General features: G+C 54.5%; 190 protein-coding genes, 4 pseudogenes and 1 riboswitch. Of the genes and pseudogenes, 44 read left to right on the top strand and 150 right to left on the bottom strand.

From position 1 onward, the window contains the following. Positions 1-278: 278 nt before the first annotated feature. Positions 279-614, bottom strand: coding sequence for a PadR family transcriptional regulator (locus tag C230_RS0118760; protein WP_018133595.1), 336 nt, complete (start codon positions 612-614; stop codon positions 279-281). Between the two features lie 489 nt (positions 615-1103). Between C230_RS0118760 and C230_RS0118750 the strand changes: the two genes are divergently transcribed. Next, entirely contained in the window at positions 1104-2384 is a 1281-nt protein-coding gene (locus C230_RS0118750; protein WP_051074290.1) for a S8 family peptidase, read from the top strand. Positions 2385-2428: 44 nt separating this feature from the next. Here the strand turns inward: C230_RS0118750 and C230_RS0118745 are convergent, their stop codons facing one another. Both C230_RS0118745 and C230_RS0118740 read right to left on the bottom strand, forming a co-directional pair. Continuing rightward, positions 2429-3595 (bottom strand): pyridoxal phosphate-dependent aminotransferase, encoded by a 1167-nt coding sequence (locus C230_RS0118745; protein ID WP_018133592.1) that lies wholly within the window; start codon positions 3593-3595, stop codon positions 2429-2431. Positions 3596-3665: 70 nt separating this feature from the next. After that, positions 3666-4841 (bottom strand): FtsW/RodA/SpoVE family cell cycle protein, encoded by a 1176-nt coding sequence (locus tag C230_RS0118740; protein WP_169332865.1) that lies wholly within the window; start codon positions 4839-4841, stop codon positions 3666-3668. A gap of 168 nt (positions 4842-5009) precedes the next feature. Between C230_RS0118740 and ftsW the strand changes: the two genes are divergently transcribed. After that, complete coding sequence (ftsW, locus tag C230_RS0118735) at positions 5010-6122, top strand: putative lipid II flippase FtsW (protein WP_018133590.1); 1113 nt, start codon at positions 5010-5012, stop codon at positions 6120-6122. Between the two features lie 12 nt (positions 6123-6134). Next, on the top strand, positions 6135-7091 hold the full coding sequence (locus C230_RS0118730; RefSeq protein ID WP_018133589.1) for an MBL fold metallo-hydrolase: 957 nt from the start codon (positions 6135-6137) through the stop codon (positions 7089-7091). Positions 7092-7203: 112 nt separating this feature from the next. Here C230_RS0118730 and thpR read toward each other — a convergent pair whose 3' ends face one another. After that, on the bottom strand, positions 7204-7779 hold the full coding sequence (gene thpR, locus C230_RS21595) for an RNA 2',3'-cyclic phosphodiesterase (RefSeq protein WP_018133588.1): 576 nt from the start codon (positions 7777-7779) through the stop codon (positions 7204-7206). Between the two features lie 319 nt (positions 7780-8098). Between thpR and C230_RS0118715 the strand changes: the two genes are divergently transcribed. Next, positions 8099-8854 (top strand): tRNA threonylcarbamoyladenosine dehydratase, encoded by a 756-nt coding sequence (locus C230_RS0118715; protein WP_018133587.1) that lies wholly within the window; start codon positions 8099-8101, stop codon positions 8852-8854. Positions 8855-8973: 119 nt separating this feature from the next. Further along, positions 8974-10155 (top strand): Gfo/Idh/MocA family protein, encoded by a 1182-nt coding sequence (locus tag C230_RS0118710; RefSeq protein WP_018133586.1) that lies wholly within the window; start codon positions 8974-8976, stop codon positions 10153-10155. Between the two features lie 219 nt (positions 10156-10374). Here C230_RS0118710 and C230_RS0118705 read toward each other — a convergent pair whose 3' ends face one another. The 9 genes from C230_RS0118705 to C230_RS0118665 form a co-directional block, all read right to left on the bottom strand. Continuing rightward, the gene (locus tag C230_RS0118705) at positions 10375-11139 is read right to left on the bottom strand and encodes a class I SAM-dependent DNA methyltransferase (RefSeq protein ID WP_245534015.1); all 765 of its coding nucleotides are present in this window, start codon (positions 11137-11139) and stop codon (positions 10375-10377) included. 91 nt (positions 11140-11230) lie between these two features. Beyond that, a complete protein-coding gene (gene rsfS / locus C230_RS0118700; protein WP_018133584.1) occupies positions 11231-11578 on the bottom strand; it encodes a ribosome silencing factor in 348 nt (115 codons plus the stop codon). A gap of 61 nt (positions 11579-11639) precedes the next feature. After that, positions 11640-12215, bottom strand: a complete 576-nt coding sequence (yqeK, locus tag C230_RS0118695) for a bis(5'-nucleosyl)-tetraphosphatase (symmetrical) YqeK (RefSeq protein ID WP_018133583.1) — start codon at positions 12213-12215, stop codon at positions 11640-11642. Continuing rightward, positions 12193-12807 (bottom strand): nicotinate-nucleotide adenylyltransferase, encoded by a 615-nt coding sequence (nadD, locus tag C230_RS21045; RefSeq protein ID WP_018133582.1) that lies wholly within the window; start codon positions 12805-12807, stop codon positions 12193-12195. The genes yqeK and nadD overlap by 23 nt, the downstream gene beginning before the upstream one ends. 12 nt (positions 12808-12819) lie before the next feature. Continuing rightward, complete coding sequence (yhbY, locus tag C230_RS0118685) at positions 12820-13113, bottom strand: ribosome assembly RNA-binding protein YhbY (RefSeq protein WP_026174434.1); 294 nt, start codon at positions 13111-13113, stop codon at positions 12820-12822. A 44-nt stretch (positions 13114-13157) separates the two neighbouring features. After that, positions 13158-14012, bottom strand: a complete 855-nt coding sequence (locus C230_RS0118680; protein ID WP_018133580.1) for a shikimate dehydrogenase — start codon at positions 14010-14012, stop codon at positions 13158-13160. 139 nt (positions 14013-14151) lie between these two features. Then, positions 14152-14373, bottom strand: a complete 222-nt coding sequence (locus C230_RS0118675; protein WP_018133579.1) for a hypothetical protein — start codon at positions 14371-14373, stop codon at positions 14152-14154. 76 nt (positions 14374-14449) lie between these two features. Next, positions 14450-15565, bottom strand: a complete 1116-nt coding sequence (gene yqeH, locus C230_RS0118670; protein ID WP_018133578.1) for a ribosome biogenesis GTPase YqeH — start codon at positions 15563-15565, stop codon at positions 14450-14452. A gap of 2 nt (positions 15566-15567) precedes the next feature. Continuing rightward, a complete protein-coding gene (locus C230_RS0118665) occupies positions 15568-16083 on the bottom strand; it encodes a YqeG family HAD IIIA-type phosphatase (protein WP_018133577.1) in 516 nt (171 codons plus the stop codon). A gap of 240 nt (positions 16084-16323) precedes the next feature. On the opposite strand from C230_RS0118665, the gene C230_RS0118660 reads away from it, so the two are divergent. Further along, positions 16324-16914, top strand: a complete 591-nt coding sequence (locus C230_RS0118660; RefSeq protein WP_018133576.1) for a Uma2 family endonuclease — start codon at positions 16324-16326, stop codon at positions 16912-16914. A 110-nt stretch (positions 16915-17024) separates the two neighbouring features. Here the strand turns inward: C230_RS0118660 and C230_RS0118655 are convergent, their stop codons facing one another. After that, positions 17025-18815 (bottom strand): M3 family oligoendopeptidase, encoded by a 1791-nt coding sequence (locus C230_RS0118655; protein ID WP_018133575.1) that lies wholly within the window; start codon positions 18813-18815, stop codon positions 17025-17027. A gap of 149 nt (positions 18816-18964) precedes the next feature. Here C230_RS0118655 and C230_RS0118650 point away from each other — a divergent pair, with 149 nt between their 5' ends. The 3 genes from C230_RS0118650 to C230_RS22765 all read left to right on the top strand — a co-directional run bounded on the left by C230_RS0118650 (position 18965) and on the right by C230_RS22765 (position 20331). Then, entirely contained in the window at positions 18965-19417 is a 453-nt protein-coding gene (locus C230_RS0118650) for an Hsp20/alpha crystallin family protein (RefSeq protein ID WP_018133574.1), read from the top strand. A 162-nt stretch (positions 19418-19579) separates the two neighbouring features. Continuing rightward, complete coding sequence (locus C230_RS21040) at positions 19580-19921, top strand: NUDIX domain-containing protein (RefSeq protein WP_018133573.1); 342 nt, start codon at positions 19580-19582, stop codon at positions 19919-19921. Then, a complete protein-coding gene (locus C230_RS22765; RefSeq protein WP_156807518.1) occupies positions 19876-20331 on the top strand; it encodes a hypothetical protein in 456 nt (151 codons plus the stop codon). The genes C230_RS21040 and C230_RS22765 overlap by 46 nt, the downstream gene beginning before the upstream one ends. On the opposite strand, the gene hutI is transcribed toward C230_RS22765, so the two are convergent. The 11 genes from hutI to C230_RS0118590 all read right to left on the bottom strand — a co-directional run bounded on the left by hutI (position 20294) and on the right by C230_RS0118590 (position 33006). Continuing rightward, positions 20294-21607, bottom strand: coding sequence for an imidazolonepropionase (hutI, locus tag C230_RS0118640; protein ID WP_018133572.1), 1314 nt, complete (start codon positions 21605-21607; stop codon positions 20294-20296). The genes C230_RS22765 and hutI overlap by 38 nt on opposite strands. 50 nt (positions 21608-21657) lie before the next feature. Continuing rightward, on the bottom strand, positions 21658-23319 hold the full coding sequence (hutU, locus tag C230_RS0118635) for a urocanate hydratase (protein WP_018133571.1): 1662 nt from the start codon (positions 23317-23319) through the stop codon (positions 21658-21660). A gap of 91 nt (positions 23320-23410) precedes the next feature. After that, entirely contained in the window at positions 23411-24382 is a 972-nt protein-coding gene (locus C230_RS0118630; protein ID WP_018133570.1) for an agmatinase family protein, read from the bottom strand. An 88-nt stretch (positions 24383-24470) separates the two neighbouring features. Then, positions 24471-25175 carry an ABC transporter ATP-binding protein gene (locus C230_RS0118625; protein ID WP_018133569.1) on the bottom strand — a complete coding sequence of 235 codons (705 nt, stop codon included), beginning with the start codon at positions 25173-25175 and terminating at the stop codon, positions 24471-24473. Next, positions 25175-25945, bottom strand: a complete 771-nt coding sequence (locus C230_RS0118620; protein ID WP_018133568.1) for an ABC transporter ATP-binding protein — start codon at positions 25943-25945, stop codon at positions 25175-25177. Before C230_RS0118620 ends, C230_RS0118625 begins: the two co-directional genes overlap by 1 nt. Then, positions 25938-26882, bottom strand: a complete 945-nt coding sequence (locus tag C230_RS0118615; protein WP_051074289.1) for a branched-chain amino acid ABC transporter permease — start codon at positions 26880-26882, stop codon at positions 25938-25940. The genes C230_RS0118620 and C230_RS0118615 overlap by 8 nt, the downstream gene beginning before the upstream one ends. 10 nt (positions 26883-26892) lie before the next feature. Continuing rightward, complete coding sequence (locus C230_RS0118610; RefSeq protein WP_018133566.1) at positions 26893-27774, bottom strand: branched-chain amino acid ABC transporter permease; 882 nt, start codon at positions 27772-27774, stop codon at positions 26893-26895. An 82-nt stretch (positions 27775-27856) separates the two neighbouring features. Beyond that, entirely contained in the window at positions 27857-29023 is a 1167-nt protein-coding gene (locus C230_RS0118605) for an ABC transporter substrate-binding protein (RefSeq protein WP_018133565.1), read from the bottom strand. A gap of 107 nt (positions 29024-29130) precedes the next feature. After that, on the bottom strand, positions 29131-30324 hold the full coding sequence (locus C230_RS0118600) for a helix-turn-helix domain-containing protein (RefSeq protein WP_018133564.1): 1194 nt from the start codon (positions 30322-30324) through the stop codon (positions 29131-29133). Between the two features lie 125 nt (positions 30325-30449). Then, entirely contained in the window at positions 30450-31970 is a 1521-nt protein-coding gene (hutH, locus tag C230_RS0118595; protein ID WP_018133563.1) for a histidine ammonia-lyase, read from the bottom strand. Positions 31971-32232: 262 nt separating this feature from the next. Continuing rightward, positions 32233-33006 (bottom strand): Cof-type HAD-IIB family hydrolase, encoded by a 774-nt coding sequence (locus C230_RS0118590; RefSeq protein ID WP_018133562.1) that lies wholly within the window; start codon positions 33004-33006, stop codon positions 32233-32235. A gap of 167 nt (positions 33007-33173) precedes the next feature. Here C230_RS0118590 and C230_RS0118585 point away from each other — a divergent pair, with 167 nt between their 5' ends. Together C230_RS0118585 and C230_RS0118580 are read left to right on the top strand one after the other, a co-directional pair. Next, positions 33174-33452 carry a hypothetical protein gene (locus C230_RS0118585; protein ID WP_018133561.1) on the top strand — a complete coding sequence of 93 codons (279 nt, stop codon included), beginning with the start codon at positions 33174-33176 and terminating at the stop codon, positions 33450-33452. 119 nt (positions 33453-33571) lie between these two features. Beyond that, the gene (locus C230_RS0118580; protein WP_018133560.1) at positions 33572-34897 is read left to right on the top strand and encodes an MFS transporter; all 1326 of its coding nucleotides are present in this window, start codon (positions 33572-33574) and stop codon (positions 34895-34897) included. Between the two features lie 9 nt (positions 34898-34906). Here the strand turns inward: C230_RS0118580 and C230_RS21035 are convergent, their stop codons facing one another. The 3 genes from C230_RS21035 to C230_RS0118565 all read right to left on the bottom strand — a co-directional run bounded on the left by C230_RS21035 (position 34907) and on the right by C230_RS0118565 (position 36592). Then, complete coding sequence (locus C230_RS21035) at positions 34907-35848, bottom strand: zinc dependent phospholipase C family protein (protein WP_018133559.1); 942 nt, start codon at positions 35846-35848, stop codon at positions 34907-34909. 18 nt (positions 35849-35866) lie between these two features. Beyond that, positions 35867-36280: a VOC family protein gene (locus tag C230_RS22155; RefSeq protein ID WP_018133558.1), complete on the bottom strand. Its 414-nt coding sequence runs from the start codon at positions 36278-36280 to the stop codon at positions 35867-35869. Between the two features lie 123 nt (positions 36281-36403). Then, on the bottom strand, positions 36404-36592 hold the full coding sequence (locus C230_RS0118565) for a hypothetical protein (protein ID WP_018133557.1): 189 nt from the start codon (positions 36590-36592) through the stop codon (positions 36404-36406). Between the two features lie 306 nt (positions 36593-36898). Here C230_RS0118565 and C230_RS22150 point away from each other — a divergent pair, with 306 nt between their 5' ends. Next, the gene (locus C230_RS22150; protein WP_018133556.1) at positions 36899-37903 is read left to right on the top strand and encodes a superoxide dismutase; all 1005 of its coding nucleotides are present in this window, start codon (positions 36899-36901) and stop codon (positions 37901-37903) included. 40 nt (positions 37904-37943) lie between these two features. Here C230_RS22150 and codY read toward each other — a convergent pair whose 3' ends face one another. From codY to C230_RS24005, 10 genes are all read right to left on the bottom strand, one after another. Next, positions 37944-38729, bottom strand: coding sequence for a GTP-sensing pleiotropic transcriptional regulator CodY (gene codY / locus C230_RS0118555; RefSeq protein ID WP_018133555.1), 786 nt, complete (start codon positions 38727-38729; stop codon positions 37944-37946). Between the two features lie 468 nt (positions 38730-39197). Next, positions 39198-40001, bottom strand: coding sequence for a prolipoprotein diacylglyceryl transferase (lgt, locus tag C230_RS0118545; RefSeq protein WP_018133553.1), 804 nt, complete (start codon positions 39999-40001; stop codon positions 39198-39200). Between the two features lie 13 nt (positions 40002-40014). Beyond that, complete coding sequence (locus C230_RS0118540; protein ID WP_018133552.1) at positions 40015-40665, bottom strand: cytochrome c biogenesis CcdA family protein; 651 nt, start codon at positions 40663-40665, stop codon at positions 40015-40017. Further along, the gene (locus C230_RS0118535) at positions 40652-41143 is read right to left on the bottom strand and encodes a TlpA family protein disulfide reductase (RefSeq protein WP_018133551.1); all 492 of its coding nucleotides are present in this window, start codon (positions 41141-41143) and stop codon (positions 40652-40654) included. Before C230_RS0118535 ends, C230_RS0118540 begins: the two co-directional genes overlap by 14 nt. 27 nt (positions 41144-41170) lie before the next feature. After that, positions 41171-41506 (bottom strand): ArsR/SmtB family transcription factor, encoded by a 336-nt coding sequence (locus C230_RS0118530; RefSeq protein ID WP_018133550.1) that lies wholly within the window; start codon positions 41504-41506, stop codon positions 41171-41173. A gap of 40 nt (positions 41507-41546) precedes the next feature. Further along, positions 41547-43199, bottom strand: a complete 1653-nt coding sequence (gene merA / locus C230_RS0118525) for a mercury(II) reductase (protein ID WP_018133549.1) — start codon at positions 43197-43199, stop codon at positions 41547-41549. Next, positions 43192-43476 carry a hypothetical protein gene (locus C230_RS23955; RefSeq protein ID WP_018133548.1) on the bottom strand — a complete coding sequence of 95 codons (285 nt, stop codon included), beginning with the start codon at positions 43474-43476 and terminating at the stop codon, positions 43192-43194. Before C230_RS23955 ends, merA begins: the two co-directional genes overlap by 8 nt. 6 nt (positions 43477-43482) lie before the next feature. Beyond that, positions 43483-43701, bottom strand: coding sequence for a hypothetical protein (locus C230_RS21025; RefSeq protein ID WP_018133547.1), 219 nt, complete (start codon positions 43699-43701; stop codon positions 43483-43485). Between the two features lie 254 nt (positions 43702-43955). Continuing rightward, positions 43956-44657, bottom strand: a complete 702-nt coding sequence (sigK, locus tag C230_RS0118510) for an RNA polymerase sporulation sigma factor SigK (RefSeq protein WP_018133546.1) — start codon at positions 44655-44657, stop codon at positions 43956-43958. 141 nt (positions 44658-44798) lie between these two features. Then, positions 44799-45275: an AAA-type ATPase lid domain-containing protein gene (locus C230_RS24005; protein WP_156807517.1), complete on the bottom strand. Its 477-nt coding sequence runs from the start codon at positions 45273-45275 to the stop codon at positions 44799-44801. Between the two features lie 203 nt (positions 45276-45478). Between C230_RS24005 and C230_RS0118500 the strand changes: the two genes are divergently transcribed. From C230_RS0118500 to C230_RS22760, 3 genes are all read left to right on the top strand, one after another. Next, positions 45479-45664 carry a hypothetical protein gene (locus tag C230_RS0118500; RefSeq protein ID WP_018133544.1) on the top strand — a complete coding sequence of 62 codons (186 nt, stop codon included), beginning with the start codon at positions 45479-45481 and terminating at the stop codon, positions 45662-45664. 28 nt (positions 45665-45692) lie between these two features. Further along, the gene (locus tag C230_RS21020; RefSeq protein WP_018133543.1) at positions 45693-46115 is read left to right on the top strand and encodes a response regulator; all 423 of its coding nucleotides are present in this window, start codon (positions 45693-45695) and stop codon (positions 46113-46115) included. Between the two features lie 147 nt (positions 46116-46262). Then, entirely contained in the window at positions 46263-46406 is a 144-nt protein-coding gene (locus tag C230_RS22760) for a hypothetical protein (RefSeq protein ID WP_018133542.1), read from the top strand. Here the strand turns inward: C230_RS22760 and C230_RS0118485 are convergent, their stop codons facing one another. Beyond that, entirely contained in the window at positions 46407-46862 is a 456-nt protein-coding gene (locus C230_RS0118485; protein ID WP_018133541.1) for a hypothetical protein, read from the bottom strand. Positions 46863-47094: 232 nt separating this feature from the next. Here C230_RS0118485 and C230_RS22755 point away from each other — a divergent pair, with 232 nt between their 5' ends. Together C230_RS22755 and C230_RS23675 are read left to right on the top strand one after the other, a co-directional pair. Further along, complete coding sequence (locus C230_RS22755; RefSeq protein ID WP_156807516.1) at positions 47095-47529, top strand: putative periplasmic lipoprotein; 435 nt, start codon at positions 47095-47097, stop codon at positions 47527-47529. 159 nt (positions 47530-47688) lie between these two features. Further along, on the top strand, positions 47689-47820 hold the full coding sequence (locus C230_RS23675) for a hypothetical protein (RefSeq protein ID WP_018133540.1): 132 nt from the start codon (positions 47689-47691) through the stop codon (positions 47818-47820). A gap of 59 nt (positions 47821-47879) precedes the next feature. Here C230_RS23675 and C230_RS0118475 read toward each other — a convergent pair whose 3' ends face one another. The 24 genes and pseudogenes from C230_RS0118475 to C230_RS0118360 form a co-directional block, all read right to left on the bottom strand. Beyond that, positions 47880-49625, bottom strand: a complete 1746-nt coding sequence (locus tag C230_RS0118475; protein ID WP_018133539.1) for a peptidoglycan D,D-transpeptidase FtsI family protein — start codon at positions 49623-49625, stop codon at positions 47880-47882. 63 nt (positions 49626-49688) lie between these two features. Continuing rightward, positions 49689-50240, bottom strand: a complete 552-nt coding sequence (locus C230_RS0118470) for a glycerol-3-phosphate responsive antiterminator (RefSeq protein WP_018133538.1) — start codon at positions 50238-50240, stop codon at positions 49689-49691. Between the two features lie 21 nt (positions 50241-50261). Continuing rightward, positions 50262-51923 carry a glycerol-3-phosphate dehydrogenase/oxidase gene (locus C230_RS0118465; protein ID WP_018133537.1) on the bottom strand — a complete coding sequence of 554 codons (1662 nt, stop codon included), beginning with the start codon at positions 51921-51923 and terminating at the stop codon, positions 50262-50264. A 151-nt stretch (positions 51924-52074) separates the two neighbouring features. Further along, positions 52075-53577, bottom strand: coding sequence for a glycerol kinase GlpK (glpK, locus tag C230_RS0118460; RefSeq protein ID WP_018133536.1), 1503 nt, complete (start codon positions 53575-53577; stop codon positions 52075-52077). 285 nt (positions 53578-53862) lie between these two features. Further along, positions 53863-55227: an ABC transporter substrate-binding protein gene (locus C230_RS0118455; RefSeq protein ID WP_018133535.1), complete on the bottom strand. Its 1365-nt coding sequence runs from the start codon at positions 55225-55227 to the stop codon at positions 53863-53865. A gap of 30 nt (positions 55228-55257) precedes the next feature. After that, entirely contained in the window at positions 55258-56082 is an 825-nt protein-coding gene (locus C230_RS0118450) for a carbohydrate ABC transporter permease (protein WP_026174432.1), read from the bottom strand. After that, positions 56082-57029, bottom strand: coding sequence for a carbohydrate ABC transporter permease (locus C230_RS0118445; protein WP_018133533.1), 948 nt, complete (start codon positions 57027-57029; stop codon positions 56082-56084). The genes C230_RS0118450 and C230_RS0118445 overlap by 1 nt, the downstream gene beginning before the upstream one ends. A gap of 12 nt (positions 57030-57041) precedes the next feature. Then, complete coding sequence (locus C230_RS0118440) at positions 57042-57758, bottom strand: glycerophosphodiester phosphodiesterase (protein ID WP_026174431.1); 717 nt, start codon at positions 57756-57758, stop codon at positions 57042-57044. 405 nt (positions 57759-58163) lie between these two features. Next, positions 58164-58721 (bottom strand): hypothetical protein, encoded by a 558-nt coding sequence (locus C230_RS0118435; RefSeq protein WP_018133531.1) that lies wholly within the window; start codon positions 58719-58721, stop codon positions 58164-58166. A gap of 496 nt (positions 58722-59217) precedes the next feature. Next, the gene (locus C230_RS0118430; protein WP_026174430.1) at positions 59218-59544 is read right to left on the bottom strand and encodes an ArsR/SmtB family transcription factor; all 327 of its coding nucleotides are present in this window, start codon (positions 59542-59544) and stop codon (positions 59218-59220) included. A 14-nt stretch (positions 59545-59558) separates the two neighbouring features. Beyond that, the gene (locus C230_RS21015; RefSeq protein ID WP_018133529.1) at positions 59559-60029 is read right to left on the bottom strand and encodes an NADH-quinone oxidoreductase subunit B family protein; all 471 of its coding nucleotides are present in this window, start codon (positions 60027-60029) and stop codon (positions 59559-59561) included. Between the two features lie 4 nt (positions 60030-60033). Further along, complete coding sequence (locus C230_RS21010; RefSeq protein WP_245534018.1) at positions 60034-60393, bottom strand: 4Fe-4S dicluster domain-containing protein; 360 nt, start codon at positions 60391-60393, stop codon at positions 60034-60036. Between the two features lie 45 nt (positions 60394-60438). Further along, positions 60439-62028 (bottom strand): hydrogenase large subunit, encoded by a 1590-nt coding sequence (locus tag C230_RS0118420; RefSeq protein WP_018133527.1) that lies wholly within the window; start codon positions 62026-62028, stop codon positions 60439-60441. Further along, positions 62028-63500, bottom strand: a complete 1473-nt coding sequence (locus C230_RS0118415; protein WP_018133526.1) for a hydrogenase 4 subunit F — start codon at positions 63498-63500, stop codon at positions 62028-62030. The genes C230_RS0118420 and C230_RS0118415 overlap by 1 nt, the downstream gene beginning before the upstream one ends. A gap of 5 nt (positions 63501-63505) precedes the next feature. Continuing rightward, entirely contained in the window at positions 63506-64141 is a 636-nt protein-coding gene (locus C230_RS0118410; RefSeq protein ID WP_018133525.1) for a hypothetical protein, read from the bottom strand. Between the two features lie 15 nt (positions 64142-64156). Further along, positions 64157-65107, bottom strand: coding sequence for a respiratory chain complex I subunit 1 family protein (locus C230_RS0118405; RefSeq protein WP_018133524.1), 951 nt, complete (start codon positions 65105-65107; stop codon positions 64157-64159). Positions 65108-65117: 10 nt separating this feature from the next. Then, on the bottom strand, positions 65118-67145 hold the full coding sequence (gene hyfB / locus C230_RS0118400; RefSeq protein WP_018133523.1) for a hydrogenase 4 subunit B: 2028 nt from the start codon (positions 67143-67145) through the stop codon (positions 65118-65120). A 252-nt stretch (positions 67146-67397) separates the two neighbouring features. Next, a pseudogene (locus C230_RS0118395) lies at positions 67398-67604 on the bottom strand (cytochrome ubiquinol oxidase subunit I); the annotation flags it as partial. A gap of 333 nt (positions 67605-67937) precedes the next feature. Next, positions 67938-70292: a beta-galactosidase gene (locus C230_RS0118385; RefSeq protein ID WP_281168957.1), complete on the bottom strand. Its 2355-nt coding sequence runs from the start codon at positions 70290-70292 to the stop codon at positions 67938-67940. A 37-nt stretch (positions 70293-70329) separates the two neighbouring features. Next, positions 70330-72399 (bottom strand): glycoside hydrolase family 2 protein, encoded by a 2070-nt coding sequence (locus tag C230_RS0118380; protein WP_018133520.1) that lies wholly within the window; start codon positions 72397-72399, stop codon positions 70330-70332. Positions 72400-72433: 34 nt separating this feature from the next. Continuing rightward, complete coding sequence (locus C230_RS0118375) at positions 72434-73252, bottom strand: carbohydrate ABC transporter permease (protein ID WP_018133519.1); 819 nt, start codon at positions 73250-73252, stop codon at positions 72434-72436. Between the two features lie 27 nt (positions 73253-73279). After that, on the bottom strand, positions 73280-74179 hold the full coding sequence (locus C230_RS0118370; RefSeq protein ID WP_018133518.1) for a carbohydrate ABC transporter permease: 900 nt from the start codon (positions 74177-74179) through the stop codon (positions 73280-73282). Positions 74180-74231: 52 nt separating this feature from the next. Further along, positions 74232-75506, bottom strand: a complete 1275-nt coding sequence (locus tag C230_RS0118365) for a sugar ABC transporter substrate-binding protein (protein ID WP_018133517.1) — start codon at positions 75504-75506, stop codon at positions 74232-74234. A 22-nt stretch (positions 75507-75528) separates the two neighbouring features. Then, positions 75529-76542 carry a LacI family DNA-binding transcriptional regulator gene (locus C230_RS0118360; protein ID WP_018133516.1) on the bottom strand — a complete coding sequence of 338 codons (1014 nt, stop codon included), beginning with the start codon at positions 76540-76542 and terminating at the stop codon, positions 75529-75531. A 246-nt stretch (positions 76543-76788) separates the two neighbouring features. On the opposite strand from C230_RS0118360, the gene C230_RS0118355 reads away from it, so the two are divergent. Further along, complete coding sequence (locus C230_RS0118355; RefSeq protein WP_018133515.1) at positions 76789-78714, top strand: sigma-54-dependent Fis family transcriptional regulator; 1926 nt, start codon at positions 76789-76791, stop codon at positions 78712-78714. Between the two features lie 58 nt (positions 78715-78772). Here C230_RS0118355 and C230_RS0118350 read toward each other — a convergent pair whose 3' ends face one another. The 3 genes from C230_RS0118350 to C230_RS0118340 are packed head-to-tail and all read right to left on the bottom strand — an operon-like array spanning position 78773 to position 83780. Continuing rightward, positions 78773-79279: an acetone carboxylase subunit gamma gene (locus C230_RS0118350; RefSeq protein ID WP_018133514.1), complete on the bottom strand. Its 507-nt coding sequence runs from the start codon at positions 79277-79279 to the stop codon at positions 78773-78775. A 26-nt stretch (positions 79280-79305) separates the two neighbouring features. Then, positions 79306-81585, bottom strand: a complete 2280-nt coding sequence (locus C230_RS0118345; protein ID WP_018133513.1) for a hydantoinase B/oxoprolinase family protein — start codon at positions 81583-81585, stop codon at positions 79306-79308. A gap of 53 nt (positions 81586-81638) precedes the next feature. Next, positions 81639-83780 (bottom strand): hydantoinase/oxoprolinase family protein, encoded by a 2142-nt coding sequence (locus C230_RS0118340; RefSeq protein WP_018133512.1) that lies wholly within the window; start codon positions 83778-83780, stop codon positions 81639-81641. Between the two features lie 302 nt (positions 83781-84082). On the opposite strand from C230_RS0118340, the gene C230_RS0118335 reads away from it, so the two are divergent. Continuing rightward, the gene (locus C230_RS0118335; RefSeq protein ID WP_018133511.1) at positions 84083-86233 is read left to right on the top strand and encodes a YhgE/Pip domain-containing protein; all 2151 of its coding nucleotides are present in this window, start codon (positions 84083-84085) and stop codon (positions 86231-86233) included. Positions 86234-86263: 30 nt separating this feature from the next. Here C230_RS0118335 and C230_RS0118330 read toward each other — a convergent pair whose 3' ends face one another. From C230_RS0118330 to mnmA, 21 genes are all read right to left on the bottom strand, one after another. After that, a complete protein-coding gene (locus C230_RS0118330; protein ID WP_018133510.1) occupies positions 86264-87052 on the bottom strand; it encodes an O-methyltransferase in 789 nt (262 codons plus the stop codon). A gap of 77 nt (positions 87053-87129) precedes the next feature. Further along, positions 87130-88224 (bottom strand): endolytic transglycosylase MltG, encoded by a 1095-nt coding sequence (gene mltG / locus C230_RS21005; protein ID WP_018133509.1) that lies wholly within the window; start codon positions 88222-88224, stop codon positions 87130-87132. Positions 88225-88493: 269 nt separating this feature from the next. Then, a complete protein-coding gene (locus C230_RS0118320) occupies positions 88494-88763 on the bottom strand; it encodes a DUF1292 domain-containing protein (RefSeq protein ID WP_018133508.1) in 270 nt (89 codons plus the stop codon). Positions 88764-88802: 39 nt separating this feature from the next. Continuing rightward, the gene (ruvX, locus tag C230_RS0118315; protein WP_018133507.1) at positions 88803-89231 is read right to left on the bottom strand and encodes a Holliday junction resolvase RuvX; all 429 of its coding nucleotides are present in this window, start codon (positions 89229-89231) and stop codon (positions 88803-88805) included. Further along, the gene (locus tag C230_RS0118310) at positions 89228-89491 is read right to left on the bottom strand and encodes an IreB family regulatory phosphoprotein (RefSeq protein ID WP_018133506.1); all 264 of its coding nucleotides are present in this window, start codon (positions 89489-89491) and stop codon (positions 89228-89230) included. Before C230_RS0118310 ends, ruvX begins: the two co-directional genes overlap by 4 nt. Positions 89492-89596: 105 nt before the next feature. Beyond that, entirely contained in the window at positions 89597-90661 is a 1065-nt protein-coding gene (locus tag C230_RS0118305; protein ID WP_018133505.1) for an AI-2E family transporter, read from the bottom strand. 199 nt (positions 90662-90860) lie between these two features. Next, positions 90861-92081, bottom strand: coding sequence for an IS110 family RNA-guided transposase (locus C230_RS0118300; protein ID WP_018133504.1), 1221 nt, complete (start codon positions 92079-92081; stop codon positions 90861-90863). 334 nt (positions 92082-92415) lie between these two features. Next, positions 92416-93192: a patatin-like phospholipase family protein gene (locus tag C230_RS0118295; protein WP_018133503.1), complete on the bottom strand. Its 777-nt coding sequence runs from the start codon at positions 93190-93192 to the stop codon at positions 92416-92418. Positions 93193-93241: 49 nt separating this feature from the next. Further along, complete coding sequence (locus C230_RS0118290; protein WP_026174425.1) at positions 93242-94120, bottom strand: UbiA-like polyprenyltransferase; 879 nt, start codon at positions 94118-94120, stop codon at positions 93242-93244. 82 nt (positions 94121-94202) lie between these two features. After that, the gene (locus C230_RS0118285) at positions 94203-95045 is read right to left on the bottom strand and encodes a DUF116 domain-containing protein (RefSeq protein WP_018133501.1); all 843 of its coding nucleotides are present in this window, start codon (positions 95043-95045) and stop codon (positions 94203-94205) included. A 25-nt stretch (positions 95046-95070) separates the two neighbouring features. Continuing rightward, entirely contained in the window at positions 95071-95259 is a 189-nt protein-coding gene (locus C230_RS0118280) for a hypothetical protein (protein WP_018133500.1), read from the bottom strand. Positions 95260-95275: 16 nt separating this feature from the next. Further along, positions 95276-95779 (bottom strand): PRC-barrel domain-containing protein, encoded by a 504-nt coding sequence (locus C230_RS21585; protein ID WP_018133499.1) that lies wholly within the window; start codon positions 95777-95779, stop codon positions 95276-95278. A 119-nt stretch (positions 95780-95898) separates the two neighbouring features. Beyond that, entirely contained in the window at positions 95899-97038 is a 1140-nt protein-coding gene (locus tag C230_RS0118270; RefSeq protein WP_018133498.1) for a cysteine desulfurase family protein, read from the bottom strand. Positions 97039-97168: 130 nt separating this feature from the next. Next, positions 97169-97576 (bottom strand): cysteine metabolism transcriptional regulator CymR, encoded by a 408-nt coding sequence (gene cymR / locus C230_RS0118265; RefSeq protein ID WP_018133497.1) that lies wholly within the window; start codon positions 97574-97576, stop codon positions 97169-97171. Beyond that, positions 97573-98271 carry a YczE/YyaS/YitT family protein gene (locus C230_RS0118260; RefSeq protein WP_018133496.1) on the bottom strand — a complete coding sequence of 233 codons (699 nt, stop codon included), beginning with the start codon at positions 98269-98271 and terminating at the stop codon, positions 97573-97575. The genes cymR and C230_RS0118260 overlap by 4 nt, the downstream gene beginning before the upstream one ends. Further along, positions 98261-99604, bottom strand: a complete 1344-nt coding sequence (locus tag C230_RS20995; protein ID WP_018133495.1) for an AAA family ATPase — start codon at positions 99602-99604, stop codon at positions 98261-98263. Before C230_RS20995 ends, C230_RS0118260 begins: the two co-directional genes overlap by 11 nt. 105 nt (positions 99605-99709) lie before the next feature. Next, entirely contained in the window at positions 99710-100747 is a 1038-nt protein-coding gene (ltaE, locus tag C230_RS0118250) for a low-specificity L-threonine aldolase (RefSeq protein WP_018133494.1), read from the bottom strand. 247 nt (positions 100748-100994) lie between these two features. Then, positions 100995-101171, bottom strand: a complete 177-nt coding sequence (locus C230_RS23060) for a hypothetical protein (protein ID WP_018133493.1) — start codon at positions 101169-101171, stop codon at positions 100995-100997. A 123-nt stretch (positions 101172-101294) separates the two neighbouring features. Next, positions 101295-102110: a LysM peptidoglycan-binding domain-containing protein gene (locus C230_RS0118240; protein ID WP_018133492.1), complete on the bottom strand. Its 816-nt coding sequence runs from the start codon at positions 102108-102110 to the stop codon at positions 101295-101297. A gap of 4 nt (positions 102111-102114) precedes the next feature. Next, positions 102115-102273, bottom strand: a riboswitch (cyclic di-AMP (ydaO/yuaA leader). A 317-nt stretch (positions 102274-102590) separates the two neighbouring features. Continuing rightward, positions 102591-103433 (bottom strand): polysaccharide deacetylase family protein, encoded by an 843-nt coding sequence (locus C230_RS0118235; RefSeq protein WP_245534014.1) that lies wholly within the window; start codon positions 103431-103433, stop codon positions 102591-102593. Between the two features lie 127 nt (positions 103434-103560). Next, positions 103561-104694 carry a tRNA 2-thiouridine(34) synthase MnmA gene (gene mnmA / locus C230_RS0118230; RefSeq protein WP_040393981.1) on the bottom strand — a complete coding sequence of 378 codons (1134 nt, stop codon included), beginning with the start codon at positions 104692-104694 and terminating at the stop codon, positions 103561-103563. Positions 104695-105098: 404 nt separating this feature from the next. Between mnmA and C230_RS0118225 the strand changes: the two genes are divergently transcribed. Continuing rightward, positions 105099-106373: a cation:dicarboxylate symporter family transporter gene (locus tag C230_RS0118225; RefSeq protein WP_018133488.1), complete on the top strand. Its 1275-nt coding sequence runs from the start codon at positions 105099-105101 to the stop codon at positions 106371-106373. Between the two features lie 50 nt (positions 106374-106423). Here C230_RS0118225 and C230_RS0118220 read toward each other — a convergent pair whose 3' ends face one another. The 5 genes from C230_RS0118220 to C230_RS0118190 all read right to left on the bottom strand — a co-directional run bounded on the left by C230_RS0118220 (position 106424) and on the right by C230_RS0118190 (position 112982). Beyond that, a complete protein-coding gene (locus C230_RS0118220; protein ID WP_156807513.1) occupies positions 106424-106771 on the bottom strand; it encodes a hypothetical protein in 348 nt (115 codons plus the stop codon). Between the two features lie 74 nt (positions 106772-106845). Next, positions 106846-108657 carry an aspartate--tRNA ligase gene (gene aspS / locus C230_RS0118215; protein WP_018133486.1) on the bottom strand — a complete coding sequence of 604 codons (1812 nt, stop codon included), beginning with the start codon at positions 108655-108657 and terminating at the stop codon, positions 106846-106848. Positions 108658-108660: 3 nt separating this feature from the next. Next, positions 108661-109908, bottom strand: a complete 1248-nt coding sequence (gene hisS / locus C230_RS0118210) for a histidine--tRNA ligase (RefSeq protein ID WP_018133485.1) — start codon at positions 109906-109908, stop codon at positions 108661-108663. A 483-nt stretch (positions 109909-110391) separates the two neighbouring features. Then, positions 110392-111630, bottom strand: coding sequence for a threonine synthase (locus C230_RS0118195; RefSeq protein ID WP_018133482.1), 1239 nt, complete (start codon positions 111628-111630; stop codon positions 110392-110394). A 179-nt stretch (positions 111631-111809) separates the two neighbouring features. Further along, complete coding sequence (locus C230_RS0118190) at positions 111810-112982, bottom strand: cysteine desulfurase family protein (RefSeq protein ID WP_018133481.1); 1173 nt, start codon at positions 112980-112982, stop codon at positions 111810-111812. A 131-nt stretch (positions 112983-113113) separates the two neighbouring features. On the opposite strand from C230_RS0118190, the gene C230_RS0118185 reads away from it, so the two are divergent. Genes C230_RS0118185 through C230_RS0118170 form a run of 4 tightly spaced genes read left to right on the top strand, consistent with a single transcriptional unit; the run spans position 113114 to position 117156 of the window. Then, a complete protein-coding gene (locus C230_RS0118185) occupies positions 113114-114682 on the top strand; it encodes an L-aspartate oxidase (RefSeq protein ID WP_018133480.1) in 1569 nt (522 codons plus the stop codon). Further along, entirely contained in the window at positions 114636-115481 is an 846-nt protein-coding gene (nadC, locus tag C230_RS0118180) for a carboxylating nicotinate-nucleotide diphosphorylase (protein ID WP_018133479.1), read from the top strand. Before C230_RS0118185 ends, nadC begins: the two co-directional genes overlap by 47 nt. Before the next feature lie 21 nt (positions 115482-115502). Further along, the gene (nadA, locus tag C230_RS0118175; protein ID WP_018133478.1) at positions 115503-116606 is read left to right on the top strand and encodes a quinolinate synthase NadA; all 1104 of its coding nucleotides are present in this window, start codon (positions 115503-115505) and stop codon (positions 116604-116606) included. A 37-nt stretch (positions 116607-116643) separates the two neighbouring features. Continuing rightward, positions 116644-117156 (top strand): transcription repressor NadR, encoded by a 513-nt coding sequence (locus C230_RS0118170; protein ID WP_018133477.1) that lies wholly within the window; start codon positions 116644-116646, stop codon positions 117154-117156. A gap of 33 nt (positions 117157-117189) precedes the next feature. On the opposite strand, the pseudogene C230_RS20990 reads toward C230_RS0118170, so the two are convergent. The 3 genes and pseudogenes from C230_RS20990 to C230_RS0118155 form a co-directional block, all read right to left on the bottom strand. Beyond that, positions 117190-117484 (bottom strand): annotated as a pseudogene (locus C230_RS20990) (antibiotic biosynthesis monooxygenase family protein); the annotation flags it as partial. After that, positions 117481-118212: an NUDIX hydrolase gene (locus C230_RS20985; RefSeq protein ID WP_018133476.1), complete on the bottom strand. Its 732-nt coding sequence runs from the start codon at positions 118210-118212 to the stop codon at positions 117481-117483. The gene C230_RS20985 and the pseudogene C230_RS20990, both read right to left, overlap by 4 nt. A 10-nt stretch (positions 118213-118222) precedes the next feature. Then, positions 118223-118537, bottom strand: a complete 315-nt coding sequence (locus C230_RS0118155) for an EamA family transporter (protein ID WP_018133475.1) — start codon at positions 118535-118537, stop codon at positions 118223-118225. Between the two features lie 404 nt (positions 118538-118941). On the opposite strand from C230_RS0118155, the gene C230_RS22145 reads away from it, so the two are divergent. Further along, entirely contained in the window at positions 118942-119037 is a 96-nt protein-coding gene (locus C230_RS22145) for a putative holin-like toxin (RefSeq protein WP_018133474.1), read from the top strand. Between the two features lie 341 nt (positions 119038-119378). Here C230_RS22145 and C230_RS0118145 read toward each other — a convergent pair whose 3' ends face one another. The 6 genes from C230_RS0118145 to C230_RS0118120 form a co-directional block, all read right to left on the bottom strand. After that, positions 119379-120386: a phosphotriesterase family protein gene (locus tag C230_RS0118145; protein WP_018133473.1), complete on the bottom strand. Its 1008-nt coding sequence runs from the start codon at positions 120384-120386 to the stop codon at positions 119379-119381. Positions 120387-120474: 88 nt separating this feature from the next. After that, positions 120475-122148, bottom strand: a complete 1674-nt coding sequence (locus C230_RS0118140; protein WP_018133472.1) for a long-chain fatty acid--CoA ligase — start codon at positions 122146-122148, stop codon at positions 120475-120477. Positions 122149-122311: 163 nt separating this feature from the next. Next, the gene (locus tag C230_RS20980; RefSeq protein ID WP_018133471.1) at positions 122312-123904 is read right to left on the bottom strand and encodes a coproporphyrinogen III oxidase family protein; all 1593 of its coding nucleotides are present in this window, start codon (positions 123902-123904) and stop codon (positions 122312-122314) included. A 51-nt stretch (positions 123905-123955) separates the two neighbouring features. Beyond that, entirely contained in the window at positions 123956-124132 is a 177-nt protein-coding gene (locus tag C230_RS22750) for a hypothetical protein (RefSeq protein WP_018133470.1), read from the bottom strand. Positions 124133-124220: 88 nt separating this feature from the next. Then, positions 124221-125318 carry a type III PLP-dependent enzyme gene (locus tag C230_RS0118125; protein ID WP_245534013.1) on the bottom strand — a complete coding sequence of 366 codons (1098 nt, stop codon included), beginning with the start codon at positions 125316-125318 and terminating at the stop codon, positions 124221-124223. Positions 125319-125559: 241 nt separating this feature from the next. Beyond that, positions 125560-126537 carry an ABC transporter substrate-binding protein gene (locus C230_RS0118120; RefSeq protein ID WP_018133468.1) on the bottom strand — a complete coding sequence of 326 codons (978 nt, stop codon included), beginning with the start codon at positions 126535-126537 and terminating at the stop codon, positions 125560-125562. Positions 126538-126741: 204 nt separating this feature from the next. Between C230_RS0118120 and C230_RS0118115 the strand changes: the two genes are divergently transcribed. From C230_RS0118115 to C230_RS0118095, 5 genes are read left to right on the top strand one after another with little or no spacing between them, the layout of a single operon-like run. Next, positions 126742-127752 (top strand): FecCD family ABC transporter permease, encoded by a 1011-nt coding sequence (locus C230_RS0118115; protein ID WP_018133467.1) that lies wholly within the window; start codon positions 126742-126744, stop codon positions 127750-127752. Beyond that, positions 127749-128786, top strand: a complete 1038-nt coding sequence (locus C230_RS0118110; RefSeq protein ID WP_018133466.1) for a FecCD family ABC transporter permease — start codon at positions 127749-127751, stop codon at positions 128784-128786. The genes C230_RS0118115 and C230_RS0118110 overlap by 4 nt, the downstream gene beginning before the upstream one ends. A gap of 18 nt (positions 128787-128804) precedes the next feature. Further along, entirely contained in the window at positions 128805-129620 is an 816-nt protein-coding gene (locus C230_RS0118105; RefSeq protein WP_018133465.1) for an ABC transporter ATP-binding protein, read from the top strand. A gap of 49 nt (positions 129621-129669) precedes the next feature. Further along, positions 129670-130353: a ferric iron reductase gene (locus C230_RS23055; protein WP_018133464.1), complete on the top strand. Its 684-nt coding sequence runs from the start codon at positions 129670-129672 to the stop codon at positions 130351-130353. Further along, positions 130326-130748, top strand: coding sequence for a (2Fe-2S)-binding protein (locus C230_RS0118095; protein ID WP_018133463.1), 423 nt, complete (start codon positions 130326-130328; stop codon positions 130746-130748). The genes C230_RS23055 and C230_RS0118095 overlap by 28 nt, the downstream gene beginning before the upstream one ends. A 5-nt stretch (positions 130749-130753) precedes the next feature. Here the strand turns inward: C230_RS0118095 and C230_RS20975 are convergent, their stop codons facing one another. The 3 genes from C230_RS20975 to selA all read right to left on the bottom strand — a co-directional run bounded on the left by C230_RS20975 (position 130754) and on the right by selA (position 134082). After that, complete coding sequence (locus C230_RS20975) at positions 130754-131446, bottom strand: N-acetylmuramoyl-L-alanine amidase family protein (RefSeq protein ID WP_018133462.1); 693 nt, start codon at positions 131444-131446, stop codon at positions 130754-130756. Positions 131447-131612: 166 nt separating this feature from the next. Continuing rightward, positions 131613-132665 carry a selenide, water dikinase SelD gene (gene selD, locus C230_RS0118085; RefSeq protein ID WP_083910658.1) on the bottom strand — a complete coding sequence of 351 codons (1053 nt, stop codon included), beginning with the start codon at positions 132663-132665 and terminating at the stop codon, positions 131613-131615. Positions 132666-132669: 4 nt separating this feature from the next. Continuing rightward, positions 132670-134082, bottom strand: a complete 1413-nt coding sequence (selA, locus tag C230_RS0118080) for an L-seryl-tRNA(Sec) selenium transferase (RefSeq protein WP_018133460.1) — start codon at positions 134080-134082, stop codon at positions 132670-132672. Between the two features lie 248 nt (positions 134083-134330). Between selA and C230_RS0118070 the strand changes: the two genes are divergently transcribed. Continuing rightward, positions 134331-135128 (top strand): ZIP family metal transporter, encoded by a 798-nt coding sequence (locus tag C230_RS0118070; RefSeq protein ID WP_018133459.1) that lies wholly within the window; start codon positions 134331-134333, stop codon positions 135126-135128. A gap of 105 nt (positions 135129-135233) precedes the next feature. On the opposite strand, the gene C230_RS0118065 is transcribed toward C230_RS0118070, so the two are convergent. The 4 genes from C230_RS0118065 to C230_RS0118050 form a co-directional block, all read right to left on the bottom strand. After that, a complete protein-coding gene (locus tag C230_RS0118065) occupies positions 135234-135521 on the bottom strand; it encodes a hypothetical protein (protein WP_018133458.1) in 288 nt (95 codons plus the stop codon). A gap of 180 nt (positions 135522-135701) precedes the next feature. Next, positions 135702-136454, bottom strand: a complete 753-nt coding sequence (locus C230_RS0118060; protein WP_018133457.1) for a hypothetical protein — start codon at positions 136452-136454, stop codon at positions 135702-135704. A 162-nt stretch (positions 136455-136616) separates the two neighbouring features. Further along, positions 136617-136928, bottom strand: coding sequence for a hypothetical protein (locus C230_RS0118055; protein WP_156807511.1), 312 nt, complete (start codon positions 136926-136928; stop codon positions 136617-136619). After that, positions 136891-137091 carry a S8 family serine peptidase gene (locus C230_RS0118050; RefSeq protein ID WP_026174417.1) on the bottom strand — a complete coding sequence of 67 codons (201 nt, stop codon included), beginning with the start codon at positions 137089-137091 and terminating at the stop codon, positions 136891-136893. The genes C230_RS0118055 and C230_RS0118050 overlap by 38 nt, the downstream gene beginning before the upstream one ends. 278 nt (positions 137092-137369) lie before the next feature. Between C230_RS0118050 and C230_RS23490 the strand changes: the two genes are divergently transcribed. Beyond that, positions 137370-138890: a response regulator transcription factor gene (locus C230_RS23490; protein WP_018133456.1), complete on the top strand. Its 1521-nt coding sequence runs from the start codon at positions 137370-137372 to the stop codon at positions 138888-138890. A gap of 137 nt (positions 138891-139027) precedes the next feature. On the opposite strand, the gene C230_RS0118040 is transcribed toward C230_RS23490, so the two are convergent. From C230_RS0118040 to C230_RS20970, 4 genes are all read right to left on the bottom strand, one after another. After that, the gene (locus C230_RS0118040; RefSeq protein WP_018133455.1) at positions 139028-139867 is read right to left on the bottom strand and encodes a R2-like ligand-binding oxidase; all 840 of its coding nucleotides are present in this window, start codon (positions 139865-139867) and stop codon (positions 139028-139030) included. Positions 139868-139894: 27 nt separating this feature from the next. After that, the gene (locus C230_RS0118035) at positions 139895-140221 is read right to left on the bottom strand and encodes a hypothetical protein (protein WP_018133454.1); all 327 of its coding nucleotides are present in this window, start codon (positions 140219-140221) and stop codon (positions 139895-139897) included. A gap of 232 nt (positions 140222-140453) precedes the next feature. Further along, positions 140454-141881, bottom strand: a complete 1428-nt coding sequence (locus C230_RS0118030) for an S-layer homology domain-containing protein (protein ID WP_018133453.1) — start codon at positions 141879-141881, stop codon at positions 140454-140456. 54 nt (positions 141882-141935) lie between these two features. Further along, positions 141936-143048, bottom strand: coding sequence for an aldehyde dehydrogenase family protein (locus C230_RS20970; protein WP_018133452.1), 1113 nt, complete (start codon positions 143046-143048; stop codon positions 141936-141938). A gap of 425 nt (positions 143049-143473) precedes the next feature. Between C230_RS20970 and C230_RS0118020 the strand changes: the two genes are divergently transcribed. Further along, positions 143474-144772 carry a glutamate-1-semialdehyde 2,1-aminomutase gene (locus tag C230_RS0118020; protein ID WP_018133451.1) on the top strand — a complete coding sequence of 433 codons (1299 nt, stop codon included), beginning with the start codon at positions 143474-143476 and terminating at the stop codon, positions 144770-144772. 370 nt (positions 144773-145142) lie between these two features. Further along, a pseudogene (locus C230_RS22130) lies at positions 145143-145394 on the top strand (hypothetical protein); the annotation flags it as partial. Here the strand turns inward: C230_RS22130 and mobA are convergent. The 3 genes from mobA to C230_RS0118000 form a co-directional block, all read right to left on the bottom strand. After that, entirely contained in the window at positions 145285-146052 is a 768-nt protein-coding gene (mobA, locus tag C230_RS20965) for a molybdenum cofactor guanylyltransferase (protein WP_018133449.1), read from the bottom strand. The pseudogene C230_RS22130 and the gene mobA overlap by 110 nt on opposite strands. Positions 146053-146306: 254 nt before the next feature. Next, positions 146307-148658, bottom strand: a complete 2352-nt coding sequence (locus C230_RS0118005) for an FdhF/YdeP family oxidoreductase (RefSeq protein WP_018133448.1) — start codon at positions 148656-148658, stop codon at positions 146307-146309. Positions 148659-148799: 141 nt separating this feature from the next. After that, a complete protein-coding gene (locus C230_RS0118000) occupies positions 148800-149165 on the bottom strand; it encodes a DUF2294 domain-containing protein (RefSeq protein ID WP_018133447.1) in 366 nt (121 codons plus the stop codon). A gap of 120 nt (positions 149166-149285) precedes the next feature. Between C230_RS0118000 and fdhD the strand changes: the two genes are divergently transcribed. Then, on the top strand, positions 149286-150071 hold the full coding sequence (fdhD, locus tag C230_RS0117995) for a formate dehydrogenase accessory sulfurtransferase FdhD (protein WP_018133446.1): 786 nt from the start codon (positions 149286-149288) through the stop codon (positions 150069-150071). A 13-nt stretch (positions 150072-150084) separates the two neighbouring features. On the opposite strand, the gene C230_RS0117990 is transcribed toward fdhD, so the two are convergent. The 10 genes and pseudogenes from C230_RS0117990 to C230_RS0117945 form a co-directional block, all read right to left on the bottom strand. Next, positions 150085-150576: a TIGR02679 domain-containing protein gene (locus C230_RS0117990; RefSeq protein ID WP_018133445.1), complete on the bottom strand. Its 492-nt coding sequence runs from the start codon at positions 150574-150576 to the stop codon at positions 150085-150087. Beyond that, a pseudogene (locus C230_RS0117985) lies at positions 150576-150833 on the bottom strand (hypothetical protein); the annotation flags it as partial. The gene C230_RS0117990 and the pseudogene C230_RS0117985, both read right to left, overlap by 1 nt. Next, positions 150818-151096: a DUF2397 family protein gene (locus C230_RS23950; protein WP_407635584.1), complete on the bottom strand. Its 279-nt coding sequence runs from the start codon at positions 151094-151096 to the stop codon at positions 150818-150820. The gene C230_RS23950 and the pseudogene C230_RS0117985, both read right to left, overlap by 16 nt. A 20-nt stretch (positions 151097-151116) precedes the next feature. Continuing rightward, positions 151117-151242, bottom strand: coding sequence for a DUF2397 domain-containing protein (locus C230_RS23480; protein ID WP_245534012.1), 126 nt, complete (start codon positions 151240-151242; stop codon positions 151117-151119). A gap of 188 nt (positions 151243-151430) precedes the next feature. Beyond that, a complete protein-coding gene (locus C230_RS0117970; RefSeq protein WP_018133441.1) occupies positions 151431-151784 on the bottom strand; it encodes a DUF2294 domain-containing protein in 354 nt (117 codons plus the stop codon). 93 nt (positions 151785-151877) lie between these two features. Further along, positions 151878-153143, bottom strand: a complete 1266-nt coding sequence (locus tag C230_RS0117965; protein ID WP_018133440.1) for an L-lactate MFS transporter — start codon at positions 153141-153143, stop codon at positions 151878-151880. Between the two features lie 372 nt (positions 153144-153515). After that, complete coding sequence (locus C230_RS0117960; RefSeq protein WP_018133439.1) at positions 153516-153746, bottom strand: twin-arginine translocase TatA/TatE family subunit; 231 nt, start codon at positions 153744-153746, stop codon at positions 153516-153518. Positions 153747-153879: 133 nt separating this feature from the next. After that, the gene (locus tag C230_RS0117955; RefSeq protein WP_018133438.1) at positions 153880-154734 is read right to left on the bottom strand and encodes a deoxyribonuclease IV; all 855 of its coding nucleotides are present in this window, start codon (positions 154732-154734) and stop codon (positions 153880-153882) included. Positions 154735-154824: 90 nt separating this feature from the next. Then, positions 154825-155151: a thioredoxin gene (gene trxA, locus C230_RS0117950; protein WP_018133437.1), complete on the bottom strand. Its 327-nt coding sequence runs from the start codon at positions 155149-155151 to the stop codon at positions 154825-154827. Positions 155152-155229: 78 nt separating this feature from the next. Then, positions 155230-155454, bottom strand: coding sequence for a NifU family protein (locus C230_RS0117945; protein WP_026174416.1), 225 nt, complete (start codon positions 155452-155454; stop codon positions 155230-155232). Positions 155455-155808: 354 nt separating this feature from the next. Here C230_RS0117945 and C230_RS21580 point away from each other — a divergent pair, with 354 nt between their 5' ends. Then, a complete protein-coding gene (locus tag C230_RS21580; RefSeq protein WP_018133435.1) occupies positions 155809-156969 on the top strand; it encodes a rhomboid family intramembrane serine protease in 1161 nt (386 codons plus the stop codon). Between the two features lie 96 nt (positions 156970-157065). On the opposite strand, the gene C230_RS0117935 is transcribed toward C230_RS21580, so the two are convergent. The 3 genes from C230_RS0117935 to C230_RS0117925 all read right to left on the bottom strand — a co-directional run bounded on the left by C230_RS0117935 (position 157066) and on the right by C230_RS0117925 (position 160757). Further along, a complete protein-coding gene (locus C230_RS0117935) occupies positions 157066-158172 on the bottom strand; it encodes a M24 family metallopeptidase (protein WP_018133434.1) in 1107 nt (368 codons plus the stop codon). A gap of 246 nt (positions 158173-158418) precedes the next feature. Further along, the gene (locus C230_RS20955) at positions 158419-159402 is read right to left on the bottom strand and encodes an MBL fold metallo-hydrolase (RefSeq protein ID WP_018133433.1); all 984 of its coding nucleotides are present in this window, start codon (positions 159400-159402) and stop codon (positions 158419-158421) included. 92 nt (positions 159403-159494) lie between these two features. Continuing rightward, entirely contained in the window at positions 159495-160757 is a 1263-nt protein-coding gene (locus C230_RS0117925) for a dicarboxylate/amino acid:cation symporter (protein ID WP_018133432.1), read from the bottom strand. A 171-nt stretch (positions 160758-160928) separates the two neighbouring features. Between C230_RS0117925 and C230_RS0117920 the strand changes: the two genes are divergently transcribed. Genes C230_RS0117920 through C230_RS0117910 form a run of 3 tightly spaced genes read left to right on the top strand, consistent with a single transcriptional unit; the run spans position 160929 to position 164288 of the window. Then, positions 160929-161954 (top strand): DctP family TRAP transporter solute-binding subunit, encoded by a 1026-nt coding sequence (locus tag C230_RS0117920; RefSeq protein WP_018133431.1) that lies wholly within the window; start codon positions 160929-160931, stop codon positions 161952-161954. A 14-nt stretch (positions 161955-161968) separates the two neighbouring features. Next, entirely contained in the window at positions 161969-163603 is a 1635-nt protein-coding gene (locus C230_RS20950; RefSeq protein ID WP_018133430.1) for an ATP-binding protein, read from the top strand. 1 nt (position 163604) lies between these two features. Further along, the gene (locus C230_RS0117910; protein WP_018133429.1) at positions 163605-164288 is read left to right on the top strand and encodes a response regulator; all 684 of its coding nucleotides are present in this window, start codon (positions 163605-163607) and stop codon (positions 164286-164288) included. Here the strand turns inward: C230_RS0117910 and C230_RS0117905 are convergent. The 12 genes from C230_RS0117905 to C230_RS0117840 all read right to left on the bottom strand — a co-directional run bounded on the left by C230_RS0117905 (position 164283) and on the right by C230_RS0117840 (position 178144). Then, positions 164283-166214: a glycoside hydrolase family 15 protein gene (locus C230_RS0117905; RefSeq protein WP_026174414.1), complete on the bottom strand. Its 1932-nt coding sequence runs from the start codon at positions 166212-166214 to the stop codon at positions 164283-164285. The two genes, C230_RS0117910 and C230_RS0117905, sit on opposite strands and share 6 nt — an antisense overlap. 296 nt (positions 166215-166510) lie before the next feature. Then, entirely contained in the window at positions 166511-167566 is a 1056-nt protein-coding gene (locus C230_RS0117900; protein ID WP_018133427.1) for a LacI family DNA-binding transcriptional regulator, read from the bottom strand. Positions 167567-168009: 443 nt separating this feature from the next. Continuing rightward, on the bottom strand, positions 168010-169449 hold the full coding sequence (locus C230_RS0117895) for an NAD-dependent succinate-semialdehyde dehydrogenase (RefSeq protein WP_018133426.1): 1440 nt from the start codon (positions 169447-169449) through the stop codon (positions 168010-168012). A 201-nt stretch (positions 169450-169650) separates the two neighbouring features. Then, positions 169651-171810 (bottom strand): alpha-amylase family glycosyl hydrolase, encoded by a 2160-nt coding sequence (locus tag C230_RS0117890; protein ID WP_018133425.1) that lies wholly within the window; start codon positions 171808-171810, stop codon positions 169651-169653. Positions 171811-171963: 153 nt separating this feature from the next. After that, entirely contained in the window at positions 171964-172806 is an 843-nt protein-coding gene (locus C230_RS0117885) for a sugar ABC transporter permease (protein WP_018133424.1), read from the bottom strand. A gap of 10 nt (positions 172807-172816) precedes the next feature. Next, positions 172817-173728 carry a carbohydrate ABC transporter permease gene (locus C230_RS0117880; protein ID WP_018133423.1) on the bottom strand — a complete coding sequence of 304 codons (912 nt, stop codon included), beginning with the start codon at positions 173726-173728 and terminating at the stop codon, positions 172817-172819. Between the two features lie 96 nt (positions 173729-173824). Next, on the bottom strand, positions 173825-175084 hold the full coding sequence (locus tag C230_RS0117875) for an extracellular solute-binding protein (protein ID WP_040393989.1): 1260 nt from the start codon (positions 175082-175084) through the stop codon (positions 173825-173827). A gap of 398 nt (positions 175085-175482) precedes the next feature. Then, positions 175483-175734 carry a hypothetical protein gene (locus C230_RS0117865; protein ID WP_040393978.1) on the bottom strand — a complete coding sequence of 84 codons (252 nt, stop codon included), beginning with the start codon at positions 175732-175734 and terminating at the stop codon, positions 175483-175485. 18 nt (positions 175735-175752) lie between these two features. After that, the gene (locus C230_RS0117860; protein WP_018133420.1) at positions 175753-176178 is read right to left on the bottom strand and encodes a glycine/sarcosine/betaine reductase selenoprotein B family protein; all 426 of its coding nucleotides are present in this window, start codon (positions 176176-176178) and stop codon (positions 175753-175755) included. 135 nt (positions 176179-176313) lie between these two features. Continuing rightward, entirely contained in the window at positions 176314-176820 is a 507-nt protein-coding gene (locus C230_RS0117855) for a peroxiredoxin (protein WP_245534011.1), read from the bottom strand. Between the two features lie 113 nt (positions 176821-176933). Continuing rightward, entirely contained in the window at positions 176934-177779 is an 846-nt protein-coding gene (locus tag C230_RS0117845; RefSeq protein ID WP_018133417.1) for a family 1 encapsulin nanocompartment shell protein, read from the bottom strand. 41 nt (positions 177780-177820) lie between these two features. Next, positions 177821-178144: a hypothetical protein gene (locus C230_RS0117840; protein ID WP_018133416.1), complete on the bottom strand. Its 324-nt coding sequence runs from the start codon at positions 178142-178144 to the stop codon at positions 177821-177823. 131 nt (positions 178145-178275) lie between these two features. Here C230_RS0117840 and C230_RS20945 point away from each other — a divergent pair, with 131 nt between their 5' ends. Beyond that, the gene (locus C230_RS20945) at positions 178276-178731 is read left to right on the top strand and encodes a hypothetical protein (RefSeq protein ID WP_018133415.1); all 456 of its coding nucleotides are present in this window, start codon (positions 178276-178278) and stop codon (positions 178729-178731) included. A gap of 287 nt (positions 178732-179018) precedes the next feature. Here the strand turns inward: C230_RS20945 and rpsD are convergent, their stop codons facing one another. Together rpsD and C230_RS0117825 are read right to left on the bottom strand one after the other, a co-directional pair. After that, entirely contained in the window at positions 179019-179624 is a 606-nt protein-coding gene (rpsD, locus tag C230_RS0117830) for a 30S ribosomal protein S4 (RefSeq protein ID WP_018133414.1), read from the bottom strand. A gap of 37 nt (positions 179625-179661) precedes the next feature. Next, a complete protein-coding gene (locus C230_RS0117825; RefSeq protein ID WP_018133413.1) occupies positions 179662-180060 on the bottom strand; it encodes a hypothetical protein in 399 nt (132 codons plus the stop codon). Between the two features lie 150 nt (positions 180061-180210). On the opposite strand from C230_RS0117825, the gene C230_RS0117820 reads away from it, so the two are divergent. Next, the gene (locus tag C230_RS0117820; RefSeq protein WP_018133412.1) at positions 180211-181467 is read left to right on the top strand and encodes a cation:proton antiporter; all 1257 of its coding nucleotides are present in this window, start codon (positions 180211-180213) and stop codon (positions 181465-181467) included. Positions 181468-181506: 39 nt separating this feature from the next. Continuing rightward, positions 181507-182787, top strand: a complete 1281-nt coding sequence (locus C230_RS0117815) for an ArsB/NhaD family transporter (RefSeq protein ID WP_018133411.1) — start codon at positions 181507-181509, stop codon at positions 182785-182787. A 90-nt stretch (positions 182788-182877) separates the two neighbouring features. Here C230_RS0117815 and C230_RS0117810 read toward each other — a convergent pair whose 3' ends face one another. Both C230_RS0117810 and C230_RS0117805 read right to left on the bottom strand, forming a co-directional pair. Next, complete coding sequence (locus C230_RS0117810) at positions 182878-183765, bottom strand: helix-turn-helix transcriptional regulator (RefSeq protein WP_018133410.1); 888 nt, start codon at positions 183763-183765, stop codon at positions 182878-182880. A gap of 83 nt (positions 183766-183848) precedes the next feature. After that, positions 183849-184289 (bottom strand): DMT family transporter, encoded by a 441-nt coding sequence (locus C230_RS0117805; RefSeq protein WP_018133409.1) that lies wholly within the window; start codon positions 184287-184289, stop codon positions 183849-183851. An 82-nt stretch (positions 184290-184371) separates the two neighbouring features. Here C230_RS0117805 and C230_RS0117800 point away from each other — a divergent pair, with 82 nt between their 5' ends. Further along, positions 184372-185283 (top strand): RluA family pseudouridine synthase, encoded by a 912-nt coding sequence (locus C230_RS0117800; protein ID WP_018133408.1) that lies wholly within the window; start codon positions 184372-184374, stop codon positions 185281-185283. 158 nt (positions 185284-185441) lie between these two features. Here C230_RS0117800 and C230_RS0117795 read toward each other — a convergent pair whose 3' ends face one another. The 6 genes from C230_RS0117795 to C230_RS0117770 form a co-directional block, all read right to left on the bottom strand. Next, positions 185442-186419 carry an asparaginase gene (locus tag C230_RS0117795; RefSeq protein ID WP_018133407.1) on the bottom strand — a complete coding sequence of 326 codons (978 nt, stop codon included), beginning with the start codon at positions 186417-186419 and terminating at the stop codon, positions 185442-185444. Further along, positions 186416-187999, bottom strand: coding sequence for a class I adenylate-forming enzyme family protein (locus tag C230_RS0117790; RefSeq protein ID WP_018133406.1), 1584 nt, complete (start codon positions 187997-187999; stop codon positions 186416-186418). The genes C230_RS0117795 and C230_RS0117790 overlap by 4 nt, the downstream gene beginning before the upstream one ends. An 11-nt stretch (positions 188000-188010) precedes the next feature. After that, a complete protein-coding gene (locus C230_RS0117785) occupies positions 188011-188781 on the bottom strand; it encodes an SDR family NAD(P)-dependent oxidoreductase (RefSeq protein WP_018133405.1) in 771 nt (256 codons plus the stop codon). A gap of 101 nt (positions 188782-188882) precedes the next feature. Continuing rightward, the gene (locus C230_RS0117780) at positions 188883-190205 is read right to left on the bottom strand and encodes a sigma-54 interaction domain-containing protein (protein WP_018133404.1); all 1323 of its coding nucleotides are present in this window, start codon (positions 190203-190205) and stop codon (positions 188883-188885) included. A 115-nt stretch (positions 190206-190320) separates the two neighbouring features. Continuing rightward, positions 190321-191463, bottom strand: coding sequence for a M20 family metallopeptidase (locus tag C230_RS0117775; RefSeq protein ID WP_040393985.1), 1143 nt, complete (start codon positions 191461-191463; stop codon positions 190321-190323). Positions 191464-191482: 19 nt separating this feature from the next. After that, positions 191483-192928, bottom strand: coding sequence for a 4-hydroxyphenylacetate 3-hydroxylase family protein (locus C230_RS0117770; RefSeq protein WP_018133402.1), 1446 nt, complete (start codon positions 192926-192928; stop codon positions 191483-191485). 361 nt (positions 192929-193289) lie between these two features. Between C230_RS0117770 and C230_RS22125 the strand changes: the two genes are divergently transcribed. Beyond that, a partial coding sequence (locus C230_RS22125; RefSeq protein ID WP_169332862.1) for a transposase occupies positions 193290-193492 on the top strand: 203 nt, incomplete at its 3' end.

The following is a 193492-nucleotide window of genomic DNA, read 5'->3' as shown; positions in this document are numbered from 1 at the left end:
CAAACAGTTTCAGTTGTGGTATAATAGCCATAGCAGGCGACCCTCCAGAAAATAAAATTGTGGCTTCGTCAACTACAATTTTACCACGGATGAACTCGCCTGTTTACTATTTTTAACCACATCAAGAGGCTGGGGTGGAATTTCGGAACCCGGCCTATTTTTGTGTCTGAAAGGGTACGTTTTCCGCTGATTTTTGGGGGAAAGATTATTTTCGCTTATTTCTCAGCCCTTGTCCCGTTTGGCTTCCCGGACATCGCAAAAAGCTCGCGGGTGCGTTTTCATACGTACTCCTCCCCAATCACTTTGTCAACAGCCGAACGGAAGATGGCCCACTCCCGTTGTTTTTGTTGCAGGTGGGACCGTCCCCTGTCGGTGATCCGGTAATACTTTCGCTTGCGTGCACCCGCTTGTTCGCTCCAAAAGGACTCCACGAATCCGTCCGCTTCCAACGCGTGCAGAATCGGATACAATGTGCCTTCTTTGAACGAAAAGATGCCATTCGAACGCTTTTCAATTTCCTTGATCATTTGGTACCCGTACATCGCTTCTCTCTCCAAAAGAGTAAGAACCAAAATGACCGTACTTCCTTTCAACAGTTCCTTGTCGATGCCCATGATACCCCCCCTGGATACTTGCATCGAAATTCTATACATCGATTATCTATGTATAGAATAACACCACCCCTGCCTAAAGTCAATCAAAACAATTCCATGATTTCACAGAAAAATGATAATATACTGAAAAATGGGAGGTTTGATCGATGCAAAAGCCAAATCACATTCCATCCATCGGGATCCGATCCCTGACAGAGGCAGACCGCCCCTGGCTGCGCGAGTTCCTGATCGAGCATTGGGGCGGCACGCAGATGGTCACCAGCCGCGGCATCCACGAATGCGACCGGCTGCCAGACGGATCAAACCGCAGATTCCGCTCGTCGGCGACCACGGCATCCCGATCCGCGACGAGATCGAACTGGAAAAACGGCTGGTTTGATTCCGGCCAGCCGATGCATATTTTGTTACTCCACCGGACAAGGGTCCACGCAAATCCCTACCCATCCCCGTACTGTAATAAAAAAGCTGGAGGGATGGGCTGTGAAATGGATGCTGGCACACAGCGGCAAGATGGACATCCATCTGAAACGGTCGCTCGTCCAGTCCTACCGTTTTTTACGAAAAGTTCCCTGTTTTCTGCAAAATTGGATCCGTCCCCTGTTGGAACGGGCGTCCAGGGTGCCGGTGATCATCCGGTTGAAAGACGAACTGACAGCTATGGACATCGGTTCCTTGCAAAAATCCCGCCGTCTGTCCCGCGCGAAACACCATCCGTTGATCCGTTCCGTTTCCTGCAGAGTGTCGATTGCAAATCTCAAGCGATTGTGTGAACATGACAAAATCGCCTGCATCCACTACGACCGCAAAGTGCACACCTTGCTCGACGTGGCAACCCCGTCGATCGGATCCGCCGCCGCCCAGCGGAGCGGATGGACCGGCAAAGGCGTCACCGTCGCGGTGGTTGACACCGGCATCTACCCGCATCCCGACCTCACACAGCCGGTCAACCGGATCATCGGCTTCCAGGATTTCGTCAAACATCGCACCACCCCTTACGACGACAACGGACACGGCACGCATGTGGCCGGCGATGTGGCGGGCAACGGATTCCAGTCGGGAGGCACATACAAGGGACCTGCCCCGGAGGCCAACCTGGTCGGCGTAAAAGTGCTGGACAAAATGGGCGCCGGCCAACTGTCCACCGTCATCTCCGGAATCGAATGGTGCATCCAGAACCGCGACCGCTATGGCATCCGGGTGATTTCCATGTCGCTTGGCTCCACCGCCGCCACTACCTGGAAAGCCGACCCCGTCTGTCAGGCTGTGGAGAAAGCATGGAGCAGCGGAATCATCGTGGTCGTGGCCGCTGGCAACGAAGGACCCGATTCATCCACGATTTCATCTCCGGGCATCAGTCCTTCCCCCATTACAGTCGGTGCCGCGGACACCCATCGTACAATTCCCCAATCGGATGATACGGTCGCCGATTTTTCGAGTCGCGGACCTACCATAGACCGTCTCGTCAAGCCGGACATTGTATCGCCCGGCATTGCGATCACTTCGCTCCGTTCTCCGGGATCCTATCTGGATAAAATCGAACGAAATGCACGAGTCGGCTCTTGGTATTTCACTCTCTCCGGCACCAGCATGGCGACTCCCATTGTCGCCGGCACCATCGCGCAGATCCTGCAAAAAAACCCGACCCTTACGCCAGATCAGGTGAAATCTCTATTAAAGGGATATGCAGTGAATCTGGGGTATGATGTGAACATTCAGGGAAGCGGCGAAGTGAACGTACAATTTTTAATTGAGAATGCGGGCGCAGATTGATGTCTGCGCCCGCTTCCTTTGCGCATTCTTTCTCCGCACGCCGCTTACAGCCGGATGCTCCCGATCCGCTCCACCGCTTCCCGCAGCCGCGCCTCCGGCGCCAGCAGCCCGACCCGTACATACCCCTCGCCGCATTTTCCAAAGCCGATGCCCGGCGCCACCACCACATGCGCCCGTTCGAGCAGATGATCGGCAAATTCGACCGACCGCATGCCGTTGGGAATCGGAATCCAGGCAAAAAACGAACCTTTGGGCGTCAGGCAGTCCCAACCGAGTTCCCGCAGCCCGCCGACGAGTACGTCCCGCCGCCGCTGGTAAGTCGCTACCAGTTCCCGCACGCATTCCTGCGAAGAGCGCAGCGCGGTGATCGACGCCCGTTGGATCGCCGCAAACAGGCTGACATAAAAATGATCCTGAAGCAAATTGATCAGCGAGATCACATCACGGTTGCCAAGCGCAAATCCGACCCGCCAGCCCGCCATGTTGTACGTTTTTGACATCGTGTAAAACTCGACGCCAACCTCCTTTGCGCCGGGGATTTGCAGAAAGGACAGCGGTTTTTGCCCGTCAAAACCGATCGCTCCGTAGGCAAAATCGTGCGCCACGACGATCCCGTTTTTCGCGGCAAACTCGACCGTCTCCCGGAAAAACTCGCGATTGGCGACCGCCGCCGTCGGGTTGTTCGGATAGTTGAGAAACATCAGTTTCGCCCGCAGCAGCACGTCCTGCGAAAGCAGCGAGTAATCGGGCAAAAAATCGTTCTCCCGCAAGAGCGGCATCATCACCATCTCAGCCCCGCTCATCGCCACCCCCGACCAGTAGTCCGGGTAGCCCGGATCAGGCACCAGACACACATCCCCGTGATTCAACAGGCACTGACTGATCTCCACCAGGCCGACTTTGCCTCCGAACAGAATCGCCACTTCGGCGGCAGGATCCAATTCCACGTCAAACTCCGACTTGTACCAGTCGGCGATCGCTTCTTTCAGTTCCGGCAGCCCGGAAAAAGGAGGATACCGGTGAGTCGCCGGATCCAGCGCCGCCTCCCTGAGCGACTCCACAATGTGCGAAGGCGTCGGGAGGTCCGGATTTCCCTGCCCCAGATTGATCACATCATAGCCTTTTGCCAGGTAGGAATTCGCTTTCCGGACCAGCGCCGAGAAAAACTGCTCGGGCAGCCGCAGGATCCGGTCTGCAGGTTGCACTTTCATTCTGTCAAAAACCACCTTTCATGTCTCGTGCTTGCCGCTAAACCAACTCAAGTGTTTGTAAGGTTCGGGATCAAAATCGCAACTTTCGCCTGCGAATCGCGATCGATTGCACGATTCCCATGATCATGAAGTTGACCAGCAGCGACGTGCCGCCGTAGGAAACAAACGGCAGCGTGATGCCGGTCATCGGCAGCAGCAGCAGTGTCATGCCGATGTTCTCGAAAATCTGGAAGCCAAACATGCCCAAAGCGCCGGTGATAAAATAGGTTCCGAACGGATCGTTGGCCGTGACCGCAATCTTCACCATCCGCTGCAGCATGACAAAATACAGCAGGAGCAGGGCGGACGCCCCGACAAATCCGTATGCTTCCGAAATCGCCGTAAAGATCATATCGGTATGCTGCTCCGGAACAAACGCCCCCTGCGTCTGGGAACCGCCCTGCATGCCCCGGCCCCACAGTTGCCCGTTGCCGATCGCAATGATCCCCTGCAGCAACTGAAAGCCGCCGCTGTCCCGGCCGGCCAGCGTCGGGTCGACCACCGCCAGAAACCGGAGTTTCTGATACCCTTTCAGCGGCAGAAGCTGCACAAGTTTCAGGTAGGTAGCCGGGAAACTGGTCACCAGCACAAAATACCCGATCACGAACACCGCCGCGATGCTGCCGAAAATCCGCAGCAGCTTGCGATCGAGAACCAGCATCATCATCGCGCAAAACAGTCCGACCATCACCAGTCCCTGGCCGAGATCCGGTTCCATCATAATCAGGAGAAACGGTCCCAACCAGATGCCCGCCACCCGCAAAAAGTGGTACCAGGTGAACAGTTCCTCTTTTTCCTTCAGCCTAGCCATATAATACGCCATTCCCATAATCGCGAACAGTTTGCCGAACTCGGATGGTTGAAGCTGGAACCCGGGCAGGTAGATCCAGCTTCGCTGCCCGTTGGTTTCCGGGGAAAAAAGCGCGATCACAAGCAATACCATCGTCATCGCGTAGCCAATCCACAACAGGCGGCTGTTCGTAAAAATCCGGTAATCGGTCAGCACCAGCGGAAAAAACACGGCAAATCCAAAAATCTGCCACAGCAACTGTTTCTGATGATACGCCTGCAGTTCAGGCCGCGTGATCGTGGCGGAATACACCGCCAGATAACTGATCACCGAGATGCCGATGATCACAAGCAGCAATAGGAAATCGAAGTCTTTCGCGTGCCGTTTCAGCCAGTCGACACTGACCAACCTTTCCACCTGCTTTCTCTGAAACAGAAAATACGTCAACTATTATAAGCGATCCGGCATCTTTTTTGTTGATTTTCTGCTAGATCGCCAGCAAGGCATCTGCAGCCGGCAAAAGGGGTTGGCGGCCGCCGTGTCGAATAGATTCCAAACAGGATTTTTGCTGAGGGAGAGCTGCAGATGAACCTGACCCGCCATCGTCCGGACTTCCTCCTGCTGGTCACCATCCTCCTCTTAGTCAGCATCGGCTTGCTGACGATCTACAGCGCCAGCATGATCTGGGCCTACCTGCAAGGGAAGCCGGCTCACTATTTTTTCATCCGGCAGTGCATCTGGGTGTCGGTTGGATTGGTGGCGATGATCGTGACCATGAACCTGCCGTTTTGGATTTGGCGGAAGCTGCTGCCGCTGCTGCTGCTTGCATCGATCGGGACGTTGTGCCTGGTGTTATTGTTACCGGCCGTAAAAGATGTCCACCGTTGGATCAATCTGGGACCTCTTTCCTTCCAACCGTCGGAACTCGCGACCTTGTCAATTATCATCTACGCGTCGCATATCCTTGCAAAGAAACAGGATCAACTGGACACTTTCAAAAAAACGGTTGTCCCGCCGCTGGTGGTGGCCGGCCTGTTCGCGCTGCTGGTGATCCTGGAGCCGGATATGGACGCGGCCGCGCTGATCGTCGTCACCGCGCTCGCCATCCTGTTCGGGAGCGGCGTTCCGCTACGGCACCTTGAGAAAGTGGTCTTGCCGTCCGCTCTGGCGGCAGTTCCGCTGGTTCTTTTTTCCGGCTATCGAAGAGAGCGCGTGTTCTCGTTTCTCGATCCTTTCTCGGAAGCCAATCTGCTAACCAACGGCTGGCAGCAGGCGCACTCCCTTTATGCGATCGCATCCGGCGGCTGGACGGGGCGAGGGCTCGGCCGCAGCATCGAAAAATTCGGCTATCTGCCGGAGCCGCACACCGATTTTATCTTCTCCATCTTCCACGAAGAGTGGGGAGCGATCGGCGGCATCCTGCTGATCCTGCTGTTTGCTGTTCTGGTCTGGCGGGCGCTGCGGATCGCCTCGCTGCTGCCCGATCGGTTTGGCGCACTGATGGCGATCGGGATTGCGGCGATGATCGGGATCGCCGCTTTTGTCAACATCGGGATGGTGATCGGCGTCTTTCCGGTAATGGGGATTCCGCTTCCGTTCATCACATACGGGGGCACGGCGATGCTGATGAAGATGGTGGCGATGGGAATCCTGTTAAACCTGTCGCGCTACACTGTTGAAAAATCACACCAAAGCTAGGAGATGATTCGCATGTACAACATCGAACCGATTTTGCACCCGCTCGGCTCCGGCATCACGATCATCGATCTGATGGAAGGAGGCATACAGGGGCGCACCGGCTGTTATGTCATACAAGGCGAAAAAACCGCCATCGTCGAGACCGGCTCCTCGCTTTCCAAACCGTACATACTGGCCGGCCTGGAGCAATTGGACATCCGTCCCGAGCAGGTGGACTATATCATTGTCACGCACATCCATCTCGATCATTCCGGCGGAGCCGGTTCTATCCTGCCTCATTTTCCGCGAGCGACGGTGGTCGTCCATCCGCGCGGCGCAAGGCATCTGGTCGATCCGAGCCGGCTGATCGCAGGCGCCCGGGCCGTTTACGGCGAACTGCTGGAAACTGCGTTCGGCGAGATTCTGCCGGTTCCGGAAGATCGGATTTTAATCCGGGAGGAAGGCGACACGATCGACCTGGGAGGCGGCCGAGTGCTGACGTTTTACGATACGCCGGGTCATGCGCGGCACCATTTTTCGATTTACGATCCGGTGTCGGAAGGCATCTTTACCGGCGATACGATCGGCATCCGGTATGTGAAACAGTTCACGGGACTTGAGTTTGAACCGATCTATCCAAGCACCTCCCCGTCCGAATTTGACCGTGAGGCCGTCTTCGCCTCGATCGAGAAACTGGAAAAATTGGGGGCCAAGCGGATTTACCACGGCCACTTTGGCATGACGGAGCCGGCAACGCTGGCGTTCGAAAGGACACGCAAAACGGTCGCAGCGTTTGTCGAGATCGCCCGTTCCAGCTTTGCCCCCGGAATGGATTGGACGATTCTGGCGGATCAATTAAAACAGTACATCAAAGAAGACATGGCGGAACAGGGGCACCCGGTGCAAGACCTTACCCCGTTCGATCTGGATCAGGCGGTCAACGCGAAAGGGCTCTTGTACTCACTGGAGAAAGAAGCGAAAAACAGATAAGCGGCGTTCGGTGTAGAATCCCTCCCGTCTGGACAACGTAAAAGGCAGGAGGGATCGCGATGGACATTCACTCCGTGCAACTCCGACAGGATCCAGCCGGATTGCAGCCTCGTTACAAGCCGGTTGCTTCGTGCAGGAACGATCCCAACAAGACTTCGTGCACAACCGGATAACGGGCGCCCGCCGGGTGCATAACCGATTCGAACAAACAGATTCGGTCGACCGTCCAGCCGGCGCCTTGCAACAACGGTTCCGCATCGACACAGTCAGCCCGGAACGAGCGGAGATCGCCTGTCCGAGCCAGCGTGATGTGGGGAACAAACGCGGGCTTGGCATAGCGCTCCGCCCCGAGCGGGCGGAATCCCTGCCGCAGTTGGTTTTGCAGCGACGCCAGCCTGTCTGTTTCGCCTCCTACCCCGCACCAGATCACCCGTGCATCGGGAAACGCCCCAATCCCTTTGAGCGTCAAATGAAACGGCGGTTGCCCCGGAACCACCTGTTCCAAACAGCGAATGGCAGCCGCCAGCCCCGCTGCATCCAGCTCTCCCAGAAAATTCGTCGTGATATGGAACTGCTCAATTCCATACCAACGTTTTACTGGAACATGCGGTTGTAACAACCGTTCCAGTTCGACCAATTTTTCTTCCATCGCAACGGGCAGCTTAACCCCTGCAAAAAACCGTCCCAATCAGTCTCGCTCCTTCTCCGCCTCACCTGCTTGGCCGCCGGCGCCGGACAGGTCAGCCGCTTCCATCTTTTTCTCTTCCATATGCTGACTCCTTTTGCAAAATGTTGCATTTCAACACTATTTTAGGCGAATGTGCCGGGTTCATTCTGATTTTCTCCGCATATCGTATACAAACATAACAGGCCACAATGGGATGCAGTCAAACTTTCGTCTCCGCTTCTGATCGGGCAAGATGCGGAGACTTTTTTTGTGGGGTCTATTTCTGATATGATGAAGGTTGCCAACTCAATCTTATATCAAAAAAAGGAGTACCGCCATTATGTTGCACCGCTTTTCTCGCACGGAACTCGTAATCGGCCCGGAAGGCCTGGAAAAAATGAAAAATTCCACCGTCTGCGTGCTTGGCATGGGTGGCGTCGGTTCGTTCGCCGTGGAAGCGCTCGCCCGCACCGGCGTCGGCAAGCTGATCCTGATCGACAAGGACGTAGTCGACATCACCAACATCAACCGCCAAATCCCGGCGCTCACCCATACGATCGGCATGTCGAAAACGCAAGTGATGGCCGAGCGGGTCAAACAGATCAACCCGGAATGTGAAGTCGTCACGCTCGACATGTTTTTCAACGAGGACACAAAAGAAGAGATCTTTGCGCACAAGCCGGATTACGTGGTCGATGCAATCGACACGATCACGGCTAAAATCCTGCTGATCGTTGAATGCAAGCGGCGCGGCATCCCGATCGTCTCGTCGATGGGAGCCGCCAACAAAATCGACCCGACGCGCTTCCGCGTGGTCGACATCTCGCAAACACAAGTCGACCCGATCGCCAAAGTGATTCGCCGCAAATTGAAAGAGTATGGCATCACGAAAGGGGTGCGGGTGGTCTGCTCGACGGAGCAGCCGATGAAGCCCCGTGAAGATGTGCGGCAGCAGATCGTCTCACCGGAAGTGGAGCAGGGGCAAGCCCCCCGCAAGGCAAAACAGCCGCCCGCCTCGATCGCGTTCGTGCCGCCGGTGGCCGGCATGATCCTCGCCTCCGTGGTGGTTCGCGATCTGTTGGGCTATCAAATCTGACCGTCTCCCCCCTTTCTTTCCGTCGGCCAGCTTCAGTATACTTTTGATCAGAAAACGGGAGACGGACCTCCTGGCAATCGGAACCAAGCAGCGATTGACATTGAACTGGAGGGGAGACGATGCCTGTGGAGTTTGATGTGATTCGCGTAGGGCTTGCGGGCGCCGGCGAGTTTGCGGCGTTTCTGGCGGAGGCTTTCGCATCTCTGCCCCATTTTGAGCTGTGTGCTGTGGCCAGCCGTACCCCTTCCAAACGGGTGCGTGCCATCCAAACCTATGCTGCGCATAAAGGGAGATCGCCCGCATCCGTGCGCGTGCGGGAATACGCCGAAGCCGCCCATTTGGCAGCGGATCCGGAGGTCGATGCCGTCATCCTGGCAACGCCGCCGGATACTCACGCTTCGCTCGGCGCTCTCATGCTGCAGCAAGGCAAACATTTGTTTCTTGAGAAACCAGGCTCGCTGACTGCAGACGGATTGAAAAACCAGCTTCGTATCGCGCGCCAACGAGGATTGGCGCTGACGGTCGACCTGGTGATGCGTCACAGTCCGCTCGTCGAGGCGGTCAAACAGATTCTTGCGAAGCGGCTGTTCGGCCGCCCGGAACAGTGCATCATGCGCAATGCCGCCCACCGTGTGGCGAGCGGCCACTGGTTTTGGGACGAGGCCCGAAGCGGCGGCATCTTTATCGAGCATGGCGTTCACTTTTTCGAGGTGGCCCGCTACTGGTTTGGCGAAGGAGAAGCGGCTTCCGGCCACGCAGCCCGCGAGCCAAACGGTGAGGCGTCGCGCGTGTGGGGTACGGTGATGCACATCGCCCCCGATGGGTGGACAGTTCCCGTGACCTATTACCACGGCTTTACGCGCCTGAAACAGGAACCGGAATTCACCCGGTGGGAGATCCTCTGCACCCACGGTCGGATTGTGATGGACGGCTGGATTCCCCAGCGGCTCAGCCTGGAAGGGACAGTTTGTGCCACCAAGACAGACGAACTGCTGAAGTTTTTGGCTGCGATTCCGACAAATCCGGCGCCGGACACAATTTCGCGAGTTCGCGCACAGGCGCTGAACCTGTCGGCCTCAGCCGGTTCGGCAGGCGACCGCGTGTCGTTTGCCCATAAGCTGGAACTGCCAGATCGCCACGGCTGGTACAAAGCGCTTGTGCAGGCTCGTTTCGCCGATTTTTATCAGATGATACAGAATCCGCAGCACGAAGGCCTGATTACCGTGGAAGATGCGATTCGCGACCTGGAATTGGCGGAAACCTGCAGCGACCGGCCGCTGGGGGTCGCTTTCACGCGTTGACGTTTACAGCCCAACACAGCTCTCTCCATCCGCCCGGCATTTGGCCGGGACTTTTTTTACCGGGCAGCCGGAAGCAGCCGGGAAAGATCCAACTTCGCAAACGTCTGACTCAGTCCAAGGTGGCGGGTTGTCGCATCCCTCCCGACATTTCTCATGCTGATCTTGCTTTTTCTTACATCGGTTTGCTGTCTCAAGTTTTTTAAGGAGCTATCATGAGCCTTATTTCGCGCAAAAGAAATACCGCTTCGCCGTCTCCGCAGGCTCCTGCCAGCGAAAATCGGCCCCCGCTTCCACGTGCGCAAATCCTGCCTCGCGCAGCAACCGCTCAATCGTTTCCTGCGGATAAGCCCGCTGCCAGTGAGTCTCCTGAAACCGCCTGTACAAATCGTCTTCCACATGCGCAAAGAATGTGACATCGTATTCCACCTGGCACCGCTCGGCATCGAACCGACTCTGCCAGATGTAGGCAACGTCCTCCCGCACATCGTAAAACGTTTGCTGCCCCAACTCTTCCTGCAGCATGTAAGGCGTATGCATGTCAAACAGGAACCAGCCCCCCGCTTTCAACTGGCTGCGGATCGCCCGGAAAGCCTGCAGCAAATCGTCCTCTTCCAGCAAGTAATTGAGTGCGTCACAAAACGAGACGGCGCAATCCACTTGTTCGGGCAGCCGCAAATGCCGCACGTCCTGCTGCAAAAAACGCAGAAACGGAGTCGGATGGGGCAGTTTCGCCTGCGCCTGGGCCAGCATCTCCTCAGACAAATCAACCGCATACACCTGGTACCCTTTTTTGAACAGGCGAATCGAAAATGTGCCGGTGCCGCACCCCAGATCCGCCACTTTCCATGGAGCGGCGGCACGGCGGCCGCCCGTTTCCGATGCCAGCCTGTCCTCAAACAAACGCAGCCATTCGTCATACGGTGCGTCTTGCATCAACTCATCGTAGAATTCCGCGAAATCCCGGTACATCACACGCTCTTCCACTTTCCATCCCCCGCACAACAAATGCCCGGTCCTCAAGAGGCCGGGCGATGTATTCGAATCAGCCGTTTTGCCGCAGATTTTCTGACAATACTCAGACAATACTTAACTCCCGCGCGTCGCTCCATACCCGTTCCAGGTTGTAATATTCCCGTTCCTCGGTTCGGAACACGTGGACGACAACGTCTCCGCAATCGATCAGCACCCATTTGGCTTCCTCGTAGCCTTCCATGCCGCGCACCGGGAGTCCTTTTTGCGTCATCTTCTCCTTGACCGCCTGCGCGATGGCTTGCACCTGAGTAGTGGAATTTCCGCTGCATAAGACGAAATAGTCTGCGATCACTGACAGCCCTCGGATGTCGAGCAGTACAATGTCTTTCGCCTTTTTGTCGGCAGCCGCCTCGGCCGCGATTTTTGCAAATTCCACCATTTGTTCCCCCATGCACATGCCTCCTAAGGATTTGTAAAATGGTTCTTACTGCTTAGTGTATGTCAAAAGAGGCTCACACGACCCGTCCATCCTTGAGAATCCGCCAAATCTCGTTGCGTGCCACGACAGTCAAGGGAAAGATCGGTTGTTGGCGCCTGATCAAATACTCGATCGTATTGTCGAACGAAAGAGCCAACGCCATGTGGAGATCCTCTTCTGCCAGCTTGCGGATTTCGGCAATAGCGGGATAGTCGCGGCCCGGTTCAATCGCATCGGCGAGAAACACCACTTTTTCCAGCAGCGACATGTTTGGCCGGCCGGATGTGTGAAACCTCACCGCATTCAACACATCCTCGTCGGCAATGCCGAATTCCTCGGGAGCGATCGCTGCCGCGATATGCCCGTGCAACAGCTCCGTCACTTCGAAAAACATCTCGTTGACCGAATGCTGTTTCGCCGTCTGGAGCAATTTTTCCTTTGGCCATTCCCGGCAATAATCGTGCAGCCAGGCGGCAAGCCGGGCATGATCCGGATCGGTGCCATGCAGCCGGGCCAGCCGGTCTGCCGTTTGCACGACTCCCTCGACATGGCGAAACCGTTTCGGCGAAAGTGCAGACTGCACTTTTTCACGAATCTGCTCTTCTGTCATACAACCCATTCTCCTCGATAAAGCGAATCACTCGTTCCGGAATCAGGTGGCGGACCGATTGACGGTGTTGCAGCCGTTCGCGCAACCACGTGGATGAAATTTCAAGACCGGGCATCTCCACATAATGAACCCGCCGTTCTGCCTCCGGCAAAGCTTGCTGCAGCTCGGCCCTGCACTCGGCGAGCGGAAAACCGGGCCGCGTCATGCCGATCAGTTGCGCCAGCTGCAAAATCCGCCTAGGCGACTGCCAGTTCGGAAAATCATACAGCATGTCCGCCCCTACAATCAAGTATAACTCATCTTCCGGATATTGAGACGAAAAGGATTCCACCGTGTGGACCGTATAAGACGGTCCCGGCTGCTGCAATTCCCAATCGGACACCTGAAAACCCCGCTCATCGGCGACCGCCAGCTCCACCATCCGGAGACGCCGGTCGGCGGGCGAAATGTGATGTTCCCGCTTGTGAGGCGGCACACCGGACGGAATGAATATCACGCGATCGAGCCCCATCGCTTCCTGGGCCAATCTTGCGGCCACCAGATGTCCGATATGGACCGGGTCGAACGTTCCGCCAAACAGACCGATTTTCATGCTGCGGGAACCTCATTTCGGCAATTCGATTTGCTTGTTTGCGGCCGATTCCCGATACAAAACCACCGTTTTCCCGATCACTTGCACCAGCTCAGCTCCCGCGCCTTCAACCAGTTGTTCCGCGACCTCGTCCTTGTCGCATTCACAGTTGTTCAGAACGGAGACTTTGATCAGTTCCCTTGCTTCCAGCGCCAGCGACACCTGTTCCAGCAAATTTTCCGTTACTCCGCCCTTCCCGACCTGCAAAATCGGGTCGAGATGGTGGGCCAACGAACGCAAATACCGTTTTTGTTTCCCTGTCAGCAACCTGATGACTCCTTTGGCCAAAATTTTGGTTTCGCATTCCTTCTTCACCTTCGCGGGATGAGGATCGATTCGACCGTTTGCCGCATGATCTCCACAGGAGCTTCGGCGCCTGTCCACAACGTAAACGCTTCCGCCCCCTGGTAGATAAACATGCCCAACCCTCCGTGCGGTGTGGCGCCGCGCCGGCGAGCTTCCCGCAAGAGACACGTTTCCAACGGGTTATAAATCAAATCCGACACGACCAGCCCTTCATGCAGCAGAGCCGGATCGATCGGGCTCTCTTCCACATTCGGGTGCATGCCGACAGACGTTGTGTTCACCACCAGCCGCACTCGCTTGATCAACTCCGGGATGTCCGCAAGCGAAACCGAATGAACCGAGCACAACGCCGCGATTCGTTGCGCCAGCTCGTCCCCTTTTTGCCGGGTCCGGTTGGCGATATAAATTTCCTTCGCCCCTTGCCAAGCAAGTGCCGTCACGATCGCCCGCGCGGCGCCGCCTGCCCCGAGGATCAACACCGGCGATTCCGGCAGGGACAGCCGGCTCTCTTCCAGCAACGAACGCACATACCCCGTGCCATCCGTATTATGTCCGATCAGTACACCGTTTTCATTCACAATCGTATTGACCGCCCCGATCAGATCCGCTTCCGGCGTGATCCGGTCCAAATAGGGCATCACATCCACTTTGTGGGGGATCGTCACGTTCACGCCGCGCATCCCCAACACCCGAATGCTGTCAACCGCGGCCGCCAGCGATTCCGGGGCGACGTCGAACGCAACGTACACATAGGGCAGCCCCAATTCCCGAAAAGCGGCATTGTGCATCGCGGGCGAGCGGGAATGACGAACGGGATGGCCAAACAATCCGGTGAGAGTCAAATGTCCGCTGCCGTCCATCTTCAACCTCCATATGTCCATGCTACCCGATGAAACCACTTATTTTGATCCTACTATACCAAACTTTCGCCCAATGAAAAACACCCCCGTGCCAGACGGCGGTGTTTTACGGGAAAGCGTTCACAGATCCCCCGGATGCTTATTTGCGAAAATCGATCTGCAAAATGACCCCCTGCTTCTGAAACAACAGCTTGATGTCATGCAGATGATAATCGGCCAGAGTCGGGTCTTCCTCCCGCACAATGGATACTTGCCTGCGCAAATGATCGATGAATTCGTCCATCCGTATCGGTTTCGCCTGGAAATCGGCATCCATCCACCGCTCTACCAGGCGCTTGTGCTCTTCCACCTGTTGTGCCATACCGTTCCACCCCTGCCTCCCGGAAAATGTCGTATTTTACCGTATGCAGGTTGGTCACCGGGTATGTGTCTTTCATTTAAATAATCGCCCGCCGGACCGACACGTCGACGCCGCTCGGCACCCGCAGGTGGACTTCGCAAGCATGGCCTCGCACGGAGATCCAGCCGAGCCCCGAAATCACGATGTCGACATTGGGGCCCTGTTTGATTTTCAATTTATGGGTCGCCAGATCGCGCAAATGATCGCCACAGTCTGCGCAAGGCGGCGTTAACAACCCTCCGATGTGCCTCTCGTACAAAGCGTCCGCGTTTTCCAGCTTGGTGCGGTGAATCCCCAACTGGTTGGCAAAATAGCAGACAAACGGCTGGCGTTCGCCGCTGACAAAATCAAACCGCGCCAGACCGCCGACAAACAAGGTCTGGCCGCTGTTCAGTTGATACACTCTCGGGTTGATCGCGCGATCCGGCACAATCTGTTTGAGACAGTTTGGACAGACCAGATCGGACAGCCGATGGGTCGTCAGGATGCCCGGCGTATCCACGATCATATGCTTGTAGTTCGGAATTGCCAGCTGTACGGTCGACAGCGTGGTGCCCGGGTAGCGGGAGGTGGTCAGCTCGACGTTGCCCGTTTCGCCAAACATCTGAATCAAACGGTTGATCAAGGTGGATTTGCCCACGTTGGCCGTTCCGATCACATACACATCCCGTTCGTTTGCATACCGCTCAATAAACGTTTTGACCTGCTCGACACGGTGGCCTTTGCTGGCTGAGACGAGCGCGATCCCCTCGGGCAAAACCCCTTTTTTCTCGACTTCCTTCCGCAACCACTGCTCGACCTTGTCCAAATTGGTTTGCTTCGGCAGGACATCCACTTTGTTGGCTACCAGCAAAACCGGATTGTTGCCGATGTAGCGGCGGAGATTGTCAATCCAGGAGCCGGAAAAATCGAACAGATCGACGACCTTGACAACCAGCGCCCGTTTTGTGCTGATTTCGCTGACGATCCGGATAAACTCGTCGTCGTGAATGGCGACAGGCGCCACTTCATTGTAATGTTTGATGCGAAAACATCTGCGGCACACCGGATGTTCCCGCTCGAGCGCCGAAGCAACCGTATAACCCGGACGTTCCGGATGTTCCGTTTGCAGAGGCGCACCGCACCCGGTGCAGATTTTCAATGCTGGATCCATCTTCAATCCTCCCATGGGATCATGCCCCGCTTGCGGAGCTCTTTCAGCACGAACCGTTCCATCGCACGCAGCAGCTTGGTGCCCGCCCATTCCTTCGAGGCGATCGGCAGCACCAGAATCGTGTAGATCCCCATCCTGTTCCCGCCCCACACATCGGTAAAAATCTGGTCGCCCACAACCACCGTCTCGTGCGGTTCGGTACCCATAATTTGCATCGCGCGGCGGAACGCCCGGCTGATCGGTTTTTTCGCGTCGGAAATGGCTGGCAACTGCAGCGGGCGAGCGAATTCCTCCACCCGCGTCTTTTTATTATTGGACACGATGCACACCTGGAACCCGCGCTCCCGCACGTCCTGCAGCCAGGCGGCCAGTTTCGGCGTGGCATAGGGGGAATCCCAGGCGACAAGCGTATTGTCCAGATCGGTGATAATCCCTTTCACTCCCTGCGCCTTCAGCGCATCCAGGTCGATATGGTAGATCGACTGCACATAGAGCGACGGGATCAATCGTTTTAACATACTGTCACCTCAAACTGCGTTCGCTTGTGTTCTATCGTTTGCAGGCAGCAACCGTTTCAAACACTTATCGTACCACAGGAACGACAGAAACGCACCTGCTGCCGGAGAAAAATAAGCTCACCCAAAAAAGAATCCCGCTTGCCCGGTATCGGTTCGGAAACGGATTTGGCGGTACGTCTGATGTCTGAAAAAGAATTTCCAGATTTGTTATAATGAATTACGAAAAAGGAGATGGAACGGATGAAGAAAGACGATCCCAACAAAATCATCAAGGAAGGCCGTCTCACGTATGAAGACTATGCGAACCTCCCGTATGAGGAAGGCGTACGCTACGAATTGGTCGATGGCGTACTTGAATTGATGAAGCCCAGTCCGACCGCCAGGCATCAGATGATCAGCGCACGCATGCAGTTTCTGCTCACCCAGAACTGCGATGAAGAGTACGTGATCCTGGATGCTCCCATGGATGTCATCCTCTCCCAGTACGAAGTGCGCCAACCCGATCTGATCATGATTCATCGCAGCCGTCTGTCGATCATTACAAAACGCGGGATTGAAGGAATCCCGGATCTGGTGATCGAGATCCTGTCCCCCTTCACCATTAAGAGAGATCGGTTAGGCAAACTCAAAACCTATGAGAAATACGGAATTCCCGAATTCTGGATCGTCGACTCTGCCGGAACTTACCTTGAACAGTATGTTCTGCGGGGTGAACGATACGAACTGGCGGACGTATTCACGGGAGACGAACCGGTACGATCCGATCGGCTGCCCTGCGTTTCCTTCACCATGAACGACATCTTGAAAAAAATTCCCGATCTGCCGGAGTGATCAACAATCTCTGTCGCTCCCACCATAAACAGAGACCGATCAGCCGCGGGGGCCGATCGGTTCTAGTCGGTTGCTAGCCGCTTCGATTGATCGGTGAACCTTGCCCGCCCCTATTCCGTCAGCCGCAGAAACTCCTGCACGTCGGCAAGCGCCAGGTCAACCGCGCTTTGCCAAAAATCAGGTTGGGTCAGATCGACACCCAAATGCTTTTGCGCAAGCTGCTCGACCGTCATGCGACCCGTATCCCGCAGCAAAGCGACATACTTGTCTTCAAACGCCTGCCCTTCTGCCAACGCCCGGGCATACACCCCATAGCTGAACAGGAAGCCAAAAGTGTACGGAAAATTGTAAAAAGGCACATCCGTAATATAGAAGTGCAGCTTGGAAGCCCAAAAATACGGGTGGTACACATCGAGGGCATCGGCAAACGCCTGTTTTTGCGCCTCCGTCATCAGCTCGTTCAGTTCCTCGACGCTGACCAGCCCTTTTTTCCGCCGCTCATAAAAACGGGTTTCAAACAGGAAACGGGCATGGATGTTCATCAAAAAGGACACGCAGTTCTGCGCTTTTTCATCCAGCAACACGATGCGCTCCTGCCGGTCTTGCGCGCTCTTCACGGCTGCGTCCGCCACCACCAGTTCAGCGAACGTAGAGGCGGTTTCCGCCACATTCATCGCATAATTTTGAACCAGTTGCGGCAAATCGTCCATCACATGCTGGTGATAGGCGTGCCCCAGTTCATGCGCAAGCGTCGACACATTATCGGGCGTACCGGCATACGTCATAAAAATCCGCGTTTGCTTGCTTTCCGGAAAACTGGTGCAGAACCCTCCGGGCCGTTTGCCGGGGCGGTCTTCCGCTTCGATCCAGTTTTCCGCAAACGCCCGCTCGGCAAAATCGGCCAGTTTCGGGCTGAACCGGCGAAATTGCCGGACGATCTGTTCGGCCGCCTGCTCGTAGGGGATCGTGTTCGCCACGTCGCCAATCGGCGCGTGCACATCGAACCAGCTTGCTTTTTCCAGCCCCAGCAGCTTCGCTTTCCGCTGCAAATACTGCACCAGCAGTTCTTTGCTTTGCCCGATCACATGCCACATCGCCTGCAGCGTTTCTTCCGACATGCGGTTCAGATCGAGCGGTTCTTTCAGCACCGATTTCCATCCGCGATGGCGGTACAATTGCAAACGGAAGCCGCCCAGGTGGTTGAGTGCATGCGCGCAAAGTTCGGCGTTGTCGGCCCACTGTTCTTCCCATTTTGCAAACACGGCCGAACGGACGGAACGATCGCTGTGGTTCAACAGGTTGGCCGCCTGGCCAACGGACAATGCCTGAAACTGGCCGTCTTTTTCCACCGGGATCGTCATCCGGCCGACGATTTTGCTGTACAGATCGGACCACGCATGGTAGCCGTCGACCGCCAGATCATTCGCCAGCACTTCCATCTCCGGCGCCAGCTTCTCCGCCGCCCGCTGCCGCCGTTCCTGTAGCGGAAAGGCGATCGGCTGCATTTTTTCGGTGGCCAGAAACGCTTCCCACACCGCTTCCGGAATCTGCACAATCATCCGCTCAAATCCGATCATGGCAGACGAATAGGCGGCGTGCAGCTGAATGACGCGGCCATGCAAAAGTTTCGCTTTGTCGTCTTTCACATTCTGGGCCGTCAAGCATTCGACAAACGACATCGCCTCCCGCAGCCGGCCTTCGACGTTTTGGATCAAATAGATCAGCCGGTTCATCCCCTCCGCCTCAGATGCGGAGCCAGGCACCGGCGCCTGCCGAGTCTGCTGGTCCAACTGCCGGATGTCTTCCTGCAACAGATCCAAAAAAGCGGCAAACTCCTGCGACTCGCTTCCTCCGGGAAAAAAGACGTCCAATTCCCAGTTTTGACTCAACTGTTTTTTCATATGGATCCCCCATCCCGATATGTATGCTTCCTATTCAATTGCGGATGCTGTTTCATTTCTGCATGCTGGATTGGATTTCCTCTTTTTGTGCCTCGGCCCACACGCACAGGATGACCCATCCATACATTAGTACGGAAGGGGTGTGACACATGGAACGCAACCGTCTTCCGCAAAAATGGGATCCGCCGTTTCTGCAAACCGGTGCGGACCCGATTCATCAGATGTTTCAGCAAATGGCAGCGGATATCGAGCGCTATTTTGAAACATTTTTCAAACACCCAAAGTGGCAGCAGCTTGCCGAGCAGATGGCGGCAAATCGGGTGCAAGTCGAAGAAACGGACGACGCCTACCAGGTCTCCGTTTTTCTGAACGGAATCGAACGACCCGCCGATATCGAGGCGCACTACCGCAACGGGCATCTTTTCCTGCGGCGCACCTTCCAGTTGCAGAAAAAAACGGACACGGACAACGGCGCCGTCTGGCAATCCTACACGGAACATTTTGCCCGGACGATCCCGCTCGCCAAACCTATCGATTGGAACCGCCGGGACATCCGTGCGGACAAAGGGCACTGGAGCATCCGCTTGCCAAAACGGAATTGACAAACATTCAGATCGGACATTTGAGGATCAGACATTTGAGCCACCTGCAGCCTTGCTCAGGTGGATTTTTCATGTTGACCATCGACCAATAACATAGTAAACTATAGTATCATAGTTAAATTTTTCAAATGAAACCTACCCATTTTTTCCGGAGGCATTGGGATGCCCAATCGAATCCACGCACAATTGACCCGGCATGTTGATTCATACATCCGTCATTATCCGGATGAGAGAGAGCGAATTTCCCCGTTGCTGAAACAGATCCACGACAACACCGATCCGCTGCATCGCAAAACGCTTCCCGGTCACGTAACCGCTAGCGGGATCGTGATTGAAAACGGCAAAATTCTGATGGTTTTCCATCCCTACATAAAAAAATGGCTGCAGCCGGGCGGCCATGTGGAACATGGCGAAACGCCGCTGGCAGCAGCCGTCAGAGAGGTGCTTGAAGAAACCGGTTGGAAACAGACCATGCGATCGATTGGCAGGGCATCGACCTTATAGGCAGTGCACTGTTGTTGCAGGCCAGCCTATCACCGCTGCTGACTCCGGTCAGTTCATTGTCAGATCTACGGGATACGCTGGCCTTTACCAGTGCTACGATTCTTTGGCGTACAGGATGGAGCCTGTTGCCGATCCTGCGCAATGTAAATACAAAGCGCCCACCTTCATTTACACTGCTTTCCAGCCCGGTTTTTCTGCTGCGAACCTTGTTAACCATCGTTACGCAAGCAACGTTTGTCCTGGCAGCGGGTAGTATTTTCGCATCCGCCGCCTGGCCAATTTTGAATTCCACCCCGATTTTCTCCATACTGCTCTCCTCGTTCGTATTGAAAGAGCAGCACTCCGGGTTGAAAAAATGGATCGTTTTAGGGATTACGATCCTGGGAATGGTTCGCTTTCTGTTGGTTTGACAAGTTGCCCTTGTTCCACCACAACCCTGCCCTTTTTCAGCACGGTGTCCACATGATTGATGCCAAAATGGTACGGCAGGTAGGCGAGATTGGGCGCGTCGAAAATCACCAGATCCGCCTGTTTTCCCGGCTCCAGACTGCCGATTGTGTCCTGCCGGCCGATGGCGCAGGCGGCGTTGATCGTCAGCGCCGTGATCACCTCTTCCGGTGTCATGCCCAAGTTGAGGCACGCCAGTGTCATCACGAGCTGCAGCGATTCGGTCGGTGAACTGCCGGGGTTATAATCGGTTGAGAGAGCGACCGGCAGCCCCAGCCGGATCATATCGCGGGCGCGGGCGTGTTGCTGCAACCGCAGATTAAAAGAAGTGGCGGGCAGGCAGACGGCGATCACGCCCGCCTGCCGCATGGCCCGCAGTCCTTCGTCGGTCGCCGCCAGCAGGTGTTCGGCCGAGATGCAGCCCAATTCTGCCGCCAGTTGGGCGCCACCGAGCGGTTCGATTTCGTCCGCGTGGATTTTCAGGCCGAATCCCAGTTCTTTAGCAGCCGTTAAAATCCGCCGCGACTCGTCCACGGTAAACACCCAGTGTTCGCAGAACACATCGCAAAATTCGGCAAGCCCCTGCCGCTTCACCTCCGGCAGCATGGTTCCGATCAGCAGCTCGACATAGTCGGCCGATTGACCCTTGTATTCGGCGGGCACCGCGTGCGCTCCCATAAACGTCGAGACCACGTCCACCGGGTGGGTGTCGTTCAATCGTTTGGCGACGCGAAGCTGCTTCAATTCGTCTTCCAGTGTGAGACCGTACCCGCTTTTCGCCTCGACCGTCGTCGCCCCGTGCAGCAGCATTACGTTCAAGCTCTTGCGGGCCTTCTCGTAGAGCTCCGCCTCGGAAGCCTGCCGGGTGGCCCGCACTGTGCTTAAAATGCCGCCGCCCTGGGCCAGGATTTCCAGGTAGGAGACCCCCTGCAGCTTTAAAGCCAGTTCATGCTCACGGGAACCGCCGTGCACCAGATGGGTGTGCGGATCGATTAAGCCGGGCGTTACCAACCGGCCTTGCGCGTCGATCCGTTGCGTAACCGGCAGACGGCCGATCTGCTGCAGCACTTCGTCCTCCGCGCCAACCGCGAAGACCCGCCCGTCGGCAATCGCCACCGCGCCGCCCTTGACCAGACCGATCTCCGCCATCCGTTCACCGGCCCGCGGTGCAGGCTCTCCCCGCATCGTCACCAGGTTGCCGATATTGTGAATCAACAGGTCGATTTGTTGAGCCTCCATACGATCCCCTCCAAAACCAAGCGCCCGAAGCATGCTTCGGGCAAACTTGGTTAAATTCCCAGCATCGGAACGCGGATCCCGTGTTCCTTCGCTTTTTCAATTGCCCGTTCATACCCGGCGTCCGCATGCCGGATGATCCCCATTCCCGGGTCGCTGTTCAGCACGCGCGACAGCCGCTCTTCCGCTTCCTGGCTGCCGTCCGCCACCACAACCATGCCCGCATGCAGCGAGTAGCCCATGCCGACGCCACCGCCGTGATGTACCGACACCCAGGATGCGCCGGCCGCCGTATTGACGAGCGCATTCAATATCGCCCAGTCAGCCACCGCGTCACTGCCGTCCTTCATCGCTTCCGTCTCCCGGTTGGGCGATGCGACCGAACCGCAATCCAGATGGTCGCGGCCGATCACGATCGGGGCGGACAGTTCGCCTTTCCGTACCATGTCGTTCATCGCCAGCCCCATTTTGACACGCTCGCCGTAGCCCAGCCAGCAGATGCGCGCCGGCAGCCCCTGGAACGCCACCTTCCCGCGGGCCAGCGTGATCCAGCGGTGCAGGTGTTCATTGTCCGGGAACAGCCGCAGCACCAGTTCGTCCGTCTTGTAGATGTCCTCCGGATCGCCCGACAGCGCCGCCCAGCGGAACGGTCCTTTCCCCTCGCAGAACAGGGAGCGGATATAAGCCGGCACAAATCCGGGGAAGTTGAACGCATCTTTGACTCCCTCGTCATACGCGACCTGCCTGATGTTGTTGCCGTAATCGAACACCACAGAACCCATTTTTTGCAGGTCGAGCATCGCCCGCACGTGGACGGCCATCGATTGTCTGGCCAGACGGACGTACCGGTTCGGATCGGTTTTTCGCAGTTCCGCCGCCGCTACAAGCGAATAGCCGCTGGGAATGTAGCCGTTCAGCGGGTCGTGAGCGGACGTCTGATCGGTGACAAAATCGGGCACGATCCCCCGCTTCACCACTTCCGGATAGATGTCGGCCGCGTTGCCGACCAGCCCGATCGACAGCGGTTTGCCCTGTTCCTGCGCCTGCCGCGCCAGCATCAGCGCTTCGTCCAGATTCCGCACCATCACGTCCAGATACCGCGTATCGATCCGCCGCTGAATCCGCTCCGGGTCGACCTCGACACAGATCGCGACGCCCCCGTTCATAGTGACGGCAAGCGGTTGTGCGCCGCCCATGCCGCCCAACCCGGCCGTCAACGTCAACGTCCCCTGCAGGGTGCCGTTCGCATGCTGGCGGGCCGCTTCCGCAAACGTTTCATACGTTCCTTGCAAAATCCCCTGTGTCCCGATGTAAATCCAGCTTCCGGCCGTCATTTGGCCGAACATCATCAACCCTTTTTTGTCCAGTTCGTGGAACGTTTCCCAGTTGGCATAAGCGGGCACCAGCACCGAGTTGGAGATCAGGACACGCGGCGCCAACGGATGCGTCTTGAAGATGCCGACCGGTTTTCCTGACTGGATCAGCAGCGATTCGTCCGCTTCCAGTTGGGTCAAACACTCGACGATCTTGTCGTAACAGTCCCAGTTGCGGGCCGCCTTGCCGATTCCTCCGTATACCACAAGATCCTCCGGACGTTCCGCCACTTCCGGATCGAGGTTGTTCATCAGCATCCGGAGCGCCGCCTCCTGCTGCCACCCTTTCGCGGTCAGCCGGTTGCCGCGCGGGGCGCGAATGACGCGATGTTTCACTGACATGATGCATCTCTCCCATCCTCAATTCGTTTGGTTCACGTAACCGATCCACATGGCCGGATGCCGGGCGAAACCGGACGATGCCACAGACGATTCACGGTTTTCGCTTCATATACCCGGCCAGAAACGTCAATATCACATACAAAGCGGTGCGAACGGTCGCCCGGCGCGGGTCCTGCACCGGGTCGACGCAGACGACGTCAAGCCCCTTGACCTGCGGATTTTGTCCCAGCAGGTAGACCGCGTCGAGCAATTGCCAGGATGTCATGCCGGCCGCCACCATCGCTGGAACGCCCGGCGCATACGCCTGATCCAGCACATCCATATCGACCGTCACATAGATCGCATCGGTGCCGTCGCCCGCCACCGCCATCGCTTGCCTGACGATCGGTTCGATGCCTTCCCTCGCAACCTGCCGGGCTGTGAACTGGGTGATCCCCTGCGCCCGGGCATAGTCCCGGTACGGCTTCGAATTGGCAAAGCTGTGCAGCCCGATCTGGGCGATGTGACGCCCTTCGACCGTGCCGGATTCGAGCAGTCCCCGGATCGGCGTACCGTTGGAAGGGCCGCCGTCTTCCAGATTCCGGACATCCATATGGGAATCGATCTGCACGATCCCGATTTTTCCGGGATAGCGCCGCTTGAACGCTTTCACCGACGGGCACGTGATGGAATGATCGCCGCCGGCGATGATCGGAAACAGGTCGGGCAGCGTCTCGTACACGTTGGCCAGCCCCTGCTCGATATTGGCGTGGCAGCGCAGCAAATCGGTCACATGCATCTGGATGTCGCCCAGATCGCGCGCTTTCAGTTCCTGCAGGTCGACGTCGTAATCGATGCTGTAGGTGGTCACATTGGCAAACAGCTCGCGCAGCGCGTTCGGTGTCAGCGAGGCACCCGATACGCTGATCGAGGTTTTGGACAGCGGCACCCCGATAAAGCCGATCTCGACCGCTTCTTCTCCGTCCCACGGCAGCAGCCATTGCGCCACTTTCGTTTCATAGCGGTCCCGCCAGTTCAACCGGCGCACCAGTTCCGGCGGGTTGAGCAAATCGATTTTGTGCAAGCGTATCCCCCCGTTTCGACTCAGCCGCCCGGATGGCTTCAAACCCGGGTAGCAGCCTGTCTGACAGTTTCCATTCCGCAAACCGGATTCAGCCGCCCAAGTAGGCTTTTTTCACGATGTCCTGGTTGCGCAGATTGTCGGCCGTATCGCTGTAACGGATTTCGCCGTGTTCCAACACGTAGCACCGGTCGGACACGGACAGCGCCATGCTGGCGTTTTGTTCGACCAGCAAAATCGTCAGGCCGCGCTGTTTGATCTCCCGGATCGTCTTGTAAATGTCCTTGACCACAATCGGCGCCAGCCCCATCGAAGGTTCATCCAAAATCAGCAGTTGCGGGTCGGCCATCAGTGCCCGGCCGATCGCCAGCATCTGCTGCTCGCCGCCGCTCATCGTGCCGGCCGACTGGTTTTTCCGTTCCGCCAGCCGGGGGAACAGTTGATAGACAAACTCCATCTCCTGCTCCAGGGCGGATTTTGACAGTTTCCGCGAGTAGGCCCCCATCAGCAGGTTTTGGACGACCGTCAGTTTCGGAAAAATCCGCCTGCCCTCGGGCACCATGATGATGCCTTCCCGCACAATCCGGTGGGGGGCGAGGCCGTTCAACTGCTTGCCGTTGTACAGGATCGACCCGCGGCTTGGAATCACGCCGCAGATTGCATTGAGGGTGGTCGTTTTGCCCGCTCCGTTGGAGCCGATCAAAGCCACCGCTTCCCCCCGCTTGACAGACAGCGATAAGCCGCGAACCGCCTGAATGCTGCCGTACGACACGTTCAGGTGTTCAATCTGTAACATCACATCGCCTCCGCCATCTCGTCTTTGCCGATGTACGCCTCGATCACGGCCGGATCGGCGACCACTTCGTGCGGCGGGCCGTCGGCAATTTTTATTCCGTGATCGAGCACGGCAATCCGGTTGCACAACCCGACCACCATCGCCACATTGTGTTCGATCAGGATGACGGTCGTGCCGCTGTCCCGGATCTGCCGAATCAGCTCCGCCATTTCCTGCACCTCTTGGGCGTTCATCCCGGCGGTCGGCTCATCCAGCAGCAAAAGCTTGGGCTTTGACACGAGGGCCCGGGCAATTTCCACCCGCCGTTGGTTGCCGTATGAGAGAGCGCCTGCCAACTGATTCTCGAATCCCTGCAACCCGACCGTTTGCAAAATCCGCAGGCTTTCTTCCTCGGTCAGGCGTTCTTCCGTTTGGGACGACTTCAACCGTAAAATGGCGGACCACAGACCCGAATTGGTGGTGCGGAACATGCCGATTTTGACGTTTTCCAGCACCGTTTCATCCTTCAGCAGCCGGATGTTCTGAAACGTTCTGGCGATGCCGCAGTTGGCGATTCGGAACGGCGCCAGCCCCTGGATCTCGGTTCCTTCAAACCGGATGACGCCTGCGTCCGGTTTGTACAGACCGGTTAACATATTGAAAAAAGTGGTTTTGCCAGCGCCGTTCGGTCCGATCAGCCCGAGAATTTCGCCCTGCCGGACATGCAAACTCACACTGTCGACCGCCAGCAGCCCGCCAAACCGCTTGCTGACCGATTCAACGCTAAGCAACGTGGCCACCTTCCTTTACCTTCGCCCTGCGAAAGGGGCGAAACTGCGAGCGTTTGACGCCAAACCTGCCGAACAGTCCTTTCGGCCGGTAGCGCATGACCAGCACCATCAACAATCCGTAAAGCATCATCTTGTACGTATCCAGATCTTTTTCGTCAATCACCTGCAAATCGAACAGGCGGAACAGTTCGGGCAACAGATAGAGCAATGTGACGCCGAACAGCGTGCCGCGGATGCTGCCAAGCCCCCCCAGCACCACCATGCTGAGGACCGTGGCGGAAACGGAAAAACCAAATGAGTCCGCGTTGATGAACGACACTTTGTGAGCGAACAGGCTCCCCGCCAACCCGGCATAAGCACCCCCGATGGCAAATGCCAGCACCTTGTAGTACGTGGTGTTGATTCCCATCGACTGCGCCATCGTCTCGTCCTCCCGGATGGTTCGCCAGGCGCGGCCAATCCGCGATTCGGTCATTCGCTTGAGCATGTAAATCGCGAGCACCATCACCAGTGTGACAAGCAGCAGATACCCGGCATTTTTCAGTTCGACGCCAAACAAGGACGGCAGGGGGATACGATCGATCCCGTAGGCTCCCCCGGTGATGCCCGCGTTTTTAAACACCGACTGCACGATCAGCCCCAGCCCCAGTGTGGTAATCGCCAGGAAATCCTCGCGCACCCGCAAACTGGGCAGCCCCAAAATCGCACTGACAAAAAACGTGAACACGACCGCCGCGATCATCGAAAGCCACGCGTTGACGCCGAATGTAACAGATAAGATGGCCGACGTGTAGGCGCCGATCCCGTAAAATGCGGCGTGGCCGAGCGATACCTGCCCTGCGTAGCCGGTCACCAGATTCAGTCCAAGGCCAAGCAGCACATAAATCATCCAGAATACAACGATATCAACATAATACGGATTCAAAATCGCATCCACCGCCAATCACCTACACCTTCTCGACGATCCGGCCAAACAATCCGGAAGGCTTTACCAGCAGAATCGCAATCAAAATCACGAACGCAATCGCATCCTTGTCGATGATCATGCCGGTCAGAAACCCGTCGCTGAGCGATTCGATGATGCCGAGCAGCAAACCGCCGACCACCGTTCCGGGAATCGATCCGAGGCCGCCCAGCACGACGACACAGAACGCCTTCAGTCCAGGGATCGATCCCATCGTCGGAAACAGCGAGTTGAAATTGACCGCCACCAGCACCCCGGCGAGAGCGGCCAATGCGGAGCCGATCAGAAACGTGACGGAAACCACCCGGTTGACATTCACCCCCATCAGCGATGCGGCGCGCAAATCCTGTGCCGCCGCCTGGATGGCGATCCCCGTTTTCGTAAATTTGAGAAACAGATACAGGAATGCCAGTGCCAGCACGCCAGCGAGGATGATATACAGCTTGACATTGGTCAGGCTGACAGATCCGGTCAATTGGATGATCGATACTTCGATTCCCGCTTCCGGAAAGGCCCGCGGTTCCGCCGTAAACAGGATTTGAAACAGATTTTCCAGGAAAATCGCCACACCGATGCCGCTGATCAGCGTCGTGATCGGATGCACCCCGCGCAGCGGCCGGTAGGCGAACTTCTCAATCAGCATGCCGGCGGCGGCTGCGACCGCCATGGCGAACAACAGAGCGGCGAAAAAATTCAATTTCAAATACAGGATGCCAACCATTGCAGCAAACGCACCGACCATGTAGAGCACGCCATGAGCAAAATGCAGCAGTTTCAACACGCCATAGACCATGGTCAGGCCGACTGCGATCAACACGTAGAGGAAACCCAGCGTCACCCCGTTCAACAACTGTTGTGCCAACACGCTCCGGTTCACTCCTTTCCTGAAACCCGGGGAAAATAGGGGACCGCAAAAGGCCCCCGTTCGCCCGCGTTCAGGGGATCGGTTACTGATAAATTTTCGTTTTGACGAACTGAAACTTGCCGTCCTTGACGGTCATAAACACGACCGGTTTGATCACCTCGTGATCCTTGCCAAACGCAATCTTGCCGGACGTTCCTTCGAAGTCTTTCGTTTCGTTGATCGCCTTCGCCAGTTTTTCCCTGTCCGTTCCGGCTTTCTTCAGTGCCTCCAGAATGACCATCGCCGCATCATAACTTTGCGACGAAAGCATATCCGGTTCTCCCTTGTACTTGGCCGTCCAGGCTTTCACAAACTTCTGCACCACGTCCCGCGGATCGCTCGTATAGAAGGAGGTGGTAAAAATCGAACCTTCCGTGTTGCTTTTGCCCAATTCCAGATATTTCGGCGAGTCGAACCCGTCTACCCCCAGCAACTGGGCGGTGATCCCCAATTCCCTTGCCTGTTTCACAATGGCGGACGCTTCGTTGTAATAGCCGACGATATACAGCGCATCCGGATTCGCGGCCTTTACCGCCGTTAAAACGGAGCTGAAGTCTTTGTCGCCCATTTTAAACGGCCGGTCGATGACCACTTTCGCCCCCAGTTTTTGCACTTGTTCCTGAAACGCACCGTAAATCGATTTGCCGTAATCGATGTCCACATAGAGAACCGCAAAATTTTTCTTGTTTAAATCGTTTACCGCGTAGTCTGCCATCGCTTTCCCCTGAATGGGGCCGGTATAAATCACGCGGTTGATATAATCCCCGCCTTTGGTCGCATCCGGGTGCACCGCATAGGCAACCACCATCGGGACTTTCGCTTCCTGCACTTTCGGTGCGACCGTTTTGGTCGGTCCGCTGTACGCTCCCCCGACCAGCGCAACCACCTTGTCGCTGTTGATCAGCTTTTGCACCGCTTTTAACGCTTCTTCCGGCTTGCCCTGATCGTCTTCCGCCACCAACTCCACTTGCTTGCCGTTGATACCGCCGGCCGCATTGACCTGCTCCACCGCCAGCATCGCTGCATCCCGGCTGTGGGTGCCGTCGGTCGCCGTCGGACCGGTCAAAGGCCCGAACCAGCCGATTTTGATCGTGTCGGCTCCTCCCTTTGCATTCTGGCCGGCAGCCGTGTCTGCCGACTTGCCGCCGCAACCGGCAGCGAGCAAGGCAATTCCCAAGATTCCCGTGAGAACAAGCGAACGATTTTTCAAGTGAAGCCCCCCTTTTTTCTGCGATATTTCAATTTTTTGATAACTCTTTCGCCTCTCAATTCTACTACGCGATTCGCTTGTTCCTGACCAGACGAATTTGTCCACCATTAGCACAATTTTGCTTTCCGATATTCGGTCGGGGTGGTGTGCATGTACCTCTTAAAAATGCGGCTGAAATAATTGGCGTCCTGGAACCCCGCATAGTGAGCCACCTGCTGGATCGTGCAATCGGTGGCTTCCAGGTAATATAACGCCTTGCGCAGCCGCATCCGGTTTGCATAGTCGACGAAACTGCAGCCCACCTCTTTTTTGAACAAGCGGCTGAAATGGTACGCGCTGACACAACAAAATTGTGCTACTTCGCACAAAGAGACAGCTCGCTGGAGATGCTCCTGCATGTAGCGGATCGCTTGCCGAATGATCGGACTGACGTGCGAGAGATTGGCATCTTCCACTTGTTCCGCCAGACGGCAGACGTAGTCGCATACTTTCTGCTCGAATTTGTCGTAGCGGATCGTGCTGTACAGATCCTGAATAAACCGCGAGTTTTCCGATAAAATCGCAGCGGCGTCCGCTCCTGCCTCGATCACTCCCCGGCTGATGCCGGTGACCAGATCGATCACCTCCGACTTGAACATGTCGACATTCCGGCGATAGACGTTCGCCAATTTTTGCAGGATGGATTTCAGCAAGCGGACCGCTCCAGCCCGATCGCCAATCCGGATGCGGGCGAGCAGTTCCGCGCGCTCTTCCGGATGGAGCGGATCATTCCATTGCGGCTGCGTCCCGTTTTTCCTTTCATAGTGAAAAATCAGCCGGTTCCCTTGAAAAAAACGGTCGATCATCGATTCTTTCGCTTCCTCGTACGCATATTGCAGCAGATACGGGTTGTCGCAATAGCTGCCGATGCCGATCGACAGTGACACCGCCTGTTGATCGGCGTAACGCTGAATCCGCCGGGCGATTTTATCGGTCGCCTGCTGATAGGCGGTTGCGATCGGCTGTTCCAAGCGAAGCTCGATCAGAACAGCCAGCACCCCCTCCGCCACCCAAACCCAGACGAACGGTTCCTGCAGCGCCCGCTGGACGCTCTCCACCACCCGGCGGCCGATGTCGATCCGCCAGCTCAACGGCTTGCCGAGGGCCAGATCGGGATAGCGGTCGACTGACACCACCAGCACCGCGTTGGGCCGGACAAACACCCCCAAGGTCTCCTGCATCTCTTCAAAAACGGCCTCGTGCACCACCGTCCCCGACAGCAACAGATGGGAAAAAGCCGCCTGCCGCGCGTCCTGCTTCACCGCCGTCTCCTCCCTTTCCCGAGTAACCGCAGCGCAGATCGGGGTACCCCGCCTCCTGCTTCACTGCTGTTCCCCGCCTTCCCCCTGAACCGACGGCCCTGGCGTGGGCCGCGGTTCAACATTCTTTACTTCACCATAACCGCTGTTTGCACACGCTGCAACCAGCTGCCGTCCAGCAGCGCCCGCGCCGTCCGTTCGATATCTGCCGTCAGGGAACGGTCCTGCAAAATCGGCTCCACCGTCTCCCGCACCACCTCGTACAATACTCGGGTCGCCGGCGCCAGACGGTCCGCCCCTTGGTGCTCCGCAGCCTCGCAAGCGGCGATCAGCTCGATCGCCAGCACGCGGGCCGCATTTTCCACCACCTGCGCCGCATGCTGCGCGGCGTTGGTACCCATGCTGACATGATCCTCCTGATTGGCCGAGGACGGGATCGAATCGACGCTGGACGGGTGGCACAACACTTTGTTTTCCGAGACCAGCGAGGCAGCCACATACTGGGCGATCATCATTCCCGACTCCAGTCCCGGCCGCCGCGACAGAAACGGCGGCAGCCCGCCGGAAAGCTGCCCGTTGACCATCCGCTCGAGGCGACGTTCCGAGATGTTGGCCAGCTCGCTGAGGCCGATTTTCAGAAAATCCATGGCAAACGCGATCGGCTGCCCGTGAAAATTGCCGCCTGATATGACCCGGCCGGTCTCCAGGAAAATCAGCGGGTTGTCGGTGGCGGCATTGATCTCGACCGCCAATTTGTCTGCCACATAGGTTAACACCTGGCGAACCGCCCCGTGCACCTGCGGGATGCAACGCAATGAATAGGCGTCCTGCACCCGCAGCTCCCCTTGTCTCGTGGTCAACTGCGATCCGTGCAACAGGTCCCGCAGATTGGCCGCCACCACCGCCTGCTCCGGATAGGGACGCACCTGCTGAATTCCCTCGTCATACGCATCCGCTATCCCCCGCAGCACCTCGCAAGTCATGGCGGCGATCACGTCGGCGATTTTGGCCAAACGTTCGGCACGCGCAAACGTCAAAGCCCCGATCGCGGTCATCACCTGCGTGCCGTTGATCAACGCCAGCCCTTCCTTCGCCCGCAACCGGACAGGCGCTAAGCCGGCTCGGGCCAGCGCCTGCTGGGCAGGCATCCGCTTCCCTTGGAACTTTGCTTCTCCCTCGCCCATCAACAACAGAGCCAGATGGGACAGCGGTGCCAAATCCCCGCTTGCGCCGAGCGATCCTTTCTCCGGAATCACCGGATGCACGCCATGGTTCAAACAATCGACCAGCAAACGCAATGTTGCTTCCGAGATGCCCGAATAGCCCTTGGCCAAGGCATTCGCACGCAGCACCATGATCGCCCGCGCCACATCCTGCGGCAATGCGGTTCCCACAGCGCAAGCGTGGCTGCGGATCAGGTTGGCTTGCAACTGCTCGGCGTCGCCGGGCGAAATCGACACATCGGCAAATTTTCCAAAACCGGTGGTGACGCCGTACACCGTCTCACGATTGGCCACCATCTGCTCGACCCGTGCCCGGCAGCGCGCCACCCGCTCCCATGCTTCCGGCGAAATCGCAACCTTCTCACCGGCACATGCGACCTTGATCACATCTTCCAATTGCAAAGTGGAACCGTCTACCGTTACCATGTTAGCTGTCTACCCCTTTCCCGCTTTAGCAAAACAAAAGGGGCTGCATGGAGTTGGTACCTTCCATGCAGCCTCTGTTTTTCCAGGGCATCTGTTCGGTTGTCCGCTGCAACCTTCTCATAATGCCTCGCCACCATCTGTATGAAATCCGATTTTTGGCTTGCAGATAGTATATACGCGAAACCGGCGATTTGTTCCTGCCTGCCGGAAAAAATTTTGCTGCAGCATAGCGGCTTAGTGCGGACGCCCCGAGACGTCAAATCTACAGCAGCTGAATCTGTTCCAGTCCGTAGCGGATGCCGCCTTCATTCACATGTTTGGTCACGAATTTGGCGAACCGTTTCACTTCCCGGTCCGCGTTGCCCATCGCAATGCCCATTCCGACAAACGCCAACATCTCTTTATCGTTTACCCCGTCGCCGAATGCCACCGCTTCTGACGGCGATAGGCCAAGATGCTTGAGCATCGCTTCGACCCCTCGCGCCTTCGATCCGCCGGCCGGCAGCACATCCATTGCAAACCGGTGCCAGCGAATGAACGAAAGGTCGGAAAAGCGGCGGGTGTAGGGATGCTCCTCATGCGCTTCACAATAGAGAAACGCTTGATAGATGTCCGATGTCCTCCAGTAATCCGGCCGATAGCGCGGAACTTTCAGCTGCAGCGCTGCAAACGACGCGGTGACATGGGGATGCTGTTCACAATTCGAATAGCATTCCTGACTGCCGAGGAAAACAAGCGGATGGCCCCATTCTCGGGCAAACTGCTCCAACGACTCCAATGTCGCTTTCCCGATCATCCGTTGATAAATCGGCTGCCCTTTGGATACCACATAGGAACCGTTGAAACTGACAAACGAATCGATCCCCAGTTCCTCTGCGATCGACCGGCAGTGAAACGGAGCCCTGCCGGTCGCGATCACCACCTCAACGCCCCGTTCCCTCAACTTGCAAACAGCCTCTTTCGCATCCAGCGGGATCTGTTTTTTTTCATTAAGCAGCGTCCCATCGACGTCGAAAAATACGATTTTGTATCGCATGGTTTCTCCCTTCTCCCACGACTCCCTGCCTCTATCTTCTCCTCTGCGCCCCCATTTTGCAACCGCCAACCCGAACCACCTCTGCAAAACAACGTGTCGAAACTCGCAAAAGAGTGTACAATAGATTTGCAAACTTGTGACATGGAAAAACGTTGGAGGTATTTTCAATGACTCATGTAGAACACGCTACGCAGGGAACGATTGAACTGGCGGAACGTTTGCTGGAACAAATCAAAAACGGCAAGAACATTGACATACAAGTGGCAAAAAAGGCCGTTCGCGCGCGTCTCGTGCAAATCATGAGCCTGCTGAGCATGGACGTCGCGCCTTCACCCTGGATCACCAAAAAGAATACGGTGCGCGAGCTGATCGAACAAATCGAAAAGGCGGAAAGCAGCGAGCAGATTCTGGACATCATTCGGCTGGTGAGTCAGCGTTTGAAATAAGTCCGCGAAAAAACAGCCCGACACACGGGCGTTTTTTATTTTCACACATCCAGTTCCAAAACCGCGGTATAATAGAACAATAGGAAATATTGTGAATTTTTATGAGGGGAGAACTTGCAATGGACAGGAAAGCAGTCCGCGGGTGGGTGATGTACGACTGGGCCAATTCGGCCTTCGTGACGACGATGATAGCAGCCGTACTACCGATTTTTTACACCGATGTGGCGGCGAAAACGCTCGACAAAACGACGGCAACTTCCTACTGGGGTTACACGCAGTCGATCGCCATGCTGCTGGTTGCCATTTTGTCGCCGGTGCTAGGGGCGGTCGCCGACATGGCGGGTTCAAAAGTCCGCTTCCTGCGCTTTTTTACTTATCTCGGCGTCATTTCCTCCCTGTTGTTTGTGCTGGTGGACGAAGGGGATTATCTGCTCGCTTCCGTTTTGCTGATCCTAGGCACACTCGGCTTTTCCGGCGGCAACACGTTCTATGACGCGCTGCTGACCGACCTGGTTCCGCCTGAAAAAAGGGACTATATCTCAGCGAAAGGGTATGCGTTCGGGTATATCGGCGGCGGGATCTTACTGGCCGTCAACCTGGCAATGATCCAGAAGCCCGCTTGGTTTCTGCTCCCCGATTCCCTGACAGCCACCTACGTATCGTTCGCCAGTGTCAGCGTTTGGTGGTTCCTGTTCTCCTTGCCCCTGTTTCGCCATGTCAAGGATCGCCCCGTGCAAACGGGACTGACGGTCTCCCGGTATGCCAAAGCCGGCTTTTCGCGTACCTGGCGCACGCTGAAGGAATTGGCGCATTATCCGGAACTGGTGAAGTTTATCGTCGCGTTCTGGTTTTTTAACGACGGAATTAACACAATCATCACGATGGCTACAATTTACGGACGGGAAATCGGGATTGGCACAGGCGATCTGATCGCCGCCCTGCTGATCACCCAGTTCGTGGGGATTCCCTTTACGCTCCTGTTCGGAAAATTGGCCGAGCGGCTGGGGTCGAAAGCGTCCCTGTATGTGTCGCTCCTCATCTATGTGGTGATCGTGGTGCTCGGCTACTTTATGCAAACGGCCCTGCACTTTTACATGCTGGCGATCATGGTCGGATTCGTGCAGGGAGGCAGCCAGGCGGTCGCCCGTTCGATCTACAGCAATCTGGTGCCGGTTGGGCGCTCTGCCGAATTTTTCGGGTTTCTCAATATCTCGAGCAAATTCGCGTCGATCTTCGGGCCGTTTGCCTTCGCCCTCGTCGGACAGCTTACCTCGTCCAGCCGGATGGGCATCTTTTCGCTGGTGCTGTTCTTCCTCGCCGGAATCGCCCTGCTGACCCGCGTCGACCTGATGAAAGGGCGGCGGGAGGCGCTGCGGAAACCCGAACCAAACGTGGTATCCCCGCCTCCGGTCGAATCGGCGCCAAGCGATTCGCAGCCGATGTGAGGCACTGGATCAAAAAAGCGGATTCGCGTAGCGAGGTTCCAGCCCGCTGTCGCAAGGTTTACCGGTGTCGTACGACAAGTTGCCAATCGCCTCCGCCAGTCGCGCTTCACTCGGCGATTCGCCCGTTGCGCACGCCTGTTCCAGGCATTCGACCACTGCCTGCAGCACCGCCGCTCCATCCGCCAGCGCCTGTTCCCACAGCTCCCATACGCTGTCGGTGCGACTCTCTTCCAGCGCAGCCGGATGGTGCCAGACCTGTTTCGCCTCGTTCAGATAATCGAGCGGGGCGATTCTCCGTTTGTAGACAAACGGATCAATCCTGCCGCATGTGAGAATCCTTTTGATACCGGTCGGATCGTGAAAAATTTGCCACGCCCGCACCATGTCCCGGTAGGCGTCCACCCAGTCGGCTTCCCGGATGCCGCCCGCCAGCTCCGGGAAAAACTTGGCCGCCGCCCACTGCAGCATCCTGGCCACGTCCGTGGGCAAATCGCGGCCGGTGTAAAACTGTCTCCAGACCGGGGTGGTCGAAGTGTCAACCGTCAAATATTTTTTCGCAAACAGCGTGTCCAGAATCACCTCCAGCCGCTGATGATTCCACCTTGCATACCCCGCCTTGTAATGAATGTACGGATGCATGTTGCGGTCCAGGACATGATGGGTAAGAAACCCGAGCATGTAGATCACAGCCGGATCCTGCAGCGGCCTTCCTCGCACTGTCCGCACCAGCTCAAGCAGGAAAGGTCCGCAATGGCGAAGATGAATCGCCTGCCCCAGTTCGTTCAGCCGGGTATCCTTCTGCCATGGCAGAAAGTTGTGGTAGAACAAAAAATCCGGTCCTTGGCACCCCAGATGAAATACGTTGATCGTCTCCCCGGCAGCCAGATCCGCACGGCCGATCGTCCGCAGCACTTCCCGTCCGAAAATCAAATGGGTCCAGATGTTTGGCACCGCATTCCCGCTCCCCTGCTATCCGTTTTGTCGTTCCATCTGTTCGATGACAGTCATTCGTTCTGCCAGATTGGATGTGTGAAACTCCCACTGCAATCCGTCCGGATCCAAAAAATTGATCGTTTTGCCGATCCCGCGAATCACCGGCCCGCGTACGATCGGTATCTGATTTTCACGCAAATGGGCAACCGCCTCTTCAAATTCCTCGGCACTGACCGTCAGCGCAAGATGGTTGACACCAATCCGGTCGCACACCTGCCGGCCGGAAGGTTTTTGCGCGATGCAAAACCAGGTCGTCCCCGATTCCAGGTAAGCATAATCGCCCCCCTGTCGCACCACCTTCATCCGCAAGATTTTCGTATAAAACTCCAACGACCGATCCAAATCCCGAACGAAAATCGTAATGTGATTCACCCCATGCGTTTGAAACATACACTCCCCTCCGCCTCCATTATAAAGCAGTCACAATACGGCAGTTACAGAAAAAAGAGCCCGCAGGCTCTTGCAAACCGAGAACCGCCTTCCACCGGTCCCCCGACCGGTGCGTCGTCAAAATCACCCTTTTTGCCGCCATCCGGCCCGGATATGGTCTTTCAATTCCTCGGTAAAACTCGAATACTGTCCGCACGTTTTGCACTCAAAACCGTCTTTCTGCAACAGCAAAAACTCGGTCGACCGATCCGCAAAATACGGCTCGTTGCAGACGGTACAGAGATAGACGAGCGTTCCGCTTTTCGCCATCATGCAATCGCCTCCCCGCGAATTTTTTCATGCTGTTGTCAGCGTGACAGATAGACCAATCCCGCCCATAACACCAAGGAGACTACAAACACGGCCAGCAGACGTCCCTTCACCGCCACCACTCCCCGAAAAAGGTTGTGTTTCTAGCGTATTTCCGATCTTATTGTAATATTAACAAACTTTCACAAAAATTTCACATTTGAACCGTCCCCTGCACCGAAACCCTGATCAGTACCCAAAACGCCCATCGTTACATACCGTGAAATGGAGGCTGGTATCCCAAACCGTGACAGGAGGATGGAATGACTCATGTTTCCCTCGTCAGCCGAGACACAATGGTTGAATCATATCATCTATTGGGCGCGCCATCAGGAAAAATACATCTCCAATCTGCAAAGAAAATGGGCCGATTCGGATGCGTTGAAAGAACAGCTGGACGAATGGCTCCGGCAATTTTCGTGGCTGCGAAAACAAGCGGAAGAACAAAGGAATGCGGAACGGACAGGTTGGTTCTATACGATTTCCCCGGCGACGCATGCACTGCTGCGGCAAGGTACGGATATGCACGCAGAGTTCATCCGTTTTTTGGAAAAACATATGGTCCGGCCTCACTTCCAGTTGGTTCACGGTCAAAATTGCCACGGGCAAACAAGGTTTGCCGAACAACATGCGGAAGCGGCGTATCGCCCGGTGCCGATCGGGGAACACGTCCTGCCCCCGCTGCCTTACGAATACGACGCTCTCGAGCCGCATATTGACGAAAAAACGATGCGCATCCACCATACCAAACACCACAAAAGTTACGTCGACGGCTTGAACAAAGCGGAAAAAGAAATGCAGAAAGCGCGCGAAACCGGAGATTTCAACCTGATCCGGCATTGGGAGAGAGAGGCAGCGTTCCACGGGGCAGGCCATTATCTGCACTCGATTTTCTGGAACAACATGAAACCGCATGGCGGGGGACCGGCAACGGGCGCGATCGGTCAGGAGATTGAACGGACGTTTGGCAGCTTTGAAAAATTCAAGCGGCATTTTACGGAGGCGGCCGACAAGGCGGAGGGAGTCGGCTGGGCGTTGCTTGTCTGGTCGCCGCGTTCCCACCGGGCGGAAATTTTGCAGGCGGAAAAACATCAACTGTTCAGCCAGCAGGACCAGATTCCCCTGTTGGTGCTGGATGTCTGGGAACACGCGTATTATTTGAAACACCAAAACAATCGGCGGGATTATATCGGAGCCTGGTGGAACGTAGTGAACTGGGAAGATGTGAATCGGCGTTTCGAGCAGGCACGAACCATCAGATGGCATCCGTTTTAACCAGCAAAAACCCGGCACCTGCAGCAGTGCCGGGAATTTTTTAGCGTATGGGCATCTTCAGTTTTTTCAACTCGTCCAGCAGATTTTCGTTGAGGATCCGGATGTAAGTGCCTTTCATCCCCAGGGAGCGGGATTCAACCACGCCGGCCCCTTCCAGTTTCCGCAAAGCGTTGACGATCACCGAACGGGTGATGCCCGCTTTGTCGGCGATTTTCGAAGCGACCAGCAAACCTTCCTTGCCCTCGAGTTCCGCAAAAACATGTTCAATTGCCTCGATTTCGCTGAACGACAGAGTTTCCAGCACCAACCTCGCGGTCGTGCGGTTGCGCATCTCCTGTTCGGCCCGTTCGATCCGATCACGCAAAATTTCCGTGCCTACCACCGTCGCACCATACTCGGCCAGCAAAATATCGCCGTCGTTAAATTCCTTGAACAGGCGTGCCACGATCAAAGCACCGAGATGGTCGCCGCCTCCGACAATCGGAACGATCGAGGTGTACCCCTGGATCTGGTCGTCCCGCATCTCGACCGGAAATGCGGTCAAATCATGCTCGATCCCGATATTGGTTGACGTTTCTTCGAACTTCATCGCTTCCCGTATATAGCTTTCCGGGAACTGCCTTTCCTGGATCATTTTCCGTAACCGTTCGTTTTCGATCTCATGCGCGATCGAATAGCCGAGCACTTTCCCCTTGCGGCTGAGGATGAACACGTTGGCGCCGATCACGTCCCGTAACACCCTTGCCATTTCGTTGAAATCGACGTGATGGCCGCCCGTTCTTTGCAGCAGCCGGTTGATTTGCCTTGTTTTTGCCAAAAGTTCCATTGAATTCGCCTCCTTTTACTAAGGATTTGAATATTCTGGTATATTTATACTTGCCCACACAAATCTTCAAGGGTAAAATTCCCGCAAGCGAACTCCGGCAAAAAATGAACACGACACTGTATAGTATACCGGCAAGCCCGGGCAATTTGACAGCTTTTTCAACAGCCTGACTGCGCGAAGGTGCCCATGTCAGGCACCTTCGCAATAAGGGGAAAGGAATTTGTGTTCCATTATATAAAGACGACAGTTGCAGGAAAAAAGTTTCGTCCGGAGAAAAATTTTTTCAATTCCTCACCGAATGGGGCATCCGGATGGTTGCCGAAACATTCGGGAACCCGGAAACTGCCAAGAAAACAAACAGCAACAGCAGGAAAGCTCCCAAACCCACAACTACTTTTTTCACTGTGTGTCCCCCCAATCTCCTCCATAACCGGAAGATGGAATCCCGTCCGACAACGGTTTCCCCCCTCACAACAAGCTTGGATCGGTTACATGTTCTGAAGATCCGGCTGAATCTTTGGTTCGCTTTTTCAGGTATCCTAACAATCCAACAACAACCACAATCGTTAACACGCTTGCCACTTGCGCCGTTTTCAGATGAAAGACCGTGCGCAAACTGTCCCCTCGCAGAAATTCCAGAAAGAACCGTTGCACGGAATACAGCCCGGTCATCAACAGAAATTGAAAACCATCCACACACCGTTTCTGTTTCGTCATGAAGAGAATCCCGAGAATCACAAAGTCGAAGAATGCTTCAAACCCAACCGTCGGGTACAACGGCGTCGATCCATACGCCTGATAGGCGATCGTGCCAGGCGGATAGGAGATCCCCCAGAACGTATCGGTGGGGATTCCGTAACAGTCTCCCGTCAGCAAGCAGCCGATACGCCCCAAAGCCATTCCCAGAATCACGCCCGGCGCGACCGCGTCCGCAAACTTCCAAACGGGAATCCCCCGTGTTTTGCAAAACCACACTCCCGCCAGAACGCCGCCGACCAAGCCGCCTTGAACGGACAGACCCCCGTTCCATAAGGCAAACACCTGAAGCCAATCGTTCGCATAATGGTCCCAGGTGAACGCCACCTCCCAGATTCTTGCACCAATCAGTCCGCCCAAGAAAGCGTACAGGGTGAAGTCCTGAATGTGACCCTTGAATCGTTCCTCGTCCGACCATTTTTTCGCGATCCAAACGCCCAAGATCACTCCGAGCGCCATGAGGACGCCGTAAGACCGAATCGGAAATCCCAAAACTTCGAATAAAATGGGGTACATGGTCTCACCCCCATCAAAACGTCCAATATTTCATCATCAAATAGATGCCCGATGCGATCAGCAAAACAGCCGACAATTTGTTCAATACGGGTGTAACGTTGTGGATAAAGCTTTGGACGAGTTGTCTCGACACGACAGCCGCCACGGAGATCAGTGTCACCACAATCCCCATGCCTATTCCGTAGGCCAGGAACTTCACCATTCCGTCGAACAAGCCTCCGGCCGTCAAAGCGGACACCACAAGCAGAGAAAAAATGGGCAGGGTGCAGCCAAGCGACGTGATGGCGTAAGCGATCCCATACAGATAGAAAGATTTCGCCCGATTTCTTCCTTTTTTTACCTGGAAACTTTTTATATTCAACAATTTGCGTCCTGAAAACATGGCGAATCCCGCGAGAACCAGGAAAAATCCCACAAGGACAATCACGACCGACAGGTATTGTGCAAAAATCCCCTTAAACGCGGCGGTCAAAAGACCCAGGGGCAGAAAGACACTCAGAAATCCCAATGTCATCATGACGCCCGCTTGGACGCCTTTCGACCAACGCGCTTCCTGTCCGCCCATCAAATACGCGACAAAAGCCGGCAGCAGCGCCACGCCGCAAGGATTGAACGCAGCCGCGGCACCCGCACTGAAGACAATTCCCAGATTAAGACTTGGCATGGACAACCTCCTGAATGGTTTTCAGACTGGGTCGAATGCTTCGGTGAACGATCTGTCCGTTCTTGACGATGATCACCGTGTCGAGCGAATTGATTTGGAACTTCTGAAGCAGAACGGAATCCGTGTCGAGCACGTGCGCCCACGGTCCACCGTACTTCTTTTGAAACTCCGCCAACGCCTCTTTGGTATCCGCTGTGGAGTCCACGTCGACTGTGATGACCTGCACATTGGGATCGTTGGCGAGTTGCTTCAGATTATGTTCCAATTCGTTACAGGATGTGCACCAGGCGGCCATAAAGAACATGACGTTTGTTTTTTGGGGATCGAGCTGAACGTCTTGCCCTTGAATGTCTTTCACGTTAAATTGAAGCGCCTGGGATTTTGTCGTATCCGCCATTTTCCCCGCACCTGACAGCAGAACGATCAATGCCGCTACCGCGGCCGCCAAAACCCCGGTCAATAGGAGTTTTCGATTCATGGTTTGGTTTCTCCCTCCACCTGATGCTTACATTCTGGTGCAACTGTTGATGTGAGCCGCGTTGTCCGCGACCACCTGGCGGGCCAACTCGATAATCATTCGAACCCGCTCGTCCGCAATGGAATAATAGATGTATTTCCCTTCTTGCCGGGACGTGACGTATCCGCACCATTTCAAGCACGCCAGCTGATTGGACACCTGGCTTTGTTTGGCTCCGAGGAGTTCAACCAACTCGCCGACGCTTTTTTCCCCGTTGAGAAGAATTTCAACAATCCGGTAGCGCGTCGGGTTCGAAAGCCCGTGAAAGAACTTGGCGAACAATTCCGATTGAATGGCTTGTACGTCTTTAATCGGTTCTGTCATGGTATCCCTCCATTCCATGTGATCGTTGCTTGTAGCTACTTTACCCCGCGCAACACGAAAGTTTGTTTACGTCTTTGTTGAACGTGAGAGCCGCCAGTTTCAACCCTTCCGCCATCGTCAGGTACGGAGCCAGGCTCTCCCGCAAATCCTCCACCGTCAAACCGAACTTGACCGCAAGCGTCGCCGCGTAGATCACATCCCCCGCATTTTCGGCGACAACATGGACCCCGAGAATGCGAAGGTTTGTCGCCTCGGCGACCAGTTTGAAGACACCGATCGTTTCCCGGTTGACAATCGCCCGCGGAACCGCATCGAGCGGAAGCACGGAAGTTTTCACCTGATACCCCTTCGCTTTCGCTTGTGCTTCGGTCAGCCCGACGGTCGCGATCGAAGGATGGGTGAAAGTGACCGCCGGAACGTGGCGAAGATCGGCTTTTCGATTCGCGCCCATCACATTGTCCGCCACTATGCCGCCTTCATAAGCCGCCACATACACAAATTGGGGTCCCATCGTCACGTCTCCCGCCGCATAGACACGAGGATTGCTGGTACGCAGATATTCATCCACCACGACTTCTCCGCGGGAACCGACTTTCACTCCCGCAACCTCCAGATGCAACGCATCGGTGTTGGGACGGCGTCCGGCTGCGACCAGCAGGTGATCCGCCTCAATGATCCGCTTTTTACCGTTGACCTCGATGTGTATTCGTTTGACTCCCGCCGCTTCCTCCACGCGCTCGTACACAACGCCTTTCAACAGTTCGATCCCTTGTTCCGTCAGAAACTGTTCCACAGCGTCCGCAATTTCGGGATCGTATTCTTTAAGCAGGCGTTTGCTGCGTTGCATCAATGTGACTTGCGACCCGAGATTGTGGAACAGTTGCCCCAGTTCCATCGCGATGTAACCGGAACCGATCACCGCAAGCCGTTTTGGCACCTCCTGCAGTTGGAGAGCACTGGTGCTCGTCAGATACTGCACGTCCTTAAGTCCCGCTATGTCCGGAATCAACGGAGACGCTCCGGTTGCAATCAGGAACGCATGAGCGGTGATCGAACGACCGTTGACTTCGATCGTTTTCTCATCGACAAACCGCGCTTCGCCGCGAATCAATTCAAACCCATACTCGTCGATCAGCGATTCGTATTTTTTCTGGCGCATCTCATGTACAAGTTGATCCTTGTTCTGGACAAGCACTCCCAAATCAACCTCTCCGGCGGAAGTGTTCAACCCGGAAAAAGGATGGCATTTCGCCAATTGATTGACCTCCCCGGCGCGCAACATCGTTTTCGAGGGAACGCACCCGATGTTCACGCACGTTCCGCCAATCGTTCCCCGTTCGATCATCGCCACCCTCGCGCCATGCTCGACCGCTTTGATGGCTGCAGAAAATGCCGCTCCTCCGGAACCGATGATCACGAAATCGTAATCGTGGTGGCCGGTGGGTAAGTCGGATCGTTCCGTCGACAAAATCTCAACCTGTCCCGGCTGATAGCCCACCGATTCGACCACGGTCGCATATTCGGACAGGTCTTGTCCTTCAGACACGTAAAATACGGCTTCCCCGCGACGAAAGCTGGCCGAGACATCTTCAGCTCCCGCACTTTTCAATGCGGCAACGACATGCTGTTCGCACCCTGTACAAGTCATGCCCTCGATTTCCATGCGAACCCGAATTTTGTTTCGTTCACTCATTCTGAGCACTCCCTTCTTTCCACCTTGCATGTTCAAGCAGGTCCTGGTTCCAAAACCACATGTTGTCCACTCGGCTAAACAACGAGACGGAGCAGGTCTTGTTGAGGCAACGGCAGTACTCTTCCGGCTTAAACACCAAGTTCCAATTGTCTCCGCTCAAAATTTCTTTCAGTTTTCGGGCGTCAATCCGAACGCCCTCCAGTCCGCACTTTGGACAAACCGTTGGATGCTCAACAACGTCTTTCCAATTCGAAGGCAAATTACAGCAACCCGCCACAACCGGTCAACCTCTTTTCTCCTGGTTGAGGAATTTGAACCCGAGCCATAGCAAAACGACGAAGATCGCCGCTAACACGCCGGACGTAATTCCCCAGTACCGGCTGAGAATCCCTCCCAACGCCGTCCCCGCCAACAAAGGAACGAGGAAAACCAGATGGCAGGGACAAAACAGAAATGCCGCCCCCATCAACAACCAACCTTTCAGACTCTTGTTTTGCTCCATGCAGACTCTCCCCCTCCCCGGAAAAATTTAGCATATCACATCCATGAATTATAATTTTTTGATACATGTCATGTTTTGATATTATAATATGTTGTTGTTTTACGCAAGCCTTTTTGCAAAATGTTCACCTGTATGAACGAAGGTGCCCATGAACGGACACCTTCGCAATAAGGGGAAAGGAATTTGTGTTTACTGCTAAAGACGACAGTTGCAAGCCAAAAGTTTCGCCTTTTGCAAAAAAAATTTTGCCGGTGTTATTCCCGGTTTTTCGGCCGCAGTTCATGCAGCAGTTTGGTGAGGGCGCGTTTCTCAATGCGGGACACGTAGGAGCGTGAGATGCCCAACTCTTCCGCAATTTCCCGCTGCGTCTTCTCCTCGCCGTCCGGCAGGCCGAAACGGCCGCGGATCACTTCTTGTTCCCGCTCGTCCAAATGGGACAGCCGCGCGTAAATTTTCGCTTTCTCCATCTTCAGTTGCACTTTGTCGATCACATCGTCCGACTCCGTTCCCAGCACGTCGATCAGCGTGATTTCGTTGCCCTCCTTGTCCGTGCCGATCGGATCGTGCAACGACACGTCCTTGCGCGTTTTCTTCAAGGACCGCAAATGCATGAGGATTTCATTTTCTATACATCTGGCAGCATAAGTCGCCAATTTGGTGCCTTTGTTCGGCTGGAAACTTTCGATCGCCTTAATCAAGCCAATCGTGCCGATCGAGATGAGGTCCTCGTTGTCTTCTCCCGTATTTTCGAACTTCTTCACGATGTGGGCAACCAGACGCAGGTTGTGCTCGATCAAGATGTTGCGGGCATTCTCGTCACCGGAGGCCATCAGCTTCAGGTACTTTTCTTCCTCCTGCTCAGACAACGGCTGCGGGAACGCGTTGTTCTTGATGTACGAAATAAACAACGCCACTTCCCGGATCAACCAAGCCACTGCCGCCAGAATTCCAGGCATGGATGTCGGTCACCTCCCACAAAGTATGTACACATCCGTCGTCTGCTGCGCCTGTGATTCACTATATGTGCCGATCTGGGCGGCTGTGCCTGTCTGAGCAAAAAAAGACGCGTACATGATGCACACCTGATTGAAATATCCTCAATCCCGATCGATTTCGATTCCATGCTTTTGCATTTTTCGCAAAAGGGTCGCATGACTGATCTGTAACCGCTTGGCCGCTTTGCGGATGCTGCCTTCCTCCCTGAGCGCTTGCCGGATCGCTCGCCGTTCCGTTTCGTCGATTTGAGCCTTTAGAGATGCCGAATGTTCGTGCCGTTTTTGCAGATAAATGGGTAATGCATCGGGCGTGATCCACTCCCCTTCCACACTGACACATAAACCTTCTACCAGATTTCGTAATTCCCGTACGTTTCCGGGATAATCATGGTTCAACAAAAGATCCAGTGTTTCAGGAGTGAACCGCCTGACGATTTGGAATTCATGGCAGATTTTGTTTCGGTCGCTTTTGACCAACTTCCTCCGACGCGACGAATCTCGCGTTCTTACAGAACCCGGAGTAATTTTGCTTGTACAGCAAACGGCAGTTCCCCAATTTCGTGTCAGCCCCTCATGCATCAAGGGGGCTGTTTTTATTGCGACACCAAAAGCGAGTCATCCTTATCTTCCTAAACCTGGAATTGGAAATAAGTTCCCGACAAAAAATTCAAAATACATGACCATTCGACAAAACTTCCTATCGAATCTTTGCCAGATTCCATTTACATTAAGAAGTACAGGGACTGATCCTCGATTTTACGGTTTTGGAAGGTGACACCACGATGCGCTGCAAGGATGCAGATTTATCTCTGACAGAGCGGGAACTCGCCCGGGAAAAGGCGTTTGAACAGTTGCTCGCCCGAGCGTTGGCGATCGGTCAGGAACGGGGCATTCCGATCTCCGTCGACCTGTTGATCAACGAGGCGCGAAAATTGGCGAAATGCGGTTGCGACTGGTGCGAAATCTAGAGTCGCGATCACGGATGGAGGAATGCATGTGGAGGCAATTAAAGTTCTCGTGGCGGACAATTATCCGGATTTTGCAAACCTGTTGGAAGAATTTATCGGACAACAGCGTGACATGCGGGTAACAGGCGTCGCGTACAACGGCTATGAAGTGTTGGAAATGATCGAAGCGCATGCGCCCGATGTCGTGATTCTCGATGTGATTATGCCGGTGCTGGACGGCATCGGCGTATTGGAAAAAATGCAAACGATGAGCCTTAAGTCTTGCCCGAAAATCATTATGCTGACTTCCCTGACGCAGGCAAAAATCGTGGAACGGGGGTTTGAACTGGGCGCTTCCCATTTTCTTTTTAAACCTTGTGATCTGAATATTGTGGCGGACCACATCCGGCAACTGACCCAGGGGTGTTCTGATCTCGGCGTGCTGCAGTCTCCGATTCACCAGATCGGGTAGGCCAGCGGATCCCATCAGACGAGACTCGACTGAAAGCGTCCCGATAGGGGGGACAGGCCCGGCGGATCATCGCGGATCAAAAAGCAAGGACATCCCCTTGCTTTTTCACTCCCCAAAAGTGACTCATGCGGAAAGGGTGTGGCACAGTTGGAACATCTGACCATCGTCTACTTTCTCGCCTGCCTGTTTTGCGTGTTAGTCGCCGTATTGGCCGTGCTGATTGCAAGAGGATTTTTCTATATCTCGCTCCATGACGATGATCCGGATGAAAGCGAGACCGCCGAACGTTGATCAATGGCCCGCATGCATGGACGCGTCGCTTTTCCGCTTTCTCGGTTTCGTCTTTCGCTTGCTCAACTTCACCCGTATATCGGTGACGGTCGACGTGTGGCGGGAGATCATGTCGGGCGTCAATTTTCCCTGTGACGTCAACATGGAAAAATCAAACGGCGTTTTCAGCTCGTCTTTCGCGATCAGCAACTCGTGCGCCAGCGCTTCCTTGTCCAATACTTCGCGAACGGTCGCCTTTTTGGTGAGCACCGCATATTCCCCGTTCGGCAGTTGATAAACCAGTTCCTCTTCTTCCATTTCCTCAAAGAATTGCTCGATTTCCTCGAACAGCAGCTTGTTTTCTTCCTTCCGTTCGTTCGCAATCTCTTTGTTCTGGAAGTAACGCAGGATCTTTTCCTCCATCTCCAGCTTGCGTTTGGCTTGCTGCTCATCTCGTGCGATTGTTCCTGTCGTCACGCTCGATACACTCCTACATCCAAAATCATGACAATCTCCACTTTACCCCACGACCGACCGACAAAAAAGGGACTACAGTCCTATGGATAACTTCTGGAATTTATGTATATGAAAATAAACTGGCACCAGTAGTTAACAAAAGCTTTCCTGAAAATCATAGAGGTCAAACAATTGCTGAATTTGCTCGTCTACTGAAAGAAGCAAAATAATTACTGTTTAAAGGAGATGAAAGATGAAAGCCTTCTTCTATGCGGTGCTACTCACAGCTTTGTTAACAGGATGCGGAACAAGTCAACCACCGACGCCAACCTTAAAAGTTGATGACAAAACTGTACCCGTCGTTCTTCATGGATATTCCTGGAGTGGCGGCCTTTTTACGAAATCAACTTCTGTTGCTCCCGTTGACACCCCACCCAAAGTAGCTGAAAAAAATAAACCTGCTGAAGCTCCTTCTAAAGCGAAACTATCAATAAATTTTAAGAATCCTCCTCAGTCTTTACAAGTAGAACTTTGGAACGGTAATGAAACTAGGAAAATCCCCTTAACAGATACGAATTCCATTGTACTTCCGAAAGAAAAAGGCGTTTTTGTTTATCAAATCTTAGCTCAATGGGAAAATGGAATGGCAAGTTATGTGTTTGCGATAGAAGTATCAGACAAAAGATGAGATTTGGAACGAAAGGTGAAACGGACAGCCGCTCGGGATAAAGTGCAAGTCCCCTAACAGATCTCCCGCTTCAGGCTCCCCGGTCAAATTTGCAATCTTGTTTGAATTTTGTTATACTTTGGTTCACAATTTATTCACAATTTGAAGGGGGCGGTTGCGATGTTGTTTCACTACTTTGGAGAAGGCTTGTTGTATCTGGTAGGCTTACCGCTTGCGGCCTTTCAGTGTTTCGAATTGCTCCAGGCACTGCCCGACCTGATTTCCAATTTCACCGACTGGCACCAACTGTAAGTTTCCATAAACAAAAGGCCGCATTCCCGTGTGCGGCCCGTTCTTTTCCCGGAAACATCTCAAAACAACCTGTCCACAATCTCTTTCGCCACACTCTGCACAAGCTGGCTGCCCGCGCCGTCTGTCACGTCCTCCGCCAGCACGGCGATCGCATACTTCGGCTGGTCGGCGGGCGCGTAACCGGCAAACCAGTGGTGGTACGCATTCGGCTGCCCCGTCTGGGCGGTGCCCGTTTTTCCGGCAACCGACACTTTCACCGAACTTAAGGAGTGGGCGGTGCCTTTCGGGGAAGCCACCACCTGCGTCATCCACCGTTTCAGTTCGTTCACTGTCGCCGGCTCGAGCGCCATCCGCTTTTCTCCCGGCGGAAACGACTTGTACAACATCCCGTCGCTGCTCGTGACCAGTTCCTGCACAAGCCGCGGTTTGCCCGCTTTTCCGTTGTTGGCGATCACCGCCATCAGGTGAGCCGCTTGCAGTGGGGAGATTCGGACATCCTCCTGGCCGATTCCCGTATTGGCCAGCAGCCGCCAGGACGTTTCGTTCTTGGCAAAAATCCGGCCGGGATCCTCCCGGTCAAACTGCGGCTTGCCGTCGACCGGATCGGTGGCCGGTTGACCAAGCCCCAGTTTCTTCGCATATTCCTCGATGGCCGGACGGCCCAGCTTCATCGCAAGGCTGGCGAATACAACGTTGCACGATTGGGCAAACCCCTGCTCCGCCGTGATCCGTCCATGCTCGGTCCAGCAGTTGAGCCTACCCTCGCCGATCTCCAGATAGCCGGGGCAAGTGTACACGTCGCCCGCATGGACCACCCCTTTTTCCAGGGCGGCCGCCGCGATCACCGTCTTGAACACCGATCCCGGAAAATTTGCCTGGATCGCCCGGTTCACCGGGTACTCGGCCTGTTTGACCAGCGCGTTTTGGTCATATTGCGGCCGGCTCGCCATCGCCAGGATGTCTTCCGTTTTCGCGTCGAGCACCACGACCGCCCCTTTTTGCAAGCCGTACTTGTCCATCGCCGCTTCGACCGCTTTCTGTACGTTTCGATGCAGTGTGGTTTTGACCGACAACGCCCGATTTTCTTCGTCCGTCATGCGGATCCCCAGCCCGTTAACCGGACGTCCTTCCGCATCCGTGAAGTAGGAGATCGTTTTGCCCCGGCCCAACCCGCGCAGATCCTCCTGAAACAGAAACTCGAGCCCCAGCTTGCCGACTTTTTCGTCCAGCGCGTATTTGCCGCCGAACGCGTTCCGCACCAGGTCCGGGTCCTGGCCGATGAAGCCGATCACATGGCGGGCGAGCGAATGTTCGTCATAGCGGACCTTGACCTGTTTCGCATACACGCCAGGAAATTGCAGCCGGTCGATTCTCTCAGCCTGCTGTTCCGTCAATTCAACGATTTGCGGTTTGCCGTTTGCACTGGGCAGGCGCAAGAGCGTTGGACGGTTGATATTCCGCAACGCGGTCTGCACTTCTTCCGGATTCGCCTGCAAAATGGAAGCCAATTCATCGACTTTCGCCGGATCGATCTCCCCCTGCCACAGCGGCATCACCAGCACGCCGCGCAGTCGCGAACCGGTCAGCGATTCCCCATTCCGGTCCAAAATGTCACCCCGTCCGGAATCGATTTCAAACGTCTCCCGCCGCTGGGCAACCGCCGCCTCAACCAGATCCCGACCGTGCAAATCATGCCGCGCCCATACCTGAATGTAAAAAAGTCGCCCCAGCAAGGCGACAAGTCCAAACGTAATCAGGCTCAACAGCAGCACCAGGCGCCGCTGCAACAAAATTTTGGAGTTCATGCGCCCCACCCCCGTCGACTGGTTGGTCTAGCAGCCAGTCTTGACGGAAGCGAAGCGGTTTAATCAGCTCCCTGGATAATTCCACAATTCGCTGCGGCTGGTGGAGACGGCGACCGCTCCCGCCTCGAACAGGACCGGCAGATCGGTGTCCCGGTCGATGAATCCCCCCAAAATGATCTGGACCCCGGTTCCCTCCTTCACTTCCTGCACCTTCGGGTAGGAATAACTGGGCAGCAGTTCGATATAGTCCGGCTTTCCGTGCTCGGCCGATTTCAGGATCGTCCTGACCGACTGCGAATCGATCAAAAACCCCCGCTGGACGGTGGTCAACCCGTACTTTTTGGCATGCAGCAGGCTGGAAGTGCGCGTGCTGATGATTCCGTCAATCTTGATGTCTTTCGCCAGATAATGGATTGCCGCTTCATCCTCTTTGATCCCTTTGACCAGGTCCAGATGCAGAAAAATTTTTTTGTTCGCCCGCTTCACTCCCTCCACCAGATGCCGCAGGTGAATCAGTTCCCCTTCCAGCAGGAAAAGCGTGTCGGAAGGAGCCGACAGCGCTTTTTCCAGTTCTTTGAACCCGCGAACCGCCGGGATCACAGAATGTGGTTTCATCCGGTCGTTTCCCCCTTTTCCTCACACGAACTCGACTGCCGCCTCGTATTCTTCTTGAAACTCGCGCAGGCGCTCATTTTTCTCCTGTTCCGTCCAATTGAACGCTTCCGCCATCTCCTCGAGCAAAATCGGCCCGATCCGCTCGACGCTCGCCCGGTCAAACAATAGCCGTCCCGTTCGCCGAATCAGAAAATCATTCAGGGTGACGGCCATTTCCTCTTCCATACAATACCACAGTTCCGCCCGCATGAGGATGGTTTCCGGATCGCCGCTCCGATCGTCCGCCTGCTCCAGCCGGCGTAAAATATCGGCTGCTCGGGTGCCGTATTTTCCGACAAGCGAACGGACATGCTGACGTTCAAGCCCCAAACGGCCGGCGGCCTGCATGAGATGGTCCGCAAACGCGGAGATCCCTCCGACTCCGGAAAAGTCCCCGCCGGACAATACAATCCGATCGGTAAAGCAGTCTGGAAACTGTCTTCCTTCCAGTTCCGTCAACCGCTTCGCAACCAGGTCGACCACCCGTTCCGCCATTTTCCGGAAACCGGTCAGCTTCCCGCCGGCAATCGTGATCAGTCCGCTCGGGGAATGGAAAATCTCGTCTCTGCGCGACAGCTCGGACGGCGATTTGCCGTCTTCGTGAATCAGCGGACGCAGCCCCGCCCAGCTCGATACAATGTCTTCCGGCTGCAAGTGTACGCTCGGGAACATCTGGTTGACAGCCACCAGCAAATAGTCCACGTCTTCTTTCGTCACCCGCGGTTTTTCGAGGCTGCCCTGATAGTCGGTATCGGTTGTGCCGATATACGTACAACCGTCCCGCGGAATGGCAAAGATCATGCGCCCGTCCGGCACGTCAAAATAGACCGACTGCCTGAGCGGCAACCGCCGATGCGGAACAACCAGGTGCACACCTTTTGTCAGATGCAGGCGTTTGCCGTACAGCGATCCGTCCTGTTCCCGCAAGCGGTCGACCCAGGGACCGGCTGCGTTGACGATCTGTTTCGCGTATACTTCATAGATTTCACCCGTCAGCTGGTCCCGTACCTGGGAACCGATCAGTTTTTGCCCGGTGTAAAGAAACCGGATCGCCTCCGCATAGTTGACGCACAACGCGCCGTGTGCAGCCGCCGTTTTCATCACTTCCACCGTCAGCCGGGCATCGTCCGTCCGGTACTCGATATACAACCCGCCGCCTTTCAAGATGTCCTTGCGGAGCAACGGCTCCTGCTCTTCTGTCTGCTGTTTCGACAGCATCACGCGCCGTTCTTCCGGTTTCACGCCCGCCAACCGATCGTAGATCCACAGCCCGACCGAGGTCGCCAGTTTCCCGTAAGTGCCGCCTTTCACCAGCGGCAGCAACATTTTTTCCGGGATCACGATGTGCGGAGCATTCCGGTACAGAATCTCGCGTTCTCTCCCCACTTCCCGGACCAGAGTGACTTCCCCCTGTTTCAGATAGCGCAACCCGCCGTGAATTAACTTGGTCGAGCGGCTGCTTGTGCCAGCCCCGAAGTCCTGCTTCTCCACCAAACCAACCCGCATTCCGCGGGAGGCTGCATCGAGAACAATGCCGGCACCGGTTATCCCGCCACCGATCACCAACAAGTCCAATTTTCCCGCCGCCATTTCCTGCAAATAGTCGCTTCGTTGAAAAACGGACAACTGCCGTCCTGCCACCATCTCCGATTCCCCTTTCCCATCAATAAAAAGAGACCACAACAAAGGAGACTCTCCACTTCAGGAACAGTCACCTTGCTGCGGTCTCTCAATCGTCTCAGACCTGAAATCTATGTTGTTGCATTTTCATTATACCTCATGTGCGGGGAAAATTCTATTCCTCGTCTTTCTCCCAGTGCATCGTACGCTTGACCGCTTTTTTCCACCCTTTGTACAGCCTGCTTCGGGTCTGTTCGTCCATCTGCGGCTCGAACACCGCGTCGAGGCGGGAATCGCTCGCAAGCTCCTGTTTGTTCCAGAATCCGACCGCGATGCCGGCCAGGTACGCAGCCCCCAGCGCGGTCGTTTCGGTGATCGCCGGCCGTTCCACCTGTACGCCCAAAATGTCAGCCTGAAACTGCATCAACAGGTTGTTGGCGGTCGCACCGCCGTCCACCCGCAGCGCCTGCAAACGGATGCCGGAATCGCTTTCCATCGCGCTCAGCACGTCTTTTGTCTGATAGGCAAGCGAGTGCAGGGTGGCGCGGATCAGGTGCTCCTTGCGAGTGCCGCGCGTCAAACCGAAAATGGCGCCACGGGCGTACATATCCCAGTAGGGGGCCCCCAACCCGGCAAATGCCGGCACCACATACACACCATCCGTATCCTCCACTTTGCTGGCGTAATACTCCGAGTCAGGTGCGGAATCGATCAGCCGCAGTCCGTCCCGCAGCCATTGCACGGCCGCACCGGCGATGAAAATACTGCCTTCCAGCGCGTATTCCACCTTGCCGTCGATCCCCCAGGCAATCGTCGTCAGCAGGCCGGCCTTCGATGCAACCGCTTTTTCGCCGGTGTTCATCAACATGAAGCAGCCGGTGCCGTACGTGTTTTTCGCCTGTCCGGGCGCAAAGCAGGTCTGGCCGAACAGGGCGGCCTGCTGATCCCCCGCCACGCCAGCGATCGGAATTTCCACGCCGCCAAAAATTTGCGGATCAGTCACGCCGTACACATCGCTTGACGGCCGTACCTGCGGCAGCAGGGAGGCGGGGATGCCGAGTTCCGTGAGCATTTTTTCGTCCCATTTCAGTTGCTTAATGTTGTACAGCATCGTGCGGGACGCGTTCGAGTAATCGGTGACGTGGATTTTGCCGCGCGTCAGATTCCAGATCAGCCAGGTGTCGATCGTGCCGAACAGCAGCTCACCGTTTTCCGCTTTTTCCCGTGCGCCTTCGACATTGTCCAGAATCCACTTCACTTTGGTGCCGGAAAAATACGCATCCGCCACCAGGCCGGTCGTTTCCCGGATATACGGTTCCAGCCCTTTTTCCTTCAATTCGTCGCAAATTCCGGCCGTTCTGCGGTCCTGCCAGACGATCGCGTTGTACACCGGTTTGCCCGTGTTCTTGTCCCACACGACCGTCGTCTCCCGTTGGTTGGTGATGCCGATCGCCGCCACTTCCTCCGGGCGCACGCCTTTCGTCTCCAGCACTTCCCGCGCCACGCCGCTCTGCGTCCCCCAGATTTCCATCGGATCGTGCTCCACCCAGCCCGGCTTCGGATAGATCTGGGTAAACTCTTTTTGCGCAATTCCCACAATCGAACCCGATTGGTCAAACAAAATGGCGCGCGAACTGGTCGTCCCCTGATCCAGGGCCAGGACATATTGTTTTTTCATAGCGATCCCCCTTTGTCTCTTTGTTGCATTAGTTGGATTTAGAGAGCTGTAATTCTCCGTTATCGTGACGTTCTGCGCTGCAGACAGTCCCTACGAGCCGCAAGTCTAGCCGACTCTTTCACGCCAGCCGGCAAGACTCTCTTCTTGGAGTTACGTTTATGCCCTGTTCTATTACTGGTATTCAGGTTGGAAAGTGGGAGAGGGCGATCTTGGATTCCGCCCATGACGCCCTCCCGATTTATGCCAATGGTCTAATCAATTTTAAGATCCCTGTAATCGGCAATGTTACTTCTTATAGATCTGATTGTATTTACCGATTGAATCTGTGATCTTCCTATTGGCCTCATCCAAGGCCTGTTGCGATGTCTTCTTGTTTAAAAGAACATCTTCGATTGCGGTTTCAATTGTTGTACGCGCCTCCGGGAAAACACCAATCACGGCTCCAGTTGTGGCCTCTGACAGTTTTGTATCATGTAATTGTTGAACAGCTACTTTAAACTGCGGATACTTCTCATCAAACTCTTTCAAAAGCGGCTCGTCATACGCCTTAGTGCGAATCGGGAAATACCCGGTTGCCGTGTGCCAGAACGCTTGCTGTTTCGGCTCGCTAATGAACTTAACAAACTCCCAGGCGGCTTTTTGCTTGGTTGCCGGTTGATCTTTCATGATCCACAATGATCCGCCTCCAATAATCACACCACCTGGCGAACCTTCCGCTTTGGGGAGAGGCGCCGTTCCAATCTGGAACTTGCTTCCGACGCCGTCAACGATTCCGCGAGCCACTCCCGTCGAATCGATGAACATAGCTGTTTTTCCCGCGGTAAACGCCGCTTGCGTGTCGGACGTTTTGCGGCCAAAATTGCCGAGAACACCATCGTCATACAGTTTCTTCCACCAGTCGACAAATCGGACTCCTGCCTCCTTGTTCACTATCGCCTCTGTCGCGCGATCTTTCCGGCCGTTCCCATTGTTCGCATATAAAGCTCCTTGATTGGCCAGATATTGCTCAAAAAACCATCCATATATCGCTAGCGAAATGCCATATTGCTCCACTTTGCCATCAGTGCCCTTTTTGGTCAACTTCTTTGCATAGTCCTCTACCTCTTTCCAAGTTTGGGGCGGTTTGTTCGGATCCAATCCGGCTTTCTGAAACGCCGTCTTATTGTAGTAGAGGATCGGGGTGGACACGTTCATCGGCATCGAATATAACTTGTTATCCAACCGATAGTAGGACAAAATATTCGGTTCGAAATCGGAAATATCGTAGTGATCTTCGTCGATAAATTTTTGCACGGGGACAATCGAATCGGAGTCAATCATAAAACGGGTCCCAATATCGTACACCTGCATCAGCGACGGCGCCGCGTCGCTGCCCTGCACCGTTTTGAATTTATTAAACTCGTCATCGTATGAACCTTGGTAGACCGCTGTCACTTTGATATTCGAATGGGTCTCATTAAATTGTTGAACGAGAGCATCCAAACCTTTCCCCGCTGCTCCCCCCATCGCATGCCACAGTGTGATTTCTGTAACTCCTTTCTCTCCGCCGTCCGCATTTTTCCCTGTTTCTTGCGAGCTGGAACAACCGGCCACCAGAGGTGATACACCCATCGCCAAAGTCAGCAACCCTGCCAGAATTCCTTTTCTCATAATCATCCTCCTTGTACACTTTGGATTTGTCTATCCTTTTACTGCCCCCGCCATTAACCCTCTTATCAACTGACGTTGTCCGATAATTAATAGCAGAATGGTCGGGAGCAAAACCATCACCACGCCCGCCATGACCAGATTCCAGGATAACGCCTCTTCAAACTGCAACATACTGATCCCGACTTGAACTGTTCTCATCGAGGTTTTATTGGTGATTAAAAGCGGCCAGAGGTACATGTTCCAAGACTGTAAAAAAGCATAAACACCCAACGTTCCCAAAACGGGCCTTGAAAGAGGCAATACCACCTTCAAAAAAAACCGCCAATGTCCGCATCCATCAATAGTGGCTGCTTCATAAAGCTCCTTAGGAATTTGCAGGTAAAACTGACGCAGCAAAAATGTGCCAAATGCGGAAGCAAGAAAAGGAGCTGCCAACCCTTGATAAGTACTCAGCCAACCAAGATATTTCATTGTCAGGTAGTTCGGAATCAAAGTGACTTCCCACGGGATCATCATCGTGGATAAGAAAATATAAAAGATCACCTGGCGACCGGGAAATCGCAAAAATGAAAATGCGTACGCACTCAGGCTGGAAGTGATAAGCTGTCCGGTTACAATTAGAGTGGAAACTACCAAACTATTAAAAATGAAACGGCCCAGTGGCGCAGTCCGCAAAGCCTCCACATAGTTCGCCAAATGGATGGAAGACGGAATCAGACGCGGCGGATAAGCGGTCGTATCTTCCGGTGTCATGAGGCTTGTCAGCAATGCAAACAGAATCGGGAAGGCGATCACGAGAGCAGTGAGAACAAGAATCAGATAGTGCAGGGACAACGCAACTTTTTTTGTCTGCATCACTGGTAATGCACCTTCCTTTCCACCACGAGAAACTGAATCATGGTGAGTGTCAAGATGATCAGAAATAACGCAATCGATTGTGCTGACGCATACCCAAACTGAAAGTTAAAGAATGCGTTTCTGTAGATGGAATACACAATTAGATTTGTGGCCCCTGAAGGCCCGCCCTGGGTCAGGATATTCACCTGGCCAAACGATTGAAACGCTCCGATTACCGACACAATTAATACAAAGAACAGGCTGGGCGACAAAAGCGGAAGAATCACGTGACGCAGACGGCACCAAAAACCGGCTCCATCGATTAACGAGCTTTCAAGAATTTCATTCGGTATCGATTGCAATCCCCCCAGCAGTATAATCGTATTAAACCCAACACCAAGCCATATCGTAACCATCGAAACCGCTATCATCGCCCAGAAAGGATCGGTAAGCCAGGCAATTTCCTTCACTCCAAAGATCCGAAGCGCGTAGGTGATGATGCTCACACTCGGATTAAACAAGAGAAGCCCGATCGTCGAAGCGGTTGCGACTGATACAGTAACCGGAGAAATGATCAGCGTACGGAAAAATGTGATGCCGCGAATCGGTTTGGATACCAGCAGCGCCAAGAATAACGCCAACAGGATCCCCGGAACCACCGTCAAAATCACGAATGTTAGGGTTACCATTAAACTATTGTGAAACTCGGGTGACGTAAGCATCTCTTTATATTGCAGCCAACCGACCCATTGCTTGGCATCCCCGCGCGCGTTCGTGAGGTAGAAGCTTAAGTAAATCGTTTTAAACATTGGATAAAAAAAGAACACGACAAACAGAAACAACGAAGGGAGTAAAAAGGGCGTTGCAGTCCACAAATTCCGCCAGCCCCTTCGCACAGGTTTATTAGATTTCATCGGCAAAGCTGCTCCCCCGATTTCAAGGTTGCGTTTGTCTATCAATTCCAAGAAAATCCCCCCTTAGGACAGCAAGAATTGTAATCTGTCGGGATAATTCGTGATGATTCCATCGATCCCCATCTGGATCAACCGCTGTATTTCGGCAAACTGGTCGACCGTCCAAGTGTTCACCATCAGACCAGCGAAATGAAAATCGCTGATTTTTTCAGATGTTACAAGCCTGTATTCAGGATGGACCGCATTCGCATTCAAACTTGACACATATTCAAGTACATTTTGCGGTTCTTTTGTATACAGCACACCTGTCTGTACATGCGGGGCAAGTTCCTTGATGAATTTCACAGATGCGTGATTAAAGGAAGAGACAATGACATTCGCAGGGTCGCAATAGCGTTCAATCAAACGGATCACTTTTTCCTCCAGCCCGTCATAAGGTATGACTGAATTTTTTAACTCGACATTAAGGAATAGACCTGAAAATTCAACCAGAACTTCCTCCAGCGCGGGAATCCGCTCCCCTTTCCATCGATCGCCCATCCATTTTCCCACATCCATCGTCCTCAGTTCTTTCCACGTATATTCACTAACAAGACCATGTGCACCCGTGATGCGATCCAAACGTTCATCGTGAATTACAACAGGGATTCCATCTTTGCTGAGTTGCACATCAAATTCGAGTCCGCTGCACCCCATCTCTACTGCTAAACGAAATGCTGCCATCGTATTTTCTGGTGCATGCGCACATGCTCCCCTGTGGGCGATATTTAACGGCTTCACAGTTTAATCCTCCCGTATTCAACATTTCGATACAAACAGCTCAAAATCCTTGTGGCTTAAAGACGCTCGAAACGATCAGCAGTTCCCTAACTGCGCTCAACGTGTGTGGGAGAGTCAGGTCGCCTCAGTTTAAAGAAGAACCCTTCTGCTTCAAACCTGCTGCAAATTAAAAGTGGCTTCTGTTCATTCCATCAAACTGTGAAGTATCCATCTCCCGCGAAAACAAAAAACAGCCAATCAACCCGAAGCGGTTTCACGCTTCCGTGATCGGCTGTTCTCAGATTCTCACAGCGAATCTATTAACTTGTGAGTCTATTATAGATTGATTTTTGAGAATTGTAAACCCTTACATTTCAGTTTCACATCTCATGTTTCACCGAAATGTCCAATCCCATCGCGGACCATTCATTCCGAAACAGGCACCGGTTCCTGTTTAATAGCTTCCCTATACGATTTTCTCCTTTGTTCCTCGATCCATCGAACATGTTCCCTGACTGTTTCATCGCTGTTGACCAATTGTTTTTGCTGTTTCCACAAGTCCAACAAAATTTTCTGTTTCCCTTCATCCAAACTCTCAATCGATACAAACCTCCACTCGCCGTTTTGTTTGATTAGATCATACTGGGCAAAATTATAGTCATAGCGGCCGGTGTTCCTGTCCTTAACCCTGACAGATGCGTGAACATGCGCCAGGTCGTCTTTGATTTGTGTCCCGAGTACCCGAATGATTTCCATGGAATCGATATCGTTCAGCTTTTTCCGGATATCATCCGCTTTTTTCGATCCACCGAATGAATCGGAAAAAAAATAGGGTAGGGATTCGTATTGTTTATGATTGACAGTTTCGTAATACAACCTCACTACTTCTTCCGGATTTTTTCCCTGCAGGTGAATCGATCCCGACGCACACCCCGACAGAAAAAAAGCAACCGTCAACAACCAGCTGACCACCGCCCTTTTCATACAGATGCCTCCCTGAACGTCCAGCCCAAGGGGAACCCCCAGGGCTGGAAACTTGCAATATCAACCTTTCAGTGAGTTTTGAAAAAGTTCCACATCAGGCTCGAAGCATCAGGGCCGTTCGGATCCGTATAGGAACCGGCCGTACTGCCGCCGGACCATTTATGTCCCAACCCGTACACTTTCCAGTACTGGATCAATTCGGCGCCGTTCCTGTCATTATATCGAAATTTGTCCCAACTGTAACCGTTCGTCGTACCTGAAGTCACCGAGTCGTAAGTTGAATCAACCGAATTGTTGTTGGATCCGTCATCGATGTAATCGTTTGTCTGCGCCCATTGATCCTTGGCTTGTAAGGCGTTGACAATGTTGACGGCACCTCCTTTAAACTGACTTTTCTAATATTTCTGTCCGAATACTACCGGGCGAGAGTTACAGGATGGTTACAAAAATCGGGTGCAAGCAAAAAAAGACTGCCAAGAACCCCCAGCAGCCTTCCTCATTCTTCATTGAACTTGTCCAACATCGAAATCGTATCAATGAGGTGGTTGTTAAAAATTTGACGGGCAACGGCCAACAGTTCTTTAATCATCGGATCCCGGAGGGAATAGGTCACCTTATTGCCATCCTTCGTCCCATACACAATGTTTTTATTGCGCAAAATCGCCAACTGTTGGGAAACTGCGGAACCTTCGCTGCCAATCAGCGCCTGCAGTTCATTGACATTTTTATCTCCCTCACACAACAATTCCAAAATCCGAATCCGCAAGGGATGACCCAGTGCTTTAAAAAAATCCGCTTTGAATTGTTGCAATTCCAGATTCAACCTCATCGTTCCCTTCATTTTGAAAGTTGTTCATACCTGTCCAACGCGATCAGGATTCCTTCAATCATTGCCTGCGGGCGAGGAGGACAGCCTGGAACATACACATACACCGGAACAATTTTATCAACCCCGCCGCAGTTTGCATAGGTTTGGCCAAAAATGCCCCCTCCACATGCGCAAGCCCCGATCGCCACGACCATCTTGGGATTGGATGTCGCATCATACGTTTTGCGCAGCGCTTCTTCAAGATGTCGCGTAACCCCGCCTGTTACCATCAATAGATCCGCATGCCGGGGGGAAGCCACAAAATCGACTCCAAACCGCTGCAGGTCATAGACCGGGTTCAACAAGGCGCTCATTTCAAAATCACATCCGTTGCAGGAACCGCTATCCACATGCCGGATATGCAAGGATTTGCCCAGCACTTCCTTGATTCTTTTTTGCAATCCGGTTCTCCAATCCGTCGCCTCTTTTACATGGATCATTGTATCACACTCCCTTCCCGACCGGCTCCGGTGATTTCTGCGAAATCCGAGCGGTCCGAAGCAAATCCTGCTTGTTTTTGGTGGCCAGGCGGTATTCATTTGTCATCCGGATCGTTTTGGGTTCGCAAACGTCCGCACAAATCCCGCAAAATATGCAGTTCGCGTATGATAATTCAAGCTCCATAACGTCCTCCGCCTGCCGCATTTGGATGGCCCCAGTCGGACAAGCTGTGACACATGCTCCACAATCGGTGTACACGTCGGATACGAAAACCGGTTGACCGCGGAACCGGCCGGGCGCCTCTTCAAAAAGAGTTTTTTTGGTTACCGTCCCCGTTCGAAAAATTTTTCGCAAGATGTTCATCATCTGGTTCCAACCCCTACTGTCATTTTTCATTTTCGGCGAATTTCATCGGTCGCAACAAGCGTAACACAATTCAAAGCTTTTATTGATCAGCGGAAAATCCGGAACAAGATTTCCTTTCACCGCAAGCGGGACGGCCGGCCAGTTGTTGTACGTGGCAGAACGCACCCGATAGCGATATACGCTTTGGTTCGGCCCGATCATCAGCCAATGCACGGTCTCTCCCCGCGGGGACTCCGTCCATCCCATCGACGATTGATAAGGCAAAAGTTCCGGAATCGGGGTGATAACGGCTCCTGCGGGAAGCTTATCCAACACTTGACGAATAATGGAAAACGATTGAAACACCTCAGCAATCCGTACACGAACCCTGGCGAGCACATCGCCTTCCTGCAAAGTCGGTACGTCAAATGCCACGTGCCGATAGGCTGCATAAGGTTGGTCACGTCTGACATCGATATTCCGTCCGGAGGCCCTTGCCGCCACGCCCACTACCTCCAGATCATTCGCCTGTTCCAACGTGAGCACCCCGGTGGCAGCCATCCGGTCGATCGCAATTTCATGCGAGAGCAGAATTTCGACCAGTTCTTGAAACTCCGCCTCCACTCTCTGCAGGGTCAGCCGAATATCTACACAATCTTTTGGTGTCAAGTCAATGCGCGTGCCGCCAAGATCAATGATCCCCCGCAAATAGCGGTGGCCAACGATCCGTTCATTAAGTTGCAACAATTCTTCCTTGAGCCTTGCCCCCTGGCTGACCCCAACGGCAAATCCAAATCCCGCGCATACGTTCCCGACATCCCCGATATGGTTGTACAAACGTTCCAATTCCAGGAAGAGAGTCCGCAAATACCTGGCGCGGAGCGGTATCTGCACCTGCCCTGCAGCTTCCACCGCCTGTGCGAAAGAAACCGCATGGGACAAGGCGCATACCCCGCATATCCGCTCCGCCAAATACAACGCCTTGCGCAGAGGCATTCCCTCACTGGCCTTTTCCAGACCGCGATGTGTATAGAAAAGTCTTGCATCCAAATGCAAAATGGTGTCGCCGACCACGCCAAATCGAAAATGACCCGGTTCAATGATTCCGGCGTGAATGGGACCGACCGGAACTTCCGTGACGTCTTCTCCCTCATACTGCATAAACGTTTCCCGGCTTTGCACCCTTGGCACATGCAGGCCAGCCGGAAATTCCTTGCGCAGAGGATGCAGTTCTTCCGGCCAATCGCCGTGCAGAACAAGCGGACGCGGATCCGGATGTCCCTGCGGCCGAAGCCCCAACAGGTCTTTGACTTCTCTCTCATACCAGTTTGCCGCAGGCAATTCGACTGCGACCGACGGAAACGTGGGATCCAATTCATCGATCCTTGTTTTGACCGTGATGAAATGATGCAATCGGTCAAACGAAAACACATAATACAAGGCGAACGATCCCGACACATCCCGTTCGTCGTTTCCCACCATGGTAAACAAACGGGCCTCTTTTTCCTTACAGAGAAAACGGCAAACGGCGGGAAGATCATTTTTTTCAATTGTGATCATCGTTTCATTCTGTGCGCTTTCATCCATCGAAAGCAGTTTCTGACCCAACTGTTGCCTGATTCGTGAAAGGAGTTGTTTTTTGTGCTTCTCCATTATCTGTGTACCCCCTGCAAAACCTGCGACACCTGATGAACCGTCTGGCTCAGGAAAGGCGGGACATACAGGCCGCAGACCACCACCGCCGCCAACGGGATCAAAAGGGCGGCCGTCGACCAGCGATCGATTTCTTTCTTTTGCAATTTCTCCGGGGCTTGGCCAAATGCCATTTTCACCACATAATAGACCATGCCGGCAAAGATCAGCACAACCAACAGAAGAAAGAGAACGGCCGCCCACAGATGGCCCGCTTGAAACCCAGCCCGCATAATGGTGAATTCACTGATAAACACGTTAAAGGGAGGAGCCCCTGCAATCGCAAACGTGGCAACCAGAAACATACTGCCGGTTACAGGCATCGCCTGAACAATTCCCGAGATGCGATCCATCCGTTTGGAATGATATTTTTGATTGATGTTTCCTGCCAGGAAGAACAGGAGGGACTTTGCCATCGAATGGTTGAACATATGCAGGAACGCCCCATACAACCCCAACGTTCCGCCGATGCCGACGCCCAGCGTGATGATCCCAATGTGTTCCACGCTTGAATAAGCCAACATCCGTTTCAGATCGTGCTGTACCAGGATGAACGGCACGGTAATGGCCATTGACAGGAGACCAAAGAAAATCAAAAATTGCCCCGCTTTTCCACCGAGGGTTGTATTCGCAATGGCAAATACGCGAAATATCCCGTACAATGCAGTATTTAGCAATACCCCCGACAAAACCGCGCTCACCGGCGACGGCGCCTGGCTGTGCGCATCCGGCAGCCAGAAGTGCATGGGAGCAAAACCAGCCTTTGTTCCGAAGCCGACCAACACAAAGAGAAAGGCAACCAAAATCCACTTTGGATTCAAATGTTCGGCAACTTGACTCAAGACACTCCAGTGCAAGGCCCGCGGATCTTCCCCCAGCAAATGGCTGCCTGCGAGATAGAGAAAAATGATCCCCAAAAGGGCGAACGCGATTCCCACGCTGCCCATTATAAGATACTTCCACGCAGCCTCAAGAGCGGTGCCTTTTTTATAAAATGCAACCAATAATGCAGAGACCAGCGTGGTCAATTCGATTCCCACCCACAGGAAACCCAGATTGTCAACGACGCTCACGGCCAGCATGGTAAACAGAAACAGGTGAAACCACAAGTAGTAAAGGCGGCACTGCTGTTCTGTAATGACCTGTTCGTTGATCTCGTGCCGCATGTAACCGATTGAATAAAGAGCGGCGGTAAAACCAACCAGAACAATCAACGAAATATTGAACGCACCCAGCGCATCCACATAAAAAAACCCGTTTCCACCTTTGATCGGAGCGCCTGTCAGCACCTGACAAGCTGCGGCGAGCCCGGCCAAAAGCGTCACAAAGGCGCCCGCCAGTTGAAACTTTTCGCATACGTTTTGGTTTTTGATCCTCCAGGCAAGGAGACCCGTTACAAGCGGAGTTCCCAACAGCGTCCAGATCCAGCCCATCTCCGTCATCCCTTCAGATTCTGCATTTTTTCCGTATTTAAACTCTCGAAAGTCGAATGAATCCGAAACGATAAAATGCCTATGACGATGACCGTCACAAGCATATCAAAAAAGATTCCCAGTTCAACGATCAGAGGCATTCCATAACTCAACGATTGGGCAATCAAAAACAGACCGTTTTCGATGGTAATCAACCCAACCCCCTGCATAATCGCCTTCTTGTGATCGATCATGATCAAAGTCCCCAGGAAAATGAGAATGATCGAAACCGCAAGGTACGGCTGTCCATGTTCCTTGCCGGGCAACTCGAGACGGGATGCGAGGTAAAACCCGGCCGCCGACAGCGCCAGCGCAAGCAGCAAAGAGATGTATTTGGATGTAAACCGTTCCACCTCGCGTTTGATGTCTATTTTTTTGATCGTGTACTGAAGAATAAAGGGAATCAGGAGCGCTTTGACCAACAAAGTGAGAACAGCTGCGATCAACAGATGCGAAATACCGGTCTTGTACCACATGGCGCCTGCGGAAAATGCAAGGATCGTCGATTGAAACGCCAATATGCCGACCGAATCACCGATTCTCCGGATTTGGAACAACATCCATGTGCTGATCAACAAGGAAAATGCGATTGCTTGATCCATTCCCGTTCCTCCCTCTCACTCCGCTGCCCGAATGAGGATTGCCAACAGCGACAGCACCATTGAGGACAGCAATAATTTGGGAACTTTAAAAATACGGATTTTCGCGTAAAGCGTCTCAATGAAAGCCAGTACAACCCCCAGCCCAACCAGCTTCAGCAGGTACAGCAAAAATGAGAAAAACACCCCGTCTGCCGTCCCGCTGACTTCCAGGCCCCAGGGGAAGAAGAGATTGATAAAAAGGCTTGCCACCAACAGTTGTTTGATCTGTGCCGCCCACATCATTAAACCCAGGTATCGTCCGGAATATTCCAGCAGCATCCCTTCATGAATCATCGTTAATTCCAGGTGAGTATCCGGATTGTCAACCGGAATCCGACCTGTTTCGGCAATCACAACGATCAGCATGGCCACAAAAGCAAGAGCATAAGAAGGTTCGATCCAATTCCATTCGCGTGCAGCAAGCACCTGGATGAGCCGATCCAGTTTGGTCGTTCCGCCCGACAGAAACAGCACAAAAGCAGCCAATAACAAAGCGGGTTCCGCAATTGCGGACAAAGCCATTTCTCTGCTCGATCCCATCCCGCCAAAAGAACCTCCTGCGTCAAGCGCCGTGAGCGCCGTAAACAATCGGGCCAAACCAAATAAATAGACGATCAGGATCATGTCTCCCACAAATCCGAAAGGAGGATCTGCCTGGAAAGCGGGAACGAAAAGCCCGGCCGTCAAAATGGCGGCAAACACAATGTAGGGGGTTGCCACCGTCAGCCATGAGGCATGATTGGAGATCACCGCATCCTTTTTCAAATATTTGACCAGGTCGTGGTATGGCTGCAGTACGCTCGGGCCGATGCGATTTTGCAATCGGGCCTTGGTTTTTTTTATGATTCCCTGGTACAGCGGAGCAACCAGAAGAAGTGTCATCGTTTGCAACAATGCGTTTCCGATCGTCCATCCGATGCCTGTCATGTGCGCTCACCTACCGAACCAAAAGTAATAAGAGAATGAGTGTGGCAATCATATAGGCCAGGTAACTCTGCAGGTTTCCGTTCTGAATCATCCTGACCCGCTGCGACAAGAAAACCGCAATTTGAACCAAAGGCCGATACAGCATGGATTCAAACACGGAATCAATCTGTAATCGATGCTGGATGCGCTTAGGATAATACGTATATTCGCCTCGCACCTCCACCCGCCGCCGCGGACGATACAGCCATTGAAAAATCATCAAGACCGGGTGAGAATACGAGGTTCCCGTATACGCCATGGATGGCTGCAGAGGTGTTCCACAGTTCCATGTTTCAGCCACCTGATTTTTGCTTTTCCCAACCCATAAATGCAAGAAAACGAAACTCACAAGCAACAGACCCGTGAAAGCCAGAAGAACTGCAGCAAGGGACAGAGCTTCCCCTGAACCTTCGGTGAACGGGACATAAAAAATTGCATCACCCGTTACCTTTGTGCCGAAGTATCGTCCAACGATGCCCTCCGTCACCCGCAGGGCAAATCCTGGCCAAATCCCCAAAAGCAATGAGCCGATCGCTAACATCGCCATACCAAGACGCATCGACACGGGAACTTCCCTTGCTTGTTCCGCCTTTTTCGTGCGAGGCATTGCGAGAAATGCGACTCCGAAGTGCTTGACAAAACCGCCCGCCACAAGAGCTCCCGTCAGTCCAAGCAGGGCGGCCGACAGACCCCCGATTCCCTTCCACCAGGGATTTTCCAGATCAAATGCCAGATGCAACAACGACTGAAAGGTCGCCCATTCACTCATAAATCCGTTAAACGGCGGCAACGCGGAAAGCGCCACCCCGCCGATCAAAAACAATACGGCTGTCCACGGCATCCGCCGAATGAGTCCCCCAAGCTGATTTACGTTTTTTGTGTGTGCCGCGTAAAGCACCGCACCGGCTCCCATGAACAACAGGCCTTTGAAGATTGCATGATTCATCGCATGGTAAAGGGCTGCGGTCAATGCCAAAGCTCCGGGAACCGGATGATGATAGGCATAAAACAGCAGAGACGTTCCGATTCCCATAAAGATGATTCCCATATTTTCCGCGCTGCTGTATGCCAGAAACCGTTTCATGTCATTTTCGGCCAATCCGTACAAAATTCCGACCAAAGCAGAAATCACTCCGAACCCAAGAACAACAGCCCCCCACCAAGCAGGTCCGCCACCCAAAACGTCATACCCGACTCTTAGAAACCCATACACGGCGGTCTTGATCATAACCGCCGACATCAAGGCGGACACATGGCCGGGTGCCGCGGGATGAGCTCTCGGCAACCATATATGGAGGGGAATCAAGCCCGCTTTCGTGCCAAACCCGATCAGAAACATCAGGAAAACAAGGTTTTTTGGCAAAACCGGCAACTGCGGCGAGACCTTCTGAAACGCGTCGAATTCGAAACTGCCGGCAAACAGGAACAGGGTCAAAAACGAGAGAATGAGAAAGGCCGTGCCGAAATGCGTCATCGTAACATATACGAATCCCGCCTTGCGAACATCCGGTTTTTCATGCTCGTACATCACAAGCAGAAAGGAAACAAGGGACATCAGTTCCCACGCCAGCAAGAAGGTGATTCCGTTATCGACTGTAACGACCGCTACCATGGAGAGCAAAAACAAATTGAGTCCCGTACCCAGCAACCCTACATTTTTCTTCCCATAGTATTCGGTTACATACCCGATGGAATAGACAGAAACGGCGACGGACAGGACAGAAATGATCAACAAAAAGAACGCTGACAACAAATCGACCCGGAAGGTCAAAACAACATCAGGAACAATGCGCCATGAAGAAAGGAACATCGTTTTTCCCGTAACCAATACACGGATCGCCGCAAGCGCCCCTGCAAGTCCGCCAAAAAATGCACCTGAATGAGAAACGAAGTTCGCCATCTTTGGTTTGCCACTTGTACTAATGGCCCCCAATCCGCCAAATAGGAAAAAGACCAAAGATGCCCCAAACAGAACTGCCCCCAGATCGAGTCCGTCCATGTAAGCACCTCCGAACATACGTATAGTTGAATATCTGATTCTTTAAATATACAGATTTTCTCTTTCGATTACAATTCACAATTTTATTGTTCCACGCCTCGGACAACTCACCCTTGGTATTCCTAAGCAATATCCGGTGAGATCTTCTCTTTAAAGATGCGATACAGCCATGCCTGATAAACGATCACAATCGGGACAAAAACACTTGTCGCGATCAGCATGATCTTCATGCTCAGCGTGCTTGCGGCCGCCGACCATCCAGATCGAGAAAGCTCTCAGTTTCGCAGTGATTTTGTTCCTACCGAAGAACCACAGTTCCATAAAGGTCGACTCCAGAAAATACGCGGCCAGGGCTTCAATTGCCAGAGGTGATCCGATAATATCTATCATATACAGGAAATACCTTAACCAGTTCATTCCAGGTTGAAACTCCAGGGTAATACCTGTAACAGCCCCCACACAAAATTCTTTTCACATGATTGACTGCGTCTTGACGCTGGTTCAGGTGCTACCCTCAATCATCATGAGGCCAGGTTTATTGTTGGATCAACTTGAATTGTAAAGCGGGAACCAGAAGACGAGCCATGATGATAGTGGTTTCAAACGCCTTCGAGGTTCCCGCCCCATCGCCGCCATACCCAGCATCCTCTTTTGCAATCGATGTGCAAATTGGAAGAATACGATTCACCAAAGGCCAAAATGCAGCTTATAAATGACACTCCTCCCGACACTGGCTCATCGGGAGGAGTATTTGCAATGCCCAAAAGATTGTCATCGATTCAAGCAGTCCGTTCAACTGTGTTGCGTATGTTGCGTTCTGTGGAATTTTATTGTTGCCGATGCCGTAATTTTCTGTACGATGCTGCTCCCTTCCGCCGTTCCATCATTCCCCGACTTCCAACTTCCATTTGTTCTGATTCGAATCGTTCCTTGTCCGCCAACAGGCTGAACCGTCAAGGTCAATGTCTGATCCGTTTGTTTTAAATCCACGATTTCCACCGTCGCATACTCAATCGTCAGTCCCTCGGCCAGGTCAAAGTCCCGTACAAAAATCGCACCCGAACGAGGGGGAATCACCACCTCCTCCCCGTCAAAGAGCGGTAAGCCGTTCTCATAAATGACCGCTCTCTGCTCGACTTCGTCGTAATTGTTCAGAAATAGAAAAGAGTCTTTTTCATTGCATCGTTCAACCAGTGACAAATCCGGATTTGTCGAGGATAGGTGGCCGACTACACCGATCAACTTGGCAATTTCTTTGATAACGCCAAGCTGATAGCCGTAGTCCTGTCCCATTGCCAATCCCAAGACAACGATCTTGCCGCTACCGGCTTGTTTCACATATGCGGCAACCTCCGATTTTCCATTGCGGGTGAACGAAGCTATGGCTTCACCGTCAAATTCGATAAAACGCAAACGTTGTTTGACCATCACCGAATCGATATTTAGGACATCGACAGTATCGATTTCCCGAACCACTTCCCATTTGCCCAACTGCAATTCGTCAGCCAATATCCTACAAGCTTTTCCTTGCAAATCCATTATTGGAATTTCCGGATATAAAACGAGTTTTCCGCCGTTTTTTACATAAGAAGCAAGCCGTTTTTGCAAGCCTCTGTCCATATATCGGCAGGAAAACACCCATAAGGTGGGTACTTCTTCTACCCGTATTTCCTTCAACAGGTCAACGGCCTCAAAATGAATGTTGGCTCCTACCAGCAAGCGTAAGATTCCATCAAAAGCAAAATGCTCGCGTTTGTCGATGATTTCCTCGATCATACGTTTTTCCCGCTCATCAATAACTTCCGTCATATAATCGTCCGGGTTGAAACCAACGAAAGTGTGCACTTTTTTGGGAGCATTCAAAAGCCTTTTCCCGACAGCCTGCAACACTTTCCCAAGATGTTGCGCTTTTTCATAGTTGGGCCGAATATTCCCGTTTGCATCGATCGGCGCCTGCCATTCGTGGCGTCTGCCGAACAAACCGATATCCCCGTAGTTCTCGCCACCTACAAACATGTAATAATTCAACGCATTCATCCCATGTGCGACACAAGTTCTGGTGTTCAGATCGAGATCCTGCGGGTACAATCGCGGCCGGTCGGCCAGGCGCCCAGACTGGAACTCTGCAGAAAATAACGGCTGTTCCTTGTTGGAGATCGCCCTCGTGTAAGTCGAACTCAGAACCAGATCGTGATAAGTATCGTAACCGATATGACCGGGATAAAAATCGCCAGCCACAACCACATCAGAAAACTCGGCTGTCTTATAGAGCTGTGACAGACCGATCGGATAGTCAACACCGCGGCTGTAAATGGAATAATCTTTAAATCCGTGCACATTAATGATAAATGGAACGTCAATCCCGCTCTGTAACGCAAATGTTCGTAAATCTCCGACATAATCTTTCAGATATTCGCGCCAAAACTTTCTCCATTCATAATGAAACGGAGGATATTCGTCGGACAAGCCTTTTTGAAACGTTTCGACAAATCCCCAAAAAGAAGTTTCTTGTAGTCCGTACTCGGCATTAAAACGCTCGATCGATTGATACTTCCTTTCCAAATAAGCGGCAAACCTCCGCAGCGTGTCTGGATTGAAATCGGACGTATTGGAAACCCAATGCAACATCCCGATCTCGTTACACAATTGATACATAATCACCGGTCCGTTCTGTGAAATCTGCATCGGTGCAATGATTTCGTTGACGGCTTTATACCATTTTTCCACCTTTTCAAGAAACAGCGCGTGTCGATACGATACCACCTTTGTCGGATGTTCCTTGCCGCCGCGCGTTTTTGCAATCACTTCCGGATAGCGGTCCAACAACCAATTCGGAATGCCATGGTAGCGAACTTCAGCCATTACATACGGGCCGGGCCTAACGATGCAATACAAACCTTTTTCTTTGATCAGTTTCAAAAATCCCTGTAGGTCCCGTTCCCCTCTCGTTTGTCCAGTGAGATCCAGCACGCCTTCTTCCATTTCGTGCCACACCCAGGGCACATAGGTGCTGACAAGATTGCAGCCGGCTTCGATTAACAAATCCAAACGTTGTTCCCACTCTTGTTTCGGCACGCGGAAATAATGCATTTCCCCGCCGTATAAAAACGTATCCTCGCCATGAATGATAAATTTCCCTTGCTTCATCCGCACGTTCACGCTTGCAACCTCCAGTTCCAATCTTTTACTGGTAAAATACCACAGAAACAATTTCTACATCATAATCATTGGAAGAAACGAATTGCCCATCGTTGTCAAATACCTTAATGACCAGTTTATAGGCTCCGTTTTCCAGTTCTTGGGACGGCGAATAACCCAATGTTATTTCATGAATCGCATCAGCTTCCATGTCAAATCTTTCATCTTTCAGAACGGTAGCCCTGCCATGTCTTTCGATGGACAGTTCATAACGGTAATCGGCGAGATTTTTATGATAATCGTTGATTATATAGAGCTTGATCTCCACATGTTTTCCTTTCGTCCAGATCGTTCGCCCCATTCTTGCCACTGGAAGTACGGGTTGATAAGCTTTTTTTAATGCATAATACCCCAGTTTCGGAATTCTGTCGTAGTCGATCACCGCCCATGTAATCGACGGCCAGCAATCCACAAACATAAATTGGTAAAGCCCGCCCAGATTATTGTATTTGTCAAGTCGATATTCTTCGATCGCAAACTTCAGCAGTCTGGCCTGATATTCCTGCGAGTTGCGGACCAACTCTTCCAGATTGTCTCCCATTTTGATTCTGGCTACGTGGAAGGTCTCGTCATATTGAAAATTGTGATACGCCATCCTTTCCCAATCCGGTGGCCATGTCTTGCCGCAAATGTCTTTTGCGATCTGAATGTTAGGAAGAGCCTGGGCACCAAATTCACTGACAATCGGTTTGTAAGGTCTCGTCATAAATTCTTCCATCGTTTTATAGTACCATCCCGGATACGGATGTTCGCTAAAATCCGAATGTTCGTGAACGTATCTTGTGGAATCCAAAGCGCACACAGCTTGATACAGCAAGGGATCCAATTCTTCCGTGTTTACGCTTGGCTCATTGTGGCAACACCAGATTCCGATGGATGCATGGTTATATAAAATATCTACCATCTCTTTGATTTGTCCAACTGCATTCTCTGCAAAAATATCGCTGCGGCTATAAGACCACTGGAGTGCAAAATCCTGCCAAATCAACACCCCTTCACGGTCGCACGCCTCGTAGAATTCTTTCCTGGTGATATGGGCGTGCACACGAACCGAATTGATATTCGCGTTTTTAATCAGTTCGACATCTTTCTCGATTTTCTCTTGGGTGTATCCGCTCAACCATTGTGCCGGTATGATATTCGTTCCACGGATAAATATTGGTTTGTTGTTCAGGAGCCATTGATTTTTCACCGCATCAAATGTAAAACTCCGGATGCCTGCAGCAAATTCCTTTTTGTGAATCAACTGATCTTGCCGAAAAAGCTCAACTTCACAGCGGTACAGGTAGGGTTCTCCCAAATCCCACGTCCACCAGAGCTTCGGTGACTGGATTGATATGACAAAATCTTTCTCCTGCAAGATCGTTTGCAATTTTACATCACGCACATATTCTTGGCCGTCAATCTTGATCCGAAGTTGATAATCTCCCGGTACTGTACAATAGATTTTCGGCCTGATTGTTACTTTAGCGCTTCCATCTTTTAACAATATAGGAATCCATTTCACGCTTTCAATAAAATTGTATGGCCTTATGTCGAGATACACATCGTTCCAGATACCGCCCGTATTCATGGATTGTCCCCATTTTGGACTGCATCCTCCGGGCCGCGCATCGTGGTGATTCAATACACCCTTGATTAAGAGCTTGTTGTCGGGCCAAACTTCCTCCGGGTCTTCCATGGGGGAATCGACAATAACTTTTACTACATTGTCTTCTTTTAACAATCCACTTACGTCAAACTCAAACGGTTGAAAATACCCCTCATGCTCGCCAATGTACCGGTCATTCAAATAGACCTTTGCAAAATAATCCACCCCGTCAAACCGTAAGAAAACCATTTTTCCCTCGAATTGTTCCGGACTCGCAGAAAAGTGTTTGACAAATTCGATCCTTCCCGCAAAATTATGCACTCCCGCCAGCTCCCAGTTTTGCGGAATGGTCATAACACCGGGAGCAGGAAGGTCTGTTTTGTCTTCCCTGATTCCTCCATCGGTACCGATACAGGTGCGGGATAAAGGCCTGTATTCCCATTCCCCGTTCAAATCAATTCTCATTTTTGCCTCCCCTTTGACCGCGCATCTTGCTTCATTATTTCATACCCGAAATCGTAATTCCCTTGACAAAATACTTCTGGAAAAACAGAAAAACGATGATAATGGGAATCACCAAGAAGGCGGAACCCGCCATCTGCAAGGCAAAGTTACCCCCATGTTGTCCTTTCAACAGGGCGAGTCCGACAGACAGAGTGTACAGGCGTTCGTCGTTTGCGACGATCAACGGCCATAGAAAACTGTTCCACGCACCGATAAATGTAAAGATGCTCTGTACCGCAAGCACCGGTTTTGATTCAGGCAAAATAATCTGCCAAAAGATCCGAAATTCACCCGCGCCGTCAAGTCGGGCCGCCTCAATCAATTCGGTTGGTATGGTCGCCATAAACTGTCGAAACAGAAAGATGCCAAATGCCCCGACGAGCCCAGGAAGGATGATGCCGGCCATCGTATTGGTCAGCCCCATTTCATTCAGCATCAAGTATACGGGGATCATGGTGACCTGACCGGGTATCATCATCGTCGCCAAAACGAGATAGAACAGTTTTTCTTTCCCCGGAAATTGAAACTTGGCGAACGCATACCCCGCTAAAGCGTTAAGAAACAAGCCGAGAAAGGAAAAAATCGCTATCACGAACGTGTTTTTCAGATAAACGACAAAATTCATTTTTTGAAACAACTCGATATAATTCCCGAGAGTCGGATGCTTGGGAATCAATGTTGGCGGAATGTTGAAAACTTCGCTTTCCGGCTTAAAGGACGTAACGACCATCCACAAAAATGGAAGGACCATCGCTGCTGCACCAATTAGGAGCAGTAACACGATCCAAACTTTTTCCTTGCGGTTTTCTTTCATTTTCAAACTTCACCACCGTTCGCCGCTTTAATATTCAATTCCTTTTTTGCTCAGCTTAAATTGAAGAAAGGTGACGGTAATGATCAGAACAAACAAGATAAAGGAACCTGCCGCCGCGTAGCCAAAAAATCCGAGTTGAAAACCATTCTGGTACACGTACAGAGCGATCGACAAAGTAGAATTGAGCGGTCCGCCCCCCGTCATCATAAACGGTTCATCAAAAAACTGCAGCCAGCCTATGATTGTCGTGATGGCAACGAAAAATATCGCGTGACCCATCAACGGAATCTTGATATACATTAACTTCTGCCATTTACTCGCCCCATCGATTTCCGCCGCTTCGTAATACACTTTTGGAATCCCTTGCAGAGCGGCCAAAAATATGATCATGTTGGCACCGATCGCTTTCCATAACGCCAGTATGATCAGCGACAACTTGGCCCAAATAGGATGCGAAAGCCATTGAACTGCCGGCAAGCCAGCCAAAGAGAGAAAATAATTCAACAACCCGTAGTTGGAGTTATAAATCCAGCCCCAAACGACAGCGACCGCAATGGAATTGGTGATAGACGGCATATAATAAAACAACCTCAGCAATTTAAAAATCATGCTTTTACTGTAATCCAGCAGAATCGCTGCCGCCATGGAAAAAAGAATCACCAACGGGACACCGACAACCACATAGAAGAGGGTGTTCAGGATTGACTGCCGAAATGCGCTGTCAGACACTATGTTGGTGTAATTTTTTAAACCTACAAATTGGATCGTTGTCCAATTGGCGAGACCCGCAAGATCGATATTTGTAAAACTTATGATCAGCGACACAAGGATCGGTAGAATCATAAAAATCAGCAAAAGAACGATGGTAGGAGCGATAAACAGATACGGGTATTTATATTTATTGATCCATTTGATCACATTTCCCATTGAATCACCTCCTCTCCCCCTACCGAAGTAGGGGGGAGTCCCATTTTTCAGATTATTTTTTCATATTGGCTTTCACTTGTTCATTCAACTGATCCAGCGTGGATTGGATATCCTGTTTCCCGACGATGATCTTCTCCAAAGCGTCCGCGGTCGCCTTTTCAATGGCAGTCCAATTTTTGATCAGAGGCGTAGATTGGGCATTTTTCAGCTGTTCGCCAAATGTTGCTAGAATTGGATCATCTTTGAGCTTCGAATCTTTCCATGCTTGTTGATGGGCAGGCAGGTCGGTTGAAATGTTAAACCATTCGAGCTGGTTTTCCGGCTTGCTCATAAAGGCGATAAATTTAACAGAATCGTCTTTATTTTTAGAAAAATTGAAAACCGAAAGATTGGAGCCGCCAACAAACGAAGTGTTCGTCTGATTTCCGGGCAGAACGGCTGTCGCCCATTTTCCTTTTAGATCAGGCAATTGCTTGTTTAACAGAGTTACCATCCAGGGTCCACTGACAAACATAGGCTTGATCCCCTGTTTGAAAGCCTGGAAGAGGTCGAGATTCTGATCAGCCGTTGCAGGTGCCGCTCCACCTGTAAAAAAGCTGCTATAATACTTTACGGCTTCCGCGAATTCCTTGCTGTTAAACTGCGGATTTCCATTCTCGTCGATTAACTTCGCCCCATTTTGCCACGCTAGCATATAGACCGCCAACTGGTCTTTCGGCGAAAAATCGATTCCGTATTTTCCCTGCCCGCGTTTCGCCAATTTGACCGCCGCATCCTTCAGTTCATCCCATGTTTTCGGAGGATGGTCATACCCGATTTCTTTTAATAGGTCCGTACGATAGAACAAGACGCGGGTATCGACATACCACGGCACGCCGACAATCTGATCATTATATTTCACTGTCTTCACAGAACCTTCGTAATAGTTTTCTGGTTTCAGTTCGGGATATTGGGCAAAATACGGTGTGAGATCCGCCAGCGACCCGGAACTTGCAAATTCAGGTACCCAGGTCGTTCCCAACTGAACCACATCTGGTCCTGTTTTCGAAGCAACCGCCGTCATCAGTTTGTTATAGGCGACATCCCAAGGAATCGCCTGGACTTCCACCTGAACACCGGGGTTTTGAGCTTCAAATTTTTTTGCCATCTGGGGCAAAATCTTTCCCTCTTCGCCCATCGCCCATACTTTCAAAACGATTGGATTTTTCTCATTACCGGCCGCATTTGGTTGATTCGAGCCATCAGTATTTTTGGAACATCCAGCAACCGCGACAGTGAACATCAACAAAGCCGTGAGCCACCAATGAATCCATTTCCCCATTCTCATCGCTACGGTTCCCCCTTTTATTTCACCTGGGCATCTGCTTATTCAGTTGTTTGCCGCCGCATGATTCGCGGATGATCAACTCTGTTTCCAACAGAATAAAATTGGATGAAAAATCGCCATTGAGTGCCCTGAAAATCTGTTGCGCCGCCAGCGATCCCATCTCTCGCATCGGCTGGCGAATGGTTGTAAGCGGCGGTTGCACATATTCGGCCAGCTGAATATCGTCAAACCCGACAATCGCAATCTCCTGCCCGATGTTTATTCCTGCCTGCTTCAATACCTCCATCGCCCCGATCGCCATCTCATCATTGGCAGCGAATATCGCTTCCGGCAATCTGTTTTGCAGAAGCATCAACTTGGCCGCATGATTCCCTCCCTCTTTTGTAAAATTCCCCTGGTACAAAAGATGGCCTGAAAACGGAATTCCGTGATCCCGCAAAGCCTTTTTGTACCCCTCGAAACGTTTCGAATTATCGAATGAATTACTGGGGCCGCTTAAGTAAGCGATTTCATTCCTCCCCAAAGAAACAAGATGCTCAACAGCCTTGTAAGCTCCGCCTTCATTGTCGACCTGAATATTTAAGACATACTCTGCTTCAATCCGTTTATCGAGCAAAACAACCGGCATATCTTTTCTTGCAGCGTCGCTGATCAGGTTTTCGTCGATGTTGGATGCGAGTATGATGACTCCATCCGCTCGTTTTTCCTTCAAAAACTTTGCGGCTGTACTGTTTTTTCCGCCAATCGAGCTGACCGCAATCAGGTCGTAACCGTTTGCAATTGTTACATCCTGGATTCCTTTGATCAATTCGGAATAGAACGGCCCCGACAGATCGGGCAGGATCAAACCAACCGTATTGGTTTTGTTTGATTTCAAATCCCTGGCGATTCCGCTCGGTTGATAGTTCAATCTTCTCGCCGCATCCAGCACTTTCTTTCTGGTATCGGAACTTACGAGACCGCTGTTGTTGAGGGCGTACGATGCCGTGGATACCGCAACCCCCGCCAATTTCGCCACATCTTTGATCGTTGCCATACTCACCACCTATCTTTCGTATTGAAACGTTTCGATTAATTGTATTTTAGTAAAAGGACACGTCAGCAGTCAATATCTTTTTCCAGAAAATTTTGTTCCGTCTCTTTTCCTTGATACGTTTTCGTGGCGACTCAGGCCGGGCGAAGTCATTAATGCGAAAGTACTGTAAGAAAATCAGGTGTTGCAATTGTTCAAATTTTGTTATAATACAGTTGTAACTGATCGTTCCGTTTTGGGGGGATCGTTATGGGGAATCCGAATATAGCTATTCGCTCAATCAGCGACATACATAAAGAGATAAAGGATCTGGAAGCGATGTGGAGTCGCTTTGTCTTCGAAAAGCGTGAACCGCAACGGATGCGCAATCTTGTATATCAGTCATGGAAGCGCTGTCAAACGCTGGGCGTCAATCCCCGGCAAAAACAAACCTCCATCGTGCTGACCGACGATCAATTGGTCGACTGGGTGAAGCAATCTCACCTCTACCAGATTTCTCTGCCCATCCTTCGGGATTTGGCCCGGGAAATCGATGGCACCCAGCATTTGATCACCCTCTGCGACAACAAAGGAAGGATTATTCATTTGCAGGGAGAACGCAAGATTTTGCAGAAAGCGGAGCGCATGAATTTTGTGCAGGGCTCCGACTGGAGCGAAGCAGCTGCCGGAACCAATGCGATCGGGACCTGTCTTGAGACAAAACAACCAATCCAGATTTTTTCCTATGAGCATTTTTGTGAAGGATGCCATCCTTGGGTCTGTTCAGCTGCCCCAATCGAAGATCCATTAACCGGACAATTGTTGGGCGTGGTCGACTTGACCGGTCCCAGCGATGTTGCCCAACCCCATTCCCTGGGGATTGCGGTAATGACGGCCAAAACGATTGAGAAGCGGTTTCGTAGAGTCTCCCTGGAAATGCGCCATCATCTGCAGGCCCATTTTATACAGGCGGTGGAAAAATCGAAAAATGGCCCGATTTTGCTACTGGACGAAACTTTGCAAGTTGTTGCCGCGACTTCGACCGCATTTTCCCTTTTGCAAATGGAAGACAGGCGCGATTTTTGGACGCTGTCAGACATGAACCAGTTGAAGTCGACCCTGCTCAGCCTCACCGACGCGCAAACGGAAGCTTTCCTCCCTGCTCGGCAATTGACCGTTTCAATCGAACCCATTGTATGGAATCATACAAGAGTCGGTTTCCTTCTGCATCTTCATAATAATAAAACACAACACCGCTCACTCACTCCGCCTGCAAATCATTGGTCTGGGATCATCGGCGAATCGAAAGCGCTGAAGAACATCATTTCCAAGAGCCAAATCGTCGCCCCCACCAATGTCCCTGTGTTAATCACAGGAGAAAGCGGCACCGGCAAAGAACGGTTCGCCAGAGCGATCCATCGTGCGAGTCCACGACACCGAGCTCCTTTTGTAGCGATTAATTGCGGAGCTGTCCCGAAGGAGCTGATCGCCAGCGAGTTGTTTGGTTATGATGCCGGCACCTTCACGGGCGGCAATCCGAAAGGCAAAACGGGAAAATTTGAAGAAGCGGACGGCGGGACATTATTTCTTGATGAAATCGGTGAAATGCCGCTTGATTTGCAAGTTTTCTTGCTGCGCGTTTTGCAGGAAAAAGAAATCGTCCGCCTGGGAGCATCCAAACCGGTTCCGGTTGATGTGCGAATTATCGCCGCCACCAATCAAAATCTGGACAAACTGGTTAAAGAAGGGAGATTTCGATCCGATCTTTTTTACCGGCTGAATGTTGTCCAACTGGCGCTTCCTCCGCTGCGGGAACGAGGGGATGATGTGCTTGTGTTATGCGGCCACTTTATTGAAAAGTTTGCCAAAAAGCATGGCAAGCAGGTGGTCGGCGCCGATGATGCAGTGTTGTCTTTCCTTCGCGAATACCATTGGCCCGGAAATATCAGGGAACTGGAAAACGCGATCGAGCATGCCGTACTGTTTGCCGACAGAGAGCGCATTCAGTTGTCCGATTTGCCCAATCATATGTTTACCCTTGTGAACCGCTCGAAGTCTCCCTTGGAACAGGAAGAAAAAAAGCTGCTTTATCAATTGTACCAGGAGACAAACGGAAACCTGTCAGAAATCGCGAGGCGCTGCAAGATTGCTCGCACCACATTATACAGAAAAATGAAAAAATACAACCTACTGTAAGCGCTTTACAGAAAAGCGACGATCTGTGGCAAGATCGTCGCTTTTTCCTGTTTGTTTCCTACCCCGCCTGCGGCCGCGGCGCAGGGCGTCCCAGCCATTCTTCATAAAACGCGTCGATATCGGGTTCGAAATCCTTGATCACCGGGTACCAGGGAGTCACGTTTTCCACCTCTAACTGCACGCCGCAAGAGGGACAGTAATATTCCCGAATCACCTGCCATTCGGGATCCGGAGCCAGCAGTTTGGGATACAGCTCTTCCAGCTTCTCTTCCGTATCCCGGACGTAAATCAGCGCATGCAGTTTCCAGTTGTCCCGATAGTCGCAAAATTCGTGGCCGCAGTCGCACTTCACAATGCGGTCGCCATTTTCTTTCTGCACAATGTACAAGTGCAGGCCGGCTGGGAGGAGAATACGGTCCTCCCACGGGACCCTTTCCTGCAAGATGCCGAGATATGTGTCAAACCGCTCGGGATCCTTAAAGTTGGAAAGCATTTCCTTCAGCTTGAAAAAATCAATCGTGCCGTCGATCAGTTCTTCTATCGTTTTTTTGTCATATTTGGCCATGATGCAACCTCCCTGCCTGTAATGTTTTATTGGATTTGATTGCGGGCCCCGAATACCGGGATTTCCAGTTCGTTTTCCTTGATGATCCAATCTTCGGGCAGGTTCCAGAATTGACGAAACTCGTTGGTAAACTTCTCGCTTAAGGCAAAACTGCTGGCGTACATGTGACGAACTTGAATCGCGGCCTGTTTGTTCAAAATCCGCTTCCTCTCTTGCTTCATCCATTCGCGTGTGGGTTTTCCACGCTTGATCCGCTCTTTCCGGATTTCGGCACGGCGCTGTTCGGTCTTCGCCGCGTCGACCACCCAGCGTCCTTTTTCGTCCCGGGAAATGACGGCGCCATACACTTTTTCCGCATACTTTGGCAACAGGTGCCCGTCGTTGAGATCTGTTTCCACCGCTTTCGGATTTCTCTCAAGCGGGTCGCCGAAACCGGGGCCTCCACGCAGGTAATTCAGATACAAGTCGTAATTTTCAAAAATCGTTTCCGTCGTGATCGCCTGTTTGTCCCGCTTGATTTCTTTCGCCTCGATCAGTTTTTCATATTTCGGATCGCCGGGATCCGGATCTCCCCCCAACGGCAGAGGGAGCCGCTTTTCGATCAATTCCTTGATGTTTGTCCCATGTGCTTCAAAACGGTATCCCGACGCTGCCGGATATCCTCCCATCAGACCGCAATCGCTGCTCATGTAGCCATTGCCCATGAAAAACATGGTCCAATCTTTGGCACCCCATACCATCCGCAAGGTTTCGTACCCGTTTCCGCCTCGGTACTTTCCGTACCCTCCCGTGTTCGGCTTGATCGTTCTCCCGAGATACAACAGCGGTTCGGCCAGCTCCCAGATTTCCATATCCCCCATGTCTCCTTCGGGATTCCACACGGCCGCCGCGTGATCGATCCCGTCCTTGACCGCACTCGCACCGACTCCTTCAGCTGCCGATTCAAAACTGTTGACCGCATGGTTTTCGTTAAACTGATTGTACCCGCCGCCCTGCAACCAGTTGCTGGTGTTCGCATTCCCCGCGTTCACTTCTTCCAGGTAACCGCGGGCAAAATAGGTTCGGCTAAGCGACCGCCACAACGGGCTCCACGCGGAAACAAGGAAATGCCAGGCATAGCTGTGGGCGGTGCGGATGTCGTCCGGATTCAGCCAGGAACCATAGGGAAGTCCAAATCTGCTAGCGTAATAGGCTCCGTCGTTGACCCGGTCGTTCGGGATCAAGGTTTGTGACAGCATCACCCAGATTCCGCTGGTGATCGAAACCGGTGTCGCGTTATAGCTGTGCCATCCCCAGCGGTTGACTCCTTCAAAGTCGATTTCCAATTTTCCGTCCTTGTGAATCGTCATTTCGGACGGGGCGTGCATGATGGTGTTGAGGCGGGCATACGGCGGCACATCGAGATGTTTGTAGGGAACATCGACAAACGAAACGCCGCGGTACTTGCCCGGAATGGTCATCGACTTCACCTGGTTGATAAACCCCCGGCGCCCGTCCTCGATCACTTCCCGGATGAATTGTTTATAGGCGTCAATACCCTCCTCCTCGATGATCTGCAGCACCAAATCGCGGATCATATGGCAGCCGGCGACGCGGGTCCGCTCATCCAGCAGCCAGTACTTGGTGGTGCGCACGGAACGCTGGCTTTCGATCAGCCAATCTCGCAACAAAATGTCGTTTTTGCCGATTTTCCGGCAGGCCACCTGATATCCGTCATCGTATCGAGTTACGGGACCGACCGTCATGCTGCCGGGAGCGGTGGCCCCGACGTCGATCACGTGGGTGACGCCGCCTACCCAGCCAACCAGTTCCTCTCCCCAGAAAATCGGCACGATCGTGTGCACGTCGCAAGGGTGGACGTTGCCGATCTGACAGTCGTTGTTGCAGAAGATATCGCCCGGTTCGATTCCCGGATTTTCTTCGTAATCGTTTTTGATCATGTACTTGATCGCGGCGCCCATCGTACCCACGTGGATGATGATGCCCGTGGAGGTCACGATCGAATCCGCTTCCGGCGTATACAGGGTGAAACACAATTCCCCTTCCTGCTCGACGATCGGGGAGGCGGCCACCCGCTTGGCCGTCTCGCGGGCGTGAACCACGCCGCCGCGCAGTTTCGCAAATATTTTTTCGTACCGAATCGGATTCGATTCTTTGAACGGCAATTCTTTCAATCCGGCGTAGCAGCCGGTTTCACGGCTGAGCCGGTCAACTTCTTCCCTCATTTGTTTGAGCGTTTTTCCATTCCAACCGATCGGACGGCGGGCGGTCAACCGAACTCCCAATTCATTCTCCAAAATCGCCACTTGCAACCCCTCCTCCAATTTTTCTCAGGCAAACCTGGAAAACGGTTTGCGGCTCACTTGGGTTCCTTCAGGTGGAAAATGCGGTGTTGATCCAGATACGTCTCATAACCCGGCGGAATGACAAACGTTGTGGCGGACGATTCCAGAATGGCAAACCCCTTGATCCGGTTCCCCGCTTTCAATTTTTCCATTTCCCAGATGTCGGCCTTCACCCACTCTCCTTTCCAATAGACATTGCGGGTTCCAAGGTACGCGTCCGCCGGAGGATTCTCGCCGCACAGCGGCTCTTCCGGAATTTTCGGCTTCGGCACTTCCACGATCCCGCGGACAATCGCCCCGGTGACCGAATATCCCAGTTCGGGGGAGCGGGCGGCTTTTGCGTACACGCGACTATACGTTTCTTCAAAAGCGCTGACCAACACCTCCCAGTCTTCGGTCGTTCGCAGCGCCTTGGTCGGCGATTCGATTTCCAGATCGTTCAGCTGCCCCTGATATTGCATCCGGAAATAAAAGCGGAATTCGACCTGGTCGCGGGAGAAACTGTTTTTCTCAAACTCGTCGGCCACTCTGTCCATCAGTTCCTGCCAAGCGTGTTGCAACTCTGTGAGCGCGTTCAATTTTTCCTGTTCGTCCGCGACAGCGCTTACATTAATATCAAGCGTTTTGTCATAACGGTATTCGAAATCGGCGGCACCGCACCCGAAAGCGGAAAATCCCGCGGCCCAGGCCGGAACCAGGATGTCCTCGAAGCCAAGCCCTTTCGTGTAGCCCGCCGTATGCAACGGTCCGCCCCCTCCGTACGAAAAACACACATATTGGGATGGAGAGTAGCCCTTGCCAAGAATCATCGATTCCAGGTAATTGCGGAGCTGCGACTCCAGCAGATCGATCACCCCGTAGGCGGCATCCTCCACGCTCAGGCCGAGCGGGTCGGCAATCTGTTCCTTGACCGCCTGATAGGCTCTTTCCGGAAACAGTTTCACCTCTCCTCCCAGAAAGTTGTCGGGATTGATCAATCCGAGCACGACGTGGCAGTCGGATACGGTAACGGTTTCAATACCGCCGGCCGGATTGCATACGCCGACCCGATATCCGGCGCTGTCAGGTCCCAGTGTAATCGACTTGAAGTTTGGGTCAATCCGGACGAAGCTGCCGGCGCCGGCCCCCACCGTATCCATCGCGACCAACGGCAGCGACAAAACCAGGCGCGCCATGTCCGGGCTGGTATTGATGCTCAAATCCCCTTGCGTGATCAGAGCCATGTCAAAACTGGTCCCGCCAATATCGGAACATGCGATATTGCGAATGCCCAAATGCTCGCCCAAATATTTCGCCCCCACAACACCGCCGATCGGTCCTGACACCAGCGTGCGGGCCAATTCATTCGCCTGAAAGCTGATCGTTCCGCCGTGGCTGGCCATGACCCGCAGATCGAATCTGGCCCCTTTTTCCTTGATGCGCGTATCGATCTTTGACAGCGTTTCGCGGGAAGGATCCGCCGCATAAGCCTCAATGATGGTGGTATTGGTGCGGTGCGACTCTTTCCGCAGCGGATAGTAATCGACCGAGGCGAAAATCGGCACCTCTTTCCCCCGTTTTTTCATGATTTCCTTCGCCATGTCCCGAACCTTGCGCTCATGCGCGGGGTACTTATAGGAGTGAAGGAAGCTGATGACGATCGCTTCCACATCCTGATCCAGCAAATCGACCACCGCTTGTTCCACCTCATGTTCATAGAGTGGAATCACGACGTTCCCGAACAGATCCACCCGTTCGGTAACCCCGCGCGTCAACTCCCTCGGCACCAGTGGGGGATCATAGCGGTGTGTGTTCAAATGCAGGCGGTCCGAATAAGAGTACCCGAGATAAGCTTGGATTGCTCTGCCCATGCGGTGAAAATCTTCCATTCCCTTGTTGACAATCAGTCCGACGCGCCGCCCCTTGCGGGATACCAAACGATTGAGCATCGCCGTCCCGGAATACACGCCTGCCACCAGCTGGGGGAAAGCTTCTTCCACGGTCGTGCCCCAATAGGAAAGGGCGTCGCGCGCCGAGTTCAGGAGGCCGATCGATTCATCATCGGGGGTGGACTGCGCTTTGCCGACCACAAATTCCCCCTTGTCGTCGATGATGAAGGTGTCCGTCATGGTGCCTCCGGCGTCGATCGCGAGAATTTGCGCATTCACGCTTGCCATGTGGTGACTCATCTCCCTTCAATACAATATTGGCTGACACAAGAGGACTACCCCTTGCTGCCATTAAATAACTAGCAAAAACAGTGCCAACCTCCGGACACGACCGATTTTCGCTGTTTCCATCCGGCTGCTACAGGCTTTCCCGTCACATTGGAAAACAGTCTCCCTTTCGTTCCCGGGGCAGTTGTATCGAACCGCTACAACTGTAGTGCTACACAGATGAACAACGCCCATTTGTATACATAAAAATGAAAGCAGTCATACTACACGCGAGAAAACGCGGTGTTGGGGATGAATTCAGAATGAAAAAAATCTGGCTGATCTATTTCCGCGATTTGAAAAATATTTCCGGAAACTGGGTGGCTTTTGTTTTGATTCTGGGACTGGTGATTTTACCTTCCCTTTATGCCTGGTTTAATATTAAAGCGTCCTGGGATCCCTATGGGCGGACCAGCGGTCTTCAGGTAGCTGTCGTGAATCGGGATGCAGGGGCCACCTTGCAGGGGAAACCGCTGAATATCGGAGATCAGATTATTTCTGCGTTAAAGGAAAACCGGAAAATCGGTTGGACGTTCGTCGATGAAAAGCAGGCGATGAAAGGTGTGGAGCATGGTGATTATTATGCGAGCATCCTGATTCCCGCGGATTTTTCGAAAAAGATCGCGACGGTTCTGACGGACAATCCGCAAAAAGCTGAGCTTGACTACTATGTGAACGAAAAAATCAATGCGATTGCCCCGAGAATCACCGCGAAGGGAGCAAGCGGCATTGTGGAAGAAATCAACCGTACCTTTATCAAGGTCGCAACCGAAACGCTGTTTCGGATTTTTAACGAGCTCGGAATCGAATTGGAAACCCAACGCCCTGCGATCGAAAAAGTGAGGGATTTGATATTCAAACTGGAGGCCCTGATACCCGAGATCAATTCGATCGTAAACGTTGCCTCCGATGATATTCGTACCCTGAACGAGCTCATCCGTAAGGCACAGGCCAATCTTCCGTTGTTGGCCCGACTGGCGCAGGACGGACAAGACCTGGCCAACCGGGTCGGCCAATTTCTTGACCGGATTTCGGAGGCGTTCGCCACAATTTCGCCCAATGTCAAACAGGATCTTGCGCTGTTACAGCAAACCGCCTTGGCCGCAGAGCAGGTGAGTGCCATTTTGCAAGATGTCGGAACCGACCCTGCCGCCCTGGAAGTGGAACTGGACAGATCCGCTGAGCGGCTGGCGATTGCAATGAAAAACACGGACAATCTGGTTGCCCTGTTTGATCGGCTGAACAGTCTCGCTGGCAACCACCGGCTCGCTTCCATGACAGGTCGGCTGCGGCAAGTCAGCCAGAATTTTCAACAGCAGTTGTCCCTGGTGAATAACGTGCACAATGTTCTCAAGCAAGGAGGAAGGCCAGCCGACGAACTGATCAACAATCTCCATCGTATTTCGGAAGACAGCAACCGGTCCATCGGAGATATTTTACAGCGATATGACAGCGAGATCGCGCCTCAGATCCAACAAGGGGTGGATCAGGCGAAAGCATCTGTCCAGAATGTGGATGAAGTGTTGGCTGAAGCAAGCAAAAGGATCCCCGATGTGCAGCGTATTCTAAACGATGCGTCGCAAGGGCTGGCAGTAGGTATGCAAGAACTGCAAGCCATCCAAAGCAATCTGCCTGCCGTAGAGGCGGGAATCAAACGCCTGGCCAACCTGATTCGAACCTTGGAAAAGGAAGGAACCCTTGACCAACTGATTGACCTGTTAAAAAAAGATGCGAAAAAAGAAAGTGAATTTTTCACCCAACCTGTCGTATTGAAGGAAAATAAACTGTTTCCCATTCCGAATTACGGATCTGCCATGTCGCCATTTTTTACTACCCTTTCGCTTTGGGTGGGAGCGTTGCTCTTGGTTTCCTTATTGACTGTTGAAGTGCATGATCCAAACGTCGAGTATAAAAGCTACGAGATCTACTTTGGACGTTATCTTACGTTTCTGACCCTGGCGGATCTGCAATCGCTCGTGGTCACAACCGGGGACATTCTGATTGTACAGGCCTATGTGGCAGATAAAATGTGGTTCATCTTATTCGGCATGCTGCTCAGCTCCGTGTTCATGTTTATCGTATATACCCTGGTTTCCGTGTTCGGCAACGTCGGCAAAGCGATGGCGATTCTTTTGCTGGTGCTGCAGATTGCCGGTTCTGGCGGTACGTTTCCGATTCAGGTGACGCCGCAGTTTTTTCAGGTCTTATACCCTTTCCTGCCGTTTACGTATGCCATCAGTATGCTCCGGGAAGCCGTCGGAGGGATCCTTTGGGATATTGTCGGCAAGGATCTTTTCATGCTGGGTGTCTATGTCGTGATTACACTCATGATGGGCCTGGCATTAAAGAAATTTATTAACCAGGCAACTGAAGGACTGGTCAAGAAAGCGAAAAAAAGCCAACTGATCCACTAGGAATCCGACTGCAAAGCCGGCTTCAACAATTCACGCCGGCGACCCTTCTTTTTTCATCGAAATGGCGAGCCCGTCGCCGATCGGTACAAACGCCGTTTCGAGAGCGGAATGGTCCGCGAGCGTCCGATTGTACTCCCGCAGCCGCATGACGATCGTCCGCAGTTTGTGCTTCACATGTTCCGGTCCGGCGACCAATCCCTGAAAAAACACATTGTCGCTGAACAGGATGCCGCCCGGCCGCAACAACGGCAGCACCAATTCGAGAAAATGGGGATACTGCCCTTTGGCTGCATCCAAAAACACGATGTCAAACGATTCCGGTGAATCGCGAAGCAAGCCGGGCAGAATGTCGAACGCATCCCCTTGCAACAGCCGGACCCGATCCCGCAATCCCGCCTGTTCGATATTCTGAAGCGCCTCCGCCGCCCTCACCGGGTCACGCTCAATCGTCACGATCGAGGCGGAACAAGCCTTTGCCATCACAATCGCCGAATAACCGATTGCCGTTCCGACTTCCAAAATCCGACGCGGCTGGTGGGTGCGTAAAAATACGCGCAAAAACTGGGCGGTCTCCAGATCGAGGATCGGGATAAACAGTTCCTCCGCCCGCCGTTCGATGCTCGTCAAAAGCGGATCGCGGGCCGGAATCAGCCCGCGAATGTAAGAAAGCAAACGATCATCCATTCTCCTGACATCCTTTTCCGGTTCGAACCGGGAATCGCCGAAACACGACTCTCCCTTGATAACGGGAGACTGCAACCAATCGGTCACCATCTGCTCCGCCGCCTCCCGCTCGTTCCGGTTTTCATTCGTTTCCATCTGGCACCACCTCGCCACTAGTTTGCACGTTGGCGGAATGGCGAATACGACGGCCGCCCTGAACAGAACGCCGGCTGCTAGTTTCCCTTTTTCAGATTCTGTTCGCTTAACGCGATGTTGCGGTTGTGCTCTTCCAGCGTTTTTCCAAAATAGTGCTCGCCGGTACCGTCCTTTTTCGTTACATAATAAAGATATTCGTGCTTCTCCGGCGAGGCGACCGCTTGCAGGCTGTCCAGTCCGGGAGCGGCAATCGGACCGGGCGGCAGTCCTGCCCGCTTGTACGTGTTGTAGGGACTGTCCACTTCCAGATCTTTCAAGAGAAGATCCGTTTTTTGCCCGACTGCATATTGCACGGTTGCATCGATTTGCAGAAGCATAGGCGGTTTTTGGTGCAACCGGTTAAACATGACGCCTGCGATCACCGGCCGCTCTTTCGCCACGCGTGCTTCCCGCTCGACCAGCGAAGCCATCGTCACCGCTTGGTGCAGCGACAGCCCGTTTGCCTGGAAACGTTGTCGCAGTTCGGGCGTGACCACTTGTCCAAACCGCTTCAGCATCATGTCGAGTATCTCATGTTCACTCATTCCCGGCTTGATTTCGTATGTGTCGGGAAACAGATATCCTTCCAGGCGATGCCGTATGTCCGGCTGCCTGGGAATCTCCTTGACAAAATCATAGTCAAACGTCCCGTTGTCCGCTTCTTGCAGAAAACGTTGCCGGTCAACCAATCCTTTTTTTGCAAGCGTGTCCGCGATCTGTTCGATCGTAAATCCCTCCGGAATGGTGACCCGCACAGTGTTCACAGTCACTTTTCCCTGCCGGATCCGATCGAGAATTTCCGGAATCGTCGCCCCCTGCTGAATCGCATACGTGCCCGCCTGCAGGGAACCGGCTTGTCCGCCCCATAAAGCGGCGGCCCGGAAGATGAACGAATTCCGGATCAATCCCTTGTTCGCCAAAATCTCGGCAATTTGTTGCGTCGTCGCGCCTTGCGGAATTTCGAACGACACGACCTGGCCGGTCCCGGCAGGCGGAGTCCATTGCCACCAAGTATAGAAAGCTCCAGCGGCCAACACGGTTCCGAGCAGGATGGTCAGCCGAAAACGTCGCAGACCATCGCGGGCCGGAGCCAATATCCGATTGGCCCATTGCCACATAGCCGCCCAGTCCATTTTGACCCCTCCCTTCTCTGAGCCCCATTAGCGCTCTTTTCGTAAACTTTGTTGGTTTACGAAAAGCCCATGAGTTGCATGACGAGTCTTCGCCATGCGTGGCGCGCATTCACAGCATCCACTGCTCCCCTTTAAAGAGCAGCTTCCAGACAACAATGTTTCTTAACCTGTATTTGCCATAGTCTTAGGTTGTATGTCAATAGCAACAGTCTTTATTATAACAAAAAACCGGACGGTGTTGACGTCCGGTATCGCCATTGCAATCCACGCTAGTCTTCCAGTTCCTCAAAGAGCAAGGTGTCGTACGCTTCCGCCACCTTGTCCCATTCGTCGTCATCATCGATGCTGACCAGAATTTCGTTGCCATCCGCGTCCTGTTCGATCCGCAAGATGATCGCTTCGTCCTCTTTCGCATCGGTCGGCTGCAGAATCGCGTACGTTTTTTCGTCCACTTCCAGCACTTCCAACACTTCAAATTCGTGCTCCGCGCCCTCTTCATCCGTCAAGACAATAATGTTTTCGCTTTGTACGTCGCTCATTTTGTCACTCCTCGATCCAGATTCAAAAGCCGCAGCAGCTCAGTCACGACAGGTTGACAACGAATCCAGATAGCTTTGCAGAATGATCGCCGCCGCCATTTTGTCAACGACTTGCCTCCGCTTGTTGCGGCGAACGTCCGCTTCGATCAGCATGCGTTCCGCCGCCATCGTCGACAGCCGCTCATCCCACAGGACGACCGGGATCTGAAACGTTTCTTCCAAACGTTCGGCAAACTCGCGGGTGGCTTCTCCCCGCGGGCCGATCGTGCCATTCATATTTTTCGGGAATCCGAGGACGATCGTTTCCACTTCATACTGCCGGATCAGTTCACCCAGTCGCTGCAAAGCTTCCGCGTCCGATGTGCGCCGGATCACTTCGATGCCTTGCGCCGTCATTCCCAAGGGGTCGCTGACCGCAACGCCGATCCGGACGTCGCCGAGATCGACTCCCAGCAGACGTCCCTTCATGTCCGATCGGCCAGATAAGCGCGCACCAGTTCTTCAATCAGGTCGTCCCGCTCTACTTTGCGGATCGTGTTGCGCGCGTCGTTGTGGCTGGTAATGTAGGCCGGGTCGCCCGAAATCAGGTAGCCGACAATCTGATGAATCGGATTGTATCCCTTCACCTTCAGCGCCTCGTACGCAACCAGCAGCGCCCGCTGCGCCTCATTCACCTCTTCCTCTTTATTCCCGGAGAACATCATCGTCTTGTCGAGATGTGAAGTCATGAGTGACACCTCTTTTTGGTAGTCTGACAGATCCCATGGAAACTTATTCGCTCTCTTGTCGGCAATTTCCTCTTTTTAAAACACGGAAGTTTTATCCCACGTTGACTATCTTCTGACATAATGCATCACTACGTGCTCCAGGATCACCTTTAGGATGGCGACTACCGGTACGGCAAGAATCAGGCCGAGAATGCCGCCGATCTCGCCGCCCAAGAGCAATGCAAAAATAATCAACAGCGGATGCAGATTCAAGCTTTTGCTGACGATTTGCGGCGAGATGAAATTCCCCTCCAGTTGCTGCACGACCAGATTGACGATCGTCACTTTCAGCGCCATTACCGGCGAAATCGTGAAGGCGAGGATGATTGCCGGCGCGGCTCCGATGAACGGCCCGACGTAGGGAATGATGTTGGTGATCGCCACCAGCAGAGCGAGCATCAGGCCGTACGGCATGCCGACGATTCGATACCCGATGTACACCAGCGTTCCGACAACCAGCATGACGATCAACTGGCCGCGAATGTAGTTGCCAAGCGCCTCGTCGATCGATTTGGTCAGCTCAATCAATTCCTTGCGGTGGCGTGTCGGGAACAGTGCAACCACCGTTCGTTCCATCACTTTCAAATCTTTCAGCATATAAAACACGAGAAACGGAATCACCAGCGCCGTTAAAAGTTGTTCCAGCGTGTCGCCCAAAGAGCCGAGAAAATTGGTGATATAGCGGGTAACCGCTTCCTCAAAGCGGATCAGATTCGTGTCGATCGCCTTGTGCACCGCATCCGGCATCCGTCTGGCGCCATCGTCCAGATGTTTGCTCCATTTCTCCACCTGTTCGACGATCGACGGCAACGTTTCCACAAATTCTTTCAGCTGCTCGATAAAAATCGGGATCGTGTTGACCAGCACCACAGCCAGCAACGTAAAGAACACAAAGTAAATCATGATCACACTGACGCCGCGCGGCACGCCCCGGTCGACCAGCCGGCAAACGATCGGATTGAGCATATAAGAGATGATCATGGCGATTAAAAAAGGCGCCAGCACTGTCCGCAGGACAAGCCAGATCCCAAGCAGCAATCCGCTCAGCTGGTTCAACAAAAAAACGCAGCCCAGGATGATCAAAATCAGCAGCGCGATGTCGAGCGAGCGGTTTCGCGGGGCCCTTTCCATGCAAGTGTCCCTCCTTGCAAAAAGAGCCGGAATTTGGACGGCAGACCGCCCATTGTTAGAAATATGCCAGCGGTACAAGTTCTATGCGCTCTTTCACGCTATTTCCTCTTTCTATCCCGAAAATATTAGCTCTTGAAAAGACAAAAAAAGGCCACAACTCATCTATCGTCCACATGGTAATTTCTGGACGACCTGTTTCTTACGCAATCGCTTCCTCCACCGTGACCTTCAATCCTAACGCTTCCAGCTTTCGAACGGCTTGTTTGACCACTCGGTCGCGCTGCCGTTCTTCATAATAGTTAGCACCTAGTTCCACATACGTTTGCTTGCGCTTCAGGAGATGGTAAACGATCGTCAAGATGCTGTGGGCAACTGCAACCGCAGCTCGATTGGCTCCCCGACGGGCGGCGATTCGACGGTATTGACTCGACAAGTACGTGTTCTTCGTTCGGGCTGCAGCTTGGGCGGCCTCTACCAAGGCGCTTCGCAGCTTTTGATTCCCTTTTGTCGTTCGACCGGATTTACGTTTACCGGCACTTTCATGGTTACCTGGAGCCAGCCCCGCCCACGAACACAGATGGGCGGCGGAGGGAAACCGGTTCATGTCGGTGCCGATTTCCGCCAAAATCTGTTCTGCGGTGCGCCTTGCCACTCCGGGAATCGTATCCAACCGTTCCAGGTCTTCCTCAAAAGGGAGCATCCGCCTCTTGATCTCTTCGTCCAGTTGTTTGATCAGCGCGTCCAAATCGTCGATATGCCGTAATTGCGCTGCCAGCATCAGCCGCTGATGCGGACCCATCAGTCCGTTCAATGCCTTGATCAATTCCGGCTTTTTGCTTTTCAGCCGCCGTTGTGCCAATTCGGACAGCATCACGGCATCCGTTTCTCCCGCGACCATTGCTTCGATCATCGCCCGTCCGGATTTGCCCAGCACATCGCTTGCCACCGATGACAGTTTAATGTTGGCCCCTTCAAGAACCTTGTGAATCCGGTTGACTTCCCGGGCCCGTTCTTCGATCAGGCTGCGGCGATACCGGACCAGTTCCCGCAGTTCCCGCTGATCACGACTTGGAATGTAACTGCCTTGCAGCAGGCCGTGCCGCAGCAAACCGGCAATCCATTCCGCATCTTTGACGTCCGTTTTACGCCCCGGCACATGCTTGATGTGGCGGGCATTGACCACCAACGTTTTGATGTCTTCCATCTCCAGCAGGTTGTAAACAGGTTTCCAGTACGAACCGGTGCTTTCCATCGCAACGTGCGTACATCCGTGTTGCTTAATCCAATCGACCAGCGCCAGAAGATCTTCAGTCATGGTGGAGAAAGTACGGATTTCTTTTGTTTCCGGTGTGAGCACACAAGCCACGACGTTCTTTTTGTGTACATCCAGACCGCAAACGCGACTGTATACCACGTCCATATCCGTCAAACTCCTTGCGGCTTTCAAATGGAAGGACTGGTGCAACGACCATTCTCGATCATTCTATCCCGCGTGCTTCCGAATCGGAGCAACAGTCTGTGGTGCACCTGGTCGTTGGGGTTCAGTCTACCTATCGGGCTCGCAAGCACCATGAAGTCACGACCTGCCTTCACCAGCCGCAAGTTGATTATACCTCAACTGCCCGATTTTCATCATCTGATGGTGCCGCCGTAGCGGCATGGAGGTCTATAAAAAACTTTATGAAAATACGACCTCCATCTTTCATTTCAACGTCAACAGCCATTTTCCCCGGAAATGGCCCAACCGGAGCTAGCTACTCCAACAGTTGGGCCACCTGTTTCAGCTTGCGTTCCGCCGCCCGTTCCCCCGCCTCGATGCTCTCTCTCACCTTGCTGAAATCAAACGCCAGGATATGCCCGACCCGCGGTCGCAGCACGACGTCCGCATAGCGCAGATTGGCTCGGCGAATCGTCGTTGTCATGATCGAATACGAGCGGTACAAAACCTCAAAAATGTTGCGCGGCTCCTGCTCCTCATGTTCCCGTTCCACATCGACGGCGACCACCGCATCCACCCCTTCACGGCGTGCCAGATCGGCCGGCAGGTTGTTGAGAATGCCGCCGTCCACCAACACTTTGTCCTGATACGCCACCGGCGCGAACAGGCCGGGGATCGAAGTGGTTGCCCGAATCGCCAGCAGCAGGCTGCCCCGTTCAAACAGAAAAATCTGGCCACGCTTCAGATCGACCGAAACCGCCCGGAAGGTGATCGGCAGATCCTCGATTTGCACATCGCCCAACCCTTTCTGTTCCAACATTTGGATCAGCAGGGTGTAAATCTTGTCGCCCGCCAGGATTCCCCGTTTGAGAATCGCAAAGTCGACCAACCGATAGGTGGGCGTCGCATAAATAAACTCCTCGATTTCTTCCGGCGCGATGCCGGCCGCCACCAGGCCCCCGATCAGGCCCCCCATGCTGGTGCCGGCAATGTAGTGGATCGGGATTTGATGCCGCTGCAGTACTTTCAGCACGCCGATATGCGCCAGACCGCGCACAGCGCCGCCCCCCAAAGCCAAACCTACCCGTTTCATACCGATTGGTCCTTCCCGCTCGGGTGGTCCCTGTCCGTTTTCTGACCGGCTACCGCCACAATCGCAACCCGATGTCGGTAAACGTAAACAGGAATGCCACCGTCGCAATGATACTGTTTACCTTGAAAAAGGCAATGTCGATCCGTGACATATCGTTTGGCGAGATAATCAGATGTTCATAGACCAGCAGTGCGGCCACCACCACCACACCCACATAATAAATCGGGCCGAGCGACACGTACAGAGGAATCAGCAAAAACAGGACGATCGTCAACACATCCAGCGCCCGGGAAATCCACAATCCCTCGGCGATGCCAAAGCGCGCCGGGATCGAGTACAGACCTTCGCGCCGGTCAAACTCCACGTCCTGGCAGGCGTAAATGATGTCAAACGCTGCGATCCACGCAGCTACTGCACCTGCCAACAGCAGGCCCGGCAGATCGAATTTGCCGGTGACAGCGATCCAGGCACCAAGCGGCGCCAGTCCGTCCGTGATGCCAAGCACGAGATGGCACGCCCAAGTGAACCGCTTGGTATAGGAATAGACTACGAGGAAAAATACCGCCAGCGGCATCAGGTAGAAGCACAGCGGGTTCAGCATCCATGCCGATATGCCGAGCAGCACGAGGGAGGCAATGATAAACAGCAACGTCTCAAAACTCGTGATCGCGCCTTTTGGCAGTTCGCGGTCAGCGGTTCGCGGATTTTTCGCGTCGATTTGTCGATCGATCAACCGGTTCAGCGCCATCGCCGCGCTTCTCGCCCCGACCATCGCCAACGTCACCCAAAAAAACGTTCGCCAGCCAGGCCAGGTCCCGTCCTTGTAAAAGCTGGCCATGATCATGCCGATATAAGCGTACGGCAGAGCGAAGATCGTATGTTCAAACTTGATCATTGCAAGAAAAAGACGGATTTTCGACAAAGCGATAACCTCCCGCTGCAGCCTGAACTCACATTACCATTAAGCGACAGGGGAGGAGGCTTGTCAAGCATCAACTGCGCATATTACCTCATTTTACCAGTTCCAGTTGTTCACCCGTCCGGTCGATTGGCCGTTCGCCGAGAAACGTGCGGAACGCGTTTTCCATTTCCAACATATCAATATGCGTATTGCGGCAGGGGCCTTCCGGGCGCTTGTTGGCGATCGCGATCACCGGTATCGCCGCTCCCACATCCTGCACGCCGGCCATCAGGTCGCGTTCACAGGCGACCGCGATCACACCTTTCGGTTTTTTCTCGGCGAGCAGTTGGCGGGCTTGCTGGCCGCCGCTGCACACATACGCAACCACCCCATAACGGCCGGCCAGTTCATTGACTGCATCCCGCATCACTTTGGTCAGGCAGCGGGGCAGCAGAATCAACAGTTCGTTCGATTGAACCCGCCCGATATTGGCCGCTGTGATCCGATTCCCGACCTGCAGCAAAGAGTTGGAGATGCGATCCTTGGACAGCCCCACTGCCGTGCCGATCTTGACAATCGCCGGCAGCAGCGGGGACAAAGCGATATGTTTTCCTTTGTAGTAGGGGACAAAATTTTGGCCGGTGATCACAGTGGCAACGATCAGCAACAGCCCAAGATCCATCGTTCCGAGCACAGCTATGCCGCCGGCGAAAACCGTCTTTTTCAGCCACACGCCGATTTCCGCCAGCCGCGGTTCCGCCAGGAACCAAAGCAGCCAGGCGACCCCGTGCAGGATCAGCACAGCGAGTCCGTAAAAAGAGAGGAAGTACCAAGGAGATGTGGCGAGATCCCCATTGTTTTCTTCAATTTCGCCCGACCAGCCTTCCCACGTGTCGCCCAGTTTGCGCGGAGGGATCTGCTCCATCCTGTTGGCCGAATCGATCTTGGACATTTTCGTTCCTCCTTCACCGAATGGGTCAAATCTGCTGCACTCGTGTCCCGCTTCCGGAAAGATCGTTGAACAGACTGAGAGATCCGTCCTCTTCCACCTGGTACAGTTTGACTTGTTCGCCGATCATGCTGAACTCGACGAAACACTCCCAGCAATAGTACTGGTTGGTGCCGATTTTTCCGATGTCGCGGCAATTGCAATTGGGACAGCGCATCAAGCTGCATCCACTCCTACGTATCGGATTGCAGGTCGGAAAGTCTGGCGTTTGCCTTGACGATGATCTGATCCCCGATCTGCAGCGTGTCCGAAAAGGGCATCCACTTGCGCCCGGCCGTCAGATCCGCCAGCAAGCCGTCCGACACTTCGTACCCTACTATGTTGTCCGTTTGCGAAGCGATGTAAACATCTGCCACCGTTCCCAGCACCGTTCCATTTTCCGTATACAGTTCTTTGCCGACCAGCGCCTGCTTGCCGCAAAGCAAACGCCGCTGTCCCTCTTGTGGAGCGAGTTCCCGGATGCACTCCGGAGATTCGACCGTCACCGCATCCTCGCCGATCGATTTGACATCCGAGATCGGTACAACCCCCTGCCCCGCAAACAACCCATCCCGCTCAACCAGCAAAGCATCCAGCCGGTTGTCCTGCTGAAACAGCAAATCGACCACCTGTCCTAGGCGGCTCCCGTTCCGCAGTTCGATCACAGGCAATCCGATCCAAGGCCGCGCTCGCCTCATGCCGCCACCTCCTTGCTGCCGGATGATCTGATCTGTTCAGCCCGCGCAGACACGCACTTCGGGCAGAGTTTCCCCGTATTCAGCCGTTACAATGAAAAAATGCCCTTCATCGGGCTTCTTCATGCAAGGTTTCGCTTCAGGCGACGGGCGATCGCGGCCGTTTTGCGGGCGGCCGTTTCCACCTCCGCGATTGTGTTTTGCTCTGAAAAACTGAAGCGGATCGCCGATTTCACGCAGTGGGGTCCCAACTCCATCGCCGTCAACACATGGGACGGCTGCAGCGATCCGGAGGTGCAGGCCGAGCCGCTGGCAGCCGCGATTCCTTCCAGATCGAGATTCATCAGCATCGTGTCGGCGGCGACTCCCGGAAACGACACCGAGAGAATCGACGGAACCGACCGGGCGGGACTGTTCACACGCAAAAAATCGACCTCTTCCTGCAGGATGGCCAGCATCCGATTGCGCAGTTGTTCGATGTGCTGGTAATTTTCTTGCCGATGCTCAAGCACCCGTTGGATCGCAGCCCCAAGTCCGACGATCCCCGGAACGTTCTCGGTGCCGGCCCGCTTTTTTCGTTCCTGCGATCCACCATGCAGAACCGGCTGCCATGCCGCCGTCCGCCTTACATACAGGGCGCCGACCCCTTTTGGTCCGTGCAATTTGTGTGCGGACAGCGACAGCATGTCGATGCCCGTTTCTTTTACGTTGACCGGCAGCAGCCCGATCGCCTGCACCGCGTCGGTATGAAACAGAACCCCGCGCTCGGCACATGCTTGCGCGATCTCGCCAACCGGCTGGATCGCTCCCGTTTCATTGTTCACATACATTACAGAAACGAGTGTGGTATCGGGCCTGATCGCGGCAACGACCGCTTCCGCCGGAACGATCCCATCCGGGTCCGGGGGGACATACGTTACGGTAAAGCCCATTTTTTCAAGGAATTCGCAGGTATGCAACACAGCATGGTGCTCAATCGCGGTGGTCACGAGATGCCGTCCTTTGTCCCGATTCGCCAGCGCCGCGCCCACAATCGCCGCGTTGTCCGATTCGGTGCCGCCGCTCGTAAACACAATATCCGCAGGATCGGCGCCAATCGCTTTCGCCACCTGCTCGCGCGCGCGCTCCACCGCCCTTCTGGCAGCCCGCCCCGGTTGATGCGTGCTCGACGGGTTTCCGTATTCCGCTTCCAGATACGGGGTCATCGCTTCCCGCACCGACGGGTGCAGCGGTGTCGTCGCCGCGTTGTCCAGATAGATCACCGAACGAACCTCCTGTCACAAACCGGAGAAACCCCTTTTGGCAGCAAAAAGGTTTCGCCTGGCCAATCAAGATCCCGTACGATTCCGACTGCTTGCACGGTCACTCGCTACCCGTGCCCCTGCAAGCAGCCTAAATGTAATACATAAAATTGTCGCCGCCCGTCTTTTTCCGCTCGGCAACATCCGCCAAAGTCACCGAGTCCAACACCTGATTGATCGCGTTCCGCACCTCTTCCCACAAGTAATTGAGCTCATCGTCCGGATTGTCAACGATCGTAATCGGTCCTTCCAGGACGCGAATGACGTCCCCGACCGTGATTTCATTCGGCGACTTGGCCAGCACATAGCCGCCATACGCGCCGCGGATCGAACGGACCAGACCGGCATTGCGCAAAGGCGCGATCAGTTGTTCCAGATAATGCTCCGACAGATCTTCCCGTTCAGCGATCGTCTTCAGGGAAATCGGTCCTTCCCCCTGATACAGGGCGAGGTCGACCATCAAAGTCACGCCATACCGTCCTTTCGTGGACAGCTTCATGCAACATCTCCCCTCTCCGTATACCGTCCCAGCCATTTTTTCGCCAGCCGCAACCCGTATTCGGTCGCATGGCCGATCGTCAGCGAAAAAGCAACCGTCCCCCAGGCAAACGGACCGCCCAGCCAGATACCGAGTCCTACAGCAGACACTTCCAAAAAAGTGCGGACCCAACGGATCGCCCAGCCGGTTTTCTGATGCAGCGCCAGCATCAGCCAATCGCGCGGCCCGGCCCCCAGGTTGGATTGGATGTAGACGCCGGTGCCAAAGCCCCAAATCAGGATGCCAGCGGTGAACAAGCCGATCCGGGCGTAAACCGATTCGTACTCCGGCACAAGGTGAAAGCGCAGAATCAGATCGCAAAACTCCCCCACCAACAGCATGTTGGCGACCGCACCCAGGGAGGGCCATTTTTTCAGCAGCAGACCAGCACTTGCCAAAATCGCGACACCGACCAGCTGCTGCACCCTGCCGAACGACAGCCCCGTGTTCCAACTGATCCCCAAATGCAGCACATCCCACGGTGAGGCGCCCAAATTCGCTTTCACCACGGCGACGATACCGTAGCTCATGATCATCAGTCCGAACACAAACACCAGCCAACGAACCGCCAACAGCGAAAAAAATTGTTTTGGCGCCGTCCGATGCGCCTGAAGATACGCAGTCTGCACAGGAGTAGTATGCGACTCAGTTTCCATCCGTATCCTCCCGTCTCAGCTTGCCAATCGACAGCAAGTATTCGCGAATCTTTTTCTCATAGCCGTTTGCGGTCGGCCGGTAAAATGTCGCATCCCGCAACGCATCCGGCAGGTACTGCTGTTTCACGTAATTGCCCGGGTAATCGTGCGGGTACAAGTATCCCTGGCCGTGGCCCAGTTGTACCGCGCCTTTGTAATGCTTATCCCGCAAATGCAAGGGAACTTCCACCGACGCACCTTGCCGGATTGTCTCCAGTGCCTCGCCGATCCCCACATACGCCGCGTTGCTTTTCGGAGCGGACGCCAAATAGGCAGCTGCCTGAGCCAACACGATCCGCCCCTCCGGCATGCCGATCAGCTCGACCGCCTGGAACGCGGCCACCGCCACCTGCAACGCCTGCGGATCGGCGTTTCCGATGTCCTCCGACGCCGAAATCACCAGGCGTCGTGCGATAAAGCGGGGATCTTCCCCCGCGTCGATCATCCGTGCCAGCCAAAACAGCGCCGCGTCCGGGTCAGAGCCGCGAATCGACTTGATAAACGCGGAAATCGTATCGTAATGCTGGTCGCCCGATTTGTCATAGCGTACCGCCCGCCGCTGAATCGATTCGGCCGCCACGTCCAGCGTTACGTGAATCGTACCGTCGTCGCCCGGAGGGGTCGACAGCACCGCCAGTTCCAGCGCGTTCAACAACCGTCTGGCATCCCCGTCCGCACAGCGCACCAGATGATCGAGCGCTTCTTCATCCATTTTGACCGAAAAATGACCCAATCCCCGCTCCGGGTCCTGCAGCGCCTGGCGGGCAACCTGGCGCAAATCGTCCTCCGCCAGCAAAGACAGCGGGAACACTTGCGATCGGGACAACAGCGCCGCGTTCACTTCAAAAAACGGGTTCTCCGTCGTCGCTCCGATCAGAATGATCAAGCCGTCTTCCACATTCGGCAGCAGCGCGTCCTGCTGGGCTTTGTTGAAGCGGTGGATCTCATCGACGAACAGCACCGTGCGTTGGTTGTACATCGCCAGCCGGTTTTTCGCCTCTTCCACCACTTGCCGGATGTCGGACACACCTGCCGTCACCGCGTTCAACGTGTGAAAATAGGATTTCGTATGGCCGGCAATGATTTTGGCAATCGTCGTTTTCCCCGTCCCCGGCGGACCGTACAAAATGATCGACGACAGCTGATCCGCCTCGATCGCCCGCCTGAGCAGCTTGCCCGGCCCGACAATCGCATCCTGTCCGACCAGTTCGTCCAATGTCCGCGGACGCATGCGGGCGGCGAGCGGAGCCAATTTTTGCTGCGATTCTTCCGCCTGGAAAGAGAACAGATCCATTTTCTCCACCCCTCAAATATTCCCATCAAAGTGACGCAAAGCTTGGCAGCGGATTCCGAGTACTTCGCGCCACTTGCTGCACCTTTTGGGCAGCGGGCCGCCGCCCTACAGACGCTTCACGACCCGGTGAATCCGCCGGATCGCCTCTTCAAGATCGGATGAACTGACATCCTTATGGGTGACAAAGCGGATCAGCGTATCGCCGAAGTCAACCGCCAGCACGCCTTCTTTAGCCAGCCAATCCAGCCATTCAGTCGCAGACCGGCCGGTGCCTGCCACATCTGCAATCACGATATTCGTCTCGACCAGACCGGGGTCGACTTGCCATCCCTTCATTTCGGCGAGCGCCAGGGCCAGCCGCCTGGCGTTCTCGTGATCTTCCGCCAATCGGTCCACCATCTCGGTCAGCGCCACGATCGCCGGCGCCGCAATCACCCCCGCTTGCCGCATGCCGCCGCCCAAACGTTTCCGCCATTGCCTTGCCGCTTCAATGAAATCGCGCGGACCGGCCAGGACGGAGCCGACCGGCGCCCCTAACCCCTTGGAAAAACAGACTTGCACCGTATCGACAAACCGGGTGATCTCCCGGACATCCACCGCAAGCGCGACCGCCGCGTTAAACACCCGTGCTCCATCCAGATGTACCGGGACCTGTTTGCGTTGTGCCAGTTCGTAGATCGCCTGCAGATTTTCGAGCGGCAGGATGGCTCCACCCGCCCGGTTGTGCGTATTTTCCAGGCAGATCAAGGCGGTGCGGGGAAAATGGATGTTCACCCCGCGGATCGCCCGCTCCACCTCCCGCGGATCCATCACCCCGCGCACGCCCGCGATCGTTCGCGTTTGCACGCCGGCCAGCGCAGACGCGGCAGCCGCTTCATAGAAAAAGATGTGGGAATCGGCCTCGAGAATGATTTCCTCGCCCGCCCGCGCGTGCGACAAAATCGCCACCTGGTTGCCCTGCGTGCCGCTCGTCACAAACAGGGCCGCTTCCTTCCCCAGTTTCTCCGCCGCCAGTTCCTCCAATCGGTTGACGGTCGGATCTTCCCCATATACATCATCACCCAGTTCCGCCTCAGCCATCGCTTTCCGCATCGCCTCCGTCGGCAGGGTGACCGTATCGCTCCGCAAATCGATCCGCTGCATCGTTCTCTCTCCCGTTTGTCTCGATGTAATTTCCGACTGTTTCACTCTGATTTTACTATTGTAATCCAGTGCGCCGCATATCACAAGATCGCCAAAAGGGGATTTACAATAAATGTAAATCAAACAAAAAATCCACCCTGTGCCATTCAGGAGACCCAATGCAAAAAAAACCGAATTCTTTCGTCCGGGTTTCTTTGTTCAAGTTTGATTGAGTTCTTTTCCGACAATCCAAACCTGGATCACCCCGTCATCCGCGCAAATCGTTTTGCCTTTTCAATTCCTGGTGAATCTGCCGCAGCGTGTTTCCGATGTTGCCCAATGCGAGCAAAATAAACCCAAGCATCACAAACGTGACGATTTCTCTCGTAAAACAGGCGACAATCGCCAGCACGATCGCATACAAAACGTAACGCCAGTCATTCATCGAATCCCCTCCCGTATCCTAGAAAATTATTCCATACCGATCGGCAAAACTCCTGCATCTGACCAAAAAAATCGCCGTTCTTCCAAGAGAACGGCGTCAGGGAGGCGAAATATCCGCTTTTTTCTACTTCAATATATAAATCTTTACATTTTGCATGCCAAACTGGCTGGCTTCCTCATCCGATGTCGGCACGAAAATATCGATGTGGTTCCCTTTGATCGCGCCCCCCACATCTCTTGCGTAGGCGATCATGCCGCCGAACGGCAGACCGGAAAACGAGTAACCGGTGATGTACAGCTTGGAACCGAGCGGAATCACCGACGGGTCGACCGCCACGGTACCCACCTGCAGCGGATTGCCGAAGTAGTCGACCGCTCCCCATGATCCATTGCACTGCGCAGATGCGGTATAAGCGGTTGCCACGCCGGAAATCACCCGGCTGTAGGCCAACGTTTGTCCCAAGGCTGTTTTCACTTGCGGCTGTTGCCCCGCAGTCGCGGCTGCAGTCGCTGTTGCATGCTTGGTGGCAGCCGGGGACACAACCGGTTTGCTGGCTACACCCGTTTTTGGCAGGCGCAGCACAACACCGGGGTACAGATTCAACGGATCGACGCCCGGATTCGCCGCCAGCAGATCCTTCAGGGGAAGATGCAGCTTGCGGGAGATTTTCCAGAACGTGTCATCGCCGGTCACTACGTATGTGCCATCGGCGTCCGCCTTTCCATCCGGCACCCGAATGGCTTGTCCGATCTGCAGATTCCGCGGATGCACGCTTGGATTGGCTGCGGTTAGCTCTGCGAGCGACACATGATGCGTTCGGGAGATTTTCCACAGCGTGTCACCCGGCTTCACCTCGTATGTACTCGCCAACGCCGGCGTCGCCAGACTGGCGATGGACAGGCCTGCGGCCATTGCGGCCAGTTTCTTTTTTGCACTCATGTTATCCTCTCCTTTTGTTCGCCTGCGGAGTTAGTTGTCGGGTTCGGATTGAGGATACAACCCTACGCCATCGGCGATTCACCCCAAACGGAACGACCGCGCCGCTCCGTAAAAAATAGGTCCCCCGCACTTCGATGGTTTGAAGTTTCGGCATCAACTACGATAACAAGAAAATCCCTCGCGAAAAAGCGGTAAATTATGGAAGAAAAACGGCCAGCTCGTTAACGTTAAAAAGAGGCGCGCTCGGGGATACTATCACGCGGCCTCTTTCAAATTTTTGTTTCACGTTTGACACCATGAGGTGCATCCCTGTGAATTCCACTGCGGATTCCACTTTGATGCGTCGTCGCTCCACATTTCTAGCAGACAGACTATCTCGTCCCGCTTCCTGCCTTCCGCCATGTCGGGCGGCGTGGCCTGATCCTTTGGACAGCCAGTGCGGTGTGCAGAATTTTACACCCGCCCGCCGGTGTGATCCACTCACGAACGATAAGCCGGGATGCCCAGCAATTCGGGGACAGTGACGAACCGGTAGCCTTCTTCCCGCAGCGTCTCGATCACACGCGGCAGCGCCCGCACCGTATCCTCCAGGCTTTCCCCGCGTCCGCCGGCGCTGTGTTCCAACACGATCGAACCGGGACCGGCATGGGCGAGGATGTTGGCTGTTACTTGCGCCGCAGTCAGCCTTGCCCAGTCGAGACTGTCCACATTCCACAAAATAATTTTGTTGCCCAGGGCGATGATCTCACGAATCACCGGTTCATTGAGAGCGCCGTATGGCGGACGGAATAGATGCGGTCTGACGCCGACCAGCCGGTGAATTTCGTTTGCCGTGCGCTCGACCTGCTCGCCGACTTGCGAAATCGGGATTTTCGTCAGGTTCGGATGATTCCAACTGTGGTTGCCGACCACGTGCCCTTCCCTGTAAATCCGGCGCAATACTTGCGGATGGTCCGCGATGCGCCTGCCGACACACATAAAAGTCGCTTTTACATCATAATGGGCGAGCACGCTCAGAACACGCGGCGTCCACACATCGTCCGGGCCATCGTCAAATGTGAGGGCGATTTCATTGCGACGCGGTCCGTGCAAAATCACATCGTTCGGAAATCGGGACGCCCAGTCTACATGCCGGACGTGCGGGTGCCGCTCCGCCATTCGCTCCGGGCCGTGCTGAAACGGTGCCACCTGGCGTGACAGATACTTCCACTGATCCGGTCGAACCAACAAAGCGGCAGGCGGTGGTGAAAAGCGGTATGGATGGTACCCGGCTGTCACAGGCCAGCCGTAGGGATACAGGTGGCATGGACTTGGAAAAACCATATGGAATCCCCCCAACGTATCATTCGTTGTACTATATGGGGAAACCCTCGGGCAGGTGCGAAAAAAAAACAGCGGGCACCCGTGGACGCCCGTGTTCTTCCATTCACTCCCGTGTTCGCCTTCAACGTCACTTGGCCGACGCCACCGCCTGGTAGGCAGCCGGCAGCTCGCGGTAGACCCGGTCAATAATGCCGCCGCCCAGGCACACTTCGCCTTGGTAGAACACAACCGCTTGCCCTGGAGTGACCGCTTTTTGCGGCTGATCAAAAGTTACGTCGCATGTGCCGTCCGGATGCGGATACACAGTTACTGCCTGATCCGGCTGGCGATAGCGGAACTTGGCCATGCATGAGAACGGCTGCGGCGGCTGTTTGCCGCTAATCCAATTGACATCGATGGCAAACAGCCCTTTCGAATACAGCCGTGGATGATCGGCCCCCCGTTCGACGTACAGAATATTGTTTTTCACATCCTTATCCACCACAAACCACGGCTCCCCGGCACCGCCGAGGCCCAGACCGTGCCGTTGCCCGAGCGTATAGTACATCAACCCTTCATGCCGGCCGACAACTTCGCCCGACGTGGTGCGCATCTCCCCCGGTTGCGCCGGCAGGTAGTGGCGCAAAAACTCCCGGAAGTCCCGCTCGCCGATAAAACAGATCCCAGTGCTGTCTTTCTTCCTGGCGGTCGGCAGATCGGCTTCCAGCGCGATTTGCCGCACTTGCTGTTTGGTGAGGTGGCCGATCGGGAACATCGCCTTCGACAGTTGGTACTGGTTCAAAGCGTTGAGAAAATAGGTCTGATCCTTGTTCGGATCGACCCCGCGCAACAGCCGGTATTCTTCGTCCGCGTGCGCGATGCGGGCATAATGGCCGGTCGCGATATAATCCGCGCCAAGCTCCAACGCCTTCTCCAAAAATTCGCCGAACTTGATCTCACGGTTGCACATCACGTCCGGATTGGGAGTCCGACCTTTGCGGTACTCGTCCAAAAAATATTCGAACACTTTCTCCCGGTATTCTTTTTCGAAATTGACCGTGTAATAAGGAATTCCGATATGCTCACAAACGCGCCGCACATCGTGAAAATCTTCCTCAGCCGTACAATGGCCAAACTCGTCCGTGTCGTCCCAATTTTTCATGAACAAGCCGATTACGTCATACCCCTGCTGTTTCAAGAGCAGGGCGGTAACCGAGGAGTCGACGCCGCCGGACATGCCGCAGACGACTCGTATATCTTCAGGTTTCCGGTTCATTTCCATCACCTTCCATCTATGCAATGCTTCGCCTCTGTTTAGCTTTCGCAATCCGCTGTACCGGCATGCGGCACCCGTTGTTCCCCAAAAAGATACCCCCACGGAGTACCGTGGTGGTATATGTTATCTCACAAGCCTGCTACCCTGTCAAGCCGGTTCCCCTCCTCGCAATTGCTGCCTCCATTATAAGACCCCGTTAAAAATGCGTCATTTGCAGCACTCCTGTAGCCTGCCATACAGCGGAGACTTTTTTGCACCCCAAAAAACGGATATTCTCCGCGAATCGGCAAGCACCGAGCAATTGCTCGGCAGCCAAAACGATTTTTGCTAGAATTTGTGTCTTGTCGTAAAACATCGTTTTGCAGTATCTTGAAAACTGCTGTTATAGGCATTTCAAGAGAGGTGAGAGAATGAAAAAATTTGGTTTGGCTGTACAAATTTTAATCGGACTGATCTTGGGGATTGCCGTTGGCGCCATTTTTTACGGAAACCCGAACGTCGCCAAATACTTGCAGCCGATCGGCGACATCTTCATTCGCCTGATCAAAATGATCGTCGTCCCGATCGTGATCGCCACGCTGACGGTCGGTGTCGCAAACGTCGGCGATGTGAAGAAGCTCGGCAAGTTGGGCGGCAAAACGATCATCTATTTTGAAATCGTTACTACGATCGCAATCGTCGTCGGGCTGTTGGCCGCCAACCTGTTCAAGCCGGGTGTGGGTGTCAACATGCAGCACCTGACGAAATCAGATATCAAATCATATGTGGACACCACCCACCAGGTCGGACACAGCTTTGTTGACACGTTCGTCAACATCGTGCCGAAAAACGTGTTCCAGGCGATCGCGAACGGCGATATGCTGGCGATCATCTTCTTTTCGGTGCTGTTCGGTCTCGGCGTGGCTGCGATCGGCGAGAAAGGCAAGCCGGTGCTTCGCTTCTTTGAAGGCGTCGCCGACACGATGTTCTGGGTGACCAACCAGATTATGAAATTCGCTCCTTTCGGGGTATTTGCCCTGATCGGTGTAACCGTTTCCAAATTTGGCGTCGGTTCCCTTATCCCGCTCGGCAAGCTGGTGTTGACCGTGTACGGGGCAATGGTGTTCTTTGTGTTGGTGGTGCTCGGCATTATCGCAAAAATGGCCGGCACGAGCGTATTCACGCTGATCAAAATCCTGAAAGACGAACTGTTGCTGGCTTATTCGACGGCAAGTTCGGAAACGGTGCTACCTAAGATAATGGAAAAAATGGAAAAGTTTGGTTGTCCGAAAGCGGTCACTTCATTCGTGATCCCGACCGGCTATTCGTTCAATCTTGACGGTTCCACCCTGTATCAGGCGCTGGCTGCGATTTTTATCGCGCAAATGTACGGGATCGATATGCCGCTGAGCGCCCAAATCACTCTCATGCTCGTGCTGATGGTGACCTCCAAGGGAATCGCCGGAGTGCCGGGCGTATCGTTTGTCGTATTGCTGGCAACCCTCGGTTCCGTCGGCATTCCGTTGGAAGGGCTGGCGTTTATCGCGGGGATCGACCGGATTCTCGACATGGCCCGCACCGCCGTCAACGTGATCGGCAACTCGCTGGCTGCGGTGGTTATGTCCAAATGGGAAGGCCAGTACGACACGAAACAAGCAAAACAATATGTCACTTCGCTTGAATCGGGCAACAGCATAGCAGGTTAATCGAGAGGGGGCGGCGCCCCCTCTTTTTGCTGAAAATGTACCGCCGGGCGTTAACGATCCGCGGCGGCATTTTTCTTCAATCCTTTCGGTATCGCATTACGGTTTTTCAGTTCCTGGATGGCGGCCACGTAATTGTCCGCTTTGACGATGCAATTCCGCCATTTCCATAGCGTCCGGTTTCGCACGTTTTGGTACAGTACGCCTTTGTATTCCCCAATTTTTACATATCCCAGCGACCGAACCCATTCCTTTTGCGGTCTCGGTTTGTTCTCCATACCCCACTCACCCTGACTCAAGACTTTGAAAATTCCCCCCGTTTCCAGTTCGACGTCCCGGTCAAAATCTCCTGCTCCTCTTTGCAACCGGTCGCGCCCCTCTGCCAAAAGCAACCAGTCCAATCCCTCATCCGAATCAAGAAAATCCCCGGGTGCACGATAGCATCCCAGGGACTCAGCAAACATCCGCTATTCCGTTACTTGCCCGCCACTGTCTCGATATCCTCCGCCAGCCGAATGTGCAGTTCTTCCAGTTGGCGCGGCGACACTTCCGACGGCGCCTGCATCATCGGGTCGCTGGCCGATTGCGTTTTCGGGAACGCGATTGTGTCACGCAGCGACTGGCGTCCCGCCATGATCATGATGATCCGGTCCAGACCGAACGCGATGCCTCCGTGCGGCGGCGTTCCATATTCGAACGCGTCCAGCAGGAACCCGAACTTGTCATACGCTTCCTCCCTCGTGAAGCCAAGCGCCTTGAACATTTTTTCCTGAATTTCGCGCCGGAAAATCCGCATCGAGCCGCCGCCGATCTCATACCCGTTCAGCACCATGTCATACGCCTGCGCCCGAACGCTGCCCGGGTCGGTGTCGAGCTTGTCGATATCCTCCCACATCGGCATCGTGAACGGATGGTGTTCCGCCACCCAGCGTCCTGCTTCCTCGTCATACCCGAGCAGCGGGAACTCGGTCACCCACAGGAACTGGAATGTTCCTTCCGGAATCAGGTTCAGGTCTTTGCCGAGCTTCAGCCGCAGGTTGCCGAGCGCATCCGCCACCGTCTTCGGCTTGTCGGCCACAAACAGCAGCAGGTCGCCCGGTTCCGCTGCCAGGACAGCCTTGATCGACTCGATCTCATCTTCCGTGAAAAATTTGCCAATCGGCGACTGAATCCCCTCCCCGGTCACCTTGATCCACGCCAGCCCCTTGGCGCCATACCGCTTCGCGTACTCCTCCAGCTCGTCGATCTGCTTCCGGCTGTAACCGCCGCATCCTTTCGCGTTGATGCCTTTTACTATGCCGCCGTTCTCGACCGTCGAGCGGAACACTTTGAATCCGCACGTTGCGGCGATGTCGGAAATATTTTTCAGTTCCAGGCCGAACCGCACATCCGGCTTGTCCGACCCATACCGGTCCATCGCTTCCTGATACGTCAGCCGCAGAAACGGCCGCGGAATGTCGACCCCGAGCGTCTGCTTGAACAGGCTTGCCATCATCTCTTCCATCAAATCATGGAACTCCTGCAGCGGCATAAACGACATCTCGATGTCCACCTGCGTGAACTCCGGCTGCCGGTCGGCCCGCAGATCCTCATCCCGGAAACAGCGGGCGACCTGATAGTACCGCTCGAAACCGGACACCATCAGCAGCTGTTTGAACAGTTGAGGCGATTGCGGCAGCGCGTAAAATTCGCCCGGGTGCACCCGGCTCGGCACCAGATAGTCGCGCGCCCCCTCCGGCGTCGACCTGGTCAGCATCGGCGTTTCGATCTCCAAAAATCCGTGCCGGTCGAGGAAAGAGCGGATGTGCTGCACCGCTTTGTGGCGGAGTATGAATGTTTTCTGCATCTCCGGCCGGCGCAGGTCGAGGTAGCGGTATTTCAGCCGCACCATCTCGTCCACATCAATGTTGTCCTGGATGTAGAAAGGCGGATTTTTCGCTGCATTCAAAATTTCCATCCGCACCGCCTGCACTTCGATCTCGCCGGTCGGCAGTTTCGGGTTGACGGTGCCCGGCTCCCTCTGCACCACTTTCCCCTGGATCGATACGACATACTCGTTCCGTAACCTGTCCGCTTGTTCCATCAACTCCGGCGGCGAAAAATCCGGATTGAACACCACCTGGACAATCCCGCTGCGATCCCGCAAATCAACAAAAATGAGCCCGCCCAGATCGCGCCGGCGCTGAATCCATCCGCTCAGCACCACAACGCTTTCGGCGTCACCAATCCGCAAATCGCCCGCCCGATGCGTGCGATACAATCCAATCCCCTTCACCTGCTCTGTCATCGTTTACCCCTTCCTCATCTGCAGCTTCCGAATCAATTCCGGCAACGGCACGGTCACCTGCTCGCCCGTTTCCATTTCTTTCACGTTGGCCACACCCTGCGCCAATTCATCATCCCCAAGCAGAACCACCTGTTTGGCGCCAAGACGGTCGGCCGCTTTCAGCTGCGCCTTCATGCCGCGGCCCAGATAGTCTTTGTCGGCAGCCAGTCCGGCCACCCGCATCTCTTGCAGTAAGGATACCGCTTGCCGGTCGGCCGACTCGCCCAAAGCGACGATAAACACATCGAGCGCCTGTTCCAACGGCAGTTCGACATTCTGCTCGGCGAGCGTAATCAACACGCGGTCGACCCCGCAGCCAAAACCGATCCCCGGCGTTTCCGGTCCGCCGAGCTCCGACACCAGCTTGTTGTAGCGTCCGCCGCCGACCACCGTTGCCCCGTCAACGAGAATCTCAAACGCGGTTTTTGTGTAATAGTCGAGCCCGCGGACGATGTGCGGGTTGACGGTGAACGGAATGCCCGATTCCTGCAAGTACCCCTGAAGTTGCTCGAAGTGCGTTTTGCACCCTTCGCACAGGTGATCCAGCATCACCGGTGCATCCGCCAGCTTGTCCTTGTCCACCTTGCAGTCGAGAATCCGCATCGGATTGCGCTCGTAGCGATTGTTGCAATCTTCGCAGAGTTGATCAAGCTGGCCCGCCAAATACTGTTTCAGATGTTCCCGGTAGACGGGTCGACACTCCGGACAGCCGACCGAATTGATCTCCAGTGACAGGCCGCGAATTCCCACTTCTGCCAGAAACGTCATCGCCAGCGCCAGCACTTCCGCATCGACGCTGGGATGATCCGATCCCAACGTTTCGATCCCAAACTGTACAAACTGGCGGTTGCGTCCTGCCTGCGGCCGCTCATACCGGAACATCGGGCCGAAGTAATACAATTTGACCGGTTGCTGGGGCTGTCCGTACAACTTGTTTTCCACAAACGCCCGCACGACTCCAGCCGTCCCTTCCGGCCGCAGCGTCAGACTGCGGCCGCCGCGGTCGGTGAACGTGTACATTTCTTTTTCCACAATGTCGGTCGTTTCGCCCACCCCACGCGCGAACAACTCAGTGTGTTCGAATATCGGAGTGCGCATTTCCCGATAGTTGTAACGCCGGCATACAGCACGCGCCACCTTTTCGACGAATTGCCATTTTTCCGTTTCGCCGGGGAGGATGTCGTACGTTCCCCGCGGTTTGTTGGTAAACATCAGAACCCCTCCAAATGAAAAATCCCTCGTTCCTGACAGCAACCCCCTGTCAGGGACGAGAGATCCAAAATCACCCGTGGTACCACCCTGTTTGGAGCTTTGCGCTTTGCCAAAGCTCCCGCTCACCGATAACGCCCGGTCGCGCCAGCCTGTTACTCGCCGCAATGCCCGGTCCGGGGACTGTCTGCAAAGCGCAGCACCCCCCCGCCTGATCCATCAGCCCTGCAGGTTTCACAAGGGGTCCTCCAGGATGTCTTTCGCAAGGGCGCTCCGGAAAGACGCTCTCAGCCGCGGCGTCTTCTCTCTGGCCAGGCGGGAACCTTGCTACTTCTTCCCTTCAACGGATCCGATTTTCCAAAAAATCATCATTGTTAGCATGTATCATACTCATGTCGGTGAGCGATGTCAAGTGTGGCTTGGCACCGGCGGTTACGCGCCGATGCCTGGGTCTTCGGCAGCCGAAGCATCGCCAAATTTGTACACCTAGGAGCTGATGAATGACGGCATTGCGGCCGGCAAGTCGTCGTCCGGTTCCAGCACGGGCGGGTCGATCTGTAAGATGGCCGGGTATTTCAAGCCAGTGCCGGTGTTCAGCAGCAGCACATTTTCGTCCGGATGCAGCCATCCTTGCTCCTTCAATTTTAACGCGGCCACGAAAGTCGCCGCCCCCTCCGGGCAAATGAAGAGTCCCTCAGACGACGCCAATTGTTGTTGCGCATGCAAAATCTCCTCGTCCTCGACGGCGACGGCACAGCCATCCGTGTTGTAAACCGCCTCCAACACCAGAAAATCGCCCAGCGCCTTCGGCACCGTAATGCCGAATGCAACCGTCGACGCATCCGGCCAGAACTCGGAAGCTTTTTTTCCAGCCTCCCAGGCTTTGACGATCGGTGCGCAGCCGCTGGCCTGAACGGCGACCAAACGAGGCATTTTTTCGCCGATCCAGCCCATTTCCTGCAATTCCCGCAACGCTTTGTAGATCCCGATGATGCCGACGCCGCCGCCCGTCGGATAAAGGATCACATCGGGCACGTTCCAATCAAACTGTTCGGCGATTTCGTAGCCCATCGTCTTTTTGCCTTCGATCCGGTACGGCTCCTTCAACGTCGAAGCGTCGTACCAGCCGTATTTCTCGATGGCTCGTCCGATGATTTTTCCGGCGTCGCTGATCAATCCGTTAACCAGATACAGATCGGCTCCCGTAACGGCGCATTCGCTGCGGGTGATCGCAGGCGCATGTTTCGGCATCACGATCGTGGCCTTGATGCCCGCCCGCGCCGCATAGGTCGCCCAAGCCCCGCCGGCGTTTCCGTTTGTCGGCATCGCGAGCAACTGCACGCCCAGCTCTTTGGCCCGGGAGACGCCGACTGCAGCCCCGCGCGCTTTGAACGAGCCTGTCGGGATCGTGCCCTCGTCTTTCAGGTAGAGGTGGCGGAGTCCCGCTTTCTCGCCGATCCGCTTCAGCGGGATGATCGGTGTCATGCCTTCCCCGAGCGATACGATGTTCGCTTCTTCGCGCACCGGCAGCAGTTCCCGATACCGCCACAGCGTCGGCTTCCGGTGCACCAGGTCGCTTTTCCGCAACGACTGGGCGGCTTTTTGCAGATCATACCTGACGAGCAGAGGGGAACCGCAAACGCACAGATGCTGCGGTTGATCCGGGTCATAAGTGCGGCCGCATTTCGGACATTCCAGGTGGCTGAGACAACTGATGGGACTCATGGTGAACCCTCCAAATCTTTATGGCTCCAGTTTCGGGTAATACGCTTCTCCTGTGCTGTTCTCAATCAAACTACTTGACATGATAAGCAAAATGAACGAATTGGGCAACCGTTCGGACAGCTGCGTTCACTTTATGAAAAAAAAACGGCAGGAGTGATCCCTGCCGCTGTATCGACACTTTATACACCAGGCACGCTGATCGCCGCCCGCCACGTTTTCGCAATCTGCTCCAATGACGCCGCCAACTCGTCCACACTCTGTTCGGTTGTTGTTCTGCCCATCGTGATCCGCAGGCTTTCCAGCGCCACTTCGCGCGACTTGCCCATCGCCAGCAGCACATAGGACGGTTCATGGTCGGTCGAGCTGCAAGCGGAACCGCTGGATGTAGCAAACCCAAGCCGGTCCAGCTCCAGCATCAACGCCTGCCCTTCGATCCGGTCGATGCTGATGTTTACGTGGGTGGGCAGGCAATCGGACGGGTCGCCGTTGATCTTGCAGCCTGGGATGGTGGCAGTCAGACGGCCGATCAGACGAGCCCGCAATCGCTCCAAGCGCTGCCGCTCCTGCTGCAGGTCGGCGATCGCCAACCGGGCGGCTTTTGCAAATCCGACGATGCCCGCGACATTCGGGGTGGCCGGGCGCAGCCCCCGCTCCTGCCCGCCGCCGTACACGATCGGATCCAGGCGAACCCCCTTTCGCACATACAGCGCGGCCACTCCTTTCGGACCGCCGATTTTATGGGCGTTGATCGTCAGCAGATCGACCTGCATCTGCTTTACGTCCACCGGAATTTTTCCGTAACTCTGCACGGCGTCGCAATGAAACAAAATCCCTTTTTCCCGCAAAAAACGCCCGATCTCCGTAACAGGCTGGATCGTGCCGACCACGTTGTTGGCATGCATCACGCTGACCAGCACTGTGTCCGGTTCAATCGATTTTTTCACATCCTGCGGATTGACCCGCCCGGCTTCGTCGACCGGTACGTACGTGACCCGAAAACCCTCTCTTTCCAGCGCCCGGCAAGCCTCCCGCACCGCCGGATGCTCGACCGCGCTTGTCACCACATGGCTCCCCTTGCCGAGCCGGCGCAGCCGCCGCGCAGCACCGAGCACCGCCAGATTGTCCGCTTCCGTCCCGCTCCCTGTAAAAATCAGCTCTTTGCCGCGCGCGCCAATCGTCTCCGCGATCGCCGTCCTCGCCACTTCCAGCGCCTCTTTTGCCCTCATCCCAAATTGATGCAAGCTGCCCGGATTCCCAAAATCCTCTACCAAGTAAGCCGCCATCGCATCAACCACTTCCTTGCGCATGACGGTCGTCGCCGCATGATCAAAATACCGTGCCAGCTCCGGCATTCGCAACACCCCTTTGACATATACATTTTGTATGATTGCTTTACACCTTATTTTACACCTGTCTTGACAGCTTACAACAGCAACTTTCATAATAGGATCATAGATTTCCAACAGGGAAAGAAGGTATGGCCATGTGGCAGGTTATCGAGGCCGATTACGTGATCATAGGCTCCGGCATTGCCGGATTGACGCTCAGCTTGCTCCTCTCCCGACATGGCCAAGTCGCCCTTGTGACGAAAGGGGCTGTCCGCCACAGCAACAGCAGCCTGGCGCAAGGGGGGATCGCGGCTGCGCTGTCTGCCGATGACGACGCTTCTTTGCACAGAGTGGATACGCTTCGCACCGGGCAGGGGCTGTGTGAGACAGAGACCGTCCAATCATTTGTCAGCCAAGCGGCCGACGCAGTTCGTTTCTTGCAACAATTGGGCGTCAAATTGGATTGCGCTGCCGACGGTACACCCCAGTTAGGCAAAGAAGGCGCACACAGCCGCAACCGGATCGTGCATGCCGGGGGCGACGCGACAGGCCGGACGATTATCCAGACGCTGACACAACACCTGTGCAGCAACCCACGCATTGACTTGTGGGAAAACACCTATGTCGCTGAACTTCTGCTGGAAAACGGCGAATGTACAGGGGCCATCGGCAAGGATTCGGACGGGAACCCGGTCTGTTTTCGCGCAAAAGCGGTGATTCTCGCGACAGGCGGATTGGGCCAGCTTTACAAATACACGACCAATGCGGCCGGCACCACCGGCGAAGGGTACGCTCTCGCCTACCGGGCGGGCGCGCTACTGCGCGACATGGAATTCGTGCAGTTCCACCCGACCGCGTTGCGCACCCATTCGAATCCATTGCCGCTTGTTTCGGAAGCGGTTCGTGGCGAGGGAGCCGTGCTGGTCAATGCAAACGGAGAACGATTCATGCATTTCTATCATGACTGGGCGGATCTGGCCTCGCGCGACATCGTGGCAAGGGCGATTTTTTCCGAGATGCAAGCCGGCCGCGACGTGTTTCTCGATGCCCGCTCGATACCTCAGTTTGCCCGGCGCTTCCCGACGATCCACGCATCCTGCCAAAAAATCGGCCTGGACCCGTCCGCCGATCTGATCCCGGTGGTGCCGGCGGCCCACTACACGATGGGCGGAATCCTGTCAGACAGCCGGGGAGTGACATCAGTGCCCAGGTTGTTCGCCATCGGCGAAGCTGCCTCCAGCGGTTTTCACGGGGCCAACCGGCTGGCCAGCAATTCATTGTTGGAAGGGCTTGTGATGGCACACCGGGCGGTCGAGGCGATCGTTTCCTTGCGGCCCGTGCGGTGGCGCTTCCGAACACCCGATTTTTCTTATGCCGACTTTGTGAAAATGAATACAAGCCCGTCCCCTACTCTGCTGCGGCAAGTGCAGGAATTGATGTGGACCCATGTCGGGATCGTCCGCGACGGTTTGCGCCTGAATCGCGCCCTGCAACAACTCCGGAGCTGGCAGGCGCAGCTTCCACCCGGTCCCGGACCGGAGCAAAATCTGCTGACAGCCGCCCGCTTGGTCGTGCAGGCGGCGCTTTGGCGGCGGGAGAGCAGGGGCGCCCATTTTCGCGCCGATTATCCGGAAACAGCAGCGGCATTCCAAACTCACTCGATCCAAGGAGGCACCTATGAATCTGTTGCTCGTACGCCAGTTGCTTCAGCAAGCGTTGATTGAAGATATCGGACACCGGGATCTGACGTCGGAACTGATGTTTGAACCGGGTGAGCAAATTGGCGGCGCACTGCTTGCCAAACAGGCGGGGAGAGTCGCCGGCTTGCTGGTAGCGGAAGAAACGTTTCGCCTGCTCGATCCGCAAGTTCGCTTCGAAGCGCATGTGCAGGACGGGGCCGACGTGCAAAAAGGGGACGTGCTCGCCACCGTCACCGGAAGTGCGCGGGCGATTCTGTCGGCTGAGCGGGTCGCGTTAAACTTGCTGCAGCGGATGTCCGGGATTGCGACGACCACCCGCGACGTCTGCCGCAAAGTGGAAGATCTGCCCGTGCGCATTGCCGACACCCGCAAAACGGTGCCGGGGCTGCGGATCTTTGACAAATACGCGGTCACGGTGGGCGGCGGCGTCAACCATCGGTTTGGCCTGTACGATGCAGTGATGATCAAGGATAACCATATCGCGGCAGCCGGTTCGCTGACGGCGGCCGTTACAAAAATCAAAAGCCGGATCGGGCACCTGGTGAAAATCGAAGTGGAAACCGACACGCTGGAACAGGTGAAAGAGGCGGTCGCAGCGGGCGCGGACGTGATCTTGCTGGATAACATGTCGCCCGCCATGCTGACGGAGGCGGTGCAGATCGTGAACGGCCGGGCGATCACCGAAGCGTCGGGCGGGATCACGCCGGAAACCGTGCGGGATTTTGCCGCCACCGGAGTGGACATCATCTCCCTCGGCTGGCTGACGCATTCGGTGCGGGCGATGGACATCAGCCTCGATCTGAACGGAAAAAATCATCCATGAGAGCTAAGGGGGATTTTGCAAATGGCGATGGTGAATGATCTGATCATCGAAGACCCGGGAGTTCACGAATACTCGCTTTTGTCGTCGGAGGAGCTGAACCGTCGGATCGCGGCCGCCAAACAGGTGTTGGGGAAAGACCTGGTGATTCTCGGTCATCATTATCAGCGGGATGATGTGATCGCATTTTCCGACTATCGCGGCGATTCGCTGCAGTTGGCCCGGATCGCGGCCGAGTTGAAAGACGCCAAGTATGTGGTGTTTTGCGGCGTCCACTTTATGGCCGAAACGGCCGACATTCTCACATCCGACGAGCAAATCGTGATTCTGCCCGACATGAAAGCGGGCTGTTCGATGGCCGACATGGCGGACGACCAGGAAGTGGAAGAATGTTGGGAACTGATTACGGAGCGGTATGGCGACTCGATCATCCCTGTCACCTACGTGAACTCGACCGCCGCTATTAAGGCGTTCGTCGGGAAACATGGCGGGTTGACGGTGACTTCGTCCAACGCCGAGAAAATTTTTGCGTACGCCCTGCAAGCCAAGCAGCGCATCCTGTTCCTGCCCGACCAGCACCTCGGCCGCAACACCGGGGTGAAATTCGGGATTCCGCTGAACGAGATGTGCGTCTACAATCCGAAAGAAATGGCGATCGAGTTTCCGCACGGCGAAGGCGATCCGCGGGTTATTCTGTGGAAGGGGCACTGTTCCGTCCATATGAAGTTTGAGCCGCGGCACGTGCAGGAAGTGCGAGCCAAATACCCGGACATCCGGGTGCTGGTGCATCCGGAATGCATGTATGAGACTGTCCAGTTAGCGGATGAGCACGGCTCGACCGACTATATCATCAAGGCGGTCCGCAAAGCCCCGCCCGGCACGAAATGGGCGATAGGCACCGAACACAACCTGGTCAACCGGCTGGCACAAGAGCATCCGGAACAGTTCATTGTGTCGCTGAACGAGATGATCTGCCCGTGTTTGACGATGAACCGGATCGACCGGCCGCACTTGCTCTGGGCCCTGGAAAATCTGGTGACCGGCACGCCGCAAAATGTGATCCAAGTGGAACCGGAAACCGCCCGCTGGGCCAAGCTGGCGATTGACCGGATGCTGCAGATATCGTAGTCTGGAACAAATCAGTTTGATGGAGGCTTGCCGCCGCATGGATCGCAGACAACAGCTTTTGGATATCCTGAAGTCATCCAACAAGCCGATTCCAGGCTCCCATCTGGCCGATGCGCTGGACGTCAGCCGACAAACGATCGTGCAGGACATCGCCTTCCTGCGCAAAGACGGTTTCGACATCATCAGCACGACGCAAGGCTACATGCTGGCACACGGTTCCAAGTCTCAATATCGCGAGGTGCTGGGCATTATCCATACCCCCGAACAACTGAAACGGGAATTGGAAATCCTCGTCGCCCACCACGTCACAGTCGAGGACGTGTTTATCGATCATCCGGTGTACGGCCGGATTAAAGGCGAATTAAACATTCGGACACCAAGAGACGTAAAAGAATTCGTTGAAAAAAGGGACCGCTCGCCGATTCCATTGTTTTCCGAAGTGACGGGCGGGCTCCACTACCACACGCTGCTGGCGGAAGATGCCGACACGATCGCCGAGGCGAAAGCGGCGTTGCAAAAAGAAGGGTTTCAATTGGTGGATCCTGCGTAGGGTCCGCTTTTTTTTGATCAGGGTAATCAACTCGGAAAGTTCCACTTTTTCAAAGTGCTCAACGGTGGAAAACGGGTCGTAAAAGCGGTGCAGCAGCTTTTTTCCATTCCTGGTACTCAGGCGATTGCCGGAATCCGATCGTATGGTCTTCAAGCTTTTTCCACTTGACGAAAAGCAGATATTTTCCCTGGGTTTCCATACACCGATGCAGTTCGTGGCCCAAGTAGCCATTCATTGATCAGATGATACGGGATGCCTTGCAAAAAGCCTCTTCGTATTCCTGTTGCATTCCCTGTTTCACTTGCAGCATGACAGCTTCCAGGATCATGATGGTTCCCCTCCAAAAAATTGTTTGGAACCCTGTTTCCGAGTACACAATGCTGTTTTTGGACAGTTCGGGTTGCTTTCCCGGATGTGGACGAAAGGCGCACCGTCAACGCGACGTTCCTCCTGCGTGACCAGCAAAAAATGGTGCAGAATCCTTGCGGTCAGCCCCCAGATCACACGATCCCCGTAGAAATAAAAATACTCGGGAATCTTCCCGCTCCGCCACTTGTAGTTCCGTCCGTGGGGAATCCGGTCGAACGGAAAATCGTCCGGCGGCGTCACTCTCAAATCCACGTAGTGCAAATCAGGAGTTGTGTTTCGCAAGTAACTCAGCGGGACGCAAAACACGCTCGCCACCTCGTCCAGGTTCGGCCTGATTTTAGCAAAATCGGTAATCCACCCGACAAACGGGTAGATGATTTGGAACGAATTCACGATATAATCCAACGGCCCAAGCGGTTCCACCGCCTCGCGTTCCAGTCCCAGTTCTTCGCAGGTTTCCCGAATCGCCGCCGCCAGCTCATGTTCGTCGGTTGGATCGATGCGTCCGCCCGGAAAACAGATTTCCCCCGGTTGCCGGTTCAGGTGGTGTGCTCGTTCTTCGAACAGAACGCACAGTTCGCCGTTCTGCTCCACAAGCGGCAGCAGCACGGCCGACCGGAACAGTTGTTGCTGGCCCATCACCGACGCCTTCCTGTTTTTCATCGTTGAGCGAATCGATTCAAGCATGTCGCGCCCCCTATTTTCCCCAGATTCCTAACATGATCACGCCTGTGGTAATCAAGACGGATGACAGTATGCGCCGCACCGCCTGCCGCTCCCGTAAAACCAGGATGCCGAGCACCGTTCCAAACACCGTGCCGATCTCCCGCATCGGCGCCAACTGCGACACGGACGCCATTCCCGCCGCGTACAAAAACAACAGGTATCCGCCCGGCGCCATTACGCCGCCAAGCAGCACCGTTCGCCAATTCATCGCCCATTCTTGCCGAATTTCGTGGGAACGCAGAACAGCCCATGACAATGCAGCCATGTTTGCGAAATTGCCCGCCACTCCAACCCACCCAAAGAACGTGAGCCGTTCACCAAGCAACAGAACTCCAATCATCGGAACCAGCAAAGGGGCAGTGCCGGCATCAGCGGGTAGGCTTGCGACAAGTCCGAGACCATATACGTCTTGGCTAAGAGATATGTGTACACTCCATGTACAATCATGGACGCCAAAAGCCACTTTTAACCAGCGAAACCACCACTTTTAACCAGCGAAACCAATCGTAATGATGACCAACAGAACAGGTGCGGCAACCAGAAACAGCCCTCCCCCAACTGCAACTGTCTCTATTTTAGAATACTAGGAATTCGCCAGTATATACGAACATCAGTTCTATGATATAATCGTAACTGTACAGTCGAACCTTGGGTGTTTGTCTTCCCTCCGTGGCAGGAGGTGAGACACTGATGGAAATAAAGGATGCGCTTCAACTGATGATTTCGTTTGCCATGTTGATCGTTTCCCTCGTTGCCTTAGTGGTTGCTTTGAACAAAAAGAAGTAGCCACCCCCAAGGTTGCAGCCGTGGGTGGCTACTTCTTTCATTCCCAAAACTTGAGTGGAAGCATAACCACCCAAGCCGACTGTACAGGAGTCGGGTCTGACCACCCGACTCTTATTTATCTTTATGATATCACAAGCGAGTTATTCATTGCAATTTCAACCGCCATTCAGCCAACTTCTTGTTCGGTTAAAATCAACGGTCCTTCCTCTGCAATCGCCACAGTATGCTCATATCGTGCCGACCGCATACGACCAGGCGGAATCCGCGGTATCCCTTTGTTCCGGCGTCGCCCCGTGGTCGCGCAAATCATGTTCGACAAATGGGTCGATCTCCCGGGCGGCTCAAGCAGACTGCTCCTGCGCAGCAATTTTCCCGCCAAACAGTCGCTTCGGATTTTCCACAAACAGCGTATCGATCAGTTCTTCGGAGATTCCCGCCTGCCTCAGCGCGGGGAGAATGTTTTCAAACAAATGAGTCGGATGCCAATTGGCCATCAACTGCTGCACCGGCTCCGGCAGAACCAGCGGTCTTCCCAGCCAGAAGTTGACCGTGTCGTGCGCCAGCATGATTTTGTCGCCGTACCCTTTTCCGAGCAGCCCCAGCAAAACGGTCACCCGCTCTTCGTCCATCGGTGCCCCGACCATTCCCTGGATTCCGAACCGGTCAAACGCGATATTGACACCGTGTTTTAACGTCCGCAGATGATAGGAAACATCCGTGTTCCCGCACATGTGGCCGATCACGATGCGGTCCGGGTCCGCCCCCAACGACACGAGCAGTTCGGCCTGTTCCGGCCCCATCGTGCCCTCCTGGGTGTGGGTCACGATCGTAATGCCCGTCTCTTTTTGCGCTCTCGCGGCCGCTCGGAAGAACATCCGCTCGTAATCGGTGATCCGGTCTTTGCTGGACGCCAGCTTGATGATCCCCGGTTTGATTCCCGACCGTCCGATTCCCTCGGTGATCTCTCTCATGAACATTTCATAGATTTCCGTTTCGGCGTCACCCAAGGCGGCCCGGAATTTGAAATAGGCGGTCGCGGATTCCCCTTCGTAGTAGTAACCGGTTGCGCAGATGATCTGGATGCCGGTGCGCTCCGAAATTTCCCGCAACAGCTCCGGGTCGCGGCCGCACTCGTTGGGGGTCGGGTCGACGACCGTTTTTACCCCATGCGCTTTCAGCCGCTCTGCTACATGGATTCCGACCTGCAATGCAGCTTCCCGGTCATACGGCGCCAGCGTGGTGTCTCCTTGAAAACCGGGGTATCCGAACACAAAATGTTCATGAATCAGCGTCTTCCCCAGATGATCGACCGAAACAGGTCCCGTCACCGTATTCACCATTCTGGTCATTGGAAACTCCTCCCTTTCTCCTCGGTTTGGATTCCTGGCCGGTTTCCCTGCAAAGGTGCGGAGTCTGGATGTCGTTCCGGGATGCCGTTCAGGCCTCTTTCATTTTCGCCAGTTCCGCTTCCTGCAGTTTCCGCCAGAGAATTTTGCCGCTGCCTGACATCGGCAGCTGGTCGAGGAACTCTACGATTCGGGGATACTTGTAGGCGGCCATCCGCTGTTTCGACCATTCAATAATGTCCTGCTCGGTCACTTTGCCGCGGTCCTTCTCATGCAGTACGATGAACGCCTTGACCGTTTCCCCCCGCCGCTCATCCGGAACTCCAATCACGCACGCCTGCTGAACGGCAGGGTGTTTGTACAAAATCGACTCGACTTCCGTCGGCCACACTTTGTATCCCGCCGCGTTGATCATCCGCTTGACGCGGTCGACCATAAAATAATACCCTTCCTCGTCATATTGGGCGATGTCCCCTGTCCGGAAGAACCTTTTCCCGTCGATGGTGACAAACGATTTTTCCGTCTCTTCCGGACGCTTCCAATACCCTTTGAACACCTGCGGCCCGTGCACGATCACTTCCCCCTGCTCGCCGGGTCCCAGTTCCCGCAGCGTTTCCGGGTCTACAACGCGGGCATCCACGTCAAACGAGGGAATGCCCATGCATTGCAGTTTGGGCCGGTCAGGCGGGTTAAAGTGTGTTTGCGAGATGGTTTCGCTCAACCCGTATCCTTCGAAGTAACGGACGCCTGTCAGTTGGTACAGCTTTTCGCCGACCGCTTCCGGCAGCGGCGCCCCTCCGCCGCCCACCGCTTCCAGGGTGGACAAATTGTAGTTGGCGAGATTGGGATTTGAGAGGAAGTCCACCACCATCGTGCTGATGTTCGTCCAGTGGGTACAGCCAAACCGTTCAATCAGCTGCGCGGCCGTTTCCCGGTTCCAGCGCGTCATCACCACCATGCTGCTGCCGGCAAAAATCGGCGCGTTCATGCTGTGCTGCATGCCTGTGACATGAAACAGCGGCAAAGTGGTCAGTACCACGGAATTGGGAGTCAGATTGGACCACACGGCCGCGCCGGCAATGTTCGCCTGGGTGGAGCAGTGGGTATGCATACATCCTTTCGGTGTGCCGGTGGTTCCGGATGTGTAAGGCAAAACGGCCAAATCGTGCGCTCCCGTCGTATGGGGACCGGGCAGCAAACCGCAGGCAAGCGCTTGCCGCCAACAGGTGATAAAAGGATCGTCCACCGTCAGGCGGGGAGCGCCGACCTCAGGCGGCAGCAAAAAATCGGAATCGGCTGGCGCGTAATCGGAATATGCGGCGAGAATGATGTCCTGCAATCCGGTCGCCTGCCGCAGCGGCGCGATCCGCTCCAAAAGTTCCTGTCCGACGATCGCCACTTTTGCTTCGGCGTCTTGTATGTAGAAAGCCAGTTCTTCCGTGACAAGCATCGGATTGATCGGTACCACCACCGCATTCGCCCGCAGGATCGCGTAAAAAGCGATCATAAATTGCGGGGAATTCTGCATGTACAGGAGTACACGGTCACCTTTTGCCACGCCAAGCCGATTTTGCATGAAACCGGCCAGCAAGTTGACTTCCTCAACCAATTGCCGGTAGGAGATGTCGGCACCGTAGTAATGAACCGCCGTTTTGGCGGGATACCGGCGGGCCGTCACTTCCAGATTGTCGTACACCGAGGTTTGCGGAACGGTCAGCGACTTCGGAATCCGTTTCGGCCAGAATGAAAAATGACGCGCGTTCATCAAGCTCCCCCCAAAATACCAACCGGTTGGTATCATCAATCGATCGATCATTCATAATTTTATTTTAATTCAATCTGTTTTATTCCGCCAGGGTCCGGATATGAAAAAAGGAGAGAGGCGAACTCTCTCCTGATTTCTGCTGGCGGCTCACCGCACCCTCTCTTTATCGCGAAGGCTGCAAAACCGATTCATAGAGCCGCCGCAAAAGATCCAGCTTCTTTTCGATCACCGCATCGATCGTTTCCACATACGCCTTCGGCTCCCGCGGATTGCCGTGCCGTCCGTAACTTCTGCCGCCCGGGCCGATTAGTTTGGTGGACGCTCCGCCGCCCAGGCCGATGATGCACTGCCGTTCTTCCATGATGCAGATGTTGTAGACGCTTTCCTTGCCCGGTTTGGCGTACCCGACGTTTTCCAGGTTGCCGAGGATATGTTTTTGCCTGTATACATAGTACGGGTGATACCCCAATCCGCGCGCCCACTCCTCCGTTTCCCGCATCATCATGCGAACCAGTTGCGTGTGCGGAATCTCAAACCGCTCTTTTTCCTTGTTCACCACCGCCGTCCGTTTGAACGACAGCGTGTGCACTGTCACCGAATCCGGCATCAGCGCCTCGATCCGCTGCCTGGTGTGGCGCACATCATCGAGATCTTCACCCGGCAACCCGAGGATCATATCCATGTTGATATTTTCGAATCCGGCTTCCTTCACCAGATGAAACCGCCGGTCCACAATATCAGGCGTATGCCCGCGGCCGATCGCTTTTAACGTTGCCGCCTTGAACGTTTGCGGATTGACGGAAATCCGGTTGACATGGTAGCGCCGCAGAACTTCGACCCGCTCCGGTGTAATCGTGTCCGGCCGCCCCGCCTCGACCGTAAATTCGCGCCAAATCCCGGCTGGCCCCACATTCCGTACATCGTCACCGACGATCGCCTGCACCGGCGATTCTGCCGCCCGCTTCGTCCATGCCGCACCGCCGGGGATTTCCCGGTACAGCACGTCCATCAGAAATTCCAGCTCGGGCGGGTTCAGGCTGGTCGGCGTTCCCCCTCCAAGATATACGCTGGTGACCGGAATGCCATATTCGCGCAAAAATCGGCCGACCGCCACAAACTCTTTTTCCAACGCTTTCAGAAAATCATGTGCGTACGCATGCTTCTCCTGCATCGAGTACGCGGGGAACGTGCAATACGCGCAGTGAGTCGGGCAAAACGGGATTCCGATGTAGATGCTCACCTGATTGGCCAACTGATAAAGATCCGGTACTGCCCGCAACTGCACGTCCGCGATCTCCAGCAGCAGATCGATCCGGTCGGGCGAGATGCGGTAACCGTCCGCCAGCGTCTTGCGGATTTCGTCCGGCGTCCTGCCTTGTTCCAGCATGCCGTGCACCAATTTTAAAGGGCGGACTCCGGTGAGAATCCCCCACGGCTGCCCCGCCCCGGTAAAAGCGGTCAGACAATCATGGATCGCCCGCAGAACCGTCTGTTTCGCCCGTTTCCGGCGGACGGCCTGTTCCGCGCCAACCGGCAGTTGTTGCTGATCAGCGGCGGTGGAGCGCAACTCCCCTTTTTCCAACAGTTCAGCCGTTGCACACAGTGTCCCGTCGGCATCCTGCAACCGCAGCCGCAGTTCCAGATCGGGATCGCCCGTATGTTCGAACGTCACACTCCCGTCTTCGAAAAACAGGCTGGTCATTCCCTCGACTTCCGCAGTAAAATCGAAGCCGATTTGGTTGACGTAAATCCGCACAGGCGCCGCCCCCTTCCGCTAGATTGAGTCTACTCTGGCGCCGCCCCTGCGTCAACCTCTGCCGATCCGCCTTTTGACCGCTTCCGTCTGCTGCCGGCTCATCCCCAGCTCAGCCGCCGTTTCGATATCTTCCAGTAAGGGAGACGGAGCCAATCGATCGCCTGCATCCCCGGCCACCATCCGTTCGTTCGCTGCTTGTCTGGCCTGTTGCCGCAAACTGGTTCGCATGAACATCGCCTCCTTCGATGTTCCTAGTCTGCACCGCTCCGTCAGGAAAAAAACGGACTGTTACAGCGGAAGCGGAATGAATCAACGGCTACTCCAAAAAAATATGCTCCGGATGCGGATGGCTCAGAAAATCATGATGCGAGATCGACCACCCGTATGCTCCGGCGTAGCGGAACAGGATCACATCCCCAATCCGAACCCGCGGCACAAACACATCGCGCGCCAGCACATCGTTTGGCGTACACAGTTCGCCCGCCACCGTTATGGCACTGTCACGCAGTTCCGGACGGGGAAACGGATAATGCCACTCCTCAACCGGCACGACGGTAAAAGGATGGCTCTGCTTCCATGCGGCAGGCAGGCGGAAATGGTGGCTCCCGCCGCGCACTACGGCAAACTGCTTGCCGTGATTTTGCTTGATATCCACCACTTCCGCCGCGTAATAGCCGCATGCCGCCGTCAAATACCGCCCGCATTCAAACAAAAGGGAGCCGGCGGGCAACCCTTGATCCTGGCTTACAGCGCCCATGCGAGCGGGTTCCATCATGCCGGCGAGCATCTCCTGTTCCCGGATCATGCGGTCAAGCCCGGATGTAAAAGCGTCCCAATCAAACTGCTGCTCGACATCCTGATAATTCACCCCGATTCCCCCGCCCGCGTTCAGATAGGACAGGGGGAGGCGAAACTCGCTCGCCCACTCCTGCGATTTGCGAATGCAAAGGTCGACAAACCGAACGTGCCCGGCCGCATCCAGGTTGTTCGACATCGAATGAAAATGGAATCCCTGCAGATCGACATGCGGTAACCGCCGGGCAAGCCGAATGGCTTCCGCTACCCGCACTTCGTCGATGCCAAACTGTGTCGGCACTCCCGCCATTTGCAGCTGAGCCGCGGAAAGCGGCCCCCGCAGGTTAACGCGAAGCAGGATCGGCACCACCGTTTGCAATTGACCGGCGATGTACTCGATCCGTTGCAACTCGTGCAGGCTCTCGACATGCAGCAGACTGACTCTGTACCCGATCGCTCCCGCGATCTCGTCGTCTGTCTTGGCGGGGCCGCCGAAGATGACAGCGATCTCCAGGTCCACCGCCCTCACCTTTTCGATCTCCCCTAGCGAGGCTGCCTCAAAACCGTGTACAATCGGGGCCAACGCCTTGAGCACCGGTGCTTCCGAATTGGCCTTCACCGCATAGAACAGACGGCATTTTGCGGGCAGCGTGTCAACCAGCCGCGATACTCGGCTACCGCACTTACGAGGATCGCTCCCAGCGGAATCAAGCCGCGATCCATCAAAGCGCTGATATACTTGACCTGCACGAAGAGTGAATCGGAATGGACGAAGCGTTAACAGGTTGGCGGGCAGGCGTTCAAAATACGATTTGCATACATGTCAAAAGGGGTTGCCCCTGTGACAACCCCCTCACATTCTACTTCAAAAAATACTTCTCCAAATCATCCAGCAGCAGGTTTGCCGCTTTAACGCCGCCGGCGGTGTTCCAGATCACGTCGTTGACCTTGTACGCCTTGCCGTTCTTGACGACGTTCAGGTTTTTCCACAACGGATCGTTGGTCCACTCTTTTTCCGCTTTCGACGCTTGGCCGTTGCCAGTCTCATACGTGTAGTAGAACAGGATGTCGCCATCCATGTCCGGAATCCGTTCCTTCGTGACATCATCGGCAAACGCGTCTTTGTTCTGTTTTTCCGGACGAGCGAAGCCGATCTGTTTCAAAATGATGCCGGCGAACGTGTCATTGTAGTAAATCCGCGTACGATCCGGCATAAAGCGGACCAGCGACACTTTCGTTTTCAACTTGTCGCCCGCTTTTTTCTTGAAGTCCTCGACCCGCTTGTCAAAATCGGCGATCACCTTCTCGCCTTCCGCCTTCTTGTTCAGCGCTTCCGCATACAGCCGGAAGTTGTTTTTCCACTCGCCGCGCAGCGTTTCCGAAAATACGGTCGGCGCGATCGCGGACAATTGCGGGTAGATTTTTTCATGGCGCATTTTGTTGCCGAGGATCAGGTCCGGCTTGAGAGCGGCGATCTCCTCCAGATTCGGCTGCGGCTCCGTCCCCAGCGGCTTGACCCCTTCCATTTCCGGTTTAATGTGATCGTACCAGGGATCCCCCGTCCAGGACTTGACCGCTCCGACCGGCTTGACGCCGAGCGCCAGCACCGCTTCCGTTCCTTCGTTCGTCAGCACCACCACCCGCTTCGGCGTGCCTTTGATTTTCGTTTCGCCCATCGCGTGTTTGACCGTGTACTCACCGTTTTGGCTGGCCGGTTCCGTTTTCGCCGGCGCTGCCGTTTGCTGCACGCCGCACCCCGCTGCAACCAATCCAACTGACAGGAGCAGCCCGAACAACCCGAAAATCGGGTTTCGTTTGAAGTATGTACCTACCGACATGTTTCTCCCCCTCGATTCCGCATAGTAATTGATAATGATTATCATTTGCATTTTAAATCCTAACCGATCCCTCGCCGTTCGTCAAGATCAAATGATAATGATTTTCAAACTCATTGACAAATCGGGAGCCATATGCCTAAACTTTGGTATGAAAGCATACGTTTTGCACCGAATGAGTATTTTTGCCAGGAAGAAGGATTTGGCATGACGCATGTTTTGCCGTCGGGGAAACGGAAGATCTTCGGATTGTTTCTCTTGTTTCTGATATTCATCGGCGCCGTTCTGGCGAGCATCGTGTTCGGCGTGATGGATATAAGCTGGAAATCGGCGATTGAAGCGTATACCCAGTTTCATGGAACGAACGAACAGATCGTGATCCGGGAGGCCCGCGTCCCGCGCGCGTTGATTGCGGCGGCGGTCGGAGCGAGCCTCGGCATCGCTGGCGCCCTGTTGCAGGCGATGACCAAAAATCCGCTGGCCGATCTGAGCATTTTCGGCATCAACTCGGGCGCGTCGTTTTTCGTGGTGGTGGCCGTGTCGCTGTTTTCCGTCAGTTCGCTGACACAGTTCACCTGGATCGCGTTCGTCGGCGCGGCCCTCAGCGGAATGGCCGTCTATTTTCTCGGATCGATCGGAAAAGACGGCTTGTCCCCGGTCAAACTCACATTGGCCGGCGCAGCGATGACCGCCCTGTTTTCTTCGCTGACACACGGGTTGTTGGCGGCAAACGAAAAAACGCTGGAAGAAGTGCTGTTTTGGTTGGCCGGTTCGGTGGCCGGCCGAAAACTGGAAATGCTGTGGACGGTCCTCCCGTATATGATTGTCGCTTGGCTGCTGGCGCTCGTCATCGCGGGCCCGATCAACCTGCTGATGATGGGGGAAGATGTGGCGAAAGGCTTGGGTCAACGGACGCTGTTGGTAAAAATCGCAACCGGCCTATTGATCGTCCTGCAGGCCGGCAGTTCGGTGGCGGTGGCCGGACCGATCGGTTTCGTCGGGCTGGTGATTCCGCACATCGCCCGCTTTCTCGTCGGAATCGACACGCGTTGGGTGGTTGCATACAGCGGGCTGCTGGGTGCGGTCCTGCTGCTCGGAGCGGATGTGTCGGCCCGTTTGATCGCGATGCCGAAAGAGATGCCGCTGAGTGTGATGACCGCTTTGATCGGGACGCCGTTCTTTCTCTACGCTGCGCGAAAGGGGTTGGCCCGGTCGTGAAAAAATACGTTTCGTTTCGCATCAACCGGCCGCCTGTTTCGATGCTGCTCGACAAAAAAGCGGTCTGGGTCACGTTGGCGCTATTGATCGTCACACTGCTGGCATTGATCATCAGCACGGGAATCGGCACGCTAACGATCCACCCGCTCGATGTGGTGAAAGCCCTGCTGGGAATCGGCTCGGAACAAGACCGGATGATCATCCACACGTTCCGCCTGCCGCGCAGCCTGGCCGCCATGCTGGTCGGGGCGGCATTGGCGGCAGCCGGTGCCATCCTGCAAGCCGTCTTTCGCAACCCGCTGGCTTCGCCGGACATCATCGGCATCACCGGCGGCGCATCGGTGGCAGCAGTGGCTTATATCACGCTGTTTGAGACGGCCAGCATCCGCTGGCTCCCGTTTGTGGCGTTTCTCGGCGCGGCATTGATCGCGCTGCTGATTTACGGTTTGGCCTGGAAAAACGGGGTCACTCCGCTCCGTTTGGTGCTGATCGGGGTCGGGCTGGATTTTGCGATGCACGCATTGACCACACTGCTCCTGGTCAGCGGCCGGATTCATCTGACGAGCAAAGCAAAAATCTGGCTGACCGGCAGCGTGTACGGGACCGCTTGGCACGATGTCGGCACCCTGTTCCTGTGGACGCTCGTGTTGATTCCGCTCGCCTTCGTTTGCGGCAGAAATGGAAACGTGCAGCAATTGGGCGACGAGCTCGCGACGGGCGTCGGCAGTGCCCTGCAGCGGCAGCGGTTTTTCCTGTTGTTGATTTCGGTCGGCCTGGCCGGTGCGGCGATCGCGATCGGCGGCGCGATCGCATTCGTCGGACTGCTGGCCCCCCATATCGCGCGAAAATGGGTCGGTTCCACATTCGGCGCATTGCTGCCGGTTGCTGCATTGGTCGGTGGGCTGACCGTGCTGCTGGCCGATTTGGTGGCAAGGACCGCTTTTTCGCCGGTCGATCTGCCTGTGGGAATTTTTACGTCGGCCATCGGCGCTCCATTTTTTATTTACCTGTTGTATCGCAACCGCCATCAGTAAGTGAGGGAGGGGAAGCTCATGCAAACGCTGGAAACCCGGGACCTGACGTTGTCCTATGGAGACACCGTCATCATTGACCAACTGAATTTGCAAATTCCAAAGGGAAAAATCACCGTCTTCATCGGCAGCAACGGCTGCGGAAAGTCGACCCTGCTGCGGGCGCTCGCCCGTTTGCTGAAACCGGAGGCCGGTTCGGTGTTGCTGGACGGCAAGGCGATCGCCAAACTGCCGACGAAAGAGATCGCCAAACGGCTGGCGATTCTCCCGCAATCGCCGGTTGCCCCGGAAGGGCTGACCGTCCTGCAATTGGTCAAGCAAGGCCGCTATCCGTACCAGACCTGGTTGCAACAATGGTCGGCGGAAGACGCGGCGATGGTCGATTTTGCCCTGGAAGCGACCCGCATGCAGCCGTTTGCCGAACAGCTTGTCGACTCCCTGTCCGGCGGGCAGCGGCAGCGGGCCTGGATTGCGATGACGCTGGCGCAGGGCACCGACACGATTTTGCTGGACGAACCGACGACCTATCTGGACATGGCTCATCAGATCGAAGTGCTCGACATCCTGTTTGAGCTGAACGAAAAGGAAAACCGGACGATCGTCATGGTGCTGCACGACCTGAACCTGGCTTGCCGCTACGCCCACCACATCGTGGCGCTGAAAAATCGGACCGTCTACGCGCAAGGAAAACCGGAGGAAATCGTGACGGAAGAACTGGTGCGGGACGTGTTCGGGATGGACTGTCAGCTCACGCAGGATCCGATCTACGGAACGCCGCTCTGTATCCCGTATGGGAAAGGGAGAATCGTCACGCGAAAACAGGCGGCGGCTGTCTGAACCATCGGAAGCGGTGGAGGATGGAGTACAGGCTGAAGGGAGGCCCGTCATGCAGCAAACCGTTACTCTGTCAAAAATCCAAGTCGAGTTGCTAAAGCGGGGTCTCCAGATTCCGCTTGAGGTGGAGCCGGTGGACGCCCAATCACAAAGGACGGCCAACCGCCCCCGTTCCGTTTCGCCCGAGCCGGCGGACGGCAGCGATACAGGCTCCTCCGGAACTTTCCGCCCGATCCGTACCGCTTCCTCGCAGGCGGCCATTGCCCAGCATGAGCTGGACGCGAGCGAAACCGTTTCGGTGCAGCAACTGCTTGCGGGCAACACGTTGCGGCTGGTGGTGGAACGCGTCGCCGACCGGATGAATTCCAGCAACCGGTTGGCAGCCGCTTCCCTGTTCCAAAAGCGCTACGCAAGCGTTCTGCTCGCTTCCGTCCTGCATCCGCTGCTGTCAGCCAACATCGGCATCCTGGCGGACGCTGAACAGACTGCGATTCGACTGAGGGAACATCTGCCGGTCGCCATCCGGTTTCTAGAATCGGTCGAATGGTTCGACCTGTCGGTTTGCCACCGGCGGCCTCCCGCAACGGTTCGCGTACCCCGGCGCCTACCTTGGACAAGCCGGGGACCAAAATCAGACGAGACGGAAGCGCAGATCGTCATCCATGCGAGTCCGCCTCGGACAAGCTGCGGGCAAAAGTGTTGCAAGCGGTGTTCGATGGCAATCTGGGCCGGCTGATCGACCGAATCGCTGGCGAATTCGGCCTGTCTCTGGCGATTATGTGGGGAAACGTCGGCAACTATGTGGGATATTTGAACGAACAGTACCAAGGGGCTTCCCGCACCACACCCGAATTGAAGCAACACCTGGAAGCATTGCATACCAGTCGGGGATTTGAAGCGCCGCCTCTTCGCTCGACCTATCAGACCGTACGGCTGCATGCGCTCACTCCGCCCGAGTCGGTGCGGGTGCGTTCCACCTGCTGTTTGTGGTACCAGTTCCCGGGCAACCGCCCCTGTCTGACCTGTCCTCGCTTGGACAGCCAGGAGCGAGCCAGGTTATGGATCAAGCACCGGAGAAATCCACCTGCAAAAAATAAAGGGACCCGGTTACCGCATTGTTACCGGGTGTAGTTTTTTCACACTTTCCGCACAATAATTTCCGATACCCCCCTGGACAACGCCCGGTCAATGGCAGCCAGGATATTGTTGTGTTCCCTGTACGTTCCCGTTTGCACGCCGTCTTCAATTACCCGGTAGCCCAGATAGGGCGGTGTCGGCGGTACATAAGGAACGCCAAACGCTTCGCATACCCCTCTGACGATCGCTTCCACCAGTCCGCTCTTGAATACCGCATCTTTCAGCTTCTCCGCATCGGCTCCATTATCGATAAATCCCAGTTCCAGCAGTACGGCCGGCATAACCGTTTCCCGCAAAACGGCAAAATCAGCCTGTTTCTTCCCGCGGTCGGGCAGCCCATTGCTCACAAAATATTCAGCTACACGGCTGTGGATCACGCTTCGAATGCGACCGGTTTCACCATTGTCATAGCCGTCCATCACATACGATTCAAATCCGCTGCCGCCTCCCGCGTTCAGGTGATAGGAGATGAAATAGTTGGCGTGCGCGCGGTTCGCCATGTCCGCCCGCTCGGAAAGCCCTATGAATGTGTCGTCCGTTCGCGTCATAATCGTTTGAAAACCGTGAGCTTTCAACCTTTCATTCGCTTTCAGGGCAATCTCCAGCACTACCGTTTTTTCCTGCAGCCCGTTGCCTTGCGCACCAGGATCGGTACCTCCGTGTCCCGGGTCGTTGCAGATCAGTATCGCCAATTTCCGTCCCACCTCTCAGCTTTTTTTACAGTGTATGGGAGGTCAAACCGGTTTGTTCGGATTTATTCCAGTTGAGTTCACGCACTTTCGGGGAAAATAATGAAACAGGCCAGAGAACGTTTATCCTCTGACCTGTCCCACAGCTACTTCTACCACGTTTTCATCGTTACCGCACCACAATTTTCTTCGGATGTTCCTCCACCACGCGGCCGATGACGGTTGCCCACTCGACGCCGTTGAGCTTCAGGGCGTCAACCAGTGCATCCGCTTCTTCCGCCGGCACGGACAGCAGCAGCCCGCCGGAAGTCACCGCATCGCACAAAATCTTGCGCGTAACTTCGTCAACCGACTCTGCATATTCCACGTCGTCCGCCAGCCACTCATAGTTGCGGAACGTGCCCCCCGGGATGATGCCTAGCTCCGCCAGCGAATACGCATCCGGCAGCATCGGCACCGCTTTCGCGTCGATTTCGATGCCGACGCAGGCGCCGCGGGCCATTTCCGCCGTGTGTCCAAGGAGGCCGAAGCCAGTCACGTCGGTGCACGCATGCACCGTGAAGTGTTGCGCCGTCTCCGATGCCGCCTTGTTCAGTGTCGCCATCACCGTTTCCACCTGCCTGATCGCTTCCGGTGTGGCTTTCGCCCGCTTGATGGCCGTGGTCACAATGCCGACACCGATCGGTTTTGTCAGCACCAGCCGGTCGCCCGGGCACGCTCCGGCGTTGGTCCAGATTTTGTCCGGGTGGACGATGCCGGTAACCGCCATGCCGAACTTCGGATCGGAATCGTCGATCGAATGACCGCCGACGATCACCGCTCCCGCTTCCCGCACTTTGTCGGCGCCGCCGCGCAGGATTTCCGCCAGAATCTTCTTGTCCAGCTTGCTGACCGGGAACCCGACGATGTTCAACACCGTCAGCGGCTTGCCGCCCATCGCGTACACATCCGACAGCGCGTTGGCGGCCGCCACCGCCCCGAACATGTACGGATCGTCCACAATCGGCGTAAAATAATCGACCGTCTGTACGATCGCCAGTTCATCCGTCAGCTTGTACACCCCTGCATCGTCGGATGTATCAAGGCCGACGAGCAGGTTTGCGTCTGGAATGTTTTTTGGTAAGTGGCTCAACACTTGAGCCAGGTCCGCCGGACCGATTTTGCAGCCTCAGCCGGCTTTTTCCGACAACAGCGTCAGGCGGATCGCCTCCGCCGGCGTCACCGCGTCACCCGAGCCGCTTGCAGGCTTCCCGGACGCTGTTGATGCATTCGTCAATTTCTCGGGGAAAAATCGTTCTGACATCGAACAGCAAAGCCTCCTTTCGAATGGTCGTCATCACCGGCAACTCGACATGCCGCAACGCGTGTTCCAACACGTTCAGGGAAAACGGAGCCGTTTTCACCGCCACTAGATAGGTCGGCAGATCCTCGGTCGGCAAACTGCCGCCGCCCACCTGCGACATCCCCTCCACCACTTCGACCGCCGCTTTGTCCTGGAAAACGGCCCGCAGCCCTTCCGCCAACCGCTCCGCTTGCCGGTGCAATTCTTCCTTTTGCCGGGTAAGCAAATAGAGCGTGGGGATCTCGTTAAGCGCCCGCTTTTCATCGAAATACAAGAGCAGCGTCGCTTCCAGCGCGGCCAACGTCAGCTTGTCGACGCGCAGGGCGCGGGTCAACTGGTTTTTCTTGATCCGTCTAATGTATTCGGCTTTGCCGGCAATAATCCCCGCCTGGGCGCCGCCCAACAGCTTGTCCCCGGAAAACGACACGACATCCACTCCGGCCGCAATCGACGCACCGACCGTCGGCTCGTCGCCGATGCCGAATTTTCGCAGGTCGATGAGCGAGCCGGAACCAAGATCCTCGTACACCGGAACCCCGTGTCGGTGGGCCAGTGCCACCAGCTCGGCCAGCGGCGGCTGGTAGGTGAAGCCGACGATCCGGAAATTGCTCGTATGGGCCCGCATGATCAGGGCGGTCTCTTCATCGATCGCCTGCTCATAGTCCCGTTCATGCGTCTTGTTGGTGGTGCCCACCTCCACCAGCAGCGCCCCCGACTCCTTCATCACTTCCGATACCCGGAAGGAACCGCCGATCTCCACCAGTTGGCCGCGCGAGACGATCACCTTTTTGCCCTTCGCCAACTCTCGCAACACCAGCAGCACGGCTGCCGCATTGTTGTTGACGACCAGCGCCGCTTCCGCGCCCGTCAGCCTGCAGATCAGTTCCTCCACGTGGTCGTAACGGGAACCGCGCTCGCCGGTCGACAGATTCAGTTCCAGATTCGAATACCCTCTTGCCGTACGTTCGATCGCTTCCAGCGCCGTTTCTGCCAGCGGGGCTCGTCCCAGATTGGTGTGCAAGACGACACCGGTGGCATTGATCACCCGACGAAAATGGGGCTGAAATTGCTGGCGCAGGTACTGTTCGGCTGCGTCAAGCAACTCCTCCTCCGCAATTTCGCTCGTCCGGCGGCCGGACAAAATCTCCTTCCGCACCTCCGACACCGTATGAGCGATCGCTTCCGACACCAGGTCGTGCGAGTAGGATTCGATCAACCGGCGGCTGGCAGGATGATCCAGCAGCCTGTGAACAGCCGGCAGCTTGCGCAAAAGATCGGTCTTCGCCTCGGCTGGCATATCCTCACCTCAACAATCGGAAATGCAGTTGATACCTATTTTACATGAACTGCCCAAAACATCCAATCTCACGATCGAAAAACGGGAAAGCACATCCGGTGATTGATTGCGGGAACGCGGCCACTCCGGCCGCGGGCAAGCCTGTCAGCCAACGTTCACAGGCTTTCTTTGCGTTCAATCTGTAATTGACTGTGCCGGCAAGCTGTTTATAATGGTAGAGGAATGCAAAATCGGAAGGAGTCCTATTTATGTCGGAGAGCACTTATATCCTGCTGTTGGTCATCGTCACGTCGATCGCCAACATATTGGGCGGAGTGTTGATTACAGCCCGCAAAAACTGGTCGCGCAACGCACTCAATTCGTTCATGGCGTTAGGGGCCGGATTCTTGCTGGCGATCGCCGTCGTCGATCTGCTTCCGGAAAGCCTCGCTGTGGCCGAATCAAACGGATACTATGTATTGCTCGGGTTCCTCTCCGTCTACCTGTTTCAGCATGTGGTTGCCACCCATTTTCATTTTGGGGAAGAGACGCATGGCGGACATCATCACAGCTCCCGTATCGGCATTCTGATCGGCATGTTGACACATACGTTTTTTGACGGGGTAGCGATCGCTTCCAGTTTTGAAGTGGATCTTGGGCTGGGGGCGCTGGTGTTCTTGGCGGTGTTGGTGCACAAAATCCCGGATGGGTTGACAATCGCCTCGATCACGCTGGCAAGCAACGGCTCTCGCAGACAAGCGTTGCTCTCGTCCGTGTATCTCGGCCTGTCCACACTGCTGGGCGCGCTCTCCGTCGTCTGGCTCGGCGAATTCGCGCATTCGGAGGCGCTGATTGGCGTCGCCCTTGCCTTTTCGGCCGGCGTCTTCCTCTATGTCGGCGGCACCGATCTGCTACCTGCCGTCAACGCGACGGAAAACCGGAAATATTCGCTGTTCGTCCTGCTCGGAGTCATCCTGTTTCTGATCGGCGCATTTGCGTTCCACGGGCTGGGTCTGAATGAGCATGAACCAGCTCCGCATCAGCAGGAACACCATCACGCACATTGATCACCGCATCGGCCAACACCACCATTAGCCTTGATGCAGCAAGCCGTCAGTACCGTCCAGATCACCTACATGCCAAAAGCCGCTGAATCGATCCAGCGGCTTGGTTTAGCTGACTTGGTGGATGCGCGTCGGTTGCAAAATGGGAATCGGTGAGGAATTTCGCTTGCCGGAGGAGGTAACGATCTGCTTGAACACGATCTCTCCCTCGATCTCCACGTTTTCTCCGCTCGCTTGCGGAATCAGCGAATCCTCGCCAAGCACAGGGATAATTTTGATTTTGTCTCCGTTCACCAGCAATCCGTCATCGATCTCGAGGAACGCGATACAATTGATGGTTCGGTCGTCCGTGTCGAAGTACGCCCGTTTCCGCACGATTTTTCCTGTGATCTTCACGTTTCTCCCCCTCCTCCTTCCATTCTGACATTTGCGGTACAATTCAGTCAATAACAATGTGGCCAGGCGCGAAAAAAACGACAGGCCCCGCCGGTTGGCGGAGCCCCGCAGTCCGGTCGAACCTGCTGCAAGCGCATTTCCGTCCGGCCGTTGGCAAAGCGCAGGCTGTTTCCCAAACGATCAGTCATCATCCTTGTCGTTCTTTTGGTGCCCTTTGTGTTTTCCTTTGTCTTCGCGCTTCTCCTTCGCTTCCTTCTCCTTGCCCTTCGTTTCCTGCTTGCCTTCCACGATCGCCTTCAGTTTCTCTTGATCCAGCTCAATCCGCTTGCCGCCGACCGTTTCCAGTTCAAACTCCTGCAGCGCGAGAATCGCTTGTGCGTGCAGTGTCCCGTTCGGATCGGCCAGCACTTGCTGCAGATTATCGAGCAGCTGCCAGCGGGTGAGGAATTGGTTGGTCATCTCTTTTGCCTTGTCGCCCGACAGGTGTACCTTCACATCCCCGATCTCGCCGTTCAACCTCGGCGTTCCGTTCCCTTCCAGTTGATATTCCAGCTTCAAATCGCCACGGTCCGACTTCGCGTTGATTTGCAGCTTGCGGATCTGGTCGATCGACAACGGTTGATTCGCAGCAGATTGCGCAGCCGCCGACCGCTGCCCGGTCGTCGTAGTCGCGGACTGTTCCCCGTTCGTTTGAGTCTGCTGGGGTTCCTGCTGCACCAAAAACGGATTCGGAAACTCCGCCTGGGAAGACGCCGAAGTGCTTCCGGTTGTTGCGGTGGTAGTGCTGGTATTGGCGGTTGCCGGTTCCGCTGGTTTCACTTGCTCGATTGTAATCGCCGCCTGCCCGGTCGATTTTTCGTCTGCAAACGCATAGAAGGAACTGCCAAGGACAAGCGGCGCCGCCAACAGCGTGATTTTGGCCCATTTTTTCATACCGGTCAACTCCTCTCCTCGCTCCCATCCTTCTGCCATAGAATTCGCAGCGTGCTGCCGCTAAATGTCCGTTTGCGGAAAAATTCCCGGGTCCAGCCGACAGAAGACCCCGGCAGCCTGGCAACTATCACCTGGCTTCCCGGAGTCTTCCCCTGATCAGTCCTATTCTAAAATGTACTCAACAGTCGCGGTTCCTTTGTATTGTTCCGTAGCGCTCAGCCAGCCACGCGCTTCCGCCGTCCAGGCGCCGGCCGCCGGATTGGGGACCGTTGTCTGTTCGCTCGTGGTGGCACCCTGGGCGGATTGTCCGGCCAATTGCTTGTTGGGATCTATACATACGACTCCCGGTGTGGTCCATTCAATCTGCACGGTGGTGCTGACCGCATTCCGGCCGATCGCAAAGTTGTGGGAATCGGATGCAGCCAAGGGCGTACCGTCAACGCTCGGTCCGAACCAAAATGTCCTTGACCACATCAGGCTGCAACTCCGGCTTCGCCTCCAGCATCAAAGCGGCTACTCCGGCAATATGCGGGGCAGCCGGTAGACGCCCTGTCGAGACGATATCCACACCGGGAGCGGTGATTGTCGGATGATAGATCGGGTCGCCCGGAATCCCCCGCGAGGAAAAATCGGCCAATTTTCGATCGCGTAATCAAATCCTTTGCGCGTTTCAAACTCCCATCTACTCTCCGATTTATTGATAATTTACCCTACATTCATAACATTTGGGAGATTTCACGGTTTTTTGTCTATTTTTTTGGCCCTCAATGGGATCAAAACGATATATCGGAAATAAATTCTTGCATTGTTTTGAATGTTTTGTCACCATAAAGAGTAAACAGGCATCGAATCTTAAGCGATCCGGAATGTTCGGCCGCATGTTGTTGCAAATACCGATACAAGGGGGAGAGGATGATGAACAACGGAATCCCGCTGACAGATTTATTTCAAAAGTGCGGGAGGAAGCTGGCCGAAAAGGAAAAATTGCTGATCCTCCTGTGGGAAGAACAGGCACCGGCGGGCAAACCGGAGTCCCAATGGCTGTTGGACTTTTTTCTGAAATCGTTGCCCATGTTGCAGGAGGCAAAGATCGACTCTATGATTCAGAATTTCTACTACCAATGGATTCTGCAGTTTTTGTCACCGCCCGATCCCTTCTTGTGCGCCGGCTGGCTCGACAGTCTGGAACAGGTTTGCCTGGCGGTATTGTCAGACGGTCAACAGAAGGCCGATTTTTCCGAATGGCAGTGCATCCGTTCGCTGTTCAGCAGGTGGAAAAACTTCATCCTTGAAAATGGGCATTGGGATGACTCCGCCAACCGCAACGGAGGGTTTTTGTCCCCGGTGTTTTCATGGCCGGCCGTGCAAACCCTGCCTTGGCTGGCGATTCTGGCAGAGGACTCGGGCATCTTCCGCGTCCGTCACTGGAATCCAAACCCGCTGTACGAAAAACAATGGCTCTCCCTGCGTCCTATGGTCGCAAGCCTGGTAGCAGCGTCGGTACGTGAGCTAGCGGGGCAAATCACCGAATTGCTGCACGGGCCGGCTTGCGAAAAAAATGTGACACTCTGCCCGTTCGTCTGGAACAGCCAAATTCTGTATCTATGCTACGTACAAACCTCTCCTTTGCACCACCCGGAAACCATCATACCAATCGTCACCCAGCAGCTTCGATTGAAAGAATATATTGAAACAAAGCTGCATGAACGGAATGAATACATGTCAATCGCCCAATTTAACAGAAGCCTGATCAGAAGCCGCGATTTTCACGAATTGGCTGCTCGAATTGCCACCGGGTTTGTCACCCATTTGCCATTTCGGCGATGTGCCGTGTTTGCCTACAATTCGAACAATTACGGCCAGGGGATCACAGGCTTTCAGGTGGACGTGCGGCAAATTCAATCGATCACAGAAAAAGTGGAACGGGTTCCCGCGATCAACAAAGCTGTATTGACCAAACAGCCCTATTACACCGCCAAAGCGCTGAACGAATTTCCCCGACAATATGTGGAGCAGTTTCGTCTGCTTTCGACTGTTGTTATTCCGTTGCTGAATGATTCGCAGGTGGTCGCCACCGTGATCGCGGATTGCGGGGAGAACGTGTATTTTCAAATCGATCCTAACACGCTTGCAAAGGCGAAAATATTTGGCAGCGACGCGGGAAAAATGTTTAAACACTTTTTATCCCTCCGCCGCCCCCCGATTCCCGCTCTGCCCCCTGCGGAACAGGCAGTGGCGGCCCATCCGCTGACGGCAAGAGAAATCGAAGTGTTGGCCCTGATGGCAGAGGGATTGACAATGAAAGAAATTGCCCACCACCTACATATCAGCGAATTTACCGTTCGCCACCATATCTCCTCCATAACGCAAAAACTGGGAGCGAAAAACAAGGCGCAGGCAGTGGCGCTCGCAGTCAGGCAAGGCGTTATCCAATAAACCCGCCAACAAACTGCCGTAACGGATGAGAAGACCAATCGGTCGGTTGCATTCCAACGACACCACGTCGCCACAACCGCTGTCGAACGCAAAGGCCTTAACCTGCCGAAGAGGTTAAGGCCTGGTTTGTGTCCGTTTTAATTGGCAGCAGGTTCCGCAATGCCGATCGCTTCCAGACGGTTCCGGTACTGCTGCAGGGAATACTCCAAAAATTTGTCGCTGTCAATTCCCACGGGATTCGGGTCAAGCACATAGCTAATCGTAATATGAATGTTCGCCAGATACTGGTCAAATACAGCGTTAATTCGCTCTACGCAAGCGGGATTCCGCTCGATCGCCTCCTTCAGAAAATCCATCCCGAACGTGATGTGCCGCCCCTCGTCGATTCGCAGCTGTTTGATGCCTTCCATCAGCCCCGGCAGAATGCCCCGCCTTTTCGCCATTTCCTCCAGCGCGTAGTAGCCGGATTCCGCCAGCAGTCCTTCAACCACGCCCATGTAATGGGTAACAGCATCCACGAGTGCCGCCTCCCGTTCCTCATCCGGTCCGTTTATAGCGTCGAGCAGAGCACGGGAACGCCGGTCCAGATCGGCTTCCAACACGCTGACAAACTCGGGAATCATGTAGGTGGAGGTGTCAAATTGTTCCCCGATGCTTTGGAAGAAATACGCAAACAACTCGGCATGCTTCGCTTCCTCATGCATCTGGGTGGTCAGAAATGCCTTTTGATCAAATCTTGGCATTGCAATAAAATACATCGCCAGGTTTTCGTGCACCGACAATTCGCCATGATAAAACAAAGAGCAGATCTTCCGGATTTGTTCCTTTTCGTCCGCATCGAGCCGTTTCCAATCCTGAGCGTCCTTGGAGAAATCGATTTTCTGAGGATCCCATTTGCCAAATTGTTTCGCCTTCTGGTATAAATCAAACGGTTTTGTCTCCGTTACATCCAATACGGTCGCCAGTTTTCCCGCCATGTTTCTCATCCTCCGTTTTGGTCTGTCTCAGATCAGTCCGATCTGTCCGATTTTTTGAATGTAATCATTGATGATATGCGCTTTGATGTCATCGACGTCAATCCCCAACAAGGCAGCCGCTTCCCGGTGGCCGCCAATCGTCTCATCGAATCTGGGAATCCAACGGTCGAGGCAAGCAAACAACGTTTGATTCCCATTCCCGTCCAGCTTAGAAATGATTTCCACGATTCGTTGGAAACCGGAAACGGCCATTTGTTCCGCCAATTCCAGCAAAATCGACACCGTTTGCCTGATTAGCGGCTCATTGCTGGTTTCTACGATCAGCCGGTACATGTTAACAAATACATGAGCCATTTTCCCACCTCCCCGCACTCGTGTCTTTTGTACTGCGAAAACAAAGCACACAATGTGTTGCTCAGCGAGTTCAAATTGGCGTTAGCCAGGTCTAACCGCTGTGCGATGCCGGTCAACTGGGAAAAGTACGTTCGTCAGGCCTGCCGCCAACAAACAGGTCTCCCTTTTCGCGGCGGAAAAATCCGCTTTTTTTACTTTCAGAGAGATGGATCATGGCGCGAATCACTCCCTGTCAATTGGCATACCGTATCAACCGCTCTCCTTGCCCGCTGTGTACCCCGAGATGCTCCTGTTTGGCCGCTTCCTCGATCCAGCCGAACCCCCAATAAGTGCGGGGCACGTCCGAAAAATGCTGCTCCACAATTGTATCCCCGTCCACCAGGGGACCGCGGCCGGATGCGCGGTTCATCATCACTACCGCTTCCACCCGTTTTATGCCTTTGTCCGGCTGGAAACTTCCGTCTCCGTAACCCGCCACGTAGGACAAAAGAATCGCGGTTTGAATCGCGTCATGTGCCCAATGGGAAGGTTGGACATCGGCAAACTGTCCGGGCAAACTGTCTCCGTCTTGCAGGTGGATCACCGTAATTCCATTCATCTTCAACACGACGGAAGTCATTTCGGCTCTGGTGATCGGCTGGTCCGGCCGGAAGTTTCCATCGGGATAACCCGAAAAGATACCGGCTTCAACCACAGCTTGAATATACGGAAATGCCCAATGGTTGGCATCCAGATCGTAGAATTGCCGGATCTGTTTCGCCGCTTTTAATCCTTTGATCCTAGCCACGATCGTTGCCATTTCGGCCCGTGTCGTCAAATGTTCCGGCCGGAATGTGCCATCCGGATAACCATCGATAAAGGCGGAATGTTGCTTGGCGCCGACTGTGACCGAACTGGGCTGGGACGAAACCTGCAGATTGCCAGCTTTCAGCACCGCGCGGTTTTGGATGACCGTACCCGGCGGAATCCGATTGAGAACCTGTACCAACAATGTTTTTATGCTTCCGGTTTGTGCCGCCAGATCACCGAGATTCCAGACTACCGTGCGGGTTCCGGCATCATACGATGCTCCCGGAGCTGCCACAAAGTTCACCTGCTCCGGCAGCTGATCAAATAGCTGAAGATTCCGGAATTTTGTGTTGCTGACATTGTTAATGGCGATCCGGTACGTAATCGTGCCTCCCGGGGCCACCGTATCCGCATCAGCCATCTTAGACAAACTGATGGTGGCGCCGGTGTCCGATGGATTCGGTGTAAGCAAGTCTGTCAAATTGTTTAATGCGTCGTTGACCGTTTGCGTGGCCGGGTAGAGCACACCGTTCAACGGGTTGTTGACCGGATCAAGCAATCCGCCACCGCCGTTTGACAGGTTCGAAAGCCCGCCGGTAGCGTTTGAGACCGAATTCAACGTGCTGTTCACCGTGTTTGTGACCTGGTTCAATCCTCCGTTGACAATGGTCGATGTCGAATTCAGGACACCGTTGGCCAGTTCAGTGACCGGATTCAAAAGTGTCAAGATACCCTCTGATTGGTTACCCGGCTGGTTCAGCAAACCGGAACTCCAACCAAAAGCTGCATGAGCATACGGAACAGGCAACAAAATCCCGGTCAAAGCCACAACGACGAGAATTTTTCGCACCGCATTCCCAAAATGTTTCATACCCCTCACCCCAATGCACTTCTTTGATAAACCCCTGTTTCTAAACTCCTCTTGTTAAAAGAACATCATCGGTTTCTCATTGAGATCGACGATCACCGATTTGGTTTCCAGGTAGGCTTCCAGCGACCGTTCCCCCAATTCCTTGCCGAGACCGCTCTGCTTGTACCCCCCGAACGGCGCCGTCGGCGTCAGTACCTGGTAGGTGTTGACCCACACGGTTCCCGACTGGATCCGCTTGACAAGCCGCAGCCCCCGTTTGATGTCCCGGGTCCATACGGCCGCCGCCAGCCCGTAAATCGTGTCATTCGCCTGCCGGATGACGTCTTCCTCATCGCTGAAAGGAAGCACAGCTGCCACGGGACCGAAAATTTCCTCGCGAGCGATCGCCATGTCCGGCCGGACACCGGCAAAGATCGTCGGTTCGATAAAATAGCCTTTTGGCAAATGGGTCGGACGGTTGCCTCCCACCAGCAATTCGGCACCATCCCGTTTTCCCCGTTCGATGTAGCTTTCGATCTTGTTCAACTGTTCCTCGCTGATGACCGGCCCCAAATCGGTGGTTGGGTCGGTTCCCTGCCCGACCTTCAACTTGCGGGCCATCGAAGAAAGCGCTTCCAGAAAGGGCTCGTAAGATTCCCGTTGTACAAAAATCCGGCTGCCAGCCTGGCATACCTGGCCGGAGTTGAAGAAGATGCCGAACAGGGCGCTCTGGGCCGCCTCCTCCAAATTTGCGTCATTGAACACGATATTGGGGGACTTGCCGCCCAACTCCAAAGTCACGCGCTTGATATGTGGGGCGGCGGACGCCAAAATATGGCGGCCTGTCGCTGTCTCTCCCGTAAACGCAATTTTCGGCACTTCCCGATGAGCTACCAAAGCTTTACCTGCTTCATCACCGCCAGGAACGACGTTGACCACACCCGCAGGAACGCCTGCTTCTTCGCAGATTTCCGCCAGTTTTAAAGCGGTGAGAGGCGTCTGCGGCGCCGGTTTCAACACCATGCTGCAGCCTGCGGCCAGCGCCGGAGCGATTTTCCAGGCGGGCATCAGCAACGGGAAATTCCAGGGTGTAATGAGTCCCGCCACGCCGATCGGCTCCTTTAGCGTAAACACGAAATGTTCGGGCGGGGCACCGGTCAGGGAAAATGGCAGCGTTTCCCCCTTCACCGGCTCCCTCATGGCCCAGCACAATCGGCACCGGCAGCGGCAAATCGGCCGTGATCACATGGAGGTCGCTGTGGCAGATGCCGGCCGCTTTCATCCGGACTTTGACTTCCCCTTTTTGCGGTTCCCGCAATTCCACTTCCTCGACAATGATTCTCTCCCCATAGTTTCGTAGCACGGCCGCTCGCATAGAATGCCCCCTTTTTCTTGCAACGATTGCAACTTTCTTGGATCATTATACCGGCAAGTCGAAAATACCGAATCGTCAAAATATACGATTTTTTATTGTCGAATTGCATCGAAAAATTGACCTTCGCCTTCCCGTCCACCTTTCCGGCCGTCTCCGCTGCAATCACGCGGGCCCGCACCCCATTCTGTGGACGGGCGCTGAAAACATTGGTACCATATCGGAGATGGGAGGGATCGCGATGAATCGCACAAATTCGGAGCGCTACTACGAGGAAGCGCAGGAGTACATCGTCGGCGGCGTCAACTCTCCGTCCCGCGCGTTCAAGGCGGTCGGCGGCGGCGCACCGGTGTTTATGGAACGGGGCAAAGGTGCTTATCTGTGGGACGTGGACGGCAACCGGTATATCGATTACCTGGCAGCGTACGGCCCGCTGATTCACGGCCACGGCCATCCGCATGTGGCAAAGGCGATCGCCCGGGCGGCGGAAAACGGGGTGCTGTACGGGACCCCGACGACGCTGGAGATCGATTTTGCCAAGATGCTGCAGACGGCGATCCCGTCGCTTGAAAAAATCCGCTTCGTCAATTCCGGCACGGAAGCGGTGATGACGACCATCCGTGTGGCACGCGCCTACACCAAACGGGACAAAATCATCAAATTCGCCGGCTGCTACCACGGCCACTCCGATCTGGTGCTGGTGGCGGCAGGTTCGGGGCCGTCGACGCTGGGCATCCCCGATTCGGCCGGCATCCCGCAATCGATCGCAAACGAAGTGATCACGGTGCCGTTCAACGATCTGTCGGGGTTGGAAGAGGCGCTGCATCACTGGGGGGAACAGGTGGCGGCCGTGCTGGTCGAGCCGATCGTCGGCAATTTTGGGATCGTGCCGCCGGAACCCGGTTTTCTCGAAGGTGTGAATGAGCTGGCACACAAGCACGGGGCGCTGGTGATCTATGACGAAGTCATCACCGCCTTCCGCTTCCACTACGGCGGGGCGCAGGATCTGCTGAAGGTATACCCGGACATGACGGCGCTCGGCAAAATCATCGGCGGCGGCCTGCCGATCGGCGCCTACGGCGGTCGGCAGGACATCATGGAAAAAGTCGCCCCCCTCGGGCCCGCCTACCAGGCCGGCACGATGGCCGGCAATCCGGCTTCCATCTCGGCCGGGATCGCCTGCCTGGAAACGCTGCAGGAGCCGGGAACGTATGAGCGCCTGGACGAACTGGGGCGGATTCTGGAAGAAGGATTGTGGAACGCGGCGAGGGAATCCGGTCACCCGATCACGATCAACCGGATGAAGGGGGCGTTGACGGTCTACTTCGGGCGTACCGAATCGGTACGCAACTACGCGGATGCGCAGGCGACCGACGGCGAGCAATTCGGCCGATTTTTCAAGCTGATGCTGGACGAGGGGATCTGCCTCGCACCTTCCAAATACGAAGCGTGGTTCATCTCCACCGCCCATACGCGGGACGATATCGACTACACGATCGCAGCAGCACGCCGGGCGTTCGCGAAATTGCCGAAACAATAGAAACCGGGGCAGCAGGGTTGTGACAGGGTCTCTGCCGATGCAGAGCCGGACAACCGTCTATAGCGGCAGTCCCATCTCGTTGTCTTACAGGGTCTCTGCAGATGCGGAGACCTTTTTTTGCCAGAAACCGCTTTTCCTACCAACCGTCATAGGTCGTTCGCCGGCATCATTGTGTGAAGCCGGGCGGCCTGCCCGTAATTCTATAAAGGCAGGGAATGAAAATCGGTGTTCAGCTGCTCTCGCTGCACTGGGTCTATCTCCTATTTATTTTGTTGATCATCGGTGTGATGGTGTTGCGGCGTCACACGAGTCTGGTTTGCATCATTGGCATTTTTGCGATTTCGCTGCGGGCGACCGGTTCGCTCGGGAAAAAGGATTCGAATTCGGGTTCAAAGTGTTCGGTCCGGTCATCCCGATCGCCGCCTTCTTTTACAACGGCATCGCCACGCTCACCGCGCTCGGCCAGATCGCGGCGGTCTGGATTGGCGGCGGCACCTTGATTCCCTGGGCACTCATCCCGGCGGCCGCGATCTGCGGCGTCGATCCGTTCGAACTGGCCCGCCACAACCTGCGTCTACCATTTGTTGAACCTGTTCGTATTCATCCGGCCGATTCATGTTAATGAACACGCGGCCCGTGTCGATCTCAGCCGGAAAATCGGCTTCCGTTACCCGTTTGACACGCAACTGTTCCAGCAAATCGGTCATTTTCAGTTGTTCCGCCTGCAGCAACCGTTCGATCCGGTCGGCGCAGCGTTTGTGATAAACGGCGAACAGCGGCTGTAATCGCCCGTCGATCACCGGAACAACCGCATCCACCTGAACGGGCCGCTCCGCGGCGACCGCCTGTTCCAACAAGAAACGGCCCGCCTGCCCCGTCACCAACGGCATGTCACAAGCAACCACCAGGTTCCACTCATAGGCAGAGGCTCTCAATCCGGCTTCGATGCCGGCCAGCGGCCCGCGGCCCGGATAACGGTCCGTTACCGTTTTTTCCCCCAGGAACCGGTACGCAGCAGGATCATTGGCAACGATCACAAAGGGGACCCGACTTTCCTCCTTTTTGTGCCTTCCCTCTGCTTCGTGACCGCTGGCCACTCCCTGACTACCGGACACCGCCGCTGGCCCGCCGACAACCGCTTGTTTCAGTTCGTCCCGAATCCGCGCAATCACCGGTTTGCCGCGGATCGTCAACAATGCTTTGTCGATTCCCATGCGGCTGGATTTTCCGCCTGCCAGGATGATGATTCCGTACTTTGCGCAGCATCCCCCTGCTGCCAATGACCTGCACCTCCCTCAAAGAATTAATGTTTTCTTCGTTTTTCTCGCCATTACACATGTTTTCATCTTTCACGAACGAAGCGCTCCTTTTACCTATATTCCATTTCACTTGTTCGGTTCCCTTTTTTCTTGAACTGCCACCGCTAAGCTTGTAAGGAACTTGTCATCCGCATAGACATAGAGCCTTCCAGTTGCCGGCTTTGTTTACACAACAAAACCCAACGTGCAATATGCACGTTGGGCAGCACAAACTCTTAGCCCGCGCTCATCTCCAGTTCTTCGATTCTCTTTTCCACATACCGGGTGTCTTTGTAAGCGTGATAGGTCTCCGCTTTTTCCACAATGACTGCGGTGTTGTATTCCGGGATGCCCGCGTATTGTTCGTAGACGCCTTTCGGAATCAGCACGTTCCCTTCCGGCCAGTGGACCTCGATGTTGCCCGGTCTCACGTTCTCAAACTTGGCGCGGCCGTGAAACGTTCCATGCTCGTTGTAGACCACGATCGCTTCGCCTTCCCGGATGCCAAGCGTTTCCGCGTCCGCCGGGTTAATCAACACGTCATAGCGGTCCGCGTTGTTGAACGGATCGGTTTCGCTGTAGATCATCGAGTTGAATTGTTTGCCGCGGCGGGTGGTCACATAAAATTGTCCTTCCGGTTTCCGCAGTTCCGGTAACTCGATCGGAATCAGATTCCCCCGCCCGTCCGGCGTCGGGCAGACCCCGCCTTCACACAGCCAGGCGCCGCCCCACTGGAACACATCCCCCTGTTTTTTCAGATGCTGGATGCCGTCGTAATTTGGAGCCGCTTTCGCGATCTCATCGCGGATTTCCTGTGTGTTGTGGAACCAGATCAGGTGCTTTTGCTCCGGTTTCACACGGGCGGCGAGGTCGATATAGATCTCCCATTCAGGACGAGCTTCCGCAATCCTCGGTCCCTTGATTTCCGGGGAAAAGTAGACCATTCGCTCGGTCGAGGTGGACGTTACGCCGCCCGGCATCTCGTACCGGGTCATCGCCGGCAGCACGATCACCGCTTCTTTCGCGTCCACCAGCGTCGATGTGTTGAAAATAATGTCCTGATGCACGCGAATGTCCACATTTTCCAAGCACTCGCGGACAAATTCGGGGTCTGGCATCGTCTCCAGGAAGTTCCCTCCCGATGTGTAGAACAGCTTCAGCTTCCGCTCGTGATCCTCCGGCAGCAGCGCATTTTCCAGCGTCACGCCGACAATGTCGCCTTGCCACTTCGGCAACTCGAATCCCCACACCTGCTCGATCCGTTCGATGTCCGTGCTTTTGAAGTCGCCGCCGGGCAGGCTGAACGGGTCGGCTCCCATCTCGCCCGATCCCTGCACCCCGGAATGGCCCCGGATCGGCATCAGACCGCAGTGTTCGCGGCCCAAAAACCCGCGCAACAGCGCCAGGTTGGCCACCTGCGAAATATTGTCCGTACCAAACCGGTGCTGCGTCAGCCCCATCGACCAGACGAAAACCGCCGATTTCGCTTCCGCCAGCAGTTTTGCGAATTCGTACATCCGCTCCCGCGACAAGCCGGATGATTTCTCCAGCGTCTCCCAATCGTATCTCGTCACGTGATCTCGCAGTTCTTCGAAACCGTTCACATGTTCCCGTACGAACTCGTGGTCAATGGCCGACCCCGGCTGTCGTTCCTCCATCTCGAACCAGTGCTTCATCACACCGTTCATGAACGCGATGTCGCCGCCGATGTTCACCTGGTAAAAATCGTCGGCGATTTTCGTGCCAAACAAAGCCGATTCCGGAATGGAAGGAATCCAATACTTTTCCATCGCCGGTTCATGGTACGGGTTGATCACGATGATTTTGGTTCCCTTGCGTTTCGCCGCATACATATATTTGGTCGAGACCGGCTGGTTGTTGGCGGCGACGCTTCCCCAGAACACGAGCACATCGGTGCCGATCCAGTCTTTGTAATTGCAGCTTGACGCGCCGATCCCAAGCGACCGCTTCAGCGCCGTCTTCGACGGCGAGTGGCAAATCCGGGAGGCATTGTCGATATTGTTAGTTCCCAGAAACCGGGCCACTTTCGCCGCCACATAATACGATTCATTCGGCGTTCCGCGCGAGGTCAGATAAAAGGCGAGTTGTTTCGGATCGATCCGCTTGATTTTATCGGCGATCAGATCCAGCGCCTCATCCCAGGAAATGCGCCGGAACTTGCGCTCCCCGTTGCAGCGGATGAGCGGATACGGGATACGGCCCAATTTGCGGAGGGCAGTAGAGTCCATTCTTCTCAGTTCGTCGATATCGGCGTGAATCACCTCCGGTTTCATCGCCGGCATTGTGTTCAAACGCAGTACATTCAAACGGGTCGTGCAAAGATGCGGACCGCTCAAGGTTTGGTCATGCAGGCCAGCTACTCCCAGCGCGCACCCGTCGCACACCCCCTGCGTCAAAATTCGCGCCGCATAAGCGAGATTGTCCCGGTTCTCCCAGGCAACCTTCAAGGTGTCCCGAATGTGATGCGGTTTGATTTTGCCGAGTCCAAACGGTACGGGGCTGACCCACAGTTTCGGGTCAGGTAGCTTCGGCAGCCGAATCGGGCCGGTATGTTTTGTCTTTCCCATGCAACATCACTCCTGTGCCAGATGATATGAACCAGAAACAAAAAACCACCGCAAAATCCTCTTTTTCCACGCGAAAGGAGAAAAAAAGAGGGATTTCACGGCGGTTAGTCTTTAGCAGGTTCGCTACCAAGTGCCAACTGCCTATTCATCCATGCAAAATTTTTGCTCAATATTCTGGTCGAACACGAAGATCGACATCCCAAAATCCCGTTCCAAATCGATATCGACAAACAAATCCACGAACTTGGCCCCGAGCAGTTTTTCCATTTCGACCGGAGGGTGCTTGCGATAGATTTGCTTCACCAACTCCGTTCGGGCCGAGCGCAGAATCTGTTTGCCTCCATCGGCACTGGCAATGAACTTCTCGACTGGCGTCAGGTTGCCCTCCATCTCGCAGATCGCCCAGTTCTTGCAAAACGTGGTGGTGATTTTGGTCGGGCCCCTCCCCAAATGCCGCTTGCGATACGCCCGCACCAAATTGCTGAATTCGGCTTCGTATTTGTTCATAGTGCCAACCTGTTGACGATTTGGAATTTCGTATTTACTCTTAAAAATATAATAGCATGAAACGTCACACATCACAATATCGGTCGCATCGTCTGCTGAAAAGGGAGAGGTGGAAGACCAATGGATGCCACAACCAAAAAGACGATTCTCAAATACGACGGCGGCGGGCTTGTCGAGCAGATGGACGAGATCGTGACCGAATACCCGCTCACCATTGTGTTGAACGGCAGCGAGTTTGCCACGCTCGTTTGCACGCCATCCGACCTGCGCGATATGGCGATCGGATTCCTGGCGTCCGAAGGGATTATACGCTTTCCGGACGAGATCGAGTCGGTCACAATCGATGAAAAGCGCGGCTTTGCCTATGTGGAGATCGGCAACAAGCAGCCGGTCGCCGCGGAGTTTTTCTCGAAGCGGTTTATCGGTTCCTGCTGCGGCAAAAGTCGGCAGTCGTTCTATTTTCACAACGATGTAAAAACGGCCAAGACCGTCACGAGCAAGGCGCAGGTGACGATCGAGCAATGCTTGTATCTGATGGAGTTGTTGCAGCAAAGCTCCTCCCATTTTCAAAACACGGGCGGGGTCCACAATGCTGCCCTCTGCGACAGAGACTCGCTCCTGATCGTGCGGACCGACATTGGCAGGCACAATACGTTAGACAAAATTTACGGACACTGGCTGCAAAACCGGTTTTCCCTGCATGACAAACTGATCGTCTTCAGCGGCCGGGTATCGTCGGAAGTGCTGTTGAAGGTGGCCAAAATCGGAATCGGCATCCTCATCTCTAAATCTGCCCCCACAGACCTCGCCCTGCAAATGGCGGACGAACTCGGCATCACCGTCGTCGGCTTTGTGCGGGGGCAGAAACTGAACGTCTACACGCATGCTCAGCGCATCATTCACTAGCTCTTGGTTCATCTCACGATTCGCTGCCTGATGTCCATATAAAGCTGCTCGTAAAACGATTCCTGATAGACCGCTGGGCACCGGTCGAATCACTTGTCAGTTTGTATGCGAGGCACAGTTCCCGCCCAAACGTTTGCCATCTCGCCTCCCTGTCCGCTCGCTCGGCTTTCTTTGTCTGCAAAGGCTGCCCCATATATTCTTCGAGAATCGCCTTTAAGCCAACGCTGCCAAAGCGGGTTTGCCCAATCGCCTGTTCCACATCTTTTGCCGAGATGGTGACGTCCGAACCGGCTTCAAAAAAACGGTTCAACAAACCGGTCAGCGCCTCTGCTTCCGGGAACGACAAATTCTTCAGCTTGATCTTTCCGCCAAAACGTCCAATACTGCGGTATTTTCGGTACAGCTCCGAAAACAACCGGTCGTACCCGTTTTTTTTGTGTCCGAAAATAATGAACCGCTTGCCGCAACGTTTCCTTTTGCCGCAATGTCTCTTTGTCCTGCCCATTACTCATCGCCCCCACCTTCCTGATCGATTCCGGCAGCCACCTCTCTGTCCAACGTTGCCAACTCTGCGGATTCTGACTCCTGGGTGCCCGGCCCCCCGCTTTCACCATCCAGCAACTGCAAAACCAGACCATCCCATCGATAGCGAACGACGGTTACGTAGTCCGCGTTTTTCGGGCGGATCAACTGGCAGATCGACAGGCTGGAGACGGTGTCGTAATCGCCCCACAACGCCTGCGGGTTCATGATGTAGTTAAATCTCGAACTGGGTGACTTCCAGCGATCCGCCGTACGATTCGCCAAGGCTCTCCAGTTCTTCCACCAGCCGTTTCAGGCGAATGGTGTAGGCTCGCCTGGTACCAGTACCTTTTTTTCTTGAAATCTTCGATCTTGGATACCTTGATTGTCTCCGAACCAGGTTTCCCCCACCCATACAGCTGCTGCAAGTCCTGATGCAGCAGCTCTTCCGTATACGCGGCGGCGTCTTGCGGATCCATCCGCTCCCGAACCGCGCGGTAAATCTCCTCCGGTTCAGCCGGTTTCAGTATCGTTGCTGCTGTTCGTAAAAATACCGAAGAATGGCACGGTATTGGTAGGAGTTGTCCTGCGCCAGGTATTTCGCTTCCAGCAGCAGTTTGTACGGGTTGGGGGAGCGTCTTGTGAACAAAAGGATCACCCTTTGGTGAAATTTTTTCAAGAAATCGAGTTCCTGCATTCATTGTTACTACAATTGTCCGGTTGTTCGCTGCCGGCAGTTATTTTCCAGATGTGCAGGCGAATTGGGTGAAGCATAAAAAATCGGCATAAAACAAACTTCTGGCGAACCAGAGATTGTTTTATGCCGGCAATTCGAGGCTATTCATCGACATCGATTTTGCGGTCGAAAATAAACACGGATACCGCCATATCTTCTTCCACCTTAAAATCGGAAAACAGATACAACAGTTTGGCCCCGACTACTTCCTCCATGCCTTCCGGTACCTTGTCGGCGTACACCCGCTGGATCATTTTGGTGCGGGCCGTGTGGATCATATCCGCCCCTTGCGGCGTCTGGGCAATGAACTTTTCGGTCGGAGTCAGGTTCCCGTGCAGTATCGAGATCGCCATATTGTCGACAAAAGTGGTTTTGATCTTCTCCGGCCCTTTACCGAAATGATCCTTGCGAACCCGCCGGACGATCTCATTGAACAGCGCCTCTTTGTTCTTCACTCCGCCAATTCACCCCGATTGAGCAGATCCTATCTATCAGTATACAAAAACAAATCCGGTAAAAAAAGGTACGTTATACCTAGTCAGTGCCGCTTACCCCGCCAGATCGAACTTGCGGGGATGGTTACCGGCCCGCAGACGTTTGATGTCCAACCGGATCAGCAACGAAACGGTCAATGCTGCGCAAAACATGACCGCAAACACATACAAAGTGCCGGTGTAGCTGTTGGTCGTTTCCCGCAGCCAAGAGGTGAAAATCGGTCCCGCCAGTCCGGCGGCCGACCAGGCGGTTAACACGTATCCATGAATCGCCCCCAACTGCTTCGTCCCAAACAGATCCCCTATGTAGGCGGGGATCGAAGCGAAGCCGCCGCCGTAACAAGTCATGATCAGGAACAGCAGAACTTGAAACAGCAGCGCATTCGTGGAGGACGGCAACAGAAAAAATGCAATGATTTGGAGCACGAAAAACGCGGTGTACACATTCGGCCTGCCAATGTAGTCGGAAACGGATGCCCAGCCTATCCGCCCCGCTCCGTTGAACAATCCCAATAACCCGACCATCGTCGCAGCAGCGATCGGCGTCATGCCGGCAATCTCCTGCGCCATCGGCGAGGCGACAGAAAGAATCGCGATCCCGCAAGTCACATTAATGAACAGCATGATCCACAGGTACCAAAACCGCCGCGTTTTGACCGCTTCATTGGCAGTCAACTGCGAGAGATCCTGGTTCACCTTTTTGGCACCGGACTCCACCTGTGCCTGAAACCCGCGAGGCATCCAGCCTTCCGGCGGCGGCGACAGATACTGGGCGGCGGAAAAGATTATGACGAAATAAACGCTTCCCAGAACAAAGAATGTCTCGGCAATGCCGACCGACTGAATCAACCGTGCCATAATCGGACTGCTGATCAGCGAAGCGAAACCAAATCCCATAATCGCCAAACCGGTAGCCAGTCCACGCCTGTCAGGAAACCATTTGACCAATGACGAGACCGGTGTGATATACCCGACGCCAAGCCCGATTCCTCCCAGCACGCCGTAAAACAGATACAGAAGCGGCAGCGATCCGAGTTTCACCGCCAGACCGGAACCGATGATGCCGAGTCCGAAAAATATCGCCGACAGCGTGCCCGATCGCCTCGGTCCGTGTTTCTCGACAAAATGGCCGAGGAAGGCGGCCGATAGCCCGAGGAACAGAATGGCGATACTGAATGTCAACGACACCTGCTGCAGATTCCAGCCGAATTGCTTCATCAGCGGCTTTGTGAACACACTCCAGGCGTACACCGAGCCGATCGAGATGTGGATGCCGACGGCCGCCGCCGCAATCAGCCAACGATTTTTCACTTGTTGCACGTTTGGATGACTCCTTTCCCATTTCGAGATTTTTCTGACCACCGGTTGCAGCCAACAGGTACCAAACTGCTCTCTCACCCACTTTCCCGATACGATGAGGCTGGCACTTCCCCAAAAAAATGAAAACCGACATAAAACAAACTTCTGGCGAACCAGAGATTGTTTTATGCCGGTAAATACTCCTACAACCATCCGTTATAGCAGCACCAACCTAGCAAACGTTCCGCAATAGCCAACCAGCGAGTTTCACAGGTTGACCATTTTTCTATATTTTACAACCGTCTGCCAAATCTGTCAAAATGAAATCCCTGTCTCCTTGTCAACAGCATCGGGAAAAGCAAAACGCCCGGTTTACCGAGCGTTTGTCGCGATTTATTTTTTCGGTTCAGCCGGTTCCGGTTTAAGCTGGTTAACTTCCGGCTTCACTTCCGTCTTTGAGATGGTGGAAGCGTCGTCATCCGCCAGTCCTTTTGTCGCATCTTTAAATTCCCGCAACGTGCGGCCGAACGCGCGGCCGAGTTCCGGCAGCTTGCTCGGTCCAAACACGATCAGCGCGATAATCAAAATCAGCACCAAACCGGGAAACCCAATTTGTTGAAACATGCTGCTTCCTCCAAATCGTTGTGTGTACTGGTTGCTCGAACACATTATATACCATCGCTGGCGGAATGAACAGGCTTTCCGCTGACAAAACTGTGAACGTTGAAGGGCAGCAGGGAATGGTGATCCATAGAATTTAACGGCGCGAATCAAGATAGCCCGGCCGCTCGATTTCGCCCCGCAGCAGCGCGATCTCTTCTTTGTAGCGCCCTTCCGGCGTTTCCAGAATAAGCGGCATGTCCTTTAACAAATCATGGTAGACAATGCGTTTCATCGCTTCAATGCCGATCGACCCGAGGCCGATGTTCTCGTGCCGGTCCTTGCGGGAACCGAACGGGGTTTTCGAATCGTTGATATGAAACACTTTAAGCCGGTCGAGGCCGATGATGTCATCAAATTTTTGCATCACCCCGTCAAAATCGTTCACAATGTCATAGCCGTACGAATACATATGGCAGGTGTCACCGCAGACGCCCAGACGGTCTTTGTGCTTAACGAGTGAAATGATTTCCGCAATCTCTTCGAAGCTGTTGCCGACTTTTGAACCGTCCCCCGCCATCGTTTCCAAACAGACAAACAGGTCTTCGTCCCCGGTCAGGATCGCGTTTAACCCTTCGGCGATCCGCTTGACCGCGTAGCTGGCCCCTTGTCCAACATGCGCGCCCGGATGGAACACGAGATATTTGATCCCCAGATAGGATGTGCGCCGAATGTCTTCCCGCAGCAATTCCACCCCATACTCCCACGTGTTCTCAACCGGTGACGCAAGATTGATCAAGTAGGGAGCATGCACAACCGGATCGACAATCCCGTGCTGCTTCATCAGCTCCGCCGCTTCATCCCGGTTAAACTCCTCGATCGGCCGGGCCTTGCCCCCGCGGTTTGAGCGGGTGTAAATCATGAAAGTATTTGCATGATACGAAATGGTCTCTTCAACGGCAGCCAGCATGCCCGTCTTTGCAATCGAAACGTTTGCGCCAATCTTTAACAACCAGATCCCTCCGACCCCCAGCAGATATGAAAAAGTTTGAGTTAAAAAAATGGAGCCGCGCCCTGGGCACGACTCTTGTGTGGTCAACCATTACATTACATCCGCCAACTTGTCGAGCAGGTCCTTTTTGGACATGTAACCGACAAGAGTCTTCACGACTTGGCCGTTTTTAAAGACCAGCATGGTCGGAATCGACATGATTCCGAACTTTTGCGACGTAGCCGGATTTTCGTCGACGTTCAGTTTCGCAACGGTGAGCTTTTCGCCATATTCGGCCGCAACCTCGTCCAAAATCGGTGCGAGCATCCGGCAGGGACCGCACCATTCCGCCCAAAAATCGACCAACACCGGCTTGTCGGATCGGATCGTTTGTTCAAATGTTTGATCGGTGATTTTCACCACTGCATTTGCAGCCATGTGAGGACCTCCCTGTATGCCAAAAAAACCAGCTAGATTCAAAATTGAACCATCGCGGGAACGATGTTCCCTCCGCCATTAAACGGCGATCACTTCCTTGATTTCGGGAACGGCCGCGCGAATGGTGCGTTCAATTCCCATTTTCAGCGTCATCGTTGACATCGGGCAACCGCCGCATGCGCCCACCATGCGAATGGTGGCAATGCCTTTTTCCGGATCGACATCCACCAGTTCCGCATCCCCGCCGTCCGCCATCAGGCCCGGGCGGATTTTATCCAGTGCGTTCTGCACGCGTTCACGCAAATCTTCCATCGCAGACACCTCCATAACAATGGATCAACCATACCGCTTGCTAGTATCACCAACTAACGGCAACACATTCGCAAACTCCAAGCGAGTACCTTGTTCTAATCGTAGTATATGCGAATGTTTTCGATTCGTATGTGACGATCCTTACAAAATACAGTATAGCAAACCCTGCACCGCTTGCAAAGCCCTCGGCCCTGCCGGGGAATCAGGCAGTTTGCTCTCCCACCGCATTGCATGAAAGAGGCTTGTGACGGTGCATTCCCCAATACGGTCCGCCAGGTTTCGGACCAGGCCTTGCACAAACCGGCCGAATAAGAGAAACTGGGAGTGAAACGGAGTGGAGAATGCATGGAATCATTTGAACTGGTCCTGGCCCGCGAGCTAATTCAAAAAGAGGGGTACGCATGGTTTCCGCCGGGCGTGCTGTTTCCGGAAACGTCTCTGTTCAAATCGGACGGGCGGCGGGGAGTGCTGCTTCGGCTGGTGCGGGGCTTCCCGGAACCGGTGCAGGCGCTTCTGGACAGTTCCTTCGCCCGCGCCCGCGACATCCTGAGCGAACACCCTCTGAGCGGCATCACGGTAGTTCAACTGATCACGTTTCCGACCGCTCCCGACGAACGGCTACAACAGACTTTGAAAACGCTGGAGCGGCATGAAATGGCGCCTGATATAGCGGTGTACACCGCCTGGCTCGATCTGGAAAGCAAACGGTTCGCCTCCAACCTTCCCTGGATCAGCAAAGGCATCCTGCCGGAATCGACCGTGCTGGCCGCCGCCGACCGTACCGATCAACCGCTCCCGCCACAGGAACTGCAGCAACAAATTCTGGAGACGTTGGAGCGGCGGGACACAGAATGGCGCAACGTATTCGTGGAGACATCCTCGAAAGCGGTCTATTCCCTGCTGGCAATCATGATCGGTCTGTTCGCCTGGATGTGGGCGGCCGGGGCGGGGGATCCGTCCGCCGTCTTGATTCGGTTTGGCGCGAAGGTGAACGAACGGATTCTGGCGGGCGAATATTGGCGGCTGGTCACCCCGATGTTCCTGCATCTGAATGTCCTGCACTTGCTGGTCAACGCTTTCGCTTTGTATTCGTTGCGGAATGCGGAGTGGATTTTTGGCAGCAACCGGTTTTTGCTGATTTTCCTGCTGGCCGGCATTTCAGGCAATGTGGCGAGCTTCGCCGCGTCGCCGTATCCGGCCGTCGGCGCCTCGGGCGCCATTTTCGGAATTCTCGGCGCCCTCCTCTACTTTGGAACGCAGCGCAGGGAGTTCTTCCGCCGAACGATGGGCAGCGCCATCTGGACGACGTTGGCGATCAACCTGCTGTTGGGCCTGATGATTCCGAACATCAGCAACTCGGGACATATCGGAGGACTGGCTGGCGGATTTTTGGCCGCGGCGGCGGTCGGATTGCCGCAGCAGCCGTTTCGGGCGCACCGCCTGCTGGCTGCATCCGCGCTGTTCGGTCTGCTCGGGTTCGGCATTTTGGCCGGTTTTCACCTTTGACGTCCCCCATGCAGAAGCAACTGGACAGCTCCGGCATCAGATTACGATTCCATCCGGTTGCCGTTCAAATGATAAGATGATTTCGACAGATAACGGTCAGAAAGGCAAAATTTGCAGCTCTTTCGGATAGGCGGTCAACACCTCGGCGCCCGATTCGGTGACGAGTACGTCATCTTCGATGCGAACACCGCCGACATCAGCCAGGTAGATGCCGGGCTCAATCGTAAACACTGTTCCCGGCAGCAGCCGCTGCCCATTTTTTCCGTGAACGGACGGCGGTTCGTGGATCTCGATGCCAAGGCCGTGCCCCACCCGGTGGGTGAAAGAATCGGCAAATCCGGCCTCCGCGATCACGTCCCGGGCCGCCCGGTCGACGGCAGCCGCTTCCACTCCCGGCTTGACCGCCGCGATTGCAGCTTCATTCGCTTTGCGCACCGCCTCATAGATTGCCCGCTGCCGATCGCTGGCTTCGCCGACGGCGACCGTGCGGGTGATGTCCGAGCAGTACCCCTGCCAGACAATGCCCAGGTCGATCAACAACAGATCCCCCCGGCGGATCTCGCGCGTACCGGGTGCCCCGTGCGGCAAAGCGCTTTTCTCGCCGGCCAGCACCATCGTGTCAAACGCCATCCGGTCAGCTCCTTGCCGTTTCGCAAACGATTCGATCGCCTGCACGATTTCATATTCCATGCGGCCCGGCACAATCTGGCTGAAGGCAAAAGCCACCGCTTCGTCCGCCAATCGGGCAGCGCGCCGCATCAGTGCCAGTTCCTGCTCATCCTTTTGCAGGCGCATCGCGGTCAACCGCTCCTCCGCGTTGACAAAGATCGAACCGGAAAAATGGGCCTGCACCTGTTCCGACCTGGCCACCGACATGTGGGTTTTCTCAATCGCAATCCGCCCGATTCCGGCCGGATCGCACCCCAACAGTTCAAGCAGCAGCCTGACAGCGTCATCCTCATCACCATGCGTATGCACGGGCAGATCGCACACCGCCTCCGCCTTGTTCCGGTCAAGCACCGGCACGTACAAAAAAGGCTCGCCTTGCCGGGGAACGACCACCCCCATCCACCGCTCGTGCGGATCGCCGTAAAATCCGGTCAGGTACATCACGTTGGCCGGCGATGTGACAATCGCCAGATCGATCTTGGCTGTTTCCATCCACGCCAGCAATTTTGAGATACGGGCCCGGTAATAGGACATTGCTACCACCCCTTCGCCTGTTTGCCGCAGACCCTCTTTATTGACGCTCGTTGTGCAAAGTTTGTTGCTTTCCAGACATCAACTTTCCTCACCTAAATGTACCGCAGTTATAGGCATATGTCAGCAAAAACAATTTTTTGCAATAAAGAGCCTATCCAAAACGGGTGGATTAAGGAAGGCATTTTTCTCCGGCGAGTCTCCTGCTGGCGGCTGCCGGGGATGCCAATCAACAGGACGGAAGCCCCGTTACGCGGAGAATCGGTCCACGCCATCGCGGGTTGTTTTGGTGATCCGGCCCTCCGCTTCCAGCCAGTCAAGATGCCCGATCGTCTCCGACAAAACAAGCGGTAGCTGATCCTGATGCTTCGGAAACAGTTCCAACGCCAGCTCAAGAGCGGTTCGTTCTCTTTCCGCCAGCAGTTCCACGATCGTTTCCCCCCGCCGTTCCTGTGATTCGAACCGCTTGTCGATCAAAGCCGCATGCTCAAAAATCGGCTCGCCATGCCCCGGCAACCCGAGCCGGATCGGCAGCCGCTTCAATTTTTGCAATTCCGCCCGGTACTGGATCAACGGCTTGACCCGCTCCTCATCCGGCCGGACGGAAGGTTCCAGGAATGCGTTGGACGAAATATGCGCGATCAGGTGATCCGCCAGGATCATCGTTTGATCGGCCGCCCGATACAGCGACAATTGGGTCTGCGAATGACCCGGAGTGTACACGACCCGCCAGTCAGGATGCGACGGCAGCACGGCTCCGTCTGCCAACACTTCATCCACTTCACACGGATGGCCGAATGTTCGCAACGCCTGGTAAGCGGTCATAATCAGCTCGATCTGCGTTGGAAGCAAACCGGCCCGTGCGTACAGGTCCCTGAAAAATCGGTTTCGCCACTCGACAAACCAAGGCTCCTCCCGCAGCCAAACGGCCGTTCCCGGATGGGCGAGCACTTTTGCGCCCGTTTCCTGCCGCAAACGGTAGGCCAGCCCCGTATGGTCCTCATGAAAATGGGTCAGCACGATCTGTTTCAAATCGGACAATCGGTAGCCGGCGGCTTGAAAGCCGCTGATCAGCACGTCCCAGGCTTCGTCCGTTCGCGGGCCGGTGTCGATCAGCGTCAGCCTGTCTCCTTCGAGTAGATACACATTGACATCCCCCACCGGAAAAGGGGTCGGAATCGCGAACGAGACGACGTCTCGACAGGGTCGTTCCAATTGAATGGTGTTCGGCATAGCGGGATCCTCCTAAAACTGAATGACTCTTCATTCAATTTTAGCACTAAATCAGGAGGAATGCCACATTCGGGCATTCCTCCACTAACCGTTTATGCCGGCAACTGAGTCTCTTGCACTGAACCCGCAGCCTCCGTACCAAACTCTTTTTCCGATTTGGAAATCACTACCGTAGCTACCCCGTTGCCGATCAGATTGGTGATCGCCCGCGCTTCCGACATGAAGCGGTCTACGCCCAAGAGCAGCGCGATTCCGGCCACCGGCACCATCGGGAATGCGGTCAGCGTGGCGGCCAACGTAACGAATCCGGATCCTGTCACGCCGGCTGCACCCTTCGAAGTCAGCATCAGAATTCCCAACAGAGTCAACTGCTGTCCAACCGACAAATGAACACCATATGCCTGAGCGATGAACATCGCAGCCATCGACAGATAGATCGCGGTTCCGTCCAGGTTAAACGAATAACCGGTCGGCAGCACAAGGCCGACTGTGGTTTTGGAACAGCCGTATTTTTGCAGCCGTTCCATCATGCGCGGCAAGGCGGATTCGGATGAGGATGTCCCCAAGACAAGGAGAATTTCCTCTTTGATATAAGCGATAAACTTGAAAATCGAGAACCCGTAGAATTTTGCGATCAGACCGAGCACCACCACGATAAACAAAGCCATCGTCAGATAGACGGAGGCCATCAATTTGCCCAGGTAGAACAGGGTTCCGATGCCGAATTTGCCGATCGTATAAGACATCGCCCCAAACGCGGCGATCGGGGAGACTTTCATCACCATGTTGACAATTCGGAAAATACCCTCCGTCATTTTTTCAAACAAATCAATCACCGACTTGGCCCGCTCCCCCATCGATGCCAAGGCCACGCCAAACAGAACGGCGACGAACAAAATCGGCAGCAGCTCCCCTTTTGCCAATGCCCCGATCAAATTGTCCGGGATGATGCTCATGATGAAATCCATTACCCCATGACTTGCTTCCGCCGCTTGCTTGGTATACGTACTGATATCGCCTTTCGCGGCGGAAGCGTTTACACCGACACCAGGCTTGACAATGTTGACCACGATCAGACCGATCGCCAACGCGAAAGTGGATACGACCTCGAAGTAGATCAGCGCCTTGCCGCCGACCCGTCCGAGCTTCTTCATGTCTCCCATCCCCGCAATTCCCGTCACCACGGTCAGGAAAATGATCGGGGCGATCACCATCTTGATCAATTTGATGAAAATGTCAGCCAGAACTTTCAAGTCGACTGCGTATTTCGGAAAAAACTGGCCGAATAAGATACCCAAAACGATGGCAGTCAAGACTTGCGCGGTGAGGCTCTTGAAACCGAATCTCTTTTTCACTCCTGATCCCCCTTTTCGAAATCGCTTACATGACGAAATGTTTTTTCTATTGATGTATTGAATCATATTTGACTTCGAATCGGAAGAATTCGAACATATAGTTCCTTTTGGTCTTTTTGATCTTTTGAACTGAACCTCCAAATATGAGATGATGAACAGGGATGAAGCGAGGTGATCCAAGTGCGCGTCGGCGCTTTTTTTCTGACCTGTCTGCTGTTTCTCGGATTGTTTGCCGCTTGCGCTCCGACAGCCGTCGATCACGAACAGGTCAGCGAATCGGACAAAATCGTGATTCGCTTTTCGCACGTGGTCGGCGAAGATACGCCGAAGGGACAAGCCGCCCGCCTGTTCGCCAAGCTGATGAAAGAACGGACGAACGGCAAAGTGGAAGTGCAAGTGTTTTCGAACGGTTCCCTATACAAAGATTCGGAAGAGCTGAACGCACTGGCGGAGGGACATGTGCAAATGATCGCCCCGGCACTCTCCAAACTGAGCAATCTGGTACCGGAGTTGGGGGCGTTCGACCTGCCTTACCTGTATTCGGATCTCGACGGGTACCACAGGGTATTTGACGGACAGATCGGACAGGCGATCGCCCGCAAATTGGAAAAACACAACATGCTTCTGCTCGCCGCCTGGGACAGCGGCTTCAAGCAGTTTACCAACAATCTGCGTCCGATCCGCGAACCGCAGGATATGGCCGGGTTGACGATGCGGATCATGCCGAGCGCCGTGCTCGGCCAACAGTTCAATTTGCTGCAGGTCCGCCCGATCGAAATGAATTTTAACGACGTATACCTGGCGCTCGAACAGGGCAAAATCCAGGGCCAGGAAAATACGATCTCCAATATCTACAGCAAACGGTTTTACAAGGTGCAAAACTACATGACGTTGAGCGATCACGGCTATCTCGGCTATCTGGTGGTGATCGACCGGACGTTTTGGAACCGGCTGCCCGCCGGCGTGCAATCCGTGATCCTGGAAACGATGAGGGAAGTCACGAACTGGGAACGGACGCAGGCGGTCAAACTGGAACAGGCGAAACTGCAAGAGATCTACAATTGCCGCTGCATTCAGATCGAGCGACTGACGGAAACGCAGAAAGCAAAATGGAAACAGTTCTACCAGCCGCTATATGCAGACATGCAGCAAAGGCTCGGGCAGGATTTCTTTCGCGAGTTGAATCTCACCCCCTGACGGAGACAGAGACTATGAAACGAAAACGGCTTACCATGCGGACAAGAATTGCGGTTATCGTCTCGATCATCGTCTTTTTTTCCGTCAGCGCAAGCAGTTTGATCATGCTGCGCCGGATGACCGCCGCGTACGAACAGGAACTGGGAAAACGGGTGATGGCGATCGGACAGTCGCTTGCCCAGTCGCCGGTCATTCGGGAAGGATTGCAGCGGCCTGACGGCTGGCAAATCATCCAGCCGAACGCCGAACGGGTCCGGTTGGCGACCGATGTGGAGTATGTAGTCGTGTTCGACATGGACAAAAAGCGGTATTCCCATCCGCTGGAAGATCGGATCGGTACCCGCTTCGAAGGCGGCGACGAGGGGCCGGCCCTGGCCGAACAATCCTATGTGTCGCATGCCAAAGGCGTCAAAGGCCGCTCGATTCGAGCGTTCGTGCCGGTGATGGACGAGGAGGGAGCCAGGCAACTCGGTGTTGTGGTGGTCGGAGTGCTCGTCCCCTCATTTTGGCAAATGGTCTGGGACTACCGGCTGGACCTCTATCTGTCCCTGCTGCTCGGGGGCACGTTCGCGATTCTCGGTGCGGTTGGGGTGGCCAACCGGATCAAGCGGCAGATGTTCAATATGGAACCGGTCGACATCGCCCACCTGTTTGAAGAGCGGGAAGCGGTGATCGAATCGATCGCGGAAGGGATCATCGCGATTGACCAGGACGAGCGGATCACCGTTTTTAACAAGCAGGCGGCCCGTATGATGCATGTGACGCAAGATGTGATCGGCAAACCGATTCGTGAGGTGATCCCCGACAGCCGGCTGCCCGAGGTTTTGCGTGACGGACAACCGCAATACAGGCAGCTTCGCCGGATTCACGACACGGTTATTCTGACGAACCGGGTCCCGATCAAGGTCAATGGGCAAATCGTCGGCGCCATGTCCACGTTTCAGGACCGGACGGAAGTCTATCAATTGGCCGAAGAACTGACCGGCGTCAAAAAGTTTATCGACGCCCTGCGGGCGCAAAACCACGAGTATCTGAACAAGCTGCACACAATCGCCGGCCTGATCCAGCTGGAACGGTATGAAGAAGTGATGGAGAAAATTCTCCGCTTCAACCAGGAAAAGGAAGACGAAACCCGCTTTTTGACACAGCGGATCCAGGTGTACAGCATCTCCGGCCTGATCCTCGGCAAGATCAGTCACGCTCGGGAACAGGGGGTGGCACTGCAGGTTGATCCGCGCAGTTCGTTGTCCGTGTTGCCAGCCAATCTGAAAGAGGCGGACCTGCTTCTGGTGCTCGGCAATCTGCTGGAAAACGCGATCTATGCGGCTGCCAGAGCCACCCGCCCGGACAAGCGGGTGCAGCTCTTCCTGGAAGGAAATGAGGACGGCGTGGAGATTCAGGTGACCGACAACGGGATCGGAATCCCGCCGGATGTACAGGCCAAAATCTTCGATTACGGCTTCACGACAAAGGGACCGAACGGCCAAGGCATCGGACTCTACCTTGTAAAACAGCTCGTCGATCTGCACGGCGGCGAGATCGAAGTAGAATCGAACCCTGGGACATGCACCCGGTTTGTCGTGATCCTGCCCGGCCCTGCGTGGGAAGTGGAGGGCAGCCTCCGGTCCCCGGAAATGGAGGAGAGCTGAAATGGAACCGATTCGGCTGGTGATCGTCGAGGACGATCCGATGGTGATGGAAGTGAACAGTGAATTTGTCGCCCGGATTGCCGGTTATCAACTAGTCGGCAAAGCGTTCACCGGTGCGGAAGCGGTTCAGGTGATCGAACGGGCAAAACCGGATCTGGTGCTGCTCGACTATTTCCTGCCTGACCGGGACGGCCTGTCCATTCTGAAAGACATCCGCCGACGAGAACTGCCGGTCGTCGTAATCCTCTTGACAGCCAATCGATCACCGGAACACATCCAGCAGATTTTGCGCTTTGGCGCCGTCGACTATATTTTCAAACCGTTCCGGTTCGAGCGGATTCGCTCCGCCCTCGACCAGTATCGCTACATCCACAGCAAATTGCAGGCCGACCGGCAACTGGAACAGGCGGATATGGACGTGATCACTGGCATGAGACTGGCCCATCCGGAACCGCAGAACGCCACCAATCTGCCAAAAGGGCTCAACCAGCGCACCTTGCAGCAGATTCTGCACTACCTGGCGAAGCAAACGGAACCGAAGTCGGCGGAAGAAGTGGCGGCGGGAACCGGACTTGCCCGCGTTACCGCCCGCCGCTATCTGGAATATCTGCAAAAAAAGGGCGACATCCAACTGGAGATCCAGTATGGCTCCATCGGCCGCCCGGTCAATCGGTATCGGTTATAAACTGCCGTAATGTTCGAGAATTGTCAGCACATACATCGCATGCGACCAGGTGAGCGGCACCACCCAGGCGGGGCCGCCTTTTTCTTTGTCCACCTGTTCCGGCAGCAGTCCGGTCGCGGTCTGGTTGGCCAACACCCACTCCAGCGCTTCCCGTACTTTGTCCGCTTCGCCGCGCCGATTCGCTTCCAGTGCCGACCACAGCGTACACAGCACCCAGGGGTTGCCGCCCGCATAATGGTCGTTTTCATACCGGCGAATGCCGCCGACTTCCGGCTGTGTGCAATACCGCCTCACCGCCTCGGCCGTCTGGACGACAAGCGGATGATGGGCGTCAAACAGTTCGAACGGGTAGGACAGCCCGAGCAGGGATGCATCCACAACCGGGTCAAAATCGGCCACATACCGGGTGTATCCGTGTCGGTCGACAATCATCCGCACCGGCTCGCCCGCCGCTTTTCGCCGCTCGAACTCCTGCCGGCTGATGTGCAGGCGGATGCCCCGGTACCAGCTTTGCTTTTCCGGATTGTACAGCGTTTCCACTACCCCCCGGATCCGCTCACCCGCCGCACCGTACTGCTCGGCCAACTCCGCTTCCCCGAGCTGGCGGGCCGCCTCCGCCGCCGCCAGGAGCGCCGCCGCCACCGCGGCCGACGAATACGTATGCTGCCCGAACCGTTCTTCCCAGAGGTCGATGCTCGCCCGGGGACACCCCGTGTCCGGATCGATCGTCGCCAGCAGATGATCCGCTCCCCGCCGCATCGACGGCCAACATTCGCGCAGAAACGCCTCGTCCTGCGTGATCCGGAAATGCTGCCACATTCCCCACAGAATCGAAGCCGGTTCATCCGCCTGATAGCCCCAACTCGGCGCCAGATCCCCATTCATATAATGCCGGTGGTCCCACGACCCGTCCGCTTCCTGTGCCCGCATCGCCCATCGGTAGAATCTGCGGCCGATGTCCGGATAGCCCGCTTTGTCGATCGCCACCGTGATATAGCCCGCATCGCGCCCCCAGCAGTACCCGTAACCGCCGCATCGCGTGTAAAACGGGTCAAATTCCGGCGCGGCGATCAGCCCTCCGTACACCGCGTCGGCCATCAGGCTGAATACAAGCAAAGACCGGCGGTAGAGGGCATCCAGCCGCTCGTCTCCGGTAACAACCTGGCGGCCGCGCGCCAGGAATTCGGCTGCATGCCGCTCGGTTCTGGCTAACAGCTGCCAGTGCGCCGCCTGCCGCACCCGGGCCAGCCGCTCGCCTGCTTCCCGACGATTTTTTCCGAATGCGATGTAGATCGTGAACACAGCGTGCCCGCCTGCCGGGATCACACTGGTCCAGACCTGCGCCGCATCCGAACCGAGCGTCACCGCACCGCCTTCAAACCGCCGTTCATCCAGATGGGCTTCCACATTTCCCACCTGGAAGCCGAACGGGGCTGTCTGTCCGCCCACCATCGCCCAGCAGGAGCGGCGGTAATGGGCAATCGCCTGCGCCTGTTCGTCATACAAAACAGATTGGTAGAGCGGGCTTTCCTCCATCTGAAAATCGGAAACGCAGACCAGATCGGTCTCGATCGTATCACCGCCCGTGTTCGTCACCCGGTAATGACGCACGATCACGTCCTCGTCCGGCACCACGTAATCGGTCGTTTCCACCTCCACCGGGAAGTCGCGCGTCCGGGCAACGGTCCGCACGATGTTAGTATCCGGCAGATAGCCATGTTCATGTGTAAACCGATCGCCGCTCAGCCAGGCGATCGGCGAGCCGTTCACCCGGATCCCGGCCCAAAACCGGTTCACATGCTGCGCATAATCGATCGTTGGCCAAAACGCGCGCACCAGTTCTCCGTTTTTCGTCAAGGCGGCCAAAATACGTCCATTTCCGATGATCGAATCGATCAGATACGGTTTTTGCTGTATGTGTGCCAAATTCCCATCAACCTTTCCTTTTAGCCTTGCCTGCTGGTCGTCCAGCAAAATGATATACGCTCAGTACGCCTCCATCCGCAGCGCTTCGCATCCGCTTTCGTCGGCGATTCGATAGCCGCCCGAAAGCAACCGAACAACTGTCGGAACCGATGTAGCCAAAAGCTACGGTCCGATACGTGTTCACTTTCTGTACCTAGTCTGTTCCCTCCCGCCATCGATCCGCCCGCTTCACTTAATGCATACGTTTGCATTGAACCCGCGGAAAAAACGCCCTGCCGCCGGGCGTACGTGGAACACTATGGTAGCGATTCGCGTCTTGGAGCCGACAGTTGGTTCCAGGCGCCGCACGAGTGGCGGATCACCAGATCGCTCGGAATGATCACCGATCTGGCCGCCGCTTCTGGGTTGCGCAACTGTTCGATCAGCAGTTCAGCAACAGCCGCCCCCAACTCGTAAATATGCACGTCCATACTGGTCAACGACGGGTTTGACATCTCGGCCAGTTTCACATTGTTAAACCCGATGATCGCAATGTCATCCGGAATCTGGTATCCCAGTTCACCGGCAGCCCGCATCGCCCCGAACGCCAGCACATCATCCGATGCCACCACCGCCGTCGGCCGTTCCGACAGGGCGAGCAACCGCATCATGCCCAAATAGCCTCCCTGTTCCATGAACGGGCTGGAATAGATCAATTTGCGGTCGGCCGGGAGACCCGCTTCTTTCAGCGCGGTCTCATATCCTTGCATCCGGTCCTGTGTCACCAACAAGGCTTGGTCACCGCACAGAAAACCGATCCGCCGGTGTCCGAGGCCGATCAGATGACGGGTAGCTCGGTAACAAGCGTCCACATTGTCGTTGTTCACCCAAGAAATCGGGACGTTGTCATCGTGCGGCCGTCCGAGCAGCGTTGCCGGAAACGGATGTTCCCGCAACACATCCAACAGCGGATCCTGCATCCGCGAGGAAAGCAGCAGCACGCCGTCGACACGCTTGCCGTGAATCATTCGTTTCAACGACCTGACATCCTCCTTGCCGGAATCGGATGTCGACAGCAGCAAATCGAACCCTTCCCGCTTGGCCACATCGCTGATACCGCGCAACACTTCGGGAAAAAACGGATTCATGAAAAATTCCTCCGTCGTGCTGGGAATCAGCACGCCGATCGCATCCGCGCTTTTTTTCACCAGGCTGCGAGCCAAAAAGTTCGGATGATACCCCAACTCTTCCATCGCCTGGCGGACCTGCCGCTTCGTCTTTTCGCTGATCCGCGGGTGATTGGAGATCACGCGCGACACGGTGGAAGGCGATACACCTGCCTTAACCGCCACATCTTTTATGGTAACGTTCAACGGGACGCACCTCCTTCCGCCCCCCACGCAGGGTCATCAAACGATACTAGCGGTTCCAAATACAACTAAAATTTTATCCTTTCACAGAACCGGTTACAAGCCCGCAAGCGATCCATTTTTGCAACACCATGAAAATCACCGACCGACAGCGTCAGGTTTTGGAGGATTTGAGCACCGCCCAAAGTATTTACTATGTGCAATCGTATGCATTCCTTAATCGAAAAAACCCGCATTTTTATTGAATTTCTAGGATTCAAACGTTTGTACTTTAACTATAATCCAGCCAGTCAGGTTTCGTCAATGAGCTTTGAGATTATTAAGCATGCGTGGCAAAAGGCTGTCCTTCATCCACCACCACGCTTCCGAGCGTGCGTGTGCAGTGTGTCGAAAAAAAAAAAGGATCAACCCCTTCCGTAAAGAGGAACGTTGATCCTTATTTGCCCCTAAATTTGAATCGATACATATTTCGTTTCCAGAAATTCCTCCAGTCCGTATTTGCCGCCCTCGCGGCCCAACCCGCTCTGTTTGTAGCCGCCGAACGGCGCCTGGGCAACGGCCGGCAGCGGATCGTTCACCCCGACGATGCCAAACTCTAGGTTCTCCGAGACGCGAACCGTCCGCCCCAGATCAGAGGTGAACATGTAAGCGGCCAATCCGTAATCCGGGTGGTTGGCCAGTTCGACCGCTTCCTCCTCCGTCCGAAAGGAATAGATCGGCGCGACGGGACCGAACGTCTCTTCCCGCGAGATCAGCATATCGTCGGTGACGCCGGCGAGAATCGTCGGTTCGAAAAAGTGGCCGTTTTCGTAGCCGGAACCTTGCAGCCGCCGGCCGCCGCAGACCAAACGCGCCCCTTTTTGCAGCGCGTCCTGAATGTGCCGTTCCACCTTTTCCACCGCCGCCTGGTTGATGAGCGGTCCGATCTCGACGCCTTCCTGATGCCCCTGGCCGACTTTCATCCGTTCCACTTTCGCCCGGAATTTCTCCGTAAATTCCGCCAGAATCGACTCCTCCACCAAAATCCGGTTGGCGCACACGCACGTCTGGCCGGCATTGCGAAACTTGGATGCGATCACCCCATCCACCGCCTTGTCCAGATCCGCGTCGGCAAACACGAGGAACGGCGCGTGACCACCCAGTTCCAGCGACACCCGTTTAACCGAATCAGCCGCCTGCCGCATCAACAATTTGCCCACTTCCGTCGAGCCGGTAAACGTGATCTTGCGCACCAGCGGGCTGCCCAGCAGCACCTCACCCACCTGCCGCGGATCGGAAGAAGTGACGAGGTTGAGAACCCCCTTCGGAAAGCCGGCTTCCGCCGCCAGTTCCACCAGACGAATGGCCGTCAGCGGCGTCTCCTCGGACGGTTTGACGATCACCGTACAGCCCGCCGCCAACGCAGGAGCGATTTTGCGGGTGATCATCGCCGCCGGGAAGTTCCACGGCGTGATCGCCACCACCGGCCCGACCGGTTGATGCAGCACCTGCAGCCGTTTCGTAGGGGAAGAAGCGGGAATCAGATCGCCATACACCCGCTTTGCCTCTTCCGCGTACCATAGGACAAAATCGGCCCCGTACAGCACCTCCCCCTTCGCTTCCCGCAGCGGCTTGCCCTGTTCGGTGGTGATCAGATCTGCCAGTTCGTCCGCATGCGCCGCGATCAGATGGTACCACTTGTACAGCAGATCAGACCGAGTTCGCGCGGTTTCTTTCGACCAACTGCGAAACGCCCGCACGGCCGCTTCGACCGCCGCTTGCGCATCATCCGCCGTTGCGTCCGCCACATGGGCGATCACTTGTCCGGTCGCCGGGTTGACCACCGGAAATTGCCGGCGTTCAGCAGCATCCCGCCATTCTCCATTGATGTACAGACGGTTTTCCATATGTACTACTCCCCCTTGCGCGATTATTTTTTAGCATATCAAAAAATTCGGGCGCCTGCCTATCCATTTCTTTGTTGTTTCTTTGGTTTTCCTCAGATTCCAAGTCTCAGATTCCAAGCCGGGATGCGGCAAGCAGATGCATATCCTGAAATTTGAATAAGGCCGCCTCTTAACGGGGCGGCCTTATTTCGAAAAAGACTTCTAGTTTTGCCACGTGACAGTGATGTTACCGGTTGCACCCGTGGGAGTTGTGGCCACGTGGTTCGAACCATTCTCCCATTGAATCGTTCCATCCGCACGCTTGATGAAAAACTTGAATTGAATCGTCTTTCCTGCCGGAACGCTGAATACATAAAACCAATCCGGATAATTGGGCGCGAGCAGGGGCCCTTGCGCATTGTTAACGGCTCCGCTCGTATCCGTGCTCCAATTTCCCAATTCCGGTATGTTGCCCGTCAGGTAAATCTTATCCCCCAGGTTGGTCGGAGGAGCACTTTTCACAGTAAACACAACCGATGTCTGCGTTCCACTCAAAATATTGTAAGAATACAGATTGCTGGAAACTCCACCCGCGGTGACTTTTACATCGGTCAGACCGGCGGCCATGTTGGGCACGTACACTTCAATCCGGTTTGATGTCCAGGATTTTACAGTCGCTGTCACTCCGCCAAATGTCACGGTTCCCTGCGTCGTTCCAAAACCTTTCCCGTCGATCGTGACCACATTACCCGGAATTCCCATATTCGGAGCAACCGATCCGATTTGCGGCGCTGAAGCGGATGTGCTGTACTGCCAAACAGACACGGCTCCAGGCGCAAGCGTGAACGAAGCGACACTTCCATTGGAAACGGAAATCCCGTTCCCCCCCAACAGCCCTGACAGATAATCCGCATAGTTGCCATTTGGCAAGGCAGTCTGCAAACCGGAAATCGAGTAGGAGGATTGCGTGTTTCGATTGATGGCCACCAATACGACATCGTTGAAAAATTTCCGCTCATAAATGTAAACATCATTGTTGATCCAACGTTGGGTGGTGGTGCCGTACTGGATCGCTGCATTGTTCCTGCGCAACCCCGCCAGAGTTGACACCTCTTTAAAGGCGGTGGTTGTCGTATCAAACGCCGGCATCATCCCCCTGTTGTACGGGTCATTGCCGCCTGCCATGTATTGTTCGGTTCCGTAATAGATGGAGGGCGTTCCCCGCGAAGTGAGAATGAAAGCAAGCGCCTGGTGCAAATTCGCCTTGTTCGAATTTACCGTAAGAAATCTCGACATATCATGGTTATCGATAAATGTGATTAGATTTTCTTTGTATTTGTACTCGTTCCCCGTTTGGTTCACCATATTGTTAAGATCGTACATCGTTTGCGTAAATGTACCGAACACATTTCGAATCACCGTGTTGAGATCAAAATCCAGCACATTGACACCGCTGTTGTTGGCGTACCGGACCTTTTCCAAATGATTGGCTGCTCCGGGGTCATCTCCGTACCATTCCCCCACTAGGAAAATGTCTTTCTTTTGGTACAGTTTATCAGCCAACGATTTGGAGAACCCAGAATTAAAATGCTTCACCGCATCAATCCGCAAACCATCCGCTCCATGTGCTACTAATTGAACCGCCGCATCGGTCAGGTATTGAGCAATCGTGCCATTTTCCTGCGACAAATCGGCAAGCGAGAAACCGGCTGGATCCGTGAAGTTTTTCCATTGCGCCTCGTACCGGTCGTCCCAGTTGCTGATGTCCCCATTATGGTGAAAGTACCCTTTTGTTGCGTCATCAAAATAATTGCCCATATAGGTTCCGTTGTCGTAGAGGGCGCCGCCTTCCGCAAAGGTGGAATCGTTTGCCTTAAAAGGAGTTGAATGATTGGGCACAAAGTCGACAATCACCTTGATTCCGTTTTGGTGAGCATCATTGACCAACGTGTCAAATGTGGTCCAATTCCCGAAATGTTCCTCAATCTGTTTAAAATCGCGCGTCCAGTATCCGTGATAGCCAGTGTTATCGGTACCTGCAAGTGTATCCAGATTGTCCAAAACCGGGGACAACCAGATCGTCGTTACGCCCAGCTGTTTAAGATAAGGAAGTTTTTGACGAACCCCCTCCAGATCCCCGCCCCAATACATTTTCCACTTCGATTTGGTGGGATCGTAAAGTCCATAACTTTTGGCAGGATTGTTGTTCGTCGTGTCCCCATCGTAAAACCGGTCAATGATAATCTGGTAAATCACGTCCCCTTTGACGCTTGCGGAACTGCTGGCTTCAGCGGCGTTTGGATTGTACGGAAGAGAACCGCTGAACAGAAGACCGAGGAGCAGCATCAGTCCCACAAATAATGAAAGCGTTTTCTTTTTCATTGCATTGATTGCCCCCTTTCGTAATGCAATCGATTGCACTATACCTAAAACAATTATACGAAAAGAGTGCGAAACTTTCAATATACTCTGATTATAATTCCCAAAAACAGAAGGCCCGCATTCTGCCGCAGGCCTTCATTTCCGCCGATCCGATCACCCCTTGGTTCCACCAGCCGTCAACCCGGAAATCAGCCATCGTTGGGCCAACACAAAGAACACCAGGACAGGTAGTGTGATCAGCACCGCCCCCGCCGACACATAATGCCAATCCGTTCGGAATTGGAACACAAACGTGCGCAACCCGACCGGCAGTGTGAACAGTTCTTGCTTGTTCATGAACGTTAATGCAAACATAAATTCGTTCCATGCGGTAATGAACGAAAAAAACGCGGTGACCGCAATCCCCGGCAACGCCAAAGGCAATGCGATCCGGTAGAACGTTCCCCAGGTGGTCATCCCATCCACTTTGGCGGCTTCCTCCAATTCATAAGGAATCGTGTCAAAATACCCCTTCAGCATCCATACGGAAAACGGCAAAGCCGTCGCAGTGTAAGCTAGTACCAGTCCGACGTAGGAATTTAGCAAACCCAAATTCTTCACGATGTTATACAAGGGTACGATCAGAATTGCCCCGGGAAACATCTGGGTTACCAAGAAAGAAAAGAGGCTGGCCCTTTTTCCTGGAAAGTTGAAACGTGATAACGCATAGGCGCTCGTAGCGGCAAGAAACACGCCGACAAACGTGGTTAACAGCGCAACCAGCACCGAATTCCACACCCATTGTAAAAAAAGATGATTTTGCATCGTGAGCAAATATTTGTAATTGTCCCAAGTAAAATGAGGGGGCAGCAGCTGGATCTCCGATGAAAACACGTCAGACGGCAATTTAAATGATGTTGACACAAGCCAAAAAAACGGAAACACAGAAATGACAGCAAACAAGATCAGGGTCAGGTGGACAAAAAAACGTTCCGCTTTCGAAATTCGATGTTCCATACAGCTCCCCCTACTGCTCCTTTTCCATTTTTAAAAGACGGGTATAAAAGAAACTGAACGCCAAGAGCATGGACAGGATAATCACTCCATAGGTGGTTGCTTCCCCCAACTGCCAGGATGAGAAAGCTTTATTATACGCATAAGTGACAAGTATTTGCGTCGAATTATACGGCCCGCCTTCAGTAATCAGATAAATCACCGCAAACATGTTAAACGTCCAGATGACTCCCAACAAGGTGGCTACAAATATAGTGGGGCGCAGCTGGGGCAATGTGATGCGAAAAAACTGTTGGATACGGTTCGCCCCATCGACATAAGCCGCTTCGTATAATTCCTTGGATATCGATTGCAGCCCGCCAAGCATTGTCACCATCATAAACGGAAATCCCAGCCAAATGTTCGTGATGATCACCGCGGTCATCGCCCAGAACGGATCAGACAACCAGGGGATCGGTTGCAGGCCCAGCTTTGCAAGCATCAGATTGATGAAACCATATTGACCGTTGAACATCCAACGCCAGGCAAACGCGGATACAAAAGAAGGCACCGCCCAAGGAATCAGCAATAGGGTGCGATAGATCGCCCGGCCACGAACGTGTCGGTTCAGGAGGAGCGCCAATCCCAATCCGATCACAAAGTGAAAAAACACGTTGACAAACGTCCAAATCAATGTCTGTCTAAAAACTTTGGAAAACTCCGCAAATCCTTCCCCGGAAAAAATCGAGATGTAATTCTGCAATCCGATAAATCGATAACTGGCTTTGACAAACCGGTTCCCCATATTGTACTGATCAATATTGGTTAGACTGTAATAAATTCCCTGAACAAGCGGAATAAACACCAAGCAAAGCATCACGAGCATGGCCGGCAACAGAAACAAGTAAGCTACCTTGTTTTGCTTGATGGCCTGAATATATTTCACTTGTAAAACCCCCTTCTGGCACAAACCGCACCCCTGGTTCATGCCCAAAAAAAGTGGAAAAGGAGGGGGGAGAGACAACCTCCCCACTCCGGTTCATTATTTTTTCAACAGCTTCGTCCACGCGTCGGCCACATTATTCAGCGCCTGTTCCGGCGATGCCTTGCCTGCCACCACCGCTTCAATTTGCGGCGTGAAATCCTTGAAAATCTGGCCGCCTTCCGGAATCACGGGACGGTTTTTCGCTACTTTCATCTGTTCCGCAAACCCTGCGAAAATCGGGTCGGACTTGAGAGCCGGATCCTCGTAAGCCGATTTGCGGGTCGGTAACAACCGCAATTCCTTGGCAAGTTTCACCTGATTCTCTTTTTTGTTCATAAATTCTATGAATTTGTAAGCCTCATTCGGATATTTTGAAGAACTTGCAATCACATAGTTGTGTCCCCCAACAGGCGATCCTTGTCCTTTCGGTCCTGCGGGAATCGGCGCTACTCCCAGATTGGACGGATCCTGGAACTCTTTGCCCGTCAAAATATCGGCGGTTGCCCAAGGTCCGTTAAAGATAATCGCCACTTTCCCGTCCTTAAAATCTGTCATCATGTTTTTGTACTGGTTCGCAAAGTCAAAATTCGTTTGTGTGACTTTATCGTTTTTCAAACCAACCATAAATTTGAGAGCTTCAATCGATTCCGGCTTGTTAATCAAAATTTCCTTTGAATCCGTGATGGTTCCGCCTCCAAACGCATACAGGAACGGTTGGAAGAAGTAAGAATCGGCGCTCAGATAGAATCCGTAATGACCGTTTTGAGTCAATTTTTTCACCGCTGTCTTGAACTCCTCCATCGTTTTGGGAGGTTCCACACCAGCTTCTTTTAACAGCCGTTTGTTGTACAGCATGGCTGGCGCATCGGTCACTTGCGGAATTCCGTAAATTTTGCCCTGATACACGTTGTAATTGAATGGTGCCTGCAAGTAATCTTTCTTGTCTTCCTCGGAGACTTTGTCGTCAATCGGCTTCAACAAACCCAGTGCGGCAAACTCCGGCGTCCAGGCAATTTCGCAACGCAACACATCGGGCCCGTCGCCGGCCTGTGCGGCAATTTTAAACTTGCTCTGGGCGTCAGAAAACGGGACATTCTGCATGTCAATCTTGATATTCGGATTCTGTTTCATAAAATCGTCAACAATCGTTTGCAAAACCTTCGTTTCCGAGGGATCCATGGTGTTCCAGAATTTCAGTGTGACCGGAGTGTTTTGGGGTGCCTGTTGCGGCTGCCCCGCCGACTGCGAACCAGAACACCCAACCAAACCGGTGAGGGCTAATGAGGCCGCCATTGTCAATCCCAACATTTTTTTCATCTTGTTCAATGCATGACTCCCCTTTCTAGAACTGGACTAGACCGGACTTTGCAAACCACGCCACAAGCAGGCAATCGTTTGCATTCATCCAAAGCAGACAGGTCACCGTCTGCCACGTAAAAAGTTATCATTGTGCCACTTCTCAACAAGAATTATAGGGGAACCGGCCGTTTCATGCAAGCGTTTGCATTTTTGTTTTTTTTCGTTTTTCCGATTGGCCATGCACTCTCTCTGTTTTTCTCGAATTTTCTAGCAAAATAACCGTTTGAGATCCTCTGGATCCGCCCATTCAACACTTGGACAATCAAACAAACGGCAAAACCGAAACGGGCCAGCGTTAATCTTTGAAACAAGATATTACGCAGGCCCGTTTTCGAATTGTCCCATGCGTTCTCAAATTATTGATACCCCGGAAACTGCAGGCTGTGAATCTGTCCCGGCTCCTGTTTGATCACAAGCTGCTCAAGCGCCGCTTTCACCACCGCTGTCTGGGTTTCCTTGTCGAACGGTTTTCCGGTGGAATGCCCGAATCTGAACCCTTCCGGGTGAATCGCCCGCGGCGGGCGCATCAGACCGGATTGTTCCGGATCGAGCGTGATCAGCACTGTCGGGATACCTTGCGACTCGATCGCCCTTTGTACCGTGACCACGGTACGATGGCAGAGGGGTCAGCCGGCTGTCAAAAGAACAGCATCGGCTTTGGAACGGGTAACTTCTTTCGCGATCGCCGGCACCGTTTCCTGGTTGATCTGATTCAGCCGCATCGCGTAGCCCATCATCGAGATATGCTTTTCCGCCACACCTTTGATAAACCCTTCCGCGGCCAGTTCGCGCAGCCGGTCGATCGGAAAAATGCAGTTGATGTCTTTCTTCGGTTCATCCGTGTTGTAATGCTCCTTCGGAGCGCCGTGCGTAACCGTGAAATCTTCCGCCTTCACATCGCCGGGAATCACCCGGTAGGTCACATCCCCCGCCGTATCAAACGGATCCTGCTCTTTCAGGTGAGCGCCCGCCGTGGAGACGATCATGATCGTCATATCCTTGAGGGCCAATGGATTCGGCGTATAGGGAATCGCTTTCCGCGACATTTCCATCTTCAGACACCTCCCATACTATTCCCATCAAAGTGACGCGAAGCGTTGCAGCATATTCCGTACAAAAGGTAGCAAAGAAGAGCATATGCACTGCATATGCTCTTCTTCGGCTTGTACGTGCAAAAGCTGCACGCGTTAGCTGTTGATTTTGCGCAGGACATCGAACAGTTCTTCGTTATCCGGCTGTTTGTCGATCGGGTGAACATCGATAAAGCGGATGATCCCCTCTTTGTCAATGATGAACAATGCCCGCTCGCTTGCGCCATACGCCGGTGCGTTCGGGTCTTCCCGGAGCACGCCGTATTTTTTCGACACTTCCCCGTGCGGATAGAAATCGGAGCACAGCGGATAGGAAATGCCGCCGATCGATTTCTGCCATGCTTCATGGCTCGGAATGCTGTCTACGCTAATACCCAAAACTTGGGTATCATACTCTTCGAACTTGGACAGATCGTCCTCGTACGAAGGCATCTGGGCACCTCAGACCGGCGTCCAGTCGAGGGGATAGAACGCGATGAATACGTTTTTCTTGCCAAGGTAGTCGGACAAGGTGATGGTCCGGTTGCCGTGCGCCTTCAAAGTGAAATCAGGCGCCTTGTCGCCGACTTTCAAGGTTTTCGTCTCGGTTGCACCTTTTGGCATTTGCCATTCCCTCCTCTGATATGTAGTTGTGGGGTCGTCTCCCCACAGTTATTGTATACCAATTGAGGAAAAATCTCAATCTGGAATACCTTCTTATTTATAATTATTCAAAACTATGTGGAGAACGAACAGATGGAGTGCGGCCGCTTCACCCGGGGTACCAGGCATTCGAACACCCGGAACGGGTAATTCATTCGTTCCGCTCCCAGATAGGAAACAGACAGATCTTCCGCGATTGCAAGATCAAAATTCTGCCTGCCCACCGACACGATGACACCGCTGTTTTCCTTAATCACCGGCGATTGGTAGACGCCCGCCGTCACCAGCTCGCGGATATGCTCGATCTCCAGCACGTTGGTGCCTTGATGCACCCGCAGCATTTTTGCGTACAGGGCCGGGTGTACGACCATCGCGTAGGGACCGAACTGCCCGTTTTCGATCAATTTGGTCGTCATTTGCACCACATCCGAATACGCCCTGCCCGATTCCGTCCAATCCTCGATCAGGTGGGTCAGCCGCCCGGTTGCGTTGGTCAAGCCTTCGATGCCAAACTCCTGATTCCCGTTAAAAATCAGGTCATCCTCTTTCGCGGCCACAACCGACGCCGCGCCAGCCGCCGCGCTGAAATCGATCTCCGAGCCCAGTTGTCTCGCCAATTCAATATCCCGCCAATGCAAAATAAAATCCTTGTACAAAATGGGGATCGTCAGTTGCACCCGCCGGCCGGTGCCAAACGCATCCTGTTCTTCCTCGCCGAGCTGATCAACTGCGGCGAGTTCGACATGATCAAACCGGTCGGCCGGAACTCCTTGCATGCCGGCTCCCAACGGGCCGTACAACTCCAGGATCCGTCTGCCCACCAACTGCCGCCTGGCGGCTTCGATCACCACGTTTTGCAAACGCTCAAGCTCATCGCCGGTCAACGGCATATCCGCATCAAACACACGCACTGTCGCCATGGAAAGCTCCTCCCTGGTCAATCGCTAAATATGGAATTGGACTAATATTGAATCAGGCTGCCGACGGTCAACCGCCGGTCGCCGCCGGTCGATTGAACAGCATCGGCGCCGACCGACCGACCGTCTTCTGCTGCACCCGCGCTTCCAGCGCCAGCAGCACCGTCCGTTTGCCACTCGCGCAAACGTTCGATCAGTTCGGTGATCGCGGCCGCCCGCTCTTCTTCTTCTTCAACCAGATGGGAAAGCAGTTCTTTCGTCAGATTGTCTTCTACATGATGGAGAATCACTTGCATATGCTCGACGAAATGCTCCATATTCCGCTTTTGCCCTTCCGCCAGCCGGATCAGTTGTTCAGACGGATTCATGACTCTGCTCCTTTCCAGAAACATCTCCCTAGCAGATTTGCCAATTTTTTCTGAGGATATACAATCCGCGCTGTTCCTGCTAGAATATTGGAAAATGATATTGATTCTCATTACCGAGTCAGGGGGGCAACATGAACTTGTTCGGTTGGATCGATTTTTACAACGGATTGGAAAAAACGAAGGAGATCGGCGGGTGCATCGAAGCGGCTTCAATCACGCTGGCGGACGGCACGTCTTTTGCCAATGCGGTGATCACCCGCGTGGATTATACAGGCAACCGGTTTTACGCGCTGGGGTTTATGGATGAACAAGGAACGGTGCGCATCGTCAACGTGGACCAGGTGAGCGTCATCGTCAGCCCGGAACACAAGAAGATCCGCGACGTCAACAACCAGGCGTACCAAAAATGGGCACGCGAACAAAAACGGGCACGCGCGTTGCGCCTGCTCGAGATCAGCAAGGGAGCTGCCCGCTGCTCGTATGAAAAAGAACTGCAGATCCTGCTGGACGACATCGGCGTCCAATCGGTGAAGGAACTGTCCGCCCCGCCGCCGGAGAAACCTGTGCTGTCGGTCGTGGGGGCATAAACGGGCCATTTTGTGACAGGTCGCGATCGCCCCGCTCCCCCGGTTCAAGTGATAAGTCATCGCTTTGATTTCATCGAGTTTGCGTTCGTGGAAAATAAAATAATTGACTGCTTTTCCTTATCTGACTATTTACTCCAAACATTTTGTTTTGTGCCCATAGGTTTTTTCGAACAAAAAGCCCGGAACGATATCATGGAGATATCCTACCGGGCTTTTATTTCTCCGACACAATGGGTTGCCAGAATTTCAAGTCACTTCATGTGGAATCGCTCGATTTTGTTTCACGATTAACGCGAATAGAACTCCACGATCAGCGTTTCGTTCACGTCGACCGGGATTTCGGTCCGTTCCGGTTTGCGGGTCAGTACGCCGGTCAGCGTCGTTTCGTCAAACGACAGGTACGGCGGCAGCACCGGCCGATTTTCCAGGCTTTCTTTCACCACTTGCAGTTCGCGGCCTTTTTCGGTCAGGCCGATGGTCTCCCCCACTTTCACCGAGTACGAGGGGATGTTCACCCGTTTTCCGTTGACCGTCACGTGGCCGTGCGTGACAAGCTGGCGGGCGCCGTCGAGCGTCCGGGCGAATCCCAGGCGGTAGGCAATATTGTCCAAACGAGTCTCCAGCAGCTCAAACAGATTGGCGCCGGTGATGCCTTTCCGCCGCGCTGCCTCCTCGTAATAGCGGCGAAACTGCTTCTCCTGAACCCCGTAAATGTAGCGCAGCTTCTGCTTCTCCAACAGTTGGATCCCATACTCGCTGCGTTTTGCCCGTTTCGTCGGCCCATGTTGCCCCGGCGGATAGGGGCGTTTGTGCGCCGGGCATTTGGCCAGCCCGCACAGCGGATACCCCACTTGTCTGCACAGTTTGTGTTTGGCTCCAGTTCGTCTTGCCATATCGATCAAGCTCCTCTCGAATATGTGTAACAGGCTTCTAAACGGTTAAAAAATCGTCGAAGGCAGCCAATTCAACTCCCTCTTGCCGAAGCGACTCGAGTTCCATTTCGATCTCGTCCACCACCGCGCACAGCATATGTACCAAGTCATTCTGGGTCATGTTCCGGCAGTCCTCGACCGTCTCCAGCAGCACCACAGAACGAAACAGGTCCCCAACACGGGCGAATGTTTGTGCGCTGATCCAGACCTCTCCCGACATGCTGCGCAACGCCTGCGACAGAACAGGCGCCGAGAACGACCAATTTGCCAAAACATGGTTCAGGCACTTTTCCGCGCTAAAACTGCCGAATGCAGGCAGTACCGCTATCTTGCCCGTTGCGTCAGGCGGAAGCAGGAATTGTTCCACCAGTTTCTCGATCCGCTTCTCGACAAGCATACGCCCACCTTCAAATAATTGAAAATGATTCTCGATATCAAATCATAACCGATCCTTGCCTATTTGTAAAGTGTGGACGAAATTTCTCCATTCTACACGTGCTGTGGTATATTGGAGGTAGCAAATCTACCGGAGAAGGGAAGTCGCAGCATGGAATCGACGGCAGTGTTGGAGGTACATAAGGTTTTCTGGATCATTGCGATCGTCTTCGTAACCGGAATGTTTTCGGGTAAATTGGCCCAGCACCTGAAGATACCGGATGTGGCCATTTACATACTGGCCGGCGTATTGGCCGGGCCCTTGCTGCATATCATCCTTTTGCCGGCTGAATCGACCGCCGACCAATTCATTGTCACATTGGGAGCCGCTTTGATTCTGTTTGACGGAGGGCGGGCGATCAGCTTTCAAGTGCTGAAGCACGTTTGGCCGACCATCCTGCTGCTGGCCGTTCCGGGTGTCGTTATCACAGCCGCCGTTACGGCGGCGGCAGCGATGTACTTGCTGAAATTGCCGATCATTTACGCATGGTTGTTGGCGGCCATTATCGCGTCGACAGATCCGGCTACACTGATTCCCGTTTTTCGCCAGGTGCCGATTGATGAGCGGATCAAGCAAACGGTGGAGAGCGAAAGCGCGTTCAACGATGCAACCGGTTCCATTCTCACCTTCACCGTGCTGGGTTTGGCGATGGGGACGCAAACATTCTCGTTGGCGGACAGTGTGGCCGAGTTTTTCAGATCGGCGCTTGGCGGCGTTGTCGTCGGCTTGGTAGCCGGCTGGCTGACGGCGCTGTTCATGTCGGAAACCCGGTTCGGATTTTTCCGGGAGTATCCTGCTGTCGCCTATACAGCTTCCGCCATCGCCTCTTATGCGATCGCCGATCAGCTTCACCTGTCCGGATTTATGGCCACTTTTGTGTCCGGCGTGATCTTGGGCAATCACCATTCGCTCCGCCTGCCCGTAAACGATGAAAAATTGAATGCAGTGGGCCATTTTTATGAAGGAATCACGTTGATGATGCGCATGCTGATTTTTGTTTTGCTGGGCACACAGGTCAATTTTGCAACGCTGGCGGCCTACCTGTATCCAGGCCTCGCTGTGATCGCCGTCTTCATGTTGCTGGCGCGGCCGCTGACTGTCCTGGCCTGCACTCTGCCAGATCGGAAAGCCAAGTGGAAATGGAATGAAATCGCGTTTATGTTTTGGGTGCGGGAAACCGGCGTGATTCCGGCCGCCCTGCTGGGAATCCTGGCCGGCACGGGGATTGCCCATCTGGATGCAATCGCCGCCGTAACGTTTCTGGCGATCCTGATCACGATCGTCTTGCAAGCGAGCACCACCGGCTGGGTCGCAAGAAAACTGGGGGTGCTTGCCGAAAATCAACCGGGTCCTGGCGGATCGGCGTAAAATCCGCTGTGGCAGATTTTGTTTTTGAGGAGGAACTTGATGGAACAGCAAGCGATTTTGGCAATCGGCATCTTTTTGCTCACCTATGCGCTGATCATCAGCGAAAAAATCCACCGCACGATCGTCGCAATGGCAGGCGGGATTCTGATGGTGGTCGTCGGCATCGTCGACCAGGAGACGGCCCTGCATCATATCGACTTCAATACGCTCGGATTGCTCGTCGGGATGATGATCATCGTCACCGTCACGGGGAAAACAGGATTGTTCAAATATTTGGCAATTCTTTCCGCCAAGCGGGCAAATGGCGACCCGGTGAAAATTTTCATCTCGCTCAGCCTGATCACCGCGGTGGCATCCGCGTTGCTCGACAATGTGACGACCGTGCTGCTGATGGTCCCGGTCACATTCAGCATCACCCGGCAGTTGCGCGTACCGCCGATCCCGTTTTTGATCAGCGAGATCCTCGCCTCCAATATCGGAGGAACGGCCACGCTGATCGGCGATCCGCCGAACATCATGATCGGCAGCGCCGTGACTGAATTGAGTTTCATGGACTTTATCGCCAACCTGGCAGCCGTCTCAGCCCTGATTTTGCTGGTGACGATTGCGATCCTGGTCGTGTTCTACCGGAAGCAAATTCAAACGGCGAAAGAATTTCAAGCGAGCATCATGGAGTTGAACGCAAAAGACGAACTGACAGACATCCGCTTGCTGAAAAAATGCCTGTTCGTGCTGGCTGTCACGATCGGCGGGTTCTTTTTGCACCAGCTGCTGCATCTGGAATCGGCAACCGTGGCGCTGTTTGGCGCATTTCTGCTGCTGATGCTGACGGGTGAGCACGAACTGGAGGATTCGCTGGCGAAAGTCGAATGGACCACGATCTTCTTTTTCATCGGGCTGTTCGCCCTCGTCTCCGGTTTGATGGAAACGGGCGTCATCTCCACTATGGCGCAGCAGGCCATCGATTTAACGGGAGGTAACTTGACGGCAACAGCGATGCTGATCCTCTGGCTGAGCGCCATCGCATCCGCGTTCGTCGACAACATTCCGTTTGTGGCAACGATGATCCCGATGATCAAAGAAATGGGGACGATGGGGCTTGCCAATCTGGAGCCGCTGTGGTGGAGCCTGGCGCTGGGAGCCTGTCTAGGCGGCAACGGCAGCCTGATCGGCGCCAGTGCCAACGTGATCGTCGCCGGACTGGCGGCGAAAGAGGGGCAGCCCATTTCGTTCCTGAAATTTTTGTGGATCGGATTTCCGCTGATGATCCTGTCGATCCTGATCAGCACTGTATATGTGTATCTTCGATACTTGATGTAAGCAACTGCCGATATGAGATGACCGCCCGGAACAAAGCGTATCCTGGATCTAGCAGAAAACAGTCCCTTCTCTGAAAAGAAGGGACTGTTCTTATTCTTCAGAACTCTCGACGTATGCAGGCAGGCTGGTCAACCCGAGTTCCCGCGCCACATGATACTGGGCGATTCCGCGCCGCAGCACGTAAGATCCGTCGTCCAACCGGCGGATCTGGATACAATCCAGTGGTTCGCCGTTCTGTACCTTGGTTTTCAAGCGCTTCAACTTCTCGTCACTCACATAATACCCCTGAAAAATATGGGGCAGCACCACCGAGTCGATTTCGACCTCAACGATCCTTCCCGGCTTGCCGTTGGCTGAATGGGCGATTTGCGGGTCACCGTTGGCCAATTCCGGGCCGCCGTTTGCCGCGTTTGTTTGGCTAGCTGCCGCCGTCTGGCTGGCCACCGTTTGGCTTTCGAACGCTTGCAACCGTTCTTTCAGCCGCTCGACTTCCTTTTTCAGCAGACAGACTTCGCTTTGCAGTTTCTCCAACATTTCATCGCCCGTCGACCGCTGGCTCTCCGCCAAACGACGGTACTCAATCCGTTCGGCGTTCGCCAGGTTCTCTGCCGGGATGTAATAAGGACTGCCCCGCCTGCCGCCGCCTTCCGCTTTCAGTTTGCCGTCGATGATGTCTTTGCGCACCACCTGCGGCGACAATCCTGTGCGCAGGGCCAACTCGTTGACGCTGAACCTCTCTTTTTCCTGTTCCTCGGCAAGCGGCTGCAAGGTCCCGCTCTCCAAGAACCGGCGGGCAAGCTGCCGATATTGAGCCCGGTCGGCGGCCGCCAGATCTTCGATCCGGATCCGCGTCGGGTTGCCCCTTCCCCGCTTGCCCTGATCCGCCACGGGCAGTTTACCCGATTTTATGTCAAGACGAATCGTGGCTGTCGAGACGCCGGTCATGCGAGCCAGCTCCTGAATCGTGACAAACTCCAACTACACTCCCTCCCGATCGTTTAAATAATTTATTCTAAATATATGATTTTTTTAAAAATTTGTCTATCTCTTTTGCCGAAAAATTATTTTTTTCCGTAGATCAGCCAGATGGAGACGAACAGCAACGCCACTCCGGCAGCCCGCTGCCAATCGATCGGCCGCTGCTGCACGCCAAACCAGCCGAACTGGTCAATCAACAAGCCGGTAGCCAGTTGCCCGGCCAACACAGCCACCATCACGGTGGTGACCCCGATCTGCGGCACCCCCACGATGATCGCCGTCACATAAATCGCCCCCAATACTCCCCCTAAAAATTGCCAAACGGGAGCATGTGCCGCTTCCCGCAGATTTCCTTTGCCCAGCAGCGCCACAACCATCAGCAGCGTCAGTGTCCCGACGGAAAACGAAACAAAAGCGGACTCAAAGATGCCCACTTTTCTCGATAACGTGGCGTTAATCGGCGACTGGAACCCGATCATCACCCCGGCTACGATCATCAACCCGACAAATGCCCATGACTGCATGTCTCGCACTCCCCATCCCTTTGTCAAATCTGCCCGATTATGGTACGATCCGTCTTGAGTCTGACAGAAAGCAGGTCATCAGATGAAAGAAAATCGCCCTTGGATTGAATATATCATTCAGCCGGAGCAAGAGGGAATGGCGCTGCAGGAGATTCTGACCGGTCAGATGAAAATTTCGCGGCGCATGATCCAAAAGCTCACCCGCACGAAGGGAATTCTCTACAACGGCAAACCGACGTTTCTCAAACGGCCGGTGAAAGCGGGCCACGTGGTGCAGGTGGCGGCCGAGGTGTCCAACCGGCAAACGCTGTTGCCGCAGCCGATTCCGTTTGGCATTTTATATGAAGACCAGGAAATCCTTGTCATCAACAAGCCGGCCGGTATCAACGTCCACCCGATTCATTCCGGACAAACCGACACACTGGCGAACGGAATCGCCTGGCATATGCGGGAACAGGGACTGGCCGCGCCGGTGCGGCTGGTGCACCGGTTGGACCGCGACACGTCAGGCATCCTGATCGTCGGCAAATCGGCGTTTGCCCATCAGCATCTCGACCGGCAGTTGCGGGAACGGAAACTGATGCGCCGCTATCTCGCGTTGGTGGAAGGAGAAGTGGAAGAGGAACAGGGGACGCTTGCCTATCCGATCGGAAGAGACCCGGAAAATCCGGTGAAACGCAAAGTGCGTCAGGACGGAGAACCGGCTGTGACCCATTTTTGGCTCCGTGAAAAATGGAAGGGGGCCAGTCTGCTGGAACTGTCGCTGGAAACAGGGAGAACCCACCAAATCCGCGTGCATCTGGCCCATCACGGGTATCCGGTACTAGGAGACCGCCAGTACGGTCATCCCTCTCTGCTGATCAAACGGCAGGCGCTGCACGCGTTCCGCCTCTCGTTCACACACCCGCGGACGGGCGCACCGCTGGAATTGGAAGCTCCGCTTGCCGAAGACATGGCGGCGGCGATTGAGCAGCTGAAACAGCAAAACGGGTAGGTCCTCGAACCTCCCGTCCTGTCTGCTCGTTTCGAACCCCGCCGCCCCAAGTCACGTGCTGTACGCGAACAAAGCGTCAATGGTCACGAAGGCCAAATCCAGCAACTCCGCTATAAATGCTGGCCGCAACGGCTATACCGATGGAAAACGGTGTCCGGTCACATCCCAAAAGCCTTGCGGACCTCTTCCACAGTCTCCCGTCCGGCGGCAGCCGCCAGAACGACCATCAGTTTGATTCGCGCTTTGTGGGCGGGAAGATCCGGCGCGAAAATCACTCCCCGCTCGTACAAATCCCTTCCTCCTCCGACAAAACCGTAAACGGGCGCCACCGATCCACGCGGCGAACGGCTACACACCAACACCGGCACGGATGCCGCCACCGCCCGTTCGATTCCCGGAATCATCGCCGGCGGAACATGGCCCAATCCCATCGCTTCGATCACAATTCCCTTCGCTCCGCTGTCTAGCGCAAATTGCAGGAACGAATCGTCCACCGCGAATCCCGCCTTCACCATCGCCACCCGAGCCGTCAACTGATCCGGCTGGATCGAATAGTAGTCCCGCTTGCACTGCCGCACAAAATAGCGTACGCCCGCTTTGTCCACCACCCCAAAGGAGCCGAGCTGGGGAGATTGGAAGGTTTCCACGTGGCTGGTATGCATCTTCTGCACAAATCTCGCCCCGTGAATCTCCCCGTTCAGAACGACCAACACGCCTTTGTCGCGGGATTCTTCGCTTACGGCCGTTTGCACCGACTGCTGCAGATTCAACAATCCGTCGCTTGCCAGTTCGTTGGAAGAACGCATCGCCCCGGTGATAACCACCGGTTGTGGAATATGCAGGGTCAGATCGAGAAAATAAGCGGTTTCCTCCAGAATGTCGGTTCCGTGCGTGATCACGAACCCATCGTAGTCGCCGCACTTTTTCAAGATCAGTTCGCGCAGCTTCAGATAATCCCCCACCGTTAGATGGACACTCGGCAAGTTGGCAAATTCATAAAAAGTGGTTTCCGCGTACGGGTCGAGCAGCGATTTACCCGAAAGCAGCACATTCTCCCCCATCATCTGGACGATTTGCCGTTCGTCCTGCCCCATCGCGATCGTGCCGCCAGTTGTAATGATCAGGATTTTTTTCATGAGCTCCTCCCTTTCTCGCGCAACGCCTGCTTCAGCACCTTTCCGCCGGGATTACGCGGCAGCGAATCAATAAATTCCACATATTCGGGAACTTTGTAGTCTGCCAGATGCTGCTTGACAAACTGTTGGATCTCATGCGGCGTCACCGCTCCCGGTTGCTTCAGAACCACAAACGCTTTCACCTGCTCGCCAAAGATCTCGTCCGGTACTCCCACCACCGCCGCCTCCAAAATGTTCGGATGGCTGCAGAGAACATTCTCCACCTCCACGCTGTAGATTTTTTCTCCGCCGCGGTTGATGATGTCTCTTTTGCGGTCCATGATGTACACATAGCCGTCCTCGTCGATCATTGCCATATCGCCTGATTTCCAATATCCTTCCGCAAACGAATGGCGGTTCGCCGCATCATTCTCCCAGTAGCCCGGGATGACCATCGGGCCTGCAATCCACAATTCACCCACCTCACCCGGTCCGCACTCGCGTCCGTCGTCGCCGATCACCCTGCAATCCGCCCCCGGAACCGGAATCCCTACGGAACGCACTTTCTCCATCTCCCACCCCGCAGGCATCAAAGTGGTCGGCGACGAAGTTTCGGTGGCACCGTACGCGTTGCGCAAATCGAGCCGAGGAAAGATCTCCCGCAACTGAAGGATTGTGTCCGGAGACATGGGAGCCCCGCCGTACAGCGCGAGCCGCAGGCTGGTCAGTTGCAGCAGTTCCTCCTGAAGCAACAGCAGCTTGTAGATGGCTGGAACATTAAACATAAACGTGACTTGATGGGCAATCGAGGTTTGCAAAAAATGGCCCGTCGAATATTCCCGAACCAAAACCGACGTCCCACCTGCCAAAAGCATGTGGACTAGTTGGCCGATCAACCCGGTCACATGGAACAGGGGAACCGCGACAATCGTACGATCCTCGTGTGAAGTGCCGCAAACTTCACGGTAGTTGATCGCGCTGTGGATAATGTTCAAATGGCAGGCGATCGCTCCTTTCGGCGTGCCCGTCGTCCCGGACGTATACATGATGTAACAGGGGGCGGTTTCGTCAGCCGAATCTTCAACGGTGATCGGAAGCTCCCGGACAACCACCTGCTCATACGATTGGGAACTGCCCCCTGTGGGATCGCCGATCGCAACAAACCTGACCTGCGGGAAGCGTTCCCGTAGCCGACCGATTTTCTCTTCGAAATCTTTGTGGTAAAAGACGATCCGGCAACCGGAATGCTCCACCATAAAACGCAGTTCTTCGGCAGCCAGCCGCGTGTTCAACAAGACGGCGATCACGCCCGCCTTGGCGGCCGCCAGCAACAGTTCGCAAAATTCGGGGAGATTGGGCAGTACGATCCCAATCCGGTCACCCTTTTTCAATTGCCAGAAATGGACGAGATGTTCCGCGACACGGTTGACCCGTCCCAACAACTCGCCGTAAGAGATCCGTTGTTCTTCATAAATCAAGGCAATCCGTTCCGGTTGCCGGTCAGCCGACTGCGCCAACAACTGATACAGGCTTCGCGGCCGATTTTCATACACATGCAGTTGGCGTCCAAATCGTACCACCTGTTCAAATCGCTGTTCCATGCGCAGCCCCCCTATTTAGCGGTCCAACCGCCGTCGACGTGCAGAATGTGACCGGTCACGTACTCCGACGCATCAGAAGCGAGAAATATCACCGGGCCGATCAAATCCTTCAGCTGGCCCAGCCTTCCGGCCGGGGTGCTGCCCACAATCTGCTGCAGCCGGTCAGGATCCTGCAGCCAGCCAGAGGTCATCGGGGTTTCGATATAGGCGGGCGCGATGGCGTTGACGCGTATGTTATGCGGCGCCAGTTCGTTCGCCCATACACGGGTCAGCTGGTTAATCCCCCCCTTGCTGGCGGCATACGCCGTTTGCAAGGGCATCCCCACGCTGCCAAAAATCGAGGAGATGTTGATGATTGAACCGCCCCCCGCCCGGATCATCGTTTTTGCCACTTCCCGTCCAACCAAGAAGACTCCCTTGAGATTTATCGACAGCACCCGGTCCCAATCCGCTTCCTCATATTCGGCAAGCGGCTTGCGGATGTTCATGCCTGCATTGTTGACCAGCACATCGATCCTGCCCAGTTCGGCAACCGCTCTTTCCACCATCGATCGAACTTCCCCGGAGACCGATACATCGCATGGAATCGGAACCACCTTAGTACCGTAGGCGGAAAGCTCATGCGCCGCCTGGACCAACTCCTGCCGGTTGCGGCTGACGATCACCAGATCGGAGCCGGCCTTGGCCAATCCCGCCGCCATGCCGAATCCGATTCCCTTGCTGCCTCCGGTGACAAGACTGACTTTGTCCTGCAACGAAAAATTCGGAAACTCGATCTGCACCTTCCTGCCTCCTCCCGTTCTGATTTTTTCCAGTCGGCTTCCTTTCGTCTCCTTTACACAAGCCATACATAAGCAAGAAACGTGCCACAGGCAGAGAACGGTCAGTTGACCTGCAATCCGTATTTTTTCGCTTTTCGGACAAATGTCGACTGGTCAATCCCGATTTCGCGGGCTGCCCGCCGCATGCTCCGGTGTTCGCGCAGCGCATGTTCCAAAAAACGCTTTTCCGCTTCTTCCAAATACCCTTTCAGTCCCTTTTTCGGAGGGATGTCATTGGCTCGGACCATCGTGGCAGGCAGGTCTTGTTCCGTAATAAACGATCCCTTGGCGGTAATGACAAGCCGTTCCATCAAATTGGCCAGTTCTCGTACATTTCCTTCCCACCGGTATTGCTGGAAAATCTGGATGACTTTCGGATCGATCCCCACATTTTTTCTGTGTTGAATGTTGTATCGGCTGAGAAAATGATAGGCCAGCACCGGGATGTCCTCTTTTCGTTCACGCAACGGAGGAATCTGGATGGGCACGACGTTCAGCCGGTAAAAAAGGTCGGCGCGAAACGTTTTTTCCTTGATTTTTTGCGACAGATCCTGATGGGTAGCGGAAATCACCCGCACATCCACCTTCCGGGGTGTCGTGCCGCCGATCCGGTAGAATTCGTAATCCTGCAAAACGCGCAGCAGTTTTGCTTGCAACTCGAACGGCATATCGCCGATTTCATCGAGAAACACCGTGCCGCCATCGGCAATCTCAAACAGCCCCGGCTTCCCATCTCTTCTCGCTCCTGTAAAAGAACCGCCCTCGTAACCGAACAGTTCGGACTCCAAAAATCCGGCGGGTATCGCCGCACAATTGATTTTTACGAACGGCCGTTTGGCCCGCGGGCTGTTCTGATGGATGAGATTGGCGATCACTTCCTTGCCCGCGCCCGATTCTCCCAACAGCAGGACCGTCGAATCGGTCTGCGCCACCCGCTTCGCTTCTGTGATGATTTCATTCATGCTTGCGCTGACCGCAATCACGCTTTCATCCCGCTGATGCTTGGAAAGCTCCGCCTGATTGGACTGCAATTGTTCATATAGCATCGACAGTTCGGACACATCCCTGACATTCGTTACCACCCAGAGCAATTCACCTTCCGCGGAAAAAACGGGGTTACCAGTGACCAGAATCTCTTTTCCCGTTTCCACCCGCTGACGGATGGTGACAGGCTTCCCCTCTTCCAACACCTTCAGCGTCACCGAATTGGATACAATGCCCTCTTCCACCACTTGCCGCATCGTCTTTCCCAGCAGCTTCTCGCGGGGGATGCCGGTGATCCGCTCATAGGCACGGTTTACAAAAACGCCCGTTCCGTGGCGATCCGCAATGTAAATGCCATCGAACAAGGATTCCAAAACCAGCTTCAATTCTTTTGGGAACAAGCGTCATCCCTCCCACCAACAATCCCTGTTTCTTTTATATTATCAGAACATTTTATGTATTAACATAAAAGTAAGCCCTCCTGCTCGGCAGGAAGGCCGTTTCTTTCTCGTGTTCTTACGTCAAAAAACGCAGCGCAAGTTCCTTGTAAAAGCGGATACTATCTTGATATTTCTGGATTTCCACATATTCATCCGGCTGGTGGGCCAGTTTTTCATCCCCCGGCCCGTAGATGATCACTGCCAGGCTTCCCCCGGATCCGGGAACAAATACCGAAGCGTCGGTAAAGTATCGAACGCCGGCCGGAGCGAATGTTTGCTGGAACAACTCCTCTGCCGTTGCCAGCGCCAGTCTTACCGCCGGGTGGTCAACTGGTGTGCGTACGGGCGGCTTGTCGTTGAGGACGGCCACCTCGAATCTGGCTGGAGCCTGTTCTTTCATTTCTGTCAGCAACCGCCGGATATCCTCCACAATTTCCCGATGATTTTGTCCCGGCACCGTTCGAATGTCGATCTGCAGCCGGCATGTATCCGGTACCACATTGGTCTTGACACCGCCGGAAATGACACTCAGGTTCACACTCGGCTCTCCCAGCATTTCATCCGCTTCGTACCGGAAGCGGAACTGATTGCGCAAAGCGTTGATAAACCGATTCATATGCTCGATCGCGTTGACTCCCTGCTCCGGCATGGAGCCGTGTGCCGTCCGGCCGTAAGCGGTGATTTCCAGCCACAGGGCGCCTTTGTGCGCGATAAAAATGCGGCCATTGCTGGGCTCCCCGATCACCAACGCCGCCGCTCCCTGCAGCAGCCCCTCCTCCACCAGCGCCCGGGCTCCGCAACAATCCACCTCTTCACCCGCCGTGGCTGCCAAGATCAAATCTCCTTGCAACGCAACCCCCGATCTGGCAATTTCCGTCATAGCTACCGCCATCGCTGTCAGGCCGCTTTTCATGTCAGAGGCACCCCGCCCATAGATCCGCCCGTCCTTCTCCACCGCACCGTACGGATCGAATTCCCATGCGATGTCGCCGGGTGGGACAGTGTCCATATGTCCACTGAAAATCAGGTTGCTTTTGCTGCCAGTTCCCCGGATTCTGGCCACCAGGTTGCACCGGTTGGGCGCCAGCTTCCGGATTTCCGTTTCAATACCGCTTTTTTGCAGCACCGATTGCAGCAGCCGGGCCACCGGCTCCTCGTCACCCGGCGGATTGACGCTTTTCATCCGGATCGTTTCTTTCAACAGCTCCACCGCTTCCATCAGCCGCTCCCCCTCCCCGTTATTCGCCATCTCCCGGAGCATGGACAATCGCTTCCGCCAACCGGCGTTTGCTCTGCCAATCGATCGACCGCTGGATGACTACTTTCTGAGCCTGCGGCGAACCGGCTCCGTGCATGCATTCGACAATCGGCGTTGCTCCGGTCATGTTTTCGATCAGCCGCCCCATTTTGATCCGTTCAAGCGGGTCCACCTGCTCCCCCGTCTTGTAATATTTGTGGATAAACGGGGACACCCGGGGATTTTCAAGTTCCTTCTCCGACGGCAGCGTGGCGATGAACCCTCCTGCGATGTCCTGGGCCAGCCGGGTCACTTCCGGATAATAGCGGGCCGTGTTGAACTTGGACGAGTTTGCCAACACCGGATCGACAAACGCCACACCGCAATCCAGTTGCGAACAGTTGTAGGAGCAGGCAAGCGCCCCGCTGTACATCGTTTCCACCAAATGTGCCATCTCGGCCAATTTTTCCCGTACATGGCCCGCCTTCACCACCCCGTGCATGTCGGCAACCGCCAGGGTCGCGCCGATCAGTACGTCCAGGTTCCCTGCTTTGCAAGCGCCGTAGTTCTGCCGGTGATAAGACGCAAAACGGTCGACCAACGTGCCGGTGAATTCCGTCTCTCCGCACATAAACACCCGTTCCCAAGGCACGAACACATCGTCAAAGATGATCAGCGCTTCGCCGCCGACCACGCCGTATCTGGCGTTCCCCTGGTCGATCGACCCCTCCCATTTCCGGCTGTCATTCACCTGCCGGCCGAATACATAAATCACCCCTTTTTCGTCTGCCGGAACCGCGAACGATACCGCGTAGTCCTGATCGGCCGGAGTCATGCCCATACCCGGCATCACCAGGATTTGATGCGAGTTGATGGCACCCGTCTGGTGCATTTTTGCGCCGCGGACGATAATTCCGTCTGCCCGCTTTTCCACGACCCGTACATAGAGATCCGGATCGTGCTGTTCGGAAGGCCGTTTCGACCGGTCGCCCTTTGGGTCGGTCATCGCTCCATCCGTCATGTAGTCGTTGTCCTGCGTTTCGATTAAAAATTTCCTGAACCGTTCATGGTAGTCGGTGCCAAGCTTGCGATCCATGTCCCAGGTGACGGTGTAGAGGGTGATCAACCCATCCATGCCGACACACCGCTGGAAACAGGTTCCAGTAATTTGCCCCGCTACCCGTAGCATCATCGTCTTTTTCACAAGATCTTCCTGATTCTGGGGAATATGTGTCCAGCGATTGATCCGGCGCCCCGTCAAATGAGAGATAGCGGATGCCAAGTGTGCGAACTCAGGGTCGGTGGCCAGCTGATACGTGACGGCCGCCGCGTTGATGTGGGGACGCATGGCCGGGTGGTCCACCACGTTTTCCACCCGTTCCCCCATAAAATACACTTCTTTCTTCTGCTGTCTCAGGCTTTCGATATACTGCCCAGCTGTCATCATGATGGGTGTCCCCTCCTGCTCGAAATTTGTACAAGTAGGACGTTTTCCGGTGCGAATCTCTGCATCTCGGCCCGAAAGACGGTTGATTGCCGTAGAGATTGCAGAATTAGACATTGCAAAATGTATGCCAATTTCTTGAATGCCGAAACGATTGCCGGAATCGCGAATCGGCGGCCGTTAATGATGCAGCTTTACATCATATATGCAAATTTGCATCATTCTCTTGAATCACTGATCAACCTACCATTCGGATGGTTTAGTGAATTTTATTATTTGAATATCAAGTTACCTCAGCAAATCCTTCACATGCGAACATTTGTTTGTTATACTAGATGCAAACGAATGTTCGGGAGTGGTTGGCATGGCTCAACAAGAAGCGATGACGTTAAAGAGATTTCAAGAGAAATTTCATTCGGATGACGTATGCCGCGAGCATCTGTTTCAGATCCGCTGGCCGAACGGCTTCTGTTGCCCCAAATGCGAGCACGCTGCGTTCTACTTTCTGGAAAGCCGTAAGCTGTATCAATGCACGCGCTGCAAGCATCAGGCTTCTGTTACCGCCGG

This window comes from Effusibacillus pohliae DSM 22757, from assembly GCF_000376225.1.
GTDB classification, from domain to species: domain Bacteria; phylum Bacillota; class Bacilli; order Tumebacillales; family Effusibacillaceae; genus Effusibacillus; species Effusibacillus pohliae.
This window is presented reverse-complemented; position numbering and strand designations above follow the sequence as displayed.

Excerpts from the sequence above, each read along its gene's own strand:
- C230_RS0118760 (WP_018133595.1), bottom strand. The coding sequence starts at position 614 with ATGGGCATCGACAAGGAACTGTTGAAAGGAAGTACGGTCATTTTGGTT.
- C230_RS0118750 (WP_051074290.1), top strand. The coding sequence starts at position 1,104 with ATGCTGGCACACAGCGGCAAGATGGACATCCATCTGAAACGGTCGCTC.
- C230_RS0118745 (WP_018133592.1), bottom strand. The coding sequence starts at position 3,595 with ATGAAAGTGCAACCTGCAGACCGGATCCTGCGGCTGCCCGAGCAGTTT.
- ftsW (WP_018133590.1), top strand. The coding sequence starts at position 5,010 with ATGAACCTGACCCGCCATCGTCCGGACTTCCTCCTGCTGGTCACCATC.
- C230_RS0118730 (WP_018133589.1), top strand. The coding sequence starts at position 6,135 with ATGTACAACATCGAACCGATTTTGCACCCGCTCGGCTCCGGCATCACG.
- C230_RS0118715 (WP_018133587.1), top strand. The coding sequence starts at position 8,099 with ATGTTGCACCGCTTTTCTCGCACGGAACTCGTAATCGGCCCGGAAGGC.
- C230_RS0118710 (WP_018133586.1), top strand. The coding sequence starts at position 8,974 with ATGCCTGTGGAGTTTGATGTGATTCGCGTAGGGCTTGCGGGCGCCGGC.
- rsfS (WP_018133584.1), bottom strand. The coding sequence starts at position 11,578 with ATGGGGGAACAAATGGTGGAATTTGCAAAAATCGCGGCCGAGGCGGCT.
- yqeK (WP_018133583.1), bottom strand. The coding sequence starts at position 12,215 with ATGACAGAAGAGCAGATTCGTGAAAAAGTGCAGTCTGCACTTTCGCCG.
- nadD (WP_018133582.1), bottom strand. The coding sequence starts at position 12,807 with ATGAAAATCGGTCTGTTTGGCGGAACGTTCGACCCGGTCCATATCGGA.
- C230_RS0118680 (WP_018133580.1), bottom strand. The coding sequence starts at position 14,012 with ATGGACGGCAGCGGACATTTGACTCTCACCGGATTGTTTGGCCATCCC.
- C230_RS0118675 (WP_018133579.1), bottom strand. The coding sequence starts at position 14,373 with ATGGCACAACAGGTGGAAGAGCACAAGCGCCTGGTAGAGCGGTGGATG.
- yqeH (WP_018133578.1), bottom strand. The coding sequence starts at position 15,565 with ATGGATCCAGCATTGAAAATCTGCACCGGGTGCGGTGCGCCTCTGCAA.
- C230_RS0118665 (WP_018133577.1), bottom strand. The coding sequence starts at position 16,083 with ATGTTAAAACGATTGATCCCGTCGCTCTATGTGCAGTCGATCTACCAT.
- C230_RS0118660 (WP_018133576.1), top strand. The coding sequence starts at position 16,324 with ATGAAGAAAGACGATCCCAACAAAATCATCAAGGAAGGCCGTCTCACG.
- C230_RS0118655 (WP_018133575.1), bottom strand. The coding sequence starts at position 18,815 with ATGAAAAAACAGTTGAGTCAAAACTGGGAATTGGACGTCTTTTTTCCC.
- C230_RS0118650 (WP_018133574.1), top strand. The coding sequence starts at position 18,965 with ATGGAACGCAACCGTCTTCCGCAAAAATGGGATCCGCCGTTTCTGCAA.
- C230_RS21040 (WP_018133573.1), top strand. The coding sequence starts at position 19,580 with ATGCCCAATCGAATCCACGCACAATTGACCCGGCATGTTGATTCATAC.
- hutI (WP_018133572.1), bottom strand. The coding sequence starts at position 21,607 with ATGGAGGCTCAACAAATCGACCTGTTGATTCACAATATCGGCAACCTG.
- hutU (WP_018133571.1), bottom strand. The coding sequence starts at position 23,319 with ATGTCAGTGAAACATCGCGTCATTCGCGCCCCGCGCGGCAACCGGCTG.
- C230_RS0118625 (WP_018133569.1), bottom strand. The coding sequence starts at position 25,175 with ATGTTACAGATTGAACACCTGAACGTGTCGTACGGCAGCATTCAGGCG.
- hutH (WP_018133563.1), bottom strand. The coding sequence starts at position 31,970 with ATGGTAACGGTAGACGGTTCCACTTTGCAATTGGAAGATGTGATCAAG.
- C230_RS0118590 (WP_018133562.1), bottom strand. The coding sequence starts at position 33,006 with ATGCGATACAAAATCGTATTTTTCGACGTCGATGGGACGCTGCTTAAT.
- C230_RS0118585 (WP_018133561.1), top strand. The coding sequence starts at position 33,174 with ATGACTCATGTAGAACACGCTACGCAGGGAACGATTGAACTGGCGGAA.
- C230_RS0118580 (WP_018133560.1), top strand. The coding sequence starts at position 33,572 with ATGGACAGGAAAGCAGTCCGCGGGTGGGTGATGTACGACTGGGCCAAT.
- C230_RS22155 (WP_018133558.1), bottom strand. The coding sequence starts at position 36,280 with ATGTTTCAAACGCATGGGGTGAATCACATTACGATTTTCGTTCGGGAT.
- C230_RS0118565 (WP_018133557.1), bottom strand. The coding sequence starts at position 36,592 with ATGATGGCGAAAAGCGGAACGCTCGTCTATCTCTGTACCGTCTGCAAC.
- C230_RS22150 (WP_018133556.1), top strand. The coding sequence starts at position 36,899 with ATGTTTCCCTCGTCAGCCGAGACACAATGGTTGAATCATATCATCTAT.
- codY (WP_018133555.1), bottom strand. The coding sequence starts at position 38,729 with ATGGAACTTTTGGCAAAAACAAGGCAAATCAACCGGCTGCTGCAAAGA.
- lgt (WP_018133553.1), bottom strand. The coding sequence starts at position 40,001 with ATGTACCCCATTTTATTCGAAGTTTTGGGATTTCCGATTCGGTCTTAC.
- C230_RS0118540 (WP_018133552.1), bottom strand. The coding sequence starts at position 40,665 with ATGCCAAGTCTTAATCTGGGAATTGTCTTCAGTGCGGGTGCCGCGGCT.
- C230_RS0118535 (WP_018133551.1), bottom strand. The coding sequence starts at position 41,143 with ATGAATCGAAAACTCCTATTGACCGGGGTTTTGGCGGCCGCGGTAGCG.
- C230_RS0118530 (WP_018133550.1), bottom strand. The coding sequence starts at position 41,506 with ATGACAGAACCGATTAAAGACGTACAAGCCATTCAATCGGAATTGTTC.
- merA (WP_018133549.1), bottom strand. The coding sequence starts at position 43,199 with ATGAGTGAACGAAACAAAATTCGGGTTCGCATGGAAATCGAGGGCATG.
- C230_RS21025 (WP_018133547.1), bottom strand. The coding sequence starts at position 43,701 with ATGGAGCAAAACAAGAGTCTGAAAGGTTGGTTGTTGATGGGGGCGGCA.
- sigK (WP_018133546.1), bottom strand. The coding sequence starts at position 44,657 with ATGCCTGGAATTCTGGCGGCAGTGGCTTGGTTGATCCGGGAAGTGGCG.
- C230_RS24005 (WP_156807517.1), bottom strand. The coding sequence starts at position 45,275 with ATGCATGAGGGGCTGACACGAAATTGGGGAACTGCCGTTTGCTGTACA.
- C230_RS0118500 (WP_018133544.1), top strand. The coding sequence starts at position 45,479 with ATGCGCTGCAAGGATGCAGATTTATCTCTGACAGAGCGGGAACTCGCC.
- C230_RS22755 (WP_156807516.1), top strand. The coding sequence starts at position 47,095 with ATGAAAGCCTTCTTCTATGCGGTGCTACTCACAGCTTTGTTAACAGGA.
- C230_RS23675 (WP_018133540.1), top strand. The coding sequence starts at position 47,689 with ATGTTGTTTCACTACTTTGGAGAAGGCTTGTTGTATCTGGTAGGCTTA.
- C230_RS0118475 (WP_018133539.1), bottom strand. The coding sequence starts at position 49,625 with ATGAACTCCAAAATTTTGTTGCAGCGGCGCCTGGTGCTGCTGTTGAGC.
- C230_RS0118470 (WP_018133538.1), bottom strand. The coding sequence starts at position 50,240 with ATGAAACCACATTCTGTGATCCCGGCGGTTCGCGGGTTCAAAGAACTG.
- C230_RS0118465 (WP_018133537.1), bottom strand. The coding sequence starts at position 51,923 with ATGGTGGCAGGACGGCAGTTGTCCGTTTTTCAACGAAGCGACTATTTG.
- glpK (WP_018133536.1), bottom strand. The coding sequence starts at position 53,577 with ATGAAAAAACAATATGTCCTGGCCCTGGATCAGGGGACGACCAGTTCG.
- C230_RS0118455 (WP_018133535.1), bottom strand. The coding sequence starts at position 55,227 with ATGAGAAAAGGAATTCTGGCAGGGTTGCTGACTTTGGCGATGGGTGTA.
- C230_RS0118450 (WP_026174432.1), bottom strand. The coding sequence starts at position 56,082 with ATGCAGACAAAAAAAGTTGCGTTGTCCCTGCACTATCTGATTCTTGTT.
- C230_RS0118435 (WP_018133531.1), bottom strand. The coding sequence starts at position 58,721 with ATGAAAAGGGCGGTGGTCAGCTGGTTGTTGACGGTTGCTTTTTTTCTG.
- C230_RS21015 (WP_018133529.1), bottom strand. The coding sequence starts at position 60,029 with ATGATCCATGTAAAAGAGGCGACGGATTGGAGAACCGGATTGCAAAAA.
- C230_RS21010 (WP_245534018.1), bottom strand. The coding sequence starts at position 60,393 with ATGAACATCTTGCGAAAAATTTTTCGAACGGGGACGGTAACCAAAAAA.
- C230_RS0118420 (WP_018133527.1), bottom strand. The coding sequence starts at position 62,028 with ATGGAGAAGCACAAAAAACAACTCCTTTCACGAATCAGGCAACAGTTG.
- C230_RS0118415 (WP_018133526.1), bottom strand. The coding sequence starts at position 63,500 with ATGGGCTGGATCTGGACGCTGTTGGGAACTCCGCTTGTAACGGGTCTC.
- C230_RS0118410 (WP_018133525.1), bottom strand. The coding sequence starts at position 64,141 with ATGGATCAAGCAATCGCATTTTCCTTGTTGATCAGCACATGGATGTTG.
- C230_RS0118405 (WP_018133524.1), bottom strand. The coding sequence starts at position 65,107 with ATGACAGGCATCGGATGGACGATCGGAAACGCATTGTTGCAAACGATG.
- hyfB (WP_018133523.1), bottom strand. The coding sequence starts at position 67,145 with ATGGACGGACTCGATCTGGGGGCAGTTCTGTTTGGGGCATCTTTGGTC.
- C230_RS0118385 (WP_281168957.1), bottom strand. The coding sequence starts at position 70,292 with ATGAAGCAAGGGAAATTTATCATTCATGGCGAGGATACGTTTTTATAC.
- C230_RS0118380 (WP_018133520.1), bottom strand. The coding sequence starts at position 72,399 with ATGAGAATTGATTTGAACGGGGAATGGGAATACAGGCCTTTATCCCGC.
- C230_RS0118375 (WP_018133519.1), bottom strand. The coding sequence starts at position 73,252 with ATGAAAGAAAACCGCAAGGAAAAAGTTTGGATCGTGTTACTGCTCCTA.
- C230_RS0118370 (WP_018133518.1), bottom strand. The coding sequence starts at position 74,179 with ATGGGAAATGTGATCAAATGGATCAATAAATATAAATACCCGTATCTG.
- C230_RS0118365 (WP_018133517.1), bottom strand. The coding sequence starts at position 75,506 with ATGAGAATGGGGAAATGGATTCATTGGTGGCTCACGGCTTTGTTGATG.
- C230_RS0118360 (WP_018133516.1), bottom strand. The coding sequence starts at position 76,542 with ATGGCAACGATCAAAGATGTGGCGAAATTGGCGGGGGTTGCGGTATCC.
- C230_RS0118355 (WP_018133515.1), top strand. The coding sequence starts at position 76,789 with ATGGGGAATCCGAATATAGCTATTCGCTCAATCAGCGACATACATAAA.
- C230_RS0118350 (WP_018133514.1), bottom strand. The coding sequence starts at position 79,279 with ATGGCCAAATATGACAAAAAAACGATAGAAGAACTGATCGACGGCACG.
- C230_RS0118340 (WP_018133512.1), bottom strand. The coding sequence starts at position 83,780 with ATGGCAAGCGTGAATGCGCAAATTCTCGCGATCGACGCCGGAGGCACC.
- C230_RS0118335 (WP_018133511.1), top strand. The coding sequence starts at position 84,083 with ATGAAAAAAATCTGGCTGATCTATTTCCGCGATTTGAAAAATATTTCC.
- C230_RS0118330 (WP_018133510.1), bottom strand. The coding sequence starts at position 87,052 with ATGGAAACGAATGAAAACCGGAACGAGCGGGAGGCGGCGGAGCAGATG.
- mltG (WP_018133509.1), bottom strand. The coding sequence starts at position 88,224 with ATGGACTGGGCGGCTATGTGGCAATGGGCCAATCGGATATTGGCTCCG.
- C230_RS0118320 (WP_018133508.1), bottom strand. The coding sequence starts at position 88,763 with ATGAGCGACGTACAAAGCGAAAACATTATTGTCTTGACGGATGAAGAG.
- ruvX (WP_018133507.1), bottom strand. The coding sequence starts at position 89,231 with ATGAAGGGACGTCTGCTGGGAGTCGATCTCGGCGACGTCCGGATCGGC.
- C230_RS0118310 (WP_018133506.1), bottom strand. The coding sequence starts at position 89,491 with ATGACTTCACATCTCGACAAGACGATGATGTTCTCCGGGAATAAAGAG.
- C230_RS0118305 (WP_018133505.1), bottom strand. The coding sequence starts at position 90,661 with ATGGAAAGGGCCCCGCGAAACCGCTCGCTCGACATCGCGCTGCTGATT.
- C230_RS0118300 (WP_018133504.1), bottom strand. The coding sequence starts at position 92,081 with ATGGACGTGGTATACAGTCGCGTTTGCGGTCTGGATGTACACAAAAAG.
- C230_RS0118295 (WP_018133503.1), bottom strand. The coding sequence starts at position 93,192 with ATGAAACGGGTAGGTTTGGCTTTGGGGGGCGGCGCTGTGCGCGGTCTG.
- C230_RS0118285 (WP_018133501.1), bottom strand. The coding sequence starts at position 95,045 with ATGTCCAAGATCGATTCGGCCAACAGGATGGAGCAGATCCCTCCGCGC.
- C230_RS0118280 (WP_018133500.1), bottom strand. The coding sequence starts at position 95,259 with ATGCGCTGTCCCAATTGCAATTGCCGCGACATCGGAAAAATCGGCACC.
- C230_RS21585 (WP_018133499.1), bottom strand. The coding sequence starts at position 95,779 with ATGAGGCGAGCGCGGCCTTGGATCGGATTGCCTGTGATCGAACTGCGG.
- cymR (WP_018133497.1), bottom strand. The coding sequence starts at position 97,576 with ATGAAGCTGTCCACGAAAGGACGGTATGGCGTGACTTTGATGGTCGAC.
- C230_RS0118260 (WP_018133496.1), bottom strand. The coding sequence starts at position 98,271 with ATGGAAACTGAGTCGCATACTACTCCTGTGCAGACTGCGTATCTTCAG.
- C230_RS20995 (WP_018133495.1), bottom strand. The coding sequence starts at position 99,604 with ATGGATCTGTTCTCTTTCCAGGCGGAAGAATCGCAGCAAAAATTGGCT.
- ltaE (WP_018133494.1), bottom strand. The coding sequence starts at position 100,747 with ATGCAGCGGATCGATTTGCGGAGCGATACGGTCACCCTGCCGACGGAG.
- C230_RS23060 (WP_018133493.1), bottom strand. The coding sequence starts at position 101,171 with ATGAATGACTGGCGTTACGTTTTGTATGCGATCGTGCTGGCGATTGTC.
- C230_RS0118240 (WP_018133492.1), bottom strand. The coding sequence starts at position 102,110 with ATGAGTGCAAAAAAGAAACTGGCCGCAATGGCCGCAGGCCTGTCCATC.
- C230_RS0118235 (WP_245534014.1), bottom strand. The coding sequence starts at position 103,433 with ATGGTTTTTCCAAGTCCATGCCACCTGTATCCCTACGGCTGGCCTGTG.
- mnmA (WP_040393981.1), bottom strand. The coding sequence starts at position 104,694 with ATGGAAATGAACCGGAAACCTGAAGATATACGAGTCGTCTGCGGCATG.
- C230_RS0118225 (WP_018133488.1), top strand. The coding sequence starts at position 105,099 with ATGAAAAAATTTGGTTTGGCTGTACAAATTTTAATCGGACTGATCTTG.
- aspS (WP_018133486.1), bottom strand. The coding sequence starts at position 108,657 with ATGACAGAGCAGGTGAAGGGGATTGGATTGTATCGCACGCATCGGGCG.
- hisS (WP_018133485.1), bottom strand. The coding sequence starts at position 109,908 with ATGTTTACCAACAAACCGCGGGGAACGTACGACATCCTCCCCGGCGAA.
- C230_RS0118195 (WP_018133482.1), bottom strand. The coding sequence starts at position 111,630 with ATGAGTCCCATCAGTTGTCTCAGCCACCTGGAATGTCCGAAATGCGGC.
- C230_RS0118190 (WP_018133481.1), bottom strand. The coding sequence starts at position 112,982 with ATGCCGGAGCTGGCACGGTATTTTGATCATGCGGCGACGACCGTCATG.
- C230_RS0118185 (WP_018133480.1), top strand. The coding sequence starts at position 113,114 with ATGTGGCAGGTTATCGAGGCCGATTACGTGATCATAGGCTCCGGCATT.
- nadC (WP_018133479.1), top strand. The coding sequence starts at position 114,636 with ATGAATCTGTTGCTCGTACGCCAGTTGCTTCAGCAAGCGTTGATTGAA.
- nadA (WP_018133478.1), top strand. The coding sequence starts at position 115,503 with ATGGCGATGGTGAATGATCTGATCATCGAAGACCCGGGAGTTCACGAA.
- C230_RS0118170 (WP_018133477.1), top strand. The coding sequence starts at position 116,644 with ATGGATCGCAGACAACAGCTTTTGGATATCCTGAAGTCATCCAACAAG.
- C230_RS20985 (WP_018133476.1), bottom strand. The coding sequence starts at position 118,212 with ATGCTTGAATCGATTCGCTCAACGATGAAAAACAGGAAGGCGTCGGTG.
- C230_RS22145 (WP_018133474.1), top strand. The coding sequence starts at position 118,942 with ATGGAAATAAAGGATGCGCTTCAACTGATGATTTCGTTTGCCATGTTG.
- C230_RS0118145 (WP_018133473.1), bottom strand. The coding sequence starts at position 120,386 with ATGACCAGAATGGTGAATACGGTGACGGGACCTGTTTCGGTCGATCAT.
- C230_RS0118140 (WP_018133472.1), bottom strand. The coding sequence starts at position 122,148 with ATGAACGCGCGTCATTTTTCATTCTGGCCGAAACGGATTCCGAAGTCG.
- C230_RS22750 (WP_018133470.1), bottom strand. The coding sequence starts at position 124,132 with ATGCGAACCAGTTTGCGGCAACAGGCCAGACAAGCAGCGAACGAACGG.
- C230_RS0118120 (WP_018133468.1), bottom strand. The coding sequence starts at position 126,537 with ATGTCGGTAGGTACATACTTCAAACGAAACCCGATTTTCGGGTTGTTC.
- C230_RS0118115 (WP_018133467.1), top strand. The coding sequence starts at position 126,742 with ATGACGCATGTTTTGCCGTCGGGGAAACGGAAGATCTTCGGATTGTTT.
- C230_RS0118105 (WP_018133465.1), top strand. The coding sequence starts at position 128,805 with ATGCAAACGCTGGAAACCCGGGACCTGACGTTGTCCTATGGAGACACC.
- C230_RS23055 (WP_018133464.1), top strand. The coding sequence starts at position 129,670 with ATGCAGCAAACCGTTACTCTGTCAAAAATCCAAGTCGAGTTGCTAAAG.
- selA (WP_018133460.1), bottom strand. The coding sequence starts at position 134,082 with ATGCCAGCCGAGGCGAAGACCGATCTTTTGCGCAAGCTGCCGGCTGTT.
- C230_RS0118070 (WP_018133459.1), top strand. The coding sequence starts at position 134,331 with ATGTCGGAGAGCACTTATATCCTGCTGTTGGTCATCGTCACGTCGATC.
- C230_RS0118060 (WP_018133457.1), bottom strand. The coding sequence starts at position 136,454 with ATGAAAAAATGGGCCAAAATCACGCTGTTGGCGGCGCCGCTTGTCCTT.
- C230_RS0118055 (WP_156807511.1), bottom strand. The coding sequence starts at position 136,928 with ATGTGGTCAAGGACATTTTGGTTCGGACCGAGCGTTGACGGTACGCCC.
- C230_RS23490 (WP_018133456.1), top strand. The coding sequence starts at position 137,370 with ATGAACAACGGAATCCCGCTGACAGATTTATTTCAAAAGTGCGGGAGG.
- C230_RS0118040 (WP_018133455.1), bottom strand. The coding sequence starts at position 139,867 with ATGGCGGGAAAACTGGCGACCGTATTGGATGTAACGGAGACAAAACCG.
- C230_RS0118035 (WP_018133454.1), bottom strand. The coding sequence starts at position 140,221 with ATGGCTCATGTATTTGTTAACATGTACCGGCTGATCGTAGAAACCAGC.
- C230_RS0118030 (WP_018133453.1), bottom strand. The coding sequence starts at position 141,881 with ATGAAACATTTTGGGAATGCGGTGCGAAAAATTCTCGTCGTTGTGGCT.
- C230_RS0118020 (WP_018133451.1), top strand. The coding sequence starts at position 143,474 with ATGAATCGCACAAATTCGGAGCGCTACTACGAGGAAGCGCAGGAGTAC.
- C230_RS0118005 (WP_018133448.1), bottom strand. The coding sequence starts at position 148,658 with ATGGGAAAGACAAAACATACCGGCCCGATTCGGCTGCCGAAGCTACCT.
- C230_RS0118000 (WP_018133447.1), bottom strand. The coding sequence starts at position 149,165 with ATGAACAAATACGAAGCCGAATTCAGCAATTTGGTGCGGGCGTATCGC.
- fdhD (WP_018133446.1), top strand. The coding sequence starts at position 149,286 with ATGGATGCCACAACCAAAAAGACGATTCTCAAATACGACGGCGGCGGG.
- C230_RS0117990 (WP_018133445.1), bottom strand. The coding sequence starts at position 150,576 with ATGGGCAGGACAAAGAGACATTGCGGCAAAAGGAAACGTTGCGGCAAG.
- C230_RS0117960 (WP_018133439.1), bottom strand. The coding sequence starts at position 153,746 with ATGTTTCAACAAATTGGGTTTCCCGGTTTGGTGCTGATTTTGATTATC.
- trxA (WP_018133437.1), bottom strand. The coding sequence starts at position 155,151 with ATGGCTGCAAATGCAGTGGTGAAAATCACCGATCAAACATTTGAACAA.
- C230_RS21580 (WP_018133435.1), top strand. The coding sequence starts at position 155,809 with ATGGAATCATTTGAACTGGTCCTGGCCCGCGAGCTAATTCAAAAAGAG.
- C230_RS0117935 (WP_018133434.1), bottom strand. The coding sequence starts at position 158,172 with ATGTCCTATTACCGGGCCCGTATCTCAAAATTGCTGGCGTGGATGGAA.
- C230_RS20955 (WP_018133433.1), bottom strand. The coding sequence starts at position 159,402 with ATGCCGAACACCATTCAATTGGAACGACCCTGTCGAGACGTCGTCTCG.
- C230_RS20950 (WP_018133430.1), top strand. The coding sequence starts at position 161,969 with ATGAAACGAAAACGGCTTACCATGCGGACAAGAATTGCGGTTATCGTC.
- C230_RS0117910 (WP_018133429.1), top strand. The coding sequence starts at position 163,605 with ATGGAACCGATTCGGCTGGTGATCGTCGAGGACGATCCGATGGTGATG.
- C230_RS0117895 (WP_018133426.1), bottom strand. The coding sequence starts at position 169,449 with ATGGAAAACCGTCTGTACATCAATGGAGAATGGCGGGATGCTGCTGAA.
- C230_RS0117890 (WP_018133425.1), bottom strand. The coding sequence starts at position 171,810 with ATGAAAAAGAAAACGCTTTCATTATTTGTGGGACTGATGCTGCTCCTC.
- C230_RS0117885 (WP_018133424.1), bottom strand. The coding sequence starts at position 172,806 with ATGGAACATCGAATTTCGAAAGCGGAACGTTTTTTTGTCCACCTGACC.
- C230_RS0117875 (WP_040393989.1), bottom strand. The coding sequence starts at position 175,084 with ATGAAAAAAATGTTGGGATTGACAATGGCGGCCTCATTAGCCCTCACC.
- C230_RS0117860 (WP_018133420.1), bottom strand. The coding sequence starts at position 176,178 with ATGGAAATGTCGCGGAAAGCGATTCCCTATACGCCGAATCCATTGGCC.
- C230_RS0117845 (WP_018133417.1), bottom strand. The coding sequence starts at position 177,779 with ATGGCGACAGTGCGTGTGTTTGATGCGGATATGCCGTTGACCGGCGAT.
- C230_RS0117840 (WP_018133416.1), bottom strand. The coding sequence starts at position 178,144 with ATGAATCCGTCTGAACAACTGATCCGGCTGGCGGAAGGGCAAAAGCGG.
- C230_RS20945 (WP_018133415.1), top strand. The coding sequence starts at position 178,276 with ATGAACTTGTTCGGTTGGATCGATTTTTACAACGGATTGGAAAAAACG.
- rpsD (WP_018133414.1), bottom strand. The coding sequence starts at position 179,624 with ATGGCAAGACGAACTGGAGCCAAACACAAACTGTGCAGACAAGTGGGG.
- C230_RS0117825 (WP_018133413.1), bottom strand. The coding sequence starts at position 180,060 with ATGCTTGTCGAGAAGCGGATCGAGAAACTGGTGGAACAATTCCTGCTT.
- C230_RS0117820 (WP_018133412.1), top strand. The coding sequence starts at position 180,211 with ATGGAATCGACGGCAGTGTTGGAGGTACATAAGGTTTTCTGGATCATT.
- C230_RS0117815 (WP_018133411.1), top strand. The coding sequence starts at position 181,507 with ATGGAACAGCAAGCGATTTTGGCAATCGGCATCTTTTTGCTCACCTAT.
- C230_RS0117805 (WP_018133409.1), bottom strand. The coding sequence starts at position 184,289 with ATGCAGTCATGGGCATTTGTCGGGTTGATGATCGTAGCCGGGGTGATG.
- C230_RS0117800 (WP_018133408.1), top strand. The coding sequence starts at position 184,372 with ATGAAAGAAAATCGCCCTTGGATTGAATATATCATTCAGCCGGAGCAA.
- C230_RS0117795 (WP_018133407.1), bottom strand. The coding sequence starts at position 186,419 with ATGAAAAAAATCCTGATCATTACAACTGGCGGCACGATCGCGATGGGG.
- C230_RS0117790 (WP_018133406.1), bottom strand. The coding sequence starts at position 187,999 with ATGGAACAGCGATTTGAACAGGTGGTACGATTTGGACGCCAACTGCAT.
- C230_RS0117775 (WP_040393985.1), bottom strand. The coding sequence starts at position 191,463 with ATGGAAGCGGTGGAGCTGTTGAAAGAAACGATCCGGATGAAAAGCGTC.
- C230_RS0117770 (WP_018133402.1), bottom strand. The coding sequence starts at position 192,928 with ATGATGACAGCTGGGCAGTATATCGAAAGCCTGAGACAGCAGAAGAAA.